Genomic DNA, 230,686 nt, shown 5'->3' with positions numbered 1-230,686 from the left:
AAAGATGAGTTCCATCCGGACAAATTTGACGCGGACATGTTTGTGAAAAGAGCGAAAGAGCAGTGGGGTGTTAAATATATCGTTCTTACTTCCAAGCATCACGAGGGATTCGCAATGTACGATTCCAAGGTCAGTGATTTTAATGTAGTGAAGGCTGCAGGAAGAGATATCTTAAGAGAGCTTTCCGATGCTTGTAAGAAATATGACATGACAATGGGTATCTATTATTCACAGGCTCAGGACTGGGATGATGACAATGCCTATAAGAAGGATTACGAAGACAAGAACGAATGGAAGCCGGAATTCCGTATATACTTCGATGAGAAATGCAAACCGCAGTTAAAAGAGCTTCTTGAGAATTACGATAATATTTCCCTGATCTGGTTTGATACTCCGATGGGAATGACCGCAGACGAAGCTCAGGAATTAAGAGACTGGGTTAAGGGTATTAAGCCTGACTGCATCATCAGCGGACGTATCGGACACCAGAAGGGCGATTACATGACCACCGGTGATAACTTTATTCCACGTCTTCCATACGACGGTGACTGGGAAGTACCGGCAACTGTAAATGATACATGGGGTTATAATAAATACGATACAAACTGGAAGAATCCGGATGATATCCTGAACCTTCTTCTCAAGATCGTCGGCAGAGGCGGAAATTACCTGCTGAACGTAGGACCAATGGCAGACGGAACTGTTCCGGAAGCTTGTGTCGAGGTTATGAATGAGGTTGGTAAATACGTGACTGAGAATGCGGAAGCAATTTACGGAACCAAGAATGTTGGTATCTATCCGTATGAGATCCCGAGCATTGAATTTACAAAGAGACCACATAAGCTTTACGTACACGTCCTTGCACCGAGATATCGAGTTGAACTGCTGAACATCGGTAATCAGTTAAAGGGTGCATATGTGGTAAGCACAGGAGAAAAGCTTCCGTGCCGCGCATTAAAGTGCTGCGAAGGAAACTCGATGATAGAGGTAGAGCTTCCGGAGAAGCTTCAGGGGGCAAAGAACTACTGTGTATGCCTGGAGCTTGAGGAAGAAGAGCCGATCTTTGAGGCGATCATCGATTGATCAATTTATGAACATCAAGGGGAAAACTATATAATAAAAAATCATATTAAGGGAGGATTTATTCATGAAGAAACGAATGAAAAAAGTTGCAACACTGTGTCTCGCCGGTGTAACAGCAATGTCAACAGTAGGCGTAACAGGAAGCGCCGTATTTGCAAAGGGTGACACAAACTACGATGTAGACAATATGGATTTTGAAAACGTTGAGCTTCGTGTAGCATTCAGATTTAACAACGGATCTGATACAGACGGACAGGCTAAATGGTATTACAAAGCACTTGAAGAGTTCAATAAAGAGAACGAAGGAAAGATCCATGTAACAGATGAGAGTATTTCTACAGAGTCTGATTACGAAGAGAAGCTTACAACAGATTTCGCTTCCGGTAATGTACCGAACGCATTCCTTCAGTATGGCGGAAGCCGTACAAGAGAGTATGTAGATGCAGGATATATACTGGATCTGACACCATACTTTGAACAGTATCCGGAATGGAAAGAGGGAGTTCAGGATTTTGCATGGGAGACAACACAGTTTGACGGCATTGAAGGAACCTATGGTATTCCGTGGTCCGCTTATCAGCTCTGTCTCTACTACAACAAAGATTACCTTGATCAGGTTGGCGTAGATGTTCCGGAGTCCTGGGATGATCTTGTTGATGCCTGCGCAAAATTAAAAGATGCAGGAATCCAGCCATTCAACTACTCTGACAAAGATAACTATCACTTCGAGCATCTGATGAGTGCTCTTGCTCTGAAAGCTTACGGAACAAGCATCGCAGATGATCTTGCAAGCGACAAAGAGGCTTACAACGGCGAGAAGATGGTTGCAATCTATCAGAAGATGAAAGATATGATTGATGCAGGATACTGGGGAGACGGAATCCTCAGCACAGACTTCAACACAGAGAGAAATATGTTCGAGGCAGGAAAAGCTGCATTCACAGTTGACGGAACATGGAACTGCGGTAACTTCCAGAATGACTCCGATACAACTCTCTTCGATGCTCAGAAGATCGGTGTTACAAGAATTCCTTATATCGACGAAGCAAACAAGACTGTAGAGATGGGCGGCGGTTCTGATACATACTACATCACTACATTAAACAAGAGCGATGAGGAAATCGCAGCAACTGTTAAATTCATCAAATACCTTACAAGTGTAGATTCCATCAACGAAATGTGCAAATCCAGCCCGACAACATATGCTGAGAAGGTTACGATTGATACAGGTAACTATCTGCTTGACGATGTAAATGCGATCATGGCTGAGAATACAGAGTCTAAACTTGAGATTCCTACATATGACAGCAACACAGCAGCTATGGATACAATCCGTAATTCTCTTCAGGCATTAGCGACAGGCGCAAGTGCACAGGAAGTTGGAGACGATATCGTTGACAAAATGTCTGCTTACGAATAAAGAGAATTTTGACTGAACGCATGATGTGTGGATAAGAGAAACAGGGGGAAGCATCATCTGCTTCCCCTTGTTTATTACGGAGGTATACATATGGCAGGTAAATCTGTACCAAAGGTAAAACAGAAGCTGGATAAAAAAGATCTTACGCTTTCTTTAGCGTTCCTTCTTCCGGCAATTTTAATAACTGTTATTTTTGTCATCTACCCTGTTTTTGATACCGTAGGCTTATCATTCCGTAAATGGAACGGTATGTTTGGTGCGGCAAAGCAATGGGTAGGACTTGAGAACTATCAGAAGATTTTTTCAGATAAGCTGTTCTGGAATGCAATGCTCAACAGTGTGTACTTTATGATCGGTGGTTTCGTTATCCTGATGCCGCTTTCATTTGGTCTCGCAATGCTGGTAACTGCAAAGATCAAGGGAACCGGATTCTTCAGAACCTGCTACTTCCTTCCGAATATGTTAGGAACAACAGCAGTAGCCCTGATGTGGACATTTATGTTAAATCCGAACTTTGGTATCTTTAATACCATTGAAAATATTTTCGGCCTTCATGGTACGATCCCTGATGTGCTGACGATAAAGACTGTAAACGTCTGGATCGTTGTTCTGGTAAACGAATGGATGTATGCCGGATATAACATGCTGATCTTTGCAGCTGGTCTGGTGGCGATCCCTGATGAGTTAAATGAGGCTGCAGCGCTGGATGGTGCTACAGGATGGCAGAGGATCCGCTATATCATCCTTCCTCTGATGAAAAACTCCTTCAAGGTATTCTCTATTTTGTGTATTACAGGATGTCTGAAAGTATTCGATATCATCTGGGCAATGACAAGAGGAGGCCCGAACGATATCAGCTCCACACCTTCAATCATGCTTTATACACAGGGATTCTCCTATAAGCTGTTCGGACGAAGCAGTGCATACGGCGTTATTCTGTTAGTGCTGGGTGTTGTGCTGAGTCTTGTGACCAATCATTTGTTCCGTGAAGATAAAGATCTTGCAATGTAGGCGGAAGGAGAAGAGACGATATGGAAAAAACAGCTAATAAACAGAAAATGCATGGAGGAAAGATAGCGCTGTACATTATCGCGATCCTGTGGACAGTTGTTACACTGTTTCCGGTAGTAGTGACCGTAATGGCTTCCTTCAAAACAAACTCAGAGATTTACCTGAACCTGTTAAGCTTCCCTAAGAAGATTATGTTCCAGAACTATATCAGCGCAAACAAAACAGCGGATGCATTGAATACCATCAAGAACTCCCTGGTTGTAGCGACTCTGACAACTGTATTTAATACTGTAGTCGGAATGATGGCAGCATACATCTTATCAAGAAAAGATTACAAATTCCTGAAATGGGTATATGTATTCTTCATGATCGGAGTAATGGTTCCGGTTCACTGTACACTGATCCCGATCAACAACATTGCAACAGCATTAAATGCAAAGAACAACCTGTTCTTCCTGATCCTGATCTATGTTGCGTTTGGTATGTCCCAGGCGATATTCCTTTATACAGGATTCATGGATGGAATCTCCAGGAACCTGGATGAGGCGGCGATCATTGATGGATGTAACAACTGGCAGCTGCTGTGGAAGATCCTTTTCCCTGTTTGCAAGCCGATCATCGCAACAGAGGCGATCTTCGTATTCATCTATGGATACAGTGAACTTGTATTCTCCATGATCCTGATGACAGATACCAAATATTTCACAGTTTCACGTGCGATGCTGAACTTCTCTTCTGCACATACACAGGAGATCGGAAGTCAGTTTGCATATGTAGTAATGTCCGTAATTCCGATGCTTATCATTTACATCGTGTTCCATAAACAGATTGAAAAAGGTATGCTTTCCGGAGCTATCAAAGGCTGATGCTTTTAATCTAAACAGGAGGAAAAAATCATGTATCAGTTTGACAGAAAAGAATATGAAAAACGTATGGAGTGGTACCAGGATGCCCGTTTTGGAATGTTTATCCACTGGGGATTATATTCTATCCCTGCAAGAGGCGAGTGGGTACGAAGCGTAGAGGAAATACCTGAGGAAGAATATCTTCCGTTTATGAAAGAATTTGATGCAAGAGACTACAACCCGAAGCAGTGGGCAAAAGAGGCCAAGGCTGCAGGTATGAAATATGTAGTCCTGACAGCAAAACATCACGACGGCTTCTGCTTATTTGACAGTAAATACACAGATTACAAGGTAACAAACACACCGGCAGGAAGAGACCTGATCAAGGAGTATGTAGAGGCACTTCGTGAGGAAGGCCTTAAGGTTGGAATCTATTTCACACTGCTTGACTGGCATCATCCGGATTATCCGCATTACGGAGATCGTATCCATCCGATGAGAAACCACAAAGAGTGCGGAAATGAGAACCGTGATTTCTCACGTTATACAGAATATCTGTATAATCAGGTAGAAGAGATCTGTACAAACTACGGACAGATCGATATCATCTGGTTTGATTTCTCCTACGACGATATGAGAGGGGAAAAATGGGGCGCAACCAAGCTGATCAACATGGTGCGCAGCTTACAGCCGCAGGTTATCATCGATAACCGTCTGGAAGCCAGCGGAGAGGGAAGAGGATCCCTGTATGAGTGTGATCCGACACCGTACCATGGCGATTTCGTAAGCCCTGAGCAGATTATCCCGCCGGAAGGAATCTGCGATAAGGAAGGCAACCCGATGGTCTGGGAAGCATGCTTCACCATGAACAACAACTGGGGATACTGTGCAAACGACCATTATTACAAACCGGCTTCCATGCTGATCAAGAAGCTGGTAGAGTGCGTTTCCAAGGGTGGAAATATGATCCTGAACGTAGGACCGGATGCCAAAGGTAAATTCCCGAAGGAATCTTCTGCGATCCTAGCTGAGATCGGTCGCTGGATGGATAAGAATCATGACAGTATCTACGGCTGTGTACCGGCTGAAAACATTCCGAAGCCGGATTACGGACGTATCACCAGAAACGGAAACAAATACTATGTGCATATTTATGAGAATACACTGGGACCACTTCCGCTTCTGGGATTTGATAAGGATAAGATCGTGAAGGTGCGTGCGCTGGATGACGGACATGAGGTGCCGATCTCCAATGCATGGATGCACAGCGATTACCCGGATATCGCATTCGTTGATCTGGGACCTGACCCGGTACTTCCTGACCCGGTAGACTATGTTCTCGAAGTAGAGATGGCTGAGTAAAAAAACGAATCAATAATAAAAAAGAACAACAGGAAAAGCAGGAGATATGTGAATCTTAGTTATCCGGTTGTTCTTTTTTACCATAAGGAGAAGGGAAAAGATTATGATCATTTATACAGGAAAAGATTACTATGACGTAAGCAGAAAAGCAGCAAACATCATGTCTGCACAGATCATCATGAAGCCAAATGCTGTTCTTGGACTTGCTACAGGCTCCACACCGGTGGGAATGTACAAGCAGCTGATCGAGTGGTACAAAAAAGGAGATCTGGACTTTTCGCAGATCACATCCGTAAATCTTGATGAATACAAAGGACTTTCCGGAGATAACGATCAGAGCTATCGTTATTTTATGAACACAAATCTGTTTGACCATGTAAATATCGATAAGGCAAGAACCTATGTGCCAAACGGACTGGAAGAGGACAGTGAGAAAGCCTGCGCGGATTACAATGAGATCATCCGCAGCGTGGGTGGTATCGATATGCAGCTGCTTGGAATCGGCGGAAACGGTCACATCGGCTTCAACGAGCCGGGTGCAGCATTTGAGAAGGAGACTCACTGCGTAGACCTTACGGAGAGCACCATCAAGGCAAATGCAAGATTCTTTGAGACTATGGATGATGTGCCGAAGCAGGCATATACCATGGGTATCAAAAACATCATGACTGCAAAGAAAATCCTTCTGGTCGCTACCGGAGAGGCAAAGGCAGATGCCCTTTACAAATCTCTCTACGGACCGATCACGCCCAACGTGCCGGCATCTATCCTGCAGCTTCACCCGGATGTGACGGTAGTGGCCGATGAAGGCGCTTTAAAGCTGATCCGTGAGAAAGGACTGCTGTAAGAGATACAGAGGAAATTTCCGCGAATTAAATGAACGCAGATCACGGATATCCGTTTGAGTCAAGAGGATATCAGGGATCACTCATGGGATTTTCCTGATTTGGTTAATAAAGAAAGCTTCGATCTAACTCTCATCGATGAGCGATGTGCTCAGAGAGTGGATCGAAGCTTTTTGTGCTTTCGGGACGTAAACCTGCAGGTGGCTGCAAACAGGCCGGTGGGCCGGACATTTGCATTCTCAGGCTTTTTTCAACGTTTTGTGATAAATCATGACAGAAACGATGGCTGTAAACACCTCTGTGATCCAGAATGCGTTCCATACGCCATCAGGACCCATAAAATGGGACAGAAGATATGCGGTGGGCATGATAACGACCACATAGCGGAAAAGGGAAATTACAAGGGACTGCGTGCCTTTTCCAAGGCCTTCCATGGCACCGGAAGTGGTAACGGATACAGCAGAAACAAGAAAGCCGGCGCTGATGATCTTCAGTGCTCTGGAGCCAGCGACAATGGTTTCCGGGGTAGTTGTGAAAAGTCCCATAAGCTGTCCGGATGCCAGGAGGCAGATAACGGTTCCAAAGAGCATGATCACACAGCTGGATTCCAGGGTGAGCCGGAAGATTTTTTTCACACGCTTCATCTCACGGGCACCGAAGTTATAACCGATCAGCGGGCGCATTCCCTGGATGATTCCGTTGGCCGGGAGATACAGGAAGGTCTGCAGTTTGTAATAAATGCCAAGGATCACCACATAGCTGTCCGAGTAAGCGGCCAGCACGGAGTTCAGAAAAGAGATCAGAAACGATGGCAGTGCAAGGTTCAGGATCGCGGGAACACCGATGGCATACAGGCTCAGATCCGTTACTTTGCTTGTTTTCAGGGCTTTGGGTGTTACACGTACAGGAATAGGCTTCAGGGTATAAAAGACCATATAGACCGCAATGGTGAGCACCTGGCCGATGCCAGTAGCCAGAGCTGCGCCCCGGATACCCAGCTTCGGGAAAAAGCCGATTCCCCAGATCAGGAACGGGTCCAGGATGATGTTGCTGATACATCCCACAAGCAGGGCGAGCATGGATACTTTCATCCGTCCTACAGCCTGGAAAAGTTTTTCGAAGAAAAGGCTGATGGCAATTACTGTGGAAAACAGGAAAACGATGGTAGAATACTCCAGCCCCATTCGGATCACTGTTTCATCCTGGGTGTACATCTGAAGGAATACGGGCATAACAGCGATGCTGATCACAGTCATCAGGATCCCGTGGATCACAGACAGAAAAAATCCGTGGGTTGCGGCAGTGTCTGCCATTTTTTTGTCCCCTGCGCCAAGGTGATAGGAAACTCTGGCGTTGATTCCGATCCCGAAGCCAATGGCAACGGCGTTGATCATGTTCTGGACCGGATAGACAAGGGACAGGGCGGTCATGGCCTGCTCGCTGATCTGTGCCACGAAGAAGCTGTCCACAATGTTGTATAGTGAGTTTACAAGCATGGAAAAGACCATAGGCAGCGCCATGGATGCCAGCAGCGGGCCGACAGGCTTTTCCTTCATAAATGTGCTGTTCATGAAAAATCCCCCTTTATATCAGAATCGTAAGAATATCAGGTGCGGAAAACAGAGCGTGTTTTTTGTGCATAATAAAAGCCACACAATCTGTCTTCTCGAATCGGACAGATTGTGTGGCGAAAAAAGTTCAAAACTGAAAAATCCACACGTTGTTTTAGTGTTTTCACATTAACAAAAAACAGTGCTGATGTCAAGACCGCACGCAGGAGAAACACCATAAAAAGCTGCAAAAAGAAAGGCTTGATATAAAATCGGAGAGGATTGGCAACATTAGACAGGTGCGTGCGGATACGGGCAATATCAGCCCTGAAAAGGTCGTTCTGGCAATATGCACAAAACTTGTCGAACCATGGTGGATAAGTGAAAAACTTTCCAAAAAGTTTTCCACATGACAAAAATCCGCAAATCCGCCAATAATCAAGTTATGCACAAATTTATCCACATTATCCACAAGGATAACCATGTGGATGACCTGATTTACATAAATAAATTTAAACATATGTTTTGTGTAAAATGATAAAATTGTAAAAAATGGGAAAAAAGTTTTTAAAACTATTGACATTTTTAAATTCTAAATATCATAAAATTTATTGCAAAAAAGACATAATACAAAAGAATAAAAATAAATAATCAGATAATAATGAGTAAATTCTTGAAAAACTAATCTATTTAAAAGGGGGACTATCGGATGTATGGAAATGAGGATAAAAAAGAACAGTGCCCAGTTAAAACGATCACTGCAAGGTGTTGAAAAGTCATTTTCAGGTGTGGATAAATGTGGATAACCAAAAAATCCTCCGCAGAACCGGAAAGATCTGCGGAGGATTTTTTTAACTATTTTGTTTCATACGTTTGATCACCTTCAGACGTGTAAACTCTTCACGCTCTTTTTCTTCCAGAGCATTGGTGATATCTCGGGTGAGAGTTTCGTATCTGGGGATGGTGATGTTTTTCAGCGCATTGGCACGCTTCTGGGTTTTTTTGATGTTGGTGGCAAGACGGATGGCGGCGTTTTCGATCATGGAGAGCTGGATGGACAGCTCCTTTACACGCTCGAAGGCTGCCTTGGCCTCGTCCAGGGACAGCTTGGTGCTGTAGTAGGCGTAGGTCGGCGTGTTGCCTGCTTTTTTGTCATATTCCACAAGAGGGATCTCGGTTCCCATGACGCTCCTGGTTTTGATTCGGATGGAATCTTCCACAGGAACGGTATGAGAGATCTGGTCTACGAAAGCGATTCCAATTTCCATATTTGCCTTCTGAAGAGCCGCATAAGCGGTACGGAAGGTCTCATCGATCTGTGACTGGATATCCTTTGCCTGATCGATCAGCTCCATCATTTCACGGATCAGGATATTACGCTTTTTGTCCATAAGCTCATAGCCCTGTTTGGAAAGAGCCAGAGAGTTTTTTGCAAGTATGAGATTTCCCTTGGTGGGAAAGGTATTCGGATCCATAAAATCACCTCACTAACGGACGGTTTCTCTGTAATACTGATCCAGAACTTTGGTATCGATACGGTCGAGCTCTTCTCTTGGAAGAAGGCCAAGAAGCTCCCAGCCCTTATCCAGAGTTTCGATGATGCTTCGATTCTCTGTTTCTGACTGTCCTACAAACTCTGCCTCGAAGGCTTTTCCGAATACAAGGTACTGCTTATCCAGCGGAGAAAGCTCATCCTCACCGATAACGGATGCCAGAGCTCTTGCATCGCCTACCTTTGCGTAGCAGGAGAAGAGCTGGTTGGCAACATCCTGATGATCGGCACGTGTGAAGCCTTCACCGATACCGTCCTTCATCAGACGGGACAGGGATGGCAGAACATTGATCGGCGGATAGATCGCCTGACCGTGAAGCTGGCGGTCCAGTACGATCTGGCCTTCTGTGATATATCCGGTAAGGTCCGGGATCGGGTGTGTGATGTCGTCGTTTGGCATGGTCAGGATTGGGATCTGGGTTACAGACCCGGTGCCGCCACGGACGATTCCCGCACGCTCGTAAAGGGTTGCAAGCTCACTGTACAGATATCCGGGATAACCCTTTCGGGAAGGAATCTCACCCTTGGAGGAGGAAACCTCTCGCATGGCCTCACAGAAGGAGGTGATATCAGTCAGGATTACCAGGATATGCATGCCTTTTTCAAAAGCAAGATACTCAGCGGCAGTGAGGGCGATCTTCGGTGTCAGAAGACGCTCTACAACCGGATCGTTTGCAAGGTTCAAAAACATCACAACGTGGTCGGACGCACCGCTTTCTTCGAAGGTCCTGCGGAAGAATTCCGCTACGTCGTATTTCACACCCATTGCTGCAAAAACAATGGCGAATTTCTCATCGGAGTCTGCTCCCAGGGAAGCCTGCTGAACGATCTGTGCAGCCAGCTTATCATGTGGAAGACCGTTACCGGAAAAGATCGGCAGCTTCTGGCCGCGGATCAGTGTGGTCAGTCCGTCAATAGCGGAGATACCGGTGTTGATATAGTTTCGTGGATATTCACGGGTTACCGGATTCAGCGGAAGCCCGTTAATGTTCAGGCTGACCTCCGGTGTGATCTCGCCAAGCCCGTCAATGGGCTGGCCGATACCGTTAAAGGTACGTCCCAGGATCTCAGGAGAAAGCCCGATCTCCATAGGATGTCCGGTAAGACGTGTGTGTGTATTGCCGAGGGACATATTGTCAGTTCCCTCAAAAACCTGGATAACGGCCTTGTCCTCATAGATTTCCACGATACGGCCGATCTTTTGAGTGCCGTCCTCCATGTGGAATTCCACGATCTCCTCGTAAGATGCGTTTTTTACACCCTCAAGGACAACAAGAGGGCCGTTTATTTCACTCAGGCCAAGATATTCGATTGCCATAAACTGATCCCTCCTTTAACCGTTTCTTTCCAGTACATTGTCGTAGAAGCGGTCGATATCTTTATGATATTCATCAAAACGCTCCGGCTCTTTATTTGGAACCTCGTATTTGATGGCGATGATACGTTCAAAGATCTTATCCTCCTTCAGCACGGAAACCGGCATGCCACGGTTTACAAGGGCACGGCATTTTTCGTAGAGATAGAGGATGGTTTCCATCATCAGGAACTGCTTTTCCATAGGAACACTGGTGTCCTCCTGGTGAAAAGCGTTCTGCTGCAGGAAGCCCAGACGGATAACCCTGGCGATCTCCAGCGTCAGCTTCTGATCATCCGGAAGAACATCGCTTCCGATCAGCTTGACGATCTCCATAAGAGAGCTTTCCTGGTTGAGGATAGCCATGATCTGGTTTCTGTCATAAACGAATTTCGGGGAGACATGCTCTCTGTACCAGGGAGTCAGGTCCTCCAGATATTCGCTGTAGCTGGTCAGCCACTGGATGGCAGGGAAGTGACGGGCATAGGCAAGAGCCTTGTCCAGTCCCCAGAAACAGCGGACAAAACGTTTGGTATTCTGTGTGACCGGCTCGGAGAAATCACCACCCTGAGGGGAAACTGCACCGATAATGGATACGGAACCCTCTGTTCCGTTCAGGTTCTGCATCATTCCCGCGCGCTCATAGAAGGCGGAAAGCTTACTTGCCAGATATGCAGGGAAGCCTTCCTCTGCAGGCATCTCCTCCAGACGTCCGGAAAGCTCACGGAGAGCCTCGGCCCATCGGGATGTGGAGTCTGCCATGATCGCTACATCATAACCCATATCACGGTAATATTCCGCAAGTGTGACACCTGTATAGATAGAAGCCTCACGGGCTGCAACCGGCATGTTGGAGGTGTTGGCGATCAGTGTGGTACGGTCCATCATCAGGTTTCCGGATTTCGGGTCGATCAGCTTGCTGAAGTCCTCAAGAACCTGTGTCATCTCGTTTCCACGCTCGCCACAGCCGATGTAGATGATGATATCTGCGTCTGACCACTTGGCGATCTGGTGCTGTGTCATGGTTTTTCCTGTTCCGAATCCGCCGGGAACTGCGGCAGTGCCTCCCTTGGCAATAGGGAAAAGGGTATCCAGGATTCGCTGACCGGTAAGGAGCGGAACGCTGGCCGGGAAACGCTTGTAGGTCGGCCGTGGAACACGGATCGGCCATTTCTGGGCAAGTGCCAGTTCTTTTTCAGTTCCGTCATCAAGGCGGATGGTAACAATGGGCTCCAGAACGGTATAGGCACCGTCAGGAGCTGCATGGATAACGGTTCCGTGTGTGATCGTGGGCGGAACCATGGATTTGTGAAGGATGGAGGCGGTTTCCTGTGTCTCGGCAATAACCGTGCCTGCACCGATGACGTCACCTTCCTTTACGGTAATGTGGGTTTCCCATTTTTTTTCTGTGTCAAGAGAGTCAACGCTGACACCACGGGAAATATATTTTCCAGAGGCCTGGGCAATCTCTGCCAGAGGTCTCTGGATACCATCAAAAATATTGTGGATGATTCCCGGACCAAGGAGAACGGAAATAGCGTCTCCTGTTCCGATAACAGTTTCTCCGGGTTTCAGCCCTGTAGTTTCCTCAAAAACCTGTATGGTCGTCATATGTTTCTTAAGACCGATGACTTCTCCAACCAGTTTTTCGGGGCCTACATAGACCATCTCGGAGATCTTGAAGCCGGTGTCGCCCTTGAGGTAGATAACAGGACCGTTAACACCGTAGATAATACCTGTTTTACTCATGTGCTGGACCTCCGTCAAATTTGAATTCTCTGTAAGCTGCCTGATAGCCTTCCTCAAAGGAATTGTCGATGAGGATATTTTTTTCAGGGATTATCGCCTTGATCCCGCCGATAAAGGATTCATCGGAAACCTTCAGCGGGAAACCGGTCTTTACAGTGAGAGACTTCAGACGGGGTTCATCTTCTTTTGAAAGATAGATCTGGATCTCATCGTGTTCCGCGAAGCAGACAGCTTCTTCAATTTTTGTACAAAGATATTCTTCATAACGGGAAGATTCCATGAATTTCAGGATCTGTTCCCGGACTTCAGCAAAAAGTTTTTCTTTTAAGCGGCTCTGTCTGGCAGTCCAGTCACGCCGGATGTGAAGCTGCTCTGCGGAAAGTGCCTTGTTGATCTCGCGCTTTGCGTTTGCAATCTCGGCTTTGCGGGAGCTGGCGGCGTTTTCCAGAGACATTTTTTTATGTTCCTCCAGTGCGGCATCCAGGGATTCCTTGTGTTCCCGGACATCTTTTTCCGCCTGACGGCGTGCTTCGTCCACGGAGGTGTCATAGAAGTGTTTAAGCTTCTCTTCAATTGTCATAATATCACCTGCCTATAATTTTAATCCGATGGCCTCATTTACATAAGATGTAATGAAATCAGGTCTGCGGCCGGTACCATGTCTGTCAGGAATTTCAATGATGAGAGGTGTTTTGTGATGAAGCTTGACATCATCAATGATCTCAGGAAACTCCCGGCCGAATTTTTCGGTCAGGAGTATGATTCCGATCTCTTTGTCTGCGATGGTGCGCTCCAGAGCTTCCTTCAGCTCGTCGTGCTCATGAACGATCACACCCTCTACACCGGCCAGTCTCATTCCTGTCAGAGTATCAATATTGTCACTGATCAGATACATTTTCATATCAAAGTTTACCCAGGATCATGAAGGAGATGATCAGTCCATAAAGAGCAACACCTTCGGCAAGACCTACGAAGATAAGAGATTTACCAAGGATGCTCTGATCCTCACTGATCGCTCCAAGTGCTGCGCTTGCCGCACTGGCAACGGCAATACCACCACCGATACAGGAAAGTCCGGTAACAAGTGCTGCTGCGATGTAACCCATACCTGTTGCAAGGCCTGCGTCAGCGCCTGTAGCAGCTTGTACGGAAGCTCCGCCTGCAAATGTTACTGCAATGGCAACAAGCATGATCCCGAAGAAGAAAAAGGCGTTGACACCAAGAGCTGTTTTGTAGCGGCCGCGGCTTTTTTCGCCGAGAAGATAATAACCAAATGGAAGAATGATGCTGAGTACAAGTGCAACTGCGATTGTGATCTGTGTAATGACTGTCATGATGATGACCTCCTTAATATTCGTTTAATTGAATGCCCGGATCAGAATGCGTTCCGACTCTGGCATTTTATTTGTTTTTTGAGCAGAACGGCTCGAATTTCCGTCCGCTGCCCTTGTAAAAACGGCTGAACATTTCGTAATATTCCAGACGGAGTACCTGGATACCTACGATCAGGCCCTCCATAGCGCATACGAACAGGTTTCCGAGAATGATGACGATCCAGTTCGGACTGCCGTTTTCTGCGCCTGCAAGCATAAGTACAACCTCCATCATAGCTGCGTGGCTGACTGCAAAAGCACCGATACGCACGAAGGAGAGTGTATTGGAAAAGTAGCTCAGGATAACCTCGAACAGTTCAAAGATACCCTGTACGATAAACATGCCTTTTTCTTTTGGCATAACCTCGGCCTTTTTTTCTACCAGGTTTGTAAGAGGCTCCTTGAAGAAAATAAGAAGCAGCGGTAAACCAAACATAATGGCAAGGACTGCACCACCCGGAACTGCATGCCCGGATACAAAGAGTCCGATGCAGAGAACTGCGGAGCCATAAAATACAAGTCCTGCCACAGCGTTGGTGTCAAACCAAGTTTTTTCAACATCATGCGTCTTAAAGGAATTGATGATGTTGAAAACCATACACAGGAGGATGATTCCCATGCCGAAGCCGATGGCAACGATAAATACGGTATTCAGTTTTCCGATAAAAGGTATGGTCGTCATACTGTCCACAGGCCGCAGCCACAGAGCAGGTATGACATCCTCAAATCCAAAGATACTTCCGAACATCAGACCGAAAAATGTGGAAAAGACTCCGGCGCAGCTGATGATTCCGGCAAGATCGATATGCTTCAGCTTGTACAGGAGCAATCCTCCGATAAAGAGCAGGAGTCCCTGTCCTGCATCACCGAACATGGCTCCGAAAATAAAGGAGTAGGTGATGGCAACAAACCAGGTGGGGTCCATCTCGCCATAGGCGGGAAGTCCGTACATTTTTACATACATTTCAAAGGGCTTGAAAAGCTTCGGGTTTTTCAGCTTGGTCGGCGGCTGATGGTTCTGGTCGTGCTCCGGCGTATTGGTATCTTCTCCGTCTACCAGGCAGAAGATTTTTTCGTCGGATGAGATATCGGCTTGAAAAGCTCTGGTGTCGGCTTCTGTCATCCAGCCGCAGAGAATATAGAAATTTTCATGCTTTCCGGTGCAGGCTGCCGCTTTCCGGACATCGAAATTTCTGGAAAACTGAAGAAGTGTGTTTCTGGCGGTAACGATGGTTTCTGCCTGATCCGCAAGAAATCTCTGGTATTTCTGCTTCTTTGTTTCAAGATGTTTCATGGCATCCTCGTATTGTTTGCTTACGCTTGAAAATGCCTGCTGGGCAGTTCCGGTATAATTATCCGGCACAAAGATCTTCTCAAAGTGCATAGAAGAGTAGGCGGCATCAATTTTGTGTGCTTCGTGCTTCGGTACGAAGTAAACGCCCCAGACGTATTGGTCATCTTCATCGCATTTAAGGAAGATCGTGTTCAGATTGTCGTAAATATATTTCTTGAATTTCTCATAATACTGTTTCTCGATACGTCCGAAATGAAAATGGATATACTTCAGATGAAGTATGGATGAAATATCATAATCAATATTTCGGAAGGGACGTATGATCCGCAGTGACTCTTCCAGAGAGGAACATTTTTCTTCCAGTTCGGACTGTTCCTTCTGGAGCTGATCCGCCTGGGAGCGGATCTCCTTTACTGTGGAAAGTGCTGTTTCAATACCCGGGCTTCTGTTGGAAGTGGACGGAGGAGTTTTCAGCTCCTCATAAATGGTATTGATGGAATTTAAGGCATCTCTGTAGGGGTTGACATCCAGGAAAGGCGTCAGACTTTCTACTGTGGTCAGCTCTGAGAGAGCGTTTTCCAGATGGATCTCGTACTTGCACAGGTAGGTGTTTACAACCCGGTCGATATCTGCCTTGGGACCGGTGATGCTTAGAAAATTCATTTTTTCAATCACGTTGCTACCTCCTGGTTATTAACCGTTGCGTATATAACGCAGGGATTGTTCTGGGTCCACGCCATAGCGCACGCATTCAAGGGCAATGGTCAGACGGTTGACTTCATGTTCTTTGTGATATAAATAGGAATAGATGACTGCTACAGAATAGGGATCCTTGCGTGCTTCCTGTTCCAGTATGCTGCGAAGAATATAGTTATAAAATTCTTCCAGACTGGCGACGGTCAGCTGTTCGTATTTCTTACCATAATAAGTTCCATTGAAGATACGACGGAACTCTTCTGGTGTAGGGGCCTCCACAAGGGTGGTGATCTCCTCTTTGCGGAGCTTGTAGTTCATGGGGACCAGCAATGCGTAAATAGCAGCCGGTTCCATCTGAAAGCAGCGTTTGGAGCGCTGGATGAACTGCAGGTTCAGCATATCGAATTTTTCACCGTAAGCCTTGGTGATCTGTTTCAGATCGTTACCTTTGAAAAGCTTCTTCCGCACATTCCAGATCTGTGAAAAATACGAAAGGTCAAGTGCCATGCCGAAGTCAAAAAGCGTGGCATTTCCACGTTCGTTGACCTGAGACAGCGGAATAAAAAAATCATTTCCCTTCAGTGCCGCAATGAATTCATCCATATTGGTGCAGGCGGTAAGCCTGTCAATGTCCAGCTTGGAATGATGTTTGAAAAAATCGCGGTAGGGAGAAATATCTACGGGATCGGTGTCCCGGTGGTCAAAGAGATTCGTCATGATTTCTTTCAGGACGCGGATCTCATAACGCTTCGAGTAAAGCGACAGGAACGTTCGCTGTTCCTGATTTGCAAAGTGGTAAAGCCTTGAAAAATTCAGGAAGATGGATTTCTTCAGGAGTTTTTCTATCTGTCCGCGGTGAAGATCATTTTCATCGAGACCGGACCAGATATTCTGATATTCCGGAGTCCGTTTCAGGTAGGCTGTTACCTGTGGGACATTGGGAAGCTGAACGATTTCTTCCAGCTGCTCATCTGTCACAAGCCTGCTCTGCATGGCGCGGATCTTGGTGGAGAGTCCGCTGTATGAGAGGACAGAGCCCATTGAATCACTTCCTTTCCCTTCAGGTTTCGGTGATGCCTGTTATTTTCTGAAACAGCTCACTGCAAAGACTTTCGTGATGGGCTTCGTAATAGGCATCCAGCCTGGATAGCTGGTCTTCGGTTTCTGCACGAAGCTCATTGATCCGGGCGTCTTTCTCGTGGGCCAGATTTTCACGGATCTTCCGGATCTCGTCGCTGGTTTCTTTTTCAAGTGAAGCGTCGAATTCCTTCGTCTGTTTTTCTGCTTCTTCCGAGAGAGCCTGTTTCTGTCGCGCAGCGTCCTGCATGATGGCATTGGCTGTAGCTTCGATTTCCGAAAGCTTATTTAGGATTTGTTCCATAACGCCCTCCTTGTTTGTTTATTGTTTATAATTGATTTTTATATGATACACCTTTTTTATGGTAAAAACAACTAAAATTTTGTTAATTTTTATGCAAACTTTTGAGTGAAATGTGGGTAAAAAGATATTTTTTGGGGGTTTTGTGGGAAAAGAGGAAAACCGCAAAGGGGCCATAAAGTCATGGCCCCTCTGCACACCCCTCGGGCTTTTTTTAGGAGTTCTTGGTTGTGGTGGTGTGAGGTTGTTGACTTGTGTATGTATGCTGCGGTGTTGGATGTGTGAGGTTGAGCCGATGTGTGTGGATGCGGATGGTGTTGGGGGGTGGACGGCGAGGCGCGTTGCTGTCGCCTGGTTGAGGATTTTTTTTATTTTTTGCTTGCGGCGGGGTGGGGGTTACATGTATAGTTGAATATTGGGATGCATTGTACAGGGTGTTTTATCGGATATTCTGGAAGAGGAATGATGATTTTTTTGGATTTGTGCAGGTATTCTGGTTTGTGTGGCTGGTGGCGGATGTATTATAGTGGTTTCATTGGTTTTGGGAATTGTTATAGACTGCTTTTGCTGGCTGCGAGAGGTAGTTATTTGATTTGTATATTATAGGAAGATTAATTTGGAGGTTATTTATGAGATTACGTAATATTCCCGGGGCGAAGGATGCGATTTTGGAGTGTGACTGGGTGATTGATGAACCGGAGAAGTTTAAAGGGGAATGGGCGAGTGTTTTTGGGGAGAAGAGACCGCTTTTTCTTGAGGTTGGCATGGGAAAAGGGCGTTTTCTGATGGATATGGCGAGGCTGCATCCGGAGAGGAATTATGTTGGGATTGAGATGTATGACAGTGTGCTGCTTCGGGCACTTCAGAAGAGGGAGGAACTTGAGGAGGCCGGGGAGGAGTTTTCAAATCTGGTGTTTATCCGTGTGGATGCAAGGCTTTTGCCGGAGATTTTTGAGAAGGATGAGGTTGACGGGATTTATCTGAATTTTTCCGATCCGTGGCCGAAGGCCCGTCATGCCAAGAGAAGACTGACTTCCAGGGAGTTTTTGAAGAGGTATGAGCAGGTCCTGAAAAAAGAGGGTACTGTGGAATTTAAGACAGATAACCGTGGATTGTTTGAATTTTCCCTGGAAGAGGTGAAGGAGTCTGACTGGAACCTGGAGGTTTGTACGTTTGATCTTCATCATGATGAGGAGCTGGTGAAGGGAAATGTGATGACGGAGTATGAGGAGAAGTTTTCTTCCATGGGCAATCCGATCTGTAAGATGGTGATCAGACAAAAATAGAAGAGGTAAGGTTAAGTGGTTTTCAGAAGGTATCTGATATCAAAGCTTATCTGACGCATAGATATTCTGCATTAATATAGAAGGTTGTTTTATCGGGCTGATCTGTAAACAGATCGGCCTGTTTTCATATAATAAATAAGAGGGAGCGTCAGGCAGGAATATACGAATCTGCAGGAGAAGCTGCCTGATCTGTATAAAGAAAGAGGGGAAGATAAGGTTTGAAAAAAAGAAAATCCAACTCATTCCGTCGAAATCTCAATAGTGTAAAACGCGGCGTCAAAAGCCAGGCATTTCAGATCAGAAATTCGCTGTCAGAAATAGAAAAATCACTGAACAAAATTGCATCAAATGAAGATATAAAAAATAAAAAAGAAAAAAATAAAAAAAATTAAAAAAAGGTGTTGACTTTCCGCAAATCATAACGTATAATACAACATGTCTTGAGGAACGAACGAAACAAAAAACGAAAGACAAATAATTAAATAAGCGTCTTTAGCTCAGTTGGTAGAGCACCTGACTCTTAATCAGGGTGTCCAGGGTTCGAACCCCTGAAGACGCACTAAAGGCACTGTTTTTGCAGATATAGAGCTGCGGGGACGGTGTTTTTTTGTTGTGTTTATGTGGGTTTCAGGGGGGATAAGGATATCTGGGCGTGAAGTGATGCGGAGTAAATGGACCGAGATGAAAATGTCGATCATCAGATAGAATCAGAATGTCCAATATAGACACCATGATTATAGGTATAGATCCTTTTGAATAAAGAAAGGATGGTATACTATGGGAGTTTGTAAGAAGATAAAAAGGAGGGCCGGGTCTTGGAAGGGACCCGGCAGAGTATGAAAAGAAAAATAAGTAATGATCTATAAGATGAAAAAGCTTTGTGCTTTATTTGATTAATAATATACCGTCAAAATGTGATGGAACTGTGAGAAGCATTTTAAAAATTTGTGAGGAAAGTCTAAATATCTTATAAAGTCTGATAAACTGTGAAGCAGTTATTTGGTGTAGAGCCGCGTAGCGAAGCGGATTGCGAATATCCGCTTGAATCGAATCAAGTAAGTCCCCTGCGGGGAATACGAAAAGCAATAGCAGTCGGTGGGGCTTGTAAGAATAGAAAATTCTGAAATTTGTACAAAAATAGTGAAAATAAATAAGACTTTTCTAAGCCGATACGGTATAATAAACCATAGCATAAAAATCCGGAGGGGAAATGAACGATGATGGATGTGTTACACAACGTCATATGAACAGATGCGGAAATTTTTCTGAGGGGTATAAATGAATATATCTATATTTTATGTCCAGCGGAAAATGTGATATCCGGAAAGATGGTTCAATTCTGAGGTATTCAGATGAAAAGGGAGGAGATGGCTATGGAGAAAGTGTTTGAGGCAATCAATGGAGTGTTCAGCTTTATCGGTCCACTGTCTGATTTTCTGTGGGAGTTCCCCACGAATTTTGACTGGTACAGCAGTATCCCGATTCTGGGAAATATATCCTTTGCGATCATACTACTTCTTGGGTCCGGGATTTTTTTTAGTTTCAGGATCGGTTTTATGCAGGTGACTTACTTTAAAAAAGGAATCAGGACCATGACGGAGAAACGTGTTGTGGAAACAGGAATTTCGCCGCTTGCATCGTTTTTCCTGAGTTCAGCTATGCGTGTAGGACCGGGAAATATCCTGGGCGTAACAGGTGCTATTGCAGTGGGTGGACCGGGGGCCCTGTTCTGGATGTGGATATCTGCGTTTTTCGGGATGGCAGTTGCATACATGGAGGGTGTCCTTGCTCAGATTTTCAAGGAGAAGAAGGACGATGAGTTTGTAGGAGGTCTTCCTTTTTATGGGAGAAAGCTTCTTGGAAATAAGGTATGGATCGGTGTTTTTCTTTCGGTATTGTATATTCTGTATGCGCTTTGCTGTCTGCCGGCACAGGGCTTTAACGTTGTTTCATCAGTAGGACGCATGGCAGAGATCGTAACCGGAAAAACCATCCCAAGCGGATCAGCCTTCTATTATATAGTAGGTACGCTGATTGTAATCCTCACAGCAGCTATCGCATTTGGCGGAATCAAAAAAGTATCCAAATGGACAGATATGATGGTGCCGGTGATGGCGGTGCTCTATATGGTAGTAGTGTTACTTCTTATCATATTGAATTTTACCCGTATTCCGTATTTCTTCGGAAGCGTGTTTGCAGGAGCCTTTAAGCCGGATGCATTTTTTGGAGGTGTTTTTGGAACAGTTCTTGCACAGGGCGTAAAACGAGGCCTGATGTCCAATGAGGCTGGTCAGGGAACGATCACCATGTCAGCGGCAGCAGCTGACGCAAAGCATCCATGTGAGCAGGGTGTGATCGCTTCTCTGGGAGTTTTTCTTGATACCATTGTGATCTGCACACTTACCGGATTTGTGGTAGTTATGGCACATTGCTGGACGGGAGCAGATGCGGAAAGCTGGCAGGCTCTTGATAAACTTCCAAAATATACGGAGTCCATTGCTGTGCTGACTCCGGGAACTGCAATGAACGGGATCGTTACATTTCTTGTAACCTTATGTTTCTGCCTGTTTGCATTTACCTGTCTGCTTGGAATGATCAGCTTTTCGGAAATCGCAGCCAACCGTATCCGCAAGGATAAGATCTGTATTAATTTTGTACGCTGTATCGGTCTTTTTGTTGCCGCATTTGGTATCCTCTGTAATATCGCAGGACTGGAGCTTGGAAATCTCTGGGCATTTTCTGATCTTGGAAATATTCTGATCGTATTTTTCAACGTACCGATCGTTTATGTCGGTGCGAAATATGTTTTCCGGGCGACCAGACATTATAAGAAGAATGACGGTACTCCGTTTACATCGGAGGTAATTGGAAGAAATGACTGCGCTTACTGGGATGAGCAGGCAAAAAAAGTAGTGAAAAATTTTTCCGGAAAATAAAAATTCCGGCGGGAGATAAAATTAGCATTGTAAAAGTGCATGTACTCATTTATAATGAGTAACAGATTCTAAAGATGTTATAAATAACAGGAGGAAAGCCTTGAAAAGAGAATTAGTTATTGTCATTGATTTTGGCGGTCAGTACAATCAGCTGGTTGCAAGACGTGTCAGAGAATGCAATGTATATTGCGAAATTTATTCTTACAAGACAGATCTTGAGAAGATTAAAGCGATGAATCCTAAGGGAATCATCCTTACCGGCGGACCAAACAGCTGCTATGAGGCAGATTCACCGACTTACCAGAAGGAATTATTTGAGCTTGGTATTCCGGTACTTGGACTTTGCTATGGAGCACAGCTTATGATGCATGTCCTTGGCGGAAAAGTTGAGAAGGCAGATGTCAGCGAATACGGTAAGACAGAGCTTCTCATCGATAAGAAAGATTCCAGGATCTTCAAAAATGTATCCGACAAAACAATCTGCTGGATGAGCCATACAGACTATATTTCCCAGACTGCACCGGGATTTGAGATCGCTGCACATACTGCAGACTGTCCGGTAGCAACTGCACAGAATGAAGAGAAGAAACTGTATGCGATCCAGTTCCATCCGGAAGTACTGCACACAGTAGAAGGAAAGACAATGCTGTCCAACTTCGTACTTGGTGTCTGCGAATGTGCCGGAGACTGGAAGATGGATGCCTTTGTTGAACACACGATCAAAGAGATCCGCGAGAAAGTCGGTGATGGAAAAGTTCTCCTTGCCCTGTCAGGTGGTGTAGATTCCTCCGTGGCAGCAGGACTTCTTTCCAGAGCGATCGGCAAGCAGCTTACCTGCGTATTTGTAGATCATGGCCTTCTTCGTAAGGATGAAGGTGATGAGGTTGAAGGTGTATTCGGATCGAATGGTCAGTTTGACCTGAACTTTATCCGCGTGAACGCACAGCAGAGATATTACGACAAGCTTGCCGGTGTTACAGAGCCTGAAGCGAAGCGTAAGATCATCGGTGAGGAATTTATCCGTATCTTCGAGGAAGAAGCCAAGAAGATCGGCGCTGTAGATTTCCTTGCACAGGGAACCATTTATCCGGACGTTGTAGAGAGCGGTCTCGGCGGAGAATCCGCAGTGATTAAATCCCACCACAACGTAGGAGGTCTTCCGGATTTCGTTGATTTCAAAGAAATCATTGAGCCGCTTCGTGATCTGTTCAAAGATGAGGTCCGTAAAGCTGGCCTTGAGCTTGGAATTCCGGAAAGACTGGTATTCCGTCAGCCATTCCCGGGCCCGGGACTTGGAATCCGTATCATCGGTGAAGTCACCGAGGAAAAAGTACGCATCGTACAGGATGCAGACTACATCTACCGTGAAGAAGTCGACAATGCAGCCGCCGACTACAAAAAAGAACACGGGGAAGATCCGTCCTGGATGCCGAACCAGTACTTTGCAGCCCTTACAAATATGCGAAGCGTAGGTGTAATGGGAGACTTCAGAACATACGATTATGCAGTGGCGCTCCGCGCCGTTAAGACTATTGACTTCATGACTGCGGAGTCTGCTGAGATTCCTTATGCAGTACTTAATAAGGTGATGAACCGCATTATTAATGAGGTTAAGGGTGTAAACCGCGTATTCTATGATCTTACAAGTAAGCCGCCTGGAACGATTGAGTTTGAATAGTTGGAGCTAAGCTGTAAAGCCTTTGTTTACAAGGGTTTTACAGCTTTTCCTTTATAGGATTGCATTTTCATTGCATTATTTTTCTTCAACTGTTCTGTGATAGATTGCTGTATGTTGATTGCTGGTGTAATCGGCAACACTGGTTGTTGCCGGAGTATAAGTGAGAACGCCAGTTAATTTTTTGGCAACTTCCACGTTGGTGTTGGGATATAAATGTCCATAGGTTCCTAACGTGGTCTGTATCTTTTCATGCCCCAGACGTTCTTTAATCAATAAAGGATTTTCTCCCATACTGATGAGCAGGGAAGCATGGGAATGTCTGAGTGCATGAATTTTGATACGGTGTACGCCTGCCAATCCAGCAAGCTTTTCTAATGCCCGTGGGAGGGTGTGCTTACTGGTGGGAATCCCATTATAGCTTAGTACAAGGTCGCAGCCCTTTAAAACCTTTTGCTGTACTTCCTGCCATGCTTTTAATTCTTTAATGGTATCTGTGTCAATATAGATAGTGCGAATACTGGCTTGTGTCTTTGGTTCCATAAATTTGTATTCATCCATTGTTTTATAGTACAGCGTTTTCGTTATACTTAAAAGTCCGGTTTCAAAGTTGATGTCCGACCATTGCAGGGCTGCGGCTTCTCCGATTCTCATTCCGGTCATAAACAGGAGCCAGTATGAGATGAAAAGGTAATGTTCGTAATAATCGCCCTTGTAGAGCAGGGAAATTACCTTTTGAAATTCATCCAGTGTCCAAAAATCCACTTTTGTTTTCTTGCTCTTGATGTTTCCTATCATTCGTGACGGATTTTTCTTTGCAAGACCGAGAACAACTGCTCTGTCAAAGGCAATGGAGAGCATACCCTGTACAATACGGATATAGTTTGGACTAAATTCTTTTGCGAGTTCAAGCTGCCAGTTCTGGACGTTAATGGGTTCTATCTCATCCACCGTCATTTTGTAAAAGTATGAAAAATGCTTCTGAATGGTAGAACGGCGGTTCAGATAGGTACTTTCCTTTACCTGTGTTTTATACCAAGGCAGGTAAGTTTCTTCAATGAACTGTTGAAAGGATAGCTGCTGTTTCTTTTCCGTTAATTCCTCTGTGGATGTCAGCATAAGCTTTGAATATGCTTCTCTAGCTTCCTTTTTTGTCTTGAATCCGCTTTTGTATTTCTGAATCTGTTTTCCGGTAATCGGATGAAAACCTAAGTTTGCTCTAAAATAATAAGTTCCGTTTTCTGCTTTCTTAATAGGGTCTTTTGCCATGATTTCACTCCTTACATAAATGTGCAAGAAGTACAATCAGTTTGATTTATCAGTAAAAGTAATCCCTAGCAATTCTTCCACAGCTTCTCTGGGAACCCTGTCCAGTTTGCGTGACTGATAGTAGGTATGCCCTTTTGAAATCATAAGTTTTTTTGCTTCTCTTATGATGTCTGTTGCGAATGAAGTCCCATAACCCAGTTCTATTAAGTCTTTTTTTGTTACTGTAATCATGTTCCTCCTTTCCATAGACCAGATATGGAACCCTCAATATCTGTCTATATTATATCAGATTTTATGGCAAAAGTAATATTAAGATTGTATTTCCTGCAAATAGTTATTTGATTTTGAATGAAAAATTATAATTCAAAATAGTATATAAGCAAGCCGAACAGCTTTCGCTAAAGCTCATGGGAATCTCACCCCTGCATGGTTCTCATCCAGCCGTACCCTTTGTCAGCGGTGCTACATCATCACACAGACTAAGGCTGTACGGAAGTATCATTATCACGATAGAAAGGTCATGGCGGCAGCTTTTGCGGTAAGCTGCTTATGGAACGCTGGCAGGAATCGCTATCCGGTTTCATCCCTCCTTTGGTGGGTCACGGCGTGCCAGCCCAACGGCTCTCTTTCTATCGAAACGTATTCGGCTGCTTTATGCTGCGTTGATTAGACGCTTTCTTTTTCAAGGAACAATCCGGCTTTGTCAGCCTGTTAAAGTGCACTGGTGATAATGCACTTTAATAGACTGGCAAGCTCTGTCTGGGAAGCATGGGCTTGTCCATGCTTCCACAGGAGAGCGTTATTTTTAGTTTGGTTCCCTGATTTCAAAAGATAAAATCTTTGCAATCAGACGTGCTTCCATCCGGCGGCGTAGGGTTTCATCTACAACCATGTGGGTATTCCCATATTCGTCTTTCATGGGACGCATGGAACGGCTGGCAATAAAACCGCTGTAATGGCGTACAATCTGGTTGACTGCTTCAATATCGCCGTCCGCAGCCCTTACAATCACAGGAAACGGAATCATAGGGTGCTTTGCTGTCATGCTTCGTCCTCCATAAATTTTTTGATAAATTTCAGTCCGGCGTGTCTTCTTCTCTGAATGGTAGAACGGTTGACTTCCAGAATTTTTGAAATTTCCGTATCGTCAAATCCAAGAAAATAATATCTCAGGATAACGTCACGTTTCTTTCCATCCAGATTTTCTAATGCTTCTGCTAATAGGCTGTTTTCAATGCGGACAGTAAATCCATCCATTTCAAAAGTATGGAAATGGGAGGGATAGGTGTCTTCGGAAGAAAACAGATTGACGGTGTAATTGTCCATATCACAGAACAGGGTTTCCCGTTTACACTGTCTGGACAACGCTTTGAAATAGTCTTTGCGTTCATCGTCCATAGCGACTTTACAGATATAATCAAACTGGTTCTCTATGGTTGTCTGAAATTCAGATGGCTTCATCATTGCTCACCCCCTTTCCAGCCTTGAAAGGGAGCGAGTTGATAGGAATTTCTGCTTCTTTCCCCCTTTTCGCTCTTAGTCCCGACAGGACAGGGGGCACAGTTGCATTTTTGAATAAAAAAATACACCCATTTTAAAATAAAAATGAGTGCATGAGAAATAACAGTAGAATAAATATGACTTGTCAGTTCATATTCAAAGTTGGACTTCCACAGTGGAGGAGCTATACTTTTTTTAATGAATGTAGCCTATGTACGTTATATAGCAGCAAAGAAATCCCCATAGCGGCAATCCTCCTAAATGCCGCTATTTATATTCTGCGTCATTGTTGGTTCAGTAATAGACAAAAAGAAGCGGCGGCTCTAAAAATCAAAGCCACCGCTTCAAAAGCACGTGAAAATCTGTCTGCGTTACGACGGCTTTTTTTCTTTTGCCGTCGTCCGGCAGATAACAAACAAATATTATGTTTTGATTTATTTTATCAATATCAACTTACTTTAAGATGAATTTTAGCTTACGGATTTGTAAGATAGAAAAAGAGGGGGCACTTTTGAAATTCCCCCTCTCAAAAGATTATTGTGCACTAATATTTTCGACGATAGACATTCGCTGTAACCGTTTTGCAGGTCCTTTAACTGCCAAAAGAGAAGTCAACAGTACAATAGCGATTATGAGTATAAGGGGAATAAACGGAACACTCCATGCTGTTCCCCAAATATTTGTTATAAGACTTACATAGATAACCCAGTGCATAGGAAGTCCAATGATACAACCCCAAATCACTCCGCTTATTGCGTAGGTTCCTGCTTCTGCGATTATCATTTTTATAAGTTGGCGATTGCTCATTCCAATCGCTCGCATACTTCCGTATTCTTTCATTTTTGCGGCAACTCCCAGATTGATTGTATTCATAATATGGAAAATGGTAATCGCAACGATAATAGATAGGAAGCCGTAAACAAGAACTGCAAAAGTATAATACAGATTTCTTTGCTGCTGCACTTGAGAAAGGCTGTCTGAAAATATTACGCCACCATTAGTAAATATGTTTTTAATTGCGTTTACATCTTCACTGGAAGCGTTGTTCTCAAATTGAATGTCGATAATAGTATAGCCAGTTTCTCCGGTCAGTGCGCTAAAGGTTGCTTCCGAACAGAAAAAGGTTTCCGTACCCTTTACACGGGCTAAGGGGCTATCAGACAAAATTCCTGCAACCGTAACAGTTTTTTTCGTATTATTGATAGATAAAGTTATCTTGTCGCCAACTTGTACATTAACATTTCCCGTCTGTACGAATAGCACTTGATTTTCTTGCTGCATAACTGTTTCTATGGAACCTGCTACCAAAGAGTCCGCCGCCCATTGAAATTGATTTTCCTCATAGGAAATAAGATTTGCATTGTAGCTTTTTCCACTATTTTCTGATGGAACATCATAAGCAAACATACGCCCGTATGCCCGCTTGACATCATCATTTTTCTTAATCTGTGCTAACATTTCGCTCTCAATCGAACAAGTATTAGTTTCACTTGCTATGGATAATTCCGGCGTATAAACCGGGGGCACAAAAGCATTTTGCATAAAATCAACAAGTGTACTGAACGTGAGAAACAATGTAATACAGATAGCAAATGCCCCTGTCATTAAAATGTAATTTCTTTTCTTTGCTTTTGCGTGATGAATACCCAATGCGGTTTCAATTTTAAATGTCTTTGTGTTAGCTGCTTTGTGAAATGTAGCTATTTGTCCAGCATTTCCTGATACAGCGGTAAGCGGAGAAACTTTTGCGGCTCTTCTTGCCGGAGAACGAGCAGCCAGTAAAACGGTCAGCAATCCTAACAAAATACTTGCAACTATACTTATCCAACTAATACCCCAAATCGGCATTGAAGAAAACCATTCTGGACTTATTACCCGCATGGCGGCAGACAAAATCCAAACAATCACAATGGAGAATATAATTCCAATGGGAATAGCCGTTTTACACCAATACAGCCCCTCTAAACATACAAATCGCATTATTTGTCTTTTGGTTGCCCCCAGACACCGGAGCATACCAAAAAATTCTGTTCTCTCTGCGACATTGCTGTTTAGACTGCTTGAAATCATCAAAATGCAAGTCAGCATGACAATAAGGGAAAGAATAAAGGCTACTTGATAAATCTGATTTACACCTGATTTCCCCTCTATTTGCCCTTGTATGCTCAAAAGAGGTGTATTTCCGGTTATCTGTTCATCAGTCAGATGATTGGCTGCTTTTATATCATTGATTGCGTCCGGTATATTACATAAATGTGAAAACTGGGCGACATAACTTTCATTCGCGTTAGAAACAGCAAGCGTTCCTAAGCCCTCTGGTGTCATTACTACAATCGGCAAATTCTCAGCAATCAAGTGTGAAGTTTTTGTATCGTCTAAAAAGCCAACTATCTGATAATCTGCCACACTTCCGTTCAGATTATACAATTCAACTGTATCATTCAACAAAACAGAGGCAGTATCTTTAAGTGAAGAAGATATTGCAATCTCGTTTGGCGCGTCTGGATATTTTCCCTCTGCAATCCCGTTCAGAAATATATCTTCAAAAACCCCTTTATCTTGCGCGCTGATAGTAATAGGCTGTTCTTTAATAAAATATCCTGCTTCGGAAGAAACTGTATTATGCCACCCGGAAATTTTTACCTCTGGACGAGCTGAAATAAAGGAAGCTGTCTGCGAATTAATAGCATGAAACGCATAATGCCAGTTTCCGCTTTTCTCTATTTCGTGTTGCGTAACACCCTGTAAATACATATCGGCAAGACCAAACATGACAGCAACCAAAATAACCGCAAGAGTAATACAAATACGGGTCATTCTACTTTGCTTGCGGTGGATTTTGGTTGATATAGGGACAAGTTTAAGATAATGCTTCATTTGCTGTCCCCCCTAAGTCTGTAAGAATACCGTCGCTCACACGAAACACCCTGTCAACCGAAGATGTTAAATTATTATTGTGCGTTATCATCAAAATTGTTTGTTTAAAATGTCTTGACGCACTGATAAGCATATCAATAACGTCTTGACTATTTTTACTGTCGAGATTTCCCGTCGGTTCATCGGCTAAAATTAGTTTTGGCTGTGTTATCAAAGCTCTCCCAATCGCTACTCGTTGTTGCTGTCCTCCGGATAATTGTCTCGGTAAATGATAGCGGCGTTCTGCCAATCCAAGTAAATTGAGGATTTCGTTTACTTTTTTAGGGTCTGGCTTTTGATAATCTAACAGTAGAGGGAAAATAATATTTTGTTCTACATTCAGCTCAGACACAAGCTGGAAAGACTGAAAAATAAATCCTATGTTGCGTCGTCTGTAAATTGTCCGTTTTTCTTCTTTCATAGAAAACAGATTTTGCCCGTCAATAAAAATAGAACCCGAAGTCGGCGTATCTAAAGCACCGATGCAGTTAAGCAAAGTACTTTTTCCAGAACCAGATTCACCTACAACAGCAGCAAATTCCCCTTTTTCAAGTGAGAAAGACACATTTTTTAAAGCATTTACTTTTGCTTCGCCTTTCCCGTAAGTTTTACATAAATTTTCAACTTTTAAAATTTCCATAAATCATAGACCTCCTTTCTTAAAGGATAACAGGAACAGCTTACAATCCGGTGAATTTCACCTTACGATTTCGTAAGGAAAGAAACTGAAAAAGTAGTACCTTCATGTAAAACACTTTGAACAGAAATGAGCCCCTCTTGTCCCTCTATAATAGATTTTGCAAGAGGAAGTCCTAATCCAATTCCCGGAGTGTTGAGGGAATATTTACTGCGATAAAAGCGTTTGAAAATATGGTGTATATCTTCCGGGGCAATTCCACTTCCATTATCAGAAACTAAAATTCGTATCATAGTTGGTGTACTTTCCCAAGTAATCTTTACTATTCCTCCTATTTCTGTATGGTCTAACGCGTTCTTTACAAGGTTTCCAATCGCTTCACTTGTCCAATCCATATCACACATAATAACTTGATTAGATGTTCCATTTACAATAATCTGTTTTTTTTCTTGTGTAGCTCTTATTGTAAGTTCACTGATAGCGTTTTTAACTAATTCCTGTATAAGACAGGTACGCTTGTCAAAAAGAATATTTCCAGTATCTAAACGTGCGATTTTAAGCATAGACAAAATAAGCTGTTCTATTCGTTTTAAGGCGGTTCCGGTTTTTTGCGAAAATTTTTTTACTGTTTCAGTATTATCCGGTTCCGCTTCTATAATTTCTTGATACATCATCAAAGCTGCTAATGGAGTTTTCAGTTGATGTGAAATATCTGAAATTGTGCTTTTCAAAAATTCTTTTGTTTTATGTTCTGTTTCACTTTTGGCTTTAAGCATAGTTGCAAGCTGTTCAACAGATGCAAATAAATGAAAAAGGTCTCCCTCACTGTCTTGCGGTAAATGACAAGAATAGTCATTGTTAATATAGTTATCTATAATTTTTCCAGACTGTCGATATAGATTATTTCTAATTTGTAGGAAAGAAATAACCCCAATGACAAGAATTATCACTAGACAAATTCCCCCTCCTAATGCTATACGCAAAAAGTGATATTGAAACTGGGAAAAATGTGGCAACAAGCTACCAAACGTATTTGTGGTAATTCCCAAATTATCTAAAAATTCCATTCCCGCGGTACTTATATCTGTGGAAGAAATAGCATTGGCAATTACTTCTTTTGAAACCTCCTGTTCCAACAAGGCAGATACAATAGCTCTATCATGTTCCAGATACATAGACTTTGCTGTATTTAATTGATTTATAGAAAACCATGTAGAAACTCCCACAAGTAAAATACTGTATATAGCAATAAAAAGAGAAAAATGTTTTATTTGCTTGTCACGAAAAATATTCATACTTACACCTCTTTCCACTGATAACCAAAGCCGCGAATGGTTATTAAGCGCTGCGGGTGGGAAGCGTCAGTTTCCACTTTTTCGCGAAGCCGCCGGATATAAACCGATAAGGTGTTATCGTCAACAAAATTTCCTGTACCGTCCCATAAATCATTTAGAATAATATCTCTGGAAACAATGCGATTTGCATTTCGTACTAACAGACAAAGCAGACGGTATTCTGCGTTTGTCAGTTCTAGTATTTTATTGTTCAAAATTACGCGGCAACTTAAAAAGTCAATCGAAATGTCCCCGCATTTCAATACACTTGCCTTGTCCTGCGGTGTTACTCCTGCACGTCGTAACAAGGCACGAATACGGGAACATAGTTCCCCCAACTTAAAGGGCTTTGTAACATAATCGTCCCCGCCGCAATCCAAGCCACGAATAATATTGACTTCTTCATCAGAAGCAGTCAAAAAGATAATCGGTATCTGTTTGTTATGTTTCCGCACATTTTCGCAAACCTCAAAGCCTGTTCCGTCCGGCAGTGTCACATCAAGAATAAGCAAATCGTATTTTTCGATTTGTGCTAATTGCTTTTCTGCTTCTTCAACAGTACGGGCAATATCAACGTAGAAACCATTTTTCTTTAGAGAGTAATGCAACCCGTCTATTAAGCTAATATCATCTTCTAAAAGTAATAAGTTACTCATGCTTAAACTCCTTTCTCCTTGCGTCAACAGGTTTTTCTGCATCCTTTGGTATCAACCACATATAACCGATTTTTGAAACTCCCGGTATTCTATCTTCCTTACAAAGAATCTGTACTCGTCGTTCAGAAATGCCCCATTTTTTAGCTGCTTCGGGGCAAGACATATATTCCATAACAGTCCCAGTCCTTTCTATAAACTATATTATCATAATTATAGTCGGACATACGAATAATAGCAAGTGCAAACATATGAATTATTATGGCTACAAATAGGAACTGTATAGACGTATTCAGTATGAAAGAGGAACAGTAGAATGTATATGGGTGAATAAATATGGCAAAAAGACCAACAGCTAAATATGACTTTAAGGCTTTCGGACAAGCTATCAAAGCAGCGAGAACCGAACGAAAAGAGAGCCGCAAGAAAGTAAGTGATGAAATGTATATCTCACCACGTTATCTTGCTAATATTGAGAATAAAGGGCAACAGCCGAGTTTACAAATTTTTTATGAGCTTGTAACACGTTATGATATATCCGTAGACCAATTCTTTTTTCCGAATAAATCCGCGGAAAAAGATACACAACGCAGACAACTTGATACATTGCTTGATAGTATGAGTGAGAAAGGAATACGGGTAGTCACCGCCACAGCAAAAGAGATAGCCGAAGTCGAAGCAGAGGACAGGTGAATGTCCAGAACAGAATTTTAAAATGAGAAGACACATTGTAATTTTTTGAGAAATACAATGTGTCTTCTGTTTTATATAGCTTATTTCACAATCTTCCAGTTTTCCCCGTTCTTTTCCAGTACAAGGTTAAACTGTGATACCTGTGTTGTCATGGTCTGGTTATCCAGATATTTTACTGCAAGGGAAGCTGTCACCTGATTTCCGTTTCGGTTATAAACCGGATTTACCAGTTCCGAGAAAATATACTCTTTTCCCACAGTTTTCAGCACACCCTCATTTACATAATAGGTCAGTTCCTTTGCGGTTGCCGTAGGGTACAGCTTGAAAAAGGTGGTGAGAAATTCGTTGATTTCCTCTGTGGTGATGGAATCCACCGTACCGTCACTTTGTACCGCTTTGGGAGTGTAACCGGATTTTACGGGAACACTGGTAATGGTTGGATTCTGGATAATCGTCAGGTTTCCAGAGCCGTCCACATAGACTGTCACCTGATAGGCGGAACGGACGGTTTTACTGGATTCCCCCTCTGTGATACGCTGTTCCACCGTATAGGTCACTTGATAATGCTGCTCCTTTTCTTCTGTGATTTCCCATATCTGAAAATCGGTCAGGGCAGACGATACGGGGATGTCCTTTCGGACAGTATCTACATTCAGGGCTTGCAGCTCTCCGGTGAGATACCCTTTTAAAGCGTTTGTCCGGTTGTCAATGGAAGCGGCGGACTGTTCCCATGAATAGTAGACTTCTGCGAAATTCTCCACAAAATTCTCTATCTTGTGAGTGTCGAGGATTTGTTCCTCAATCACTTTCGTTTCATGGACAGTGTGAATGTCTATCGCCGTGAAATTCTTATAGACGGCAAACAGGAAGCTCATTGCCAGCAGCACCCACAGGGCAATCACGGTTTTCTTATGGGTATTGACTTTGTAGACTTTCAGTTTCTTTTCTTTCTGCTTTTTCTGGTTTTCCTCTTTTCTAATCTGAATCATATCGGTTCATCCTTTCTTATTGTTTGATTCGTCCGGCTCCGGCAAGGTGCTGTTGCCAGTAGGAGCCTGTCAGGTCTGCGTAACCAATGGGATTTCCGGCATGGTACATCCGGTTATTTCCCACATACAGCCCCACATGGGTGATGTAGGTTCCAGCATTGTAGGTGGAATGGAAAAAGACCAAATCCCCTGCTTTTGCTTCGGACAGGGGGATATGCTGCGTCACATTGTACTGTTCCTGTGCTGTCCGTGGCAGGGTGATTCCTGCCTTGCCATAGCACCACTGCACCAGTCCCGAACAGTCAAAGGAAGTGGAGGGGGAATCGCCCCCGTACACATACGTCCAGCCCTCATACTTTAAGGCTTCCTCCATGATAGCCTGTACCGTTTCATCATCAAACTGTGCCACGGTCAGGTATTGCGATACCAAGAGGACATAGAACATATTTCCATAGGAATACCGCCAGCCCCCGTTTTTCTCTACGGCAACAGGGTTGGTGTAGGTGACTTTCTTTCCGCCGGATTTGTCCCTTGCAAAGCTCTCTGCCAGTTCAAAGGTGTATTTTTTCCCACGTCCTGCCACATAGTCTAGGAAACCGCCGCCATAGTTGTAGGACTGAACCACACTGTTTAAGTCACAGCCCTTTGCTTCTGCCGCTGCGAGCAGTTCCGAGAAATATTTGCAGCCCTGTTTGATGGATTCCTCTGTACTAAGGGAGTTCGGGGGAAGCCCCAGAGATTCCGAGGACTGCATAACGTCTTCCAGCGTGCCGCCGGATTCCACCTGAATGATGGCGAGCAGCACATTTAAGTATTCCTCTATGCCATATTCCCTTGCATACTTTTCCAGCATAGGCTTATGGGCGAGGACTTCCTGTGATACGCTCACGCCCCCATAGATAAGGTTTCCGCCGCTTCCTCCGTCTTCCTCATCCGAGAAGACAATCACCACCAAAAGGAGCAGGGAGAACATCATCACGAACACGCCGGAACAGGCAAAGAAAAGGTGTCTTAACTTCATGGCTTCTCCCCTTTCTTCTGTTTGGACGCCGCTGTTACTGTTTTTGTCCACTCCTTTCTGGCGGTGGTACGCCGGATGGTAAAGTTGGATTCTTTTACCGCAGGGGCAGCCCGTTTTCTTTCCGGTATCACAGGAGCCGTATCATTCTGGACAGGTCTTGTCGGAGGGGGAGCAGCAGGTGTAGTAGTTGTCTTTTGTCTTTCATCTGGTTTGTCTGGGGAAGCCGGAGGGTCTATCTGGCGTTCTGTCCTTACAGGCGGCGTCTGTTCATGGTGGATGGAAGCCGCTTTTACCACCGGAACCGAAGACCGTTCTGCCACAGTTCCCCCATAAGAAACCTGTCCCCGTTCCCTGATGGATGGGGAAGTTGGCTGTATAGCTGGCTTTCCTGTATGAGAGGTATCTGCATGATGTCGGAAATCTTCCGGCTGCTTTGCAGTAACAGGGCGTTCATGGACAGGAGCCGCCCCTTTGGGTACTTCGGAAGCTGTCTTTTGCGGCTGTTTTGCCTGTTCCAGTTCCGCCATGCGTTCTGCAATGGTCTGTCTGCGGCTTTCTGCCTGTGCGTTCCGCTGTTCGGTTCTGGCAGTTCGGGTCTGGGTCACGCTGGAAGTAAAATCCCGTACTCCCTCTGATACCTGTGTTTTCCTGTGGTAAAGAGCGTACTTTGCATTGACAGGCAAATCCTTTGCCTGCTCCCGAAGCTGTCCGGCAGTATCGGCTATCTTATCTTTGGTATCTGCCACCGCACCTACCGCAGAACCAGCCCGTTTCCATGCGGATTCCTTTTCCGGTGCTGCCTGCCCATCTGGTCTGCTGTGGTCTGCCTGTGTCCGTTTGGAAGAACCGGAGCTGGAAGCAGTTCTCTGGTCTGAGCCAGCCTGTTTTCCTGCGTGGTAGGCAGCCGTACCAGCCCCAAGAGCCGCCACAGAACGTCCTAACTTATGCTGTAAACGGTGCATATGGGCGTGCATGAGCATACGGGGTCTTCGCATGATACGGCTCCCCATGCTTTGGGAATCCCCACTTTGTAAGGAGAACATCCCCATCAAATCCCCCAGCTTGAAATAAATTCCGGCAAAGGTCACTATCTGCAAGAACGCCGTTAGGAAGAACGGATATTCCCCAGACAGGTTGTAGAGCATGGTGGAAATGCTGAACGCTACCGTGATAATCAGGGTGATTCCGGCTCTGGTAAGGATGGTATTGAACAGTTTTGTAATGGCACGTTTGGACATCCCCTCAAAAGAGGGAACCATGCTGAGGAGGAAGCTCACAGGCAGGAACATGGCGTAGATGATAAAAAGCACCTGTGAAAAAATCATTATCCCCGTGAGTAGGAATACAAAAACGGAGATACCGATATTGAACATAAACAGGAAGAATACGGTTCCCAAGCGGTTGATGGTTTTTGTGATGGTAAGGTTGGTGTTTTCCCTGTCTTCGATTTCCTCCACCACGATTTCTTCCCTGTCCTGCCCGTTGTTTTCGTCTGGGCTGGTTGAGAGCAGGCGTTCCACGCGGTCAGCCCCAAGGTTTTCCACATCCGAGTTGCCGTATTGCAGCAGGAGCCACGGCTGCTTGACCTGTATGGAAAACAGGCTGTCCCGTATCAAATCTACGCTGTCTTTTCCTTGACTTTCCGAGTTCGGCAGCACAATCTTTGTGCCAAGGGTCAGGCTGGCATTGCTGATGTCTGCGGAAAATTCATTGATTTTCCCGATATAATCAGGAGCATAAGCGATAAAGGCAGCGGACAGCACGAACACCACCACGAAATTCACAACGGCATGGATGGCTTTTGTGGTTTCCCGTTTGATAAGCCCTGTGTAGGCAACGTAAATCCCCACCACCAGAATGAGAATCAGCAGGAACCCGATATAAAATCCCTCCGAGGACAAGCCGCCTGTGGTAACGCCTGCAAGGGTCTGCATATTTTTCCCAATGGAATCCGCCGTAGAGGAAATGAAGTCCAGCGAGTAGGCTTCCTGAATCAGATACCCCGTGGCGTTGGAAAGGTACAGGCTGATTGTCCAGATAAAATTTGTGATGGCATACAGCCCGTACATCACCTGTTTTCCGATACCGTCCAGCCAGTTCCACGGGAGCCAGTCCCATCCGCTGTCCACATAAAAATCAAGCTGGTAGTTGTCCAGAGGATATTTGCTGTATTCGTTGGCAGCGTCCACCGTATCATCCACCAGTCCGGCAGCATGGGCGGCTGTGCCGAAGACTGCCAGCAGCAGGAGGATGAGCAGGAGTGCCAGAAGCACCCTGCCAATCACTTTTCCTGCCATCTTCCAAGACAATCTCTTTTTTGCGTGATGGGGAACAGGGAGTTGCTGCCCGTTGGAAGTTCTATGTATCACCATCATTCCACCTCTTTTCTCACGGGCGGTCTGGTATCAAAGGCATGGAACAGGTCTTCAAAGATAGGATGGAACTGTATCACTCCTACACGCCCGTACAAATCACTGATAAGGCACTGTCCGTTTTCCAAGTCACGGAGCCGCTTCTGGTTGTTTTCATCTTCGGAATCTACCCCGAAAAAGGCGAGGGTCTTCTTGATTTCGTTGATGTCCGTGGAACGGAACGCAAACTTCAAGCCCAGATTGTTTTTCAGCTTTTCATCCAGCAAATCGTCCGTGTTCTGGGTGACAAAGTAAACGCCTGCGTTCATGGCACGTCCGGCACGAACCAGCTTCATAGAGAGGGTCTTGCCCTGTGCTACCTGTAAGAAGCTCCATGCTTCGTCCAAATCCACAATCTTAAACACGCTGCGGTCGGTGTGGATGAAGTCGAGGGCAAAGGTGCTGATTACAATGAGCATTGCCACGGAAAGCAGCTCCATTGTGGTGTATTCTTCAAATGAGGTTTCCTTATCCGGCAGCACCAAATCCGCTACCTGAATGATATTGAGCTGCTTTTCAAGGCTGATGGACTGTGTGACATCCCCATCCGAAAAGAGCAGGTGTGCAAAGTCATAGTCCGTAAAGGATTCGATATGGTCGGCTATGCTGGTGCTGATGGTGGTTCCCTCCGCCCGAAGTTCCTCAATCACTTTGAAAAGTCCCCGTTCCTCACTGTTTGTCACCGCACGAATGGCTTTCCGAAGAACAGGGAACTTTTCCCCGTCACGGCTGGAAATGCCCGTTAAAAAGGTCAGGATGTCGATTGCCAGTGATTCGGAATCCTTTGGGTTCTCCATAATCACATACGGGTCGAGTAAGCCCCTGTTCTGTTCCTCCGAAGTCAGGTTTACGATATTGATTTCATGGGCGATTTCCGGCAGGGTTTCTTTCCAGCGTCCCCGTTCCGCTTTCGGGTCAACAATGAGTGCCTGTGCCCCAAACAATACGGAATAATAGACTATCATGTTGTTGCTGAATGATTTTCCGCCGCCGAGGGAGCCGACAAAAGCGGCAGCAAGGGCGTTGGTGACGGAGCCTTTTACCCCTTGACTGGCAAGGGCAGGCTTTAAGTACACATTTCTTCCTGTATCAAGGCTGTACCCAATATAAATACCCTCCGGTTCCCCCAACATCTGGGTTGCCCCAAATCCAAGACCAGCGAGGAAGTCGCTGGTGACATACTGGATGTAATCGTTCAGATACCGTTTGCTGGCAGGGAGAAATTCCCCATGCAGCCCCAGCATATCCCCAAAGGGGCGAACCAGCTTCACGTTCAAATCATCATAAAAATCTTTCACCTCATTGCAGCGGCGTTTCAGTTCCTCCAAGTCGGGAGCCGTCACACGCACTACATAGGACAGTTTGTACATGGATTCCTTGCTCTGGTCTAAGGTGGATTCCAGTTCATTTACGCTGTCTAAAGCGTCCACCACGTTTGTACTGGTTTCACTGTCATTCTGCCATGCGTGGTTGTCCAAATCTTTCAGCTCTTTTTTCTTGTTCCGTACCGTGGAGAGGGCTTTCCGGTTTGTGACAATCTCCACATTCATAGAGGTATCAATGGGAAAGGTAAATTGCTGCTGCTGATAGTAAAAGATTTCCGAGGATGGAAAGTCCAGTTCCCCCACAATGCTGTTGATGGTAAAGTAGGCGGCATAAACTGTCCCGTCTTCCTGTTCGATTTTCAGATACCGCTGGTTTTCCTCTATCAGACAACGGGTGGGTTTGATGAGGTCATAGTATTTCACCAGCGTTTCCTCCTGAAACCGCTTCTTCGGAAGGTAATACTCATAATCTTCGTAGGCGGTTCCGGTCTGCCCGTATAAATGCTCAATCAGATAGCCAAAATCGTCCTTATCAAGCCGCCGGACTTTAAAGCGGCGTGAGATTTTATTTTCCAGCAGTTTTTCCATCTTCTGAAACCGCCAGATTTCCTCATTGCTCATGGAAACAAAATCCCCCATGAGCTTGTGGTTGACTTCATGGAGGAAGTCGGAAACAGCGGTCTTTGCTTCCCTGCGAAACTGCTTCATGGTGACTTCCTGCTCATTGACAAGCAGCTTAAAGCCGATAAAAAAACGGTAGTCCACCTGATTTTCCCCTATCATGGAAATGAGGGCTTCGGTCTGTGCGTCAATCTTTGCACAGGCAACGTCCTTTAGCTTGCCTGTCACTTCCTGTTTGGAGCGTTCCTGTGCCGCCCGTATGCTGGATTCCGTGCTGATTTGCAGGGCGTGAATCTTCCCGTCCCTGTTCTGGGCGATAAGCTGCCGGAATGAATCGTGTACCTGATACTTCTGTTCAGGGCTTAAAAAGGAATAGTTGTAGGGAAGCAGTTCATAGTAAGCGAAGCACTCCCCGTCATGGTTGAACACAAGGTTATTTTCGATATACTTAATCGGATATGCCATAAATATCACTCCTTACTGCCGTGATGGGCTGTGCCGGATATTCCTTTTCCAGCTTCACGGGCTTTCCTGCATAGGTCAGTTTCGGGCGTACCAGATATGCCAGTACGGATTTCAGGAAGCCATAAGGCTTTTTCCCGTCAAAGGTTTTCTGGCACATGAACCAAGTGAGGGCAGAGGGTACGCCGAAGTATTTCAAAAATGCCCCGTCAATGAACGAAAGGGGAGGGAGGTTCCCTAAGAGTATCACTGCAAACACCGATACCACGAACCACGCCATCTGCGTAAATGTGATGGGGAATGGCAGCTTAAAATCATTGATGGAATAGAGTACCTTTTCCACCGACCAGATACTGGTATAGCTTCGTATTTTCTTCATGTTGTCCGTCCTTTCTAAAAGATGGGGGCAGCAAACGAGCTGCCCCTGAATCAAAAAATCCGCCTGTATTTCCTGAAAGAGATACAGACGGGTCTACCGTAAGATTTCATATACGCCGTGGTTTGTGACAACAAAGGTTCCCTCCAATTCCATGTCACGCCCATAGGCGGCGTAGTCGATATAGTTTTGTAAGTGTGCCGGAAGTTCGCCAAGCTGTCCGCTTTCTTCCAGATAGCAGCGAGCCACATCCGCCATATCATCACAGCCGGAATGGCAGATAATATCGTCTTCATGCTCACAGAGTTCTTCGATACTGCCAAAGTAGGATTGCAGCTCTGATAGTTCCTCCTGAATGTACTCCGGTAAGTCCTCCACCATTTCACACAGGCGGTTGACTTCTTCAATGGGGGTATATTCGTCAATCTCAAAGGGCAGCTCATAATCATGGATGGCGTATTCCTCATATTCATCATTCAAACCGATACGTTCCTTGACTTCCTCAAAGTCCACAGGCGGCGTGAACCATGCCCCGACCAGTTCGCCCTCATTGTATTTTCCTAAGTTGGCAATGTAAATCCGCATTTCCTCCAAGTTCTTCTACCTCCTTTTAGCGGTAATAAAAGATACCATTGTCCGTAAACAGGTAGTTTTCGCTGGTTTCCAGTTCCCGACCAATGGCAGCGTAGTCGATATGGTTCAACAGGTCTGGATGTACTTCTCCAAATAGCTGTACCTCCTGCACCAGATAACGGGCGAGGGATTCCCCGTCCTGCACCGGATAGCAGCGTATCTGGTCTTTGTGGTCGATAAATTCCGTAAAGCTGGGAAACCACCGCTTTTGTACCACATCCATTTCATAATAGAGGGGCGTTCCCTGCATTTCCTGTACCATCCGGCAAAGGGCGTTGATTTCCCAGAGCCTTGTGTTGCCCTCCAATGGAAAGGGCAGCTCATAGTCTTCAATTTCGATTTCTTCCTCACTCTGAACCCCAAGACGTTCCCTGATTTCTTCAAAATCCACAGGGCAGGAAAACCATGCCCCAGGATATTCCTCAAAATCTTCATGGTAAAACCGTGTGGTGTTCAGGATGTAGATTCTCATTTCCTCAATCAGTATCACGTCCTTTCTTAGAACAAAAAATGGCAACTAACTTTGTTTGTCAGTTGCCATTTTTCTAATAAAATATTCGCTTTAATTCTTCATCACTATTGATTTTTTTAATTACCCAAGGTTGTAAAAAATAATTGATTTGTGGGTCTAACATACTTACTAAATGAGTTTGTCCGGCAGGGGTTAATATTTGTAAATGTTGAAGTTCTATTACTAATCCATTGTTCATGGGTAATGGCAGGGTGTGAGTTGGTTCACGTAAAAACTCCCGAATGATTGTCACCTGTTCTGGTGTCATATTTTTCAAATATTTAATCTGAGCAGTTCCTAATCTCTTAGAAGCATACTTGTCATAAAAGAAATGAAAAATTTTAGATAGTAATAAAACGATTAGTAAAGCTGTGGAAATCACAAAAACAATGCCTATTGTAAAACCATATTTTTCTCGAAAATTTATAATATAAAACTTTTGGGCTAACTTTTGAGGCAATAATAATAATGTACCACTGGCAATAGATAAAGCTCCTAAAATGTTCGGTGGTAATTTCAAAAAATCAATAAAATCCTTCATACATTTCCTCCACTTTCAATTACTATTAAAGAAATTATACCACCATTCTTAGTTTATCTCAATTATCATACACTATCATATTACATCTTCTTTCTTTTGGGGAGTTACGCTCCCCAAGCCCCTAGTGGACTTCCGCCATGAAGCAATCAGAGCTTGCTCCATAACGGAAGTGTAAAATGGGTTTCCTATGCACCGATAATCTTATTGAACAGTTCCAGTAAGATGTCCTTTACACCGTCCGCATTGAAGACCAGACCGACCGCTACGAGGGAAACTACTAAAAAGCCGATAAGTTTGGAAAATTCCCTCTTAAATCCGAGGTACAGTCCAATCACCACGATTGCCAGCAGCACAAGGGACTGGGCGTTGGATAAAAACCAGTTGTAAAGATTCTGTCCGAAATTCATAAAAGCTCCTTTCTTTCCTGTAAGATTTCTTAGGTTCTAAAATTGCCGCCGTTAAAGCACCACCTCCTTTGCAGCGGCGGCTTGCTGCTTCAGGATTTTTTCATGCTTCTCCGTCAGCCTTGCATGGGTGATGATGTCATGGACAATCTGGGTGTGGTTCATCTTATCCAGACGGAGAGCCAGCTTTAACGTGGGGGCTACCTGATGGGAGAGCCAGTGCAGGGTGCGTTCAAAGGAATAGGGTTCCGGTTTGGTTGTCAGTTTCAGGCTTCCCCTGTGTTCCCCCATAAACCACGCCCATTCCTTATTGATACGCCAGTCAGAACGGGGCTTCGTATCGTCCCTGTCCACGAACCGGACATAGCGGTTGATGATTTGAAACGCTGTCCGTTCTGGATTGTCATGTTCTAACAGGTCACGGATGGCGTAAAAGGCACGCTCATTTTTCAGCCGGATTTCAAAGCGGTTCTTTACCTCTGCGTCCGCAATGGGAATATCGTGCTTTTTGTACTGCTCATAGTCTTTTTCATAAATGCAGAAGTACACCTCACTTTGGAGGGAGCCGATATACAGGGTGTTCCCCATACATTCTTTTTCCCCACTCCGTACCAGTTCACCGCTGCGGTAGCTTTTGAAGCTGCGGAAGACCGAGATACATTCCTCATTCCGGCACTTCTCTGTCAGATGGGGAATGTTCAGGATTCCTGTTTTGTCATTGATGGCAAGGTCAAGCCGCTTCATCACGCCGTCCTCCATGAGAACGTCCATAAAAAACTCATACCAGCTCCGTTCCTGTGCCAGCAGATAGCTTTCAAACTGGCGGCAGCCACGCCCTTTCAGTTCCAGCAGCACCCCTTTTTCCAGCTCCGGCGATACTAGAACGAAAATATCCCCCAGATAGTAATGCTCTGTGTAAGAGTAGAAGCCGTAGTCTTCATGGATAAAGTAGGGGAGTTTTAACCGCAGCACGTCTTCCACGATATGCTTCACATCCGTAGTAGGAAAGCGAATCCGAACATAGTCAAAGAGCATTTCAAGGGGATTGTCTGGATTGAAGCGTTCCAGAGCTTCTGAGATGGCTTCCTGTAATGCTTCGGATGGGTGAGCCTTGCTCGTTTCAATATCGCTCAGGTACGGACGGGTGATTCCGGCAGCTAACGCAAGTTTCTGTTGTGAGATGCCGTAAACTTCCCGTTTTTCTTTGATGTCCTGTACCCATGTTTCTTCATTCAGTGAAAATCCCTCCTGTCTAAAAAAGCGTATGTCAACTTTCAGAGTCTTGTTGACATACGCCGGATATGGGAGAATCCCTTGTGTATCGTGGGATTCTGCCCTGTTGTTTGATTGTTGCCTGTCGATTTGTACCCCTCTGTTAGATACGAGGGGTTCATGCTGGCGTGCCTTGCGGCACACCAGCCACAGCAGGTCAGTCCGTTTCTGCGGCTTTCGCTTCGCACGCCGCCTGCACTTCCTGCCTGCTGTCTATCAGTTTTTTTATTTCTTTGAGGAAATCGTGTCCTTTTGGCACAAGGGGCGTGTAAAATTCCGAGATAACGCTGGTTCCCACATCCACATAGCCACGCCCTTTTATCTGCTTTAGGAAGAACTCCTTTGTGGTTTCCCCGAACATCATCCCATAGCCCATTTCCGACATCCGCCCCAGAGCCACACGGAAATTAAACTGGTCACGGATTCCGTCCCCCAGATACTTTGCGTCTGGACGCTGGCAGGCGAGAATCAGGAAGAAGCCAGCCTGCCGCCCAAGCATAACGATTTGTTTTAATTTGTTGAGGACAGCGGCATTTTCCTTTGTGCCGAGCATTTCCATAAATGCCACATATTCATCAAAGATAAGGAAATTTGCAGGAAGCCCCAGATAAGCGTAATTTTCCCCTGTCCGGTAATTCTCCATGAGCTTCATGTCTTCGCTGCGTTTCATCATTTCTTCATAGAAACGGTCAATGCAGTCGAGCATATCTTCCTTTTTGTAGTACACATCCGGCATAACCGCCTGTAAATCCGCAAGGTCGGCGTTCTTTGGGTCTAACACGAACAGGACGGCGTTGGTGCGGAGCAGGGCTTCAATGAGGGTCAGGATGAAGTAGGTCTTTCCGCCGCCGGTTCCTCCGGCAATGAGCATATGGGGGAGCTTGTCATACTCCCACCAGACATTTTCCATGAGCCGGAGCCTGCCGTCCTTTGCCTGTACATCCTCAATGGAGATACGGTTCGCAATGGTATCATAGAGCAGGGTGTACTCCACATAGGAATCCTTTAATTCCTTATCCGTCAGCTCACAGTACAAGCCGCTTTCCAGCTTTCTCTCCAAGTTTAAGAGCTGTTCCTGATATTTCCCCAAGGTGATTTCCACACGGATATGGAGCAAGCCTTGTTTCATCCGGTAGTAGATTTTGGGAAAGTAAGTGATGGTTTCTTTGGAACGGCTGGAAGACAAGTCCTTGAAAAAAGCGTCCTCCTTTCTCTGCTCCGATTCATACCACTTGTTTTCCAACACCATCCTTGCCAGCTTTTGGCGGTGGATGAGCTGCTTTACTTCATCCCTGCGGTATCGCCAGAACAGAAGAACTGCTGTAAGGCACACCAGCCCTGCCACGCCCATGCTAAATAGCAGATAAGGGATATTTACATCCTGTACTATCTGGGAGAGGGACACTTCCTGCCAGTTGGTTCCGGCAATCTGCCCGATATGAAACAGCAGGACAACCAGCAGGAAGACAGGGAGCAGAGAAGCAAGGGCAGTATAGAATACAAGGTCTTTATCCGTGGGACGGATACGTTTTCCACGGGGGAAAAGCTGCTTCATAGGAACAATCCTCCTTTCGTTTTTTTATGTTCCTGTTATTTTGCAGGGGGAACGTCTTTCTTTGGTGGCTGCGGATTCATGGCAGCCCCTTTTTTCAGAACAATATCCTCCGCCTTGATGTACCAGTCTACCTCTGCTCCCTGAAAGGTAGCCGTTGCCACGGTATCTGCCACAGGATTGATAAGTTCCACCTCTGCATTGTAATCGAACTCCTTTAATGGCACGCTGGCAGGGATGGAAACCTGAATCATACGCCCCTGTCCTCTGGATTTTAAGTCATAGGTACGCTCCTTGATTTCTTCTGATACCGAGCCGTCTTCATTCTGGAGGTGAACCTCACGGCGGAGGGCAGAAAATTTCAATGCCCCGAAAGTTGCTTCCTTGTCAATCACGATTCCGTTTGCTAATCTCATAGTCTGATGTCCTCCTTTTCCTTATGCTTTTACCATATCGTCAGCGTGCAAAATGTAGTTGGTAAAGCCCCTTGTGCCGATTTTATAGCCCTCTGCGGTGATACGTGGATTGACGAGCTTCACACGTTCCTCAAAGTCAAAATGTTTTTCTCCGGCTTCGGCAGGGAGGATAACCACAATATCATCCGCCCTCTGTACGTCTGAATAAAGATTGAAGCTGCGGGAGAGTACCGTCATGCGTCCATTGATTCTTCTCTGTTCTGTCTTGTCTTCTCCGGCAAACTCCAAGTTGCCGAATGTCTTTTCCATGTTGGGGATAACGAATTTTAATTCCATATAGATATACCTGTCCTTTCTGAATGTTGTGTTTGATGGTTAGTTTTAGGTTCCGGTTTGAAAGTCGGAGGTGAACGCTCCGGCGGTGGTGATTTCTTCGTGGTATCACATCCTTTCTGGGACTATTGAAGAAATTACAGGGTTGTGATATTATCTAGGTGTTAAAAATTAAATCGTCATGGTTAGGATTGTTAGCTTGTGTTTTTTCATGTAGCTCTGTCATGTACTCCCAACAACTTAAAAGTAGATTTCAGTGGAGATTTATAATATCAGGAGGTACGCTTATGACAATAATAACAACTGTAAAAAGCATTATGGTGGGCGACGGAATTTCTGGGAATTTTTGCTAAAGTGTGCAGGGGCAATGGAAAAAATTACGGCTGGCATGACATGAAGAATCCGGGAGGGTCAAATCTCCAATTCCCATCGGGGCTGTTTTCAGCCCCATTTAATTTTGAAACAAAAAATAGACGCCCATTGTTGAACGTCTATTTTGGGATGATATTGAGGTTTGCTGGTCTATCTTATAAAATCTGAATGTACTTCGATTGCATTTTTATTGCATTTTTAATTTGTTTTCATATAGATTTTAGTGGTTGATAGTTCCTGAAAATGCCTTAAAATCAATGATTTTCACTTATATGGCATACTGTCTGTCTGGAGTTTGAATAGTTAAAAATTATCACAGGGCAAAGGCTTTTATCCAGTTTCAGGGTAAAAGTATCATCCTGTGAAAAAATGAAAAATAAGTTAGATTAAAGAATGACCTTGATGGTCTGGAATATCCAGACTGTCAGGGTCTTTTTTCTTATCTGGCAGCAGTTTTCTAGGATTTGAAAAGTGGAGAAAAGCCTTATTTTAAGGGATTTTAGAGGTCTGGAAAGTGACATGAAATTTTAATTTTATGAGGACATCTAAAAACGGAAGCAATAAGAATATAAAAGAAAGTCTGGATACAATTTCTGTTATTTTGGGAAGAAAAGTTTAATGATTTAACTACTCTGAAGGATAAAAACTTTGCCCCGAAACAGAATGAAAGAGATTGCCCTTTGACACAGAGTATTGTAAGCGTCCAATAAGAGGGTGTATCGAAATTTCTGGCTGTTGCATGTAAACTATTGATTAGAGTTTTGGGAGTTGACTCTAAAAACTCTAAATCTAATCTAAGGAGCAGGCTTATGAATCTTTCTTCTTTGACTCCAGACAAACAGGTGAAACTTCAATACTGGCTGGATGTAATACGGCAATGCAGGGCCTCAGGACTGACAAATCAGATCTGGTGTGAACAACACGATATCTCTTTGAAAAGTTATTATTACTGGCTTTCCAAAATTCGAAAGCTTGCCCTGGAAGAAGTGCCCCGTAAGAAAAACGGCATCCACATGTGTACAGACCAACAGTCAACTGCTTTAACGGAATCCCCGGCTGAGTTTGCGGAGCTTTCACTTCCGGACAGAAACATTTCCCGTTCCACTCCTGCAGCCATACTTCATATCGGATCCATAACAGTGGAACTTTATGAAGGCACATCTGCCCAGATGCTGGAAAACATTCTGAAAGCCGTGCAGTCATGTTAGGAGATCTTTCCCATGTGGAGAAAATCTATATCCGATGCGGCTACACCGATATGAGGAAGCAGCTCAATGGCTTGCTGGATATCATCCAGTACAACTTCAAACTGGATCCTTACAGCAATTCCTTATTCCTGTTCTGTGGAAAGAGGGCTGACCGGATCAAAGCAGTCCATTACGAGGAAGACGGTTTCTGCCTTTTATACAAACGGTACGAAAACGGACGTCTCCAATGGCCGCGGACCGGCGAAGAAGCAAAACAGATTTCTGATCAGCAGCTGCGCTGGCTTCTGGAAGGTTTGAACCCGGAGCAGCCAAAGGCGGTTCAGAAATGGCTCCCGCATAAGTCTGAAAATACTGAAAATCCTTAGAAATGCTGGGAAATCTGACGATTCTATGTTATAATAATCCTATCGAAACGAAAGGGTTTTCAGGTTATGTCAGCTACGGAACAGGAGTATAAAAATCATATCAAAGAACTGGAACAGCAGGTCCGGCTCCTGAAAGAGCAGGTTGATTTCCTGACCCGTAAACTTTATGGAACAAAATCCGAGAAGACATCTACTCTCGAAATCGAGGGGCAGATGTCTCTTTTTAATGAAATCGAAACCTGTGCGGATCCTGATGCACACGAACTGGAGCTTGTTGAGATAGAGAAGCACCTACGTAAAAGGAAGTACACCGGTCAGCGGGAAGAACTGGTAAAAAATCTCCCTCACAGCAAAGTACTCCATACCATAGATGAAAGGGAACAGATATGCGATAACTGCGGGAGTACGATGGTGAAAGTAGGGGAAGAATTCGTCCGCACAGAAGTACAGTTTATCCCTGCAAAACTCAAGGTGATTGACCATTACCGGGAAACGTATGAATGCAGGTCATGCCGGAAAAACGGAACTCTTTATATGGAGAAGGCTCCGGTGCCATATCCTCCCGTCCTGCATTCTCTGGCATCTGCATCTACCATCACCTGGCTCATCCACCAGAAGTTTGAATTAAGCATCCCGCTGTACAGACAGGAAAAAGAATGGGAGGCTTTGGGATTACGTTTAAGCAGAGCGACTATGTCAAACTGGCTTCTGGTTGTCTATCGGGACTGGCTTATACACATCGTCCACCGTCTGAAGCTGGAACTTCTGAAACAGAGATACCTTCATATCGATGAAACACATGTACAGGTGCTGAAAGAACCGGGACGGAAAAATACGTCCGATTCCTATATGTGGGTTTACTGCAGCATCAGAGATGCCGTAAATCCCATCCGCTACTTCGAGTACCAGCCGGGACGAAGCGGGAAATATCCGGAAGCGTTTCTGAGGGAATATGAAGGTTATATCCATACAGACGCTTACTCCGGATACAATGCAGTTTCAGGAGTAAAAAGATGTCTTTGCTATACGCATCTGCGCCGGGCTTTCGTGGATGCGCTCCCAAAAGACATCCATAATTCGGAAGCATCAAAAGCAGCGGAAGCAATCCTCCGTCTGAATCAACTCTTTAACATAGAGTCAGAGTTGGAGGCGCTCCCTCCTGATCAGAAGAAAAAAGAACGTCTTATCCGCGAGAAACCGCTTCTCGAGGCTTTTTGGTCATGGGCAGAAAAAAGTGCCATCGGAGAGCTGCCGAAATCCAAACTTTCAAAAGCTTTTCATTACGCCTTAAATAACCGCGAAGGTTTTTGGAATTATCTGGAAGACGGGAATTGTTCCATCAGTAATTCGCTTGCGGAAAACTGTATCCGTCCCTTTGTGATCGGCAGAAAGAACTGGCTGTTCTCCGGCAGTCCGAAAGGGGCGGAAGCCAGTGCAGGAATCTATACACTGGTAGAGACAGCGAAAGCGAATGGGCTTGCCCCGATGAAATATATAAAATATATCCTGTCCGACATGCCGGGGAGTGCTTTTCTTGAACATCCTGAATATCTGGATGATTATTTGCCTTGGAATCCTCTTGTAAAAGAATTCTGTCGATAACCGTTGACCTTTTAGTATAAAAGGCTGACGGTTATTTTTCTATACACTGTTTTATTTGACGCTTACAGAGTATTTGCTATTATCCGTTTTTGGGAAAATCATAAATCAAATAAAAACCTCTGAAAACCCAGTAAAATCAATACTTTTAAGCAATTTCTCATTTCCCCAGAAAGAATGTTTTTGGGAAGAAAAATCCCTAGAAATACGTTTTTGGGAGATTTAATCTGTTTTTGGGAACATTTTTGGGAAGATATTCCCCCCATTTTGGGAAAATCAATCCTCATTCTGGGAAAGAAATTATTTCTGGAAATTGCACAATATCAGGAGGTGCTACTATGTGTAAGAAAGGTTACAAAGGAAGATGTGAGAAAAAGGATTTAAGCAAGAGTCAGGAAGTATGCAGAACATACGATGCAATACAATCCACCTATGCAGATATTCTTCAGAATGACAACAGTATACAGGAAATCAGATGCAATGTGTTGTTAGACGGTTTAGCGGAGGGAGCTTATACCTCAGACTTTGTTTGTGTCAAAGCAGATGGAGATTTGATGGTCAGGGAATGTATTTTTAGAAAATTCCTTACAAAACCTATGACAGTAAAGCTTCTGGATGCTTCAAGAGACTACTGGTTAAAACGTGGTGTGTCAGATTGGGGGATAGTCATTGATGAAGAATAATACTTTGCAGAGAAATAATACCTTACAGAATAATTCTTTTCCAAACAATCAGCTATTATGTAACTGGTTGGAAAGGGAAAGGAATGGATACCAGGGTTTCACTGAAGCAGGCATTAAAAAGCCTGGGATTTCAAGGTGGGAACAAACACGATACAGAGTTGAATCAGTGGATTAACCATGAAAAAGAATTGCTTGCAGAGATTGCCCGGCAGCATGGAATTGAATGGGAGCAGAAAGGGACACATGAGGAACATCTAGATGTTTATAATTTTAAGAAGAAAGAGCGTAAAAAGGAAGTACAGGCACTGGAACAGGAGAAAGAATATCTCACTGCTGAGAATGGAGGACTGATTGCACAGATTGCGGAAGTAAGAGCTGATATCCAGCTTTTAAAAGATGATAAGGAGCAGGCAGTTAAAGATAAAGAGGAAGCTGAGAAGCGTGCGGAAAAAGTCGAGAAAGATCTGCACAGCCTGGAAGAACGCAGAGAACGATTGCAGCCTGTTATGGATAATGTCAGTGCGGAAATAAAGGAATATGGGACTGTGAAAACTTTACTTCCGGAAGCTGGTACATTAGAACGTGCTACAACTTACCGGGATAAAAAGATAAAACCACTGTTTATCCAGATGAAAAATAAAATTGCTGCAATGGCTGCCCAGGTCAAAGAACTTACCAAAGAAGTAGAAAAATGGAAACACAAATATCAGGAAACAAAGCAGGCATATAACCGAGTACAGAGAGAGCTAGATACAGCATGTGAAGAAAAACAGCAGTTATCTGAGGAAAAGCAACAATTGCAGGATGTTTCCGACAGATATGACCGGGTAGTGCGTGTTCTTGGGGAAAATGTTGTAGAGGATGCGGTACAGCAAGATATACAGGAGCAGAAAGTATTAGAAGAAAAAAGACAAATGGAGCAAATGCCTCAAGGAAGTATTCACGAAAGACTGGCCTGGGGTGCCCGAAAGAGTGAGATGGAGAATCAACAGCGTAAGAAAAATAAAACAAAAAACAGAGGAATGGAGAGATAAGACAATGAAAAAGCACATTTATGATGAAAGTAATGGATTAAGCTATACACTGCATGGAGACTATTACCTGCCGGATTTGGCAGTGAATGAGGAAGAACCGACATATGGTAAATATGGAATGCTGCGGAAGCAGTTCCTGAAAGAGCATAGACCGGCACGATATCAGTATTTATTGATGACGGGGGAATTGACAGCACATTTAAATCGAGTTGATCAGGAAGCTAGGGAACAGGTAGAAAGCCTAATGAAGCAGATGGCAGAAAAACAGGGTGTGACAGAACAAGTGAAAATACAGGATCAGATGAAATGGGTTGGTTTAATGAATGGCATCAAAGCCTGTGCGGAAGAAATTGTGTTGAAAGAGAGGGTATATATGTGAGTCGAAAGGCTGCTCTTTACAAAGATGAAAATAAAAATTGCTGAAAAGGCATGAGTGTTGTAGTGTAAAACTCTTTTGACATTGTGTTTTCCGTTAAGTAAAATATCTTTGATAGACAGATAATGAAAAAATGATTATTCTTGGCTCAGATCAAGAGAACAAATTACTTGCGAAGGGAGGAAATTATATGGAGCTGAGTATACAGATAAAAAAATACCGAACAGAGCTTCATCTATCACAGGAGGAATTGGCAGAAAAGGTATATGTAACAAGACAGACAATTTCTAATTGGGAAAACGAAAAGAGTTATCCTGATATTCATAGCTTGTTACTTCTTAGTTTATTGTTTAATGTATCTCTCGATCAATTAATTAAAGGAGATATAGAGAAAATGAAAGAAATTATTAGCGAGCAAGAAATTAAAAAGTTTAATTATTATGGTTCCATCTATACAGTTCATTTGGCCGTGTTGATTATATCGGCAGTACCTTTGTTTATGTGGCTCGGAAGGTATGCGTATATTCCGTTTGGGATTTTATTTATTATTACACAGTACTGGGCGTTAAAGGTTGAAAAACTAAAAAAGAAAAATGATATACAAACCTATAAGGAAATTGTTGCATTTACGGAGGGAAAAAAATTGGATGAACTTCATAAGGCAGTTGAAGTGGGAAAACGTCCTTATCAAAATATATTAAAGGTTATTATCAGTGCGGGTGTTACAGCGATGATTTGCTTCTTAATTGGAGTACTGATGCACTTATTCTTGAATTAATTAAATTTAAGGATATTTTGATTTGTAGAACTATAAAATAGAGCATTTTCTCGCGGATTTTAACCGGTAGTTAAGAAATCGAAGCCATAATTAAACGAAGGCTCAATTGTAAACACATATTAGAAATACTATAATGAGAATATAAACAGGAGGTAGGAACAATGCAAATTGGTGAGAAGATAAAAAACTATCGGAAAACTGCGGGATTAACACAAGAACAGGTGGCGGATTATTTGGACGTTTCTACTCCTGCGGTAAATAAATGGGAAAAAGGAAACACATATCCAGATATATCATTACTTCCGGCAATTGCTCGATTATTAAAAATTGATATGAATGAACTATTTTCATTTCGTGAAGAATTGACAGAAAAAGAGATTGGACAATTTGTGAATGAGCTTTCGGAAGTTTCATTGGATAGCTTTATAAAAGCTTTTGAGATGGGAAAAAATAAAATAAAGGAATATCCTCATTGTGATTCGTTGATTTATTCAATTGCTACTGTTCTAAATGCGGCGCTAACTTTATCCGATGTCGATGATGAGAAAAAGTTGGAATGCAATAATGTGATTGTTGAATGGCTGGAACGAACTGCTGAAAGTCCGAATGAAAAGGTAAGGATTTCCAGTATTTTTATGCTTGCGGCCAAATATATACAAATGGAAAAATATAAAGAAGCAAATATCTTTTTGGATAAAATTCCAGATACTGTGATAGATGCCACAATTATGAAAACGAATGTATTAGCACACCAGGAAGGGACAGATGTTGCAGCGTTCTTTTTAGAGGGAAAACTGATGCAGACAGTTACGAATATACAAAACTATCTGTATAAGTTGATAGAAATGGAAGAAGAAACCGGAAATCATTGTAAAGCAGAGAAGATTGCCGAAATCACAGAACATATGGTATCGTTATTTGGTCTGTGGGATTACGGTAAAGTAGTACCATATCTATTGATTGCCGTGTATCGAAAGGATGTAGAAAAATGTATTCAGTTGATAAAAGAAGTGCTGATGGAGTCACAGAAGCCATGGAAGATGGTGGAATCACCTTTATATTACAGATATGCGGATACAGTACAGGGAAAGTCTTTTTCAGGCGTTGGAAATAATTTTGTTCGTGCATTAGCTACAGAAATTGAAAATAAAGAAGAGTATGAATTTTTGAAAGGAAATAAAGAATTGGAGGCGTTTTTTTCTCAATATTTGAAATAGATTGCGATAAAAATATATAGAAATGATAAAATAAAAGCTGTAAAAATCTACGTTGAATTTTACAGCTTTTCGTGTATAATAAAAGTAGAAGAAACAATTTGAAATCAAAGGAAGGAGCTGAAAGAATATGGCAAATATTTTACCAGTATCTGATTTGAGAAATTATAATGAAGTCCTGAAAAATTGTCACAAAGGAGAACCGGTATATCTGACCAAAAATGGCAGAGGACGTTTCGTTGTCATGGATATTGAAGACTATGAGCGTGATCGTGCAGAGAAAAAGCTTCTGATGAAGCTGCAGGAAGCCGAAGAAGCAGTGAAAGACGGAGAAGGCTGGCTGGATCTGGATGAATTGAAAGCACTTGTGGGGGAATAAGATGTTAAAACTGCGGATCAATCCGATTGTTGCAAAGGATTTGAAAAATATTCGGGATTACATTGCTGAGGATAATGAAGAATATGCAGCAAAGACCATAAAGGAAATCTACGGTAAATTTGAAAACCTTCAGATGTTTCCTGGAATGGGGACGGATCTCTCCAAACGAGTCAGCTTTCGGACAGATTATAAATATGCGATATGGGAAGATTATGTGATTATCTATAAGGTCGGTAACGAATATGCAGAGATTTATCGTGTAGTTAATCGATATCAGGATATCACGAGAATCTTTGATTAAATAATTGAGAATGTCAACTAATGAAGAAATAGGAAAAGTGAAATGGAAAATTCATATATTGTATTGGGAAATGGTTTTTCCATTGATTTAGTTCAAAAAATGGAAAAAGCAGAGGAGATAGATCTGGCTAATTTATTTTCAAAAGGAGAACATGTTCTTTATCCAAAAACTAATACTAGAGGTTTTTTATCACGAAAATATACACCAGATTTATGGAATTTAGGTGCTAGAACATATATGTCATATGAAACGGCAACACAATTAGTAACAGATGTTATTACTTGTGCAAATGTATATAATTTGTCAGTGGAAAAAAGACCAAATGAAGAAAGAGACAGTTCTAATATTTATATTCACGCATATAGCGAATTGTCTTCTTATTTAAGATATTTATTTATATATTATGATTCGTTAGTGTCTGAAAAGGACCTAAAAAATATAATTGATGAAATTGAATTGATTCATTACATAAAGAATCGTGTGTCACGACAAAAGAAAGTATATATTATTACTTATAATTATGATGTGTTTTTAGAACGATTACTCAAGCTTGCGGATATTCCTTTTAGTATTTATGGATTTGATGATAGTAAAGCAGATGTGATTCTATTTAAACCACATGGTTCTATTAGTTTTTCTTTCAAAATCAAAATTCAAGAATATAGCCCATATAATATTAGAGATCTGATTGCTGAATCAATATCACAAAATTCTGCAGATTTTGAAATAAAGTATGACTTACAAGAAGATTATCCAATAGTAAATGCAATAATTCCTCCGGCAGGAGATGCAGAAAGATTTGGATTTGGATGGATAAAAGATATACGAAAGGGTATTGATGAAATAGTAAGTAAAAGTACTTCAAAAGATGAAATGATGATGTTCGGATTGTCTTATTGGCATGTGGATAGAAATGAACTTGATGAGATTTTACTTTCTTTAGACAACAAAATGGAAGTACGATTTGTTAATCCTAAGCCACCTACGGCGTTGGAGGCTGTATTAACCAGCCTATTTAAGAATTATATACACTTTAGTAACAGCAAGTTAATTGTGGAGGATATTGCAGATGGCGAGTAACAGATATTATAGAAAATCTACCTCTATTACAGTTTCTAATTTTTACGAACAGTATCAACTGGGAAAATATAGATTTGATCCACCATATCAGAGAGACATGAATGTTTGGGATATTGAACAAAAATCTTTTTTACTTGATACAATTTTTAAAAACTTTCCTATCCCCCCTATTTTTTTGGAGCAAAAAATAGATCCAGATACAGGAATAACCAATTACGATGTCATTGATGGAAAGCAAAGGTTATCTACGATTATAGGATTTATAAATAATGAGATACAATTACCGAGGGAATTTGGAAATGATATATATGGAAATAATATAATAAATGGTCTTTTATTTAATGAAATAAAGAAAATAGCAAAAGAAGATGATGAGATAAAGACTTTAGTTTCGGATTTTTGGGCTTATTCAATATCGGTAGAATATATAGAAAATCCGGACTATAAAATTGTAGATAGCATATTTGATCGGTTAAATAGAGAAGGAAGTAGATTAAATGCACAGGAATTAAGAAAAGCACAGTATTATGATACGTTGCTATATAATGATATTATTAGCTATAGAAATGATGAATACATGACAAAGTTAACGTATAAGCTAAATAAAAATAGAATGGAAGATGTAGGATTCATAACGGAGTTATATATAATGACTGTGAAAAATACGATTTTTGACGGTAATGAGAATGAAATAGATAAAGTGTTTGCAGATATTGTGGATAAGTATGATGAAGAATGTTCAATGTTTGTAAGGATGAAATTTGAAAAAATTTTAAATTTATTAAAAAAGTGGAACATAGACTATTCTGCATATAATATTGAGGGTGTTAGTCATTTATATGCATTATGGTACTTGGCATTGTATATAGATAATAATCAAATTGACGCAGATGACATATGTGACAAGATGAATATTTTTTACAGAAATTTACGAAGTGATAAAACGATACCACAAACAGTAATATATCAACAATCAATGCAATCTGCAAGTCGATCAAAGTCAGCACGTAAAAAAAGAATTAATGCTATATTAACATACTTGGAATATGAAAAATTATAAAGGAATTGATTGATAACAGAGATGTGATAACAATTTGATAACACTATTCAGTACAATCTATGGATTTAGGACAGTTGAACACATATAAAACTAAATAGAACCATAATGCCAATACTAAAAAGTATAGTGACAAGATTTTATTTGCGAATTCGAATAGTTGAAGTATTTTTTCGCACTGCCTTTTGACATTTTTTTCGTAACATCCCTTGTCAAAAACCACTGCATCCCATTTATCCAAACTTCTTCCGCCACGAGCAAAAAGAAGAAAAATAAACCCAAAAGAACTACCAAAAACCTTGTCTCAGGAGCAATCCTGGAACAGGGTTTTTTTAATGAAAAAAAGAGAAGAGAAACCCGAAAGAAACCTTAAAAAAGGCTTAACTAAGCCAAAAACCAGGCATCAAAGGTCTGTGAAAAAAAGAAAAAGAGATTTAAAAAGTGAACAGAAAAAAAGAGGGGCGCGGAAAGATTGTCCGAAAAAAGGATAAAAAAGGATAGTCTGTTGCAGCCGGATTATCTCGATATCTTATGGATAAAGCCTTCCCGGTTTTGACAAATGAAATTACGAAAAAAGTGTCAAAAGGGGTGCGAAAGGACATAGAGAAAAATAAAAAAGGCATTTTCGGGAGGCCTTTTTGGGAAGAAAGATTTTTGGGAATGCTGGATTTATGCGGGTTTCCGGCCCCCGGAAACTGTTTTTGGGAAGTGGAATTTGGGACGCTGCCAGAAGCAGAAGATGAAAAAGTGTAAAGATGTGGTTAAGTAATACTATTAGCTGAGCTATATGGACATATGTCAAAAATGTTATTGACATATGCCTTTTATAGAACTATTATATAAGAAAAGCAAGAAAGGAGCAGTTTATGCCGAGACCAGTAAAATGCAGAAAAGTTTGCCATTTCCCCAATGTTTTAGAATTCTTTCCGGCAGATGATACTGAGAAAAAAACACCTATTGTTCTGACGGTAGATGAGTATGAAACCATCCGTCTTTTGGACAAGAAAGGTTATAGTCAGGAGCAGTGCGCAGCATCTATGCAAGTCGCAAGAACAACCGTTCAACGAATTTATGAGATTGCCAGGAAGAAAATAGCAGATGCACTCATTGATGGATATCCGCTTAAAATTGAAGGTGGAGATTTCAAAATCTGTGATGGTCAGAGCAGTAATTGTGGACTTGGAGGATGTTACAAACAGGAAATTTACCAAAAATATGCAGCGGAAAAAGGAGAAGGTATCATGAGAATAGCAGTAACGTATGAAAATGGACAGATTTTCCAGCACTTTGGACACACAGAGACATTTAAGATTTACGATGTAGAGGAAGGAAAAGTAGTACATTCAGAAGTAGTAGATACCAATGGAAGCGGACATGGCGCATTGGCAGGAGTTCTTAAAGCATTGAATGCAGATGTTTTGATCTGTGGCGGAATCGGAGGCGGCGCACAGACAGCGTTAGCGGCAGCCGGCATTAAGCTTTTCGGAGGAGTTTCCGGAGATGCGGATGAAGCAGTAGAAGCTTTTATCAATGAAACACTGGAGTATAATCCGGATGTGAAATGTTCTCATCATGAGCACAGCCACGGGGAAGGACATACATGTGGCGAGCATGGATGTGGAAGCCATAGCTGTCATTAAGAAAAATAGTAAAAAATAATAATACAAAAGAATGTGTCAAGGTAATGGAGAAAGGCAACTGTTGACTTTTGCTTTTTAGCGTGCTAAAATCAAGAGTGTAGAAAAACAAAGACGTTTTGCAGTCATTATTGCAAAGCGTCTTTTTATTTTATCAGCAGTGATAAAGAGTGTGCGGTAAACAGATAATACAGAAAAGGAAGAATGCTCTATGAAAGAATTGTTATTTTTGCTTGTATTGTTTGTTTCTAATGTTATTCAGGCTATCACAGGGTTTGCCGGTACGGTATTGGCGATGCCGCCCTCCGTTTATTTGCTTGGGCTGGATCATGCAAAGGTGGTCCTGAATGTTATGGCCTGGCTGTCCGGACTGATGATCGCAGTGACCGGATATCGGCATATAAACTGGAAAGAATTGCTTAAGATGTCTGCGGTCATGTTGGTTGGAATGTTTGCAGGGATACAGATCTGCCGGATCGTGAAATCTGAAAATATTCTTCTGACAATATATGGAATCATAATCGTCGTAGTTGCATTAAAGAATCTGTGCATCCATACAGAGAAAAAACTTCCGGATCTCATTTTGTGGATAGTTCTGATCCTGGCAGGGATAATTCATGGTATGTTTGTATCAGGAGGGGCGTTACTTGTGATCTATGCAACACAGGTACTGAAAGAAAAAGAAGAATTTCGTGCGACAGTGGCCCCTGTATGGGTGGTGCTGAATTTTTTTCTGATGGTTACCCAGTTCAGGAGCGGCCTGGTTGGAACGGCAGATATTCGACTGATCTGTATCAGTATCCTGCCATTACTTATAGCTACATGGTTAGGTAAAAAGCTGGTATGTAAAGTATCTCAGAAGGTATTTCTGAATCTGACTTATATACTGCTTCTGATATCTGGAGTATCTTTGATCGTCTGATGCAGTTGATCACAGGAAGCTGCGGTGGAGAAAGGTGTATAAATATGGCAGTAACATTGCGTGAGATCATAAAACAGGTACAGCATCTGGAGATGAAGCTGGTAGCAGGTGAGACAGGACTGGATCATGAAGTGTCATGGACTCATATGGTAGACAGCGACACGATTTCTGCATTTCTGCAGGGACAGGAGCTTACTTTTACAACTGGATTAGGATTGAATGAAAATCTGACTCTTCTTCGTCTGGTAAAGGAAGTATGGCGAAACAAAGCCAGTGGAATCGTGATCAATACAGGGCCTTATATCAGTGAGATCGGACAGGATGTTATTGATTTTGCAAATAAAAAGGGATTCCCGGTATTTGAAGTACCGTGGAGGGTTCGAATGGCTGAAATCATGCGGATCATATGTTTTGCAATAACAAAAGAGCAGCAGAACGCAATTGAGGTTGCGACGGCACTGAACAATGCCTTTTTATGTCCGTCCCAGGAAGAACTGTATGTTTCGGCACTGATGAGAAAAGGGTATTTTACAGACAGTGCATATACGGTTGTGAATGTGTGTGTTCTGGAAGACAATGATCGTGTAACAGGAACAAGACTAGAGCAGATTTTATCTAAACTGAGCAGTCATATCCGCTGTAATTATAATGGGATTTTGTGTTGCGCCCAGGATAAGCAGATTCTTCTGGTTTTGTGTGATTATTCTGATGAAGCATGCAGAAAAACTACAGAGAGGATTTTTCAGATACTATGCAGGATGGTATGTCAGAAGGAACAGATTTTTGTAAGTGTAAGTAAGCAGATTTCCGGGATCAGGCAGATTTATAAGAGCTATCAGTTTGCGGAAAAAATGTCTGATCTATTATGTGTCTGTCAGGTTCCGGGCGAGCAAAGCACAGATGGCGGAAAGATTATTTTTTACAAAGATCTTGGGATTTACAGGGTACTGCTCACACTTACAGATAAGGAAGCAATAAAAGAATATCTGGCAGATACAGTAGCTCCATTGTATGAATATGATGAGATGAACCACTCAGATCTGGTCAGAGTACTTCAGTGCTACCTGGCTAACGACTGCAGTGTCAAAAGTGCGTCACAGGAATTGATCGTACATCGAAATACAATTAATTATAAGCTTGGAAAGGCCGCTGAGATACTTGGAAAAAATCTTTCTGATTTTGATGTGCGTTTTCAGCTGAGGCTGGGTTTCCTGTTATATCAGATGAATGAAATGTAAAAGGAAAATGCGGCAGCAGAATAATAATGATTGTGCTGCAGCACAAAAATAATTGGATAGATGTCTATTGCAGACAGCCAGTGTCGAGAGTAATATATGACTCAGATAAGACAAAGGCGTCTGGTTCACAAATGAATGTGGGCCGGGCGCTTTTCTTATTCTACAACAAATAATAAGTTTGTTTACCGCAAAAATGAACAATATTTAAAACTGAATTACAGATAAAGAGGAGGAAGTTATTATGAGTTTAACAGGAAAAGAAGTAGCACAGATGCACAAAGATTATGTGATGCAGTCATGGGCAAGATCAGGAGCAGATACTTTACCGGTAGAAAGAGCTGAGGGAATTTATTTTTACGATTATGATGGAAAAAAATATGCAGATATGGCTTCGCTTCTGGTGTGTTCCAACCTCGGACATGAGCTTCCGGAGATCGTTGAAGCGATCAAGGAACAGGCTGATAAGATGTGCTTCATGGCACCGGCATATGCATCCGAGCCTAAGAGCATGCTGGCAAAAATGCTTGTAGAAGCAGCAGGAGCAGATACATACAAGAGAGTTTTCTTCACAAATGGTGGAGCAGAATCCAATGAGAATGCTATAAAAATGGCACGTATGGTAACCGGAAGAACCAAGATCTTTTCCTGCTACAGAAGCTATCATGGAGCTACACTTGGAGCATCCAATGCTTCCGGTGACTGGAGAAGATATGCAGCAGAGATCGGTGGTGCAAATGGGTTCGTACACTTTATGAACCCTCAGATGTATCGTGACGGATATACAAAAGGAGTTGATGATGCAGAGGTAACGAAAAAATATCTGGATGCGCTGGATCTGCAGCTCAGATATGAAGGCCCCGGAAATGTGGCAGCGATCCTGATGGAGTCTATAGTAGGTGCAAACGGTGTCATTCTTCCTCCAGACGGATATATGGAAGGTGTTCGTGCACTTTGTGACAAATATGGAATCCTTCTGATCTGTGATGAGGTTATGGCAGGATTTTACCGTACAGGAAAAATGTTTGCATTTATGAATTTTGACATGAAACCGGATATCATTACATTTGCAAAAGGTGTTACCTGTGGTTATGTACAGCTGGGCGGATGTATTGTAAGTAAAAAGGTTGCGGAGTATTTTGAGGAAAATGTTCTTCAGTGCGGACTTACTTACAGTGGACATACACTTGCATGTGCGGCTGGTGTAGCAGCAATGAAATATTATAAAGAACACGACATCGAGGGCCATGTAGCTGAGATGCACGAGATCGTTGCTCCGTTTATGGATGAGATGGTAAAGAAGCATAAATGTATTGGTGAAGCAAGATGTATCGGTTTGTTCGGTGCACTTGAAGTAGTCAAGAATAAAGAAACCAGAGAACCGATGCAGGAATACGGCGTACCCGGACCGGTAATGCCGTGGATATTTGCAGAATTAAAAAAACGTGGCTTTGCAACCTTCGGACGTGAGAACTTTATTGAAATCTGTCCGCCACTGATCATCACGAAAGAGGAGCTGGAAGAGTATCTCCCGATCCTTGATGAAGTGCTTACAATGGTCGATGAAAAATTTTGTGACTGATAAAGCAGGAGGTAGCCTATGAACTGGGATTATCTACAGCCGGTAAAAATTCATTTCGGCAAAGGTAGAGTAAAAGAAATCAAAGAAATAGCCAGAGAGCTTGGCTGCGAAAGAGGCCTTCTGGTGGCAGGACCGTTTTTCTTTAAAAGCGGTCTTGCCGAAAAGGTCATAAAAGAGTCAGAAGGAATGATCGTTGCTTCTTTTGGAGATGTTTCTCCAAACCCGGACGTTGCAGAGGTAGATGCCTGTGCGGAAGTGATCCGGCAGAAAAATATCGGATTTGTGGTAGCACTGGGTGGAGGCAGTCCCATGGATTGTGCCAAAGCAGCTGCCAGTGTAGCTCTGACTTCGGATTCCATCCGTAAGTATCATGGAACCGGAGTAGCAATGCCGGAGAAACATCTTCCACTGATCGCAGTTCCTACGACTGCAGGAACAGGAAGTGAAGTGACCTGTGTATCAGTTCTTTCGGATCATGCAAATGGAAAAAAAGCGCCGATCGTATCAGAGGGATTTTATCCGGCAGCAGCTATCATTGATCCGGAACTTACTTATACAATGCCACCGCAGGTTACGGCAGGAACAGGAATTGATGTTCTTTCCCATGCGATCGAAGGCTATTGGAGCAAAGGTCATCAGCCGATCTGTGATGTACTTGCGATGCATGCAGCAGAACTGGTATTTAAATATGTTTACAGAGCATACAGGAAGCCCGATGATGAGGAAGCAAGGGAGAAAATGTGCGAAGCATCTTTGATCGCAGGATTGGCGTTTACTTTACCGAAAACTACTTCGTCCCATGCGTGTTCATTTCCATTGACCAATATTTATCACATCCCGCATGGCGAGGCGTGTGGCCTGACCCTGGATTATTTTATAAGAATCAATGCAAAAGGCGAAGGTGGTGAACGTGTAGAGGAATTTGCCAGAAGGATTGGATTCAAAGATGCAGAAGAGATGGCGGATGCAGTTCTTGAATTAAAGAAAAAAATAGGATTGCGGTGTGATCTGAAGGATTTGGAGCTTGATGATGATCAGATTGCGGAGCTGGTTCACATCAGCAGACACCCGAACCTTTATAACAATCCGGTAGAGATCACAGACGAGATGCTGGATGAGATGTATCGATATCTGGCCGGAAAGTGAAAGATTTTGATTGAATATTGAAAAAAATAATGATAATATATAGAGAGAGACGATGGAGTCCGGATACTTTGGTATCTGGGCTCTTTTTGTATTTGTGGATGGGAGATGAAGGATTATGAAACTGATCACAGCAATCGTAAGACCTGAGAAAGTGATGGACGTCATCAAAGCACTGGAGCAGGAAGGATATTTTGCTTTTTCAAAATGGGCAATTTCAGGAAGAGGTAAGGAAAAAGGAATTCAGGTAGGGGATGTCCTTTATCAGGAAATGGCAAAAAACATGCTGTATATTACTGTTGGGGACAAAGAAAAAGATGAGGTTGTAGATATTATCATTAACAGTGCAAAGAGTGGGCAGTATGGACATTATGGTGATGGAAAAATTTTTGTTTCCGATATCAGTGAGGCATATACGATCAGTGAAGAAACCAGAGAAGATGATGAATGATATGATTGATGAAGCAGGAGGATATATATGGGTGAAAGAAATAAAAGAACAAAATTAAAAAAATCCATGGGACCTGGTTCGATCTGGGCAGTTGCAGTCGGTTCCATCATTGGATGGGGATGTTTTATACAGGGTGGTCTCTGGACAGAACGTGCAGGTGGACCGCTCCCACTGTTTCTGGGATTTCTGGCAGGCGGTCTTTTAATGATCGTGGTAGGCTACAGCTATTCTTATATGATCGCAAAATTCCCGGTAGCGGGTGGTGAATTTGCCTATGCATATAAAGGCTTTGGAAGAACTGCTTCGTACATATGCGGATGGATGCTGTCGCTTGGATATCTGTCTATTGTAGCTTTGAATGCAACGGCACTTCCGGTATTGGTATCCTATATTTTTCCTGGAGTCTTTAACAGAGGTTACCTGTATACAATTGCAGGATATGATGTATATATGGGTGAAGTCGGATTATCCCTGTTCTTTATCATACTTTTCGGGATCATGAATTACAAAGGGGCGAAATCTGTAGGAAATCTTCAGCTTGCGATGGTCCTTATCATGTGTGCAGCGGTTGTTGTATCAGTCATTGGTGTGATCGCAACAGGACATTTTGATGCTTCAAACTTGCAGCCGGCATACGGAGCCGAAGGCAAGTCTCTTGGAAGCGGTTTTGTATCTATCCTGGCATTGGCTCCGTTCCTTTATGTAGGATTTGACTGTATTCCACAGGCGGCAGAAGAATATGATTTTCCACCACAGAAGTGCAAAATGCTGATCATTTCAGCATTGATCGTAGGTGCTTTGATCTATGGTGCAATGGCACTGGTGACAGATTGTGTTGTTCCCTGGCAGCAGGTTCTGACTATGACAGATGCGAATGGAACTCTTGTAAAATGGCATACAGGTGCAGTTCTTGATCTTGCAATGGGAAAAGTTGGTGTGTGCTTTGTGGCACTGGCAGTGTGCATGGGGATTTTTACCGGTATGAACGGATTCTTTATGACATCCAGTCGTCTTTTATTTGGTATGGCAAGAGCAAAAATGCTTCCGTCAGCTTTTGAAAAGGTTCATCCGGATCATAAAACTCCGTCCATATGTGTTGGGTTTACCATGATCATCTGCTGTATCTGCCCATTTTTCGGCAGAGAAGTGATCGGCTGGGTTGTAGATATGTGTTCCGTAGGTACTGCGTTCGGATATTTCTTTACCTGTGCAGGTGCTTATATTCTTCTGAAAAAATATGGCGATGATACAGATACAAATAAAATCCATCCGGCAGTAGCAATGGGCGGCTGTGTGATCTCTGTTGTAATATTGCTGCTCCTGATCGTGCCCGGTTCTCCTGCATTCATGGCTCCACAGTCCTTTGCAGCACTGATCGTGTGGGTGTTGATGGGAGTTACCTTCTATTTTGTTTCAAAGAAAAATTTTGCGAAAATCACTAAGAGAGAAATGGATTATCTGATTCTTGGAAATGTGCAGGTAGTTCGAGGACTGAGAAAAGGAAAAGATCAGGGAAGAGTTGTACAGGGAAATATTGTAGCTGATCAAAGTAATAAATCTTAAAAGGTAATAAAACGGCTGCAGGCCTATAATACTTTCAGGGTAACAGAAAAACTTCCATTCAAAAAATGGGAGTTTTTCTGTTACCGGAGTATCATATTTGCAAGGTGTGATTTATAAAGTATCTTGACAGAGGTACCGATCCTGTTATACTATTAAAACTGATAAAGGGGAGTAACCTACGTTTGGAAATCTGCGTTTGCAGTGTCGTCAGTACGGTGGAAACATCCGGCGCTGCAGGGAAATGGTGAGACTTTTATTGCATTTTTGTTATGCAATAAGGGTTTCTTTTTTTATATCCTTTTATCAAAAAAATCCTTTATTGCATAAAAAAATTACAGTTGGTGAATATTTGCAAAAAAGGAGGCAAAGGTAATGAAAGAAATTTATCAGCAGACAGTAGAAGAAGTTCTCGAGCGTGTGGAAAGCAGGGAATCAGGGCTTACCGATGAACAGGTCAGACGGTCCAGAGAGAAGTGCGGATGGAATGAGCTTGCAGAAGGAAAGAAAAAAAGTATTTTGCAGATCTTCTTTGAACAGTATAAGGATTTTCTGGTGCTGATCCTGATCGCATCGGCAGTGATATCCGGTATGCTTGGAGATGTGGAAAGTGCAGCAGTTATCGTGATCGTTATTACGATCAATGCGATTTTGGGAACTGTGCAGACAGTAAAGGCTGAGCAGTCCCTGCAGAGCTTAAAGAAGCTTTCCGGACCGGAGGCAAAGGTATTACGTGATGGTGTGGCGGTACAGCTCCCGGCAAGAGAACTGGTTGTAGGAGATGTGATCCTTCTTGAAGCAGGTGATATGATCCCGGCCGATGGAAGATTGATTGAAAATGCAAGCCTTAAGGTCGATGAAAGTGCCCTTACCGGAGAAAGTCTTGCGGTTGAAAAGAGTATGGACATTATTTTGGAGGAAGCACCGCTTGGTGATCGGACAAATATGCTGTTTTCCGGAAGCTTTGTCACATATGGGCGTGGCAGAGCGGTTGTAACGAATGTAGGAATGCAGACAGAGGTTGGAAAGATTGCGGGACTTCTGAAATCGACTTCGGAAAAACAGACGCCACTTCAGGCGAATCTGGATGATTTTGGAAAGAAGCTTTCCATTCTGATCCTGATATTTTGCGGAATTCTGTTTGCAATCAGTGTATTCCGCGGTGAGAAGATCAGCAGTGCATTTATGTTTGCAGTAGCACTTGCAGTCGCAGCGATTCCGGAAGCTTTAAGCTCCATCGTGACGATCGTCCTTTCTTTCGGAACACAGAAGATGGCAAAGGAGCACGCGATCATTCGTAAGCTTCAGGCTGTGGAAGGTCTTGGAAGCGTATCTGTTATCTGTTCGGATAAGACCGGAACACTCACACAGAATAAAATGACAGTAGAAGATTATTATATTGATGGAAAAAGAATCACAGCAGATGCAATTGATGTAGCAGATCCGGCGCAGAGATGTCTTTTAGACTACAGCATTTTATGTAATGATTCAACAAATGAAAATGGAGTGGAGATCGGAGATCCGACGGAAACGGCATTGATCAATCTGGGCAGCCGGTACGGAATCGAGGCTGCTGGTGTAAGAAAGCTTTATCCAAGGGAAGGAGAGCTTCCCTTTGACAGTGACCGTAAGATGATGTCAACACTTCACAGAATTGATTATGAGAACCGGATGATCGTAAAAGGTGCGGTTGACCGGCTTCTGGAGCTGACAGACAGGATCTGGACAAAGGACGGAGTTCGGGAAATCACAGAAGCAGATAAAGAAAAGATCCGGCGCCAGAATCAGGAATTTTCAATGGAAGGGTTACGGGTACTGGCATTTACCTATCGTGAAATTTCGGAGAAGCATGTATTGACGACAGAAGATGAGAACCAGCTGGTATTTCTTGGCCTGATCGCTATGATGGATCCGCCGAGGGAAGAATCAAAGGCTGCAGTTGCAGAATGTATAAAAGCGGGGATTCGGCCTGTCATGATCACGGGAGATCATAAGATCACAGCAGCGGCAATCGCAAAAAGGATCGGGATCCTACATGATCTGTCAGAGGCCTGCGAAGGTGCTGATATTGAAAATATGAGTGATGAGCAGCTGAAGGAGTTTGTCCCGAATATTTCTGTGTATGCAAGAGTGTCACCGGAGCACAAGATCCGTATTGTCCGTGCATGGCAGGAGAAGGGGATGATCGTGGCAATGACCGGAGACGGTGTGAATGATGCTCCGGCATTGAAGCAGGCAGATATTGGTGTTGCAATGGGAGTGACCGGAACCGAGGTCGCAAAGGATGCCGCAGCAATGGTGCTTACAGATGATAATTTTGCAACAATTGTAAAAGCAGTGGAAAACGGACGAAATTTATATCAGAATATCAAGTATGCGATCCAGTTTCTTCTGTCAGGAAACTTTGGTGCGATCCTGGCAGTTCTTTGTGCATCCCTTGCAGGACTTCCTGTTCCTTTTGCACCGGTACATCTGCTGTTTATCAATCTTTTGACAGACAGCCTTCCGGCGATCGCATTAGGCGTGGAGCCGCACAGCAGTGAGGTGATGAATGAGAAACCAAGATCAGCAGACGAGTCAATACTGACAAAGGATTTTCTTGGTAAAATCGGTCTGGAAGGACTGGTGATCGGTATGATGACGATGATCGGATTTTTGACAGGATATCATCAGAATGGTGCACTGCTTGGCAGTACTTATGCCTTCGGAACACTTTGTCTGGCACGTCTGTTCCATGGATTCAACTGCAAATCGGATCATCCGGTTATCTTTACAAAACGTTTCTTTAATAATAAATGGCTTCAGGGAGCATTTGTACTTGGGGCAGTACTCATTACCGTTGTACTGACGGTTCCAGGATTTCATCTCCTGTTTAAAGTAGAGACGTTGGATCTGATGCAGCTTGGCTGTGTATATCTGTATGCGTTTGCAAGTCTTCCGATCATTCAGCTGCTTAAATGGATACGCATGAAATTAAGAAAAAGAGGAGAATGATAGTGGATATAAGTAAAATATCTGTAAAAAAAATCCGGGAGCTTATTGTGTTTACAACATTTCTTGTGGTCGCTCTGTGGAAGTTTGATGTGGTGCTCGATGTGCTGAAAGCAATATGGGGGATCGCATTTCCTTTTGTACTTGGCGGAGCGATCGCATTTGTGACCAACGTGCCAATGAGCTTTTTGGAAAAGAAAATTTTTGGAAGGGTAAAAAAAGAAAATAAGATAGGTGCAAAACTGGCAAGACCGATAAGTCTGTTCCTTACGATCGTATTTGCGGTTGGCGTGATCGTACTGGTGATGTTTGGTGTGATCCCGCAGCTTACGCGGACAATGGGAACTCTGATGATGAGCATCGCTGATTTTATTCCGCAGATGCAAAGCTGGATCCGGGAATTCTCCCATAATAACCAGGAAATCATGAAGCTGGTAGATCAGGTACAGTTTAATCCGGATCAGGCGATCAAGTGGGGGATAAGCCTTCTTGGAAACGGTGCAGGAAATATGATGAATACCACAATGTCAGCAGTGGGTTCCGTAGTCAGTGGATTGGCAACCTTTTTTATTGCTTTTTCATTTGCCTGCTATGTCCTTTTTCAGAAGGAGAAGCTGCATGTGCAGATCCGAAAAGTATTTTTTGCCTTTCTCCCAAAGAAAAAGGCAGATGCTTTTCTTAAAGTCTGTTCTCTGACTTATCGGACATTTGCAAATTTTCTTGCAGGTCAGTGTCTGGAAGCTGTGATCCTCGGCTGTATGTTTGTTGTGATACTGAGTATTTTGAGGATGCCATATGCACTTTTAATCGGAGTTTTGATTGCGTTTACCGCATTGATTCCGATTTTCGGGGCCTTCATCGGGTGTGCGGTGGGAAGCTTTTTGATCTTTATGGTAAATCCGAAACAGGCAATTTTATTTATTATAGTATTTCTGGTGCTGCAGCAGATAGAGGGAAATCTGATCTATCCTCATGTTGTGGGTGAATCCGTAGGACTTCCGTCGATCTGGGTTCTTGCAGCAGTTACGATCGGCGGAAACCTTATGGGAATTGTAGGTATGCTTGTTTTCATTCCGCTGCTTTCCGTGTTCTATACTATCTTTCGGGAATTCGTATATCTGCGCCTGAAGAAAAAGCATATCAAACAGGTGACAAAGACAGAAATAGAGGAATATACGGCGGAGGAAATTGTAAATAGTGACATATCAGAGGGGAAATGATATGATGGACTTGTATTGGGATAGTTAAGAAAAATCTTATATTTAAGGGGGAGTTACTATGTGGTTTGTGTTTGCCTTGCTGTCTGCTGTATTTGCGGCGCTGACCTCCATACTGGCCAAGATAGGTATTGCCGGTGTTAATTCGAATCTTGCAACAGCGATTCGAACGATAGTGGTGCTAGTTATGGCGTGGGGAATGGTTTTCCTCACAAATACCCAGGGCGGGATCGCAGCGATCAGCAAAAAAAGCTGGCTGTTTCTGACCCTTTCAGGTCTGGCAACGGGTGCTTCGTGGTTATGCTATTATCGTGCCCTGCAGATAGGCGATGCATCCAAGGTTGTGCCGATAGACAAGCTGAGTGTTGTGATCACACTGGTACTGGCATTTGTTTTTTTGCATGAGAAATTCACAGCAAAATCGATGATGGGATGTATTTTGATCGGTGTGGGAACATTATTGATGGTTTTGTAAAAAGGCATAAGAAAACTATATACAAAAGGAGAGTGTTATGAAAACACGAAAGAAAATTTCAGCAAGGCTGCTGGCGATCATGCTTATTGCTGCATTGCTACTTCCTCTTGCATGGAATGTCCCGGTGGAAGCAGCCGAGACAAAACAGATCGATGTTTTGTTCAGCCATGATACACATTCGCATTTGAACAGCTTTTCAACCATCGTAGATGGAGAGCAAAAAGAGGTTGGCGGATTTGCAAGGATCAAAACCCTGATCGATGAAAAGAAGCAGGAAGATCCGGACACCTTGGTGCTGGATGGCGGCGATTTTTCCATGGGAACACTGATCCAGACCGTATACGATACGGAGGCGGCAGAGCTTCGGATGCTGGGATATCTGGGGTATGATGTGACGACTCTGGGGAATCATGAATATGATTATCGTTCAAAGGGACTGGCAAATATGCTGGAGGCTGCGAAGGCTTCCGGTGAGACAGTGCCGGCACTGGTAGTGTGCAACGTGGACTGGGACAGCATGGAGCAGGATGGATTAAGCGATGGTCAGAAGCAGATCCGGTCGGCATTTGAAGCCTACGGTGTGAAGGATTATGTAGTAGTTCAAAAAGGAGATGTAAAGGCTGCAGTAGTCGGTGTGTTCGGTAAGGATGCCCTGGAATGTGCACCGACCTGTGAATTAAAGTTCAAGGATCCGGTTGAGGCCGTAAAACAGACGGTAGAAGAGATCCGAAAAAATGAAAAAGTGGATATGATCGCTTGTGTGTCCCATGGAGGAACCTGGGAGGATGAGAACAAATCGGAGGATGAGATCCTTGCAAAAGAGGTGCCGGATATCGACTTGATCATCAGCGGACATACGCACTCAGAGCTGAAAGAGGCAATTCAGCATGGGAACACATATATCGTATCCTGCGGCGAATACGGAAGAAATCTGGGATCACTTTCCATGACACAGAAGCAGGACGGACGGTGGGAGCTGACATCCTATGAGCTGATCCCTGTTTCTGAGGATGTAAAACCGGACCAGGCGACACAGGAACAGATCGATGCCCTGATGGATACGGTAGATAAGAATTATCTTGCCGATTTCGGCTATACAAGGGAAGAGGTTCTTGCTGAAAATGATGTTGAATTCAACAGTCTGGAAGAAATGGGCACGAAGCATGAAGAGTTGAATCTTGGTGATATCATGTCCGATGCATACATATATGCAGTGGAAAATTCCGAGTATTATGATGGTGATCCGGTTGATGTAGCCGTTGTTCCAAGCGGAACCGTGCGGGACACATACACAAAGGGCGATATCACAGTAGAGGATGTTTTTAATTCCTTTTCACTGGGGATCGGAAAGGACGGTGTTGCCGGATATCCGCTGATCAGTGTATACCTGACCGGAAAAGAGCTGAAGCTGGTAGCGGAGGTGGACGCTTCTGTATCGGATTTTATGACAACGGCAAGGTTATATTGCAGTGGATTGAATTTTGCATACAATCCACATCGGATGATCCTGAATAAGGTGACAGATTGTTATCTCACCAGGGCAGACGGAGAGCGGATCGAGATCCAGGATGACAAGCTGTATCATGTTGTGACAGATCTGTATACCGGCCAGATGCTTGGTTCTGTGATGAAAATGTCCTATGGACTGCTGTCTCTTGAACCGAAGGACAGGGATGGAAATCCTATTGAAAATCTGGAAGATCAGGCGATCATGGAGGATGACAGGGAATTAAAGGCCTGGGATGCGATCGCAAGATATATGCAGTCCTTTGCGGATACAGACGGCGACGGAATTGCCAATGTGCCGGAATCTTATGAGACGACACATGGACGTAAGGTTGTGGAGGACAGCAGAAATATCATTGATCTGGTGAAGCAGCCGAATAAGTTTTCGGCAATGATCGCAGGTATTTGTCTGATCTTTATCGTGATCATTGTGCTTGTGGTATTTCTGATCCGAAGGATGATCCGCAGGATCAAAGTCAGAAAAGGAAAGAGAAATTCAAAATAAATATACGGCTGAGATCGTTAAGGTCCGTAAGTCGACGAAATCCCACGTGTCCTCTTCTCTGAAAAATCTGGAGAGCAGAGGTCTGATCGAAAGGATCCAGAGTGCGGACAATAAGAAGCCTGATGATCCCAAAGACCTGTGCATATATGTGGATCATTGCAATGGGACTTCAGCTTCTGTTTTAGGACAGCAAGCATTAAGTAATCGCCTGACTATGGATCAGACATTGGATGTCTGCAGCGTATTTTGGTACGTCTGCGGACATCTTTTTTTGAGATGAATTGCAATTTTTTTTGTAAAATTGTAGAATGAAAGAGCTTATGAAAAAGAGTCATGAAAGAGAGAATCAGGAAATGAATGATAAAATCGCAGTCTGTCTTGGAAAGGGCGGACAGAGAGATATGGCGGAAGCCTTTTGCAGGAGGACCGGAGCGCAGCTTCAGGATAAGCCGGGAGATTTTCTGACGGTGCGGTTTGATTCCAGGGGCGTTTCGCTGTCCGGTTTCGGGCTGACCTATCAGGGGGATTTTGTGGAGACGATGCTTCACAGAGTTACCAGAGGCAGACTTCAGCATGAGATGCTGGTGAAGGCGGTAAAGTCAGATAAGGAGGGAAGGAAGGCCATCGATGCTACGGCAGGAATGGGTGAGGATGCCTTTCTTCTGGCAGCCCAGGGCTATGAGGTGACGCTGTACGAGCAGAATCCGGTGATCGCAGCCCTTCTTAAAGATGCCATTCGCCGTGCCAAGAAAAATATGGATCTGAAAGATATTGCCGGTCGTATGAAGGTAATCGAGGGAAACAGTGTAGAAGGTATGTCAAAGCTTCTTGATCCTGTAGACGTGATCTATCTGGATCCCATGTTTCCGGCAAGACAGAAATCCAGCCTGATCAACAAGAAACTTCAATTGATCCAGAAGCTGGAACCACCGTGTTCCGGGGAAAAGGATCTTTTTGATGCAGCTATCAGAGCAAATCCGGATAAGATCATCGTCAAGCGTCCGCTGAAAAGTGAATGTCTTGCCGGCCGGGAGCCGTCTTATACATTGAAGGGGAAGGCAATACGATATGACTGCTATGTATTATAAAGTCAGACACTATCAATACAAAAATCGAATCGGAAATCTTAAGTCTGAAGCTGTAGGCGTGGTAAGCGGGGAAAAACATTTCCCCATATTTCCTGGAAATATGATTTTCAAGCCACTGACGAAATCCAAACCATTTTCCACGCCACTATATGCTTATGCAGAGGTGTTCTGGTCAACGATCATTAATGAATATTTTATGCCTGCGCCCAGGTATGAACTGGCCATCTGTGAAGGGTATGAGGCAGTAAATGAAAAATATCTTGACTACGGAACGGCAGTACCCATGGCCTATAAAGAAGGGGAATCCCTTTTGAATCTGTTGGAATTTTTTCGGAAATATCCGGATGAAAAGGTAGATATAGATAATTATGTAAACTATTGCCAGATGTTTTATGATTACAGAGATATTTTTGAAGCTGATTTTTTTCAGAAGCATCAGGAAATAGCGGAACAGCTTGCCATGCAGGTGCTGATCTCTGTCCTGAGGGGAGACCAGAATTATCATTATGAAAATGTAGCGTTTCTCTGTGATAAAGATGGCGGGATCATAAGTCTTGCACCTATGATCGATCATGAATTTTCTACGTATTTTATGTTTCCGGACGATATTTCCCGTCATGTATACTGGCTGATGGAATTAAGCAAATCCATCCGCGGATGGGAAGTCCGGCCTGGGGAATATGATAATTTCAAAGATCCGGAAGAACGGAAACTAATGGAAAAAAGTGCCACCTGTATTCATAAAAATCTCCTTTATATAAAAGAACATTATCCGCAGACAACGGAAGAATTTCTGGATAAAGCAGAAAAACTGAAAACAGCATTGACGGAAGCTTCAGAGGATTTTCTGATCCGGGGAAATACGGAATATCCGGACTGTGCGGATTCCAGTGCCTGGCTGATCGGAAAAGCCCGATACAAGGATAAAGATGAAGAGAAAGCCAGCGCTTATGAGGCGGAATTATACGGAAAGGGGAAAAAGCTTGATTTCCGGGACGTAAGTATCAGTGCAATAAATGAAATAAAAGCTGTGATCAGTCAGATGGAAGAAGTTTTGAGAAAGAGAGAATAAACAAATGGAACAAACAAAAACAATATTAAAAAAAACCTGGGTGGTGGCAGCACTTGCCTGCGTCTGCTGTCTCCTCTGGGGGAGTGCGATCCCGCTGATCAAGACAGGATACCGTCTGATGCAGATGGATTCTGCAGATACGGCAAGTCAGATCGTTTTTGCAGGTGTGCGTTTTGCACTGGCAGGAATCCTTGTACTGATCTTTGCATCTTTGCGTGAGCGCAAGGTACTGATCCCGGATCGAACTGTTCTGAAATATGCGGTGCCGGTATGTATGGCTCAGACGGTATGTCAGTATTTCTTCTTTTATATAGGTGTGGCACATACCTCCGGTGTAAAAGGCGCTATTATCACAGGTCTTGGGAATTTTATTGCGATCCTGCTGTCCTGCCTTGTTTTTCACAAGGAAAAAATGACCGGGCGAAAGATGCTCGGCTGTATCCTCGGTTTTGCCGGCGTGGTCGTGATCAATCTCATGGGAAATTCTCTGGATGCAGGTTTTAGGCTTACAGGAGAAGGATTTATTCTGATCGCGCAGTTTTCTTACGGAATGTCCACGGTGCTGATCAATATTTTTTCTAGAAAGGTATCTCCGGTGGTACTCAGCGGAACGCAGTTTACCATGGGCGGGATCATTCTGTTCCTGATCGGAAAAGGGATGGGAGGACATTTCGGAGTGGTAAATGCCGCCGGTATCGGGATTATCTTTTATCTGGCAATGGTGTCTGCGGTGGCCTATACACTGTGGTCAGTGCTGCTTGCCTGGAATGATGTATCCAGGGTAGCGATCTTTGGCTTTGTAAATCCTTTGTTCAGTGTGATCCTGTCTGCACTGGTTCTGGGAGAGGTACGTCAGGCATTTAATATGGGAAGTCTCATCGCACTGTTTCTTGTCTGTGTGGGAATTTATGTGGTAAATCAAAAAAAATCTTCATAAGTGGTATTACAGTTATTGTTCCCAGGCAATATTTTTTGAAACGTGTTGCTGAGAACGGAGTGAACAGTAACGGTCGCAGAATAAATAGTAACGATGCCGGAGTTCTGAAATTGATTTCAATACGGCATTGTGTTAAAATAGCCCCATAAAAAATGTGAACATATAAATCCGTGCCGGAATAACTGCAGGATCCGGAAGCAGATCCGGCACCGGACAGTAAGGAGGAAAAATATGGAATTTCAGAAACTGATCGAAGAGAGAAGGACCATCCGTAAATACAGCCCGGAGAGCAGGATCACAAAAGAAGATCTTCTTGCAGTGATCCGGGCCGCTCAGGAAGCACCCAGCTGGAAAAACTCCCAGACCGGAAGATATTATTGTGTAATGTCCGAAGAGATGGTGGAGAAGGTCAGCAGAGAATGTCTGCCGGAAATGAACCAGGCAAAAGCAGAGAATGCCTCCCTGATCGTTACAACCTTTGTACATAACCATGCCGGATTTCAGAAAGACGGAACACCGGATAATGAGCTTGGAAACGGCTGGGGCTGCTATGATCTGGGACTTCAGAATGAGAATCTGATCCTGAAGGCAAAGGAGCTTGGATATGGAACCCTGATCATGGGACTTCGTGCCGGAGATAAGCTCCGTGAGATCCTTTCCATTCCGGAAACAGAAACGGTAATGGCAGTGATCGCCATCGGAAAAGCAGCCGAAGAGCCTGCAAGACCGAAACGTAAAGATGTGGAAGATATTGTGAGATTTTATTAAATAATAGAAGAAATGCCCGGTACATATCAAAATGTTCGGGCATTTTTTAATGGAAATTAAAGAGCAAAATGGTCTGAAAAGGATTGCCTGGAGGAGTGAATTCTGTTATCCTGTAAGAAAACAGCTGTGACAACATGGAAGGGTTTTGAAAAGCAGAGTTTGGGAGAAGCAAAAAAGCAATACAGTAAAAGCAAGGGAGGTTTTTAACCAATATGCAGATCATACATGAAAATGAATACGAAGAAACCATGAAAAATATCGTAACGCCATATCTTCTGTCTCACAGAAGGGAACTTTATGTACCGGGTGCGGATTATCCGTTTCGTAACGAAAGCAAACGGATCACAGGTAAGATCCATATGCTGCAGTATCTGTCTGATATTGATATGCCTAAAGGTGTGGTAGTCATCAGCCACGGATTCACAGAATCAGCAGTAAAATATGATGAAGTGGCCTATTATTTTCTTAAGGAAGGCTATCATGTATATATTCCGGAGCATTGCGGTCATGGCCGCAGCTATCGTCTTACCGCAGACCCGTCTCTGGTCCACATCGATACATGGAGAAGATATATCCGCGATTTTCTGAAAGCATGCCGCTACATAAAGAAAGCACATCCGGATCTGTCACTTAACTTGTATGCACATTCCATGGGTGGTGCCATCGGTGGTATTGCTGCAGCTTGGGAGCCGGACTGGTTTCACAAGGTGATCCTTTCTTCTCCGATGATCCGTCCTCTTACAGATAATGTTCCGTGGCCGGCAGCCACCGGCATAGCTCTGGAGAAATGCATTTTCGGAAAAGATGAGGAATATGTAGCTGGCCGAAAGCCTTACGATGGCAGCGGTTCTTTTGAGACAAGCTCCGCAACATCAAAACCAAGATACGAGCGATACAAAAATCTCCGTGCAGAACATAAGGAGCTCCAGACCTGGTCTCCATCCTACGGCTGGCTCTGGGCTTCTGCGGAAATGAGCTGGTATCTGCGTCTCTACGGATGGAAAAAATATACGGCACCAATGCTGCTCATTCAGGCCCAGACTGAAGATCTGGTGTCTGTCCGTGCCCTGAAAAATTTTGCCGGAAAGATCAATCGCCAGGGAAAAACAAGCTGTGATTATATCCATATGATCGGAACAAAGCATGAGATCTATGGAAGCAGAGGTAAGATCCTGGAGAAATACTGGGGATATATATTTACATTCCTGGACGATACGGAAAATGATATTGATCACAGATAAGTATTTTTACTACATGTGTATCACATATTTAACAACAGGATTGGTAGCTTTTATTCACTTCCTTTCTTTATCATAGTAAAATTATAAAGCTTTTCTCTTATACATTCGACAAAAAATGTGATATAATCTAACGAATCGTCTTTTTGTACAGACAAACGTACAATCCAAAAAGACAAAATTAAATAAGGGAAGGATTATAGAATGTTATCTGTTATTGAATCAGTGAATGCTGCCGTAAACAATTTTATCTGGGGCGTTCCTGCGATGATCTGTATTATTGGTGTAGGTCTTTATTTAAGTATCCGCACGAATTTTCTCCAGATTCGGAAATTTCCCTATGCCATCAGGGTCACTATCGGACGTATGCTTCGGAAAAGAGAAGCTTCCGATGGAAGTCTGACACCGTTTCAGGCTGTTTGTACGGCGTTAGCTGCTACCGTGGGAACGGGAAATATTGCAGGTGTGGCAGGTGCTATTGCCATCGGAGGACCGGGAGCCGTATTCTGGATGTGGATTTCCGCACTTCTTGGAATGTGTACAAAGTTTTCAGAAGTAACACTTGCGGTACATTTCCGCGAAACCAATGCCAACGGAGATCTGGTTGGAGGACCAATGTATTACATTAAGAATGGTCTAAAAAAACACTGGCACTGGCTGGCATATCTGTTTTCCGCTTTTGGTGTGCTTACTGTTTTCGGAACCGGAAATGCAACCCAGGTTAATACCATTACAACAGCTATTGATTCTGCACTGATCAATTACAATGTGATCGCTGCAGATAATACTTCTACGGTAAACCTTGTTATGGGGATCATCCTTGCGATCCTTGTGGCAATGATCCTACTTGGCGGAATCAAAAGGATCGGCCAGGTTACAGAAAAGCTGGTACCGTTTATGGCATTGTTTTATATTATTCTTGCCGTCGGTGTAGTTATCATCAACTGGAAAAATGTTCCGGGTGTTTTCAGCGCTATCATCAGAGGAGCATTTAATCCGGCATCTGTGACAGGTGGCGTAGTAGGAAGCTTTTTCATGAGTATGAAAAAAGGTGTTTCCAGAGGTATTTTTTCCAATGAGGCAGGTCTTGGTACCGGTTCCATCGCACATGCCTGTGCAGACACCAGAAAACCTGTAAAACAGGGATTTTTCGGGATCTTTGAGGTATTCACGGACACGATTGTGATCTGTACGCTGACAGCGCTTGTCATCCTCTGCAGCGGGGTGCCGGTTGGTTATGGCGCAGCAGCAGGAGCGGAGCTTACCATCAGCGGTTTTACCAGTACATACGGAAACTGGGTTTCCATCTTTACAGCAGTTGCCATGTGCTGCTTCGCATTTTCCACTATCATTGGATGGGGACTTTACGGAGCCAGATGTGCGGAGTTCCTTTTTAAGGAAAAAGCTATCAGACCTTTTATGGTACTGTACTCTCTGGTAGCGATCATCGGCGCAACTGTTGACCTTGGACTTCTCTGGAGTATCGCAGAGACCTTCAACGGTCTGATGGCGATCCCTAACCTGATCGCAGTATTCCTGCTTTCCGGTGTGGTTGTAAAGCTTGTGAAGGAGTACTTCGCCGGAGAAGGAAAGAACGCCTGAAGGAGTTTTTGAAAAAAAAACTTGACTATCAAAACAAACAGAGTTAGAATTGGTTTAACTCATTAAAGAGTTAACACATAACAGAAGTAAATTCCATGAAGGGAATCAGTAAAGACAGAGGAACCGTCTTCAGAGAGCTGTGACTGGTGTGATGCAGCGTCGGAACTGCCTTGAATATCATCCCTGAGAAGGAAAGCCGAAAGTTTCAGACAAGTAAGTAGGTTTTCACGGGTGCTTCCCGTTACAGAAGTCGCGTATGCCGGTACGTTGCAGAATCGTGCTTGTTTCAATGGAGAAACAGGGTGGTTGCGGAATTTTATATCCGTCCCTGAAAGGGGACGGATTTTTTTTATCCAAAACATTTTAAACCACGCGGTAAGGATCTGAAACCGGAAAAATATACAAAAGGGGAAAGAGTATGAAAGTGTACAAAAAACTCATGAACGCACTTGCAGCAGTAGAAAAAATCGTACTGGTCATTTCCACACTGCTGATCCTTGTGCTGACTGTGGGAAATGTATTTTCCCGTAAGGTCATCCATCGCTCATGGTCTTTTACAGAAGAGCTTGTTGTAGCGGTGTTTGTTCTCATCACACTTCTGGCAGCAGCACTTGCCTGCCGTGAAAAAGGAGGGCTGGTAAGTCTGACACTGGTTACGGACCGTCTTCCGAAAAAACTGGAAAAACCATCTGTGATCCTGATCACGGTCCTGAGCATTGTTTTTTCCGCAATTTTATTTAAATATGGAATGGACAAGGTTCTTACACAGCTGGCAAACGGCAAGAGAACTTTCGTATTGAACTGGCCGGAGTGGATCTTCTGGTCCTTCGTGCCGATCGGAGCAGGCTGTATGATCCTTCATTTTATTGAGTACTGCCTCGACTTCTGCCTGAAAAAAGATGATGAAAAGGAGGACAAATAAATGATCAGTGCAATCTTATTTATCTCCTTCTTTGTTTTCCTGATCCTGGGACTTCCCATTGCGATCTGCTTAGGTCTGTCATCTGTATGTGCCATCCTTTATTCCGGTACATCTCTGACGATCGTAGCTACAAATATGTACTCCGGAATCAGTAAATTCCTGCTTCTTGCTATCCCGTTCTTTGTTCTGTCCGGAAACATTATGGCAAAAGCCGGTATTTCCAAACGACTGATCAACTTCGTAGATACCTGCGTAGGACATAAAAAGGGCGGTATCGCCATTGTATGTGTTATCGTAGCCTGCTTCTTCGGAGCGATCTCCGGTTCCGGCCCTGCAACGGTTGCGGCACTTGGAGCAGTTCTGATCCCGGCTATGGTTGAGCAGGGCGGTTTCTCCGCACCGTTTTCCACGGCATTGATGGCAACCTCCAGTTCCATCGCCATTGTCATACCGCCGAGTATCGCATTCGTTGTATACGCTTCTATCACAGGGGTATCTATTGCAGATATGTTTATGGCTGGTATCGTTCCGGGACTTCTGATGGGTGTTGCTCTTGTGATCATCGTTATGATCGAGGCAAAGAAACATAACATTCAGCCATCCCGTGAAAAAGCTTCCGCAAAAGAGCGCTGGGATACATTTAAAGATGCATTCTGGGGATTCCTGATGCCGGTTATCATCCTCGGGGGAATTTACGGCGGTATCTTTACACCAACTGAGGCTGCAGCCGTATCTGTTGTTTACGGTCTGTTTGTTGGTATGGTGATCTACCGTGAGGTTAAGCTCAAAGATCTGTTTGACATTCTTGTGGATTCTGCAAAGACAACCGGTGGAATCATGCTGATCGTAGCGAGTGCTTCCCTGTTCTCTTTTGTATGTACCAAGTTTGGTATTGCAAATGCGGCATCTGAGCTTCTTGCCGGCATTGCACATAATCAGTTTACCTTCCTTCTGATCGTAAACATCATTTTCCTGATCGCAGGATGCTTCATTGATGCAAACTCTGCGATGTACATTTTTATACCGATCATGCTTCCGGTATGTAAGGCTCTGGGCTATGATGTGGTAGCATTCGGTGTTATGGCAACAGTTAACCTTGCGATCGGACAGGTAACACCTCCGGTAGGTGTAAATCTTTTTGTTGCCATTAGTATCAAGATCAAAAAAGGTCTGGAGGTTACTCTTCAGCAGATCTCCAGAGCAGTTATGCCGATGATCGCTGCATCCGTTGCAGTTCTTCTGATCATCACTTATATTCCGGCTGTTTCCACAGCTCTTCCGAAGGCTCTTGCAAAAGAGGGCTCCTATACAGGAGACCAGTCTTCTGACACAGAAAGCCAGAGTTCCAAGGATTCCGGAGACGGAAGTGATTCCTTTAATACTATCGCGGATTACAGTGATCTTGACTGGCCGGAGATGACATGGAACTTCGCATGCTCTACAACTGAAACAAGTACTTGGGCTGACGGAGGACGTAAGTTTGGTGAGCTTATGGAAAAAGCAACCGGCGGAAAAGTCAAGGTTAATATTTACGCAGCAGATCAGCTGACAAACGGAAATCAGTCCGAGGGAATCCAGGCACTGATGAACGGAGATCCGGTACAGATCTCCATGCATTCCAATCTGATCTATTCTGCATTTGACCCGAGATTCAATGTAGTATCCCTGCCGTTTATCTATGATTCCTACGATGACGCGGATGCAAAATTTGACGGTGAGGCCGGAGAAAAGCTGAAAGAGATCCTTGGTGAGTACGGACTTCATTGTATGGGAATCGCAGAGAATGGTTTCCGTGAGCTGACAAACAGCAAGCATGAAGTAAAAACAGTAGACGACATGAAGAACCTGAAGGTTCGTGTGGCCGGTTCCAACCTTCTTATGGAATGCTATAAGAGATGGGGGGCAGATGCCACAAATATGAACTGGTCTGAGACATACACAGCACTTCAGCAGAATACGGTAGAGGGTGAGGAGAACCCGTTGCCTGCGATCGACGCAGCCAGTGTACAGGAGGTACAGCCGTACTGCTCCATGTGGGATGCAATCTATGATTGTCTGTTCTTCTGTATCAACCAGGATATCTATGACAGCCTGACACCGGAACAGCAGCAGGTTGTTGATGAGGCAGGCCAGAAGGCTGTTGAGTATGAGCGTTATATCAACCGTTCCGGCGACGAGGAGATCATGAGCCGCTGGGAGAAGAGCAACGGTGTGACCTTTACAAAGAAAGAGGATATGGATATCGATTCCTTCAAGAAAGCAGTAGACGGAATCGACGACTGGTTTGTAAAGGAGCTTAAGAGTGAAGGCTATGACGATGCACAGGATCTTGTAGATCTGTTTACAGAGGATTCGGTAGATACCGTGGAGGATTACAGTGATCTGAACTGGCCTGAGACAACCTGGAACTTTGCATGCTCCACAACGGAGACAAGTACCTGGGCTGATGGAGGACGTAAGTTCGGTGAACTCATGGAAAAGGCTACCGGAGGAAAGGTCAAGGTTAACATTTACGCAGCGGATCAGCTGACAAACGGAAATCAGTCCGAGGGAATCCAGGCATTGATGAACGGAGACCCGGTACAGATCTCCATGCATTCCAATCTGATCTATTCTGCATTTGATCCACGCTTCAATGTGGTATCCCTACCGTTCATCTATGATTCCTACGATGATGCAGATGCGAAGTTTGACGGAGAGGCCGGAGACAAGCTGAAGGAGATCCTTAACGGCTACGGACTTCACTGCATGGGTATTGCAGAGAACGGATTCCGTGAGTTGACAAACAGCAAGCATGAGGTAAAATCTGTAGATGATATGAAGAATCTGAAGGTTCGTGTAGCCGGCTCTAATCTTCTTATGGAGTGTTATAAGAGATGGGGGGGGCAGATGCTACAAATATGAACTGGTCCGAGACCTACACAGCACTTCAGCAGAATACGGTAGAGGGCGAGGAGAATCCGTTGCCCGCCATCGATGCAGCCAGTGTACAGGAGGTACAGCCATATTGCTCCATGTGGGATGCAATCTATGACTGCCTGTTCTTCTGCATCAACCAGGATATTTATGATGCGCTGACACCGGAGCAGCAGGCTGTTGTTGACGAGTGTGGTCAGAAAGCTGTTGAGTATGAGCGTTACATCAACCGTTCCAGTGATGATGAGATCAAAGCACGCTGGGCAGACAAAAACGGTGTGACCTTCACAGAGAAAAAGGACATGGATATCGATTCCTTTAAGAAAGCAGTAGACGGTGTAGATGACTGGTTTGTTCAGGAACTGAAAAAACAGGGCTATAATGATGGTCAGGATCTGGTAGATCTGTTTACAAAGTAATCTTCATATATGTTTATAAAAAGATAAAATAGCCGGAAAGAGGCAGTTCTGAGAGGATTTTTCAGGACCGCCTCTTTTCTTTGCGGAAAAAAGATTATATACTGATAGCAGTCCGGCATTTGTCGGGCAGGAGATTATTGAAATATGACCGGAACATAAGTAAAGCATATATTCGCATTTATTTTACTGTATGCTCCGGAGAGTTGATAAAGTAAAGGAAGAAATATGATAAAGATCGATCTGATAACCGGATTTCTCGGATCCGGAAAGACAACATTTATAAAAAAATATGCCTCCTATCTTCTGAAAAAAGGCATGAACATCGGGATCCTGGAAAATGATTTCGGGGCAGTGAATGTGGATATGATGCTGCTTCAGGATCTGATGGGAGACAACTGTGAGCTGGAGATGGTTTCCGGGGGCTGTGATGCGGACTGTCACAGACGGCGATTTAAGACAAAGCTGATCGCCATGGGAATGTGCGGTTACGACCGTGTCATCGTAGAACCATCCGGAATCTTTGATGTGGATGAGTTCTTTGACGCCCTCCATGAGGAACCACTGGATAAGTGGTATGAGATCGGAAATGTGATCGCTATTGTGGATGCCAAGCTTGCGGAGGATTTTTCTGCGGAAGCGGATTATCTGCTGGCTTCTGAGGTGGCAGATGCAGGTTGCGTACTTCTGAGCAGGAGTCAGAAAGCTACAGAGGAAGAGATCCACAGCACAAAGGAACATCTCAACCGTGCACTTGGTCAGATCCAGTGTAAGCGCCGTCTGGACAGCGAGATTCTCACCGGAAACTGGGATGATCTCACAGACACAGACCTGGAAAAGATCCTGGATTGCGGGTATGTGGCAGAGGATTACGTGAAGGAATCCTATGCGGAAGGCGGCGGATTTGATTCTCTGTTTTTTATGAACGTTCATAAAAGCGAGGAGGAACTTCATGAAACTGCAGAAAGGATCCTGAATGATCCATCCTGCGGAGATGTTTTTCGCGTAAAAGGTTTTCTCAGAAAAGAAGATGGACAGTGGCTGGAGCTGAATGCTACCCGCCATGAGATCTGCATTCGGCCAACGAAGCTGGGACAGGAGATCATGATCGTTATTGGGGAGAAACTGAATAAAGAGGTAATTGATGGATACTGGAAATAATACTGCAGGAAAAACAGCACCGAAGAGATATGTCTCAGAGAAGGCCTTTGAAGAGCTTCCAGATACCTTTCAGAAGCTTGCAGAGCTGCTTGGAGAAGATCAGTTTGAACTGGTGGCAGTGAATGATGAGAAAGATCCGCAGGATCAGAAAGCAGCTTCAGAAAGTGCTTTTTCGGAAGCAATTGCGGAAAAGTCCGATGACAATATGTACAGAGTGGATTCTTATGTAAAAAACGGCGAAATCCGTCTTGTGTATCTTATGAATGATGCGGTAGAAAGCTTTCTTGTTTTTGGAAATGCCCGTATGACAGGTGTATACAAACCGGATTACGAGGGCGAGATCCTGGCGGATTTAAGCCGGCAGGGCAGAGAATACATCCTTGTGGTCCATCAGGATGATTCGGTGGTGACTTTGTTTTTTGAAACCCTGTCTCTGGAAAAATATCTCTACGATTACAGCCGGATCGGTCATTTCTGGGTAGAAGGGTATGAATATTTACGGCAGCTGGAATATCGCCTGGCGATTCTCCGCGATAAATATGATTATATAGGCGGGGACAGCTGCAACGCTCTGGAGGAGAAGCTTTCTGCACTGGTGGAATTTCCGCCATTGAATTACTGCTGTTATCCGGCTGTTCCGGAAAAGTATATTGTTCCCAGGGAAAATCCGTGGATTCCCTCGGAAAAGGCATTTGAGGTAATGGGAGAGATCGCAAGGCAGGCAGGAGACCGTACCTTTGTCAGGTGGCTTGAAATTTACCGGAAACTTCGGTTTAAATGGGTAGCACGGAAACTGGCAGGAATGCTTCACCGTACAAAACACATCCAGGTAACGATGTGCCTTTCTGAAAAGCTGCGGGAAGCTTCATCCGGATATGGGAATCGTTCTTTTGGAAAAGAAGCCGATGAAGAACTTAGAGTTCTTACAGAAAAAGCCAGGACAAAGCAGGCAGAGCTGAACGAGCAGGGTATGGGATCCGAAGTACTCAGGGAAGAACCGTTTACCATTGCCAGAGATTCTCTGGGATTTAAGGTTTATCTCATGAAATGGAACAAAGGAAGAAAAGACTGTACCGTTGAAATTGAAGAAATATGACGAAATATATATAGATCCGTAGAGAATATCTGTGAAGTGTTTTTGCCCGGCGGGGATTGCTTTTTTAAAAACACTGGGGTATAATCTAACGGAAAGAGTTAAGAACAGCCCTTTAATAAGAAAGGAGATTTTTAAAATGAAAGTAACACATATTACAGATATTGATAAATTTTTTGAGGTAATTGACAGCTGTAAAGGAAGAGTAGAGCTTGTAACAGGAGAGGGAGACAGACTGAACCTGAAATCCAAGCTTTCCCAGTATGTATCTCTTGCAAACATCTTTTCCGCTGGTGAGATCCCGGAGCTTGAGATCGTTGCAGCAGAGAAAGAGGATATCGACAAGCTTATGAACTTTATGATCAACGGCTGATAAGAGGAACGATTTTCAGGGATGTGAGCTTTTCACATCCCTGTCTTAATCTGGATGCAAAACAGAACACGAATGTCTGTTTTACAAAATGGATATAATGATAACAGAGAGAGAAACAAGAATTTTTCTCTTCCATCATGATCATAACAGGATACAACCAGGGGGTATAAACACTTCCTGGTCAAACTACGTTAAAAGGAGTGTATACAAAATGGTAAAAATTGATATTATCTCCGGTTTCCTTGGTGCCGGAAAAACAACTCTGATCAAAAAACTTCTGAAAGACGGATTTCAGGGTGAGCAGGTCGTACTGATCGAGAACGAGTTTGGTGAGATCGGTATTGACGGTGGTTTCCTGAAAGAGGCCGGAATCCAGATCCGTGAGATGAATTCCGGATGTATCTGCTGCTCACTGGTTGGAGATTTCGGTACTTCCCTGAAAGAAGTTGTTACCAAATACAACCCGGACAGAATCCTCATCGAGCCATCCGGAGTTGGTAAACTTTCTGACGTTATCAAAGCTGTACAGGGTGTTCAGGATGAGGTTGACATCAAACTGAACAGCTATACAACTGTTGTTGATGCCAAGAAATGCAAGATGTACATGAAGAACTTCGGTGAGTTCTTTGACAATCAGATCCAGTATGCAGGCGCCATCATCATGAGCCGTACAGATATCGCAACTGAGAAGAAAGTTCAGGAGTCCCTGGAGCTTCTCCGCAGCCTGAATAAGGATGCTGCTATCATTACAACTCCGATCGAGAATCTTGACGGTAAGAAGCTGGTAGAGGTTATGGAGCATCCGGTATCCCTGGAGCAGGAGATGCTTGAGGAGGAGCATGAGCATCACCATCACCACGACGGAGAGTGCGGCTGTGGCCATGATCATGAAGAGCATGAGCATCATCACCATGACGGAGAGTGCGGCTGTGGCCATGATCATGAAGAGCATGAGCATCACCATCACCACGACGGAGAGTGCGGCTGCGGCCATGATCATGAAGAGCATGAGCATCACCATCACCACGACGGAGAGTGTGGCTGTGGACATGACCACCACCATCATCATGCAGATGAGGTCTTCACAAGCTGGGGCCGTGAGACTATTAAAAAATATACACGTGAGGGACTTGAGAAGATCCTTGAGGCACTTTCCGAGTCTGATAAATACGGTATCATCCTCCGTGCAAAGGGAATGCTTCCGGCAGAAGACGGAACATGGATCTATTTTGATATGGTTCCGGAAGAAACTGAGATCCGTGAGGGTGCACCGGAATATACAGGCCGTCTGTGCGTGATCGGTTCTAAGCTTGACGAGCATGCACTGGAGGAGCTTTTCGGGATCGCATAAAGCATATGATAAAATAAATGTCCGTTTTGACGCAAAGCCAAAGCGGAATACAGATATAGATTGTTACAGAAAGGAAACAGATACTGTACATTAAATCGTACAGTATCTGATGGGATGGATTTATGGAAGAGACCAGAGTACCCGTTTATCTGATCACAGGTTTTCTGGAAAGCGGCAAGACCTCTTTCCTGAGCTTTACCCTGCAGCAGGATTACTTTCAGATCGATGGAAAAACACTGCTGATCCTTTGTGAAGAGGGTGAGGAAGAATATGATGAGGAAGCACTGAAACAGTGCAATACCGTTGTGGAGAGCATTGACAGTGAGGAAGAGCTTACACCGGAACGACTTGCGGCAATGGAGATCCTGCATCAGCCGGAGCGGGTGATCATTGAGTATAATGGCATGTGGCTGGTAAGTAAATTCGAAGAAATGGAAAAACCGGAAGGCTGGGGCGTGGAGCAGCATATCACCTGTGTGGATGCAAGCACATTCCAGGTCTATATGGCGAATATGAAGTCCCTTTTTATGGACATGGTCCGCAATGCGGATATGGTTATCTTTAACCGCTGCCAGGAGAACGATCCGCTTCCTTCTTACAGAAGAAGCATCAAGGTGGTGAACCAGCGTGCGGAGATCATCTTTGAGGATGAAGAGGGCGAGCTTGGTGATCTTTTTGAGGATGAGATGCCATTTGATATTGATGCGCCGGTGATCGATATCCTTCCGGAGGATTATGGTATCTGGTTTGTGGATTCCATGGATCATCCGGACCGCTATGTCGGAAAAACCGTTCACTTTAAAGCACGTGCCCTGAAGCCGCGTGGAATGGGAAGCAAATTCTTTGTTCCCGGAAGAACAGCCATGACATGCTGTGCAGATGATACCACATTCCTTGGTTACATCTGCAAGAGCGCTTTTGCTCCGAAGATCGCAGAAGGCCAGTGGGTGGATGTTACTGCGAAGGTTGCGTTTGAGAAGAGAATGGAATATCAGGGAGAGGGAATCGTACTTTACGCAGAGCATGTAGAAGTTTGTGAGCCACTTGCTGATGAGATGGTATATTTCAACTGATACGATCAGAGCATTTGTATGCCTTAAGGCATAAGAGGGCCTGGCGTTGAACCAGGTAAATTACAGCTGAGGAGTTTTTATGTATTTAATTGCAGGTTTGGGAAATCCGGGAAAGCAGTATGAGGCTACACGCCACAACATGGGCTTTGACACCGTTGACTGTCTTGTGGAGAAGCATAATATCCCGCAGGGTGGCGTAAAATTTAATGCCATGTATGGAAAAGGTATCATCGGCGGTGAAAAAGCTATTCTGATGAAACCGCTTTCCTATATGAATTTAAGCGGCGGTCCGATCCAGGAGATGTCCGGCTATTTCAAGATCGATCCGGAGACAGAGCTGATCGTGATCTACGATGATATCGATCTGGAGCCTGGGCAGCTTCGTATCCGCAAAAAAGGCAGTGCAGGCGGACATAACGGGATCAAGGATATCATCCGCCGCCTTGGAACTGAAAAATTTATCCGCATCCGTGTTGGTGTCGGTGCAAAACCGAAAGACTGGGATCTGGCAGATTTTGTGCTGGGTCATTTTTCGGACAGTGATCGCAAGCTTGTGGATGAAGGGATCAATGATGCGGCAGAGGCTGTGGAGATGATCCTGTCCGAGGGCGTAGATGCGGCGATGAATAAATATAACAGGAAAAAGCCTAAGAATTGAGGTTTGTATGGAAGCATTTTTGCATCCTCTGCAGGGTCTTGCAGAGTTTGGGGAAATAAAAAAGCGCTGTGGCGCAAACTGCGGAATTCTTAATGTTTCCGGATGCATGGAGTCCCAGAAGGTCCATCTGATGTATGGACTTTCCGGGCTTTTTCCATATCATCTGATCCTTGCGGATGATGAGCGCAACGCAAAGGAAATCTATGAGGATTACCGCTTCTATGACAAAAATGTATATTTTTATCCGGCAAAGGATCTTCTGTTTTTTCAGGCAGATATTCACGGAAATCTTCTGATCCGGCAGCGGATGCGTGTGATCCGGGCACTTCTGGAACAGGAAGAAGTGACCGTTGTTACCAGCATTGACGGATGTATGGATTTCCTGATGCCGCTGGAAAAGATCAGAAGCAGACTTCTTCATTTTAAAAGTGACAGTGTGATCGATCTGGATCAGCTGAAGGAAGAGCTGGTAGAGCTGGGGTATGAACGCACTGGTCAGGTAGAGCTTCCGGGGCAGTTTTCTGTGCGTGGAGGAATCATTGATATCTATCCGCTGACAGAGGATAATCCCTGGCGTATCGAACTGTGGGATGATGAGGTGGATTCTATCCGGAGCTTTGATGCGGAAAGTCAGAGATCTCTGGAAAATGTAGATGAAATTACGATTTATCCGGCCGCAGAAAAGATGGACGGAGAAGATATGGTATCCTTTCTGGATTATTTTCCGGAAGAAAAAACACTGGTGTTTCTGGATGAACTGAACCACCTGGCAGAAAACGGCGAGGGTGTGGAGGAAGAGTACCGTCAGAGTCGTATGCACAGAGAGGAAAAAGGCGAGGCAAATCTTCCGGAGCAGTGGCTATGTGGCTTTCAGGAACTGCAGAAGAAGCTGAACAGACGGAATTGTGTGGCTGTATCTGCACTTTCTCCCAGACGTTCCGGATGGAAGATCAATGAGGAATTTGATCTTACGGTGAAGTCTGTAGATTCTTATAACAGCAGCTTTGAACTTCTGGTAAAGGATCTCCTTCAGTATAAGAGTCAGGGATACCGGATCGCATTGCTCTCCGGTTCCAGGACCAGGGCGGAGCGTCTGGCAAAGGATCTTTCAGAGGAAGGACTGAATGCTTTTTACAGCCAGGACATGGATCGTATCATCAGTCCCGGGGAGATCATGGTGGTCTATGGTTACGCAAGACGTGGCTTTCAGTATCCGCTGATCAAATTTGCAGTGATGACGGAAACCGATATTTTCGGCAAAGAGCAGAAAAAGCGTAAAAAAAAGAAAAAGTACAGCGGAAACAGGATCCAGGATTTTGCAGAGCTTTCCGTTGGTGATCTTGTTGTTCATGAAAAGCACGGACTGGGTATTTACCGTGGAATCGAAAAGGTAGAGGTTGACCGTGTTGTGAAGGATTACATCAAGATCGAATACCGGGGCGGCAGTAATCTCTATATCCTGGCAACCCAGCTGGATGCTTTGCAGAAATATTCAGGATCCTCCGAAAATGCAAAAACGCCCAAGCTGAACAAGCTTGGCGGTCAGGAGTGGAATAAGACCAAGAGCCGTGTTAAGGGTGCAGTAAAAAATATCGCAAAAGAGCTGGTTGAGCTTTATGCAGTCCGCCAGGAGAAAGAGGGGTATGTCTGCGGACCGGATACCGTATGGCAGAAGGAATTTGAGGAGATGTTTCCCTATGAGGAGACAGAGGATCAGCTGGCAGCCATTGAGGATACCAAGAGAGATATGGAAAGCACCAGGATCATGGACCGTCTTGTGTGTGGTGACGTTGGTTACGGAAAGACGGAGGTGGCTTTAAGAGCTGCGTTTAAGGCAGTACAGGAAAGCCGGCAGGTGGTTTATCTGGTCCCTACTACCATTCTTGCCCAGCAGCATTACAATACCTTTGTACAGCGTATGAAAGAATTTCCGGTGAAGGTGGAGCTTCTCTGCCGTTTCCGGACATCTGCCCAGCAGAAAAAGACCATCGAAGGGATCAAAAAGGGGCAGGTAGATATTGTGATCGGCACCCACAGAGTTCTTTCAAAAGATGTGGAATTTAAAAATCTTGGACTTCTGATCATTGATGAGGAGCAGCGCTTTGGTGTTACTCACAAGGAGAAGATCAAGCAGATGAAAAAAGATGTGGATGTACTGACGCTGACGGCAACGCCGATTCCGAGAACTCTTCATATGAGTCTCATCGGTATTCGTGATATGAGCGTTCTGGAAGAGCCGCCGATGGATCGTGTGCCGATCCAGACATACGTTATGGAGTACGATGAGGAGACTGTTCGGGAAGCCATCCGCAGGGAGCTTCGCCGGGGTGGACAGGTGTATTACGTGTATAATCGAGTCAATGACATTGCCGAAGTAGCCCTTCGGATATCCAGACTTGTGCCGGAGGCCAGAGTGGATTTTGCACATGGACAGATGAGTCAGAGGGAACTGGAGCAGGTAATGTATGATTTTATCAACGGAGATGTGGATGTGCTGGTTTCCACCACTATTATCGAAACAGGACTGGATATTTCCAACGTAAACACCATGATCATCCATGATTCGGACAGATATGGCCTTTCCCAGCTTTATCAGCTCCGTGGGCGTGTAGGACGTTCCAACAGGACTGCTTATGCATTCCTGATGTATACCAAAAACAAGATGCTCCAGGAGACCGCGGAGAAACGGCTCAGCGCCATGCGGGAGTATTCAGACCTTGGAAGCGGTTTTAAGATAGCTATGAAGGATCTGGAGCTTCGTGGAGCAGGAAATCTTCTCGGTGCTCAGCAGCATGGGCATATGAACGCAGTTGGTTATGACCTTTACTGTAAGATGCTCAGTGAGGCTGTCAAGGAGGCAAAGGGAATCCGGACTATGGATGATTTTGAGACGACCATTGATCTCAACATTGATGCATTTATCCCGGATTCCTATATCGGCAACGAGTTCCAGAAGCTGGATATTTATAAGCGTATTGCCGGTATTGAAAGCCAGCAGGAATATGACGATATGCTGGAGGAGCTGATCGACCGTTTTGGCGAGCCGACAAAAGCTGTGCTGAATCTTCTTGCCATTGCAAGACTGAAGGCTCTTGCCCATCAGGGATATGTGACGGAGATCAAGCAGCTTGGAAAAGATGTCCGGATCACGCTCTATGAAAAGGCCAAGCTGGATCCCGCAGGTATCCCGGCTATTATGGCGCAGTACCGGAGAGGTTTGCAGTTTAAGGCTGATCATGAGCCGAAATTTATCCTGACACCACAGGGAAGGCTGATCGAAGAGCTGATGAAGTTTGCGGGGGAGCTGGCAAAACTGGCAGAGCCGCTGGAGTAAAGGGAAGAATCAGCTAAGCTTAGGGTTATCCACGGGAAAAAACATCCGGTTTGTGGATACCGGATATTTTCCCGGAAAGACTTGTGGATAATTTGTGAAATGTCGTGTAAGTTCGTGAAATTCCTTGCTCTTAAAGGTGAAAACGTTTATAATCAAGTATTATGGAATAAGAGCCGGACCGTGATTCTTATGGACGGATAGATGGAGGATGAAATGAGAAATTCAGTAAAGAAAGCGGCAGTTACTGCTCTTGTCTGCGTTACAGCGGCAGGAATGATGGCAGGCTGCGGAAATAAAAAACTCGATGGTACAAAGATCGCATTGACAGTCAATAAGCAGGAAATCCCGCTTGGCGTTGTAAGTCTGGCAGCACGTATGCAGCAGGCACAGGCTGAGGCAATGTACAAGATGTATCTTGGCGGCGGAAGCGATATGTCTATCTGGAGTACCAAAATGGATGATGATTCCGATGAGACTTACGGTGAAAATGCGGTAACAACATCTGTTGAAACTGTTGAAAAGATGTGTCTGGAGAAAGAACATGCTTCCGAGTATGATGTTGAAATCACAGAGGATGAGCAGAAGGCTCTTGAGGAAGCTGCCAAGAACTTCATGGCTGCCAATTCTGATGAGACAATTGCAGAGCTTGCAGTTGATGAAGATATGGTGAAGATTTTCCTCGAGCTTGAAACATACGATGTGAAGATGAAGGATGCCATTGAAGCCAAAGCGGACGTGAAGCTGGATGAGAAAGAATATCAGCAGATGTCCTTCAGCTATGCAAGTGCAAAGGTCAGCGGAGATGATCTTTCCGATGATGATATCAAGAAGAATAAAGAGAATCTTCAGAAATTCTATGACAAGGTTAAAGAGGATCCGGCTGCAGATTTCAATACTCTTGGAGATGAGATCTCCAAGGATATGACCGCAACAACCGGAACATGCCCTACCTATGAGGAAGGTGATGACAGTGCTGCCAACGGAACTACTTATCCGGATGAGGTTCGTACCGCTTTAAGAAAGCTGGATGAAGGTGCACTGAACGAGGAGATCATAAAGACAGATTCCGTATGGTATGTTGTGAGACTGGATTCCAAGAATGATAAAACTGCAACGGAGAGTAAGAAAGAGTCTCTGACAAACACTAAGAAGGATGATTTCTATAATGATACAACAGATGGCTGGAAGAAGAAAGCAGATATCAAAGAAGAGAAAAAACTGATCAAGAAGATCAAAATCACAGATAATCACAGCTTTACGATCCAGACTCCAACTCCGACACCGGACCCGGATGTAACTGAGACACCGGCAGCAGATTCTGCAGAGGCTGAGGTAACCGAGACACCGGAGACAGAGGGAGATTCTGCAAAGGCTGATGGGGAGACTGCAGACAGTACAGAATCTGAGGCAGCTGCTACACCGGAAGCTGAGAAATAAGATACCATGTTTACAATGGAATGATAAGAGAAAAGACAACGAGCCGTGTACGGGTTTATCGTACACGGCTCGTTTTTTGTAATGCTCATGCCTGCTTTATGGATCATCAGATCAGATCGAGATGCTCCAGTGCGTGAAGAATCCCGTCCCTGTCTACTGCGCTTGTCTGGTATGTGCAGTGTTTTTCGATGCCTCCGTAAGCATTTCCCATAGCAACACCGACTCCGGCAGCTTTCAGCATGGGAAGGTCGTTGGGACTGTCTCCGAATGCATAGCAGTTTTCCTTGGGGATGGAAAGGCGGTCCAGGAGAAATTCCATGCCTGTGGCTTTGCTGGTACCCTTTTGTGTGACTTCCCAGATTCCGTCTCCGTGATCAAAATAGGTGTAATGATCATTACAGAAGCTGCGGAATTTTTCGACATCGGAATCCGGCAGCATATGTACCAGGAATTTGTCATAGGAGTAAGTGCAGGCATCCTCCCGATTGAATTTCGTGATGTCGACCATTGGAATCTCTTTTCGCATTTTGACTCCGAATTCGGACTGGGCCGGAGATGCGCCATCATACAGGATCTCAGTGTTGGATTCAAAAATTGCCTCGATCTTGCATTTGCGGAGAAGGTCTACGGTTTCCTTGCACAGAAGATTTGGGACTGTGCGGAAAAAAAGCAATTTGTTGTCCATGTAAATATGGGTTCCACAGCCGTATATATAGCCATCGAAATGAAGCTCTGAGAGTGCAGAGGGCATCATTACTTTGGTGCGGCCGGTGTTGATGAAAAGAAGATGACCGTTTTCATGGGCTTTTGTGAGGGCGCGGCTGGTGCTCTCCGGAACCTTGAAGGGGTGAGGCGTAAGCAGTGTGCCGTCTATGTCGAAGAACAGGATTTTTTTATCGTTCATAAGGTCTCCTTTAAAATGGGATTTCTTCTTCGGTGTTACTGTTATCAATGTCAGTAATATCATTAACAGGAAGCGGTTCTGCGGATGTATCTTCAACAGAGTTCAGTGTGCTGACACGGATGCCGTTGAGTTCTATTTCACTTTCCATGGGGATCACAAGGCATTTTCGACCATCGATGATGCGGGTTTCTACCAGTTCTGCCCGGTCCGGTGCTACGTGGATCACCACGTCAGGGGTTTTGATCTCGAATTTCCGGGTGTTGGTGATGTTGGATGCTACCAGAGCTGATTTTTCTCCTGCGGCAAGCTCATACTGTTCATCGAAGTTCTGGAGCTTTTCGTCTTCTACGCCGCATTCTTCGAAGAGACGTTTGACTTCGGATTTGGTGAGGACAACAGGTTCCGGTTCGTCCTTCTGGGATTCGATGAGATCGTTGAGCTTTTCATGGATCTCAAGGACTGTGTCGTAGGCACAGTCATCACCAAGGGTTTCTTCCACCAGAGCATTGAAGGAGTCACGCTGGGTTCCGGCAGATAGTGGTGTGGTGCAGCCGAAGACTTCTTCCATCATGGTGGAGCGGAGATTTTCGGCGTTTTTGGTGTAGTAGAGAAGTCCGTGGATATCGGTACTGCGGTCGTTGAACTGTGGGAAAAGGAAGCCCCAGTCAGGCATTTCTACCAGCCAGTCCCGGATACGGTCTTCAATATTGTTTGTCTCTGCATTGTAATGCAGGCCTGCTTTGGAGAGCTTGACCGGGCAGATACTGCAGAGGATGTGGTCGTAGATCTCATCGGAAGCGTCGAACATTTCGGCACCGTCGGAGGATTTGCCGGGGATGTCGTAGACTGCGTGGATGAGGATGATGTAGTAGTTTTCACCGTAGTCGTAGTTTTCTATGATTCTGTCGTAGAAGGCTTCGGTGAGGGTGTCGTCGGTGAGTTTGCTTTTGCGGAGTTTCATGAGGAAGTTTTGGGTTCCGCCTTCGGTTTCCTGATCCAGAGGAAATTCCATGTTGATGAGATTTTTTCCGATGGTGCCGGTGAGGGTTTTTCGGAAGATGTCGAAGTATTTGAAGGTTTCTTCCTCTGATAAGGATAAGAAGGCTTCTTTGAGTTCGGTTTTTTTGTTTTTTTCACCGTCTACGTAGCAGCCGCAGATGCGGGTGATGGAGCAGCGGTCAGGGGTGAATTGTTTTTTTATTTCTGCGATTTCTTTTTTGTTCATGTGTGGTTTACCTCGGTTTTTTAATTAGTTTGATTATAGCACAGGTGTTTGGTGGGGGCAAGATGACGCGGACGGACGTGTGAGATTTGCAGCAGAAGTCCGGGTGCCGTCGTTTCGCCTGGTCATACTAAGCGTCTGAGGTGTCTCACGGAGCGGCCGGCCCATAACTCGCCATGTACGCTGATGCGTACCTGGCTCAGACAGATGGGCCTTACCCTGCGGCTTGTGGCCGCCGGGTACCTCTCCGTGAACCACCTCAGACGCTAAGTATGGACCAAGGCTCACTCCAAAGCACCCGGACTTCTGCTGCAAACCTCACACTGTGCGGTCATGGTGGGAGGGATAGAGTGGTCTGACGGGAGTTGGATGAGCCATCAGCGCTGCGCTGGATGGCTGGGAGGAAAGGCTGAGTTTCCTTGTGGTTTGCCGGGAGGTTGTGAGCGTCGGCGCGTTGCTGGATGCCTGTAGTTAGGAAGCTTGAGATTCCTTGTGGTTTGGAGGGAGGCTGTGAATGTCGGTGCGTTGCTGGACGCTGGAAGGTGGTGTCGAAATTTGGAGATGGGTTTTTGTGGTGTTGTGGTGGGATGTGTGGTATGATTTGTATATCTTATAAGATCTATCCATTTATTTGGTTTCTTTTTGCTTCAATGTCTGAAGCGTTTTTTCAAAAAATATTTATAAAACTGTATACAGGGTTTCTGAAGTGTTTGGTTGATGGTATAATTGTATATACCAGAAGGAGTATTGTTTGAGAGATAATACGATTTTTGATGATGTTTTTCGTACTATGATGGAGAAAATGACGTTTCTGGTCGTGCCTTTGATCAATGATGTTTTTCATACATCATACCCGGCTGATGTGGAGATTGTGCAGCTGCGTAATGAGTATCAGCGGGTGGATGGTGAGATTATTACGGATTCGCGGCTGTTGATCGGAAACAGGATTTATCATATAGAATGTCAGAGTACGGATGACACGACAATGGCTGTACGGATGATAGAGTATGATTTTGCAACTGCTGTTGAGTTTGCCAGAAAGCAGGGACGGAGGTATCGGATGGAGTTTCCACGTTCTTGTGTGTTGTATCTGAGAAATAGTAGGAATACGCCGGATTTTCTGGAAGTGGATGTGGTTTTTCCGGATGGGGGATGTCATTTGTACAGAGTGCCTGCCATTAAAGTAGAGAATTATACAAAAGATAAGATATTTGAAAAGAGTCTTCTTATGCTGCTTCCTTTTTATATCATGCGATATGAAAAAAGAGGGCATGAGATGAGTGAGGATCCACAACTTTTTCAGGAATTACTGAATGAATATGAAGTGATCCGGAGTAAACTGGAGGTAGAGATCACTGAATCTGGAAGGTCTGAACTGTTCAGTGATCTGATTGGACTGATAACTCTGATATCTGATCATATTTTCAGAAATGAGGAGAAAGTCCGGAAAGGAATAGGTGAGATTATGGGTGGACATGTTCTGGAACTGGAATCTGAGAAAAGGGCAAGACTGATGGCGGAAGCTAAAGAACAGGCTGAAGCACTGGGGCGAGAACAGGGAATGGCGCAGGGAATGGCGCAGGGAATGGCCCAGGGAATGGCCCGGGGAATGGCCCAGGGGGAAGAACGACTTAGTGTTCTGATCAACAGGCTTATACTTGATGATCGTGGTAATGAGATCCAGAAGGTTGTTACAGATAAAGAAATGCGTGAAGCCATGTACAGAGAATATCAATTATAATAAGAAAAGATAAAGAGAATCCCCCACTGGTTTTGCTATCCATGGGGGATTCGTTGATTGATCTGAATCTTATAATACAGAATATCCGTAACTGCTGACAATAGCATCGATCTTCTGGCGGTTTTTGCACAGTGGGCAGTTGTCAGAGCGGTAGGAGTGATAGTCCGGGATGTCTCTGGCCTGAAAGATAGAGTGGACAGGGAGTGTGGCTACACTGTCTACACTGCTGTAGATGGCTGCCACGCCGCGGATCTTACCGCCATAGTACAGAACGCTTTCGATAGCTCGGTTCAATGTGGATCCGGTGGTGATGGAACCATTTAGGATGAGGATGTTTTTTCCATTGATCATTGGTTCATAGTTGTCGCGGAAGATCATCTGCCCGGTGCTGTTGAACTCAGGGGTGATGACGTAGATGGTCTGGTGTGCGTTCATGGAAAGGACGCCGGCTTTGGTCAGTTCTTCGGCGAGATAAGCACCGATCACTTCAAGTCCGTCCATGCAGACGATGGTGTCTACCGGAATGGATGCTTCGTAATTTGCTGCGAGAGCGGATGCAATACGCTGTGCTTCAGCGCATCTGGATTTCATAGTAGTGAGATCCAGGTAGTGTGTGATATGGGACTGGGATGTTACGAAGTGTCCCGGAATCATTTTAAGCTGTATGCGGTTGTCATTGCGTGCATAAATTTTTATGATGTTGTCCTGATTCATAATAAAAACCTCCTGTCGTGATCGTGTTTTACGTGGTTGTTCAGGAGAATTATCCTGAAGGATTACGAAACAGATTTATTTAACCGAATGCGGATTGCAAATATCCGATTAGCTGTGCATATTATACCATTAATTTCAAAAAAATGAAATAATATAATGCAAAATATATAAAAAATATTCAAAAAATCAAGCATATTTGTTAAAAAATATCCAATATCATGAAAACTTTGACAATAGGATCATTACTATAGAGTGAAAGTACTTGTGAGTACATAGTCAATTGGAAAGAGAGTGTCATATGTATTATTGCGTAAAAAAGAGGAGGAGAATCCCTATGGATCCTCCCCCTGTGAGAGTGAGTCAATGTCAGCCTTCAATAGATACATATTTATCAGCTTCAATCTCTTCAACTGCTTTTTTCGGAATAGAAAGTCTCAGAACACCGTTCTCAAATTTTGCATGGACATCTTCGTTTTTTACACCATTACCAACATAGAAGCTTCTGCTTGTGCTGCCGGCATAACGTTCACGGCGGATATAATTGCCTTTCTTGTCTTCCTCGTCTTTGTCAAGACCCTTGGTAGCGGAGATGGTAAGATAACCATCCTTCAGCTGTACCTGTACTTCATCTTTCTTAAATCCTGGAAGATCTACATCCAGCTCATAGCCTTTATCTGTTTCACGTACATCAGTTTTCATGATATTTTTTGCATGTTTGCCATAAAGAGGGTTCTTTCCGCTAAAGAAATTATCTCTGAATCCAAAATCATCCATCCAGTCATCAAATAAGTTTTCTCCAAATACACTCGGGAACATCATAAGTCATTTCTCCTTTCAAATTGAAAAGCCGTTCCGGTGGATCAAGAAATCCAACTGTTGCCGGTATATAGTTACCACTTCGGGTTATTCCGTAGTGGTGATCGTTTGGTTTTATTCTGAACATCTGGAAGTTCTTTTTTATCTCCTCCTTTGTTCTATATGTAATATAACACATGTTGCTAGCAAAGTCAAGAGGCGAGTGCTAAAAATGTGAAATTTGTGTTCCGTAAAATGAAAAACTAATTTCCACCTTTAGCCTTTTATGTTCTTATATTAAAAAGCGAATCGGACAAGGACTGAAAAGCTTATGCAGATTGAACATTCTGCAATGTTATAATAACTTTAAAGCATAGAAAAAACCAAAAAAATCAATATAATAAGGCATATAGACAAAATGTATTAAAAAAATTTTTCGTACATTCTTCTGAGTTGAACAGACGATAGAAAGACAGTGTTCATGAGTATGCAGGTAAAGCAAAATGTAAATGAAAAAGTACAGGAGGAGAGAATAATGCAGAAAAAATATGCAGATTTTAAGCTTGGGGTACCGGATTATGTAACAGTGGAAACAGAAGAGGAGAGACTTGTGTGCCAGGGAGGGCAGACGACAGTAGCTGCCGGTGCAACTACTGTGGAATTTCAGGACGCAGGTGAACATGAGGATATATTTGTCACATCCGAGGATGCAGTGAGATGTGTGAAACTGAGATGGAACTATAAGATCCCGAAATCAGCCAGATTTCTGGGAGATGCCTGGGAACGTACCTATGGTGATGCGGAATGGCATGGAATGAGCGGAAACCGTTATCTGCCATGGTATTTTCTGGCGAAGCTTTCTGAGAAGGTTCTCTGCTTTGGCGTAAAGGTCCGTCCTTCTGCTATGTGCTGCTGGCAGGTGGATACCAAAGGAATTACTTTGTTTCTGGATGTTCGCTGCGGAAATACAGGAGTACAGCTGAAAGGAAGAAAGCTGTGTGCCGCACAGATCGTCTGCATGGAAGCAGAAGGAGCAGATACTTTTGAAACTGCACAGAAATTCTGTGAAAAAATGTGTACAGATCCGATCTTCCCGGAGTTTCCGGTATATGGAAGCAATAACTGGTACTATGCTTACGGTGACAGCTCCGAAGAGGAGATCTTAAGTGATACCGATTATATCCTGAAACTGACCGAAGGTGTAAAAAATCCTCCGTTCATGGTCATTGATGATTGCTGGCAGGAGCATCACCGCCTGGATGAATACAACGGTGGACCATGGACAAAAGGCAATGCCAGATTTCCGGATATGAAAGGTCTTGCAGACAAGCTGGAGAAAAAAGGTGTCCGCCCGGGTATCTGGGTCCGTCTGCTTCTTAATGAAGATGAGAATATCCCGGATGAGTGGAGAATTTCCTATAATGACTGTCTCGATCCGTCCCACCCGGATGCACTGGAATATATCCGTAAAGATATCGAGAGAATCTGTGATTGGGGATACACGCTGATCAAGCATGATTTTTCTACCTTTGATCTCTTTGGAAAATGGGGATTTGAGGCGAATTTAAGAGACAATTCCATGGAGAAATGGCATTTTTATGATCAGACAAAAACCAGCGCAGAAATCGTAAAAATGCTTTATCAGGAGATTTATGATGCTTCCCGGAGTAACAACGCAGTGATCATCGGCTGCAATACCATCGGACATCTCGGCGCAGGCCTGATGCATCTGAACCGGACCGGTGACGATACCAGCGGACGTATCTGGGAGCGTACCAGACGAATGGGCGTAAATACGCTGGCATTCCGTCTTCCGCAGCACAATACGTTTTACCATATTGATGCAGACTGTGTCGGTATTTTCGGAATGATCCCATGGGAGAAAAATCGTCAGTGGGCAGACGTTCTTGCAAAGAGCGGTACACCACTGTTTGTATCCGCAAAACCTGGAGTTTTGAATCCGGAGGAATTTGAGGAGCTGCATCAGATCATGCTGCGTGCATCAGAACAGGAAGAGCATTTTGTTCCGCTTGACTGGGAAGAAATCGACTGCCCGGAGGTATGGGGAGAAAACGGCGAAACTATCACTTATGACTGGTTTGACAACGAAGGTCCGACCATGGATGCTGCGGTGGAGTACTATAATGCCAAGGTAGTTGTTCCGTAAATCAGGAAAAGTGGTTCAGCAATCCAGAAGATCCTCGGCATGATGATATTTTTCCCGGTATTCCCGTGGCGTCATGCCGGTTTCTTTTTTGAAGGCACGGGAAAAGGCAAATGGATTTTGATATCCGCAGGAGAACGCCACGCTGGAGACAGGGATATCCGTGATGGTCAGAAGCTCCCGGGCGTTGATGATCTTGGCTGAAGTCAGGAATGCTTGGGGTGTGGTTCCAAGATGTTTTTTAAAAAGTCCGTAAAGGTGGCTGCGGCTGATATGGAGATAGTCAGCAACATCTGTCACAGTGATATTCTGTAGCGGACTTTTTTTGATGTAATCAACAGCCTGTGTGATGTAAAAATTCTCATTGGATTCCATGGTGGTGTAGGAAGCATGAAATTCTTCCTCCAGCAGGGCAATGATCCGGTAAAGACCGCTCTGGATATAGGCCTCACCGGAAGGCGTCAGTTGTGGATGAGCCATCATTTCAAGAATAGTTTCCTGATATGGAAGAACCGAATTCAGCTGCTGGACCGGAGTTTCCCCGGTAAGATGGCAGTGTTCGCAAAGCGTTGGAGCGTTTTCCCCGTTGAAACAGATCCAGATATAAGTCCAGGGATCAGAAGGTTCCGCTTTGTAGAGAGAGCTGGTCACAGGAGGAATGAAAAAGCACTGTCCGGCTTTCAAGGTATATTTCCGGTTGTTCATATAGAAATATCCCTGTCCGCTCAGCACAAAATGGATGGTGTAATATCGCCGGACACCAGGGCCGTAGGACTGTTCCGGTGTACATTTTTCCCAGCCGCAGGAAATAAGATGAAGTTCTTTTGATGAAGTCTGGCGGTTCATGACCTGCTTGTTTTTCATGAGAGTTTTCTGCCTTTCGATATATGGTTATTATAAGTAATATCAGTTTAAAATATTTGATCTGAGGTGTAAAGAACAAAGATGAACTGATAGGACAAAAGACAGTTGCCGTGCGATAAACGTGTGGCAGCTGTTTTTCTGTTTTCTGCAAAAATTCAGACGTAATGCAGGCATTGTCTTGACACTTGTAAAAGAAAAAGGTTTACCACCAGGAAAAATATCGTTATAATAGGAGAAACGCAGTTTCTCTGCGGCAAAAATATAACGGTCCGGGAGATATCTGTGTCAGAAATATTGCTTATCCGGTGATATATCAGATGATATGAGGAATTTTCCGGTATGTAATAAGAAGGGAGAAAGATATGGCATATTTAGGTGAAGAGATCAAAAAACTTGGTTTTGGCCTTATGAGACTTCCGCAGAAATCAGAAGGTGTGATCGATGTGGAGCAGACCAAAGTTATGGTGGACAAATTTATGGAAGCCGGATTTACATATTTTGATACAGCATGGGCTTATGCAGGAAGCGAAGATGCTATCCGCGAAGCGCTGGTAGAGCGTTATCCGAGAGAAAAATATCAGTTAGCCACCAAGATGGCAGCCTGGATCAACTGCAAGACAAGAGATGAAGCTCTTGCACAGTTTAAAACATCTCTGGAGAGAACAAAGGCAGGATATTTCGACTTTTATCTTCTCCACAATCTTGGAGAGCACAGAACAAAATATTTTGATGAGTACGGTTTATGGGACTGGATCCATGAACAGAAGGAAGCCGGTCTGATCAGACATGCAGGATTTTCGTTCCACTCCACACCGGAGGAGCTGGATGCACTTCTCACTGCACATCCGGAAATGGAATTTGTACAGCTGCAGATCAATTACGCAGACTGGGAAAATCCGGTGATCCAGTCAAGAGCCTGCTACGAGGTAGCCAGAAAACATGGAAAACCCGTCATTATCATGGAACCTGTAAAAGGCGGCATGCTTGCAACTCCGCCGGAAGCAGTGGAAAAGCTTCTGAAGGAAGCAGAGCCGGAAGCATCCACAGCATCCTGGGCGATCCGTTTTGCGGCAAATCTGGAAGGCGTGATCACCGTACTTTCCGGAATGAGCAATGTTGCACAGATGGAGGATAACCTTTCCTTTATGAAGGATTTCAATGGCCTTACTGACAGTGAGAAGGAGACTCTTGATAAGGCAAGAGAGGCTATGAGCAAAATTCCTCTGATCCCATGTACAACCTGTAACTACTGTGCAAAGGTCTGTCCGATGGAAATTGGAATTTCCGGTTCTTTTACAGCAATGAATTATCTGACATTGTACGGAAATAAAGCCGCCGCAGCGCATCAGGAAGACTGGCTGGTAGTCAGTCATGGCAGAAAGCGTGCAGATGAATGTATAAAATGCGGACAGTGTGAGGAAGTATGTCCGCAGCATATTTCCATCCGCGAGGAACTTGAGAAAGTAAGCGAGGCTTTTTGCAAATAAAGGAACTGATCCGGCAGGAAGCGGATCAGGGTAAGGAGAGAGTTTAAAAATGGAAAAATTCAAAGCATTTCTAAAACGGAAGGATATTGAGATCTCTCTGAAGAGATATGGTATCGATGCACTGGGAGCTATGGCACAGGGACTTTTCTGTTCCCTGCTGATCGGTACGATCATCAACACCATTGGCACACAGTTTCACATTCCGTTTCTGACTATGGCAGTTGCCACAGTCAATGATACCCAGTATACAGTAGGTTCTCTGGCATCTGCCATGAGCGGCCCTGCCATGGCAGTAGCCATCGGTTACGCCTTGCATTGCCCGCCGCTGGTATTGTTTTCGCTGATCACCGTTGGATTTGCCTCCAACGCACTTGGCGGAGCAGGCGGTCCTCTGGCTGTACTGTTTGTTGCCATTGTTGCAGCTGAGATCGGTAAGGCAGTTTCAAAGGAAACAAAGATCGATATCCTTGTAACGCCTCTTGTAACCATCGGTGTGGGCGTAGGTCTTTCCGCATGGTGGGCACCGGCTCTTGGAAAAGCTGCCATGAAGGTAGGAAGCGTGATCATGTGGGCAACAGATCTGCAGCCATTCTTTATGGGAATCTTGGTTTCTGTATTTGTTGGAATCGCACTAACGCTGCCGATCTCTTCTGCTGCGATCTGCGCGGCTCTGGGACTTACCGGACTGGCAGGCGGCGCTGCAGTAGCGGGCTGCTGTGCGCAGATGGTAGGTTTTGCGGTCATGTCCTTCAGGGAAAACAAATGGGGTGGTCTTGTCTCTCAGGGAATTGGAACTTCCATGCTCCAGATGGGTAATATTGTCAGAAATCCAAGGATCTGGATCGCTCCGATCGTAACATCTGCTATCACAGGACCTATTGCAACCTGCTTGTTCAGGCTTCAGATGAACGGAACTGCTGTATCCTCAGGAATGGGTACTTGCGGTTTTGTAGGTCAGATCGGTGTGTATACAGGATGGATGAATGATATTGCAGAAGGAACCAAGACAGCTGTTACAGCTATGGACTGGGCAGGACTTTTCCTGATCTCTTTTATTCTCCCGGCAGTTCTCTGCCCGTTGATCAATATGTTTGTACGTAAGCTCGGATGGGTGAAAGATGGAGATATGACGCTGTCATAAGCTATATCAGATCTTACTTTAAAATCAAAAAAGAGTATCACAGGAACTCATTGATAGTGATGAGCTTTGTGATACTCTTTTATTTTAACTTTTATGCTACATGTGATCCGGTGGCATTACTCCGTTCCAGTCCACAGGCCTTTGCATATTCATGGAGTTTCTCTTTTGCGGAATAATTCAGATTCTGAGGAACTTGGATCTGAATGGTTACATACTGATCACCGCGGACGGAAGGGTTCTTCATGGAAACAATGCCTTTTCCTCTCAGGCGGATCTTGGAACCGGACTGCATACCTTCCCTGATCTTACAGATAACATTTCCGTAAAGGGTGGGAACGGTGGCTTCACCGCCGAAAACAGCGGTTGTGTAAGGAATAGAAATGGTGGTATAAACATCCGATCCCTTTCGTTCATAGCCAGGACGTGTTCCTACGGTAACCTTCAGAAGAAGGTCACCAGGCTCACCGCCGCCGGTTCCGGGCATGCCTTTTCCTTTCAGACGGATACTCTTGCCGGTATCAATACCTGCCGGAATATGAATCTGAAGTGTCTGCGGTGCACCGGAGCTTCCGTCCGGACCGGACAGAGAGATCCTTTTATCTGCACCAAAAGCTGCCTCATCAAAGGTAACGTTGATGCTGGCCTTCACATCAGAGCCTTTTTGCGGAAAATCCTGTTGATGGAATCCGCCGAAGCCGTTGCCACTGTGAAAGCCACTTCCGCCAAATCCACTGTGAAAGCCGCCACCGTTACCGGTGAAATGCTCATATGTGCCATTGCTGCCGAAACCGCGGCTTTCGCCGTGACTGCCGTGGAACATATTTCCGAAGATATCACCAAAAATATCGTCCATATTTTCACCGTTAAAATGAAATTCCTGATAGCTGCCATTGCCGCCACCCTGGAATCCGCCGAATCCACCGGCACCTGCGCCGGCTCCAGGATCAGCTCCTGCTTCAAATGCGGCATGACCAAACTGATCATACATTTTTTTCTTCTTTGGATCACTTAAGACATCGTAGGCTTCGTTTACTTCTTTAAATTTATCTGCGGCATCTGCATTACCGGCGTTTGTATCCGGATGATATTTTTTGGCCAGTTTACGATAGGCTTTTTTTATTGTTTTTTCATCTGCGTTCCGGTCAATGCCCAGAACATCGTAATAATCTCTTTTTACTGCCATGGTATTCACCTTCCCTTATATTATAGTCTGCAGCGTCCCGGATGATCGATCTGTCCTCTCAGAGGACAGATCTCCCGGACTGTCATATATTGAACGTATGCGTATAAAATTCCCCGGGAAAAATCCCGGGGGCATTACTTTTATCCTGTTCTATATGTAATATAACACTGCTAATTAAAAGTGTCAATACCTGCATTGTGGAAAAGAACATTTTGGACTGCAATAAGAGATGTGATTCTTACAGCTATCAGCTGAAAATATGATATAATACTACCATAAATTCCGGTGCGGTCTGCTCAGTAAATAAAAAACAGAGAGAGCCGCAGATCAGAGAAAGATCCAAAAAAGAAAAGGAGGCGTATAATATGAGAAAAAGAACTCTTCTGTCCCATATAAAGGCAGTAAAAAGGCTGGTACTTCTGACACTTATACTGGCAGCAGCTTTTCCGGCGACGATCCGGGAGGCAAAGGCAGCAGCAGGAACCACTTTTAAAGTCAAAGTCACAGATGGATACCTGGCTCTCCGGAGTGAGAAGGCTTTTGACAAAGGCAATGAGATCGGACAGCTGAATACAGGAGATCTTGTGGAAGTTACAAATCGGAAGGACGCTACCTACTGGTATGCATACGTGCCAAGACTGGATAAATCCGGATATCTGGACAAAAACTATATCCAGATAGTAGAGAACGCCACAGCTTCCAACGATTCCTGGACAGTAAAGGTAAAAAAAGGCTATCTGGCTCTTCGAAGTACCGCAGCTTACAATGACAGTAACGAGATCGGACGTCTGAATACCGGAGATGTCGTTCTTGTAAAGGACAGCAGTGATTCTACTTACTGGTACGTATATGCTCCGGGGCTTGATAAATCCGGATATGTGGATAACCGGTATATTTACAACAGTGGTCTGTGGACAGTTAAAGTAGAAACTGGTTATCTTGCCCTTCGCAATAAGGCAGCCTATAATGAAAGCAATGAGATCGGACAGCTGAATACCGGTGACACGGTTCAGGTGAAGGACACCAGCAACGATCAGTACTGGTATGTATATGTTCCGCAGCTGGATAAGACCGGTTATGTTGACAGGAACTATCTTACCGGAGGCTCAGGTACGACAACTCCATCCATGACTGTTAAAGTGGAAAGCGGCTATCTGGCTCTGCGCAGTACAAAGGCGTATGACAAGGACAATGAGATCGCCCAGCTGAATAACGGAGATACGGTAGAAGTCATTGAGAAGAAAGACAGTACTTACTGGTATGTATATGTTCCGAAGCTTGGAAAAGAAGGATATGTAGATAAGAACTACCTTAAATAAAAAGATAAAGGATGCTTGTTGCCGGATCTGCCTGAAGAGGAACAGAAAGCCGGAACAAGAAACGGGGAGGCAGAAAGATGACTCTGGCACAGCTCAGATATACCATAGCAATTGCAAAAGCCGGATCTATGAACGAGGCAGCAAAAAGCCTTTATATTTCTCAGCCCAGTCTTTCCACGGCAATCCGGGAGCTGGAAGCAGAAACCGGTGTTGAGATCTTCCGAAGAACGAACCGAGGAATCGCCGTAACGCCTGCAGGCGAAGAATTTCTGGGGTATGCAAGGCAGGTGGTGGAACAGTACGAACTGATGGAAGCCAAATATATTTCCAAGGAACAGTCACGCAAAAAATTCAGTGTTTCCATGCAGCATTATACCTTTGCAGTTAATGCCTTTGTGGAGCTGGTAAAGCAATTCGGCATGGATGAGTACGAATTTGCGGTCCACGAGACCAAGACGCATCAGGTCATCGAGGATGTCCGTAATTTCAAGAGTGAGATCGGGATCCTCTACGTAAATGATTTTAACCGTAAGGTACTTACAAAAATGTTTCACGAGTATGGTCTGGAGTTTCACGAACTTCTCAACTGTCGGATCTACGTTTATATGTGGAAGGGGCATCCTCTGGCGAAGCGTGAGAAGATCACGCTGGAAGAACTGAAGGAATATCCGTGTCTGTCCTTTGAACAGGGAGGAAATAACTCTTTTTATTTTGCTGAGGAGGTTTTGAGCACCTATGAATACAAACGGCTGATCAAAGCCGATGACAGGGCTACTATGCTGAACCTGATGGTAGGACTGAATGGATATACCTTATGCTCCGGTATTATCTGTGAGGATCTTAATGGTTCCGATTACTGTGCTGTGAAGCTGGATTCCGATGAGATCATGACAATCGGTTATGTTGCCAGAAAGGGTGTTAACATCAGTGCCCTTGGGAAAAAATATCTGGAGGAGATTTCTAGATATAAGGATAAAGCACTGAAATAAGAGAAAATAAAATCTGACAGATCACTGCCGGAGAAGACGGGAAAAGCTTCTGGTATTTATGATACCGGAGGGTTGTTTCCCTGTGTATTCTCAGATACGTAGCGATGCGTATCATGCAGGAATCTGTCAGATCTTTATTTACATTAAAAGTTTTTGGCAGTGGAAATTTTATTCTGCAAGCCGATCACACACGGATCACAAAACCATCTTTACGCGGTTTGGCTGTTGGATACTCACAGTCACGGTATCCAAGAACACAGTGGCCCACGCCGATATATTCCTCCGGAACACCCCACTGCTTCTTCAGCTCTTTTCCTTCCTCGGAGTCAAAAACTTCTCTTGCACGGTGAATCCAGCAGGAGTCCACGCCGAGAGCATGTGCGGCATTCATGAGATTTCCCATCACAAGACTTCCGTTTTCCACACAGGTGCCCATTTTGCTGTCGGAAAAGACAATGATCACAGTTGGGGCGCCGTAGAACGGATCTGAGGTGCTGCCCATAACAGCTGCGTTCATTTTGGAAAGCCTTGCAACCAGCTCCGGATCCTGTGTCACTACCATAAGAGTGCTCTGCTGTCCCATGCCGCTGGGGGAATATTCTCCCGCCTCCAGGATCGTATCCAGAGTTTCTTTCGGAACAAGCTCTTTTTTGTAGGCGCGGATGCTTCTGCGTTCTAACAGGTTTTTGATGCTTTCATTCATGATCATTACCTCCTGATGTTAAATTTTGTTGAAAATATTTTCTGCAAAAGAAAGTAAATTTCTTTTTATTCTGATAAAAACCATTATAACGCAGATGATTATAGTTTCCAATAGATAGAAGGATATAACTTTACAATTTATAAAGAAATATTATATAATCTGGTTATGATATTCCTGCGGCGGATGCGGGAGAATTTCGGGTGGAGATACAGAGACAGAATAGTTAAGACAGAAAATATGAGGTGCCAGATGGAAAAGATTCGGAAACATTTTTATTTTTCAGGAAGAGTACAGGGAGTAGGCTTTCGTTACCGCTCCTATTATATTGCACAGTCCATGGGACTGACCGGCTGGGTACGGAATCTCTGGGATGATCGTGTGGAAATGGAAGTACAGGGAACCAGAGAAGAAATCCGGGAGATGGTAGAACGCCTTTCTCAGCAGAGCTTTGTGGAGATCGAGGGGATTGAAGCAAGGGAAATCCCACTGGAGGAGGAGTTTGGCTTTCATGTGAGAGAATAGTGAAATAGCCGGTTCATTCCAGCTCCAGTGCCAGATACAACAGAACAGCGTCCCGGAATTTTCGGGGATTGAGACCACATTTTTTATAAATGTGGTTTAATTTATATTGAAGAGTATTTTTGTGGAGAAAAAGCTTCTCTGCGGCATCAGCCAGAGACATTTCCAGGGAAAAATAAGTTCACAGAAGGTTCTTTTCATCCGGGGACAGCTGATAACCAAACAGCAGAACAGTTATTTGGCTGCAGAGCTGCGCAGAAAATATCCGCCTGACACGTAAATGAACATTTCACGTTTCCGGTACACGGAATGATAGAACGGAGAGTACGGATATCAGCTTTACATAAAAATCATACAGGAGGAAAATAAAATGAAGGTAGTAACAGCGATCGATTCTTTTAAGGGCAGTATGACATCCATGGAGGCAGGTTTTGCAGCTGCTGAAGGTATCCATCGTGTGGATGCGGACGCAGAAGTTCAGGTAAGACCACTGGCAGACGGTGGAGAGGGAACCGTGGAAGCCCTTGTCGCAGGAATGAACGGAAAAACAGAGCACGTAAAGGTTACGGGGCCTCTTGGCGAGCCGGTGATCTGTGAGTATGGCATCATCGAAAGCACAAAGACCGCAGTGATCGAAATGGCTGGTGCAGCAGGGATCACGCAGGTGCCGGACGAAAAAAGAAATCCTCTTTATACCACAACCTACGGTGTCGGTGAGGTGATCAAGGACGCCATCGAAAAAGGCTGCCGCAGATTTATTGTGGGTATCGGCGGAAGCGCCACCAATGACGGTGGTGTGGGAATGCTTCAGGCACTTGGCTATGCATTTCTGGATAAAGACGGAAAGCAGGTCCTTCCGGGAGCAAGAGGCCTGAAAGACATCACAGAGATCACAGATGCCTATGTGATCCCGGAGCTTGCAGAATGTAAATTTCGTGTTGCCTGCGATGTCACAAATCCTCTTTGCGGAGAGCTTGGATGCAGTGCCATCTACGGACCGCAGAAGGGTGCTACACCGGAGATGATCCAGGACATGGATCAGTGGCTGGGTGCTTACGCAGAGCTTGCAAAGGAGCGTTTTCCGAAAGCAGATGCAAAGTATCCGGGAACAGGTGCTGCCGGCGGAATGGGATTTGCATTCCTGACCTTTACCGATGCAGTTCTGGAATCCGGGATCAACATCGTGCTGGATGAGACAAAACTTGAGGACTACATCAAAGACGCGGATCTTGTGATCACAGGTGAGGGACGTATGGATGGACAGACAGCCATGGGAAAAGCGCCGGTAGGTGTTGCAAAGCTTGCAAAGAAATATGGCAAAAAAGTGATCGCCTTTGCAGGTGCCGTACAGCGTGACGCAAGAGCCTGCAACGATGCAGGGATTGATGCCTTTTTCCCGATCCTCCGCGGAGTGGTAACTCTGGAGGAGGCCATGAAAAATGAGAATGCCAAGCAGAATCTGGCAGATACTGCAGAGCAGGTTATCAGACTGATGAAATAAATAAAAGGCATATGATCCGTAAATTTCAGGATTCCTGCAGAAATACAGAGCGTGAGTGTCTGATCTGCTGTAAGAATAAATTTGGTGAAAGACGTTGAGAAGACATTGGATGATAATACAAAAAAGACAGGCCACCTCAGAAGCCTGTCTTTTTTGTGGTTTATAATTTGTAAAAATAAGGGAGCTGTAACCGGATTAAATCAATTTATGGGGATTTCAGTCTTATCCTTCGATCGGCTCAAAATCCACAGCGCCATGCTTGCACAGCGGGCAGATGATATCTTCCGGAAGTTCATCGCCTTCATAGATGTATCCGCAGACTTTGCATACCCAGCCTTTTTTGCCTTCGGTCTGTGGCTTTGGCTTTACATGTTTCTGGTAGTAGGTGTAAGTCATGGTATCCTGATCGCTCATGACACGGGCCTCTGTGACGCTGCAGATGAACATTCCGTGAGTGCCGAGATCCACATAGTTTTCTACATTCAGGGACATGAAAGCATTGATATATTTGTCCAGGAATACCAGGCCGTTGTCGGAGTGGTTTACTTTCTGTCCGGCAAATTTATCGGTGTTTCTGCCGGACTGGAAGCCGAACTGCTCAAAAACAGAGAACGGAGCATCTGTGGACAGGCAGTTTACGTTCATGATACCGGTCTGCTGGATCACGTGGTGAGAGTAGTTTGCCTTGTTGATGTTGACAGCCACGCGATATGGGTTGTCGGTAAGCTGTGTAACGGTATTGACGATCAGACCGTTGTCCTTTTTGCCATCGTTGGAGGTTACCACATAGAGGCCGTAACCGATGCGGAACAGAGCAGTCATATCATTCTTGTTGGCAAGATCATCGCTTTTTGCAATGTATTCCTGGCAGAGCTCATCAGCCATAGCTTCCATCTGCCTGCGGTTTTCTTCATTTACTGCAGACATGATCTTAACTGTGGTATTCAGCCAGCTGATCTTTTTGCATTTGGAAAGCATTTCTTTCATAACCTTCGCTGCCAGCGGTGCCCAGGTTCCGTTTTCAATCAGTCCTACCGTGCGGTTCTGGAAGTTGTGCTCTGTCAGACGGGTAATAAAGTCGTTCATAAACGGATAGATGCCTGCATTATATGTGGTGGTTGCGAGAACCAGCTTGGAGTAACGGAAAGCATCGCTCAGTGCCTGGGACATATCGTCTCTTGCAAGATCATAGACAACAACGTTTGGACATCCTTTGCTGCGGAATTTATCGGCCAACTGCTGAACGGCCATTTTTGTATGACCGTATACAGAAGTGTAGGCGATCACGATTCCGTCATCCTCCGGTGTGTAGGAAGACCAGGTATCATAGAGGCTAATATAATGTCCAAGATCTTCAGTAAGAACCGGTCCGTGGAGTGGGCAGATGGTCTGGATATCCAGAGCTGCGGCTACTTTCAGAAGATTCTGCACCTGCACACCATATTTTCCAACGATGCCGATATAGTATCTTCTTGCCTCATCGTCCCATGGTTCCTCTGCATCCAGGGCGCCGAATTTTCCGAAGCCGTCTGCGGAAAAAAGAACCTTTTCTGTGCTGTCATAAGTGACCATAACCTCCGGCCAGTGAACCATCGGTGCAAATACAAAAGTCAGATCGTGTTTTCCAAGGGAAAGGGTTCCGCCGTTATCTACGATGATCTGATGACCTTCCAGATCCAGGTCAAAGAAGTTCTGCATCATGGCGAAGGCTTTTTTGTTGGAAACAACGATGGTGTCCGGATAAGCCTTCAGGAAGTTTGCGATGTTGGCTGCGTGATCCGGTTCCATATGCTGTACGATCAGATAATCCGGTTTCCGGTCGCCCAGAACTTTCTGGATATTATCAAGCCATTCGTGAGTAAAATTTGCATCTACCGTATCCATAACCGCAATTTTTTCGTCCAGGATCACATAGGAGTTGTAGGACATGCCGTTCGGCACTTTGTACTGGCCCTCAAAAAGGTCAACCTGATGATCATTAACGCCTACATATTTGATGGTATCTGTGATTTTCATGAGCGATTCCTCTTTTCTTTCTATGGTGGATTTATTTATATGCTTCAGTGATTTGTTTGTTTCTTAACTTTGATAAAAATATAACAGAAATTGATGGCAAAAACTGTTGCAAATACAACAAAACAGGAAAAATTTCCAGACTTTACATTTTTTTCGTGCTGGTATAAAATCAGAAACATGCAGCAAAATAAAATGCGGATAGTTGCTTTGAGAGTCCTCTTACATAGTCTTGTATACAAAGAGGAAAGTACAGATATGCGGAAGAGTATTTTGCCGGTGGGAGGAAAATTTATGGAGCATATCACTTTATTTACGGATATTTTGCCCGAAGAACAGGAAAGAATGCGTGTCTGCTTTAAAGTCCGGGAGAAAGTTTTTCAGAATGGAGAAACCATCATGGAATATTCCAGCTCCATGAAAAAGATCGGTCTGATCCAGGAGGGAAGAGCAGTTCTCTACTGCTGTGACGAGGATGGAAATGAGTATGTCATCGATGAACTGAATAGGGACAGTGTATTTGGCGAACCGTTTCTGCTTCCGTCAGATTCCCAGCATTATTATGTATGTGCTACTACCGTGACGAAGGTGCTGTTTATTGATTATGAGCATGTGATCAAGCGCTGTGAAAATGCCTGTCATCATCACAGCCAGATGGTCAGTAATCTTCTGCAGATGACAGCCCTCCGTTCCAGGCAGCAGACGGATCGGATATACATGCTTTCACGATCCTCCACCAGAAAGAAGCTGATAGCCTATCTGCATTCTCTGGCTGCGGAAAAAAATGCCGGGAAATTCAAGCTGCCCATGTCCTATACCGCACTGGCCCAGTACTTAAGTGTGGACCGTAGTGCCATGATGCGGGAGATCAAAAATCTTTCGGATGAGGGTGTGATCCGAAGAAACGGACGGAATGTGGAGCTGCTTAAATAAAGAAGATCATCATGAGAGACTTGGATTTACCCAGCTTGGCGTGATCCCGAAGGGGTTCCGTATGAAGGATGGACATTATGAGGATATCTGTCCGTATTATCATGAACTGTAAGAGAATTTTGAAAGGATTTTTAAATGAAAAATCTTCAGATCACTGCATACATGCAGCATTTTATACGGCAGCAGGTCATGCCGGGAGACATCTGTATCGATGCAACAATGGGAAATGGCAATGACACGGCTCTGTTAAGCCAGCTTGCAGGAAAAAGAGGACGGGTTCTGGCTTTTGACATTCAGAAGCAGGCACTGGAACATACGAAGGAGCGACTGAAAAGAGATAACTGTCCGGAAAATTATCAGCTTCTTCTGGAGTCTCATGAGAATATGGATGTTTATGCAGAAGAAGAAACCGTGTCCTGCATCACCTTTAATCTGGGATATCTTCCCGGCGGAGACCATTCGGTGGCGACCAGAGCAGACAGCAGCAAAAGAGCGGTAGAAAGCGGACTTAAGCTTCTGAAAAAAGGCGGACTTATGACACTTTGCATTTACAGTGGCGGGGATACGGGATATCAGGAACGGGATGAGATGCTTGCGTTTATCCGTCAGCTGGATCCTCATAAATATCTGGTGATCCTGTCGGAATATGCAAACCGGCCTAATGATCCGCCCATACCGGTGCTGATCATCAAACTGCAATGAATACATAAATCGGTTACTGTCCGAAATACAGGACACAGAGCCGGAGGGAGCTATCATGAATGATTACATATATTATTATCTGCTTGCAGTCAATATCCTGGCCTTTGTGCTTTTCGGAGTTGACAAGCAGAAAGCCCGTCGTAATAAATGGCGGATCCCGGAGAAGACCTTGATCTTAAGTGCTGTCATCGGTGGCAGCGTCGGGGCGATCCTTGGCATGAGATTTTTTCACCACAAAACCCGAAAAGCCAGATTTGCAATTGGTGTACCGGTGATACTGCTGGTGCAGATTGGTGTGGTGTGCCTGGTACAGTGGGTGATGAAGTAAAACTATGAAGGCAATAACTATAAATGCAATAACCATAAATACAATACCTGTCTGAAAAAAATAAGACAGCTGTCACAGGACAGAGGAGAGACCAATACTCCACGCCTGGGGCAGCTGTTATTTTTTTCATAAAAGGATGCTCAAAAATTCCTTCTTGACAAATACTTTTATGATGATATAATTTGATAATCAAAATATTTTAAGATAAAAGATAATTCAGAGAACAGCAGTACAGATTTATACAGACTGATTTAAGACAGATATCATGGAGAAAAATATGACAGGTAAAATATGTGGAACCGGTTCGTGGGCACCGGACAGAGTGTGGGATAACAACGATCTGGCAAAGATGGTGGAAACCAGTGATCAGTGGATTCGGGAAAGAACCGGTGTGGTACAGAGACATATTGCAAAAGAGGACGAAGATACTGTGACGATGGCAGCGGGGGCAGCATTAAAAGCTCTGGAAGACGCAGAAATGAAGGCAGAAGAAATCGATCTGATCCTTGTGGCAACCATTTCTCCAACAGAGATCATGCCCTGTGTGGCATGTGGGGTGCAGGAGCGGCTCGGAGCGGAAAAGGCTACCTGCTTTGATCTGAACGGCGCCTGCACAGGATCTCTTCTGGCACTGAACACTGCGCAGGCATACCTGGCCCAGGGAATATATAGGAATGCCCTTGTGATCGGAGCGGAAAAACTATCCGGTTTAACGGACTGGACAGATCGTGGCACCTGCATTCTTTTCGGGGATGGTGCGGGAGCAGTCGTGCTGAGAGCAGAAGAGGGTGGAAGCTATGCACAGGTAACCCATTCCATTGGAAAAAAAGGCGGTGCACTTACCTTACAGAGCAGAAATCAGATCCGTTATGAAAATGATCCGAAGGCAAAGGAAACTTACATACAGATGAACGGAAAGGAAGTGTTCAGCTTTGCCGTGAGCAAGGTACCGGAGGCTGTGAAGGAGCTTCTTTCCCGAGAGCAGGTTTCCTGTGAAGATATCAGTTATTATCTTCTCCACCAGGCAAATGAGCGGATCATCCGTTCCGCAGCAAGGCGGCTGGGCGAAGACATTTCCAAGTTCCCTATGAATATGGACAGATACGGCAATACTTCTTCCGCAAGTCTTCTTATCCTCCTGGATGAGATGAAAAAAAGTGGAAAACTGCAGCGGGGTGACAGAATGGTCCTTGCAGGCTTCGGCGGCGGACTGACGTACGGAGCAAGCCTGATCGAGTATTAAAGCCCCTGTTAATGAATTGTTAAAATAAGGCTATGTAGTGAATGCGGATGTTTTTATCCGCTTGATCCAAATAAACCGCGGATGCTTTTATCCGCTTGATTTAATTTTCCGGAGGTAAAAGATGAAAACAAGAGTTACAGAATTACTTGGTATTGAATATCCCATCATCCAGGGCGGTATGGCCTGGGTGGCAGATCATCACATTGCGGCAGCAGTATCCGAGGCAGGCGGCCTGGGACTGATCGCAGCGGCAAACGCACCGGCAGAGTGGGTGCGTGAGCAGATCCGTGAGGCGAAAAAACTGACAGATAAGACTTTTGGTGTAAACATCATGCTGATGAGTCCAAGTGCCGATGAGGTTGCGAAGATCGTAGTAGAAGAAGGGATCAAGGTAGTAACAACCGGCGCCGGAAGCCCGGAAAAATACATGGAAGCATGGAAAGCAGCCGGAGTAAAGGTGATCCCGGTTGTTGCATCTGTAGCTCTTGCAAGAAGAATGGAGCGCTGTGGCGCAGATGCAGTGGTAGCAGAGGGAACCGAGTCTGGCGGACATATCGGTGAGACAACCACTATGGCGCTGGTACCGCAGGTCGTGGATGCAGTAAAGATCCCGGTAATTGCAGCAGGTGGAATTGCAGACGGTCGTGGGATCGCGGCAGCCTTCATGCTGGGTGCAGAAGCCGTACAGATGGGAACCCGATTTGTGGCAACAGAGGAATGTCACGTACATGAGAATTACAAACAATTCCTTCTGAAAGCTAGGGATATCGACACAAGAGTAACCGGCCGTACCACAGGTCATCCAGTCCGTACCTTAAGAAACCCTATGACAAAGGAATATCTGGAGAAAGAAGCTGCAGGTGCATCCTTTGAAGAACTGGAAATGCTGACACTTGGTGGCCTCAGGAAGGCTGTTGTTGACGGCGATGTAAAAACCGGAAGCGTTATGTCCGGACAGATCGCAGGTATGGTAAAGGATGTACCGACCTGTAAGGAGCTGATGGCAAGACTGATCAGAGAGACAAAAGAGACTGTAAAGAAAAACAGTTTTCTTGTGGAGGAATAATAAATGGGAAAAACAGCATTCATCTTTCCGGGCCAGGGTGCACAGAAGGCCGGAATGGGAAAAGATTTTTATGAGAAATACGATACAGCAAAGGATGTTTTCGCCTCTGCCGGTGAGTGGCTGGATCTGGATATGAAAGCACTTTGCTTTGAAGAAAATGACAGGCTTGACCTGACTGAATATACACAGGCTGCACTGGTCACTACCTGTCTTGCCATGGAGAAGGTGGTAGAGGAGATGGGACTTCATCCAGATGTAACTGCAGGATTAAGCCTTGGCGAGTACTGCGCTATTGAAGCTGCCGGCGGCATGGAGCTGAAGGATGCTGTTACTACCGTGAGAAAAAGGGGAATCCTTATGGAGCAGGCAGTTCCGGCAGGTAAGGGAAGCATGGCAGCAGTTATGGGAATGGAGACAGAGAAGATCGAGGAAGTGCTTGCAGACATTGCAGATGTAAGCATTGCAAACTACAACTGTCCCGGCCAGATCGTGATCACAGGCCTTGCGGAGGCAGTTGCGGAAGCCTCTGAAAAGCTGAAGGCAGCCGGAGGAAGAAGAGTGATCCCGTTAAATGTCAGCGGACCGTTCCACTCCGCAATGCTTGCCACTGCAGGAAAAGAACTGGGAAAGGTTCTGGAGGGTGTCACACTTCATGAACTTAAAATCCCGTATGTGACAAACGTGACCGCAGAGTATGTGGAAGATCCGGCGGAAACAAAAGCACTTCTGGAAAAACAGATTTCTTCTTCCGTGCGTTGGCAGCAGAGTGTGGAAAATATGATCCGTCAGGGAGTAGATACATTTATTGAGATCGGACCGGGAAGAACCCTTGCCGGATTTATGAGAAAGATCGACAGAAATGTAAAAGTATATAACATCCAGACCGTAGAAGATGCAGAGAAGGTCTGCCAGGAACTGGTATAAATATTGGAAAAAAAGATAAAGAATCAAAAATAAAGCAGGCATAGTGCAGCAGACAGAAATGCCAGGTAACAAATGCGGATCACGGATGACCGCATAACATCAGAAAGGAATTCATATGTCAGAGAAAAAAATCGCAGTTGTAACAGGCGGTGCACGTGGGATCGGGAAAGCCATCGCCCTGGAGCTTGCAAAAGCAGGAAACCTTGTAGTGATCAATTATAACGGCTCAGAAGAAAAAGCCCGGGAAACAAAAGCAGAGATCGAGGCAGCCGGCGGCCAGGCAGATATCCTGCAGTGCAATGTGGCAGATTTTGATGCATGTGAAGCTTTTTTCAAAGCTGTTGCAGAGAAATACGGACGTGTTGATATCCTGGTAAATAATGCCGGAGTTACGAAGGACGGACTTCTCATGAAAATGAGTGAGGAAGATTTTTCCAGAGTTGTTGACATCAATCTGAAAGGAACCTTCAACTGCATCCGTCATGTGTCCAGAATGATGCTGAAGCAGAGAAGCGGCCGGATCATCAGCCTTTCATCGGTGGTAGGCCTTCGTGGAAATGCTGGACAGGCCAATTATGCGGCATCCAAAGCCGGGATCATCGGTCTTACAAAATCCGCTGCAAAGGAGCTGGCATCCAGAGGGATCACGGTCAACGCCATTGCACCGGGATTTATCAAAACAGACATGACGGACGTGCTTTCTGACAAAGTAAAAGAAAATATTGCGGCATCTATCCCCATGGGAAGCATGGGAACAACAGAAGACGTGGCAAAGGCAGCTGCATTTCTGGCATCAGACGGTGCACGTTACATCACAGGACAGGTACTTCGCGTAGACGGCGGAATGGCAATGTAAAGAAGGCTCCCCGGAGTCAGGAGGATAGATTGATGAAAAGACGAGTAGTAGTAACAGGACTTGGAGCAGTAACACCGATCGGAAATGATGTGGAAAGTTTCTGGAACGGAGTAAAAGAAGGAAAGGTGGGGATCGGACCGATCACCCGTTTTGATACGACCGGATACAAGGCAACACTGGCAGCAGAGCTTAAAGATTTTGTGGCAAAGGATCGCATGGATCCGAGAACTGCAAGAAGAATGGAGCCTTTTTCCCAGTATGCGGTAGCAGCTGCACTGGAAGCAGTGGAAAATTCCGGGCTTAAGATGGAAGAGGAAGATCCGTACATGGTAGGCGTTATCATCGGCTCCGGTGTGGGAAGTCTTCAGGCTACCGAGACCAATGAGAAGAAGCTTATGGAAAAAGGTCCTTCAAGAGTGGATCCGCTTCTTGTTCCGAAGATGATCACAAATATGGCAGCCGGAAATGTTTCTATCGCTACCGGCGCAAAAGGAAAATGCACCAACGTGGTAACGGCATGTGCGACAGGAACACATTGTATCGGAGATGCTTTCCGTGCCATTCAGTATGGTGATGCAGATGTAATGCTTGCCGGTGGTACAGAGGGAGCTGTTTGCCCTATCGGTATCGCAGGCTTTGCAAGCCTTACTGCACTGAGCACAAGTGAGGATCCGCTGCGTGCATCCATTCCGTTTGATAAAGACAGAGGCGGTTTTGTTATGGGCGAGGGTGCAGGTGTGGTTGTTCTGGAAGAGCTTGAGCATGCCAAAAAGAGAAATGCCAATATCCTGGCAGAGGTTGTGGGATACGGTGCAACTGCAGATGCTTTCCATATCACATCTCCGGCCGAGGACGGAAGCGGCGCCGCACGTGCTATGGAAAATGCCATGAAGGAAGCAGGTGTTGCACCGGCGCAGGTAGATTATATCAATGCACACGGAACCGGAACACATCACAATGACCTGTTTGAAACAAGAGCTATCAAGCTTGCGTTTAAGGACGCTGCCAAGGATGTAAAGATCAATTCCACAAAATCCATGGTGGGCCATCTTCTTGGCGCAGCAGGAGCTGTTGAGTTTATCGTATGCGTAAAATCCATTTTGGACGGATTTATCCATCAGACAGTGGGAACAACAGAAACAGAGGAGGAGCTTGATCTGAACTATATGATCGGCGCTCCGGCAAAACAGGAAGTTCGTTATGCAATGAGCAATTCCCTTGGATTTGGAGGACACAACGGAACATTGCTTGTAAAGAAGTATGAGGAGGACTGAAGCTATGGAATTTAACCAGATTCTTGAACTGATCGATCACGTATCTGCATCAGAGCTTACTGCCTTTACATATGAGACAGCAGATCTGACCTTAAGTATGGAGCATGGAAAGCCACAGATCATCCAGGGGGTTATGGGAGAAACTGTGGAAAACATTCCGGCAGTAGGAATGACCGGTGGAAAAGTCCGCAGGGCAGTGAATACAGCACCGGTGGCAGGCAAAGATCCTGTGGTACCGGCTTCAACAGATGAAATGGCAGTGACAGTGACAGGAAAAACTGTGGCAGAAGCACAGGGAGTGAAAGGTACTGAGCAGTCGGAAACCGTACCACAGAGCGGGGAAGATCAGACAGGCAGCCTGGTAACATCTCCGCTGGTAGGAACCTTCTATGCTGCACCGTCCCAGGATCTTCCGCCTTACGTTCAGGTGGGAGACAAGGTAAAAAAAGGACAGGTTCTTGCAATCGTGGAAGCTATGAAGCTGATGAATGAGATCGAAAGTGATTTTGACGGCGAGATCGCAGAGATCTATGTGGAGAACGGACAGCCGGTAGAATACGGTCAGAAGCTTTTCCGTATCCGATAAGTACCTTCAGATCAGAATCAGAGAATAAGAAAAATTATTGTTTCAGGAGGATAGAGAATGAAGCATCTTGATGTAAAACAGATCGAGGAGATCATTCCACACAGACATCCGTTTCTGCTTGTGGACTATATTGAAGATTATGAGCCGGGTGAATTTGCTGTCGGATATAAATGTGTGACCTTCCGCGAGGATTTTTTTCGGGGACATTTTCCCCAGGAGCCGGTAATGCCGGGTGTTCTGATGGTAGAAGCGCTGGCACAGGTGGGTGCGGTAGCCATTCTTTCCCTGGAGGACATGAAGGGAAAAACCGCTTATTTCGGAGGCATCAACAAGTGTAAATTCCGCAGAAAGGTAGCTCCGGGAGACAAGCTCCGTCTTGAAACAAAGATCATCCGCAGAAAGGGTCCTGTAGGCATTGGTTCTGCAGTGGCATCTGTGGATGGCGAGGTTGCCGTAGAGGCTGAGCTTACATTTATGATCGGGTAAGGTGATTGTATGATTCGAAAGTTACTGATCGCCAACAGAGGCGAGATCGCGGTGCGTATTATCCGTGCCTGCAGAGAAATGGGAATTGCCACAGTGGCGGTTTATTCTGAGGCAGATGAGGAAAGCCTTCACACACAGCTGGCGGACGAAGCAATCTGTATCGGACCGGGGCCATCTGCACAGAGCTATCTGAATATGGAACAGATCATCAGTGCAACCATGGTTTCCGGTGCGGATGCCATTCATCCGGGATTTGGCTTTCTTTCTGAAAATGCCAGATTTGCGGAGCTCTGTGAAAAATGCGGGATCACATTTGTGGGTCCTCCATCAAAGGTCATCCGTATGCTGGGCAATAAAAAAATTGCAAGAAGCACCATGATCGCAGCTGGTGTTCCGGTAGTTCCGGGCAGCGAAGGGGATGTGGAGGATATTGAAACCGGTCTTAAGGAAGCTGAGAGAATCGGTTATCCGGTGATCATCAAGGCAGCTCTTGGCGGTGGCGGAAAAGGCATGCGTGTGGCAAACACACCGGAGGAATTTCCGGAAGCCTATGCAACCGCCAGAAAAGAGTCTGAGATCGCTTTTGGCGACGGTACCATGTATATTGAACATTTCGTGGTAAATCCGAGACATATTGAGTTTCAGATCCTTGCAGACAGCTTCGGAAATGTGATCCATCTGGGAGAGCGTGACTGCTCCATCCAGAGAAATCATCAGAAGATGATCGAGGAATCTCCAAGTGCTGCAGTTTCTCCGGAATTAAGAGAAAAAATGGGGCATGCGGCGGTGACGGCGGCGAAAGCAGCCGGTTATGTAAATGCGGGAACGATCGAATTTCTTCTGGAACCGGATGGAAAATTCTGGTTTATGGAAATGAATACAAGGATCCAGGTGGAGCATCCGGTGACAGAGTGGGTAACAGGTATCGATCTTGTAAAGGAGCAGCTGAAGATCGCTTCCGGAATGCCTCTTGAGATCGCTCAGGAGGATGTCCGGATCCAGGGACACGCCATTGAGTGCAGGATCAATGCTGAAAATCCCCAGAAAAATTTCCGCCCTTCGCCGGGAACTATCCAGGGAGCGCATTTTCCGGGAGGAAACGGGATCCGTGTGGATACCTGTGTGTATAACGGCTGTAAGATCCCGCCATATTATGATTCCATGCTTGCGAAGCTGATCGTTCATGCAGGTAACCGGAAAGAAGCCATTGCAAAAATGCAGAGTGCTCTTGGTGAGGTGATCATTGACGGAATCGATACAAATATTGACTATCAGTACGAAATCCTGAAAGATGAGGATTATCAGTCCGGAAATTTTGACACTGGCTTTCTTGCCAGCCATATCATTGCGGGAGTGAAGATCAATGAGAATTAAGCACATGTTCAAAAAAACAGTCAGGGATATCCGGGGTGAAGAACAGGAAAACATTCCGGAGGTGCCGGATAACCTGATGCGTAAATGCAACGCCTGCAAAGCGGCGGTTTTTGTAGACGAGGTAAAGCAGAATCAATACATCTGTCCCCACTGCGGAAATTATTTCCATGTACCCGCTTACCGTCGGATCAAACTGATCGCAGATAGAAAGAGTTTTGTAGAGTGGGATGCTCACATGGAAGAACAGAATCCCCTTCAGTACAGAGGCTACGAAGAAAAGCTCCAGGGGCTTCGTGAAAAGACAGGGCTTGATGAGGCTGTAGTTACCGGAAAGTGTACTATAAAAGGGACACCTGTGGCACTTGGTGTCTGTGACTGTCGTTTCATGATGTCCAGTATGGGAGAAGTCGTGGGGGAAAAGATCACGCGGGCTTTTGAACGTGCCACAGAGGAGAAGCTGCCGGTAATCCTCTATATCTGTTCCGGCGGTGCCAGAATGCAGGAGGGCCTGGTTTCCCTGATGCAGATGGCAAAAACCAGTATGGCCATCCGGAAGCACAGCGATGCTGGACTTCTTTATGTGCCGGTCCTCACAGACCCGACAACAGGCGGCGTGACGGCAAGCTTTGCTATGCTGGGAGATATTATCCTGGCAGAGCCGAAAGCGCTGATCGGTTTTGCAGGTCCCAGAGTGATCGAACAGACCATCGGGCAAAAGCTTCCCAAAGGCTTCCAGAGAGCGGAATTTCTTCTGGAACACGGCTTTGTGGACAAGATCGTAAAGCGTGAGGAGCAGAGGATCGTATTGGCGGATATTCTGAGATTACATCAGGATAAAGTCCTGAATAATGTACAGTCCAATAATACGGACATTAAAAATGGGTTCAAGTCTGACAATCAGGAATCGATGAAAACTGTTGAGGAAGATAATAGGATCTGGCCGGACTTCGTTCCATCCGGAGATTTCACTCCCTGGGAACATGTTCAGCTTGCCAGAGCCAAAACACGTCCTACAGGAAAGGACTACATCGAAGCGCTTTTTGACGATTTCATGGAATTTCACGGAGACCGTCACTGCGGGGATGATCCGGCAGTGATCGGTGGTGTGGCATTTTTCCACGGACAGCCGGTAACTGTCCTTGCACAGGAAAAAGGAGAGGGTACAAAGGAAAACATTACCCGGAATTTCGGAATGGTATCTCCGGAGGGGTACTGGAAATCCCTGCGCCTGATGCAGCAGGCAGAGAAATTTCACCGTCCGGTGATCTGCCTTGTAGATACACCAGGCGCATTCTGCGGGCTGGAAGCAGAGGAACGTGGACAGGGTGAAGCCATTGCAAAAAATCTCTATACACTGGCAGGTCTCACAGTGCCGGTGCTTTCCGTTGTGATCGGTGAAGGCGGAAGCGGAGGTGCCCTTGCCTTGGCGGTGGCAGATGAGGTATGGATGCTGGAGCATTCCGTTTATTCCATCCTGTCCCCGGAGGGCTTTGCCTCCATTCTCTGGAAAGACAGCAAAAAGGCAAAGGAAGCAGCAGCAGTGATGAAGCTCACAGCTGCAGACCTTTACCAGATGGGGATGATCGAGCATGTGATTCCGGAAGCAGAGCCTGTAAGCCGTGAGAACATAAATGATATCGCAGGTTATCTGGAAAACGGAATTGCGGATTTTCTTGAGAAATATGGCGAAGAAGAGCCGGAGAAGCTTCTGGAACATCGCTATGAACGTTTCCGGAAAATGTAGAAGCAATAAGTGCAGTGATTTTGTAGCCCGCAAAGTAAAAATCCAGTGGAAAAAATGCCATATTTATGTTACGATGGCTTCATAAACAGAGAACCGGAGAAGCCTTTTTGCTCCGGAGAAACAGGAGCGGGTAGAGTGGACAATCGGGAAGTTATAAATGACGTGCTGGTGAATCTGTTCAATGAGATCCTCCGACTGGAGGAGGAAGCCATCATCACAGATAAATATAAAGATATTTCCAACAATGATATGCACATTATCGAGGCTGTAGGTCTTGGAGGGGGGAACATGTCCTCCATTGCAGCCAAGCTTAAGATCACCGTAGGCTCCCTCACAACATCTATGAACAGTCTTGTAAAAAAAGGCTATGTGAAGAGAGAACGAAGTGAGAAGGACCGGCGTGTGGTATTTATTCAGCTTACAAATAAGGGACGTATGGCATATCATCATCATGCGGAGTTTCACAGGCAGATGACAGAAGCGGTGATCGCAGAGCTGAATGAGAATGAGACAGAAGTGCTGGTAAAAGCACTGGACGGACTGCGTAAATTTTTCAGACAGTATCATGAACAATAAAGAAACGTATAATAAAAGCATCCGGATCGGTAATAAAGGACAATTACCGATCCGGATGCTTTTTGCATAACAGGTATTTTCGACACGGACATTTATTGAAAATGATATTAAATGTCGCCTTTGTTTTTGTGGTACGAGAGTTTATTCGTCCCAGCCATCCTGGAAGCGGATATTTACAGAGATATTGCGGACAACGTCTCCCTCCTGAAGCTCCAGATCGCTCTCATCGGAAACCGGAGGAAGCTTTCCCTCAAATTCCATAAGCTCTGTGTAGATCCAGTCGTATGCAGCTGCATTGGCATTTTCGATGGCATCATCCAGCGTGTCACCGTTGGCTTCACAGCAGGCAAGATCCGGAAAAAAAGCATTGTATTTTTTGTCCTCTGTGGGACGGAAAACTGCGGGATATATAAATTTCATAGGTAAGATTCCTTTCTTTTTTAAAATGAAGTGATCCGTGTAATACTACGAATATGGATAGTTTTACCTGACCAAGGTAAGTATATACCAATTTCAGAATGAGGGCAAGCGAGTTCATGATCCAATGAAAGATCTAAATAAGAACAGCAGAGTTTTTGGGATGCTATAATCAGAAAATTGTCGTATATAAGTAAAAATGATAGATATATAAAACTTTTTATCCTTGTATGTAGGAAATATAGATGCTATACTGTGTAATACAGAGTATGAACGGGGGTTCGAAAGACCTGACGGGAGGCACAGCTATGATTTATACAGCTTTGACGAAAAAAGCTATGAAGGTGGCGTACGAGGCACATCATGGACAGACAGATCGAAGCGGGACACCTTATATCTTTCATCCATTTCACGTAGCGGAGCAGATGGATGATGAACTCAGTGTATGTACGGCACTTCTGCACGATGTGATAGAAGATACAGAGATCACATTTGAGGATCTTACCGGAGAATTTCCGGAAGAGGTTGTGGAGGCCTTACGTTGTCTTACAAGAGATAAGAATATGAATTATTTCGATTATATCCGGAAGCTCCGGAAGAATGCAATCGCAAAAAAAGTGAAGCAGGCTGATCTGCTCCACAATTCTGATGTAACACGTCTTTCTGACTGCGAAAATATGTCTGCTGAACAGATATCACGGCTGCATGGAAGATATAAACGGGCTTTGGAGATACTTCATGATGCCAGGTGATATTATTTTCGCACAAGTCATTTATTGACTTTTATTCAGTTTTTTCATGCGCATGATCCACACAAAATATCCGTGACCTCAGATATTATTGTGGATCTTCTTAGTGGAAGTATGGATTTCTTGCATTGATCTCTATGTAGCATTTGATCGCATATTTGATAAATTCTATGATTTTTTTCATTTTATTTTCCTCCTCTTTTCTTTAACTTACAAATGCATTATAATAAACTCTCGGAAATATTACGTGCCAAAAACACAGAAAAAGTAGTCAAATATTGTGGAGAGAAAAATCCATGTTCAATCAGTTTCTCAATGAGCAGCGACTGAATTATGTAACGATTCATCTGGAATGTAGTGATGAAAGTATTACGGATATCTGTATGAATGCGGGATTTGAAAGTCAGAGGACTTTTAACCGGGTATTCCGGGAACGGTACCGGATGACACCAAGAGAATACAGAATATTATATAAGGAAAAATATTTACGAGAGGAACAGACATGATCACAGTAGAACTGGAACATTTCAGCCTTGATAAAATATGCGATTCCGGACAGTGTTTCCGGATGAAAAAGCTTGGAGACGGACATTTTTCCATGGTGGCGGGAGACCAGTATCTGGAAATGCATCAGAAAGACGGAGTGGTGGATTTTTGCTGCTCTCAGGAGGAGTTTATCTGTTACTGGGTGCTTTATTTTGATCTGGATACGGATTATGAAGCTTACATGAATGCGGCTAATCCACGGGATAAATATCTGGGTGCCGCAATAAAGGCAGGAGACGGGATACGGATATTAAGACAGGATCTCTGGGAAATGATCGTTACGTTTCTGATATCTCAGCAGAACAATATCAAGCGTATCCGCAAATGTATCGAAACCATCTGCCGGAAGTACGGAGAGCGAAAAAATTCATCTGCAGGTGTGGAATACTACGCTTTTCCGACTGTAGAGGCGCTGAGTCAGGCAACGGAAGAGGAGTTAAGAGGATGCGGCCTGGGATACCGGGCAAAATATATCGCAGTAACGGCCAGGACCATTGCATCCGGCCAGATCTCTCTGGAAAAAATCTATGATATGCGTTACCATCAGGCAAAGAAGGAGCTGATGAAGCTTTGTGGTGTGGGAGAAAAGGTAGCTGAGTGTATCTGCCTGTTTGCACTGCATCATATGGATGCTTTTCCCATAGATACCCACATCCGTCAGGTCATGGACGTGCATTACAAAAGAGGATTTCCCAACCGCAGATACAGAGGAATGCGTGGGATCATGCAGCAGTATATTTTTTACTATGACTTGTACTCATAGACTGCGGATGCTATCATAGGTGAAAATAAAGGAAAAATCCACGGAGGAAAAAGTAATCAAAAAATATTTACTGCGATTGAGACAACCACGTATAAAAAAGAAAGAAAACAGATATTATATCCGGGGCTATAAGGGAACGGAAGTGATCATCCGTACAGATCATGAGATCCTGAAGAGGATTGCCTACAGGCGTACCTGCGTGAAACAAGTCTGCATTCCTGGAAGATACGAAACAGAAACAAAATATATCTATACAAGAAAAGAAAACAGAAGAAGCCGCCCAGTCATAGTTCCGGGCATTCCGACCGGGAGAGAAGCGGCTATGCCACGTGCCGTGCGGACAGTGCTCCATGCTCTTTCCTATGGCGGGATCGAAGTGGAGGCTTCCAGAAAGCTGGCAGATCTTAAGAAGATGGATCCTATGAGGATCTTTTACAGGACACTGGATGCGGAAGTTTATAACGGAGACTATAAAGTGCCGATCCGTCTGTTTTTTCCAACAGAAGAGGACATGGAAAACGGTGCCGCCTCCGGAAAAAAACCACCGGTGATCCTGTTTTTCCATGGCGGTGGCTGGGTTACGGAAAGTGTAGAGAATTATCAGCGGGTTTGTGCCAGAATGGCACAGTCTACCGGTCAGATCGTGGCGTCTGTTGAATACAGGCTGGCACCGGAATACCGTTTCCCGGTGGGACTGATGGATTGTTATGCAGCTGCGAAGACTTTTTACACCAATCGTTTTCTTCTGAATACGGATCCGGATCGTATCACCATTATGGGAGATAGTGCAGGCGGAAATCTGGCAGCGGCTGTATGTATGATGGCCAGAGACCGCGGAGATTTTTTTCCCAAAAAACAGATCCTTATTTATCCGGCACTGAACAACTGTTATACGGAAGACTCTCCTTTTGAATCCGTAAAAACAAATGGAACCGGTTATCTTCTCACAGCGGAGAAGATGGAAGATTATCTGAAATTCTATGAGAGTTGTCCGGAAGACAGGAGGAATCCCTATTTTGCGCCGATCCTGGAGAAGAATTTTCGAAATATGCCGGATACACTGATACTTACCGCTGAGTTCGATCCTCTTCGGGATGAAGGTGAGGCATTTGGTGAAAAACTGAAGGAAGCGGGAAATCGTGTGGAAGTGCACAGGATCGCAGGTGCGTTTCACGGGTATTTTGCACTGGGGATCAAATTTCTGCATGTGCAGGAGAGCTTTGCATATGTAAATCGTTTTCTGGAAACAGAGGAACAGGAAGAAGGAAAGCATCATGAAGAACGAATATGCACAGTGGAGAAAACTTGACAATGCGGCGCTGGCGTTCCCGGCGGTGACAGGAAAGAATGACACCAGGGTATTTCGTTTTTACTGTGAACTTAAAGAAGAGATAAAAGAAGAAAACCTGCAGGAAGCCCTGGAGAGGACACTGGAAAAATATCCTCTTTTCCGTGCAGTTTTAAGAAAGGGACTGTTCTGGTTTTATCTGGAGAGACGTGATATTCCGGCAGTGGTAAAGAAAGAAGCAGGTGCACCCTGCAGCGGACTTTATATTCCGGACAAAAAAACGCTTCTTTTTCGGGTGAGCTATTATAAGAACAGGATTAATTTCGAGGTATTTCATGCGCTGACGGATGGAACGGGAGCCATGCATTTTCTGATGGAGCTGGTGAAAAATTATCTTCAGGAGACGCACCCATCCGCAGAGCTTCCGGAGCTTTTTTCGGATGAAAACATTACGGGCAGGGATATGGAGGAGGACAGCTTTTCCCAGTATTATTCCTCCGATGCGCCAAGAAAGAGAGAGTCCAAGAAGCCTGCTTTCCAGTTAAAAGGCGAGAAGCTCAGGCAGGAGGATATGAATATCACGGAAGTCTGTGTTCCGGTAAAAGAGATCCACGCCCGTGCAAAAGCGGCCGGTGTATCGATCACGGTTTTCCTTACGGCAGCACTTATCTGGGCGATCCATGAAGAAGTACCTCAGAATCAGGCGAAAAAGCCCATTGGTCTGATGATCCCGGTAAATTTGAGAAATTATTTTCCGTCCCGGTCTATGGCAAATTTTTTCGGATGGATCGAGATCAGCTGTTATTTTCAGCCTGATACAGCCTTTGAGGATATTCTGAGCTCCGTAAAGGAGCAGTTTGCAAAGGAACTGAGTAAGGACGTGATCGAAGCAAAGCTGAATGATTTGGTAAGCCTGGAGAAAAATCCGATCCTGCGTCTGGTACCACTGGAGATCAAAACCCCGTTCCTTCTTGCCGGGACAACTCTCGGAGGGAGGTCTATCACGGCGATCTATTCCAATGTGGGGATCATCCGGATGCCGGAGGAATATCGGAAATATATTCAGAGATTCGGACTTTTTGCAAGCACGGACAGTCTGCAGCTGTGTTCCTGTTCTTTTGGAGATGAGATGGTTTTAAGCTTTACGTCCAAGATCCCCAATGGAAATATTGAGCGGAATTTTGTGGAGAGACTGAAAAATGAGCAGGTATCCTGTAAAATTCGGGAGAATGATCTTCCGGGACAAAAAGAGGAGCAGAAACAGCAGATGAAGCTTTTTGAGAGCTTTACATTTCTGTGTATTGTGCTGGCTGTGGTATGTAATCTGATCGATTATCTGCTGGATAGTCATATAGGCTGGGCCTGGTTTGTGACTGCAGGGGCGTTCTGCACCTGGCTGATGGTTTCAGTGGCTTATGTGAAGCGGCGGAATCTTCTGAAGAATGAGATGTGGCAGCTGGTGATCGCAGCTGTTGCAGGAGTGCTTTGGGATGTGTTTACCGGTTGGCGTGGCTGGTCTGTGGATTATCTGCTTCCTCTGGCTTCGCTTGCTGTGATCTGCTCCATGTGGGTGATCACTGCGGTACAGAAGCTGGAGGTGGCGGAATATATGATCTATCTTCTGGAAGCAGGAGCTTTCGGAGGAGTGATCCCTGTGATCCTGCTGGCTGCCGGTGTGGTAACGGTGCTGTATCCGTCGCTGATCTGTATATGCGTCAGCTTTCTGATGCTGGTATGGCTGTTCCTGTTTAAGAGGAAAGATATGGTGCGGGAGATGCAGAAGAAATTCCGTGCATAGAAAATAAAAACAACCGTCGATCTGCAGAGGACTTTTTGAAGATCTGTCTGCAGACCGGCGGTTGTTTAGCAAATAAAGGAAGTTCCCTGCAGAGCTGCGAAAAGCAATAAGCAGAGGGGAAAACTTGCCCGGTGTTCGGAGATCAGAATCCGAAGTCCTCATAGTCCTCAGGTGTGAACTTATGATAGATCATATGCTCACCCTCCAGGGACAGACAATACCGGTAGTCATCCGGAATCCCGTCTTCGAAATATACAAGATAATCAAATCCGGTTCCGGTTGTTTTTTCCATGTGTACATGGTCGGAATAAGCATGAAAAACGTCCATCACTTCATCCAGAGTACAGCCATGACGGGCAACCGTGCCTATAAAGCGTACCAGAAATTCACTCGGCTTCCGGTTTTCGTGAACGTAGTCCGAGGCCTGAGGCGGCAGGGTGATGCAGAAACGCCCGTTTTTGGAAGAAGCCGTTACTTTTCCAAGACGGTCACAGGCATGATCTGAGAATTTTTCCATTGCATGCTGCATTTCTTCTTCCGTAAGCTCTGTGCCAAGAAGGCGGTTCAGAGACTGCAGCGGATAATAAAAACGGGTAACTCCGCTCATGTATCCGATCTTTACTTGTTGTTCCTGGATCATATCCAGGAGATTATTTTCCAGTTTTTTGAAATTCATTATGTTTTTCCTTTCCGAGGTCTGAAGGTTTATTGAACTGCATACATTCAGATCCCATTTTTTTCGCAGATATCATTGAGACAGCAGCGGTCACAGTAAGGCTTTGTCCGCGCTGTACAGACTTCTCTTCCATGATTGACAAGACGGTGGCAGAGATCATTGCCTTCTTCCGGAGGGATGATCTTCCAGAGAGCCATTTCCACCTTTTTCGGATCCTTCATGTCATGGACAAGGCCGATGCGGTTGGAAAGGCGGATACAGTGAGTATCTGTTACAATGGCGGGCTTGCCGAATACGTCCCCCATGATCAGGTTTGCGCTTTTTCGGCCCACACCGGGAAGCTTCAGAAGTGCGTTAAAGTCTTCCGGCACCTTGTCGTGATACTGTTCGTGGAGAATGCGCATACAGGCGCTGATGTCCCGGGCTTTGCTTTTTCCAAGGCCGCAGGGACGTACAATGGCTTCGATTGCTTCCGGCTCTGCTGCTGCCAGGGCTGCCACATCCGGGTATTTTGCATAGAGATCCTGAACAACTACATTGACCCGGGCATCGGTGCACTGAGCTGCCAGACGGACACTTACAAGAAGCTTCCAGGCATCATCATAATCCAGTGTACAGTCTGCATCCGGATATTCCTTTTTTAAACGGCTGATAACTTCATAGGCCAGTTCCTGTGTTGTCATTTGTATATGAACCATCCTTTCAATTTCGGTTATATTACTGAATTACTACAGCCAGGATGATACCACAGCATTCGGAGAATTACAAGGTGGACAGGAGTACAGAAGCAGTGTGTGGCATTTGGAATTTTATCAGCAGAGCAATTTTGGGAATCCCCCCCAGGGGCTTGTTAATACCCTGACAATTTGGTACATTAAACGTGACCTGTGAGGGACCTGATCTCCCTCACGTGAATAGAAAAGTGCGGAGGAATCAACGTGGAAAAACTTCTCGATGAAATCGAATCTTACTGGAGCACCCGTACAGAAGGGTACTCCGAAGTGAATCATAAAGAGCTTGCAGGAACGCAGAAAAACGCATGGCTTAAGGTGCTGACCAGTCAGTTTCCGGACAAACCCAAGGAAGAGATCCGTATCCTGGATATCGGAACAGGCCCCGGATTTTTTCCTGTGATCCTGGCAGAAGCCGGATATCATGTAGATGCAGTGGATTATACGGAAGGAATGCTGGAAAAGGCAAAGGAAAATGCAGGAGACCTTTGCCGGAATATCCGCTTTTTGAGGATGGATGCACAGAAGTTGGATTTTGAGGATAATACCTTTGACGTGGTCATTTCCCGAAATCTTACCTGGAATCTGGAGCATCCTGATGTTGCTTATAGAGAGTGGGTCCGTGTACTGAAGGTAGGAGGAAGACTTCTGAATTTTGATGCCAACTGGTACGGTTATCTTTATGAGGAAGAGCAGCGTAAGGCCTACGAAAACGACCGGAAAAATGTGGAAAACAACAGCCTGGATGATCACTATCTCTGTACGGATATTGAGCGCATGGAGCGGATCGCCCTCCAGGTACCGCTGTCAAAGATCAATCGTCCCCAGTGGGATGTAAAAACTCTCCGAGAAGCAGGACTTCTTGGAATCCGCACAGACACAGAAATATGGAAAACGGTCTGGAGTGAGGAGGAGAGATTAAATTATCAGTCCACACCAATGTTTATGGTAACTGGTGTAAAGCCGGATCATTTCCTGAATCTTCCGGTTGCGGTAGGAGAAAAAACAGAAGGCTTTCTTGAGCTCGGAGATGGAGAATTTGTCCTTCCTGCAACCATCATCCGTGGAAAAGATCCTGGAAAAACCGTTCTCGTCACAGCAGGTCTTCATGCAGGAGAGTATGTGGGGATCCAGACTCTGATCGAGCTGTCGAAGCGGCTGAAGCCGGAAAAGGTAAAGGGTCAGCTGGTTCTGGTAAAGGTGCTGAACCGGGAAGACTTTGAGAAGCGTGCAGGCAGCATCAGCTGGGAAGACGGAAAAAATCTGAACCGTGTTTTCCCTGGCAGAAAAGATGGCACAAAAATGGAACGACTGGCAGCGGCCATCACAGAATCCCTGATCCGGAAGGCAGATTATTATATCGATCTTCACGGCGGTGATGATTATGAGGAACTGACTCCGTATGTATATTTTGCAGGCGTGGCAAAGCCGGAGATCGTGGAAGCTTCCCGAAAAATGGCAGAGCAGGTTGATGTCCCATATATGGTACAGTCAAATGTGAGTACAGGCGGCGCCTACAATTATGCGGCAAGTACCTTCCATATTCCGGCGGTCCTTCTGGAACGCGGCTGTATGGGAACCTGGGAACGGGAGGAAGTGGATTCCATGCGAAGAGATGTAAGAAATATCCTCTGCAGCATCGGAGCCTATAACGGAATCCGTTCCCACAGTACGTACTATCCGCTGAAAATGGATGATGTGCGTTATCAGTGCGCCAGTGTCAACGGTCTCTGGTATCCGGTGAAGAAACCAGGCGATATCGTTCATCAGGATGAGTATCTTGGAGAGATCCGTGATTATGAGGGAAATGTACAGGAAATCTGTCGTGCAGACATGGATGGTGTGATCCTTTATCAGGTATCAAGCCTTCAGGTTGTGGAAGGCGGCCCTGTGATCACCTACGGAAATATCGTAAGAGAAAAAGACGAGCGGAAAACAAGGATCGCCCAGTACTGGACCAGGCGCAGCGACAGCTTTCTGGAACAGAGAAGAGCAGAGCTTCACAGTGCACTTGCAGGCCGCTGGATGGCTGAGCTTAAGAAGTATCTGCCTGAGAAAAAGAATCTCCGGATCCTGGATGTAGGCTGCGGAACCGGATTTTTTACCATTCTTCTTGCAAAGGAAGGCCATCAGGTAACCGGGATCGATCTGACGCCGGATATGATCACTCATGCAAAGGAGCTGGCGGAGGAAGAAAAAGCAGACTGCCGGTTTATGGTGATGGATGCAGAAGCTCCGGATTTTCCGGATGAGGAATTTGATGTGATCGTATCACGAAACCTTACCTGGACACTTCCGGACGCGGAGCATGCTTATCAGGAATGGTTCCGCGTACTGAAACCGGGCGGAGTGATGATAAATCTGGATGCAAACTACGGAGCAGCAGACTTTGCGGACACTGCGGATCTTCCGGAGAATCATGCTCATCATCAGATCCAGGATGAGCTGATGCAGGAATGCGAGGATATCAAGCGGCAGCTGCCCATCAGTTCTTTTCTGCGTCCGGCATGGGATCTGGAAACGCTGAGCCGTATAGGTGTGGAAGAATTTTCCTTTGACCTTGGTATCAGCAAACGTATTTATACAGAAAAAGACGAGTTTTACAATCCGACCCCGATGTTTTTGATCTTTGCAAAGAAACAGAGGTAGGATCATGCTGAATATAAAACAGATACAGTATTTTGCGGCCTGTGCCAAAACAGGCTCCTTCAGCCAGGCAGCAGAGCTGCTTTTTACCACGCAGTCAAATGTAAGCAAGGTGATCCGTTCCATGGAAGACGATATGCGTACCCAGCTGTTTGTCCGTCATGCAAAGGGCATAGAGCTGACACTGGAAGGAGAGCGTGCATATATCCATGTGCAGAGGATCCTGGAAAATATAGATGAACTGGAAATGCAGGCACAGCCACTTGCAAAAAGCAGCCTGTGTGTATGCTTTCATCCCAGCTCCTGGTTTGCGGATATCTTCGTAACGTATTATGAAGCACATAAGTGCGATGATCTTCATTATCAGGTTTACGCAGCAGATACCCATGAGATCATAAAACGTGTGAAAGGCAGACAGGATGATATGGGATTCGCCTATGTGATGCAGAATCAGCTGGCGGCGTTCCAGTATTTTCTTTCCCGGAATTACCTGGAATTTGAGCTGCTGACGGAAACCGAGGTAAATATTTATACCGGGAAAGGGAAAGCAGATGAGGGAGATTTTAATATGTCCCAGCTCAGGCTGATCCAGAGATTTCCCGATGAATTTTCCCCGGATAATTACCGGAACCTTGTAGAGGAAAACGGTCATTCCGCAGTGGAGGCAGAGACTGTAGTCGTAACAAACAGTGATTATATCGTGGAACGTCTTCTTGGGTCCGGAGAGTTGTGTAATATCAGTGGTGCGGATCTTTCCGGCCGTGATCCGGGATATTCCTCCGTGAAATATACATTTCCGGGAGAAGGCCAGAAACTTGTTTACGGGTGCATCTGCCGGAGAGGTGAAGAGCTCAGTGAACAGGGAAAGGATTTTCTGGGATTCGTGAAGGAAAGACTTCAGATTTCCGGAAAGTGATAAAAGAATAAAGCAAAAGACCAGACGGGATTTTTCTGCACGGGACACAGGTTCCTGATACAGAAAAGTCCCGTTTTTTATATGGAATACACATCCATGCTAAAACCGACTGTCCAATATCCCCGTACCGGGGTTGTCCGAAAGCTGTTAAATGATAAAATAATATCAGCAGCACACTCCGCGTGCTGAATATAAAAACACTGTGATGCACATAACCTCCGCGCACTCCTATTTGTGCATACAAATGTTTTGTCGAATAATAACACGACCCTTTCAAAAGCAGTTATGGTTTTGGATGCCATAACTGCTTTTGAAATATGAACACAAATCGCTCCACGATTTGTGTTCATGAGCATGCAGCAGAGCGGAATGCGAATGTCTGTCTGAACTGTAAAGGGCAGTGGGAAAGGAAAATTATGAACAAAGAAAATAAACTGGTCATCCGGATCCTGAAGCGGATCCTTCTGCTTGCTGTGGTTATGTTTCTTCTGTCTGTGGTGGTGTTCTGGCTGGCGAGACTGGCACCGGGAGATCCCCTGCAGTCCTTTTACGGAGATTCCCTGGAAATGATGACCAGCGAGGAAGTGGCTGCGGCCAGAACGAGACTGGGTCTGGATCAGGGGATCGGGGTACAGTATGTAAGGTGGTTTACCAATGTAGTCCATGGTGATTTCGGATTGTCGCTGAAATACAGGCAGCCGGTTATGAATGTGATCAAACCGCTGATCGGAAATACTTTGGTGCTGGGAGGAATTGCTTATATTGTGATCTTTATACTGGCAGTTCTGATTGCCATATTCTGTACGCTCCATGAGGATCAGTGGATCGACCGGCTGATCTGCAAGATCGGAACAGCAGCCTATTATGTGCCGGCTTTCTGGCTTGGTGTGGTACTGATCCTGATCTTCAGTGTAAATCTTGGATGGTTCCCAAGCAGCGGTGCCTATGATGTAGGAATGGCAGATAGTATCGGCAATCGTATGAAGCATATGATCCTTCCGCTGGTAGTAATGATCTTCAGCCATCTTTGGTATTACGCATATATGATACGTAACAAATTTCTGGATGAGGTGCGGAAGGATTATGTACTTCTTGCCAGATCCAAGGGACTTTCCAAAAGAAAGATCCTGTGGAAGCATTGTCTTCGAAATGTAATGCCGACGATCGTGAGTATCATGGCAGTTTCGGTACCCCATGTAACCGGTGGGACTGTAACTGTGGAAGCTGTTTTCAATTATGCGGGAATTGGAAACCTTGCAGTGGAATCTGCAAAATATCATGATTATAATCTGCTGATGATCGATGTGCTGATCACGGGATTTATCGTATTTTTAAGCAGCTTTGTTGCACAGACTGTCAATGAAGAGATCGATCCAAGAATGAAGGATTCGGAGGTGAGGGTATGGTAGTTGACCGGAAGCTTTCAGAAGTTGAGCTTTTTCAGGTAGTTGGTGCCGGGTGGAAGCAGCATGAATCTGAAAAACGAAAAAAAACATTTCAGGAAAAGCTGAAGGGGAAACCGGTATTTTCCATGTTCCTGCTTTTTCTGATCGTTTTGGGCTGTGTATTTGCAAATGTTGTTGCAAATCATGATCCCTCAGGTTTTTATCTCCAGAATCTGAATACACCGCCGGGAAAGGAATTTATCTTTGGAACGGATTCGCTTGGAAGAGATATTTATTCACTGATCTGGTATGGCGGACGGGTTTCTCTGGTGATCGGGCTTCTGGGAGCTGCGATCATTACTGTGATCGGTGTTACCTACGGATGCATCAGCGGAACAGCAGGTCCAAAGGTGGATTCAGTTCTGATGCGGTTTACGGAAATGTGCGGAAGTATTCCGACCCTTCTGCTGATCCTGATCCTGTCTGCGGTCCTTCAGGCCAATGATATGATCAGCATATCTGTGATCATCGGTATTACCGGGTGGTTTGCACTGGCACGTATTGTAAGAAGTGAAGTGCGGCAGATAAGGAACAGTGATTATGTGATGTATGCAAGACTCTGCGGAGGAAGTTTTGGATATGTGATGTATCACCATCTGATCCCGAATTTTGTTTCGGCGATCATGTTTGTGGTGATCTCTTCGATAAGCAGCTGTATTACCATGGAATCTACATTAAGCTTTCTTGGCCTCGGGCTTCCGGCAAATGTAGTCTCCTGGGGAAGTATGCTCTCACTGGCAAATAAAGCACTGATCATGAATACCTGGTGGGTGATCGTGATCCCAGGAGTTTTTCTGGTCATTACTTTAATGTGCATTACCAGTATGGGAAGCTTTGTGAGAAGTGAGGTAAATAACCATTACAGCAATCTCTGATGCAGTCAAAAATATTTGAATACAAACCGTGATGAAGCATTCCGAAGTGTAGATAACCGGTTTGAAAATAAGGAAAGATGAGGAAAACAGAATGAAAAAGAGAACAGGAATCAACTATGGCAGAAAATATGCGGCGATAACACTGGCAGTAGTGACCGCAGCATGTACAGGAGCAGCTGCAGGCAGTGCGGTAACCGTAGCTGCGGCAGAAGAAAACAAAACTCTGGTATATGCAGGTGAGTCAGAAAGTACAATTAATCCCCTTCTGAATAACCATGATGAACTTCCGGATCTTATTTTTTCAGGACTGATGAAATATGATGCCAATGGAAAGCCGGTAGAGGATCTTGCAGAGAGTTATACCTTTGACAAGGATACCAATACCTATACTTTTAAACTTCGAGATGGTGTTAAGTGGCATGATGGAGAAGATTTCAATGCAGAGGATGTTGTATACACCTATAAGGAGCTTACAGAGGATGAAACCCTGGGAGCCAGCATCACCAGCAACTATCAGGACATTACAAGTATTGAGGCACCGGATGATCAGACTGTGATCTTTACACTGGATCAGTATGATGCTGCCATGCTGGATTACTTTACCATGGGAATCCTTCCAGAGCATCTTCTGGAAGGGGAGGACATAAATACTACATCCTTTAACCAGAATCCGGTGGGAACAGGCCGTTATAAATTTGAAGACTGGGATGCTACCGGCGGAATGATCACACTGAAACGAAATGAAGATTATTACGGAAAGGTTCCGAATATTGAAACCGTTGTATACCGTACAGTGTCGGATGAGACTACAAAGGCAACCATGCTCCAGTCTGGTGAGGCGGATCTTGCATGGCTGAATTCCAACTATGCTTCTCAGTTCAAGGATAAGGACGGATATAATTACTGGGAGTTTACCACAGCAGATTACCGTGGAGCTGCCATGGATATGAGTACAGATTTCTGGAAGGAAAACGGAGATTCCATCGGCGTTCTGAATTATGCGCTGGATAAGGAGTCCATTATTGCAGGTGTTCTTGCAGGACAGGGAGAGGCGGCATACAGCCCGATCCAGAGAAACCCTCTCGGAACAGATAAGGAAGCCAATATCTACTCCTATGATCTGGACACCTTTGCAAAGAAGATGGAAGAGCTGGGATGGAAAAAAGGTGATGATGGGATCTATGAGAGAAACGGACAGAAATTCCACTTTACCATCCAGGTACGTGATTACGAAGAAGAGCGTGTGGATATTGCCAATGTCATGTCTGATATGCTGAAGCAGGCTGGTGTGGAAATGGAAGTAAAGCTTGTTACCAAATTTGATTGGGATGCAGGATACAATGGATTTCTTGCCGGCTATGCAACACAGTTTGACCCGGATATGGCATATGTAAACTTTGTAACCGACGCAAGTGGAAACAACATGCATTATTCCAATGCAGATGTGGATAAATATCTTGAGGAAGGCCGTCACGGTGAGACTGAGGAAGCCAGAAAAGAAGCATATAGTGAATTCGAAAAGGCATATGCCAAGGCACCTGGAATCCTTCTGGTTGCTTATCTTCAGGGAGATTATGTAGGCGTTTCCGGACTTGACGGACTGGATACCACACGTGTTCTGGGACATCATTCCGTAGGTGTTATGTGGAATATTGAAGACTGGACCATTACAAAATAAGGAAAAGATCATGCAGGAAACCGTTTTGGAATTAAAAAACTATTCGGTAAGCTTTGACACACCGGACGGCGAGGTACAGGCCGTCCGGAATGTTGATCTCACGGTAAAAAAAGGAGAGATACTTTGTATCGTAGGTGAGTCCGGATGTGGAAAAACCGTTATGTGCCGTAGCGTGATGAAGCTTCTGCCACCGAATGCACATGTAAAAAGCGGAGAGATCAGTCTCTGCGGAGAGAATATCACAGCCTATAAAAGAAAAAAAATGGAAAAGCTGTGCGGAAGTAAGGTAAGCATGGTGTTCCAGGATCCTATGCTGACGCTGAATCCGACGATCCCTGTTGGCAAACAGATCACAGAGGCTATTATCAAAAATCAGAAAGTATCCGGGGATGAGGCGAAAAAAAGAGCTGTGGAAATGCTGAAGCTGGTAGGGATTCCGGATGCAGAACAGCGCTATGGACTGCAGCCTCATTTTTTTTCCGGAGGAATGCGTCAGCGTTGTGTGCTGGCTATTGCACTGGCCTGTGATCCGGAAATATTATTTGCCGATGAGGCGACTACGGCACTGGATGCAACCGTGGAAGCAAAGATTCTGGATCTGCTTCTTGAGCTGAGAGAAAAAACAGGGATCAGTATTGTGTTCATATCTCATGATCTGGGAGCTGTTGCAAGGATCGCAGACAGAGTTGCAGTTATGTATGCAGGAAAGATCATTGAGATCGGGACAGCGGAAGAGGTTTATTATGATCCCCGGCATCCTTATACCTGGGGACTTCTGTCTTCACTGCCTGTATTTGCAGGTGAAAAAGGGGAGCTGAATCCGATCCCCGGAATGCCGCCCTCTCTTTTGAATCCTCCGCCGGGAGATGCATTTGCCGTTCGAAATCCCCAGGCGCTGGCAATCGATTATGAACAGACTCCTCCGATGTTTAAAGTCAGTGATACGCATTATGCAGCCACATGGCTTCTGGATGAAAGAGCTCCGAAAATAGAAAAGCCCGCCATTTTGAAGGACAGATTACAGGAAAACAGCGGCCGTAAACAGAAACCGGATAAAAAGGAAGCGTCATTTTTACAGAAAACAGAACAGAAACAGGCGCCTGTACTGATCGAAGCCAGAAATCTGAAGCAGCATTTCCGTATCCGTTCCGATTATACGATCCATGCAGTGGATGATGTTTCCTTCCGTATCCGGGAAGGTGAGATCATGGCACTGGTGGGAGAGACCGGCTGCGGAAAATCCACGACAGCCAGAACGCTTGCAGGAATCTACCGGCCTACAGGTGGGGAGATCTTTTATCAGGGAGCAAGAGTGCCGGATAAAAAGGATCCTTTCGGAATGCGGAAGAAAATGCAGACAGAGATCCAGATGATCTTTCAGGATTCGGGCGCTGCACTGAATCCCCGAATGAGCATACGGCAGATCATGCTGGAGCCTGTAAAGATCAGCCGCAGGATCCGTGACAGAGAAATGTTGGAGAACAGGCTTCGGGAAATCCTGAAGGAGACAGGACTGGATGAAAGCATTCTGTCGAAAAAGCCGGGAGAGCTTTCCGGCGGACAGAGACAGAGAGTTGCCATAGGAAGAAGCCTTCTCATGGAACCACGTCTTATCATTGCAGATGAACCGATCGCATCGTTGGACATTTCTATCCAGGCACAGATCGTCATGCTTTTTAAAAAGCTTCAGCAGGAAAAAAGATTTTCTTTTCTTTTTATTGCCCATGATCTGTCAATGGTACGTTTTTTAAGTGATACAACCGGTGTAATGAAAAACGGAAAGCTGGTAGAAATGGCACCTACAAAAGAGCTTTTTGAAAATCCGCAGCATCCTTATACACAGTCCCTGCTTTCTGCGATCCATATCCCGGATCCGCTGGAAGAGAGAAAACGAAGGCTGATCGAGTATGAAGAGCCACAGTCTCTGGGAGAGGGCTGGAAAGAATTATCCGCATGTCACTGTGTGAGAATATAAGAGCATAATGGAATACATATGCATGACAAAATGGAATATGAAAAATCCCCCCGCCGGGGTTGTGGCAGAACAGCCGTGTTGTTAAACTTTTGTTATTCGAAATACTGAGAAACAAAGTGCGGAGAGGAAAATATGGGAAAATATATAATAAAACGGTTGCTGCAGCTGATCCCGGTCCTGATCGGGATCACATTTCTTTCTTTTGCCATGATGCGGCTTGCCGGCGGAGATGCAGTAACTTATATGTATGAAAATGCAGGCTCTGCAGTATCCCAGGAGGTCATTGATAAGGCAAAGGCAGAATATGGCCTTGATAAACCATTCCTTGTACAATATGCTGCCTGGTTTGCGGGAATGGCAACCGGAGATATGGGAGAGAGCTATGTGTCTCACAGAGATGTCTATGAAACCTTTATTTCAAAGCTTCCGGCAACGATGATGCTGACTCTGTCATCGATCCTTCTTACGATTGTTCTTGCGATCCCGTTGGGAATCCTGTCAGCAGTAAAGCACAACAAATGGGTAGATTATCTGATAAGATTTTTAAGCTTTATCGGCAATTCCATGCCGAATTTTTTTGCTGCCATGGTCCTGATGTATTTTCTGCCCATCAGGCTGGGCGTTTTACCGGTAGTCACAAATACAGATCTCGGACAGAGTATTATTCTGCCGACACTGACACTGGCGATCTCCATGGCTGCAAAATATACCAGACAGGTGCGTGCCACGGTTCTGGAAGAACTGAATAAGGATTATGTGACCGGAGCCCGGGCAAGAGGGATCCGCAGTCGTGTGATCATCTGGAAGAGTGTAATGAAGGCTTCCATGCTGACGATCATCACACTGCTGGCTCTGTCCATCGGCAATCTTCTGGGAGGAACTGCCATTGTGGAAAATATCTTTATGTGGGATGGTGTCGGAAAACTGGCGGTAGATGCGATCACCATGCGTGACTATCCGATCATCCAGGCTTATGTGGCATGGATGGCGGTTATTTATGTTCTGGTAAATCTGGTGACAGATATTATTTACCACTATCTGGATCCGAGAGTACGACTTGGAGGTGACAGAGCATGAGCGGAAAAAATAATATCACAGTCCGGAAACAGAAGATCCGGAAAACTCATACAAAAGCAAAACTTGTCTTTTTTCTTGTGCTTACAGCATTGCTTCTGTTTGTAGCGGCATTTGCAAAATATCTCTGCCCTTATGATCCTTATGCCCAGGATCTGGCACTTGCTCAGAAACCGCCGGGACCGGAGCATCTGCTCGGGACAGACCGTTATGGAAGAGATATGCTTTCCCGTGTGATCATAGGAAGTACGACCAGTATTTATGCAACACTGCTCCTGGTTGCGGTGATCACGGTGGTGGGAACGGCTATTGGTATTTTCTGTGGCTGGAAGGGCGGCAAAGCCGATACCGTTCTGATGCGTATCTCCGATCTGTTCCTGGCTTTTCCGGGACTGGTATTTGCCCTGGCAGTAGCAGGTGTTCTGGGAGGCGGTATCCAAAATGCCATTATTGCTCTGGCGGTGATCAGCTGGCCGAAGTTTGCAAGACTTGCCAGAGGGCTTACCCTGACTCAGAAGGACTCTGCATATCTTATGGCGGCAAAGCTTTCCGGGAGCAGTACAGGAAAGCTTCTGCTCAAACATATCCTTCCAAATATTGCAGGCCCCATACTTGTTACGTCAGTTCTTGATATCGGAACCATGATGATGGAGCTGGCAGGACTTTCCTTTCTCGGACTTGGTGTAAAGCCTCCAATGGCAGAATGGGGAAGTATGATCAACGATGGAAGAAGTATGCTGCAGATTTCACCGTGGATGGTACTTGCGCCGGGAATGGCGATTTTTATTACGGTAATGATCTTTAATCTTCTGGGAGATACGATCCGGGATTATATGGATCCGAAGGAACGAAACAGGAGAAAAGGATAACAGGCACTTATAAATAAATATAACACAGAAAGTGAGAGCGGAGATTATGAAGAAAAAGATTCTGGCAGCAGTGCTTGCTGCGTCAATGGTCATGAGCATGACGGGAGTTCCGGCAGCAGCAAAAAGCAAAGAAAAGAGTGAAGGAACTACCTTTGTTTACGGAACTACCGGATACAGTGAAGAAATGGGAGATGCAGGATTAAACCCTCACGACAATTATTCCGGATGGAGCTGTCTGCGTTATGGTGTAGGAGAAACATTGTTTAAGTACAATGACAACATGGAGGTAGAGCCATGGCTTGCTACAGACTATGAATTTACAGACGATAATACAGTAAAGATCACCCTTCGTGACGGTGTGAAATTTTCCAGCGGAAGAACCATGGACGGAGAAGCGGTAAAGGAATGTCTGGAAGATCTGATCGCAAACCATGACCGTGCACCTTACGATATGAAGATCGATAAGATCGAAGCAGATGGAATGACAGTAACGATCCATACTTCCGAACCATGTCCGGCACTGATCAATTATCTCGGTGACCCGTATGGTGCCATCATTGATATGGATTATGGCGTACAGGGAGAGGGCGGCTCTGCAAATGTGGCAGGAACAGGCCCTTATGTTGCAACAGAGGTATCTCCAACAGAGATCAAGCTGGTAAAAAATGAGGATTACTGGGGCGGAGATGTAAAGGTAGACAACGTTATCGTAAAATCCTTCTCAGACGGAAGTGCCCTGACAGCAGCATTACAGACAGGCGATATACAGGGAACCTATGGACTTCAGTATGATAACTATGCGCTTTTTGACGGAAATCCGGACTATCAGATCAGCTCTGTAGCAACAAGCCGATGCTTCTTCGGACAGTTTAATATGAAGTCTGAACTGATGCAGGATCAGAATGTGAGAAAAGCCATTGAGATGGGAATCGATAAGGATGGTTTCTGCAGTGTGATCATGGAGGGACGAGGTGTTCCGGCAGTGGGAGCCTTCCCAAGCAGCTTTTCCTATGGAAACGATGCAGTAAAGGCACCGTCCTATGATCCGGAAGAGGCGAAAAAGCTTCTGGAAGAATCCGGATGGACAGATACGGATGGAGATGGCTATGCAGATAAGGACGGAAAGAAGCTGTCCATCACATGGCTGACCTATCCAACCCGTCTGGAACAGCCTAAGCTTGCAGAATATGCACAGTCCACTTTAAAGGACATCGGAATTGAGGTCGATGTCAACAATACAGCAGACCATGCGACGTATGCAAAGAATGGAGAATTTGATGTATATGTAAGCTCGCTTACAACTGCACCTACCGGTGATCCGGAATATTTCTTCACAAGTACAGTTGTATCTGATGCTGCCAAAAATTATGGCAAATACAGCAATTCGGATCTTGATGATATCGTAGCGAAGCTGCATGAGACCTTTGATACAGATGAGAGAGGCAAGCTTGCTGTGGAAGCACAGCAGACCATTCTGGATGATGATGCGTATTTCTTTGTTTCTCATTTGAATATGGGACTTGTGTCAAAGTCAAATGTATCAGGGCTGACTGCTCACCCATGTGATTATTACGAGATCACGGCAGATCTGGAAGTGAAATAAGATGGAATCATTGTTGAAACTTGAGCATGTGACGATCTGCTACAACGGAGAACCGGTTGTACATGATGTGGATCTGGAACTGAATAAAGGGGAGATCCTGGGGGTGGTAGGCGAATCCGGAAGCGGAAAAAGTACCATCATCAAGGCAATCATGGGACTTCTGGGAAATGAAGGTATGGTGACAGAAGGGGATATCTGGTACAAAGGAAAAAATGTGGTGGATATGCCGGAAAAAGAATTACGCAGACTTCTGGGTCCTGAGATCGCCATGGTCTTTCAGGATTCAGGAGCAGCCCTTTGTCCCATCCGCACCGTGGGCGATCAGATTTATGAGAGTATGCGGGAGCATGAAAGGATCAGCCGTAAAGAGTGCGCAGAGCGCGCCGTCCGGATGATGGCTAAGATTGGCCTCAAGGATGGGGAACGTGTTTTGCAAAGCTATCCCTTTGAATTGTCCGGCGGCATGAATCAGCGTGTGGGAATCTGTATTTCCATGCTGCAGAATCCGTCGCTTCTTCTGGCAGATGAGCCTACCAGCGCTTTGGATGTAACAGTGCAGAAACAGGTAGTTGAGGAAATGTTGCTGATGCGTCAGGAGTATGGAACTGCCATGATCGTTGTCACACACAATATTGGTGTAGTAGAAAAAATGGCAGACCAGGTTCTGGTCCTGAAAAACGGAGAAGTGAAAGAATACGGAAAAACAGCTCAGATCCTGACAGCCTCGAAAGATTCTTATACAAAAGAACTTATGAGTTCGGTACTTCGCCTGAAACGTACAGGCACCGGAAATGGAGGCAGATGATGGCAGAAAAAATCCTGGAAGTGCAGAATCTGAAAAAGACATTTTTATCCGGGAAAAAATCCTTCACAGCTGTGGAAGATGTGAGCTTTTTTCTGAACGCAGGAGAAGTTCTTGGAATCGTAGGGGAATCCGGTTCCGGAAAAAGTACAGTGGCAAAAATGATCACCCATCTGACGGATATTACAGATGGAAAGATTTTTTTCATGGGAAAAGATATCACACATGTGAAGGGAAAAGCTCTCCGGGAAACTTACCGGGAACTTCAGATGGTTTTTCAGACACCGGCAGGATCTTTTGATCCCAGATGTACCCTCGGGGACGGAATCGGGGAAAGTCTCCGGAATATGGGGATAAGTAAGAAGGAAACCAGGAACCGTGTGGAAAAGCTTCTGCTTACCTGCGGATTGACTCCGGAATATGCAGATCGGTATCCCCATCAGGTCAGCGGAGGGGAGTGCCAGAGAGCGGCTATTGCCAGAGCCCTGGCTGTGGAACCCAGAGTGCTGATCTGTGATGAAGCAACCAGCGCCCTGGATGTGACTGTGCAGAAACAGATCATGGAGCTGCTTCAGAAGTTAAAAAAAGAAAACCAGCTGTCCTTTCTTTTTATCTGCCATGACCTGGCCCTTGTCCAGCTGTTCTGCGACCGGGTGATCGTGATGCATGACGGACATGTGGAAGAGGAAGGGACACCGGAAGAGATCATTGAGCATCCGAAGACAGAGTATACGGAGCAGCTGATCCGGTCGGTGCTGTGATAATGACAGACAAAAACAAAAGAGCGAAGCCCTCAGTAGTGCGAATACTGAGGGCTTTTTTGCAGGTTACACGTTGACGCATTTTCCCTCACCCGATATAATTAAAAAAGAATCGAAACCGGATGAAAACGGAATAAATATAGAGGAGACCACGAAAAATGGCAGAAAATTTACAGATCAGACTGGCAGATCCCGGTGAGGCGGATCGTCTGGCAGAGATCGAGGCAATCTGTTTTCCACCTGCGGAGGCAGCAAGTCATGAGGAAGTTGTGAAGCGTATGGGAGCATTCCCGGAGAATTTCGTTGTAGCAGTAAAGGATGAGCAGATCGTAGGCTTTATCAACGGAGGAACCACAGATAAACCAGTACTCCCGGATGAATTTTATCATGATATCACGCTTCACAGAAAGGACGGGGAGATCCAGACGGTATTCGGACTGAATGTGATCCCGGAATACCGTCATCAGGGGATCGCAGGAGAGCTTGTGGAATATTTCAAGGAGCTTGCGAAAGAGCGCGGAAAAAAAGCTCTGATCCTTACCTGCAAGGAGCATATGATCCCATTCTATGAGAGCCACGGACTGAAGAAGCTGGGTGTGGCAGATTCCTGTCATGGCGGAGCAATCTGGTATGATATGCAGATCTGGTTCTGAGAAATGAAGACAGTAACAGAAGAAAAAAGAAGAGTCAGCTGCAGAAACAAAGGTCAGCTGAATAAGAAACCAGAGGAAAAATAAATGAGAATACGAATGTACAATGTAGGGTTCGGGGATTGTTTCTGTATCCGTGACAGAAAAAGCAGCCTGCTTGTGGATTTCGGGGCAGCCAACAGCAAGATCGAAGGGCGGCCACGGAGAGAGGTCTTTGATGTGATCATCTCAGACCTTACCACTATCCGCAAAAAAAATCTGCTTCTGACACATTTTCATCCGGACCATGTTTCCGGATTGCTTTATATGATGCGTTACCGAAGAGATGCCTACGAATTTGAAAAGATCTATCTTCCGGATGTATTTTCCGGTCCGGAAATGAAATACACACTGGCGCTTCTGCTCCTTGCGGATGTGACAAAAAAGGCCAGCCTTCCCGGAAGACGTGTCAGCCTCTTTGCCCTTGCAGAAGCTCTTTGCGCCAGAAGGGTAAAGATCGACCTTTTATCCAGAGGCTCAGAGTTTGAGGGGAAATATACAGCGCTCTGGCCAGATCTCAGGGAAGTCAGCCGGGAAACGGAGGACGTATTTAATTCCCTGATCGAGAATCATGAAAATGCAATGACCGAGCTTGTGAACATTGCGGAGGAGGTACGTCAGCTGTTCCTGTCTATGACAGAGGAGATGACGGAAGCAGAGCAGAAATCTGCTCCACTGTCTGAGGCATCTTTGGTGGAAGAGGATACAGAGGAATCCGAGCGCTCTTTGACAGGACAGACAGAGCCTGGTGGGGAAAACGAAGGATATACGCAGGAGAAGCTGGAGCTTATAATGGAAGATATAGGCGCAGCAGCTGAGGATACAGCAGAGGCTCCGGAAGAAGCCGAAAAAGAGAAAGCACGTCGCCTTAAACCGGAAAAGCTGGAAAAGAAATTCCGTGAATTACAGGCAACCGGAGAATTTCAGGCACTTCTGGAAAGTGCGGAAAAACAGGGGCATTTTCTGCGTCAGTTCCGCCACAAGATCAGTCTGGCATTTCAGAATACCGGCGACGGAGAGCTGAATCTTCTGTTTACCGGAGATGTACAGCCACAGTACATGAGGATGATCGCAGAAAACTATGATGGGAGGATTCCGCTTCATGAGCATTACTGGTGTATCAAGGTACCACATCATGGTACGGAATCCCATTTCTTTGATTTCAGCAGCTTCTCCCCGGAGAATATGATGATCCCCAACGGAGCCTACTACGACAACAGCAAGAAGAAATCCAAGAATCAGCGCACTTCCATGCAGTACGGCGGTTTATTTTATATTAATGACGCGCATATGTATTGTTCCAACTGTGACTGCTGTGACAGCTATGAGAACGGATGCTCCTGCAGGGAGTATGATGTGATATCACCATCGTATTATAAAGATATCTGATCATGTTACAGATGGATTTCTGGTGAGTTATATACGATCCGGTCATTCAGGCAGACAAAGAAGACGGTAATTTCTTTGTTTGCGTTTTTGTTAAAAAAGACAGGATGTACATGTGGACAGAGGAAAAGATGATACAGGAGGAAAAATTTTGAAACAGATCGCAGACCTGCACATACATTCCAGATATTCCATGGCAACCAGTAAAGATGGCACGCCGGAGATGCTGGATCTCTGGGCGCGGAAAAAAGGGATCACACTCCTTGGAACCGGAGATATGACACATCCCATCTGGCGGCAGGAGCTGAAGGATAAGCTGATCCCTGCGGAACAGGGACTGTTCCGGCTGAAAGAGGAATATGTTTTGCCGGAGGCGTCACGCTATCCTGGAAAAGCACCCAGGTTCGTACTGTCCGGTGAGATCAGTTCCATCTATAAAAAAGGCGGAAAAACCAGGAAGGTGCACAGCCTGATCCTGCTTCCGGGATTCAATGAGGCAGATGCTTTTGCCGCAAGGCTGGAAAAGATCGGAAATATCCATTCAGACGGACGTCCTATTTTGGGGCTGCCCTGTCATGATCTTCTGGAAATGATGCTGGAGGTCAGTGAGGAGGGTATCTATATCCCCGCGCATATCTGGACCCCACATTTTTCTCTGTTCGGGGCGAAGTCCGGATTTGATACCATAGAAGAATGCTTTGAAGAACTGACACCTTACATCCATGCCCTGGAGACAGGACTTTCTTCAGATCCGGCGATGAACTGGCAGATCTCGGCGCTGGATGGCTATCAGCTGGTGTCCCATTCGGATGCACATTCACCGTCGAAGCTGGGAAGGGAAGCGGATCTTCTGGATATAGAGCTTTCCTATCAGGGACTTTGGAATGCAGTGCAGAAAGGTAAGGGGCTTGAAGGGACGATTGAATTTTTTCCGGAAGAAGGAAAATATCATTTTGACGGGCATCGGAAGTGCGGCGTGTGCCTGAGTCCGAAAGAGGCAGAGAGGTATAACGGTATTTGCCCGGTCTGCGGAAAGAAGCTGACCATGGGTGTGGATCACAGGATCCTGCAGTTATCAGATCGTGACGAGAGTTCAGTGGCCATGCCGGAAAGCGGCCGTCCTTATGAAAGCCTGATGCCGCTACCGGAGGTGATCTCCGCCTGCGTGGGATTTTCCACGGCAAGCAAAAAAGTTCAGGGACAGTACGAGGCGCTGCTTGAAAGACTGGGTGCGGAATTTACCATATTGAGAGAGGTTCCGCCGGAAGATATCCGAAAAGCCGGCGGAGAAGTTCTGGCGGAAGGCATCCGGCGGCTCCGTGCAGGAGAAGTGGTGCGGAAACCGGGATCTGACGGAGAATATGGAAAAATAGAATTGTTTTAACCGAATCAGGTAAGTCCTCTGCGGGGGTGCGAATATCGGCTTGATCCAATTAAGAAAATTTCTGAAATGGTGTGAAAAGAAGCAGCTGTTAAATATTTATGTATTGTGAAGAGTATTGCCGGTCATAGCGTGAACTGCAAAAGGTAAAAGGCGATAATGATAAAGGATTGGAGCAGGATAGAGATCATGAAAGAAAAAATCGGCATCATATCAGACACTCACGGCCTTCTGCGGCCGGAGGTACTGGAAATCTTAAAAGACTGCAAATACATTCTTCATGCCGGAGATGTCAATAAAGACGAGATCCTGGATGTACTGCGTTCCATGGGAAATCTCTATGTGGTCCGTGGAAATAATGATAAAGACTGGGCGGAAAATCTCCGCACCAGTCTAAGCTTTACCATTGGCGGCGTGAAATTTTTTATGGTCCATAACAAAAAAGACGCTGCGTGGGAGCTGGGGGACACACAGGTGGTCATTTTCGGACATACTCACAAATATTTTGAGAAGATGATCGATGGCAGACTGTGGCTGAATCCGGGAAGCTGTGGAAGAAGCCGCTTTGGCGGAGAGGTTACCATGGCGGTGATGACTGTGGAGGATGGCAAATATCAGGTGGAAAAAATCATTTTGGCGGAAAATTTCAGGAAATAATCATAACCCTGTTTATAGATCCTTTTATGCAGATCCGTTTCTGTAGATTACTGGAATACGCTGATGCATAAAAGGATTTTTTGTATTTTATTGGATACAATCCTTGTAATTTTGGATTTGTAGCGTATAATTAAAAAACGTTTAAAACAAAAGTGGTCTTACCACTTTTGAAAAATTCGTTTGAGCGCAGAATTTGAACGCAGCTGCGTTCATGAGTATGCAGTAAAGCAAAATGTGAATATGCGCTTTACATGAATCAGGAGGGATGCAACATGAAGCATGTGCAGCAGTTCAGCATCATCCTGTTGATTTCCGTCATTGGAGAATTACTGAAAACTTTTCTTCCACTTCCGGTACCGGCCAGTGTCTATGGATTGATCATTATGCTGGTGGCTTTGCTCACAGGTATTCTGAAGCTGGATCAGGTCAAAGGTGCGGCAGATTTTCTGGTTGAGATCATGCCGGTGATGTTTGTGCCGGCTGGTGCGGGACTGATCACAGCCTGGAGTACTCTGAAACCGATCTGTGTACCGGTTCTCATCATGACGTTTATCAGCACGGTGATCGTAATGGTCGTAACAGGAAAAGTAACACAGGGAGTGATCCGTATGGGAAAGAGAGGAACTGAAAAATGATGGAATTCATAAAAAACTCCGCATTTTTCGGAGCAATGATAAGTCTGATCGCCTATGAGATCGGTCTGATCCTGAAAAAGAAGTTTAAAATGGCAATCTTTAATCCGCTTTTGATCTCGATCATCTGTGTTATCGGTGTTCTTTTGATCTTCCATATTGATTATGATGATTACAATGAAGGTGGAAAATATATCAGCTATCTGCTGACCCCGGCAACAGTCTGTCTGGCAGTGCCCCTTTATGAGCAGATCCATCTGCTGAAAAAAAATCTCAAGGCAGTGGTTGCCGGGATCTTTTCCGGAACGCTGGCCGGGCTTTGCAGCATTCTGCTTATGGCGAAATTGTTTGGCTTTGATCATCAGGAATATGTCACCATGCTTCCGAAGTCTATCACAACTGCTATCGGAATGGGTGTTTCCGAGGAGCTTGGCGGTATCGTGACCATCACCGTTGCCGTGATCATCATCACAGGAGTTCTGGGAAATATGATTGCAGAGGTTGTCTACAAGATCGCAAAGATCGAGGAGCCGATCGCAAGAGGCCTTGGACTTGGAACATCTGCCCATGCCATCGGAACTGCCAAAGCCATGGAGCTTGGCCCGGTAGAAGGAGCTATGAGCAGCCTTGCCATTGCCGTAGCCGGATTGCTTACGGTTGTAGGAGCGTCTGTGTTTGCGGGAATGATGTAAAAGCAGATATCATAGGATTTCAAATGCCCTTTCAAAGTGTCACATTTTACAAGTCTGTCGTTTACGGCAGGCTTTTTTTGTTGTTCGTTGGTAATATCCCGCGGAGCGTGTTACTGAGAACGGAGTGAACAGCAACGCTTTTTTCCAATGCGTCGTAAAACCCCTTGCTTCAGCTATGGGGATATAAGACGCGTCCATCGAATTTATATTCTGACCTGTAAGTGGGGACTGGCTGACAGTGGTGTGCTAAAATAAATAGCGATTGCGGATAAAAAAAGAATGCTGTTTGTCGGAGTGACCGGCAGGCAGCATTCTTTTTTGTGGATATTAAAGACGAACATATTTTTGTATAAAATAAACAAATGTTCGAAAAAACCATATTTGTACCGTTTTATTGGACTAAAAATGAGCTATAATGCAAACATACAGAAAATATGTTTGGAAAATATGTTCGATAAATCGTGAGACGAACATAGGACAGGGAGGATGGATCTTATGTGGAATACAGAGAGCAGCAGGAAGGCAGTATTGGCAGAAGGAAGATATGTGGAAGCTGAGAACGGACATTGCGGCAGACAGAAGCTTTCCTCAGGAATGGCAATGGTACTGGGCGCACTTCTTACAATGGAGATCATGCTTGGCGGGGCGATGCTGTTTAATTTTGATTTCCGCGGAGCAGATATCGTTGCTGTTGTATTGTCATTCATGGTATTATATTTTGCAGTGGTAGCATCACTGACAGACAAGTAGCAGAACGGAGGAGAAAGGATGCCAAGGGTCTTTAACCAGAAGATTAAAATTTTATATCTGATGCGCATTTTTCTGGAGCAGACGGACGAAGAGCATCCGATGTCTGTGAAGGAGCTGATCGCCTATCTGAATAGTCTGGGGATCAGTGCAGAGCGTAAGACTGTCTATGATGATATTGAAACCCTGCGGAATTTTGGAATGGATATCCTGAACCGGCGGGAGCACCCGGCCGGTTTTTATCTTGCCAGTCGGGAATTTGAGCTTCCGGAGCTGAGACTTCTGGTGGATGCAGTACAGTCCTCCAGATGTATCACCAATGGGAAATCCCGACAGCTGATCAGGAAGCTGGAGAGCCTTGCCAGTGTTTATGAGTCCAGACAGCTGCGGCGACAGGGATTTGCAGAGAACCGTATCCGGACTATAAACGAGAATGTGTATTACAGTATTGATATGATCCAGCGTGCATTAACTGAGGACAGGCAGATTTCTTTTCAATATTGTGAATGGACTGTGGAGAAGAAGCTGCGTCCGGAGAATGAGGGAGAACGATATTCGGTCAGTCCCTGGGGACTTGTATGGCAGAATGAGGAATATTATCTGATCACTTACGACGAGAAGTGTGGAAGGGTTAAGCAGTATCAGGTAGATAAGCTCCAGCAGATCCGTATAGAGAAGGAGGTGCGACGCGGCAGAGAATTTTTTGAGAATTATGATATAGGGGAGCTGACATCCAGGACCTTCGGGATGTTTGGCGGCAGAGAAGTAACCATATGTCTGGAAGCACATAACCGCTTGGTCGGGGTGGTGCTGGATCGGTTTGGCAGAGATATTATGATACACAGGAAGGATCCTGAACATTTCAAAACACTGGTTCGTGTAAATATCAGTGACCAGTTCTTTGGCTGGATAGCCAGTCTTGGCCCGGATGCGGTGATCGCGTCACCGGATGAGGTTCGCGATAAGTACCGGGAATTTCTTGAGAAAAGTCTTTCTAATTACAAATGATAAATATATGATAAAGAAAATCTGTATATAATAAAGATTCAGGAAAATTCGCTCCTGAGTCTGCAGGTTTTCAACAGAAATAATATATAAAAAAATAAATGAAAACAGACAAAAATGAGAAAAATCATATAATAGCTGCATCTGAAATATAAAAATAATATAGATAGCATATATAAAAAAGATAATAGACATCGCGATGCTTAAGTGCTATAATGCTTTCGACTCTTAGGAGGGAATAAATTTTGCCATTTCAGGCAGATTACGGACGGTGAAGATATGACTGTAAAAGCAAGAATGCTGAAGCTTCTGGAGCAGCACGAGAATGAACTGATATCCGGAGAGGCGGCAGCAGCAGAACTAAACTGCACACGGGCAGCCATCTGGAAAGCTGTGAAATCCCTTCGTGAAGAGGGATATACCATAGAAGCTGGACCAAACAAAGGCTATGTGCTTCGAGGAGGCAGCCGTTTATCGGAAGAAGGAATACGGCTTTACCTCGATCATCCGGATGTCCCTGTAAAAATATACAGAGAACTGGATTCTACAAACCGGGCAGCCAAGGAGGCTGCATTTTCAGGAGAAGCAGGTCATGGTGCACTGATACTGGCGCGCAGACAGAAAAGCGGAAGAGGCCGAAGAGGCCGAAGTTTTTATTCTCCTGAAAATGCAGGACTTTATATGAGTATCGTTCTAAGACCTGACCGAACTCTGAAGGAAGGACTCCTGATCACTACAGCGGCGGCAACTGCAGTGTGCCGTGCAGTGAAGAAAATCTGCGGGATCGACCTTGGGATCAAATGGGTCAATGATCTGTATTTTCATAATAAGAAAGTGTGTGGGATACTGACAGAGGCTGTTACAGACTTTGAAAGCGGGAACATTGAGTTTGCAGTTGTAGGAATTGGTTTGAATCTGTATATGCCGGAAGATGGGTTTCCTGAAGATATACAGGAAACGGCTGGAGCATTATTTGAAAACAGGAATGACGCAGAGCATATAAACTGCAGTATTCTTGTGGCGGAGATCGTCAATCAGCTTCTCATGGAAGTGGAGACTCCGGGACTTTCCAGAGAATATACAGAAAATAATATCATTCCTGGAAACATGATCGTGATCACAGACGGACAGTGTACAAGGGAAGCTTATGCAGAATCCATAGCACCAGATGGAAGGCTTCTTGTGAGAGAACAGGATGGTTCAGAAACCCTGCTTTCTTATGGAGAAGTATCTGTACGCAGGAAGTCGGATCAAGGTTAATTGAAATGAATTGTATATTTTGTATAAAAAACAGATTCTTTTTTGTGCAAAACAGGCAAAAATAATATTGACATTCTGGAAATGCGGAGTAAAATAAAGTCAACTACAAGGCGTGGTCATACCAATTATAAAAAGATACGATCAGCGCCAAGAGAAAAGGAGGGAGAAAAACGGGAGATTTATCAAGTACACTGGCAGAAGAACTAAACAGTAAGACAGCCTTTACCATTCCGGCGTTTGGTGGAATACCAATTGCAGAATGCGTGGTAGTCACATGGGTCATCATGGCGGTTCTTGTGATTCTGTCTCTGATCTTAGTTCGGAATCTCAGTGTGGAAAATCCGGGTAAGAAGCAGCTGCTTCTGGAGACCGGGGTAAGTTTTCTTCAGGATTTCTTCATGGGTATCCTTGGAGAAGAAGGCAAACAGTATGTGCCTTATTTGATGTCAACCGTAATTTACATCGGAATAGCCAATATCGCAGGCGTATTTGGTTTTACACCACCAACGAAGGACATGAATGTTACCATTGCGCTGGCGCTGATGAGCATTATTCTGATCGAGTATGCAGGCTTTCATAAAAGGGGACTGAAGGGTTTCCTGAAAAGCTTTGCGGAGCCGGTTCCGATCATGCTTCCGATCAACATTCTGGAAATAGCGATCAGACCTACATCTCTCTGCATGCGGTTGTTCGGTAATGTTCTGGGAAGCTTCGTAGTTATGAAGCTGCTGGAGTTTGTTTGTCCGGCCATTCTTCCCATACCATTCAGCCTGTATTTTGATTTCTTCGACGGATTCATACAGGCGTATGTATTTGTATTCTTAACATCCTTGTTCATTAAGGAAGCAATTGAGTAGTGAAGCGGAAGATCCGCTTGATCTAAAAATGAAAAAAATTGTATTTTACAGGAGGAAAAAACTATGTTAATCGCAATTGGTGCAGCTATCGCAGTTCTTACAGGTATTGGAGCAGGTATTGGTATCGGTCTTGCAACATCTAAAGCAGTAGAAGCTATCGCAAGACAGCCAGAGGCAGAGAGCAAGATCAGTAAAGCACTTCTTCTTGGATGTGCTCTTGCAGAGGCAACAGCTATTTACGGTTTCGTAATCGGTCTTCTGATCATCATCATGCTTGGCTAATAGGTAAAGACGAGATACTAATTCAGGATTAAGAGAGGCAGGTGGACCAGGTGATTAAAATTGATATCAACCTTGTCTTTACTATTATAAACCTGATCGTTCTTTATCTTTTAATGAAGAAGTTCCTTTTCGGCCCGATCATTGGTGTTATGGAGAAGAGAAAAGCTATGATCGATGAGCAGTTTGCTTCAGCAGAGAAGACAACTACTGAAGCAAACCAGCTGAAAGGACAGTATGAGGATGCACTGAAATCTGCGAAGGAGGAATCCTTCAGTATTGTAGAGCAGGCTAAGGACGAGGCAAAAGTACAGGCAGACAGCATCGTGAAGAGAGCTAATGATCAGGCTGGTCAGATTCTTGAGAAAGCAAGAAGAGATATCAGCACTGAGCAGGAAGCTGCTATGAAAGCGATGGAAGGCAAAGTGGCTGAGCTGGCAATGGATGCAGCATCCAGAATCATGGGAAAAAAGAACGACGAAGCACAGGATATGTCCCTATATGACCAGTTTTTAGAAGGAGCAGGTGATCCTCATGACAGAGACGTCCATTAATTATGCAAAAGCATTATACGGTCTTTCTGTCCCGGGGGAGGCAATCTGCGAAACAGGAAGGATTTTTAAGAATACACCTGAGATAGGTAAGATGCTTGAAAATCCACTTGTTTCCCTCAAAGAAAAAGAACAGGTAATAGAGCGGGTTTTTCCGCAGGAAATGAAGAGTTTTCTTAAAGTAACGTGTAAGTATCAGAAGATTGACAGAATCGGAGAGATCCTTGAAGCTTATGATGCTTACAGCCGGGAACAGAAAGGAATTCTCAAGGCAGAGCTTCTTTATGTAACACGTCCTGCCGAAGAGCAGGAAAATAAGATGAAGGAGTTTCTCCGTAGCCAGTTTTCTGCCAGAGAAGTGGAACTTACCCTTACAGAGGATAAAAGCCTTGTAGGTGGATTTGTTCTCAGGGCAGGAGATCGTGAGTACGACTGGAGCCTCATCGGACGTTATAAGAAACTGAAACAGAAATTAACCCGGAGGTGAAATTGAATTGGGTGCAATAAATCCAGATGAAATCATTTCGATTCTCAAGGAAGAAATAAAGAACTATGACGAAATCAGCAAGGACCAGGAAGTAGGCACTGTCATCTCCGTGGGAGATGGTATCGCAACTGTTTATGGCATCGATCATGCCATGTACGGTGAGGTCGTGACCTTCGAGAATGGTCTGAAAGGTATGGTACAGGATGTCCGTGCCAACAGCATGGGATGTATTCTTTTCGGAAAGGATACAGGAATCAAGGAAGGCACCAAGGTTGCCAGAACTGGCAAGCAGGCAGGTATTCCGGTAGGGGATAAATTTATCGGAAGAATCGTGAACGCACTTGGTGAGCCTATTGATGGAAAGGGAGAGATCCAGGCAGAGGAATATCGCCCGATCGAGAACCCGGCTCCTGGAATCATCGACCGTAAGTCTGTAACTGTACCTCTGGAAACAGGAATCCTTTCCATTGATTCCATGTTCCCGATCGGCCGTGGACAGCGAGAGCTGATCATCGGCGACAGACAGACAGGTAAAACATCCATCGCAACCGATACGATCATCAACCAGAAAGGTAAGGATGTGATCTGTATCTATGTTGCCATTGGACAGAAAGCTTCTACCGTTGCAAAGGTAGTTTCCAATCTTGAAAAATACGGTGCAATGGAGTATACAACCGTATTCTCCGCAACAGCCAGCGACTGTGCACCGCTTCAGTATATTGCTCCTTATGCTGGTACTGCTCTTGCAGAGTATTTCATGTATCAGGGTAAAGACGTACTGATCGTATATGATGATCTTTCCAAGCATGCAGTGGCATATCGTGCATTGTCACTTCTGCTTGAGCGTTCTCCGGGACGTGAGGCATATCCTGGTGACGTATTCTATCTTCATTCCAGACTTCTGGAGCGTTCCAGCCGTCTGAGTGAAGAGGCAGGCGGCGGATCCATTACGGCACTTCCGATCATCGAGACACAGGCCGGTGATGTATCTGCATACATTCCTACAAACGTAATTTCCATCACAGATGGTCAGATCTTCCTGGAAAGTGATCTGTTCTTCTCAGGTATGCGTCCGGCAGTCAATGTTGGTCTTTCCGTATCCCGTGTTGGTGGTGCTGCACAGACCAAGGCTATGAAGAAAGCTTCCGGTAGTGTACGTATCGACCTGGCACAGTACAGAGAGATGGAAGTGTTCACCCAGTTCAGTTCAGATCTGGATGAGGCTACAACTGCACAGCTGAAATACGGAAGCTGTCTGATGGAGCTTCTGAAACAGCCGCTCTGCAGCCCGTTAAGTCTTCATCAGCAGGTAATTACTCTCTGCGTTGCGACTCACAAGCTGATGGTAGATGTAGAAAAGAAAGAGATCAAGAAATATCAGAAGGATCTTCTGGAGTACTTTGATAATGTATATCCTGAGATCGGCAAAGAGATCGAGACTACAAAGCAGCTCTCTGATGAGCTTGTAGAGAAAATCGTAAAGGCGGCAGAAGAATTCAGAGATAAGAGCAGGTAGGTGTTGATATGGCAAATGCAAAAGAAATACAGACTCGTATGAAAAGCATTCAGGACACCATGAAGATCACCAATGCGATGTACATGATTTCTTCTTCCAAGATGCAGAAGGCCAAGAAGATCCTGCAGGACACGGAACCATATTTCTATAATATGCAGGCTGCCATTGCCAGGATCCTCCGTCATATGCCGGACATCCAGCATCCTTTCTTCAGTGAGCGTCATCTTGTTCCGAAGGATGAAAGAAAGGTAGGTACCATTGTCATTACAGGTGATAAAGGTATGGCTGGTGCATACAATCATAATGTACAGAAAATGACAGAAGATTTCATGGAAGAGGTACCGGGACATCACAAGCTGTATGTCCTTGGTATGGTAGGGCGTCAGTATTTCGGCAAGAGAGATGTGGATATGGACGGCGGTTTTCATTATACCGTGCAGAAGCCGACTATGCACAGAGCACGCCTTATCACGGAAGAGATCGTACGGGCATTTCTTGAAAGAGAGCTGGATGAAATTCACATTGTCTATACACAGATGCTGAATGCGATGGCAATGGAAAATGTGAATATGCAGCTTTTACCGCTGAAAAAGGCTGATTTTAAGGTGGGTCAGATCCCGGCAGATATTTATCAGGAGGAGATCGTGTTATCTCCGTCTGCAGATGTGCTTCTGGATACTATGATCCCCAACTACCTTACAGGTGTGATCTATGGATGTCTTGTAGAGGCATATGCCAGTGAGAACAGTGCGAGAATGACAGCAATGCAGTCCTCTACAGATAGTGCGAAGGCGATGCTGAAGGATCTTTCCATTCAGTATAATCGTGCACGTCAGGCTGCGATCACCCAGGAGATCACTGAGGTTATCAGCGGTGCTAAAGCACAAAAAAGGAAGTGATGACTATGAATAAAGGTAAGATCGTACAGGTTATGGGACCTGTTGTAGACGTTGTTTTTGAAGACGGACAGCTTCCGGATATCAAGGATGCCCTTGAAGTCGAGAACAACGGTAAGAGATGCGTTATGGAGGTGTCCCAGCACCTTGGAAATAATATCGTACGCTGCATCATGCTGGGAGCCAGCGAGGGCCTGCAGCGAGACAGAGAAGTAACAGCTACCGGAAGCGGTATCAAGGTTCCGGTTGGAGATAAAACACTTGGTCGTCTGTTCAACGTTCTTGGAGATACCGTAGATGGCGGTGATTCTCTGGACGGTGAAGAGCATTGGGGCATCCATCGTGATCCGCCTTCATTTGAGGAGCAGAAACCGGCAGTTGAGATCCTGGAAACAGGTATCAAGGTTATCGATCTTCTTGCTCCATATGCAAAAGGTGGTAAGATCGGTCTGTTCGGTGGTGCCGGTGTTGGTAAGACAGTCCTTATCCAGGAGCTGATCCAGAATATCGCTACCGAGCATGGTGGATATTCTATTTTCACCGGTGTCGGTGAGCGTTCCCGTGAGGGTAATGACCTTTGGACAGAGATGAAGGAATCCGGTGTTCTTGAAAAGACAGCCTTAGTGTTCGGACAGATGAACGAGCCGCCTGGAGCACGTATGCGTGTTGCTGAGACAGGACTTACCATGGCAGAGTATTTCCGTGATCAGGAGCACAGAGATGTACTTCTTTTCATTGATAATATCTTCCGTTTTGTACAGGCAGGATCTGAGGTTTCCGCTCTGCTTGGACGTATGCCGTCCGCAGTAGGATATCAGCCTACACTGGCAACTGAGATGGGTGAGCTTCAGGAGAGGATCGCATCTACCAAGGAAGGTTCTGTTACATCTGTACAGGCAGTATATGTACCGGCCGATGACTTAACTGACCCGGCTCCGGCAACAACATTTGCCCATCTGGATGCAACAACCGTTCTTTCCCGTAAGATCGTTGAGCAGGGTATTTATCCGGCCGTAGATCCGCTTGAGTCTACTTCCCGTATCCTGGAGGCAGATATTGTTGGTGAGGAACATTACGAGGTTGCACGTAGAGTACAGGAGATCCTTCAGAAATATAAAGAACTTCAGGACATCATTGCTATTCTTGGTATGGAGGAGCTCTCAGAGGAAGATAAGCAGACAGTATTCCGTGCAAGAAAGATCCAGAAGTTCCTTTCCCAGCCGTTCCATGTAGCTGAGAACTTCACCGGTATCAAAGGTAAATATGTACCTCTGAAAGAGACGATCCGCGGATTTAAGGCGATCATTGACGGCGAGATGGATGATTATCCGGAGAACGCATTCTTTAATGTTGGAACCATTGATGATGTAATTGCAAAAGCAAAAGCCGAGGAGAACCGGCAGTAAGGAGCAGCTATGAGTGAGACATTTGGCCTGGAAATATATGCCAGCAATAAACTGGCTTATGCAGGACGTGCTCAGAAGCTTATTATCCCGGCAGTGGATGGTGAGCAGGGATTTCTTGCCCATCATGCGAATGTTGTAGCTGCCATCATTCCCGGTGAGATGCGTTTTGAGGATGCTGACGGTAATGAGTATGTGTTTGCTGTGAGCAGCGGATTTGTTGAGATGATCAATAACCGTGCCAAGCTGTTCTGCCTCAGCGTAGAGAGTCCGGACGAGATTGATATCCGCCGTGCTCAGGAAGCAAAGGAACGTGCAGAAGAGCAGCTTCGTCAGAAACAGAGCATCCAGGAGTATCATATGAACCAGATGGCACTTGCGAGAGCGATGACACGTCTTAAGGTAACACATAAGCAGTAAATTTAAATCATATAAAAAGATCCATTGTCAGGAAACTGACAGTGGATCTTTTTTTCTCTGTTATTTTGTGGATGAATTAGAATCGGTATTTTCCGGATCAGAAATGGAAGAAGCTTCAGATGCTGTATCTTTGTCGGAGTTATCAGAAGTATGAACAGGCTTTTCTGTCAGCTGCTGATATGGACGATAGGGTTCCCAGTAATGCTCTTCTTTTGTTTCGGTTTCCTGTTTCAGTTTCTTTTTCTGCTGAGTAAGAAGATAAATACCTGCAGCAATGATACCTGCAGCAATGATGATCTGCGGAAGGCTGTTGCAGATATTGTATACATAGTCGACCATATTAGTCGGTACAATGAAGTACAAAAGACTTGTGAAACGACTCCACAGGATGCAGATACCAAACAGGATCAGGATCCATGCAGCTGCACTTTGATGCTTTTGTAAGAATTTTCCCATATCACCGGAAAGCTGATCCATGTGAAGAATGTAATTATCCTCTACAGAGTAGAATTCTTCTTCTGACAGGGATTTCAGATTATGGACATTAAAAAAACTATAGAACCATATCACCGGGAGAAACATGGCCAGCCATCCAAGACCGGTTATGGATGCCAGTGCGATCGATCCCCAGAACAGTAGCATAATGCTAAGTCCCTGTTTTTTAAATCCCATGTACATTTCCCCGGCACCGGGGATCAGGGAAAAGATAAATACCCAGAAACCATGTTTTTGTTTTTTCATAAATTTACTTGCCTCCGTTTATAATTTTATTCGTAAGATCGTTCAGATTATTACTGATCTTCTGAGAATGTTCACTGAGCTGGGAACCTACCTGCATGGAAAGCTGGTTTAGGCCGGAACCAATGTCAAGGGATGAAGAAATCTTAACTTTTGTTTCCGGTGAAGGATGAAGAGCCGTAAAATCTGTCTGAGATACAGAAAAAAGCATGATCAGCGCAACACCCATGCCTACGGCAGTCCGTAAGCCTGCACAGAGAAGCTTCATCCAATAAGCAGTTTCATGTATTTTTCTGGAAGCCTGAACTTCCGGAGAAGCTGCTTTTTTCAGAATTTCATCCTGCAGATAGGATGGAGCATACTCAGAAGCGGCATCCTCATTCTGAAGAAGTTCATCCAGACAGAAGTCACATTGCTCCATATGCTCCAGAAAATGGATCATTTCATCCGTATTCATGGTTCCGTCCTGGAATTTCTGTAATTCATCCTGTGGTATGTGCATCTAATCACTCCTTTCCAGCAGTGCTTTCAGCATAGATCTGGACCGGTAGATCTGCGTCTGGACTGTTTTGATATTTTTATTCTGCGCTTTTGCAATTTCTGCGGCGGTTTTTTCTTCGCAGAAATGCTCAAGGGCAACCTCCCTGTAGGGGCTTTTCAGCGCTACACATAAATGCCGGATCCGATCCTTGAAATCTTTGTCCAGAAATGCCTCCTCCGGGGAAAACTCTTTATCATGGAGCTGTTCAAAATAGGTGTCCTCTGTGGGAATGGTACGTCTGCCGGCTGCTTTCAGATGATCCAGACATTTTCTGACTGCGATCTTGCTGAGCCAGGCTTTTTCGTAGGTGCCATCAAAACGGGAGAGATTTTTGTAGGCGGAAAGAAAAACATCCTGTGTCAGATCCTCGGCGTCAAAGGGATTGCCCACCGATTTCAGACAAATGGAAAATATTAAGTTTTGGTATGTATGTATCAGATATTCCAGATATTCTTCCCGTGTAATGCAATCAGCTCCCTTCTCTTCCCGCTTCATTTATTATAACGCGGAATCTGAAGGAAAGCCTTCAGCTTTTATAGAAAAATATGTAAATCATTGGATAAATGCCGCTTTTATATAGCGGGGAGAGAAAATTTGGTCTATACTATAAGTCGTCAAAGCAGAGATGCAGAAAGGATGAGACAAATGACAGAGACGAAACGTTTATATTATGAAGATGTATATAAAAAAGAATTTACAGCCAAAGTCCTGGAGTGCAGAGAAGCAAAAAAAGGTTTTCATATCATTCTGGATGAGAGCGCTTTTTACCCGGAGGGCGGTGGACAGCCAAGCGATACCGGATATCTCAACGATGTGAAAGTAAAGGAAGTGCATGAAAAGGAGGGAGAACTTCTTCATTATACAGATCAGCCGATGGAAGTCGGAACAGAAGTACAGGGACGCATCGATTGGGCAAGAAGATTTGATCTGATGCAGCAGCATTCCGGTGAGCATATGGTGAGCGGACTGATCCACGAGGCTTACGGATACGATAATGTAGGCTTTCATATGGGAAGCGATACCATTACCATAGATCTGAATGGCCCGTTGGATGAGGCGCAGCTTGCTGAGATCGAGCGGAAAACAAACCAAAAGATATGGGAAGATACGCAGATAAAGATCATATATCCTACAGCGGAGGAACTGGAAAAAATCGACTACCGAAGCAAAAAAGAGCTCACCGGTCAGGTGCGGATCGTAGAATTTCCAGGGGTGGATATCTGTGCATGCTGCGGAACTCATGTGACACATACCGGAGAGATCGGAATGGTGAAACTTCTTTCCGTGGAAAAATTTCGTGAAGGTGTCCGTATTGAGATGATCTGCGGAAAACGTGTGCTGGATTATCTGAACATGGTCAATGACCAGAACCACCAGATTTCTGTAAAGCTTTCCGCAAAAATGGATAAGACTGCGCAGGCAGTGGAACGCCTTCAGGAAGAGAATTTCCGACTGAAAGGACAGGTTGGGCAGCTGGTAGACGACATGTGCCGGAAAGAGGCAGAGCGTTATGCAGGAAGCGGAAGCGTTCTCATCTTTATGGATGGAATGGATGCAGACAGTGTGCGGAAGCTTGCAGACGCCGTGACACAGACCTGCCAGGGCTGCTGTGCGGTATTTTCCGGAAATGCAGACGGAAGCTACAAGTATGCAATGGGCGAAAAAGACGGCGATCTCCGTCAGTTTACAAAAGAGATGAATGCGAAATTAAACGGACGCGGAGGTGGAAAGCCGTTCTTTGTACAGGGGTCGGTGCAGGCATCTGAGAAAGAGATCCGAAACTTTTTTGAGCAGTGATGAAAATGTTTGGGGAATGTCATGCACATATATTTCTCAATGGCTATGATTACCGGAAAGCCGTTGAGACACAGAAAAACGGGCCCCGGGATGCACTGATCCGTGCTCATTTTGAGGAATACCGGAAAAGAGGAATCCGTTTTGTGAGAGACGGAGGAGATCATTACGGTGTGTCAAAACGGGCTGCCAGACTGGCCCCTGAATATGAAATTGACTATCGCACACCGGTTTTTGCCATTTATAAAGAGGGGCATTACGGGAAGATCGTTGGAAAAAGCTTTTCAGACATGAAGGAATATCACAGAAGAGTTCTGGAAGCTGCCGCTGAAGGTGCGGATTTTATCAAGATCATGACTACAGGGCTTCTGGATTTTGCAGATCACGGGAAAATTACGGGAACGCCGCTTTCAGCAACGGATGTGAAAGAAATGGTACATATTGCTCATGAAGAGGGATTTGCCGTGATGAGCCATACAAATGGATGCTATGGCGTACAAGCAGCAGTGGAGGCTGGTGTTGACAGTATTGAGCATGGGAACTATATGGATGATGAGACGATTTCCATGCTGGCAGACAGCGAAAGCGTGTGGGTTCCGACACTTGTAACTGTGCGGAATCTTAAAGGCTGCGGCAGATTTGAAGATACGATTCTTGCATCTATTATAAAGACAGGCGAGCAGAATCTGAAGAAAGCTTTTGAAAAGAAGGTTCATGTGGCAGTAGGAAGCGATGCCGGTGCATATCAGGTTCTTCACGGCCAGGGTGTACAGGATGAAAGCAGAGCTTTTTTTGATATACTGGGTGATACGCAGGCAGTACGAAGCTGGATGGAAGATGGAGAAAAAAGGATCCGTACCATCTTCCGTCACGGGTCTTCGAATTTAATACAGGTATAAATATTGGAGGTGCGTGATTTCGCAGGGTTGAAAGTAACCCGGAGATCGGCACCTTCTTCCATTCCGCTTGAGGAAAGGTCCGGAACGTTTTCACGGCTGCAGAGGATCTTTACGCCGTCGTATGTCTGGAGCAGCACGGTATTGGCGGTTGTGCCCAGGATCGTGCCGGTTACAGTAGAAGTAATGTTGCGTACTGAAAGTATGTCCGGATCCTCCCCGGTGATTCCACGGATCTTCATGCCGCTGGTGGATTCACCATTAAATTTACCGGTATAGATAATGTTTACATAAGATCCCGGAGCCATTCCTCCTTTGAAATATACAGGAACCGAGGAAAGTGAAACAGTCAGTTCCGATCCTGTGGTCTGCGGAATGACAGTCATTGTGCCGGTGCTGACATTTACGATCTTTGCACGGAGATGCTGTTCTTTTTTCTTCGGTTCAGGGGAAGGCGTAGGAGTTGCTGCAGGTACTTTCAGTGGATCCGTATCGGAGACACTGATCACTTTTGTGAAACTGCCGTCATACTGTTTGTCATCCACGAGTGTTTCGTTGATGAATTTACCGCGAAAATGGACATAGACCCACTTGCCGGCCTTGATGCCTTTTTTGTAGTATTGTCTGACACCGGTGACAGGGAAGGTTACGGTATTTCCCTTTTCTGTAACTATCACAAGGGCATTGGATGTGAGTGATTTCACTTTGCCCTTTAAAGTGCGGTCCTCCAGAGGAGTTTCATTATGATATTTGTCGGTTATTTTGATGGGGGAAATGGTGCTGATATCCGTTCCGGAAAGCTGTCCCTGGTAGATCACACTGACCTGATCACTGGATACAACGCCGTATTTGCATTCAAGCCTTGTCTGGGAAACATCAAATACATAGGTTTCTCCATTGCTGGAAATCGTCAGGTGTGTACCGTCAAAATCCAGCAGTGTGCCGGTAAGCTCATCTATATAAACACGTTCTTCCGTGGAAGGCTCCTGATCTTCCTGTTCTGTGGAATCTGAAGCAGTAACGTCTGAAATTTTATCCTGAAGAGAAATAATATGATCATCGATCTGATCATTGCTGCAGCCTCCCGCAAAAAGGGAAAGGCCGAGAATCATACATGCAGCAGACAGTTTTTTCATTTGTGTCCTCCGACCCGGGATAACGGTCAGTCCTGTTTATCTGTAAGATCATGGGTTTCCGACGCCGGTATAAAGTCAAAGATCTGGCGGAAAGAATCCCATTGCTCACGGCTGTCGATTCCATGGTTGATCAGACCCGTGCATTCAGTACAGGCATTGGTATCCAGATAATTATTGTAATAAATATGATAGGGATTTTGGGTGTTTTTTTCCTGCGGATCGTTCATCGGATCAGTCTCCTTATTGATTGATAAGGATCAGTATATGAAGGCAGGAAAGATTTTATACATATTAAGGGTATTATAGCAAAAAGATTTTTTGATTTCTACAGGGATTTACGGAAAATCCATGCATTTACTGAAAACGTGTTCCTACAGGCTGAACACGGAACCAGTAGGTATAGGAATACTGAAATCCAAGAGAGCTGTAAAGCTTTTCTGCGGAAGTATTGTTTTTTACCACCTGAAGATAAGCGTGGCTGGCGCCTCTTTTTTTGCCCTCATTGAGAAGACCGGTACAGATCTGACGGGCATATCCTCTGCGGCGATAATCTTCACGTACATGAATGGCATAGATACCGATGTAGTCGCGATCCAGGATTCCAAGACCTGTGGCAATGATCTCGCCGTTTTTTGTTATGGAAGCGCAGACAGTTTCCTTAAGAATGGCACGGTACATGGAAGGAACGACGCTTCGATGGATCGGATTTGTAGTTCTTTTCAAGTCAAAAAGGCTGTGGATCCAGAAATCAGGAATTTCATTGGAAAAAAGCACATCGGTGACAGACGCATCCAGAACGGCATTGTCTAGGTCTACAGTCATAACATTTGTTATGTGCTGAACGGAATAGCCCCTGTTTTCCAGCATATAGTCAAAATCCGGGGATACAAGGGGGCTGATCTTAAAGATCGCAGGAGTTCCCAGACGCTTATAGACCTGTTCGCAGTAGGGGATTTTTTCGCGCCATGGAAGTGTGGAGGTTCCGAACTGTTCCACACTGTTGGTCCTGTGCGTATAGAAATAAGAAAAACGTAAGATCCATCCGTCATAAAGTTCCATTTTATGGGAAGGCCATGCGTTCAGTGACATATCTTCGATTTTTTTGATCGTTGTTTCCATAGTATTACCTTTCTGATATGATCAATTTATAAAGTTTATCTGCCAGGATCTGATGCCCCTGTGGTGTGAGATGGATACCGTCAGAAGTTATTGATGCAGGCCCGGATCGTGCAGCTTCCTGATCCAGATCGTTCTGCAGCGGGAGAAAAACGGCGCCATGATCCTGACTGATCTTTTTAATATGTACGGACATCTGTGAAAGAAGGGGAGCCCAGGAAGCGTAGCAGCGTGGCCATGGAAAAACAAAGGGTTCCAGGAAATAGAGCGTTCGTTTCCGGGAGTTTGTGCAGGATAGCTTTTTTGCAAGGAGCTCATAACGGGTGACAAATTTGTTCATCAGATCCTGCTGTTGTGCAGATGAACGGCGGGTGTTCATCATGATCCCCACATCATTGATCCCGATCAGGACGGTAACAATATCCGGATCAGAGCTTTCCAGCCAGAAATCTGTGTTCTGAAGAAGCCGTTCCAGGGTGAAACCATCAATACCTCTGTTTTCAATGGAAAATCGGTGATCTGTGTTATGAAGCAGACAGGAGAGCTGCTTCACATATCCTTTTCCAAGAGGATCTGCGGAGAAAAGCCGTCCGCAATCTGTGATACTGTCTCCGAGACACAAAATGCGAGTCATCCAATTCCTTCTTTCTGTTATACCGGGCGGATCATTATCCGCAGTCGATTATTTTCGTATTGGTGCTTTGATAGTAGCACTTACACCAGCAGTGGTCAAGCGTACGAAATACCGGAAAATGGGTAAAAAACGAATAAACGTGAAAAACATGAAAATTTTTTAAAAAAATTAAAAAAAGTACTTGCATTTTGAAAGAAAGTGTTATATACTAACGAAGTCGGTTGAGGGAAACAACAAAAAACGAAATCAAACGACAGAAACAAAAGAATATGGCCAGTTGGTCAAGGGGCTAAGACGCCGCCCTCTCACGGCGGAAACACGGGTTCGATTCCCGTACTGGCTATTAACTGAAAGCAATCAGAACATGTTTCTGGTTGCTTTTTTGTTTATGATCACAAATGGGGATTTTGGGAGGTTTTACTATGATCATTGATAATGTGTATGTTTTTACACCGGACAAAGCATTTGTAAAAGGCGGGATTATCCTGGATGGGGATAAGATCCGACAGGTTTATGAAGAAAAGGATGCGCCGCAGCTTAACGGGGATGTTCTGGACGGAAAAGGCTGCTACGCCATTCCGGGACTGATCGATCTGCATTTTCATGGATGCAAGGGAGATGATTTCTGCGACGGAGACAAGGCTGCGATCGGAAGGATCGCGGAATATGAGGCATCGGTAGGAGTTACAGCGATCGCGCCGGCTACTATGACTTTACCGGTAGAGGAACTGGAGCAGATCCTCCATACAGCAGCAGAATATAAAAAAGAAACAAAGGACTGCCGTAAGGCGGATTTTCTGGGGATCAATATGGAAGGGCCTTTTATCAGCCCGGCGAAAAAAGGGGCACAGGACGCGAGGAATATCCTGCCATGTAATGTGGAAATCTGTGACCGTTTTTTAAAGGCCTCGGAAGGTCTGGTAAAATTTATAGGGATTGCACCTGAAGAAAGTGAGCATGCAGCAGAATTTATCCGAGAAGTTCATGAAAGGGTCAATGTTTCTCTGGCACATACCAATGCAGATTACGATACAGCAATGGAAGCATGCAGAGCAGGGGCAAACCATGCAGTCCATCTGTATAACGCAATGCCTACGTTTACGCATCGTGCACCAGGTGTCGTAGGTGCTGTTTTTGATAGTAAGGATGTTATGGCAGAGATCATCTGTGACGGGATCCATATCCATCCGTCTGTTGTTCGAGCTACCTTTCAGATGATGGGAGCTGACAGGATGATCCTGATCAGCGACAGTATGAGAGCTACCGGTATGCCGGACGGTCAGTATACACTGGGCGGACTGGATGTTAAGGTTGTGGGAAGACTTGCCACGCTGGTATCTGACGGTGCGATCGCAGGATCTGCCACAAATCTGATGGACTGTATGCGTACAGTTGTTAAAAAGATGGAGCTTCCGCTGGAAACAGCCGTGGCCTGCGCGACCATAAATCCGGCCAGAAGCCTTGGTGTGGAAGAACAGTACGGATCTCTGGAAGCAGGTAAAAAAGCTCATGTGGTACTGCTGGATCAGGATCTGGAACTGAAAGCAGTGATCAAGGACGGAGTAAAGATTCGATAGGATCATAGAAGATAAAACGATAAAAAATAAAAAGAATTTCAGGAGCAGATGACAGCAAAATTCGTGTCAGAATTTGTCGAACGAAAATGCTGGACAAAATGCTCCTGAAATTCTATAATTAATTTCACCAGAGATCTTCTGGTATCGATCACCGCCAGGTCAGGCGGGAAATCCCATTTTTATCATAACTGAATAAACATATATTTTAAGAAGGAAAGGGGGCGTGTATGTTTCTTTATGGAGAATTATCCGTGGTGATATCTGCGATGGCGGTCTGGATGGATCTTAAAGATGCATCTGTAGACAATGGATGGATCCTTTTTTCTTTTATGATCGGTTTCCTGATCCAGATCACAGAAAACGGGCCGAAAGGTGGAGTGATCTTTCTGGCAGGAGTGGCCGTGCCGGTGCTTCTTTTGGGAATCCTTTTTATATTCCATATGATCGGCGCCGGAGATATCAAGCTTCTGTGCGCACTTGGCGGGATCATGGGGCCGCGGACAGTTATGGAATGTATTGTTTATTCTTTGCTTGCAGGTGCAGGCATTTCTCTGGCAATTCTTATTTCTACAGGCGGTATCCGCCGACGATTCCTTTATTTATATCAGTATATGAATGAGTTTTACTGTACCGGTGAGATACGTCCTTATTACAGAAAGGGGATGAGCTTTCCGGAGAACTTTCATTTTACGGTACCCATATTTTTGAGTGCGGTGCTTTATGCAGGAGGTGTGTATTGAAGAAAAACATATTTGCGGTCTGTGATCTGGAGGTGGATTATGCTTTCAATTTTATGGATTATCTGAACCAGAAAAAGAATCTTCCGTTTGAGATCCAGGCATTTACCACGGCGGAAAGTCTCATTGCCTACGGAAAAGAAAATCATATTGAGTTGCTGCTGATTTCCGATAAAGCAATGCGAAAAGAAGTCCGTGACCTTGGTATCGGAAAGATCATCATTCTTTCAGAGGGTGTGCATCCTCCGGAACTGGATCAGTATTCAAGTGTGTATAAATATCAATCTTCCTCAGATGTGATAAGGGAGGTGATGGCCTGCTATGGAGAAGAGAAGTCTCTTGATCCGGTAACTTTTCCTGTGTTGAAAAAGACAATGGAGATCATCGGTGTTTTTTCTCCTCTTGGCAGGTGTCTGAAGACATCCTTTGCACTTGCGCTGGGACAGATACTGGCGAAAGAACGTGCCGTTCTTTATCTGAATCTGGAATCCTATTCTGGTTTTGAAGAACTTCTTGGGAAAAAATTTCCGGCTAATCTGAGTGATCTGTTTTATTATGTTCGCCAGGGAAATGAAAACCTGATCCATAGAATGAACGGAATGATCCAGACAGTAAACAATCTGGATTTTATACCGCCTGTAAGAACACCTTCAGATATCCGGACCGTGGACTGGGAAGACTGGGAGCGGCTGTTGCAGGAGATCGTACTTCACAGTTCCTATGAAGTGCTGATCCTGGATATGGGAGAAAATGGAGATGAGGATTTCCGGCTTCTGGAAATGTGCAGAAAAATCTATATGCCGGTTTTGAATGACACACTTTCTGTCTGTAAGGTGACACAATTCGAAAATCTTCTGCGTATCTGGAATAAAGAAAAGATCCTGGAAAAAACAGAAAAGGTGCATCTGCCCTTTCATATGGATAGGATCTCTTCTGACGCTTACGTAGAACAGCTGGTCTGGAGTGAACTGGGAGATTATATCCGTGAACTTTTGAGAAAGGAGCGGTCATGAACAGAGAAAAATTCCGGAAAATGTATGATCTGCTCATGGAACAGCTGGATGTTTCCAGAGAGCTGTCCGATGATGAGATCCTGGGGGTGATCGATGAACTGATATTAACTCAGGCAAGGGAACTGTTTCTTTCACTGAAGGAGAAAGTAGAGCTCAGACAGGAGCTGTTCTGTTCTGTGCGCAAGCTGGATGTTCTGCAGGAACTGATCGATGATGAAAGTGTTACGGAGATCATGGTAAATGGTCCGGATCATATTTTTGTGGAACGTGGAGGAAAACTGACCAGATGGAATAAGGTCTTCACGTCAGAAGAGAAGCTGGAGGATGTGATCCAGCAGATCGTAGGGCGCTGTAACCGGGTTGTCAACGAGTCCATGCCCATTGTAGATGCAAGGCTGGAAAACGGAGCACGTGTGAATGCAGTGGTTTATCCGGTTGCTCTGAATGGTCCGATCCTGACGATCCGTCGTTTTCCGGATGATCCTATCACAATGGAAAAACTGATCGCTTTTGGAAGCATCACCGAAGAATGTGCACAGTTTTTAAAAAAACTTGTTCAGGCAAGATATTCTATTGTGATCGGTGGAGGTACAGGCAGTGGAAAAACAACATTCCTTGGAGCTGTTACAGAATATATTCCAAAAGATGAGCGCCTGATCACCATTGAAGATAATGCGGAGCTTAAGATCCGGGGAATTGATAACCTGGTATGTCTGGAGGCAAAAATGGCCAATATGGCGGGCGCGGTGTCAGTAACGATCCGAGATCTGATCCGGTCAGCCCTTCGAATGAGGCCGGATAGGATAATTGTAGGGGAAGTTCGTGGAGGAGAGGCAGTGGATATGCTGCAGAGCCTGAATACGGGACATGATGGAAGCCTTTCAACACTTCATGCAAACAGCAGTCAGGATATGCTTTCCAGAATTGAAACGATGACATTGATGGGGATCGATCTTCCCCTGGAAGCGATCCGAAGGCAGATCGCTTCCGGGGTAGACATTCTGGTACATCTCGGGCGTATGCGGGATAAAAGCAGAAAGCTGCTGGAAATCACAGAAGTATGTGGATTTGAAAACGGAGAGATCCAGACCAGGCCGCTGTATCGCTGGGAAGAAGGAAAGGGACTTGTAAAAACCGGAGAACTTTTGCATTGTGAAAAAATGAAACGGGCAGGAATCAGACTATGAAAGAGCGGAAAGGAAAGAATCAGAAATGGAGATCTACGAGGAAAGATTACAGGATGTATCATTTTACGGGGAAGGAGACTGCAAAGTATCTTCTGGAGGGAGCTGCCGTATGCGCTGCAGCCGACTATCTGTTTTATCAGAGCCTTCCTGTGTTGCTGTTTATGCTTCCAATACCAGTGCTTTTTCTGAAAATGCAGAGGAAAAAATGCACTGCACGGCAGCAGAGGGAGCTGAATTACCAGTTCCGGGATGCTCTGACGGCCATGAATGTGGCGGTACAGGCCGGCTATTCCGCGGAGAATGCGGTGCGTGCCAGTGTAAAGGATCTGGGGAGACTTTATGAAAAGGGAAGTGATATCCTGGATGAATTTCGGTATATCGAAAGCCAGCTGCGTCTGAGTGTTCCGGTGGAAGAGCTGTTCCTGGATCTGGGAAAACGCAGCGGAGTGGAAGATATTGAAAATTTCGCAGCAGTATTTTATACAGCAAAAAGAACAGGCGGGGATATGACGCAGGTGATCCAGAAAGTAGCCAGAATGCTTAGTGATAAGATCGAGGTAAAAAAAGAGATCGAGGCAACGCTGGCCGCAAAGAAATCGGAACAGATGGTTATGAGTATCATGCCGGCCGGTATCATCTGCTATCTGAAACTGACTTCGCCGGGATTTTTGGATGTACTTTATGGGAATCCTTTCGGAATCTGTGCCATGACAGTTTGCATGGTGATCTATGGCTTGTCTTACTGGCTGGGTGTGAAGATTGTAGACATAGAAGTGTAGGTGAGGATAATGTGGATACATATTTTGATATTTATGGTGATCCTTGGGGTGTTTCTGGCAGGAAAAATGGGGCGGCTGCCTCCGGAAGCCGGAAATCCGGAAGAAAAGAAACTGTTTATACGGATAGCGCTTACCGGAAATATCATCGGTATGCTCCTGACATTTCAAAGTGGCGGAGATAAGGTTTATTCATCCGGATACCGTATGGAAAAAGAGGAGACAGGTGCTTATGAAGAGAAATTCAAAGTATCTGTAGACGGAGAAGAAGCCGGTTCCCTGTATGTGCAGGTGCCGGAAAAAGAAACAGAAGGATCCGAAGAAGAACCGGAAACAGAACTTAGCGAAGAACAGCAGCGCGAGAAAGAGTTGCAGGACATGATCGTACAATATAATCAGAAAAAAAACGATCCACAGTACTATTATCTTCCAGATGAATGGAATGGAAAACATCTTGAATGGGAGCAGCCAAAAGACAAAACAGGAAACCTGCTTTCAGCTCTTGGTCTGGCAGCAGCGGCAGCAGCTGTCATTGCAAAAAAACGGGAAGCACAGAATGCTCAGATAAAAAGAAGAGAACAGATGCTGATGGATTATCCAGGACTGATCATGAAATTTACCCTTTTGGTGCAGGCAGGCTTAACTGCCAGAAAAGCGTTCCAGAAAATAGCACTGGATTACGGAAAGAGAGAAGATGGTAAAAAACGTGAGGCTTACGAAGAAATCCGAGTAGCCTGTTATGAGATGGACAGTGGGATTTCCGAAGCAGAGGCTTACCGGAGATTTGGAGAACGGTGCGGACAGGTAAAGTATAAAACTCTGTCAACACTACTGATCCAGAACCTCCAGAAAGGAAGCAGGTATCTGGCCGATCTGCTGGAAAAGGAATCCGTGGAAGCCTGGGAGGAGCGAAAAAGAAAAGCAAGAGTGCTGGGAGATACAGCAGCAACAAAACTGCTTCTTCCGATGGTCTTGATGCTCCTGGTGGTGATGGCGGTGATCATGCTTCCGGCATGCCTTTCCTTTTACGGAGGGTAGGACTGGAGAACAGAGAAAGGAAATGTGAGGTGACAAATGAAAATATGTGGAAGTATGTAAAAGAATTTGCGATGGAAGAGGATGCGGTGGGTGTTGTGGAGATCATCCTGATTCTGGTGGTTCTGATCAGTCTGGTCATCATCTTTAAGGAACAGCTTACAGCACTTGTTAAAAAAATCCTTACAAAAATCACAAAACAAAGCAACACGATCTGAAAATGAGAAAAAACGGTGATATCTGCTGATATTTCCGTTTTGGAAAGGAGAGGTACCCCTCGGCAGGAAATGTGAAAAAAGGCAGCATTACGATCTTTCTGGCTCTGATCTTGAGCCTGGTTCTTTCTCTTGTGTGTGCCAGCATTGAATCTGTACGCATGGCAGCTGCCAGGACACAGATACTTAACAGTATGGATATTGGCTTATATTCCTTATTTGGACAGTATGACCGAACGCTTTTGGAAGATTATGAGCTGTTTGCACTGTATGCAGGTGGAAAAGAAGAACTGGATATGGCTTCTGTATATGATGATTTTCAGACTTATATGAAACCTGTATTGAAACAGAACAGTCAGAAACTGGAGCTTCTCCAGGGCGGATTCAATGGTTATCAGCTTCTGAGCGACGGAAAAGGCGAGATTTTTTACCAGCAGGCTGTTCAGTATATGCGTGAAACTCTGGGAAGCCAGGGGGTACAGACTCTTCTCGGAAAACTGAAGGATCAGGAAAAGAAGACAGAGGACGCAGAGAAAAAAGGAGAACAGGCAGAAAATAAAGGAACGTTGGATTCCTATGATTCTGCTATTACGGACGCCGCGCAGAAGAGCGAAGAAGCAAAAAAAGAACAGGAACAACAAAAAAACCAGGGAGATTTTTCGGATGCAGGAAATGGGGATGATTTTACCGGCGGTGTTGATGAAAGCGTGGAAAATCCTATTCCGATCATCAGAAGAGTCCGTAAAATGGGACTTCTTGATCTGGTAGTACCATCCGAACGGGGAATATCGGATGCGTTTACAGACAGAAAAAGCCTTACATCCGGAAGAAAGCTCCAGACAGGACTAATGTTGGATACGGATATACGATCCGATAATTCGTATACGTCCGGAATATTGTTTGGACAGTATCTGCTAAAGAAACTGGGAAATTATCGAAGACCGGCAGCGGCGGGGTTGAATTATCAGGTGGAATATATTCTTGGAGGGAAGAACAGTGATCGGGAAAATCTGAAGTCCGTGGCAGGAAAACTTCTGGTGATCCGTCAGGGGGTTAACATGGCGTATCTGCTTTCAGATAGTGGAAAACGGATACAGGTCGAAACACTGGCGCTGGCGATTGCATCAGGTTTTCTGATCCCACCGGCGGCAGCAGTGATCGAAGCGGCACTGATCTTTTGCTGGGCATTTGCGGAGAGTATTCTGGATGTCCGGGAACTTTTTGCAGGAGGACATGTACCTCTTATAAAAAACTCCTCAGACTGGCAGCTGTCTTTGAGTAATCTGCCCAATATCCTGGACAAACTGGATTCTTCAAGAAAGGATGCAGGGAATGGAATGTCTTATGAGGATTATCTTCAGGTTCTGCTTATGGCGAAAGGAAAACAGGATAAAATTCTGAGAGGAATGGACATGATCGAGTGCTCTGTACGTGAAAAGGGAAAAAGACCGGGTTTTCAGATGGATCACTGCATCACTGCCATGGAAGCGTCTGCAGATGTAAAAGCAAACAGACGGAAAATATTTACAGTTACACGTCAGTATGCGTATGAATAGAAAGAGAGGTGTACAGGGATGCTTTTTCAGAAAGAAAAAGAAGATAAAAATCAGATAAACAGACTGGATCAAAAAAGAGAAAGGCGCTCTCGAAGAGCTTTTTTCCTGCTTTCCCCGATAAGCCGGAAAACGCTTTCTGGAAAAGTATCCCTGTGCACCTTTCTGAAAAAAGCAAGTCTCACTCTGGAGACTGCGATGGCTTTGCCGCTGTTTTTTTTCGGAGTGCTCACGCTGCTTTCTTTTATGGATATTTACAAGGTACAGACGGAGCATCTGACTGGCTTGTGCCAGAAAGCAAAGGAAGCAGGTATGTATGCGTATGGTGCCGGCGGTTCAGGTACAGAAACGATCACATTGCCGGACGTATATTCCTATCAGCCCATAGGCGGTCTGATCCCGCTTCCTAAAATATGGTTCCATAATACGGTAAAGGTCCATACGTGGAATGGTGTGGTATACGAAAATGGAAAGGATACAGTGGAGAGCCAGCCTATGGTGTATGTGACAGAATCAGGAAGTGTGTATCACAGAAAACTGGGGTGCAGTTATCTGAATCTGTCTGTTCAGCAGATATCAGGCTCTTCGGTTAAAGCTTTAAAAAATGCATATGGAGAAAAGTATCAGGCCTGTGAGCTGTGCAGTCGTGGGCAGGAACCGGCCGGAGTGGTATATATCACAAAAAAGAGTAACCGTTTTCATAACAGGGAAAGTTGCAGCGCATTGAAACGATCTGTACGGATGGTGAAAGAAACGGAGGTTTCCGGTGAAATGAGTGCCTGCGGACGATGTGGCTGAAGGGAGAGATCATGAGCAGTGTAAAAATTTGCATGACTGTACTTCTTGTAATTAATACCTGGACAGATATCCGAAAAAAAGAAATCTGTTTACCGGTGCTTTTTATTTTTCTGGCAGGCGGGATCCTGTGGCAGATCAGGCAGGGGCTTCTCTGGCCGGCAGGGATTATTTCCATGGGAATCGGAGTATTTATAATTTTGATCGCTTTGATCAGTGGAGGAATGGTCGGATTTGGAGACGGATTGCTGATACTGACAATGGGCTCTGTGCTGGGAGCCGGAGAACTGGCAGGGATCCTCTGTGGTGCATTATTGTTGTGCGGAATCTACTCAGGCATTGAGTATCTTATGCTAAAAAAGAGTCGAAGTGAGGAAATTCCTTTTGTACCGTTTCTGTTGATCGGATATTTGGGAGGGATATTTTTGTGAGAAAAATAAAAAAGGGGAGCTTTACAATAGAAGCTGCATTGCTCATGCCTCTGGTGCTTATGATACTGATCGGAGTGCTGTATCTGGATTTTTTTGTACATGACAGAGCATATCTCACTGCGGCAGCTTATGAGGCAGCAGTCAGTGGCAGTATGGAAGGATATAAAAAGAAAGGGAACATATATGAAAAGGCGGATATACAGGGTAGAATGCTGGGAGATATCGGGCTGCCGGGAGGAGAGAATCTGAGCATGCAGACAAATGCAGGAAAAACTGTGAAAGTAACTTACAGACTGGAAGTACCTGCCGGGTTCCTGGGGCAGAAATGGAAGCTGGAAGTCAGTGGTAAGGCAAAGCCTCTGCGGCCTGTGGGATGGATCCGCAAGGTAAAAGGAACTGTGGATATGCTGGGAGAGGTGACGCCATAAAATGAGAACGGAATATAAAAGAGATATGAATCATAATTATCTGATCCTGACAGGAGATGAGAGAATCGATACAGATTCTTACCAGGTAAGGATGATCGTGGCCAATGCTGTGCCTGATCTTCTTCAGTGTCGGATACAGGGAATCGACGGAAAATTCATGGTGTATTATGATATAACTTCCAGGCATTCCATGACTGCGCTTTTTGAGGAAAAAAAGATGGATCTGGAGTCGCTTCAGGTGATACTGGGAGGCTTTATACAGATCATGGAAGAAATGTCCGAGTATCTTTTGAATCCCTGTCAGCTGATCCTGGAACCGGAATATATCTATCTGGATGCGGAAAGAAAAAGTGTCCGATTTTGTTATCTTCCGGGATTTCATGGGGAAATACAGAAACAGTTTCAGAGTCTTGCGGAGTATATCCTTCCAAAGCTGGATCATGAAGACGGAAAAGCGGTTATGCTGGGATATAATGTATACAGACGTGCACTGGAGGACAGCTTTCATCTGGAATACATCAAGGAAGAGTTATATAAAATATGTAACAGCGACGAGGAAGATTTTTCTCCATATGAAAAAAAGAAAACAGTGGTCCAGGAAGAAAACAGGATGACAGAGGAGGAAAAAGCAGAGGATCTGTGGCAGGTGGAAGGCTGGGAAAGAGCCAGTGTGTCCGGAAATGAAAAACAGAAAAAATCTTCAGCGGACTCACAGAAGCGGAAAACAAACAAAATATGGAAGCCAGTGGCTGGATTTGGTGCAGCATTGGTGCTTCTTCTGGGAATTACGGCAGGAATGGCCGGCGGATATATTCCAAGAATAAGCAAAGAAATTTTTCTTCTGGGAATTCTTGCAGCAATGATACTGGGGATGCTGAGCTATATTCTGATCAAAAAAGTCTGTGGAAAAAAGAAAAAACTGGATACGCCGGTGCCTGAACAGAAATATGGTGCGGCGGAAAAAGAGGCAGCTGTATATGCTGAAGATCAGAAAGAATCTGGTGCGCTGTCCGGGTGCAATGCCGATGACAGCAGAAAAGAACTGGAACAGATCAAAAAAAATATTCCGACAAAAGCGGAAGATTTTTTAGATGGATTTGGTGAAACGGTAGTTCTTTCTGCAGGTGCATCCAAAGGTCCTGCTACATTGGTGAGCCGGGAACCGGGGGAATTGGCTACCATTTATCTGGAAAGAGATATCACAGTGATCGGAAAACTGGAAACTGCGGCGGATGCAGTGATCAATATACCAACTGTCAGCAGAATCCATGCCAAGATCCGAAAAAGGGAGGGGGCATATTATCTGGCAGATCTGAACTCCAGAAATGGGACTTCTGTAAATGGACAGCTTCTGAAAACAGGAGAAGATTACTTGCTGGAGGATGAGGATGAAGTTGATTTTGCACAGGCCCGTTATATTTTTTTGAAATAACAGAGCGAAAAATCCAGTTTTGTATCGTATTAACATGGGACAGTAGGTTGTCCGCCTGATGAAAATCTGTTAAAATAATGAAATAAATTCGAATTTTCAGATTATAACAGCGAGTTATGGGAAATATTTCCGGAACCGCTGTGGAAAGAGGCCGGAATTGGAAGAAATAAAAAAAGAACCTGTGACAGTTTTACTGATCCTCATAAATACGCTGATCTTTCTTGTGGTGGAATTTACCGGCGGCTCGGAGAACGGGCAGCATATGCTGGAATGCGGTGCTGCTTATGCACCGCTGATCCTGGAACAGGGACAGTGGTATCGGATGTTTAGCAGTATGTTTCTGCATTTTGGTGCGCCGCATCTGATCAATAATATGTTGGTTCTGTTTGTGCTTGGCCAGAGGCTGGAACCGGTAACAGGAAAGATAAAATTTTTTCTGATCTATATATTTGGTGGTCTGGGCGGAAATATGCTCTCTTTGTTTTTTGATATGTATGCAGGAAACGCTTCTTTATCTGCAGGAGCTTCCGGAGCTGTTTTTGCAGTCATGGGCGGTATGATCTATGTGATCATACGGCACAGAGGAAGAGTGGCGGATCTGACTGTCAGACAGATGCTGATCATGGCCGCATTTTCACTGTATTTCGGATTTGCAAGTGAAGGCGTGGATAACGTAGCGCATATAGGCGGTTTGTTGAGTGGTTTCCTGATCGCTGTAATTCTTTATCATCCCAGAAAAATATGGAAAACAGTTCCCTGACCGGGAGCGCTCTCAAGCGTGATGTCTCCACTGTGTGCCTGAGCGATCTGTTTTGAAACAGCAAGGCCAAGGCCGGTCCCGGATTCTTTGGTTGTAAAAAATGGCTGAAATATCGTAGCCTGCTGTTCCTTTGAGATTCCACATCCGTTATCCCGGATATCAATGCGGATGCCGGAATTTTCCGGAATGACAGAAAAAGAAATCTTTCCTCCGGGAATAGGAACGGCTTCCCATGCGTTTTTCAGAAGATTCAGAAGCATCTGCCGGACACGGATCCGGTCAAGAGCCATCGATGGCAATGAATCCGGAATATCTGTTTCAAGTGTGATCTCCAGATAATCCAGAGTAGGTTTTATGGAGGAAAGGATCGTTTGGAGGTAGCTGCAGGTGTCAATGTTTTCTCTTTTGACATGGCCTGCATTATTAAATGCAGAAAGTTCATCAAGAAGTTCTTTTACATAATCAAGATTATCCATAACATCATCCCAGTGCTCATATTCTTTGACATCAGGATGTGCAGATGCGATCATCTGGAGTCCGCTGTTAATAAGAGTCAGAGGATTCCGGAGTTCATGTGAAAATTTTGAAAGTGTATAATGAAAATCGTTTTTCAATTTACTGACTGTAGTATCGTTGCACATATTATCACCTCGAAAAAATATTAACATCAGAAATTTCAAATATCAACAAGAACAGTATTGAAAAATTCGAGAAAATACGACAAAATAAGAATATAGATAAAATAATTTTGCAAACAAGGAGGACAAAATAATGGGAGATTGCATATTTTGTAAAATCGCAAATGGAGAGATTCCATCAGCAACACTTTATGAGGATGAGGAATTTCGCGTGATTCTGGATCTGGGACCGGCAAGCAAAGGACACTCATTGATCCTGCCGAAAAAGCATGCAGCGAATATTTATGAGCTTCCGGATGAGACTGCCGGAAAAGCAATGATCCTGGCTAAAAAAATGGCAGGAAAGCTGAGAGATGCACTGAACTGTGATGGATTTAATGTTGTGCAGAACAATGGAGAGATCGCAGGACAGACTGTGTTTCATTTTCACATGCATCTGATTCCGAGATATGAGGGAGATGGTGTTGGTTTAACCTGGAAACCCGGAGAACTCAGCGATGAGGTGAGAGATGAAATCTTAAAGAAAATTAAAGAATGACAAATAGCCACTAAAGAGGAAAAATGAATAATCAGACATTTGAAGAGTTTTATCTTAAATACCGAAAAATATCCAGAGGGTATGCGTATGGGGTTCTCCATGACTGGAGTATTGCTGATGATGTCAGTCAGGATGTACTTTACAAAATGTATACTATAAAGGATGGCCTGAATATTGATAATGAAAAGATGATGTTTTCTCTGATCAAGAGGGCATCTATGAATAAGGCTTTGGATTATATAAAGAAATCAAGCTCCAAGCATGAGTTTGTCTGTCAGGAAGAAGTTGCGGCATTTCTGGAAGAACAGAATTCGGTCGATGCGGAAGAGGTATTTCTGCGTAAAGAGAAGAAAGAATTTATGTATATGGTGCTGAGAAGATTTCGAAAGAAACAGCCGATAAATTATGAGATCTTAATTCAGGTCAAATATCTGGAGATTTCCGTTGAAACAGTTGCAGAAGAATATGGTCTGACGAAAAGTGGTGTCAATAACAGGATATATAAAGCGAAGCGCTGGCTGCAGGAAGAATTTCGCAAAGTATACGAATAAAAGAAAACCCTGCCAGCCCGGAAGGGAGTGGCAGAGTTTTCATATGGCTGTTGTGGAAATATAGTCAGGCTCTGGCGCATTCTTCAATAAGATCAGTGATCTTACTGATGGAATCTACCTGGCCGTTTCCTGCCATAGCATCTGTATATTTCTGACGATCGGTATAGAGCTGGCGGATGGTTTCCAGAAGCTTTTCTTCTGTAATCTCCTCTTCTTCCAGCACTTTACTGAAGCCCTGGCGTTCGAAGGATCGAGCATTAAGGATCTGGTCACCACGACTGGCTTTGGCAGAAAGCGGAATCAGAAGATTTGGCTTATGAAGTTCGCGGATCTCACAGATCGCGTTAGCGCCTGCGCGGGAGATCACGATATCAGCCATGGCAAACAGATCCGGAAGCTCGTCTTGGATATATTCATACTGGACGTATCCGGCAGTACCGTTGAGAGATTCATCAGTTTTTCCTTTTCCGCAGAGATGAACAATCTGGAATTCCTTCAGAAGTTCAGGTAGGATCTTGCGGACATTATCATTGACAGAAGCAGCTCCCAGACTACCACCGATAACCATAAGTACCGGTTTGTCAGCAGTGAAACCACAGAATTTACGACCGTTTTCCGCATTTCCGGAAAGAAGTTCCTGGCGGATCGGAGTTCCTGTAAGAACTGCTTTGTCAGCTGGAAGATTGGCGACTGTCTCAGGAAAATTACAGCAGATTCTGGATGCAGAAGAGAGACAGAGTTTATTGGCAAGACCTGGAGTCATGTCGGACTCGTGGATCAATGCGGGGATTTTTAAACGTTTGGCCGCGATCACAACGGGAACCGTAACGAAACCGCCTTTAGAAAAAACAACGTCCGGTTTCAGCTCTTTCAGAATCTTTCTGGCCTGGCTGAATCCCTTCAGTACACGAAACGGGTCAGAGAAGTTTTTGAGATCGAAGTAACGTCTCAGCTTTCCGGATGAGATTCCATAATATGGGATTCCAAGTTCTTCGATCAGTTTTTTTTCGATTCCTTCGTAGGAACCGATATAGGAAATCTTATAACCAAGCTCCCTGAGCTTTGGAATCAGGGCAATATTTGGAGTTACATGTCCGGCAGTACCACCGCCGGTAAGTACGATGTGTTTCATTTGGATTCCTCCTGAATAGTCATATACTATCATTAAATATGAACTCTAACGGAGGAATTGTCAAGGAAAGATAGGATTACAGGAGAAAAATAATGGAAAATTTCAGGGATGCCGAACTGAAAAAATGGTTGGCAGAAGAATATGAAAAAGAAACCGAAGAGATGGAAAAAATCCTGTTTCCAGATGGAGTGATTCCTGATGATGGAGAAACAGAAGAGGAGGCAAAGGCTGCTTATCAGAGGCTTGTAGAAAAACTGAAAGCAGATGGTGTTTACAAAGAAGACGAAACTGACAGTATTAAAACTGATGATCATAAAGAGAATGTAAAAATCGTTTATCTGCCCGAAAAGAAAAGTCATAAAGCAGCTCGCGTAGCGGCAGCAGTACTTGTATGCTCAGCCGGCATCTTCGCCGCAAGCATGACCAGCCAGGCGAACAGGAGTTATTTCCTTGATTCTGTTAGGTATTGGGTTGGGGATGATACGAGTATTTCAGTAGAAAATGATGAAAGTGAAAAAGAATATGAAGATGAACAAACTGCGATAGATGATATTGAAGAGGAATTGGATTTAGACGTACCGCTGATATTGTACCGTCCTGAAAATTTTGAGTTCAGAAGTTATAACGTCAATGTTGAATCTGGATATGCACTAATGGAATATTATTATGGACAGGAAATTGTTACGCTATATATTAATGATTATTCAAATGAGCGTAAAAGTGGGGCGTATATTCTGGACGGAAAAGAAATTGCAACGGTAAAGATGAAAAATGAAAATATCAATATCACTATAAAGAAAATACAGGATAAAAATGACAAGAAGGAAAATTATGCGGCATATTGGGAGAAGGATTCTGTATTTTATCAGATAAGTGGTAAGATGCAGCAGAGCGAATTTATAAAATTAGTAAAAAATATCAAGTTTTAGCGCGATAAAATATCTTTAAGGTCGTATATATATTGTAATGAAAGTTTAAAGGAGGAAAGACATTACATGAAAGAGAAAATGAAAAAAATAATAAGTATGTTGCTTTTAGTATGTTGCTGCAGTGTGTTATTTGCAGTTCCTGCGATGGCAGAAAGTTTATCAGACGATTTTTCAGTGGAAACAGATACAGATGCGGATTACGCAGAAGATACAACGTATAGTGTTTTACGTGGTAATAATTTAAATTTTGGAACGACAACCATAAAGAAATTAGCAAGTAATAAAGTTATTATTACAGGAATTACTCAGTGTCATCATGTATGCGATAAAGTTTATCTGGATGTTTACTTGGAAAGAAAAGTAAATGGAACATATTCTACATATAAAAATTGGAGTTTTACCGCATCAAATGCAAGTAATTTAGTTAAGGATATTAAAGTTATTGTTCCTAGTGGGTATTATTATCGTGTACGAGGTTATCACGCTGCAAAAGATGGAAGTAAAGAGTCGGCGAAGACCTTAACCAGCGGTATTCTCGTAAAATAACAAATCAATAAAATAACAAATCAACAAAATAAATCACACCCCCAGCGATGCCCCCAAAAAAATAAAAAATCCAGTAAACTTACATTACCTTCGCTGGGGAATGTCTAAAAATTCTGAATAATATCAAAAAATCTAAAAAAATCCCCTTAAAAAAAGAAACATATTTCATAAAAAGACTGTCAAAAAACATATATTTCGTGTATAATAAATACAATAATAAACCGTTAATAAACAAAAAGTCGATTATTTCTTCTTGGAATTGTATATCACAGCGTTTCTGGACGATCGGATATCACAGAGAGATCCTTCAGGCTTTTTTTGATATGGAAATTTCAGAACGTGGGACGGAAAAGGGGGCTTGTGCATGAAGATAACATTTATCGGTGCTACGCATGAGGTGACTGGAAGCTGTTATTATCTGGAAGCGGCAGGACGGAAGTTTCTGGTGGATTATGGAATGGAGCAGGGACCGGATTATTATGAAAATAAGGAGCTTCCGGTGGCTCCGGGTGATCTGGATTTTGTGCTTCTGACACATGCACACATGGATCATTCCGGAAATCTTCCGGCCTTGTATGCAAAAGGCTATCAGGGGCCGATCTATGCGACAGAGGCAACTTGTAATCTCTGCGATATCATGCTTCGTGACAGCGCACATATCCAGATGTTCGAGGCTGAGTGGAGAAACCGAAAGGGGCGGAGAGAAGGAAAACCGGAATTTATTCCTGCATACACTATGGAAGATGCCATGGGTGTGCTCCGGAACTTCGTCAGATGCCCATATGATAAGATCATCAAACCGGCAGAGGGAATCGAAGTAAGATTTGTGGATGCAGGACATCTTCTTGGCTCCAGCAGTATTGAAGTCTGGATGACGGAAGAGGACAAAACAGAAAAGATCGTTTTTTCCGGCGATATCGGAAATATCAATCAGCCGCTGATCAGGGATCCGGTATATATCCGAGAGGCAGATTATGTTGTGATGGAATCTACCTACGGAGACCGCAGTCATGGAGAACGTCCGGATTATCCGGCAATACTGGCAGAGATCATCCAGAGGACCTTTGACAGAGGCGGCAGTTTGGTGATCCCGTCCTTTGCAGTAGGCCGTACTCAGGAAATGCTGTATTTTATCCGACAGATCAAAGAACAGGGACTGGTTCACGGCCATGATGGTTTTACGGTATATGTAGACAGTCCCCTTGCCAATGAGGCAACTACGATCTTCAGTGAGAATGCATATACCTGCTATGATGAGGAAGCAATGGATCTTTTGAATAAAGGTATCAATCCGTTATCCTTCCAGGGATTGAAGACCTCCGTTACTACCGATGATTCCAGAGCTATCAATTTTGATGAGGACTGCAAGGTGATCATTTCCGCCAGCGGTATGTGTGATGCTGGTCGTATCAAACATCATCTGAAACACAATCTGTGGAATCCCAGAAATACCATTCTTTTTGTTGGATACCAGGCTATCGGAACTCCGGGACGGGCATTATTGGAAGGCGCTGTGGAGATGAAGTTGTTTGGTGAGACTGTGCAGGTAGCTGCTGAAATATGCAAAATGCCGGGAATCAGCGGTCATGCGGATGTAAACGGACTTATAGAATGGGCGAAAGCCTTTGAGACGAGACCAAAACACGTATTTGTTACGCATGGTGATGATACGGTGACGGAGATTTTTGCCCAGAGGCTTAAAGAAGAGCTTGGGTATGATGCAACAGCACCCTTTAGTGGAACTGAATATGATCTTCTGGAGAACCGGTGTATCCATGAGGCTGTCGGTGTTCGGATCGTAAAGGCAACTGCTTCGCCGAAAACAACCAAGGCTGCCCGTGCATATGAGAAGCTGCTGGCTATGGGACGTCGCCTGATGTCCGTGATCCGGAAGAATGAAGGCTGCCCTAATAAAGATCTGGATCGTTTTGCAAGAGATATCCAGTCACTGTGTGACAAGTGGGACAGAACAGATATTTAACCGGATAACAAAGATAACATTGAAACAATTATTTTGTCAAATCATCCTAAAATCACCCTGCGGAAATTTTTCGCAGGGTGATGATAAATCCGATATACAAAATAAGATTATGTGAGATCAGCCTTCGTTCAATGCCTGACGGATGGCTTTTGCAAGCTGATCCGGACATGAAGTTGGTTTGAATCCGCAGCGGATGCCTTCCAGACGTGAGATCACTTCATCTGCATCCATTCCCTCTGCAAGCTGTGCAACACCCTGTGTGTTTCCGGAACATCCGCCTGTAAACTTGATATTGTGAACTTTTTTATTATCGTCGATCTCGAACTCAATTCCCTGAGCACAGACGCCTTTTGTCTTATAAACCATTCTGGTTACCTCCTGTTCTGTTTATTTATCGATTATAGCATCTCTCAAAAAAAGTTTCCATAAAAAATAAAATTTGTTATAATGAACAATGTAGAAAAAGAAAAAGATACTGCTGAACGGAAAAAACTGTGAAATTCAGCGGGATATCATATTGAAAGAGAGGATTTACAGATCATGAAATGTGTTGGAATCATAGGAGCAATGGAACAGGAAGTAGCAAGACTGAAAGAGGTTATGGAGAATGTATCCATTACTACCAGAGCCGGAATGGATTTTTATGAGGGTGTTCTGGAAGGAAAGAAGGTAGTTGTGGTACAGTCCGGGATCGGTAAGGTAAATGCCGGCATGTGCACCCAGATCCTGGCAGATCTCTTTCAGGTGGAGGCGGTGATCAATACCGGTATCGCAGGAAGCCTTAACAATGATATCAATATTGGAGATATCGTACTTTCCACAGATGTTCTTCATCATGATATGGATGCAACCGGATTCGGATATCCGAAGGGACAGATCCCGCAGATGAAAGAGTTTTCCTTCCAGGCAGATGAGTGCCTTCGTAAGATCGCACATGATGTATGCGAGGAAGTAAATCCGGAGATCAGGGTTTTTGAAGGAAGAATTGCTTCCGGAGATCAGTTTGTATGTGATCAGGGTGTAAAAGATAATATTGTAAAGGAATTCAGCGCCTATGCTGTTGAGATGGAGGGCGCAGCGATCGGACAGGCAGCAGCTCTTAACGGGATTCCATTCCTGATCATCCGTGCTATCTCAGATAAAGCAGATAATAGTGCAAACATGGATTATCCGGCTTTTGAAAAGCTTGCAATTGAGCACAGCGTACGTCTGACCCAGGGAATGCTGAAACGGATGGCCTGATCGGAACTTTGGAGGGAACCGTCATTTTTCTTCTGCATATACTGTAAGAGATAGCAGAGAGAGGACAGCAGAAGAGTTATGATCTATCCAGATTTTTATCCGTTTTATGCTACACAGGGAAGTCCTGGTTTTTATAATGAAGAGAGAGAACAGGAAAAGGAATTTGATCTGATGAGATCATACTATCCGGATACAGCCCGAAGGATCCAGGAAAAAGCGGAAGCACAGTGTCAGCTTTTGGATTATGAGGGAAGCCGGCTGTATGATGAATATCCGGATCGTTTCATGCTCTATCACATCTGTCACCAGGTGAAAGGACAGATGGAAGGAGATACCAGTGTACAGGAGATTCCAGGAGGGTTCCTGGATGATCTGATCGAAGTGCTGGTGTATCAGGAGATTTCCAGACGAAGATGCAGGAGGAAAAGGTGCAGAAAATGTTTCCGCACTGAGTATTAAAATGGCGGTTTACCCATGAACGATACAGTGATACTGGCAGAAGCGACCAAAACAGGTTCGCACAACATCTGTCCATATACAATAAAACAAAAAGTGAATATAATGGAAGTATGATGAAAACAATAAGGGAATTTTTAGAAGAACAGATTAATGAACAGCTGATACAGGCTGTTGTCAGTGGCCGCAGGACTGGCGAGGGACCTTCCAAGGTGAAGCTTCGTCCTGTGGAGCTGAAGGGTCAGATTTTTTACCAGGCGTCCATGACAGAAGGGACGAAGGTTTATCATAAGAATTTTACCAGGGAAGAGATGATCGCTTATCTGGAGCATGCCATGGAGGAATTTCGTCAGCTTCAGGCAACCGGACGCAGTCAGGATGGAAGTATCCTTATCAGCAAGAAAGGGAAAGCAACCATCAAAACAAAACAACACGGGCCTGCACAGAATGAGAAGATAAAGATTGCTCCTCATAACCGGGTGAAACAGTACATTCTCAGAGAGGGAACGGCAGCTCCGTTTCTGGTGGATCTGGGAGTTATGACAAAGGATGGAAAGATCGTTGCTTCCAGATATGACAAGTTCAGACAGATCAATCGCTTTCTGGAGTTTATCAGGGATATCCTTCCGAAGCTTCCTAAAGACAGAGAGATCACGATCCTGGATTTTGGCTGCGGAAAATCCTATCTTACTTTTGCTATGTATTATTATCTCAGAGAACTGGAGGGTCTTGATGTAAACATCATAGGGCTGGATCTTAAGGAAGATGTGATACGGCATTGCAGTGAATTGGCCAGATCTTATGGTTATGACAAGCTGCATTTTTACCAGGGAGATATTGCAGGGTACGAAGGCGTTTCTTCTGTGGACATGGTGGTGACACTTCATGCCTGCGATACAGCAACAGATTTCGCTCTGGCCAAGGCAGTGGAATGGGGGGCTCAGGTGATTCTGTCTGTTCCATGCTGTCAGCATGAACTGAATCGTCAGATCCGAAACGAAATGCTCCAGCCTGTTATGCGTTATGGGATCCTGAAGGAAAGAATGGCAGCTCTGATCACAGATGGTCTTCGTGCCGAGCTTCTGGAAAGCAAAGGATATGAAACCCAGCTTCTTGAATTTATCGATATGGAACATACACCAAAGAATATTTTGATCCGCGCAGTAAAAACCGGAAAGAAAAAGAGCAGGGACAGTTTTTCGGATACCATGAAGGCTCTTCATGTGGCTCCTACCCTGGACAGGCTTCTTTATCCGGAAGAGTCAGCCTCACAGAAGGGAGAATGACATGATGAAGATCCTACGTAAGGGAGTGATACTGCTGGTGATCTTTGTGGCAGTAGTAGCCGGGACCTCATTTCTGATGAACAGTCAGTCTACAGATAACCGCTCAGATATGAACGATGCCACACTTCCGGAGGTTATGGTAAAGATCGGAAGTACCCAGGCAAATAAGATGTATGGATACAGACAGCAGATGCAGACCGATTTCATGAGAGGAAGTATTACTCCGCTGGATACGACCAAAAAAGTGTCTTTTGAGATCAACCCATATGCTGATACAGTAACAGGGCTTGCTTATGAGGTACGGACTTCAGACGGAAGCAAGGTTATGGAGAACCGTAAGATCAAGAATCTCACGAAAGAGGACAACGGCTGTTTAAGTACAGAGATTGAGATCGGCAGTGACCTTCGCATGAACCAGGAGTATTCCATGCAGATCACGCTGGATACCAGTGAGGGGGAAGTTTACTACTATACAAGAGTGGTTTCCAGAACCCAGTTGAATACAGAAGCGTATCTTCAGTTTGTCAAGGATTTTTCCACAAAGTGTCTGGACAAGGAACAGGCAGATACGCTGACCGGATATCTGGAAGCGGAGGATATTTCCGGCGGAACGAATTACAATAATATTTCCATCAGTTCCGGACTTTCCAATATCAGCTGGGGATCCCTTTCTCCGAAGCTCTACATGGAAGGCGTTCCGCTGATCGATGATATCAATGAAACGACTGCGAGTATCACGCTGGATTATCAGATTTCCGCACAGGATGATGAGGGTAAAACCGAAATTTATGATGTTACGGAATTTTACCGTATGCGTTATACAGAAACAAGGATCATGCTGCTGGATTTTAAACGTTCTGCAACGAAGGTATTTGATCCGTCTCAGAAGGTAGTTTCCGATGCAGGCCTGCTTCTGGGTGTCCGTGACAAGAATGTCACCTATGCTTCAGACAGCAGTGGAAAGATCGTTGCTTTTGAGCAGGATGGGGATCTCTGGTCTTATGCACCGTCCAGCGGAAAGATTACAAGGATCTTCAGCTTCCGCAAAGAGGAAGATAACGATTCCAGATATGTGCGCAACGAACATGATATCAAGATCATCCGAGTGGCAGATAACGGGGATGTGGACTTTGTATTGTACGGTTACATGAACCGTGGTGTTCACGAGGGATACAGCGGTGTCTGTGTTTATCACTACAACAGCGACCGTAATGTGGTGGAAGAAAAAGTATTCATACCAAGTACAGAATCCTACGAGTTCCTGAAGGAAGATCTTGGAACACTCACTTATGTAAACAAAAACAATCAGCTGTTTCTGCTGTTTGCACAGAAGCTGTATCAGGTAGATATTGAGACAGGAACCTCACAGGTTCTGGAAGAAGGAATCAAACAGAACCATTTTGTTGTGTCAGATACCAAGGCACATGCAGCATGGCTGATCGAATCCGGAGATGATGCAGGGAAGATCCGGGAAATTGAATTTGATTCTCTGAAAACAAGAGATATTTCGCCGGAAAGCGGAAAAAATCTGAGAGCTCTGGGATTTATGAATGAAGATCTGGTATATGGGATCCTTTCCGATGAAGACATTCTTACGGATGCCAACGGACATGAAACAGAGGGAATCAGTACATTCCGCATTGAAAGCTTTAAAGGAAAGGTGAAAAAAGAGTATCGTCAGGAGGGTCTTTATATCACCAACGTAACGGTTGGCAGTACCATGATGGAGTTTGAACTTTCTGCAAAATCGGGGAATGCTTATACAGTCCAGAAAAAGGACAATATCATGAATAACAAAAAAGCATCCGGAAGCCAGATAGATGTAGCGTTGATCACTACAAACCGTGCAGGAACGCTGATCCGCCTGACCATGACCCAGAAACCGGAGACAGACAGTCCGCTGCTTGTTTGTTCCAAGATCGAGAGTACTGAAGACTCATCGGTAACATTGGATACTACCGTTCCACAGGGAGAACTTTATTATGTTTATGCATATGGTTCTCTTGACCGTATCTATACCGATCCGGCTGCAGCTGTGAAACGCGCGGATGCGCAGACTGGAGTGGTACTTAACCGTGCGCAGCAGTATGTCTGGGAACGTGGAAACAAAAAAACAAAGCTCCAGATGAATATAGAGGATGTACCGGAAAGTATACGTACAGCCAACTGGAAGAAAAAAGAACTTCAGGATAGCCTTGGTGATATGGGAACGGTGATCGATCTGACCGGCTGCACTCTTGACAATGTTCTTTATGAGGTCAGTGCCCAGAGACCGGTGATCGCCAAGACAGGAGAAAATTCCAGTGTGGTGATCGTAGGCTATGATGAATATAATACCTATCTTTATGATCCGGCAACAGGGCAGATCAGCCCGTATGGAATGAATGACAGTACAGCGCTGTTTGAGAGTGCCGGAAATGTATTTCTCACCTATATAGAAAACGTCATAGAGTGATGCTTACAGAGCAGGCCGGATGAAGGCCATGGGGTTACAGCAGGATGGCAAGACGGGATTTCCCGTTTGGCATAAATCGGAAAACAGGAAAAAAGTTCCTGTTTTCCGGGAAAAGCGCGACAGGAAAGGGGAAAAATCAATGTTAAGTGAAAGTATTAAAAAACTGGTACAGTATGGGGTGGAGAGTGGTATTACTCCGGAATGCGAAAGAATTTATGCAACCAATCTTCTTCTGGATGCCTTTGGGGAAAGCGAATATACAGAACCAGAGACAGAGTATGCTAAAATCAATCTTGAGGAGACTTTGAACGAACTTCTTGATGAGGCTGTAAAGAGGGGCATCATCGAGGACAGTATTGTGTACAGAGATCTCTTTGATACAAAACTGATGAACTGTCTGATGCCGCGTCCTGCCCAGGTGCAGAGAGAATTCTGGGATGCTTATAAAGAAGATCCGGAAAAAGCCACAGATTATTTTTATAAGCTGAGTCAGGACAGTAACTATATCAGACGTTATCGCGTAAAAAAAGATCAGAAATGGACAGTAGACAGCGAATATGGTAAGATCGATATCACGATCAACCTGTCCAAGCCGGAAAAAGACCCAAAGGCTATCGCAGCTGCCAAGCTGGTAAAATCCAGCAGCTATCCAAAATGTCTGCTTTGTCCGGAAAATGAAGGCTATGCAGGAAGAGTCAATCATCCGGCAAGGGAGAACCACAGGATCATCCCGATCACCATCAATGACAGTCCATGGGGCTTCCAGTACTCTCCATATGTTTACTACAATGAACATTGTATCGTATTTAACAGTCAGCATACTCCGATGAAGATCGAGAGAAATACATTTATCAAGCTGTTTGATTTTGTAAAGCTGTTCCCACATTATTTCCTTGGTTCCAATGCGGATCTTCCAATCGTAGGAGGTTCTATCCTCAGCCACGATCATTTCCAGGGCGGGCATTATACCTTTGCCATGGCGAAGGCAGAGATTGAAAAGCATGTGACGATCCCGGGATACGAAGATGTGGAAGCCGGCATTGTAAAATGGCCTCTTTCCGTACTGCGTATCCGCAGCAAAGACGAGACGAGACTGATCGATCTGGCAACACATGTACTGGCAGGCTGGAGAGGATATACGGATGAGGCTGCATTTATCTTTGCAGAAACAGACGGAGAGCCGCACAACACCATCACACCGATCGCACGTAAAGTGGGAGATACCTTTGAACTAGATCTGACATTACGTAACAATATCACAACAGAGGAGCATCCGCTGGGGGTTTATCATCCGCATGCATGCTATCATCATATCAAGAAAGAGAATATCGGTCTTATCGAAGTTATGGGACTCGCTGTTCTTCCGGCACGTCTGAAAGAAGAGCTGGAGCTTCTTGAAGAATACATTTTAAGCGGCAGGGACATCGCTTCCAATGAGAAAATCGAGAAACATGCTGCATGGGTTGCAGAATTTCTGCCAAAATATGAGAAACTTGATAAAGATAATATTCAGGAAGTCCTTCGCAGGGAAGTGGGCAATGTATTTGTTCATGTACTGGAGGATGCCGGTGTTTATAAATGCACACCAGAGGGCAGGGATGCATTTATGAGATTTATCAATACTCTGTAAAAAAAGTACGGAGGCACCCGGGGATGGATATGTATTTCAGGAGGAGTTTATTTATATGAAAAACAGAGAAAAAACCGGAAAGGCCTTTCGGATAAAATGGCTTTTGCTGGCACTTGTGGCAGCTGCACTGATCTTTGTGCCGGCTGCATCGCATAAGGTGTCGGCGGCGAAGCTTGTTTATACCGTTAAGTTCAATAATAATTCAGGTACCAGCAAAAGTAAGACGTATACCGCACTGACACGGAACGTAACATTAAATACTACGATCCGGCTTCCGGCAGTACCCAAGGCTGTGGGATATCAGAATCTCGGATGGACCACACGGAAGGGGAGCAGTAAGGTGGTATATAAAGCAGGTGCCAGCGTAAAGGTCAGAAAAGATATGACTTTGTATGCGGTCCGCAGAAAGAGTAAGTATTATACCGTAAACTTCTATCTTGGAAATGGAAGTACCAATTCCGCATATAAGAAGCTGCAGAAAAAAGTAGAAGAGGGTACATATTACACATTGCCTGCAGTTCCATCCAGATCGGGATATGTAAATCTTGGCTGGTCAACAGCAAAGAACGGCAAGGCATCTACTGCAAAAAAAGTAGGAACGAAGATTAAAATCTCCGGTAATATCAGATACTATTCCGTACAGATGCAGTCAGTAAAAGTAAATCTCCGCAAGGCAAACGGAACCGTATGGAAGACAGTAACACTTGGAAAGGGCGGTTACCTTAAGCTCCCATCTGTATCCAATGCGACAGGTTATACGTTTATGGGCTGGTCTAAGACCAGACGGACCGGTTCTTCCACAGATCCGGATTATGAAGCCGGTGAACTTCTGCGGATCAACAAAAACACCAATCTGTATGCGACGGTATTTAACCGTGCACTGGAGAAGGACATCAGTTCCGACGAGATGGCTCATCCGGCGATCGGCATGATGTACAGTAAGGTCATTTTTGTAGGGGATTCCCGTACTGCAGGAATACAGGCGACACTGAACAAACAGATGAGCAGTTCTGTAACAAATGGAGTTTCTTTTGTTGCAAATCCAGGAAAGGGCTTGAGCTGGTTCCGAGATACAGGATATGCACAGCTTATAGAAGAGATCGACAAAACAGAAGGTTCCAAACCGATCGCTGTTATCTTTAATCTGGGTGTCAATGACCTGGGAAATGCAGGCAATTATGTCAGCTATATGACCAGTATCGCATCCACATTGAAAAGTAAGAACTGTAAGCTCTTTTACATGTCTGTAAATCCCGTCAACAGTACCATGATCACAAAAACGGGAAGAGGCGCCCGTACAGAAGCACAGGTAAGAGAATTCAACAGCAAGATCCGTTCCGGCCTTTCTTTGTATTACAAGTACATCGATATGTACAGCGTACTTATGAAAAAAGGCTACGGGACCAATGCCCGCTATGATGGTGTGGATGACGGCGATGACGGACTTCACTACACAACAAAGACATTCAAGAGGATCTACTATTACTGCATTACTTATCTCAACACAGGAAGTATCAACGCATCTTATTATTAATGGTATAACAGACAGAAAAATCCCGTCTGCCGGAGACATTCCGCCAGGCGGGATTTTTCTGTCCGGCGGCCCGCTATTTTTCTGTCCGACAGGGCAATTACTCCTTGCACGAACCATGAGAATAGTCTATACTTAATTCGATACGGACGTTTGGAGGTCCGCAGGGACGTGTAATCCTGAATATGAGGAATGAGGTATAGATTATGAAACTGACAACAGTGAAAGAGATTTACAGAAACCGTGAACAGTATCTCGACAAAGAGATCACCGTAGGTGGATGGGTACGAAGTGTTCGTGATTCCAAGGCGTTTGGATTCATCGTACTTCATGATGGAAGCTTTTTTGAAACTCTTCAGATCGTATATCACGATAACATGGAGAATTTCGCAGAGGTTTCCAAGCTGAACGTTGGAGCAGCCATCATTGTTAAGGGAACGCTGGTAGCTACCCCTCAGGCGAAGCAGCCATTTGAGATCCAGGCAACAGAGATATCTGTAGAGGGAGCTTCCGCACCGGATTATCCACTTCAGAAGAAGAGACACAGTCTTGAATACTTAAGGACCATGACACATTTAAGACCGAGAACAAATACTTTTCAGGCTGTATTTCGTGTACGTTCTCTTTGTGCATATGCGATCCATAAATTTTTCCAGGAGAGAGGCTTTGTCTATGTGCATACACCGCTGATCACAGGAAGTGACTGTGAAGGTGCAGGAGAGATGTTCCAGGTAACAACACTGGATCCGAAGAATATTCCGCTGACAGAGGATGGAAGTGTTGATTATTCACAGGATTTCTTCGGAAAGGAGACAAACCTTACCGTAAGCGGACAGCTGAACGGAGAGACTTATGCACAGGCATTCCGCAATATCTACACATTCGGACCGACCTTCCGTGCTGAGAATTCCAACACTACCCGTCATGCAGCTGAGTTCTGGATGATCGAGCCTGAATGTGCGTTTGCAGACCTTCAGGACGCTATGGAGCTTGCAGAGGCTATGCTGAAATACGTGATTCGTTATGTCTTTGAGAATGCACCGGAGGAAATGAACTTCTTCAATTCCTTCATTGACAAGGGGCTTCTTGACAGACTGAACCATGTGCTTAATTCTGAATTTGCACATGTGACCTATACAGAGGCTGTTGAGATCCTTGAGAAGAACAATGACAAATTTGATTACAAGGTATTCTGGGGATGTGATCTTCAGACAGAGCATGAGCGCTATCTGACAGAGCAGGTCTACAAGAGACCGGTATTTGTTACCGATTATCCGAAGGAGATCAAGGCATTCTACATGAAACTCAACGAGGATGGAAAGACAGTTGCGGCTATGGACTGTCTGGTGCCGGGAATCGGAGAGATCATCGGAGGAAGCCAGAGAGAGGATGACTACGACAAGCTGAGAACACGTATGGATGAGCTGGGTCTGAAACCGGAGGATTACGATTTCTATCTGGATCTTCGTAAATATGGTTCCACACGTCATTCCGGCTTTGGTCTTGGATTTGAGAGATGTGTCATGTACCTTACAGGTATGGGCAACATCCGTGACGTGATCCCATTCCCGAGAACTGTAAAGAACTGCGATCTTTGATCAGAACACTTTTGCACAGCAGGACGTTCTGTGCTCCTGAGATCAGAGAACAGCAGGGAGAAATTGGCAACAGGTATTGATATGTGTGACTGACACACAAGGGAGAACATTATGAGATTTATTCATCTTGCAGACGTGCATCTGGGCGCAGTTCCCGACAGGGGCTGCCCGTGGAGCAAAGAGCGGGAGGAAGAAATCTGGAGCACTTTCCGCCGGGTTATTGCGGGCATCCGCGAAGATCCGGTGGATTTGCTATTTATATCCGGAGATCTGTTCCACCGCCAGCCTCTTATGAGAGAGCTTAAGGAAGTAAATTATCTGTTTTCCACCATCCCAGATACCAGAGTGTATCTGATGGCAGGAAATCATGATTTTATAAGCAGAGATTCTTTTTATAATACGTTTGAGTGGAATTCCAATGTTATATTTTTCAGGAGCAGGGAACTGACCTGCGTTAAAGATCCCAGGCTTGATGTCTATGTATATGGACTGAGTTACTATGACCGGGAAATAAAAGACGGACTTTATGATCAGGCTGTCCCTGTCCAGAAAGAAGGAATCCATATTCTGCTGGCCCATGGCGGCGATGAGAAGCATATTCCTCTCAGTGCAGCAGCTCTGGCGGCGTCAGGCTTCGATTATGTGGCGTTAGGGCATATCCACAAGCCGCAGATCCTGATCCGTGACCAGGCGGCCTTTTCCGGGGCTCTGGAGCCCATTGACAGGAATGATACAGGGGAACATGGATATATGGAGGGACGACTGATCAACGGAAGGATCCGTACAGAGTTCGTTCCCTTTGCCTGTCGTTCCTATCAGCAGCTGGTAATGACACTTCACGAGGAAACTACACAGATATCTCTGGAAGAAGCGGTAAAATCCCAGATTTTCCGCAGAGGAGGAAGGAATATCTACAGGATCGTTCTTCAGGGAATGCGTTCGCCGGATCTTCTTCTGATCCATGAGAAACTTAAAAGTCTCGGAAATGTTACCGATGTTGTGGATGAATCCTGGCCGGCGTATGATCTTGGTGAGCTCTACAAACGCTACAGCGGTACTCTGATCGGTGATTATATCGGCTATTTTCTGGCCAAAAAGGGTATGGATACCGTGGAAAAAAAGGCGCTGTATTATGGGCTTCAGGCATTGCTTGAGACAGGCAGCCGGCGATAAAGGGGCAGCACAGGAGGATAGCATAAGATGGTTATCAGACGTTTAAAAATAAAAAATTTCGGGAAGATCCGGGACAAGGATATGGAGCTTTCGCCTGGGATCAACGTACTTTACGGTGAAAATGAGAGTGGAAAAACTACCACACATACATTTATCCGCTCCATGTTTTACGGCGTTCGCAGACTGCGGGGAAAGGCTGCTCTGAACGATACATATACAAAATATGAACCGTGGGAAAATCCGGCAGAATATGGTGGGATCATGTGGTTCACAAGCAAGGGGAAGAAGTATCGTCTAACCAGGAATTTTTATAAAGAAAAGAAGCTGGGAGAGCTTCTCTGTGAAGATGATGGCAGCCTTGTGGATGCCGAACAGGGAGCTCTTGGGACTATTCTGGGAAATGTAAGTGAGGCAGTTTATGATAATACGGTGTCTGTGGCACAGCTGAAAAGCGTTACAGGAAAAGATCTCGTACGTGAACTGCAGAATTACATGGCCAGCTATCAGGGAACTGGTGACAGTTCCATTGACATGGGACGAGCCATGCAGATGCTGAAAATGTCCAGAAAAGGATATCTGACAGAAGCGGCCCGGCGAAAAAAGGAGCTGGAAAAGGAAAAAGAAAAGATTTCCGCAAACATGGAATATATCCGCAGAGAGATCCGTGAACTGGATGAGAAGCGTGATCGGATCATGCAGCAGCAGGACGGGATGAACATAGGGACCAGAGAACGGAGTACAGAGGATCTTCTTGAGCTTCGGATCGATCGTGTAAAAAGAAGGCGGGAGCTGACAGATGCAGTTCTGGCAGTTGTGCTGCTTGGCGGGATTGCCGGTACCGGCTGCCTGGCAGCTTTTTCCGGGCAGGTCATTTTCAGTGTTCTGGCAGGCGTGGCAACTGCGGCGATTTCTGTAGCGGCATTGTTTTTCCGCATACGGCTCAGCAGGGAGCTGAATAAGAGAGAACGTCAGAGAGAGCGCTGGCATTCCAGACATGAAGAGCTGACCTGGAACCGGAACAGTCTGGACAGTGACTACGAAGAGAAGCATACAGCGCTGGAGAACCTGCAGGCAGAGTTGACGGAATGTGAAGAAAACACAGAAGTGATCACTCCGGAGGAAACGGAGATTCAGGCGCTGAATATGGCTATGGAGACGATTGAGGCACTTTCCGGAAACATTACGGATCAGATAGGGGTCCGTCTGAAAAAACGTACATCTGAGATATTAAGTGAGATCACCGGTGGCAGATACCAGGAGGTTCTGATGGATGAGGCACTGCATATGTCTGTGAACACAGGGGAGCGTATCGTATCCATTGAGAGACTGAGCCGCGGGACACTGGAGCAGATTTATTTTGCCCTTCGTATGGCAGCAGGAGAGCTTTTCTGCAAAGAGGAACCGTTCCCTGTGATCCTGGATGATGTATTTGGCATGTATGATGAAGAACGTCTTGCAGCGGCTCTCAGGTGGCTGCATAAAGAAAACAGACAGGTGATCATAAGTACCTGCCATAAAAGAGAAATGGAGATCCTGGATAAAGAGAGGATTCCCTATCAGAAGCTTCCTATGTGAGCTTTTGCAGGAAGATTTCAGCATAAAGATCAAAAGCAAAGCAGACAGCAGATGCGGATCATGGATATCCGTCTGTTACAGAAATATAAAGCGGCTGCGCTTTCTGAGAAACTGTTATATCGTTCTCAGAAGGTGCAGCCGCTTTGCGTGCGTTATGATTTATTTATTTCTCATGCTGGCTCATGTAATTTGTTACGCAGCGTTTGATTCTGTCTACCGGATTCAGAAGGTGGCTGACAGAGGTATCATGGTTCAGCGTATCAATGATCAGAGCAATATATTTGCTCATATCGCAGCTGATGTAGTATGGCTTCTCAAGAAGCTCCGGTGACTGATAAACCAGGTTAGTAGTAAGGAGCTTGTCGAAGTAGCCCTTCTTGTAAGCATCGTCAAATTTATCAAGACCATCGGTAAAGAATCCGAAGGTAGAGCAGATGTAAACTCTGCCTGCTCCTTTCTCTTTCAGGAGAGACGCGATCTTAATGATTGTATCACCGGAGGAGATCATATCATCGATCAGGATCATATCCTTGCCCTCGATCTTTGGTCCGAGGAATTCATATGCTGCGATCGGATGCCGGCCGTTTACATATCTTGAGTAATCCAGACGTTTATAGTACATACCCATATCAACACCGAGGACATTGGCGAGATAGATCGCACGGTTCATGCTTCCTTCGTCCGGGCTGATCGTCATGAAATGATCCTTGTCGATATGAAGTCCCTTTTCATTATTAAGAAGAGCCTTGATGAACTGGTAGGATGGCTGTACAGTCTCAAAACCATGAAGAGGAGTCGCATTCTGTACACGGGAATCATGTGCATCAAAAGTGATGATATTCTCAACACCCATATCGATCAGCTCATGAAGTGCATTGGCACAGTCAAGAGACTCTCTTCCGACACGTTTGTCCTGGCGACTCTCATAGAGATATGGCATGATCACGTTGACTCTGCGGGCTTTTCCGCCTACAGCGGCGATAACACGCTTCATATCCTGGAAATGATCATCCGGGGACATAAGATTCGTGTAAGGTCCGATCGGATAGGATAAGCTGTAATTTGTCACATCTACCATTACGTAGATATCATCACCGCGGACAGATTCGTTGATGGTGCATTTACCCTCACCGGAGCCGAAACGTGGAGTCTTGGCGTCAATAATGTAAGAATCGCGCTTGTATCCCTCGAATGCAAAGGAGTCCATTCCAGGATACTGTCTTTCGGCACGCCATTTGACCAGCCAGTCATTCACCTTCGCGCCTAATGAGCTGCAGCTCTGAAGGGGAATCAGTCCAAGTCTTCCTACCGGGAGTGTGGAAAAATCTTTTGTATTTACCTGTGCCATTTTAATTTCCTCCTAAAAATATTTTCTGTATACGGATGTCTTTCCCGATCAACGATATCATCTGATAGTTGCTGGCAATTCGGGAAAATGTTCTCTCGGAATAGGTATCCGAGAAATTTTTGAGCGTCAGATTCGTGGAAATGATCGTGGATTTCCTGCGCATGATCCGCTCATTAAGACAGAGAAAAAGCTGTGAAGATACGAAACTGTTGGTAAGCTCCGTTCCCAGGTCATCAATGATCAGAAGATCACAGTCATAGATCAGTTCCTCGTCTGTGCCGGTATCTTTTCGGGAAAAAGAATTCGCAGCCATCATATCAAAAAGATCGTAGGCGGAAAAGTACAGGACACAGTGGGTGGATCTGAGAAGCTCTCGGGCGATGCAGTGTGAAAGAAAGGTTTTTCCCACACCGGTATCACCATATAAAAACAGGTTTTCAAATTTATGGTCGAAGTTCTGCACAAAGCGCTGTGCAGTGTCATAGGCCCGTCTGGCTGTTTCCAGGGCAGACAGTCCCGTGGCTTCGTTTTTTATTGTAGCAGAATAATAGTCAAATGAAAAGCTGTCAAAATTCTCTTTTTCGAGAATTTCATTCAGATTGGACTGTGCATAAAGCAGTTCGATCTCAGCTTTTTTAAAACAGGTGCATTTTCGGCTGCCGATATAGCCGGTATCCTGACAGTCAGGGCAGGTGTAAGGCATCTCAAGATAGTCTCCGGGAAAGCCGTTTGCAACAAGAAGGGTGATCCGTTCATCGGAAAGCTCCTGAATGGCTGCCTTCAGATCCGAAGTTCCCTTTTCTTCTCCGTTTAAAAGGCGACGGACTTTGTCAGCACTTAAAGTTGCCACCTCGTCATCGATCTCTTTCAGACGGGGGATCTTTCCGTAGGCTTTGGCTGTGTGCTCCTCCAGAATACGGTGGTTCTGTGCCTGCCGGCGGCTGTATTCTCTCATTATAGTATCATATTGAAAATTCTGTAAAGGCATAAAGCGCTCCTTCCAGGTTCTGTTACTGATTATTTAAAAGACGTTTCTCATATTCCGCAAAATCATAATCACGCTGGTGGAAATTATTGAAGCGGTTGCTATTCTGAGGCTGAGTCTGGGGCTGCTTCTTCCTGGAAACGGATTTCTCAAGCTGGCGTTTTTTGTGTGCGGCATCCAGAAGCCGGATATCCTCCAGCGTATGTACGTTTTTCTTTTTCCAGCCGGAGAGGATCTTATCTGCATATTGGAAACTGGGCTGTCCGGTGGAAAGGACAGTACGGCTGCAGGCTTCCTGGATCAGCTCCAGATCAAAACCGTAGGTCTTGCGCCAGGTATCAATGTAAGTGATCTCGTTATCAACAGGATTGCGGCCGCTGATTCCCATAGCCTTCAGGATCGTGTAATAATCCTTGGAAAAACGGGAGCTGGCATCCCGGGCCATCTCGACGGTGGTGATGCCGTCTTTTGCCCAGGCGAGTGCAACAGTTTCAATATAACGCATACTCTTGCGGCCTCTGGAAACACAGTATTCCACCAGATATTCGATGAGATCCGCAGACATATGGAGTTCATCATAGAAAAAAAGGATCTTCTGCATTTCTGTAGGCGTCAGTGTTTTGGTCAGATACTGCTCTGTGATATAGAGAAGCTGACTGATCTCTTCGTTTTGCTTAAGTTCTCTGATCCGGTCAGGAGTGAGACTGAGAATGTAATCAGCGGAGCTTGGGACTCCCGGATCCGTGTTCCCGGAAACGGAAGCAGAATTGCCGGAACCGGTGAAAGTATCCACGGAAGCGCTGCTCTCTCTATGACCGGTATCCGCAAAGGGTTCCAGCAAAGTGATCCCGGAAAGCTTCTGATCTGCAGTATAGGTTAATGCGATCAGTTTCTCACCTTCCCAGTATTTCAGCGCACGGGAAATATCTCTTTCCGTGCAGAAAAGGCTGTCTGCCATATGCTCCAGGCTGAAAGAAGAAGGAGCGGCAGATACCATCCGGAGAAGGTAGATATATACCTTTACGAACTCCCCGTTGGCACGAGGCATGAAATTGTCAATAAAGCGATTGGAAAGAATCGTTACCTCCAGTTCAGAGGAATTCTGAAGTGAAATCAGGCTCATGATCAGCAGCTCCCTTTCTAAAATACAGCAGATATTTCAGGTGATATCCCAAAGTCCGCCATGCTAAAAAGGATTATAGCACAACCGCTTTTACTTGAGAATAGTCTATTTTCACAGAAGTTGTGCACCAATTTCCATGTGGAAAATGTGGATAGTGTGGAAAACTTTGAGGATAACATTATCAGCAACTAACAAAAACCTTAATTTTGTAAGAAAAATGCGGTATTTGTTGAATTTGGCTGTTGAATTATGTCAAGTAGGTTATACACAAAAAAATCCACATGCCAGGCACGTCTGAAATGTGCATAAGCATGTGGATAATGTGGATAATTATTTTCCGAGAAGGTGTTCTCCAATATTTACAACGTCTCCGGCGCCCATAGTTATCAACAAATCACCATGTGCACAACTTTTTAAGAGGAAGCTCTCGATCTCATCAAAAGTCGGGAAATATTCGCAGGGGGTTCCAAGTTCCTGGATCTGTTTCTGGAGATCCTGGGAAGAAATACCAAGATTGTCTGTTTCACGTGCGGCATAAATATCAGCCAGTACAACATGATCGGCCAGAGTCAGCGCTTTTGCAAATTCCGGAAGAAGAGCTTTGGTACGTGTGTAGGTATGAGGCTGGAATACACACCATACCTTCTGATGCGGATAATTCTTTGCAGCATGAAGGGTTGCCTCGATCTCGGTTGGATGATGCGCGTAATCATCAATGATGGTAATACCGCCGATCTCACCTTTATACTGGAAACGACGGTCTGTACCGGTAAAGCTTCCGAGACCTTTGACGATCACATCATCCGGAAGGTCCAGAAGGCGTCCTACGGCAATGGCGGCCAGTGCATTGGATACGTTGTGGATACCCGGTACACGCAGATAATAGCTGCCGATCTTTTTGCCCCGGAAGAGAACGGAGAAGGAAGGATGTCCGTATTTATCCCAGGTAATGTCTGCTGCGGTGTAATCGGCATCGTGCTCCAGACCATAGGTAAGAACATTGCATGGAAGCTCCCGGGTGATCGTCTCATACTCCGGTGTGTCGGCGTTGATGATCAGAGTACCGTCAGCAGGGAGAAGCTCTGCAAATTTCCGGAAGGAATGGCGGATGTCATCGATGTCCTTGAAGAAATCCAGATGATCGGCATCCATGTTCAGGATCACACTGATCTTAGGGAAGAAGCTTAAAAAGCTGTTGGTGTATTCGCATGCCTCTGTGATAAAGGTCTCAGAATTTCCAACGCGGATGTTTCCGTGGATAGCAGGAAGGATTCCGCCAACACTGATGGTAGGATCACAGTCACCCTCAAGAAGGATATGGGAAACCATGGAAGTAGTAGTGGTTTTTCCGTGGGTTCCGGAAATTGCGATCGGTGTATCGTAGTTCCGCATGATCTGTCCCAGAAGCTCTGCGCGGGTGAGCATTGGAAGCCCTTTTTCTTTCGCACAGGCAAATTCCGGGTTGTCCGGGTGGATCGCTGCTGTATAGACAACCACATCTACATCATCCTTGATGTTGGAAGCGCGCTGTCCGTAATAGATCACAGCGCCACGTTCTTCCAGTGTGCGGGTCAGCGGGCTGGATTTGGCATCGGAACCGGAAATCCGGAAATTTTCTTCCAGAAGGATCTCGGCAAGGCCGCTCATGCTGATGCCTCCGATCCCGATGAAATGAATATGGAGCGGTTTATGAAAGTCTATCTGATACATAATAATCTCCTTATATATATGTTATTTTCGTAGCTCTTTTGTCTGTTTTATTATAACGCCAACAGAAACAATTGAAAAGTGGTTCTTTTGGCTAAAAAAGCGGTTTTTTTCGGAATATAAAAGTAACCAGAAAATAACATCGAAAAATGTTGAAAATTACCAGAGGAATGAAAAAAATGATGAGTCTTACCAATTTATAATATACAATAGCGATAAAAAAAGTAAAATACAGCTAAAATAATTGTAAAAAATGTTCACTAATACAGTAAAGTATGCTATAATGGAATAATCATAACATACAAGAGGTGATCGCATGATTAAGAAAGAGATGATTGCCATGCTCTTGGCCGGTGGGCAAGGCAGCAGGTTAGGAGTTTTGACAGAAAAGGTTGCAAAGCCGGCAGTCGCTTTTGGTGGTAAATATCGTATCATCGATTTTCCACTGAGCAATTGTATTAACTCGGGAATTGACACGGTGGGTGTGCTGACACAGTACCAGCCTCTCCGCCTGAATACACATATCGGTATCGGTATTCCGTGGGATCTTGACCGCAATGAAGGCGGTGTCACAGTCCTTCCTCCGTATGAGAAGAGCACAAGCAGTGAATGGTACACAGGAACTGCCAATGCGATCTATCAGAATCTGGCTTATATGGAGCAGTATAACCCGGATTATGTACTGATCCTTTCCGGTGACCATATCTATAAGATGGATTACGAAGTGATGCTGGATTTCCACAAGGCGAACAAGGCAGATATTACGATCGCGTGTATGCCGGTTCCCATTGAGGAAGCCAGCCGTTTTGGTATTATGGTTACTGATGAGAGCAGCCGTATTACTGAGTTTGAGGAGAAGCCGGAGCATCCAAGCAGCAATCTTGCATCCATGGGTATCTATATTTTCTCATGGCCGGTTCTGAAGGAAGCACTGATCGCCCTGAAGGATCAGAATGGCTGTGACTTCGGTAAACATATCCTTCCGTACTGTAAAGAGAAGGGGCAGCGCCTTTTTGCTTATGAGTACAACGGCTACTGGAAAGATGTAGGAACTCTTGGTTCTTACTGGGAAGCAAATATGGAGCTGATCGATATCATTCCGGAGTTTAATCTTTATGAGGAATTCTGGAGGATCTACACCAAGGGAGATGTGATCCCGCCACAGTATATTTCCGCAGATGCAGTTGTGGACAAGTGTATCATCGGTGAGGGAACAGAAATCTATGGTGAAGTACATAATTCAGTGATCGGTCCGAATGTTATCATCGGCAAGGGCAGTGTGATCCGTGATTCTATTATCATGAAGAATACAGCAGTTGGTGAGAACGTTGTTATGGATAAAGCCATCGTGGCAGAAGATGTTGTCATCGGAAATAATGTTGTGATCGGATGCGGCGAGGAGGCACCGAATGTTCTGAAACCGGCTGTATATTCCTTTGGACTTGTGGCTATCGGCGAAAACAGCGTGATTCCGGACAGTGTCAAAATCGGTAAGAATACCGCTATCGCCGGTGTTACAACAAAAGAAGACTACCCTGACGGAGAACTGGCAGCCGGCCAGGTAATTGCAGCAAAGGACGGTGGGAAAGAATGAGAGCGATAGGTATTATTTTGGCAGGCGGTAATAATAACCGCATGAGAGAATTATCAAACAAAAGAGCAATCGCGGCAATGCCTATTGCAGGAAGTTACCGCGCGATCGACTTTGCCCTCAGCAACATGGCAAATTCACATATCCAGAAGGTTGCTGTGCTGACACAGTATAATGCCCGTTCCCTTAATGAGCATTTAAGTTCATCCAAATGGTGGGATTTCGGAAGAAAACAGGGAGGACTTTATGTCTTTACTCCAACCATTACCAGAGATAACAGCTTATGGTATCAGGGTACTGCAGATGCGATCTATCAGAACTTGAGCTTTTTAAAGAACAGTCATGAACCCTATGCGGTGATCGCTTCCGGCGATGGAATCTACAAGCTGGATTACAATAAAGTCCTGGAGTATCATATCGCAAAGCGGGCAGATGTTACCGTTGTATGTACTACATGCAAGGATCAGAGCCAGGTTGAGAGATTTGGTGTTCTTCGCATGAATGAGGACTGTCGGATCGAGGAATTTGAAGAAAAACCGATCGTTTCCTCCTATAATACGGTATCTACTGGTATCTATGTCATCCGAAGAAGGCAGCTGATCGAACTGATCGAGCGTGCTGCCCAGGAAGGAAGGCATGATTTTGTAAATGATATTCTTATCCGTTACAAAAATCTGAAGAGGATTTACGGATATAAGATCGATAACTACTGGAATAATATCTCTACTGCAGAGGCTTATTATCAGACAAATATGGATTTCCTGAAACCGGAGATCCGGAACTATTTCTTCAAACAGGAGCCGGCGATCAAAACCAAGATCGCAGATGTACCTCCTGCTAAGTACAATCCGGGTGCAACTGTGAAGAACAGTCTGGTGTCCAGCGGATGTATCATCAACGGAACTGTGGAGAATTCTGTTCTGTTCCGTGATGTATTTGTAGGAAATAACTGTGTGATCAAAAACTCTGTGATCCTTAATGACGTATATCTTGGAGATAATACGCATATTGAGAATTGCATTGTTGAGAGCCGGGATACCATCCGGGCAAATTCATATTACTGCGGCGAAGAAGGAGAAGTGAAGATCGTCGTAGAGAAAAACGAACGCTACGTATTATAAATGCGGAAGATCAGTTTTCCGCAGATACGGTTAGCGAAATGAAAGGGGCAAGTAGCAATGAATATTACAGATGTACGTGTGAGGAAGGTAGCAAAAGAAGGGAAAATGAAGGCCGTTGTGTCTGTCACAATAGATGATGAGTTTGTGGTACATGACATCAAGGTGATCGAAGGCGAGAAGGGGCTGTTCATCGCAATGCCAAGCCGTAAGGCAAGCGACGGTGAATATCGTGACATCGCACATCCGATCAATTCAGCAACAAGAGAGCAGATCCAGACGATCATCCTGGACAAGTATCAGGAAGTAATGGCTGAGGAAGCTGAGAATGAGGTTCTTATGGAGGCTGCGGAGTAAGAGAAGCAGCTTCAGGGGGGATTACATCAGAGAAGTATTCTCGTAGCTGATGATCTTTGGATTGAAACAGCATAGAATAAAAACTGCCGTTTTACAGATAAATCTGTGAGAGGGCAGTTTTTTTGTGCTCCGGAAAACAAAAAAAACGCTTTTCAGTTCATAAAAATTTAAATTATTACGTATTTGTTACAGAAATAAAATAAAATTATTGCTTTTTATGAAAAATGTGTTATACTAGAATCCATGAAAGGACGAAAGGTGTTTATATGAAGAATAGAAAAGTTTTCACATTACTGCTTACAGGTATGCTGACCCTTTCCATGGGAAGCACCGTATATGCATCAGGTACAGACGCTGCGATCGCAGAGGCACAGGCGGAGAAACAGGCCGCTGAGGAGGGTCTTGCGCAGGTACAGAGCAGCATCGGCACACTGGAGAGCAAGAAGCAGGAGCTGGAGAGCTATCTGGCTGATTTAAACGCACAGTATGAGGATCTTACCAACAGCATTTCTGAGCTTAGTATCCAGGCTGCTGAGAAGGAAGATGAATTAAATAAAGTAAAAAAAGAACTGAAAAAAGCAAAGAAAGCTTCTGCAGATCAGTATGAATCCATGAAGCTTCGAATCGCATATATGTATGAAAATGCCGGAACTTCCGCACTGGAGACACTGCTTTCTTCCGAAAGCCTTGCAGAATTCCTCAATCGCGCGGAGAATGCGATTCAGATTTCTACATACGACAGAGACATGCTGGATAAATATGTGAGTCTTCAGAAGAATATCCAGGAGAATGAGAAAAAGGTTGAGACGGAGTCCACAGAGATCGATGATCTGATGACGGAGCGTGCAGCCAAACAGCAGGAAGTGCAGTCCATGGCTTCCAGCACAAGCGATGATATTAACTCTTATGTAAACCAGATCAGCGCCAGCCAGGAAGAGGCTCAGCAGCTGATGGCAGATATCAGTAATGCAGACAGCAGTATTACCGCTCTGGTACAGCAGGCAGAGGCGGAGAAGGCTGCAGAAGAGAAAGCTAAGGCTGAAGCGGCAGCAGAGGCTGAGAGACAGGCAGCAGAAGCGGCAGCCCAGGAAGAAGCCGATCAGGATAACGAGGACAGCGAAGAGGCTGATTCTGACGATGATTACGGCTATGATCCGGAGGAGGATACAACCGAGTCTTCCAGCAGCTCTACAAGTACAGACATTGTTGTAGAGGAGGAAGAGGAAGCGGATGATGTACAGTCCGGAAGTTCCGAAGATGTTTCCGAGGACAGCTCCCAGGAGGTTTCCAATGATGAGACAGCTCCCGAGGAGACGGAAGATGCCTCTGCGGATACGTCCGATTCCGGTTCTTCCAGTCAGGGAACATATCTTGGAAACTTTACACTGACCGCATACTGCAACTGTGCACAGTGCTGCGGTACAGCCGGCAATCTTACCGCCAGCGGAACAGTTCCGACAGCAGGACGTACCGTTGCTATGGCAGGTGTTCCGTTTGGGACCAAGCTTCTGATCAACGGCACTGTTTATACGGTAGAGGATCTGGGAACTCCTTACGGACATGTGGATATCTATTGTGGAAGCCATTCTGAGGCATTAAGCTTCGGACTTCAGTCTGCAGATGTATATCAGGTGGGCTGATCCGGAAAAATCCAGAGGAGAATATTTAAGAGAAATACAGCGCTGCAGGATCGTATGCGGATCCTTGCAGCGCTGCTTTTGTATGCATGACGCAGATATGTGTTTCGTGAAGTGTAGTGTGTGGAAATTCACAAATTTCCTGCAATCCGGAGATTTTACAGATACGGCGTACCCGGGATCTCCGGATAGGTTCCCATACCGATGAGAAGCTCAAGGCCTGTCTGACGGCCTTCCAGTACAGCAGCTTTTACAGCACTGGCATCACCGGAGATGGCGATGATCACTTCATTGGAATGACTGGTACCGATATTCGGAGTCATATATTGTGTAATGGATACTGCTGCGGATTTCACGGCATTATCTGCCATCACAAGACCGATAGCAGCCGGAGAACCTGCCATGAAACCAAATGCTTCACCCAGAGGTGTGCCGAAGGCTTTATGGATAGCAGGACCTGCACTTGCGGAAAAAGCAAACTCCAGGTGGCCGGATTCGCTGATGTAGACCTCACCTGCATATTTGTTAGTCAGTTCTAGAGCCAGAGAAATGGCGTGACGCACGTCGGATACATCATTTCCGCCAAGGACGATATAGTTTCCATGACCGCCCCAGCCCTTGGTGTCTCTTGGAAGTTCAATGGAAAGGACTTCTGTATTTGTGGCTTTTACTGCATCGTCAATAGCTGTGATCTGGCCGGCAGCGCCTGTTCGGGAACTGAAAAGCCCCAGACAGTGGTATTGGGTACCTACGTTCATCTTTTTAAGCAGAGAATCATCAACTCCGGAGATCACGAGTCCGATTGTGTCAAGGACTGCGGTCCCTACAAATTCAGTCCGTGTGCAGTTGGTGCTGATGTTATGAATATCGTGTATATCCATGTGGAAAAATCCCCCTTTTTGCTGAAAACTCATTGGTTTCAGTATAGCATCAGAGAGGGGAATTTGAAAGTGAAAATTGACAATATCATTTGTAAATGGCAGGTTTACATAGTTGTAAACGGCATTGTAAAATGTAAACTTAAAAAATAAAATTAAGTTGACATTAAAATCCTGCTGTGTTAAATTGTTAACAGCGAAAGAGCGGATATCATTTATAAAGAATAGAAATGATCTTCCGACGGGAAAAGCAGAAAAGGAAAGAGAGGATACAGATTATTATGACAACAGTGGCAGCAGGCAGAAGCAAGACGTATGATCTTGTTTACAGTGCAGTTTTTGCAGTAGTGATGGCAGTTTGCTCATGGATTTCCATTCCGGCACAGGTACCGTTTACTCTGCAGACATTCGGAGTATTTATGGCAGTTGGTGTGCTTGGAGGAAAAAGAGGAACTCTGGCAGTTCTGGTTTACGTTCTTCTTGGAGCAGTAGGAGTTCCGGTTTTTGCAGGATTTTCCGGAGGCATTGGAGCTCTTCTCGGAAATGCAGGTGGATATATCATTGGATTTATCTTTTCCGCACTTGTTATGTGGGCAATTGAGCACGTTTTTGGCAGAAAGCCGGTTGTTCAGATCATTTCCATGATCGTTGGACTGATCGTATGCTATGCCTTTGGAACCGCATGGTTTATGTTTGCCTACACAAGAAGCACAGGTCCGGTAGGCCTTATGGCAGTTCTTGGCTGGTGTGTGTTCCCGTTTATCATTCCGGATCTTATCAAGATCGCACTGGCTTATGTTTTATCAGGAAAGGTACGTAAATATGCAAGATAAAAGCAGTGCTGCGGCATATGCTTCTGATGAGGGCACAGAGGAAATAGTCATTCCTCTGCGCCCTCATCATGGTATGTGCCTGGCGTATTTTAAGGGGGAAGGCTACAGTAACGGTTTTACTGCACATATGGCCGAAATGCTGAAGATTTTTCTGGAGGGAAAGAAAATAAGGCTTCATGTGGATACGGATGAGATCTGCTCTGCCTGTCCGAATAATCTGGGCGGACATTGTGAAGCCGGAGATAAAGTGGCAGAGTATGACAATGCCGTGCTGGAAAAATGTGGACTGAAGGCCGGACAGACATTGCACTTCAGTGAATTTACAAAAAAAGTCCAGGAAAAAATCCTTGCGATAGATAAACGTAAGGAAATCTGTGGAAACTGCCAGTGGAACAGTATCTGCGAAGAACAGAAGAGCCGCTGGGCATAAAAGAAAGCAAAAATATAGAAATATAAAAAAGTATATGATCTGAGAATGCCGGAGGAAATGGCAATGGCTGTTGCATTTCCTGAAATGATGTCTTGGAATATATACTTTTTTTGTTTGAAATATTAGATAATAATATAAATATTTTGAAAACAATTTTTAGTTGAGAAAAAAACAACAATAACCGCGAGGCTTTTTTGCCAGATATGTATAGACAAATAATTTAAGCATTGATAAAATGACGATATGTTAGTTTGGACAAACTAAAGCGTGCTTGACAGAGCACTTCTGCAGAAACTGACATATGTTGAATATTCTGCAGAAGAAATTTCAATTAACCAGAGCAGCTGTAAGGTCATGATCTGGTATAAAGTCGTGTAATATAAAAGACAAAGAGGAGGACAGGTATGCATAAGTGGAAGCTTTTTAAGAAGTCAGCTGCACTCGTTCTGAGTTCAGCGGTGATCGCGTCAGGAGTGCCGGTAACGGCAATGGCGTCTGAGGCGGAAGTTTTTAGTGACGTGTCAGAAGAAACACAAGGAGAGACAGCACAGGAAGAAGGAGAGAACGAGGATCAGGAGTCTGTTTCCCAGGAGCAGCCGGAAGTTGGTGAAGCTGATATTCAGTCGGAAGAGCCGGAAGAAAGTGATGCAGAAGCTATTCAGGAAGAAGTAGCAGAAATTTCAGCAGAAGAGATTCAACAGGAAGAGGAACCGCAGATCCAGGAGGATACAGAAGAGGCATTCGGTGATGGAGAAGCATTTATGGCAGAAGCAGGCGAGGTTCTTCAGGATGCTTCTGAGATCACTGTTGCAGGAGTGAAATATCTCTGGTCCATGCAGCCGGCAGAGGGATATACACAGATAGGAACAACAGGCGTTTATGTAAAAGTGGCAGATGGACAGACCGCTCTGAACGGAAAACTGTACGGAACGACAACTTTAAGTTATTCGGAATTTTATGCCGGGGATACCACTCAGGAGAGCTATGACGCTATCACTTCGGCAACAACGAGTAAAAATCAGATTTTTGTTAATGAGGACAGCACAGAGGTGACCTCTTCCGGATATCAGATCCAAGGTGTGAAGAATGTAAGTGTTGCAGTGGACGCGGAAACCTATGTAGATGCACAGGCGCTGAAAGCTGCTTCCAAGCTTCCGAGAGAGGGTGTCTATACAGAGGCAGCAGATATTACGCTGAATGAAGCACCGTCACAGGAAACAGGACAGTATAAAACTCTGAATACAGACGGAACATACAGTGCAACAAAATTCGATGTAAAAGCAACGGTCACAGATGCATCCGCCCAGATCCAGGCACCGTCGATCTGGGGTGATTACATGCTGGTGGTAAAAGAAGCCGGCACAAAATATCTCCGCAATTCCAGACAGGGTGATTTTGCTGTAGGCGGAAATACACTGGGAGTGATCCTTGAAACTGCCAGTGGTAAGAAGGTAGGACTTCGTCATACCTATGAAATCTGGGTACAGCCCTACGAACTTGCGTTTTCAGCAGGATCCGGGCTTATCGGGGAAAAAATTTCAAAGGTGACTTATATTACTCCGGACGGCTCCTATGTATATGAGTTCGGAGACAAAGCTCCTCTTGTAAAAAAACAGCCTGAAGCAGGAATGAAGGTACAGGCAGCTTTTGTAAAAGAAAATACAACCCAGGTTAAAGTTGATGATCTTGACAAATATGAAAACCCTAAGGTTTCCGTATACTACACAACAGGAAGTGGCCATGGTAAAAAGACAACGTATGTTGTAGATCATGCAGTGGCAGAGAATGGGGTGGTAACCTTTGACAGCAGTGTAGCCAGGGCCGGGGATGAGATCTACACGGTTATGATCTCAAGCGACAATTATGTGGATATGACAAAAAATATCACACTGACAGGCCAGCCGATCACGGTTTCCAATGTTTCCTATTACTGGGTAAAGGGAGCGGTGGATGGATATACACAGATTCCGGGAACAGATATTTATTATAAGGTGGCAAATGGACATCAGGCACTGACAGGAACACTTTACGGTACGGCATCTCTGTCATACGAGGAATTTTATGCGGGAGATGCAACGAGCCGCAAGTATGATTCCGTTACATCTGCCACAACCAGAAAAAGTACTGTTTTCGGAAATGCAGATGTTCAGAATCTGACAGAAAATGGCTATGAGATCGCAGGAGTAAAAAAGGTTAATGTAGCTACAGATGCAAAAACGTATGTAGAGGCGCAGATCCTTTCAGAAGCGGGAGAACTTCCGGAAAGCGGAGTATATACAGAAGCAGCAGGGATCACCCTGGGACGTACTCCGACGGTAGAGCCTGGGCAGTATAAAACACTGAATACAGATGGAACATACAGTGCTACAAAATTTAATGTAAAAGCAACTGTGACAGATGCGGAGGCAACACTCAAAACATCTTCTCGCTGGGGAGATTATGAGATTGATGTAAAAGAAACCAGCACAAAATATCTCCGCAATACAAAGAGTGATTCCGATTTTGCAGTTAACTCCGGGATTCAGGGAATGATCCTGGAAACAACAGACGGCGGAAAATATGGCATGCGTCATATGAACGAGATGTGGCTGAAGGTGTATAAGGTTGCCTTTGCAAAAGATACAGGTCTTGAGGGAAAAACCGTAAACAAGATCACGTACATTATGGCAGACGGCGCGTATGTATATGAATTTGTAGATGGTATTTATGTTAAACCGCAGGCAACAGAAGAGATGGCTGTTTCTCCGGAATTTACGGACAGCACCCATGTTAAGCTTGCAAATCTTGATAAATACAAAAATCCGAAGGTATCTGTTTTCTATACAACAGGTGTCGGACATGCTTCAGAGACAACATATCTTGTACAGGATGCAGTAACTACAGATGGAGTGGTTGCTCTGGATTCCACTGTAGCGAGACCGGAAAATGAAACCTATACAGTAAGAGTTTCCAGTGATGGTCATGCAGATGTTTCTGTTCAGCTGGTGTATGGAACGATTGCTTTTAAAGAAAATTCAGGAGTTCTTTATATCGGAAGCTCCAGACAGCTTGAAGCAACAGGCGAGAATTGCAAGGATGTAACATACGCTTCCGATAATGAAACGGTTGCATCTGTGGACGAGAACGGAAAAGTAACTGCGAAAGCAGCAGGAACAGCCGTGATCACAGCAACATCTGCAGCAGGAAAAACTGCACAGTACAAGCTTACTGTAAAAACGCCATCTGTAAAACTGAATGCATCAGCGAAGACGCTTTATGTAAAAGGATCTCCAGCTACAGTGACGCTGAAAGCAACGACCGCAGGTGTTACCGGAAAAGTAACCTATACAAGCAGTAAACCATCTGTTGTAGCTGTAGCCGCAAATGGAAAGGTAACTGCAAAGGCGGCAGGTACAGCTGTGATCACAGCGAAATGCGGAAATTATAAAGCAACCTGCAAGATCACAGTTAAGAAGCCGTCTGTAAAAGCTTCGGCTTCAGCGAAGACTGTATTTGTGGGTGGAACAAGCCAGATCAAAGTGAAAAAAACAGGCGTTAGCGGAAAAGTTACTTATACAAGCAGTAATAAATCCGTTGCAGTGGTAAGCGCAGGCGGAAAAGTAACAGCAAAAAAAGCAGGAACAGCTACAATTACAGTAAAATGCGGAAGCTACAAAGCAACCTGCAGGATCACAGTAAAAAAAGGTAGCCTGAAGATCACATCCAAAACAGTTGTAAGTGTAAAAGCAAAGAAAACAACAGCCATCAAGGCAGCTGCTACTTCAAAGGCAAAGATCACCTACAGAAGCAGCAATACAAAAGTTGCTACTGTAAGCAGCAAAGGTGTTGTTAAAGGTGTGAAAAAAGGAAAAGCTGTTATCTATGTAAGCAGCAACGGAATCACAAAAAAGGTAACAGTTACAGTGAAATAAGCATATATTTCACCTGAATATATTTGATATGTTATAAAGAACCTTTCCCAAAACTGCTTCGGGTCTGCGAAAATGCATGCCCGAAGCAGGAAAAAAGAAAAAATTCGATTTTTTTGAAAAATTTTAATTTTTTCTATTGACAAAGTACAGAAACTCTAATATAATAGCTCTTGCAGTTGAGCAACACACAAACAACTGAAACAGAATAACGAAGCGTGGCTCAGTTTGGTAGAGCGCTGCGTTCGGGACGCAGAGGTCGCAGGTTCAAATCCTGTCGCTTCGACTAACAGCTTGAGAATCCCTTGGTTGAGGGGTTCTTTTTTATGTTTGTACATCCTGGAGCTTTTTTCAGTTGATGGAATGATTTCTCTCGATCTTCATATATATTAACGAAACCGAAATACCGGAGGGACGTGCGTTGGCTGGATATCAGCGTTTTGTTGCGTATGTGTACGAGTATCGGAAAGGAAAAAAAGATGGCAGCAGTGGTTATGTGAGGGTGGAGGCCAGAGATAGGAAATGCCGTGTGGAGGTTCATCTGCGCTGCGTTGGACTGGAGCCTGGAAGTCGGTGCAGAGTGTATGGGTTTGTGCGGCAGGAAGGGCTGATGGATGGTATTTTGATCGGAAGCTGTGTTACCGGGCGGGAACGGATCGAGTGCGCACTGGAGACGGATACAGGGGATATTGGAGGCATGGGAAAAAGTCTTCAGGAGCTTGGAGGACTGCTTCTGATCTCCGATGCCGGCGGATTCTGGGGAACGGAATGGGATGATCAGCCGATCCGGCCGGAGAATTTCCGCGAGTGGAAGAAAAAAGAAACGGAATCTCGGAAGGAAACGGAGAAAATAGGAACGGAATATCAGAAGGCGGCGGAGAAAAAAGGCAGAGAGCGGGAAGAAAAGGAAGAAGAAAATCAAAAAGATGGAACCTTGCCAGAAGTGCAGGAAAATCAGAAGGAGTCAGACAGGATCATGACGGTGGAGGAGATTCAGGAGGATGTATTAAAGACATCGGAAACCGGAAATTCATATCAGGCTCCCGGTCCGCATCCGCCGGAGCCACCGCGACCAGGCCAGCCATCACCGCATCCGCCGGAGCCACCGCGACCAGGCCAGCCATCACCGCATCCGCCGGAACCACCACGACCAGGCCAGCCGTCACCGCATCCGCCGGAACTACCACGGCCAGGCCAGCCGTCACCGCATCCGCCGAAACCATCGCGACCGGAGCCATCTCGTCCACTTCCGGGAATACCCTGTGATGATCCCTTTAACGACGGCTATTTCACAGACTGCCGCAAGATCAGACCATCGGACTGCAGTGCCTTATGCAGACAAAACGGCTGCTTCTGCAGCAACCGTTTTGTCATGTACGGATATCAGAATTTCGGCCATCTTCTGCTGTGCAGAAATCACCGGGGACAGTACATACTGGGAGTGCCCGGCGGATACAGCCAGCAGGAACGGTTTATGGCCAATATGTTTGGCTTTCCCTACTTTAAGGAATGTCCGGATATTCATATCCCAGGCGGAAAGGGAGGATACTGGTACTGTTTTATCAACATCTGATCAGAAAAATTTCGGCATCCATATAAGCAAACAGTTTTGCAAATCTGCAGATCACAGCTCCATACCACGAATTTCTACTACCGGGATCGTCTGAGACAGGATATCCCGGTAGTTTTTCATTTCTTCCTCGGAGCAGGCAGAGAATCCCGGTATCAGAACTCCGTCGGAATCCCGGTAAGCCTGGAGATAATAAGCTTTTGCACCGCTTAACCACCGGCTGATCTCCTGAAAATCTTTTTCGGAATGAAGTTCCCTCACAACTGTTGTACGAAATTCATAATCAAGGTGTCCGTCCAGCAGCCATCCGGCAGTTTCCCGGATCCCATCCAGATCAGCATGTACACCGGTAAGCACAGGATAGTTGGAAGGACAGGCCTTGATATCCATGGCAACCTTGTTGATCAGGTTAGCTGCTGCGAGATTTTTTACCACGGAGGGGCGGGAACCGTTGGTATCGAGCTTCACATCATAGCCCAGCTCCCTGATCCTGCTGAGAAATTCCGGCAGCTCCGTTGCAAGTGTAGGTTCACCGCCGGAAATACAGACGCCATCGAGAATCCCCTTTCTTTTTTTTAGAAAAGCCAGGATTTCCTCCTGGGAATATTCAGGCTGGGTGTCAGGCTCCACGACAAGAGCTCCATTCTGGCAGAATGGGCAGCAGAAGTTGCAGCCGCCTAAGAATATGGTACAGGCTACCCTTCCCGGATAATCCAGCAGGGTTGTTTTGTTAAATCCACATATTTTCATAGGAAAATCCCCTTGTTTCTCTTATTTATGATACTACAAGCATACTCTCCCCCGAAAAAAGCTGCAAGCCTTTTTAACCGAATCAAGTAAGTTTCCTGCGGAGCTGCGAAAAGCAGTAAGCAGAGATGGGGACTTGCTCATGGAAGAAAAAAACATATAATTTATGGACTACACCTCCTGGGGCTGCATTGACCTTGTCAGTGCATCTACAGCAGAGCTGAAAAAACGCTACGGCTACATCTACGTGGACCGCAACGACGATGGAACAGGTACACTGAACCGTTATAAGAAAAAATCCTTCGATTGGTATAAAGATGTGATCGCTACCAATGGTGAGTCCCTTCACAAATAATCTGGCTGCTTGACTTTCCGGAAAAAAGCAGATATAATGCATTCATTGACGCAGACAATGGAGTTCGCGAGAGCTTCCGTTGTCTGCGTTTTTCTGTTATACAATAAGAAAACGCTGCAGAAATTAGTGTGGAAATTTCTGTGGCGTTTTTGGCTGTGTGCGAATATCTGTTTTGCAGCAGATTGACATGGAATATTTGAAAAGTTATAATCGAACGGACAGAAGGCTGAGAGCAGTCTTAGTATGAACAGATAGAATCCCGGAGCTTTTTCCGGAATGTGAAGTTACAGGAGGAGTAAAAACGTGACAGATCAGGAACGTTTTATGAAAGAGGCGATCCGCCAGGCAAAAAAGGCCCGTGCATTGGAGGAAGTGCCGATCGGCTGCGTGATCGTGCATGAGGGAAAGATCATAGCCAGAGGCTACAATCGCCGCAATACAGATAAAAATACCTTATCTCATGCAGAGCTTAATGCTATCCGAAAGGCCAGTAAAAAGCTGGGAGACTGGCGTCTGGAGGGATGCACCATGTATGTAACGCTGGAGCCTTGTCAGATGTGTTCCGGTGCACTGGTACAGTCCAGGATCGATGAGGTGGTGATCGGCTGTATGAACCCGAAAGCAGGCTGTGCCGGATCTGTGATGAATCTTCTTCAGATCGAAGGCTTTAATCATCAGGTAAAGATCACAGAAGGGGTATTGGAAGAGGAATGCTCCGAAATGCTTTCCACATTTTTCAGGGAACTGCGGGAGAAAAAGAAGCAGGCAAAAATCCTGAAGAAGCAGGAAGCAGAGCGCCTTGCCGGGCAGACACAGTCAGAGAGAGCGGAACAGAAAGAAAAGTCCCGGGAGATTTACTCTTGACAGAATCCTGTGAAAATATCAAAATAAAATCATAAATGGATTTCACTATTACAGACAGAAAATCCATTCAGACCAAGCGAAAGTCATTGATACAGGAACGACAGAAAATGGAGGAACAAAAAATGGAACTTGAAGCTTTAAGAAAAGACATGGTAGCAGCAATGAAGGCCAAAGATAAGGTAACAAAGGAAGCAGTTTCCGCACTGATCGCAGCAGTAAAAAAAGCTGCCATTGATGAGGGATGCCGTGATGACATCAAAGGAGAGCTTGTAGACAAAGTTATCCTGAAAGAGCTGAAAACAGCAAAAGAGCAGATCGACACCTGCCCTGCAGAACGTACAGATCTGAAAGAGGAGTATCAGGCAAGATATGATATCATTGCGAAATATGCTCCGAAGCAGATGGATGAAGCAGAGATCAAGGCTTATATCGAGGAGAAATTTGCAGATGTTCTGGCAACAGGAAATAAAGGCCAGATCATGAAGGCAGTTATGGGAGATCTGAAGGGAAAGGCAGACGGCAAGCTGATCAATCAGGTAGTTGCCGGATATTGTAAATAAAATAATAGTACAAAAAATCCCGCCGGATCAGTCATAAATGACGGACCCGGCGGGAATGCTGTTTATATAGAGATCATATATTATAACCTTTTTTACGCGCGCCGCACCTCGGAATGGTCTCACAGACGTTACCTTTACAGTTAACTCAGCCCAGGCACCCTCACGGCACACAAGAGCTTCTGCTTAGTGCTGCTGCATTCCTGCCCTGACACGGTTCACAGATTCCTGTTGCGTAAGACCCAGACGTCAACGCCACTTATAAAGGGCTGCTCTGCAAGATACAAGCCTCAGATTGGCATCACCCCTGCTGTAGCGGATTGCAGGTACAGGGCACCGCTATCTCCCCGGCTGCGCGGAATTTAATTATAGACTCTGAAACCAGATTTGTCAAGGTACAGACCGAAATAAATCAGTTCATATTAAGTGTACAGTACTGTACCGCCCCGTTTTTGGTGTTGCGAAGGGTGAAGCTGATATAGGCGGACTGCTTCGCGGAAAGGTTTCCGATACGGAGCGTGGAAGAAGAAGCCCCGCTGTTAGGAGCGTTGTAATTGGTACTATACTGTGTATGGGTCCGGTTGTTGTTGAAAGAAACGCCTGTGATCTTCCAGCCATTTGCAGCGGTGCATTTCATGACAGCATTCTTCTGTGCCTTGTTGGCGTAACGAAAGGCGTTATGACCGGAGCTTTTGAATTTTCCGGCAAGGTTGCCTTTTACACCTGTGATGGAGACGGATTTCAACGGGTTGACATAACGAAGCACCTTGATGGTGGAAGTATAGGTTTTGTTTCCGACCTTGAAGGAAATCTTTCCGGTTCCGGGCTTTTTAACGGCAAAACCGATATTGTAGAAATGATCGGAGTGAGTGTACGGTTTTGCACCCTTGCGGAAAGCCTCCGTGGTACTTTTGAAGCTACTGGAACCGAAGGAATCCAGTGCGATCACAGATCCTCCACTGACTACTTTAACATTGGATTTGAGAATGTTCTGTTTAGCAGGAATATTGCTGATCGAGATCTCATCGTATCCCAGGTCCTTTCCGGATGTGGGCATATAAACGATCCGGGTTTTGGAATAATTGATCGCTGCACTGGCGGCGAGAGGAGTCATGGCGCATACCATGGCTGCGGCTAATAAAGCGCAGGATAGTTTTTTGAGGATTTTTTTCATAGGACGCTCCTTTCTTGACGAAAATTTTCTGTAAACATACGAAAGTTACTGATAATTTTATTTTACGATGAGATACAGGTAAAGTCAATCAATACACTCGCTGTTTTCGTGCTTTTTTGGCTATTGTACACTGCCTGAAAATGCTTTATAATATTATATTGTGTAAAACTCTGTGAAAAGAGAGGATACAGTAGTTGTTCTGCAGAAATACGTCAGGTGGAATATCTGTCTTATATGCAGACAGCAACAAATAAAATGTGCACATAAGAGGGCATAGAATGGAGGACGCTATGATTAAAAGAATCGGTCTGCTGACAAGCGGTGGTGACTGTCAGGCACTGAACGCAACCATGAGAGGCGTTGTAAAGGGTCTGAGCAACAGCGTTGAGAACCTTGAGGTTTATGGATTTGATGACGGATATAAGGGACTGATCTACGGGAAATACCGTATGCTTACAGCCAGGGACTTTTCCGGAATCCTGACTCAGGGCGGAACTATTCTCGGAACATCCAGACAGCCATTCAAACTGATGCGGGTTCCGGATGAGAAGGGACTGGATAAGGTTGAGGCCATGAAACAGACTTACTATAAGCTCTGTCTTGACTGTCTTGTGATCCTCGGCGGAAACGGAACGCAGAAAACCGCCAATCTTCTCCGCGAGGAAGGCCTGAATATCATCCATCTTCCGAAGACCATTGATAATGATATCTGGGGTACAGATATGACCTTTGGCTTCCAGAGCGCTCTGGAGATCGCAACAAATGCCATTGACTGCATCCATACAACAGCTGCATCTCATGGACGTGTATTTATTGTTGAGATCATGGGACATAAGGTCGGAAGCCTTACACTGAATGCCGGTGTTGCAGGCGGAGCAGATGTGATCCTGATCCCGGAGATCCCATACGATATCAATAAGGTTGTAGAAGCCATCCAGAAGCGTAACAAGGCAGGCAAGCGTTTTACCATTCTTGCAGTAGCTGAGGGAGCTATCTCAAAAGAAGATGCAGAGCTTCCGAAGAAAAAATACAAAGAAAAGCTTGCGGAAAGAGCGAAGAAATATCCGTCTGTATCCTATGAGATCGCAGACCAGATCCAGCAGGTGACCGGAAGTGAGGTACGTATCACAGTTCCGGGACATATGCAGCGAGGCGGAGAGCCATGTGCATATGACCGCGTTCTTTCCACAAGGATCGGTGCCGGTGCAGCGCAGGCGATCATGGATGAGGAATACGGTGTTATGATCGGTGTCATCAACGGCAAGATCAAGAGGGTTCCTCTTGCTGAATGCGCAGGCAAGTTGAAGATGGTATCTCCAAAGGATCAGCTTGTAAAAGCAGCCAAACAGATCGGAATCAGTTTTGGCGATTAATGAATTATGAGTCATCTGGCCGCCGCGGGAGTCTTTCCGCGGCGACTGTGGCGAAGAGAAGGAGAGTTTTATGAGTTATACTGCTCTTTACCGTAAATTTCGTCCCGACAATTTTGACGATGTAAAAGGACAGGATCATATTGTGACAACACTGACAAACCAGATCAAGGCGAACCGTATCGGACACGCATACCTGTTCTGCGGAACGCGTGGTACCGGAAAAACTACGGTTGCAAAGATCCTGGCGAAGGCAGTAAACTGTGAACATCCTGTAAATGGCAGCCCCTGCAATGAATGTGCCATGTGCAAGGCCATTCAGGCGGGAACTGCCATGAATGTGATCGAAATCGATGCAGCCTCTAACAACGGTGTTGATAACATCCGTGAGATCCGTGAGGAAGTGGCTTATCGTCCAACAGAGGGTAAATACAAGGTTTATATCATCGATGAGGTGCATATGCTCTCAACAGGTGCATTTAATGCTCTTCTGAAAACATTGGAGGAGCCGCCTTCTTATGTTATTTTTATCCTGGCGACTACAGAGGCCCACAAGATACCGATCACAATACTGTCCAGATGTCAGCGCTATGACTTTCACCGGATATCCATTGATACCATTGCTGCCAGACTTTCCGAGCTTCTGACAGCAGAAGGGGTGGAAGCAGAGGAGAAGGCTGTACGCTATGTGGCAAAAAAAGGCGACGGGTCCATGCGAGATGCCCTGAGTCTTCTGGATCAGTGTATTTCCTTTTATCTGGGACAGGTGCTTACTTATGATAAAGTCCTGGATGTTCTGGGAGCTGTGGATACAGAGGTATTCAGCAGACTTCTCCGAAAGGTTCTTTCCGGCGATGTGATAGGTTCCATCCATGTGTTGGAGGACCTGATCACAGGCGGCCGGGAGCTGGGACAGTTTGTATCAGATTTTACCTGGTATATGCGAAATCTTCTGCTTGTGAAGACTTCCGAAAATCCGGAGGAAGCCATTGATGTTTCTTCTGAGAATCTGAAGCTTCTGAAGGAAGAGAGCGGGATGACAGATGTGGAGACGCTGATGCGTTACATTCGTATTTTTTCCGATCTGTCCAATCAGATCCGTTTTGCAAGCCAGAAGCGTGTATTGGTGGAAATCGCACTGATTAAGCTGTGCAGACCGGCCATGGAGACAAATCTAGACTCTGTTCTTGACAGGCTTCGTGTCCTGGAAAAGCAGATGGAGGAACGGCCTGTGCAGCAGGTGATCGTTCGGGAGAGCGAGGCCGGTGGAACCGGGGAACCGGGGGCGGCAGTGACCGGTACAGCAACGGTACAGCAGCAGAAACCACAGAAGGCAGCTCCTGAGGATCTTCAGAAGATCGTGGCAGGCTGGCGTGCCATCGTGGGTCAGACTACCGGACTTTTCAAGCAGTCCCTGCAGCGTGCAGTCCCCAAGTATAACGGAGAAACAGGAGATCCCATCCTTTATGTGGAATTCCAGGATTTTCTGGGGATGAATTATGTAGACAATCCGGAGGCGAAGAAAGAGCTTCAGGACATTATTGCTGCCCGGACAGGCAAGAGCGTGGAGATACATATGCTGGTAGCCAACAAACATCAGCACACCAATCTCGCGCAGATCACAGTAGACGATGCACTTCGGGAGAATATCCACATGGATATCGTAGTGGAAGAAGACCCGGATGAGGAGTCATAAATCCGTAAACAAAAAACAGGAGGAAAGTATTATGGCAAAAAGAGGTGGATTTCCTGGCATGGGTATGCCGGGAAACATGAATAATCTTATGAAACAGGCGCAGAAAATGCAGCGTCAGATGGAAGAAAACCAGAAAGCTCTTGAGGAAAAAGAGTTTACAGCAACAGTAGGCGGCGGAGCTGTTTCCGTTACAGTTTCCGGTAAACGTGAAATAACAAAGGTCACACTTTCCGAGGAAGCGGTAGATCCGGATGATATCGAGATGCTTGAGGACATGATCGCGGCAGCAACAAATGAGGCGCTCCGTCAGGTTGAGTCCGAGTCAGCAGCAGTGATGTCCAAACTCACAGGCGGCCTTGGCGGTCTTGGCGGAGGTCTTCCTTTCTGATGGAATATTACAGCAGCCATATCAATAAACTTATTGAGCAGCTTTCCCATCTTCCGGGGATCGGAGCCAAATCTGCCCAGCGTCTTGCATTTCATATCATGAATATGCCGAAGGACCAGGTGGAGCAGCTGACCGCCTCCATTACCGATGCAAGGCAGAATGTTCAGTACTGTAAGTGCTGTTACACGCTGACAGATCAGGAGCTTTGTCCGATCTGCGCCAATCCCAAAAGGGATCACAGCACGATCATGGTGGTTGAGAATACCAGGGATCTGGCAGCATATGAGAAAACAGGTAAATTTGACGGTGTATATCATGTACTTCATGGTGCGATCTCCCCGATGCTTGGGATCGGGCCGGATGATATCAAACTGAAGGAACTGATGAAGCGCCTTCAGGGGGATGTAAAGGAAGTTATTGTGGCAACCAATTCCAGTCTTGAAGGCGAAACGACAGCTATGTACATCAGTAAGCTGATCAAACCGACCGGGATCAAAGTAAGCCGTATCGCCAGCGGAGTTCCGGTGGGCGGTGATCTGGAGTATATTGATGAGGTGACACTTCTCCGGGCATTGGAAGGAAGAGTGGAGCTTTAATCGGATCAGGTAAAAAATTCCCTGAGGGATTGCAAAAAGTGATAAGCAGCCAGGAAATTTCCCCAGGTTATAAAGGAGGTGAGACTGGTGGCAAAAAAGAAAGCAACCTCATCGGATGTGGCAGCACGCGCAGGAGTTTCCCAGGCAACGGTATCCATGGTGCTGAACCGGAAATATAATGTTTCTTTTTCGAGAGAAACTGTGGAGCGGGTGGAGCAGGCGGCCAGAGAGCTTGGCTATGAGCTTCCCGGACGTCGGAAACACAAAGCTGACAGAAAAGAAAAGCTGATCGTTGTTTTCTGCCCCACACTCACCAGTCCCTATTATGTACTGCTGCTTCAGGGGATCGAGGCTGTGGCCAATGAGCAGGGATATGGGGTATTTATCTGCAACACCCAGCGCGATGCGGGGTTGGAAGAAAAATATCTCCGTATGATGCAGACCATGCGGCCGGCAGGGATCATCTATACCTGCAATCCTCATCCGGATTTCCAGCATCAGGTAGAAAAGATCGCAAAAGAAACACCGCTCGTCATCATCAGCAACAAGGAAAAAACAACCACGGTAGATGCTATCAATCAGGACAACACAGTGGTAGGAAGGCTGATGGCCAGACATCTTCTTGATCTGGGGCACACGGATGTGGCATTTATCACGCCGCCTCTTACCAGACGGCAGTGGCAGCGCTCCAAGCGTGTGGAGGGCTTTGTCCGCGAGTTTGAAAAAGAGGGAAAAAAAGATCATGTGCTCATCAAGGCGGCAGATGAATCCAATGACAGAAAGATCCCGCGGATGGATTCCGAGTATGCCATGGGCTACGAGCTGACCATGGAGCTTCTCCAGGAAGGACAGAAATTTACGGCTATCGCAGGACAGAATGACATGATGGCTATAGGCGCCATTGATGCGTTGCATGAAATGAGGATACACGTTCCGAAGGATGTTTCTGTCATAGGGTGCGACAATATTTTTTATTCCGGCATCCGCAGGATCTCCCTGACAACCATTGATCATTTTGTTGCGCTGAAGGGAAGGGATGCCTGTGACATCATCATCCGTAAGATCGACATGAATGATAAATTTTACCTGGATGAAAGACCTGCCAGCCTGTATAATATCGAATATACCCCGAAGCTGATCACGCGCCGCACGACGGGGTATGCAAGACTGGACAGAAACCAGTCTGATGAACAGAAAAATAAATAATAGCGCAAAAATTATTAATAATAATATATAGAGAGAGTTTCCATGACACATTTGAATAGAAACCTTGTTAGCTACGATAATTACGGCGATATTCGAATTGAGGAAAATGGAAAGAAGCTGTTTTGGGTGAAAAAATTGACAGGCATTATTAATAAAATGTTATTTTATTAATAAAAGATTTATTAATAAAAAGCAGGTGCCTTGACCCCCGCAATGAGTTTGTTATAATGGAATCATCAAGAAAAAGAACGAACGTAAACAGGAGGAAAAAACAATGAAATTTTTTATCGACACAGCTAAAGTAGAGGATATCAGAGAAGCAAATGACATGGGAGTTATCTGTGGAGTTACAACAAACCCGTCTCTGATCGCCAAAGAAGGAAGAGACTTCAACGAGGTGATCAAAGAGATCACAACGATCGTTGACGGACCGATCAGCGGTGAGGTTAAAGCTACCACAACAGATGCTGAGGGAATGATCCGTGAGGGACGTGAGATCGCAGCGATCCATCCGAACATGGTTGTTAAGATTCCTATGACAACAGAGGGACTGAAGGCAGTTAAGGTTCTTTCCTCTGAGGGGATCAAGACAAACGTTACTCTGATCTTTTCTGCTAACCAGGCACTTCTTGCAGCAAGAGCAGGTGCTACATATGTATCTCCGTTCCTTGGAAGACTGGATGACATCTCCACAGATGGCGTTGAGCTGATCCAGCAGATCGCTGAGATGTTTGCAGTTGCAGATATCCCAACAGAGATCATCGCAGCAAGCGTTCGTCATCCAATGCATGTAACTGCATGTGCACTTGCAGGCGCAGATATCGCTACGGTACCGTTCAAGGTAATTGAGCAGATGACACATCATCCGCTGACAGATGCAGGTATCGCTAAATTCCAGGCTGATTACAAGGCAGTATTCGGTGAGTGATCGAAACCTCTTTTATATACAAATTCCCTGTGAACAGCAGGGCACTAAAAAGGAGACATTTATAACATGGATAAGTTAGAACTTCAGAAAGTTGCCAACGAAGTCCGCAAGGATATCGTAACAGCAGTCCATGCAGCAAAGGCCGGCCATCCGGGCGGATCCCTTTCTGCAGCAGACGTGTTCACCTATTTATATTTTGAAGAGATGAACATCGATCCGAAGGATCCTAAGAAGGCAGACCGTGACCGTTTTGTCCTTTCCAAAGGACATACAGCACCGGGACTCTATTCTGTACTTGCAGAGAGAGGATATTTTCCAAAAGAGGATCTGAAAACACTTCGTCATCTGGGCTCCTATCTTCAGGGACATCCGGATATGAAGCATATTCCGGGCGTTGATATGTCCAGTGGTTCTCTTGGTCAGGGAATCTCTGCAGCAGCAGGTATGGCTCTTTCTGCCAAACTCAGTAATGATGACTATCGAGTATATACATTGCTGGGTGATGGTGAGATCGAGGAAGGCCAGGTGTGGGAGGCAGCTATGTTCGCAGGCTTCCGTAAACTGGACAACCTGGTTGTGATCGTAGATAACAATGGACTTCAGATCGATGGTGACATTGCAGATGTATGCTCCCCGTATCCGATCGACAAGAAATTTGAAGCTTTCAATTTCCATGTGATCAATGTTGCGGACGGCAACGATATGGATCAGCTGAAGGCTGCTTTTGATGAGGCAAGAGCTACAAAGGGTATGCCGACAGCTATCATCATGAAAACAGTAAAAGGTAAAGGCGTTTCCTACATGGAGAACGCAGTAGGCTGGCACGGAAAAGCTCCGAATGACGAGCAGTATGCACAGGCAATGGAAGATCTGGAGAAGGTAGGTGAAGCATTATGTCAGAAGTAAAGAAAATCGCAACGAGAGCAAGCTACGGCAGTGCCCTCATAGAATTAGGAAAAAAACACGAGGATCTTATCGTTCTTGACGCTGACCTTGCTGCAGCTACACAGACAGGTATGTTTAAAAAAGAATTCCCGGAGCGTCACATTGACTGCGGTATCGCAGAGTGCAACATGATGGGTATTGCAGCAGGAATCGCTTCCACAGGTAAGGTTCCCTTTGCAAGTACTTTTGCAATGTTTGCAGCAGGACGTGCTTATGAGCAGGTTCGTAACTCCATCGGATATCCGAAGCTGAATGTAAAGATCGGAGCAACTCACGGCGGTATTTCTGTAGGTGAAGATGGCGCCACACATCAGTGCCTGGAGGATTTTGCCCTGATGAGAGTGATTCCGGGCATGGTCGTTGCAAGTCCTTCTGATGATATCGAAGCAAAAGCTATGGTTGCTGCTGCTTACGAGCATCAGGGACCGGTATACATGAGATTCGGACGTCTTGCTGTTCCGGTTATCAATGACAGACCGGATTATAAATTTGAGCTTGGTAAGGGCATCGTTCTCCGCGAGGGAAAAGATCTTACCATCATCGCAAACGGACTTTGCGTTGCACCGGCTCTTGAAGCAGCTGAGAAGCTTGCAGCAGACGGAATCGATGCAAAAGTGATCAATATCCATACCATCAAGCCTCTGGATGAGGACCTTGTTGTTGCAGCTGCCAAAGAAACCGGCAAGGTTGTAACTGTTGAGGAGCATTCCATCATCGGCGGTCTTGGCGGAGCTGTATGCGAGTGCCTGGCTGAGAAGGCACCGGTACCGGTTAAACGTATCGGAATCCATGATGTATTCGGTGAGTCCGGTCCGGCATTAGAGCTTCTTCATAAATACGGTCTCGATGCAGAGGGTATCTATAAGCAGATCAAGGAGTTCGCATAATCAAGATCAACAGGGGATAAGTCTGTTTCTGCAGGAAGTATCTTAAGAATCCCGCAGGCGATCACATCTGCAAGTGTTACCACGGTGGAGAGCCGGGTAGTCTGCAGGGTAAGCTGCTCCATGATTCCGGCAGTATTTACAATGCCGGTGATATGGATGTCCCCTACAGGTGGAAGATCTTTCTGAACACCAGCACCTGGGTAAAGTGCACCATTTCCAATGGTCACATAGCCCAGGTGTTTTTTTTGTCCAAGAGAAGCGTCTATGGCGATTACAAGGGCGTGTGGATGAAGCCTTGTGATAAGCGATGAAGTTTTTTCCAGGTTCAGGGCATGGACCGGGCAGGAAAGAGTGCCGTAGACAAAAATATGTCCGGTTTCATGAGGATGAAGAAGATGTCCGATATATGGGCCTAAACAATCTCCGGTAACACGATCACTGCCAATGCATAAAAACACGATCTCAGTCCATTTTTTGGGACAGTGAAGAATGCATTTTTTCAGAAGATAGGCAATCTCGCCGGATGAACCGTTTTTTCTGGCATCAATGTAAAAAGCCATGAGAAACCTCGATTCTTTTTTCACTCTATCATATCCTGAAAAAAGGAAAAATATGCATGGTGCGGAATCTGTCGCTAAATTCTGTGGACAGACTCTTACATTCTGCTAAAATCCGCATTTTTACTGTGCTATGCTTGGACAGAAGGAGTGATATGAGATGATAGAAGTCATTTATAAGGAGGACACAACAGAACAGGAAGCCGCACAGGAATCGTTTTCCATGCCTAGAAATGTAAGGCAGATCGGGCTGGCGAACGGAGATTACAGGATTTATATAGAAGATTATGTATACACATTTCTCTGCAGCCTGGCAGAAGATGAAAAGCCGGAAGGCCAGGGAAGTGTGGCGGTACTTACAGGTGAAATTCAATGGACTGCAGATATGACCTGTATTTTTATAAAAGGTGCCATTGCAGCAGACGGCATGGAGGCTGCTGCAGAACATATTGACTTTTCGGAAAAACTCTGGCAGAAACTGCAGGAGGATAAGGATCAGTATTTTCCGGAGCAGGAGATCGTGGGATGGTTTTTTGCACAGCCTCAGATAGCAATGGAGATCACGGAGCTTTTTGTGAAAGTACATCTCAGACATTTCGGAGGGGAAAAGATCCTGATGCTGATGGATCCTGGAGAACGGGAGGATGCCTTTTTCCGTTATGATGGCGGCATGATGGCAAAACTGAGCGGGTATTATATTTATTATGAGAAAAATTCTCAGATGCAGACGTATATGATCGAACGTAGCCAGAAAGAGGGCGGAGAGGCATCCGAGGAAGTGGAGGACAGGGCTGTCAGAAATTTCAGAAAGATCATAGACAGTAAAAATCCGGAGGAACGGGGAGAAGAGAAAACTTCTGTTTTTTCTTATGCGGCTACGGTGTGTTTGGCACTGGCAGTTCTTGTGGCTGGAGTGGGCTTTTATCGGAATCAGCAGGAAAAAACAGAGGTTCCGGAAGATTATCGCGCCGCTTCTGCTTCGGTGGTGCAGATAACACCTGCAGTAACAGAACCGGTGCGGAGTGTATCGGTTTCGCCAAAGGCGGTGCAGACGCAGAAACCGGTGCAGACACAAAAACCGGTACAAACGCAGGAAGCTGTGCGGGGAACTCCGGTCCCGACGGAAACCACGCAGAAAAGAGAAAAAATCTCAATAACACCGGAACCTCGAAGGTCAAAAAAACAGTCTGTTTCAGAAGCAACGCAAAAAAAGGATAATAAAACAGAAGAGAAAAAAACAGAAGAGACTTCAGTGGCTGCAGGAAATCCTGGAGAAACTTATGTGATCCGCCCGGGAGACACCTTGTATCAGATCAGTCTGAACCGCTATGGCACTGTAGCGGCGATGGAACAGATCTGTGCATTAAACGGAATTTCTGCCAATGAGATCATTTATCCCGGGCAGGTAATTGTACTACCCTGATGGAGTGTGCTATAATAACTGGAAAACCAATTACAAAATAAAATACTTAAGGTAAGGGATACGGTTGTGAATATCATAAAAAAAATACAGAAAAAACAAAAGCGTAAAAAGCTGATGAGGCAAAAAGCCAGGCTTGCACAGGAACAGGCTGCACAGGAAGGCGCTCACTACGGGAGAACTTCTCATCGCCGAAGGATTTCAAGAAAGGGGAAAAAGGTGATCACAGTGGCAGTGATCGCTGCTGCAGTCTGCCTGGTTTTTCTCTATGCAGAAAAAAGAAGCTATCACAGCTATAAAGTATTAAATACAAGCGAACAGGAAGATGTTGTGTCCACACAGTATGTGGACATGGATGGAGATATCCTGAGATACAGTCCGGATGGAGTATCTGTTGTGGACAACAGCATGAATACGATCTGGAATGAAACCTATACAATGCAGAATCCTATTGCAGATGTGAATGGAAGCAGGGCGGTTGTTGCAGACAGCGAGGGAACATCGCTTTATATCTGCGACAAAAAAGGTGTGACCGGAACTGTAACAACATCTTATGCTATTGTAAAAGTGCGGATCGCATCGAATGGAATGGTTGCAGTGATCCTGGACAATGATGATAATACCTGGATCAATTTTTATAATCCGGATGGCAGTCTGGTCGCGGAAAATCTGACTAAGATCGATGATCCGGGATATCCCATGGATGTAGCAGTGTCTGATAACGGAGTGATGATGGTAACATTCCAGTATGTTGATGGAAGCAAGACTACCAGCTATGTGGCATTTTATAATTATGGGGATGTAGGGCAGAATAAGGATGATCGGATCGTAAGTGGTTATACCTATGAGAATGTAGTGATCCCGCAGGTGGAATGTATCAGTGACAGTAAGTATATTGCTTTGCGAGATGATGGATTTTCTACTTACCAGGGAAGCCAGATTCCTAAAGAAAGCAAAACAGTCAATGTAAAACAGGAGATCGTAAGTACATTTTTCAGTGATGACAGGATTGGCTTGGTATTTAAAAACAATAATAAAGATGATCTGTATACAATGGAAGTCTATAGTATGAGCGGACAGCTGAAATTCCGTAAAAATTTCAATATTCCATATACGACTATAAAAATGAGCGGAGATAATATCATCATGTATAACAGCTCGCAGATCTGCGTGATGAACAACCGTGGCGTACAGAAATATGCCGGAAATGTAGATGGAACGATCCGGGATTTCTTTAAGATCGGATGG

The 230,686-nt window shown here is 44.9% G+C and carries 217 protein-coding genes, 3 tRNA genes, 1 other RNA gene, 5 pseudogenes and 1 other annotated feature (2 of these 227 cut by a window edge); of the genes and pseudogenes, 163 read left to right on the top strand and 63 right to left on the bottom strand.

What is annotated here, in order from left to right:
* The 6 genes from BN3261_RS11205 to nagB form a co-directional block, all read left to right on the top strand.
* Positions 1-1,083 carry the 3' portion of an alpha-L-fucosidase gene (locus BN3261_RS11205; protein ID WP_268872678.1) on the top strand. It extends 282 nt beyond the left edge of the window, so the window shows 1,083 of its 1,365 coding nt (coding positions 283-1,365); the start codon falls outside the window, past its left edge; the stop codon is at positions 1,081-1,083.
* A 64-nt stretch (positions 1,084-1,147) separates the two neighbouring features.
* Positions 1,148-2,503, top strand: coding sequence for an ABC transporter substrate-binding protein (locus BN3261_RS11200; RefSeq protein ID WP_059086268.1), 1,356 nt, complete (start codon positions 1,148-1,150; stop codon positions 2,501-2,503).
* Positions 2,504-2,593: 90 nt separating this feature from the next.
* Positions 2,594-3,514: a carbohydrate ABC transporter permease gene (locus tag BN3261_RS11195; protein ID WP_044962507.1), complete on the top strand. Its 921-nt coding sequence runs from the start codon at positions 2,594-2,596 to the stop codon at positions 3,512-3,514.
* A gap of 20 nt (positions 3,515-3,534) precedes the next feature.
* Complete coding sequence (locus tag BN3261_RS11190; RefSeq protein ID WP_021653145.1) at positions 3,535-4,380, top strand: carbohydrate ABC transporter permease; 846 nt, start codon at positions 3,535-3,537, stop codon at positions 4,378-4,380.
* 30 nt (positions 4,381-4,410) lie between these two features.
* Complete coding sequence (locus tag BN3261_RS11185) at positions 4,411-5,721, top strand: alpha-L-fucosidase (protein ID WP_021653144.1); 1,311 nt, start codon at positions 4,411-4,413, stop codon at positions 5,719-5,721.
* A 103-nt stretch (positions 5,722-5,824) separates the two neighbouring features.
* Entirely contained in the window at positions 5,825-6,568 is a 744-nt protein-coding gene (nagB, locus tag BN3261_RS11180) for a glucosamine-6-phosphate deaminase (RefSeq protein WP_015525385.1), read from the top strand.
* 237 nt (positions 6,569-6,805) lie between these two features.
* Here nagB and BN3261_RS11175 read toward each other — a convergent pair whose 3' ends face one another.
* The 10 genes from BN3261_RS11175 to BN3261_RS11130 all read right to left on the bottom strand — a co-directional run bounded on the left by BN3261_RS11175 (position 6,806) and on the right by BN3261_RS11130 (position 17,515).
* Positions 6,806-8,137 carry an MATE family efflux transporter gene (locus BN3261_RS11175; RefSeq protein WP_059086267.1) on the bottom strand — a complete coding sequence of 444 codons (1,332 nt, stop codon included), beginning with the start codon at positions 8,135-8,137 and terminating at the stop codon, positions 6,806-6,808.
* A gap of 830 nt (positions 8,138-8,967) precedes the next feature.
* A complete protein-coding gene (locus BN3261_RS11170; RefSeq protein ID WP_059086266.1) occupies positions 8,968-9,591 on the bottom strand; it encodes a V-type ATP synthase subunit D in 624 nt (207 codons plus the stop codon).
* 12 nt (positions 9,592-9,603) lie between these two features.
* Positions 9,604-10,986: a V-type ATP synthase subunit B gene (locus BN3261_RS11165; RefSeq protein ID WP_015525388.1), complete on the bottom strand. Its 1,383-nt coding sequence runs from the start codon at positions 10,984-10,986 to the stop codon at positions 9,604-9,606.
* Positions 10,987-11,001: 15 nt separating this feature from the next.
* A complete protein-coding gene (locus tag BN3261_RS11160) occupies positions 11,002-12,771 on the bottom strand; it encodes a V-type ATP synthase subunit A (protein WP_015525389.1) in 1,770 nt (589 codons plus the stop codon).
* Positions 12,764-13,351: a V-type ATP synthase subunit E gene (locus tag BN3261_RS11155; protein ID WP_059086265.1), complete on the bottom strand. Its 588-nt coding sequence runs from the start codon at positions 13,349-13,351 to the stop codon at positions 12,764-12,766. Before BN3261_RS11155 ends, BN3261_RS11160 begins: the two co-directional genes overlap by 8 nt.
* A 12-nt stretch (positions 13,352-13,363) precedes the next feature.
* On the bottom strand, positions 13,364-13,672 hold the full coding sequence (locus BN3261_RS11150; RefSeq protein WP_021653137.1) for a V-type ATP synthase subunit F: 309 nt from the start codon (positions 13,670-13,672) through the stop codon (positions 13,364-13,366).
* Between the two features lies 1 nt (position 13,673).
* A complete protein-coding gene (locus tag BN3261_RS11145; RefSeq protein ID WP_015525392.1) occupies positions 13,674-14,105 on the bottom strand; it encodes an ATP synthase subunit C in 432 nt (143 codons plus the stop codon).
* 67 nt (positions 14,106-14,172) lie between these two features.
* The gene (locus BN3261_RS11140; RefSeq protein ID WP_059086264.1) at positions 14,173-16,113 is read right to left on the bottom strand and encodes a V-type ATP synthase subunit I; all 1,941 of its coding nucleotides are present in this window, start codon (positions 16,111-16,113) and stop codon (positions 14,173-14,175) included.
* An 18-nt stretch (positions 16,114-16,131) separates the two neighbouring features.
* Positions 16,132-17,175 (bottom strand): V0D/AC39 family V-type ATPase subunit, encoded by a 1,044-nt coding sequence (locus BN3261_RS11135; RefSeq protein ID WP_059086263.1) that lies wholly within the window; start codon positions 17,173-17,175, stop codon positions 16,132-16,134.
* A gap of 19 nt (positions 17,176-17,194) precedes the next feature.
* Positions 17,195-17,515 (bottom strand): hypothetical protein, encoded by a 321-nt coding sequence (locus BN3261_RS11130; RefSeq protein WP_059086262.1) that lies wholly within the window; start codon positions 17,513-17,515, stop codon positions 17,195-17,197.
* 626 nt (positions 17,516-18,141) lie between these two features.
* Here BN3261_RS11130 and trmB point away from each other — a divergent pair.
* The 5 genes from trmB (at position 18,142) to guaA (ending at position 23,412) form a co-directional block, all read left to right on the top strand.
* Entirely contained in the window at positions 18,142-18,798 is a 657-nt protein-coding gene (gene trmB, locus BN3261_RS11125) for a tRNA (guanosine(46)-N7)-methyltransferase TrmB (RefSeq protein ID WP_059086261.1), read from the top strand.
* A 218-nt stretch (positions 18,799-19,016) separates the two neighbouring features.
* Positions 19,017-19,190, top strand: coding sequence for a hypothetical protein (locus BN3261_RS17745; protein ID WP_173739392.1), 174 nt, complete (start codon positions 19,017-19,019; stop codon positions 19,188-19,190).
* 94 nt (positions 19,191-19,284) lie between these two features.
* A tRNA-Lys gene (locus BN3261_RS11120) sits at positions 19,285-19,357 on the top strand.
* Between the two features lie 814 nt (positions 19,358-20,171).
* A complete protein-coding gene (locus BN3261_RS11115; RefSeq protein ID WP_044962034.1) occupies positions 20,172-21,734 on the top strand; it encodes an alanine/glycine:cation symporter family protein in 1,563 nt (520 codons plus the stop codon).
* A 100-nt stretch (positions 21,735-21,834) separates the two neighbouring features.
* Positions 21,835-23,412, top strand: a complete 1,578-nt coding sequence (gene guaA / locus BN3261_RS11110) for a glutamine-hydrolyzing GMP synthase (protein ID WP_059086260.1) — start codon at positions 21,835-21,837, stop codon at positions 23,410-23,412.
* Positions 23,413-23,487: 75 nt separating this feature from the next.
* On the opposite strand, the gene BN3261_RS11105 is transcribed toward guaA, so the two are convergent.
* From BN3261_RS11105 to BN3261_RS11090, 4 genes are all read right to left on the bottom strand, one after another.
* A complete protein-coding gene (locus tag BN3261_RS11105) occupies positions 23,488-24,678 on the bottom strand; it encodes a site-specific integrase (protein ID WP_055227226.1) in 1,191 nt (396 codons plus the stop codon).
* 36 nt (positions 24,679-24,714) lie between these two features.
* Positions 24,715-24,909, bottom strand: a complete 195-nt coding sequence (locus tag BN3261_RS11100; protein ID WP_059086259.1) for a DUF3173 domain-containing protein — start codon at positions 24,907-24,909, stop codon at positions 24,715-24,717.
* Between the two features lie 574 nt (positions 24,910-25,483).
* Positions 25,484-25,723 (bottom strand): helix-turn-helix domain-containing protein, encoded by a 240-nt coding sequence (locus tag BN3261_RS11095; RefSeq protein WP_055227224.1) that lies wholly within the window; start codon positions 25,721-25,723, stop codon positions 25,484-25,486.
* Positions 25,720-26,139 (bottom strand): RNA polymerase sigma factor, encoded by a 420-nt coding sequence (locus BN3261_RS11090; RefSeq protein WP_055227449.1) that lies wholly within the window; start codon positions 26,137-26,139, stop codon positions 25,720-25,722. The genes BN3261_RS11095 and BN3261_RS11090 overlap by 4 nt, the downstream gene beginning before the upstream one ends.
* Positions 26,140-26,291: 152 nt before the next feature.
* Here BN3261_RS11090 and BN3261_RS17850 point away from each other — a divergent pair, with 152 nt between their 5' ends.
* Positions 26,292-26,645, top strand: a complete 354-nt coding sequence (locus BN3261_RS17850; protein ID WP_147335461.1) for a hypothetical protein — start codon at positions 26,292-26,294, stop codon at positions 26,643-26,645.
* A 67-nt stretch (positions 26,646-26,712) separates the two neighbouring features.
* Here BN3261_RS17850 and BN3261_RS11085 read toward each other — a convergent pair whose 3' ends face one another.
* From BN3261_RS11085 to BN3261_RS11065, 5 genes are all read right to left on the bottom strand, one after another.
* The gene (locus tag BN3261_RS11085) at positions 26,713-29,055 is read right to left on the bottom strand and encodes an ABC transporter permease (RefSeq protein WP_055227221.1); all 2,343 of its coding nucleotides are present in this window, start codon (positions 29,053-29,055) and stop codon (positions 26,713-26,715) included.
* Positions 29,039-29,734 carry an ABC transporter ATP-binding protein gene (locus tag BN3261_RS11080; protein ID WP_055227219.1) on the bottom strand — a complete coding sequence of 232 codons (696 nt, stop codon included), beginning with the start codon at positions 29,732-29,734 and terminating at the stop codon, positions 29,039-29,041. The genes BN3261_RS11085 and BN3261_RS11080 overlap by 17 nt, the downstream gene beginning before the upstream one ends.
* A 62-nt stretch (positions 29,735-29,796) precedes the next feature.
* On the bottom strand, positions 29,797-31,026 hold the full coding sequence (locus tag BN3261_RS11075; RefSeq protein WP_055227217.1) for a sensor histidine kinase: 1,230 nt from the start codon (positions 31,024-31,026) through the stop codon (positions 29,797-29,799).
* 2 nt (positions 31,027-31,028) lie between these two features.
* Positions 31,029-31,721, bottom strand: a complete 693-nt coding sequence (locus BN3261_RS11070) for a response regulator transcription factor (protein ID WP_055227215.1) — start codon at positions 31,719-31,721, stop codon at positions 31,029-31,031.
* Positions 31,714-31,893, bottom strand: a complete 180-nt coding sequence (locus BN3261_RS11065; RefSeq protein ID WP_055227213.1) for a helix-turn-helix domain-containing protein — start codon at positions 31,891-31,893, stop codon at positions 31,714-31,716. Before BN3261_RS11065 ends, BN3261_RS11070 begins: the two co-directional genes overlap by 8 nt.
* Before the next feature lie 161 nt (positions 31,894-32,054).
* On the opposite strand from BN3261_RS11065, the gene BN3261_RS11060 reads away from it, so the two are divergent.
* Entirely contained in the window at positions 32,055-32,411 is a 357-nt protein-coding gene (locus BN3261_RS11060) for a helix-turn-helix transcriptional regulator (RefSeq protein WP_055227211.1), read from the top strand.
* 80 nt (positions 32,412-32,491) lie between these two features.
* Here BN3261_RS11060 and BN3261_RS11055 read toward each other — a convergent pair whose 3' ends face one another.
* The 13 genes from BN3261_RS11055 to BN3261_RS10995 form a co-directional block, all read right to left on the bottom strand.
* Positions 32,492-33,400 carry a conjugal transfer protein gene (locus BN3261_RS11055; protein WP_055227209.1) on the bottom strand — a complete coding sequence of 303 codons (909 nt, stop codon included), beginning with the start codon at positions 33,398-33,400 and terminating at the stop codon, positions 32,492-32,494.
* A 16-nt stretch (positions 33,401-33,416) separates the two neighbouring features.
* The gene (locus BN3261_RS11050; protein ID WP_055227208.1) at positions 33,417-34,421 is read right to left on the bottom strand and encodes a bifunctional lytic transglycosylase/C40 family peptidase; all 1,005 of its coding nucleotides are present in this window, start codon (positions 34,419-34,421) and stop codon (positions 33,417-33,419) included.
* Complete coding sequence (locus BN3261_RS11045) at positions 34,418-36,793, bottom strand: CD3337/EF1877 family mobilome membrane protein (RefSeq protein ID WP_059086258.1); 2,376 nt, start codon at positions 36,791-36,793, stop codon at positions 34,418-34,420. Before BN3261_RS11045 ends, BN3261_RS11050 begins: the two co-directional genes overlap by 4 nt.
* Positions 36,793-39,243 (bottom strand): conjugal transfer ATPase TcpF, encoded by a 2,451-nt coding sequence (locus BN3261_RS11040; protein WP_055227204.1) that lies wholly within the window; start codon positions 39,241-39,243, stop codon positions 36,793-36,795. Before BN3261_RS11040 ends, BN3261_RS11045 begins: the two co-directional genes overlap by 1 nt.
* On the bottom strand, positions 39,227-39,619 hold the full coding sequence (locus BN3261_RS11035) for a conjugal transfer protein (RefSeq protein WP_055227202.1): 393 nt from the start codon (positions 39,617-39,619) through the stop codon (positions 39,227-39,229). The genes BN3261_RS11040 and BN3261_RS11035 overlap by 17 nt, the downstream gene beginning before the upstream one ends.
* A gap of 93 nt (positions 39,620-39,712) precedes the next feature.
* On the bottom strand, positions 39,713-40,201 hold the full coding sequence (locus BN3261_RS11030; protein WP_055227448.1) for an antirestriction protein ArdA: 489 nt from the start codon (positions 40,199-40,201) through the stop codon (positions 39,713-39,715).
* Between the two features lie 25 nt (positions 40,202-40,226).
* On the bottom strand, positions 40,227-40,721 hold the full coding sequence (locus BN3261_RS11025; protein WP_055227446.1) for an antirestriction protein ArdA: 495 nt from the start codon (positions 40,719-40,721) through the stop codon (positions 40,227-40,229).
* Between the two features lie 73 nt (positions 40,722-40,794).
* On the bottom strand, positions 40,795-41,301 hold the full coding sequence (locus tag BN3261_RS11020; protein ID WP_011861920.1) for a superinfection exclusion B family protein: 507 nt from the start codon (positions 41,299-41,301) through the stop codon (positions 40,795-40,797).
* Positions 41,302-41,486: 185 nt separating this feature from the next.
* A complete protein-coding gene (locus BN3261_RS11015) occupies positions 41,487-41,708 on the bottom strand; it encodes a hypothetical protein (RefSeq protein WP_002570387.1) in 222 nt (73 codons plus the stop codon).
* Between the two features lie 51 nt (positions 41,709-41,759).
* Positions 41,760-42,983, bottom strand: coding sequence for a MobT family relaxase (mobT, locus tag BN3261_RS11010; RefSeq protein ID WP_059086929.1), 1,224 nt, complete (start codon positions 42,981-42,983; stop codon positions 41,760-41,762).
* A 151-nt stretch (positions 42,984-43,134) separates the two neighbouring features.
* Positions 43,135-44,532 (bottom strand): FtsK/SpoIIIE domain-containing protein, encoded by a 1,398-nt coding sequence (locus BN3261_RS11005; RefSeq protein WP_059086257.1) that lies wholly within the window; start codon positions 44,530-44,532, stop codon positions 43,135-43,137.
* Positions 44,533-44,567: 35 nt separating this feature from the next.
* Entirely contained in the window at positions 44,568-44,945 is a 378-nt protein-coding gene (locus BN3261_RS11000; RefSeq protein ID WP_055227198.1) for a YdcP family protein, read from the bottom strand.
* A 21-nt stretch (positions 44,946-44,966) separates the two neighbouring features.
* A complete protein-coding gene (locus BN3261_RS10995; RefSeq protein WP_025580204.1) occupies positions 44,967-45,281 on the bottom strand; it encodes a YdcP family protein in 315 nt (104 codons plus the stop codon).
* Between the two features lie 1,178 nt (positions 45,282-46,459).
* On the opposite strand from BN3261_RS10995, the gene tnpA reads away from it, so the two are divergent.
* The 43 genes and pseudogenes from tnpA to BN3261_RS10795 all read left to right on the top strand — a co-directional run bounded on the left by tnpA (position 46,460) and on the right by BN3261_RS10795 (position 92,387).
* Positions 46,460-46,858 (top strand): IS66 family insertion sequence element accessory protein TnpA, encoded by a 399-nt coding sequence (gene tnpA / locus BN3261_RS10990; protein WP_059085159.1) that lies wholly within the window; start codon positions 46,460-46,462, stop codon positions 46,856-46,858.
* A 14-nt stretch (positions 46,859-46,872) separates the two neighbouring features.
* Complete coding sequence (tnpB, locus tag BN3261_RS10985; RefSeq protein ID WP_199874089.1) at positions 46,873-47,223, top strand: IS66 family insertion sequence element accessory protein TnpB; 351 nt, start codon at positions 46,873-46,875, stop codon at positions 47,221-47,223.
* A gap of 66 nt (positions 47,224-47,289) precedes the next feature.
* On the top strand, positions 47,290-48,825 hold the full coding sequence (locus BN3261_RS10980; protein WP_059085161.1) for an IS66-like element ISRob1 family transposase: 1,536 nt from the start codon (positions 47,290-47,292) through the stop codon (positions 48,823-48,825).
* 335 nt (positions 48,826-49,160) lie between these two features.
* Positions 49,161-49,505, top strand: a complete 345-nt coding sequence (locus BN3261_RS10975) for a hypothetical protein (protein WP_059086256.1) — start codon at positions 49,161-49,163, stop codon at positions 49,503-49,505.
* An 83-nt stretch (positions 49,506-49,588) separates the two neighbouring features.
* Positions 49,589-50,539, top strand: coding sequence for a coiled-coil domain-containing protein (locus BN3261_RS17970; protein WP_235812372.1), 951 nt, complete (start codon positions 49,589-49,591; stop codon positions 50,537-50,539).
* Between the two features lie 4 nt (positions 50,540-50,543).
* Positions 50,544-50,918 (top strand): TnpV protein, encoded by a 375-nt coding sequence (locus BN3261_RS10965; protein ID WP_059086255.1) that lies wholly within the window; start codon positions 50,544-50,546, stop codon positions 50,916-50,918.
* A 187-nt stretch (positions 50,919-51,105) separates the two neighbouring features.
* A complete protein-coding gene (locus BN3261_RS10960; protein WP_059086254.1) occupies positions 51,106-51,693 on the top strand; it encodes a helix-turn-helix transcriptional regulator in 588 nt (195 codons plus the stop codon).
* 161 nt (positions 51,694-51,854) lie between these two features.
* A complete protein-coding gene (locus BN3261_RS10955; protein ID WP_059086253.1) occupies positions 51,855-52,910 on the top strand; it encodes a helix-turn-helix domain-containing protein in 1,056 nt (351 codons plus the stop codon).
* 127 nt (positions 52,911-53,037) lie between these two features.
* Positions 53,038-53,286, top strand: a complete 249-nt coding sequence (locus BN3261_RS10950; RefSeq protein WP_005333597.1) for a type II toxin-antitoxin system prevent-host-death family antitoxin — start codon at positions 53,038-53,040, stop codon at positions 53,284-53,286.
* A 1-nt stretch (position 53,287) separates the two neighbouring features.
* Positions 53,288-53,587 (top strand): type II toxin-antitoxin system RelE/ParE family toxin, encoded by a 300-nt coding sequence (locus BN3261_RS10945; protein ID WP_059086252.1) that lies wholly within the window; start codon positions 53,288-53,290, stop codon positions 53,585-53,587.
* A gap of 42 nt (positions 53,588-53,629) precedes the next feature.
* Entirely contained in the window at positions 53,630-54,667 is a 1,038-nt protein-coding gene (locus BN3261_RS10940; protein WP_059086251.1) for an SIR2 family protein, read from the top strand.
* Positions 54,657-55,727 carry a DUF262 domain-containing protein gene (locus tag BN3261_RS10935; protein ID WP_059086250.1) on the top strand — a complete coding sequence of 357 codons (1,071 nt, stop codon included), beginning with the start codon at positions 54,657-54,659 and terminating at the stop codon, positions 55,725-55,727. The genes BN3261_RS10940 and BN3261_RS10935 overlap by 11 nt, the downstream gene beginning before the upstream one ends.
* Before the next feature lie 332 nt (positions 55,728-56,059).
* Entirely contained in the window at positions 56,060-56,215 is a 156-nt protein-coding gene (locus tag BN3261_RS17740; protein ID WP_173754063.1) for a hypothetical protein, read from the top strand.
* Between the two features lie 40 nt (positions 56,216-56,255).
* Complete coding sequence (locus tag BN3261_RS10930; RefSeq protein WP_059086249.1) at positions 56,256-56,477, top strand: hypothetical protein; 222 nt, start codon at positions 56,256-56,258, stop codon at positions 56,475-56,477.
* Positions 56,478-56,590: 113 nt separating this feature from the next.
* Positions 56,591-57,364 carry a NifB/NifX family molybdenum-iron cluster-binding protein gene (locus BN3261_RS10925; protein WP_059086248.1) on the top strand — a complete coding sequence of 258 codons (774 nt, stop codon included), beginning with the start codon at positions 56,591-56,593 and terminating at the stop codon, positions 57,362-57,364.
* A 208-nt stretch (positions 57,365-57,572) separates the two neighbouring features.
* Positions 57,573-58,283 carry a sulfite exporter TauE/SafE family protein gene (locus BN3261_RS10920; protein WP_021652660.1) on the top strand — a complete coding sequence of 237 codons (711 nt, stop codon included), beginning with the start codon at positions 57,573-57,575 and terminating at the stop codon, positions 58,281-58,283.
* Positions 58,284-58,327: 44 nt separating this feature from the next.
* Positions 58,328-59,521, top strand: coding sequence for a PucR family transcriptional regulator (locus BN3261_RS10915; protein WP_199874116.1), 1,194 nt, complete (start codon positions 58,328-58,330; stop codon positions 59,519-59,521).
* Positions 59,522-59,762: 241 nt separating this feature from the next.
* Entirely contained in the window at positions 59,763-61,100 is a 1,338-nt protein-coding gene (locus BN3261_RS10910) for an aminotransferase class III-fold pyridoxal phosphate-dependent enzyme (RefSeq protein WP_015525486.1), read from the top strand.
* 18 nt (positions 61,101-61,118) lie between these two features.
* The gene (locus BN3261_RS10905) at positions 61,119-62,246 is read left to right on the top strand and encodes an iron-containing alcohol dehydrogenase family protein (RefSeq protein ID WP_059086246.1); all 1,128 of its coding nucleotides are present in this window, start codon (positions 61,119-61,121) and stop codon (positions 62,244-62,246) included.
* 115 nt (positions 62,247-62,361) lie between these two features.
* Entirely contained in the window at positions 62,362-62,694 is a 333-nt protein-coding gene (locus BN3261_RS10900) for a P-II family nitrogen regulator (protein ID WP_059086245.1), read from the top strand.
* 27 nt (positions 62,695-62,721) lie between these two features.
* Positions 62,722-64,257: an APC family permease gene (locus BN3261_RS10895; RefSeq protein WP_059086244.1), complete on the top strand. Its 1,536-nt coding sequence runs from the start codon at positions 62,722-62,724 to the stop codon at positions 64,255-64,257.
* A gap of 372 nt (positions 64,258-64,629) precedes the next feature.
* The gene (locus BN3261_RS10890; RefSeq protein WP_059086243.1) at positions 64,630-67,248 is read left to right on the top strand and encodes a cation-translocating P-type ATPase; all 2,619 of its coding nucleotides are present in this window, start codon (positions 64,630-64,632) and stop codon (positions 67,246-67,248) included.
* Positions 67,249-67,250: 2 nt separating this feature from the next.
* Positions 67,251-68,465, top strand: coding sequence for an AI-2E family transporter (locus tag BN3261_RS10885; RefSeq protein ID WP_268872677.1), 1,215 nt, complete (start codon positions 67,251-67,253; stop codon positions 68,463-68,465).
* 58 nt (positions 68,466-68,523) lie between these two features.
* Complete coding sequence (locus BN3261_RS10880) at positions 68,524-68,937, top strand: EamA family transporter (RefSeq protein ID WP_059086241.1); 414 nt, start codon at positions 68,524-68,526, stop codon at positions 68,935-68,937.
* A gap of 37 nt (positions 68,938-68,974) precedes the next feature.
* The gene (locus BN3261_RS10875; protein WP_059086240.1) at positions 68,975-70,948 is read left to right on the top strand and encodes a bifunctional metallophosphatase/5'-nucleotidase; all 1,974 of its coding nucleotides are present in this window, start codon (positions 68,975-68,977) and stop codon (positions 70,946-70,948) included.
* A gap of 7 nt (positions 70,949-70,955) precedes the next feature.
* Positions 70,956-71,066, top strand: a pseudogene (locus BN3261_RS18285) (MarR family transcriptional regulator); the annotation flags it as partial.
* 235 nt (positions 71,067-71,301) lie between these two features.
* Positions 71,302-72,036, top strand: coding sequence for a class I SAM-dependent methyltransferase (locus BN3261_RS10870; RefSeq protein ID WP_044962204.1), 735 nt, complete (start codon positions 71,302-71,304; stop codon positions 72,034-72,036).
* The gene (locus BN3261_RS17965; protein ID WP_235812371.1) at positions 72,017-73,108 is read left to right on the top strand and encodes a hypothetical protein; all 1,092 of its coding nucleotides are present in this window, start codon (positions 72,017-72,019) and stop codon (positions 73,106-73,108) included. The genes BN3261_RS10870 and BN3261_RS17965 overlap by 20 nt, the downstream gene beginning before the upstream one ends.
* A 4-nt stretch (positions 73,109-73,112) precedes the next feature.
* Positions 73,113-74,045 (top strand): DMT family transporter, encoded by a 933-nt coding sequence (locus BN3261_RS10860; RefSeq protein ID WP_059086239.1) that lies wholly within the window; start codon positions 73,113-73,115, stop codon positions 74,043-74,045.
* A 231-nt stretch (positions 74,046-74,276) separates the two neighbouring features.
* Positions 74,277-74,813: a nitroreductase family protein gene (locus BN3261_RS10855; RefSeq protein WP_015525501.1), complete on the top strand. Its 537-nt coding sequence runs from the start codon at positions 74,277-74,279 to the stop codon at positions 74,811-74,813.
* A gap of 212 nt (positions 74,814-75,025) precedes the next feature.
* Positions 75,026-76,054: an alpha/beta fold hydrolase gene (locus BN3261_RS10850; protein WP_015525502.1), complete on the top strand. Its 1,029-nt coding sequence runs from the start codon at positions 75,026-75,028 to the stop codon at positions 76,052-76,054.
* 201 nt (positions 76,055-76,255) lie between these two features.
* The gene (locus tag BN3261_RS10845; RefSeq protein ID WP_015525503.1) at positions 76,256-77,653 is read left to right on the top strand and encodes an alanine/glycine:cation symporter family protein; all 1,398 of its coding nucleotides are present in this window, start codon (positions 76,256-76,258) and stop codon (positions 77,651-77,653) included.
* A gap of 86 nt (positions 77,654-77,739) precedes the next feature.
* Positions 77,740-77,986, top strand: a binding site (T-box leader).
* An 85-nt stretch (positions 77,987-78,071) separates the two neighbouring features.
* Complete coding sequence (locus BN3261_RS10840) at positions 78,072-78,575, top strand: TRAP transporter small permease (protein WP_015525504.1); 504 nt, start codon at positions 78,072-78,074, stop codon at positions 78,573-78,575.
* The gene (locus BN3261_RS18175) at positions 78,576-81,479 is read left to right on the top strand and encodes a TRAP transporter large permease subunit (protein WP_330383265.1); all 2,904 of its coding nucleotides are present in this window, start codon (positions 78,576-78,578) and stop codon (positions 81,477-81,479) included. It begins immediately after the preceding gene.
* On the top strand, positions 81,452-81,910 hold the full coding sequence (gene dctP / locus BN3261_RS17950) for a TRAP transporter substrate-binding protein DctP (protein ID WP_235812370.1): 459 nt from the start codon (positions 81,452-81,454) through the stop codon (positions 81,908-81,910). Before BN3261_RS18175 ends, dctP begins: the two co-directional genes overlap by 28 nt.
* A gap of 225 nt (positions 81,911-82,135) precedes the next feature.
* Complete coding sequence (locus tag BN3261_RS10830; RefSeq protein ID WP_059086238.1) at positions 82,136-83,068, top strand: GTP-binding protein; 933 nt, start codon at positions 82,136-82,138, stop codon at positions 83,066-83,068.
* Positions 83,052-84,164, top strand: a complete 1,113-nt coding sequence (locus BN3261_RS10825) for a DUF3878 family protein (RefSeq protein ID WP_059086237.1) — start codon at positions 83,052-83,054, stop codon at positions 84,162-84,164. Before BN3261_RS10830 ends, BN3261_RS10825 begins: the two co-directional genes overlap by 17 nt.
* A 136-nt stretch (positions 84,165-84,300) precedes the next feature.
* Positions 84,301-84,534: a hypothetical protein gene (locus tag BN3261_RS10820; RefSeq protein WP_015525508.1), complete on the top strand. Its 234-nt coding sequence runs from the start codon at positions 84,301-84,303 to the stop codon at positions 84,532-84,534.
* Between the two features lie 211 nt (positions 84,535-84,745).
* Positions 84,746-85,885: a CobW family GTP-binding protein gene (locus tag BN3261_RS10815; protein ID WP_059086236.1), complete on the top strand. Its 1,140-nt coding sequence runs from the start codon at positions 84,746-84,748 to the stop codon at positions 85,883-85,885.
* 122 nt (positions 85,886-86,007) lie between these two features.
* A complete protein-coding gene (locus tag BN3261_RS10810) occupies positions 86,008-86,958 on the top strand; it encodes a TIGR03943 family putative permease subunit (protein ID WP_021651300.1) in 951 nt (316 codons plus the stop codon).
* 79 nt (positions 86,959-87,037) lie between these two features.
* Positions 87,038-87,616, top strand: a complete 579-nt coding sequence (gene pth, locus BN3261_RS10805) for an aminoacyl-tRNA hydrolase (RefSeq protein ID WP_015525511.1) — start codon at positions 87,038-87,040, stop codon at positions 87,614-87,616.
* 7 nt (positions 87,617-87,623) lie between these two features.
* A complete protein-coding gene (gene mfd, locus BN3261_RS10800) occupies positions 87,624-90,950 on the top strand; it encodes a transcription-repair coupling factor (protein ID WP_059086235.1) in 3,327 nt (1,108 codons plus the stop codon).
* Between the two features lie 213 nt (positions 90,951-91,163).
* Positions 91,164-92,387 (top strand): hypothetical protein, encoded by a 1,224-nt coding sequence (locus BN3261_RS10795; RefSeq protein WP_059086234.1) that lies wholly within the window; start codon positions 91,164-91,166, stop codon positions 92,385-92,387.
* Between the two features lie 106 nt (positions 92,388-92,493).
* On the opposite strand, the gene BN3261_RS10790 is transcribed toward BN3261_RS10795, so the two are convergent.
* Together BN3261_RS10790 and BN3261_RS10785 are read right to left on the bottom strand one after the other, a co-directional pair.
* Positions 92,494-93,291 carry an HAD family hydrolase gene (locus tag BN3261_RS10790; protein ID WP_235812369.1) on the bottom strand — a complete coding sequence of 266 codons (798 nt, stop codon included), beginning with the start codon at positions 93,289-93,291 and terminating at the stop codon, positions 92,494-92,496.
* Between the two features lie 10 nt (positions 93,292-93,301).
* Entirely contained in the window at positions 93,302-94,516 is a 1,215-nt protein-coding gene (locus tag BN3261_RS10785) for a DUF4317 domain-containing protein (protein ID WP_059086232.1), read from the bottom strand.
* 748 nt (positions 94,517-95,264) lie between these two features.
* On the opposite strand from BN3261_RS10785, the gene BN3261_RS10775 reads away from it, so the two are divergent.
* Positions 95,265-96,254: an RpnC/YadD family protein gene (locus tag BN3261_RS10775; RefSeq protein WP_059086230.1), complete on the top strand. Its 990-nt coding sequence runs from the start codon at positions 95,265-95,267 to the stop codon at positions 96,252-96,254.
* A gap of 69 nt (positions 96,255-96,323) precedes the next feature.
* Here the strand turns inward: BN3261_RS10775 and BN3261_RS10770 are convergent, their stop codons facing one another.
* Together BN3261_RS10770 and BN3261_RS10765 are read right to left on the bottom strand one after the other, a co-directional pair.
* Positions 96,324-96,968 carry a type I phosphoribosyltransferase gene (locus tag BN3261_RS10770; RefSeq protein ID WP_059086229.1) on the bottom strand — a complete coding sequence of 215 codons (645 nt, stop codon included), beginning with the start codon at positions 96,966-96,968 and terminating at the stop codon, positions 96,324-96,326.
* 366 nt (positions 96,969-97,334) lie between these two features.
* Positions 97,335-97,787 carry an Hsp20/alpha crystallin family protein gene (locus BN3261_RS10765; protein WP_059086228.1) on the bottom strand — a complete coding sequence of 151 codons (453 nt, stop codon included), beginning with the start codon at positions 97,785-97,787 and terminating at the stop codon, positions 97,335-97,337.
* Between the two features lie 511 nt (positions 97,788-98,298).
* On the opposite strand from BN3261_RS10765, the gene BN3261_RS10760 reads away from it, so the two are divergent.
* Complete coding sequence (locus tag BN3261_RS10760) at positions 98,299-99,930, top strand: glycoside hydrolase family 36 protein (RefSeq protein WP_227574351.1); 1,632 nt, start codon at positions 98,299-98,301, stop codon at positions 99,928-99,930.
* Positions 99,931-99,945: 15 nt separating this feature from the next.
* On the opposite strand, the gene BN3261_RS10755 is transcribed toward BN3261_RS10760, so the two are convergent.
* Positions 99,946-100,791, bottom strand: a complete 846-nt coding sequence (locus BN3261_RS10755; RefSeq protein WP_044962271.1) for an AraC family transcriptional regulator — start codon at positions 100,789-100,791, stop codon at positions 99,946-99,948.
* A 362-nt stretch (positions 100,792-101,153) separates the two neighbouring features.
* On the opposite strand from BN3261_RS10755, the gene BN3261_RS10750 reads away from it, so the two are divergent.
* Both BN3261_RS10750 and BN3261_RS10745 read left to right on the top strand, forming a co-directional pair.
* On the top strand, positions 101,154-102,278 hold the full coding sequence (locus BN3261_RS10750; RefSeq protein WP_021652764.1) for an aldo/keto reductase: 1,125 nt from the start codon (positions 101,154-101,156) through the stop codon (positions 102,276-102,278).
* A gap of 49 nt (positions 102,279-102,327) precedes the next feature.
* Entirely contained in the window at positions 102,328-103,419 is a 1,092-nt protein-coding gene (locus BN3261_RS10745; RefSeq protein ID WP_015525523.1) for a PTS sugar transporter subunit IIC, read from the top strand.
* A gap of 91 nt (positions 103,420-103,510) precedes the next feature.
* On the opposite strand, the gene BN3261_RS10740 is transcribed toward BN3261_RS10745, so the two are convergent.
* Positions 103,511-104,602: a DnaJ C-terminal domain-containing protein gene (locus tag BN3261_RS10740; protein WP_059086226.1), complete on the bottom strand. Its 1,092-nt coding sequence runs from the start codon at positions 104,600-104,602 to the stop codon at positions 103,511-103,513.
* Between the two features lie 365 nt (positions 104,603-104,967).
* Here BN3261_RS10740 and BN3261_RS10735 point away from each other — a divergent pair, with 365 nt between their 5' ends.
* Both BN3261_RS10735 and BN3261_RS10730 read left to right on the top strand, forming a co-directional pair.
* Positions 104,968-105,921: an SH3 domain-containing protein gene (locus tag BN3261_RS10735; RefSeq protein WP_059086225.1), complete on the top strand. Its 954-nt coding sequence runs from the start codon at positions 104,968-104,970 to the stop codon at positions 105,919-105,921.
* A gap of 77 nt (positions 105,922-105,998) precedes the next feature.
* The gene (locus BN3261_RS10730) at positions 105,999-106,910 is read left to right on the top strand and encodes a LysR family transcriptional regulator (RefSeq protein WP_015525527.1); all 912 of its coding nucleotides are present in this window, start codon (positions 105,999-106,001) and stop codon (positions 106,908-106,910) included.
* Between the two features lie 184 nt (positions 106,911-107,094).
* Here the strand turns inward: BN3261_RS10730 and BN3261_RS10725 are convergent, their stop codons facing one another.
* The gene (locus BN3261_RS10725) at positions 107,095-107,613 is read right to left on the bottom strand and encodes a nitroreductase family protein (RefSeq protein WP_015525528.1); all 519 of its coding nucleotides are present in this window, start codon (positions 107,611-107,613) and stop codon (positions 107,095-107,097) included.
* Between the two features lie 249 nt (positions 107,614-107,862).
* On the opposite strand from BN3261_RS10725, the gene BN3261_RS10720 reads away from it, so the two are divergent.
* Positions 107,863-108,135, top strand: coding sequence for an acylphosphatase (locus BN3261_RS10720; RefSeq protein ID WP_015525529.1), 273 nt, complete (start codon positions 107,863-107,865; stop codon positions 108,133-108,135).
* A gap of 13 nt (positions 108,136-108,148) precedes the next feature.
* On the opposite strand, the gene BN3261_RS18280 is transcribed toward BN3261_RS10720, so the two are convergent.
* A complete protein-coding gene (locus tag BN3261_RS18280; protein WP_255363779.1) occupies positions 108,149-108,301 on the bottom strand; it encodes a helix-turn-helix domain-containing protein in 153 nt (50 codons plus the stop codon).
* 201 nt (positions 108,302-108,502) lie between these two features.
* On the opposite strand from BN3261_RS18280, the gene BN3261_RS10715 reads away from it, so the two are divergent.
* Positions 108,503-109,633 carry a glycerate kinase family protein gene (locus tag BN3261_RS10715; protein WP_015525530.1) on the top strand — a complete coding sequence of 377 codons (1,131 nt, stop codon included), beginning with the start codon at positions 108,503-108,505 and terminating at the stop codon, positions 109,631-109,633.
* Positions 109,634-109,855: 222 nt separating this feature from the next.
* On the opposite strand, the gene BN3261_RS10710 is transcribed toward BN3261_RS10715, so the two are convergent.
* Positions 109,856-111,649: a flavin reductase gene (locus BN3261_RS10710; RefSeq protein WP_015525532.1), complete on the bottom strand. Its 1,794-nt coding sequence runs from the start codon at positions 111,647-111,649 to the stop codon at positions 109,856-109,858.
* A gap of 291 nt (positions 111,650-111,940) precedes the next feature.
* Here BN3261_RS10710 and BN3261_RS10705 point away from each other — a divergent pair, with 291 nt between their 5' ends.
* The 14 genes and pseudogenes from BN3261_RS10705 (at position 111,941) to BN3261_RS10645 (ending at position 123,738) form a co-directional block, all read left to right on the top strand.
* Positions 111,941-112,579, top strand: coding sequence for a Crp/Fnr family transcriptional regulator (locus BN3261_RS10705; RefSeq protein WP_022427177.1), 639 nt, complete (start codon positions 111,941-111,943; stop codon positions 112,577-112,579).
* A 10-nt stretch (positions 112,580-112,589) separates the two neighbouring features.
* Positions 112,590-112,691: pseudogene (locus BN3261_RS17320) on the top strand (GNAT family N-acetyltransferase); the annotation flags it as partial.
* A 23-nt stretch (positions 112,692-112,714) separates the two neighbouring features.
* A complete protein-coding gene (locus BN3261_RS10700) occupies positions 112,715-113,281 on the top strand; it encodes a tRNA 5-(aminomethyl)-2-thiouridylate-methyltransferase MnmM (RefSeq protein WP_015525535.1) in 567 nt (188 codons plus the stop codon).
* 55 nt (positions 113,282-113,336) lie between these two features.
* Positions 113,337-113,609 carry a DUF1294 domain-containing protein gene (locus BN3261_RS10695; protein WP_015525536.1) on the top strand — a complete coding sequence of 91 codons (273 nt, stop codon included), beginning with the start codon at positions 113,337-113,339 and terminating at the stop codon, positions 113,607-113,609.
* 277 nt (positions 113,610-113,886) lie between these two features.
* Positions 113,887-114,852: a beta-ketoacyl-ACP synthase III gene (locus BN3261_RS10690; RefSeq protein ID WP_015525537.1), complete on the top strand. Its 966-nt coding sequence runs from the start codon at positions 113,887-113,889 to the stop codon at positions 114,850-114,852.
* Positions 114,853-114,973: 121 nt separating this feature from the next.
* Positions 114,974-115,918, top strand: coding sequence for an enoyl-[acyl-carrier-protein] reductase FabK (fabK, locus tag BN3261_RS10685; protein WP_015525538.1), 945 nt, complete (start codon positions 114,974-114,976; stop codon positions 115,916-115,918).
* 3 nt (positions 115,919-115,921) lie between these two features.
* Positions 115,922-116,842 (top strand): ACP S-malonyltransferase, encoded by a 921-nt coding sequence (gene fabD, locus BN3261_RS10680; protein WP_015525539.1) that lies wholly within the window; start codon positions 115,922-115,924, stop codon positions 116,840-116,842.
* Between the two features lie 115 nt (positions 116,843-116,957).
* On the top strand, positions 116,958-117,698 hold the full coding sequence (fabG, locus tag BN3261_RS10675; RefSeq protein WP_015525540.1) for a 3-oxoacyl-[acyl-carrier-protein] reductase: 741 nt from the start codon (positions 116,958-116,960) through the stop codon (positions 117,696-117,698).
* Between the two features lie 32 nt (positions 117,699-117,730).
* Entirely contained in the window at positions 117,731-118,972 is a 1,242-nt protein-coding gene (gene fabF / locus BN3261_RS10670; RefSeq protein ID WP_015525541.1) for a beta-ketoacyl-ACP synthase II, read from the top strand.
* Between the two features lie 4 nt (positions 118,973-118,976).
* On the top strand, positions 118,977-119,558 hold the full coding sequence (gene accB / locus BN3261_RS17315) for an acetyl-CoA carboxylase biotin carboxyl carrier protein (protein WP_110925794.1): 582 nt from the start codon (positions 118,977-118,979) through the stop codon (positions 119,556-119,558).
* Between the two features lie 57 nt (positions 119,559-119,615).
* Positions 119,616-120,044, top strand: a complete 429-nt coding sequence (gene fabZ, locus BN3261_RS10660; protein ID WP_015525544.1) for a 3-hydroxyacyl-ACP dehydratase FabZ — start codon at positions 119,616-119,618, stop codon at positions 120,042-120,044.
* A gap of 9 nt (positions 120,045-120,053) precedes the next feature.
* Complete coding sequence (locus BN3261_RS10655; protein WP_015525545.1) at positions 120,054-121,418, top strand: acetyl-CoA carboxylase biotin carboxylase subunit; 1,365 nt, start codon at positions 120,054-120,056, stop codon at positions 121,416-121,418.
* Positions 121,408-123,162 carry an acetyl-CoA carboxylase carboxyl transferase subunit gene (locus BN3261_RS10650; protein WP_059086224.1) on the top strand — a complete coding sequence of 585 codons (1,755 nt, stop codon included), beginning with the start codon at positions 121,408-121,410 and terminating at the stop codon, positions 123,160-123,162. The genes BN3261_RS10655 and BN3261_RS10650 overlap by 11 nt, the downstream gene beginning before the upstream one ends.
* Before the next feature lie 135 nt (positions 123,163-123,297).
* Positions 123,298-123,738: a MarR family winged helix-turn-helix transcriptional regulator gene (locus BN3261_RS10645; RefSeq protein ID WP_022427168.1), complete on the top strand. Its 441-nt coding sequence runs from the start codon at positions 123,298-123,300 to the stop codon at positions 123,736-123,738.
* 141 nt (positions 123,739-123,879) lie between these two features.
* Here the strand turns inward: BN3261_RS10645 and BN3261_RS10640 are convergent, their stop codons facing one another.
* A complete protein-coding gene (locus BN3261_RS10640; RefSeq protein WP_015525547.1) occupies positions 123,880-124,158 on the bottom strand; it encodes a type II toxin-antitoxin system HicB family antitoxin in 279 nt (92 codons plus the stop codon).
* A gap of 305 nt (positions 124,159-124,463) precedes the next feature.
* Here BN3261_RS10640 and BN3261_RS10635 point away from each other — a divergent pair, with 305 nt between their 5' ends.
* The 5 genes and pseudogenes from BN3261_RS10635 (at position 124,464) to BN3261_RS10615 (ending at position 129,299) form a co-directional block, all read left to right on the top strand.
* Positions 124,464-124,907: an HD domain-containing protein gene (locus BN3261_RS10635; protein ID WP_059086223.1), complete on the top strand. Its 444-nt coding sequence runs from the start codon at positions 124,464-124,466 to the stop codon at positions 124,905-124,907.
* A 296-nt stretch (positions 124,908-125,203) separates the two neighbouring features.
* Positions 125,204-125,410, top strand: a pseudogene (locus BN3261_RS10630) (helix-turn-helix domain-containing protein); the annotation flags it as partial.
* Positions 125,407-126,213: a DNA-3-methyladenine glycosylase family protein gene (locus BN3261_RS10625; protein WP_059086221.1), complete on the top strand. Its 807-nt coding sequence runs from the start codon at positions 125,407-125,409 to the stop codon at positions 126,211-126,213. The pseudogene BN3261_RS10630 and the gene BN3261_RS10625, both read left to right, overlap by 4 nt.
* Before the next feature lie 19 nt (positions 126,214-126,232).
* On the top strand, positions 126,233-127,522 hold the full coding sequence (locus tag BN3261_RS10620; protein ID WP_330383264.1) for an alpha/beta hydrolase: 1,290 nt from the start codon (positions 126,233-126,235) through the stop codon (positions 127,520-127,522).
* Positions 127,488-129,299 (top strand): DUF6320 domain-containing protein, encoded by a 1,812-nt coding sequence (locus BN3261_RS10615; RefSeq protein WP_059086220.1) that lies wholly within the window; start codon positions 127,488-127,490, stop codon positions 129,297-129,299. The genes BN3261_RS10620 and BN3261_RS10615 overlap by 35 nt, the downstream gene beginning before the upstream one ends.
* Before the next feature lie 142 nt (positions 129,300-129,441).
* Here the strand turns inward: BN3261_RS10615 and BN3261_RS10610 are convergent, their stop codons facing one another.
* Both BN3261_RS10610 and BN3261_RS10605 read right to left on the bottom strand, forming a co-directional pair.
* A complete protein-coding gene (locus BN3261_RS10610) occupies positions 129,442-129,975 on the bottom strand; it encodes a DUF3877 family protein (protein ID WP_059086219.1) in 534 nt (177 codons plus the stop codon).
* Positions 129,976-130,022: 47 nt separating this feature from the next.
* A complete protein-coding gene (locus tag BN3261_RS10605; RefSeq protein WP_022427162.1) occupies positions 130,023-130,658 on the bottom strand; it encodes an endonuclease III domain-containing protein in 636 nt (211 codons plus the stop codon).
* A 255-nt stretch (positions 130,659-130,913) separates the two neighbouring features.
* Here BN3261_RS10605 and BN3261_RS10600 point away from each other — a divergent pair, with 255 nt between their 5' ends.
* The 28 genes and pseudogenes from BN3261_RS10600 (at position 130,914) to atpC (ending at position 160,208) form a co-directional block, all read left to right on the top strand.
* A complete protein-coding gene (locus tag BN3261_RS10600) occupies positions 130,914-133,355 on the top strand; it encodes a methyltransferase domain-containing protein (RefSeq protein WP_059086218.1) in 2,442 nt (813 codons plus the stop codon).
* A 4-nt stretch (positions 133,356-133,359) separates the two neighbouring features.
* Complete coding sequence (locus BN3261_RS10595) at positions 133,360-134,268, top strand: LysR family transcriptional regulator (protein ID WP_022427160.1); 909 nt, start codon at positions 133,360-133,362, stop codon at positions 134,266-134,268.
* Positions 134,269-134,684: 416 nt separating this feature from the next.
* Positions 134,685-135,677, top strand: a complete 993-nt coding sequence (locus tag BN3261_RS10590) for an ABC transporter permease (protein ID WP_022427159.1) — start codon at positions 134,685-134,687, stop codon at positions 135,675-135,677.
* A complete protein-coding gene (locus BN3261_RS10585; RefSeq protein ID WP_022427158.1) occupies positions 135,671-136,588 on the top strand; it encodes an ABC transporter permease in 918 nt (305 codons plus the stop codon). The genes BN3261_RS10590 and BN3261_RS10585 overlap by 7 nt, the downstream gene beginning before the upstream one ends.
* A 91-nt stretch (positions 136,589-136,679) precedes the next feature.
* A complete protein-coding gene (locus BN3261_RS10580; protein ID WP_022427157.1) occupies positions 136,680-138,266 on the top strand; it encodes an ABC transporter substrate-binding protein in 1,587 nt (528 codons plus the stop codon).
* Between the two features lie 25 nt (positions 138,267-138,291).
* Entirely contained in the window at positions 138,292-140,241 is a 1,950-nt protein-coding gene (locus BN3261_RS18120) for a dipeptide ABC transporter ATP-binding protein (RefSeq protein WP_276525713.1), read from the top strand.
* Between the two features lie 132 nt (positions 140,242-140,373).
* Positions 140,374-141,318, top strand: coding sequence for a nickel ABC transporter permease (gene nikB, locus BN3261_RS10570; protein ID WP_022427155.1), 945 nt, complete (start codon positions 140,374-140,376; stop codon positions 141,316-141,318).
* Entirely contained in the window at positions 141,315-142,184 is an 870-nt protein-coding gene (nikC, locus tag BN3261_RS10565; protein ID WP_022427154.1) for a nickel transporter permease, read from the top strand. Before nikB ends, nikC begins: the two co-directional genes overlap by 4 nt.
* 91 nt (positions 142,185-142,275) lie before the next feature.
* Entirely contained in the window at positions 142,276-143,787 is a 1,512-nt protein-coding gene (locus BN3261_RS10560; protein WP_418721733.1) for an ABC transporter substrate-binding protein, read from the top strand.
* A 1-nt stretch (position 143,788) separates the two neighbouring features.
* The gene (locus BN3261_RS10555) at positions 143,789-144,592 is read left to right on the top strand and encodes an ABC transporter ATP-binding protein (protein WP_059086217.1); all 804 of its coding nucleotides are present in this window, start codon (positions 143,789-143,791) and stop codon (positions 144,590-144,592) included.
* On the top strand, positions 144,592-145,350 hold the full coding sequence (locus tag BN3261_RS10550; protein WP_059086216.1) for an ABC transporter ATP-binding protein: 759 nt from the start codon (positions 144,592-144,594) through the stop codon (positions 145,348-145,350). The genes BN3261_RS10555 and BN3261_RS10550 overlap by 1 nt, the downstream gene beginning before the upstream one ends.
* A gap of 158 nt (positions 145,351-145,508) precedes the next feature.
* Positions 145,509-146,003, top strand: a complete 495-nt coding sequence (locus BN3261_RS10545; protein ID WP_059086215.1) for a GNAT family N-acetyltransferase — start codon at positions 145,509-145,511, stop codon at positions 146,001-146,003.
* 84 nt (positions 146,004-146,087) lie between these two features.
* Positions 146,088-147,428, top strand: coding sequence for an MBL fold metallo-hydrolase (locus BN3261_RS10540; protein ID WP_235812368.1), 1,341 nt, complete (start codon positions 146,088-146,090; stop codon positions 147,426-147,428).
* A 190-nt stretch (positions 147,429-147,618) separates the two neighbouring features.
* Positions 147,619-148,806: pseudogene (locus tag BN3261_RS10535) on the top strand (endonuclease Q family protein); the annotation flags it as partial.
* A gap of 189 nt (positions 148,807-148,995) precedes the next feature.
* Positions 148,996-149,463, top strand: a complete 468-nt coding sequence (locus BN3261_RS10530) for a metallophosphoesterase family protein (protein ID WP_044962278.1) — start codon at positions 148,996-148,998, stop codon at positions 149,461-149,463.
* Between the two features lie 272 nt (positions 149,464-149,735).
* Positions 149,736-150,098: a CidA/LrgA family protein gene (locus BN3261_RS10525; RefSeq protein WP_015525571.1), complete on the top strand. Its 363-nt coding sequence runs from the start codon at positions 149,736-149,738 to the stop codon at positions 150,096-150,098.
* On the top strand, positions 150,095-150,787 hold the full coding sequence (locus BN3261_RS10520; protein ID WP_021652807.1) for an LrgB family protein: 693 nt from the start codon (positions 150,095-150,097) through the stop codon (positions 150,785-150,787). Before BN3261_RS10525 ends, BN3261_RS10520 begins: the two co-directional genes overlap by 4 nt.
* 495 nt (positions 150,788-151,282) lie before the next feature.
* The gene (locus tag BN3261_RS10515) at positions 151,283-151,537 is read left to right on the top strand and encodes a hypothetical protein (RefSeq protein ID WP_059086214.1); all 255 of its coding nucleotides are present in this window, start codon (positions 151,283-151,285) and stop codon (positions 151,535-151,537) included.
* Positions 151,538-151,555: 18 nt separating this feature from the next.
* Positions 151,556-152,542, top strand: a complete 987-nt coding sequence (locus tag BN3261_RS10510) for a helix-turn-helix transcriptional regulator (RefSeq protein WP_015525576.1) — start codon at positions 151,556-151,558, stop codon at positions 152,540-152,542.
* Between the two features lie 276 nt (positions 152,543-152,818).
* The gene (locus BN3261_RS10505) at positions 152,819-153,799 is read left to right on the top strand and encodes a biotin--[acetyl-CoA-carboxylase] ligase (protein WP_015525577.1); all 981 of its coding nucleotides are present in this window, start codon (positions 152,819-152,821) and stop codon (positions 153,797-153,799) included.
* 191 nt (positions 153,800-153,990) lie between these two features.
* A complete protein-coding gene (locus BN3261_RS10500) occupies positions 153,991-154,656 on the top strand; it encodes a F0F1 ATP synthase subunit A (RefSeq protein WP_084449196.1) in 666 nt (221 codons plus the stop codon).
* 63 nt (positions 154,657-154,719) lie between these two features.
* Entirely contained in the window at positions 154,720-154,938 is a 219-nt protein-coding gene (gene atpE / locus BN3261_RS10495) for an ATP synthase F0 subunit C (protein WP_021652814.1), read from the top strand.
* A 50-nt stretch (positions 154,939-154,988) separates the two neighbouring features.
* Positions 154,989-155,489 carry a F0F1 ATP synthase subunit B gene (gene atpF / locus BN3261_RS10490; protein WP_022427145.1) on the top strand — a complete coding sequence of 167 codons (501 nt, stop codon included), beginning with the start codon at positions 154,989-154,991 and terminating at the stop codon, positions 155,487-155,489.
* Positions 155,470-155,973 carry an ATP synthase F1 subunit delta gene (gene atpH / locus BN3261_RS10485; RefSeq protein ID WP_015525579.1) on the top strand — a complete coding sequence of 168 codons (504 nt, stop codon included), beginning with the start codon at positions 155,470-155,472 and terminating at the stop codon, positions 155,971-155,973. The genes atpF and atpH overlap by 20 nt, the downstream gene beginning before the upstream one ends.
* A 7-nt stretch (positions 155,974-155,980) precedes the next feature.
* Complete coding sequence (gene atpA / locus BN3261_RS10480) at positions 155,981-157,489, top strand: F0F1 ATP synthase subunit alpha (RefSeq protein WP_021652816.1); 1,509 nt, start codon at positions 155,981-155,983, stop codon at positions 157,487-157,489.
* Between the two features lie 8 nt (positions 157,490-157,497).
* A complete protein-coding gene (atpG, locus tag BN3261_RS10475; protein WP_022427144.1) occupies positions 157,498-158,388 on the top strand; it encodes an ATP synthase F1 subunit gamma in 891 nt (296 codons plus the stop codon).
* A 5-nt stretch (positions 158,389-158,393) separates the two neighbouring features.
* Positions 158,394-159,791 carry a F0F1 ATP synthase subunit beta gene (atpD, locus tag BN3261_RS10470; protein WP_059086213.1) on the top strand — a complete coding sequence of 466 codons (1,398 nt, stop codon included), beginning with the start codon at positions 158,394-158,396 and terminating at the stop codon, positions 159,789-159,791.
* A 9-nt stretch (positions 159,792-159,800) separates the two neighbouring features.
* Positions 159,801-160,208: an ATP synthase F1 subunit epsilon gene (gene atpC, locus BN3261_RS10465; RefSeq protein ID WP_015525582.1), complete on the top strand. Its 408-nt coding sequence runs from the start codon at positions 159,801-159,803 to the stop codon at positions 160,206-160,208.
* Positions 160,209-160,268: 60 nt separating this feature from the next.
* On the opposite strand, the gene BN3261_RS10460 is transcribed toward atpC, so the two are convergent.
* Genes BN3261_RS10460 through BN3261_RS10450 form a run of 3 tightly spaced genes read right to left on the bottom strand, consistent with a single transcriptional unit; the run spans position 160,269 to position 161,982 of the window.
* A complete protein-coding gene (locus tag BN3261_RS10460) occupies positions 160,269-160,949 on the bottom strand; it encodes a hypothetical protein (RefSeq protein ID WP_015525583.1) in 681 nt (226 codons plus the stop codon).
* Positions 160,950-160,953: 4 nt separating this feature from the next.
* Entirely contained in the window at positions 160,954-161,448 is a 495-nt protein-coding gene (locus BN3261_RS10455) for an anti-sigma factor (RefSeq protein ID WP_022427141.1), read from the bottom strand.
* The gene (locus BN3261_RS10450; RefSeq protein WP_059086212.1) at positions 161,449-161,982 is read right to left on the bottom strand and encodes an RNA polymerase sigma factor; all 534 of its coding nucleotides are present in this window, start codon (positions 161,980-161,982) and stop codon (positions 161,449-161,451) included. It lies immediately after the preceding gene.
* Positions 161,983-162,123: 141 nt separating this feature from the next.
* Between BN3261_RS10450 and BN3261_RS10445 the strand changes: the two genes are divergently transcribed.
* Both BN3261_RS10445 and BN3261_RS10440 read left to right on the top strand, forming a co-directional pair.
* The gene (locus BN3261_RS10445) at positions 162,124-163,284 is read left to right on the top strand and encodes an alanyl-tRNA editing protein (protein ID WP_110102750.1); all 1,161 of its coding nucleotides are present in this window, start codon (positions 162,124-162,126) and stop codon (positions 163,282-163,284) included.
* 5 nt (positions 163,285-163,289) lie between these two features.
* Positions 163,290-164,180, top strand: coding sequence for an amidohydrolase family protein (locus tag BN3261_RS10440; protein ID WP_015525587.1), 891 nt, complete (start codon positions 163,290-163,292; stop codon positions 164,178-164,180).
* Here the strand turns inward: BN3261_RS10440 and BN3261_RS10435 are convergent.
* From BN3261_RS10435 to BN3261_RS10420, 4 genes are all read right to left on the bottom strand, one after another.
* Entirely contained in the window at positions 164,150-165,313 is a 1,164-nt protein-coding gene (locus BN3261_RS10435; protein WP_015525588.1) for a hypothetical protein, read from the bottom strand. The genes BN3261_RS10440 and BN3261_RS10435 overlap by 31 nt on opposite strands.
* A 26-nt stretch (positions 165,314-165,339) precedes the next feature.
* Positions 165,340-165,540, bottom strand: a complete 201-nt coding sequence (locus tag BN3261_RS10430) for a hypothetical protein (RefSeq protein ID WP_059086211.1) — start codon at positions 165,538-165,540, stop codon at positions 165,340-165,342.
* A gap of 127 nt (positions 165,541-165,667) precedes the next feature.
* Positions 165,668-166,432, bottom strand: coding sequence for a GNAT family N-acetyltransferase (locus tag BN3261_RS10425; protein WP_015525590.1), 765 nt, complete (start codon positions 166,430-166,432; stop codon positions 165,668-165,670).
* A gap of 4 nt (positions 166,433-166,436) precedes the next feature.
* Positions 166,437-167,063 (bottom strand): SGNH/GDSL hydrolase family protein, encoded by a 627-nt coding sequence (locus BN3261_RS10420; protein WP_015525591.1) that lies wholly within the window; start codon positions 167,061-167,063, stop codon positions 166,437-166,439.
* 271 nt (positions 167,064-167,334) lie between these two features.
* On the opposite strand from BN3261_RS10420, the gene BN3261_RS10415 reads away from it, so the two are divergent.
* The 14 genes from BN3261_RS10415 to BN3261_RS10350 all read left to right on the top strand — a co-directional run bounded on the left by BN3261_RS10415 (position 167,335) and on the right by BN3261_RS10350 (position 179,002).
* Positions 167,335-167,406: transfer RNA gene (locus BN3261_RS10415), tRNA-Glu, on the top strand.
* A gap of 79 nt (positions 167,407-167,485) precedes the next feature.
* Entirely contained in the window at positions 167,486-168,640 is a 1,155-nt protein-coding gene (gene nagA, locus BN3261_RS10410; protein ID WP_015525592.1) for an N-acetylglucosamine-6-phosphate deacetylase, read from the top strand.
* A gap of 227 nt (positions 168,641-168,867) precedes the next feature.
* Positions 168,868-169,380: a prepilin peptidase gene (locus BN3261_RS10405; protein WP_021652829.1), complete on the top strand. Its 513-nt coding sequence runs from the start codon at positions 168,868-168,870 to the stop codon at positions 169,378-169,380.
* Complete coding sequence (locus BN3261_RS10400; RefSeq protein WP_021652830.1) at positions 169,377-170,390, top strand: P-loop NTPase family protein; 1,014 nt, start codon at positions 169,377-169,379, stop codon at positions 170,388-170,390. Before BN3261_RS10405 ends, BN3261_RS10400 begins: the two co-directional genes overlap by 4 nt.
* Positions 170,387-171,577: a TadA family conjugal transfer-associated ATPase gene (locus BN3261_RS10395; protein WP_059086210.1), complete on the top strand. Its 1,191-nt coding sequence runs from the start codon at positions 170,387-170,389 to the stop codon at positions 171,575-171,577. The genes BN3261_RS10400 and BN3261_RS10395 overlap by 4 nt, the downstream gene beginning before the upstream one ends.
* The gene (locus BN3261_RS10390) at positions 171,574-172,356 is read left to right on the top strand and encodes a type II secretion system F family protein (RefSeq protein WP_021652832.1); all 783 of its coding nucleotides are present in this window, start codon (positions 171,574-171,576) and stop codon (positions 172,354-172,356) included. The genes BN3261_RS10395 and BN3261_RS10390 overlap by 4 nt, the downstream gene beginning before the upstream one ends.
* 9 nt (positions 172,357-172,365) lie before the next feature.
* Positions 172,366-173,391, top strand: coding sequence for a type II secretion system F family protein (locus BN3261_RS10385; protein ID WP_059086209.1), 1,026 nt, complete (start codon positions 172,366-172,368; stop codon positions 173,389-173,391).
* A 44-nt stretch (positions 173,392-173,435) separates the two neighbouring features.
* Entirely contained in the window at positions 173,436-173,606 is a 171-nt protein-coding gene (locus BN3261_RS10380) for a Flp1 family type IVb pilin (RefSeq protein WP_044962312.1), read from the top strand.
* 71 nt (positions 173,607-173,677) lie between these two features.
* The gene (locus BN3261_RS10375) at positions 173,678-175,159 is read left to right on the top strand and encodes a DUF5702 domain-containing protein (RefSeq protein WP_059086208.1); all 1,482 of its coding nucleotides are present in this window, start codon (positions 173,678-173,680) and stop codon (positions 175,157-175,159) included.
* A gap of 18 nt (positions 175,160-175,177) precedes the next feature.
* The gene (locus tag BN3261_RS10370; RefSeq protein ID WP_021652836.1) at positions 175,178-175,954 is read left to right on the top strand and encodes a hypothetical protein; all 777 of its coding nucleotides are present in this window, start codon (positions 175,178-175,180) and stop codon (positions 175,952-175,954) included.
* 11 nt (positions 175,955-175,965) lie between these two features.
* A complete protein-coding gene (locus tag BN3261_RS10365) occupies positions 175,966-176,382 on the top strand; it encodes a prepilin peptidase (RefSeq protein ID WP_156906941.1) in 417 nt (138 codons plus the stop codon).
* A complete protein-coding gene (locus tag BN3261_RS10360) occupies positions 176,379-176,810 on the top strand; it encodes a TadE family protein (RefSeq protein ID WP_021652838.1) in 432 nt (143 codons plus the stop codon). The genes BN3261_RS10365 and BN3261_RS10360 overlap by 4 nt, the downstream gene beginning before the upstream one ends.
* Position 176,811: 1 nt before the next feature.
* On the top strand, positions 176,812-178,242 hold the full coding sequence (locus BN3261_RS10355; protein WP_021652839.1) for a DUF6382 domain-containing protein: 1,431 nt from the start codon (positions 176,812-176,814) through the stop codon (positions 178,240-178,242).
* A 157-nt stretch (positions 178,243-178,399) separates the two neighbouring features.
* Positions 178,400-179,002: a rhomboid family intramembrane serine protease gene (locus BN3261_RS10350; RefSeq protein ID WP_021652840.1), complete on the top strand. Its 603-nt coding sequence runs from the start codon at positions 178,400-178,402 to the stop codon at positions 179,000-179,002.
* Here BN3261_RS10350 and BN3261_RS10345 read toward each other — a convergent pair.
* Positions 178,969-179,643, bottom strand: coding sequence for a two-component system sensor histidine kinase NtrB (locus BN3261_RS10345; RefSeq protein WP_044962286.1), 675 nt, complete (start codon positions 179,641-179,643; stop codon positions 178,969-178,971). The two genes, BN3261_RS10350 and BN3261_RS10345, sit on opposite strands and share 34 nt — an antisense overlap.
* Before the next feature lie 130 nt (positions 179,644-179,773).
* Here BN3261_RS10345 and BN3261_RS10340 point away from each other — a divergent pair, with 130 nt between their 5' ends.
* A complete protein-coding gene (locus BN3261_RS10340; protein ID WP_015525628.1) occupies positions 179,774-180,178 on the top strand; it encodes an HIT family protein in 405 nt (134 codons plus the stop codon).
* 23 nt (positions 180,179-180,201) lie between these two features.
* A complete protein-coding gene (locus BN3261_RS10335; RefSeq protein WP_059086207.1) occupies positions 180,202-180,729 on the top strand; it encodes an RNA polymerase sigma factor in 528 nt (175 codons plus the stop codon).
* Between the two features lie 64 nt (positions 180,730-180,793).
* Here BN3261_RS10335 and BN3261_RS10330 read toward each other — a convergent pair whose 3' ends face one another.
* Complete coding sequence (locus BN3261_RS10330; RefSeq protein WP_059086206.1) at positions 180,794-181,861, bottom strand: undecaprenyldiphospho-muramoylpentapeptide beta-N-acetylglucosaminyltransferase; 1,068 nt, start codon at positions 181,859-181,861, stop codon at positions 180,794-180,796.
* 92 nt (positions 181,862-181,953) lie between these two features.
* On the opposite strand from BN3261_RS10330, the gene BN3261_RS10325 reads away from it, so the two are divergent.
* The 3 genes from BN3261_RS10325 (at position 181,954) to BN3261_RS10315 (ending at position 185,317) form a co-directional block, all read left to right on the top strand.
* Positions 181,954-182,790, top strand: a complete 837-nt coding sequence (locus tag BN3261_RS10325; protein WP_059086205.1) for a DUF4367 domain-containing protein — start codon at positions 181,954-181,956, stop codon at positions 182,788-182,790.
* 66 nt (positions 182,791-182,856) lie between these two features.
* Entirely contained in the window at positions 182,857-183,336 is a 480-nt protein-coding gene (locus tag BN3261_RS10320; RefSeq protein ID WP_059086204.1) for a DUF6147 family protein, read from the top strand.
* 364 nt (positions 183,337-183,700) lie between these two features.
* Entirely contained in the window at positions 183,701-185,317 is a 1,617-nt protein-coding gene (locus BN3261_RS10315; protein ID WP_059086203.1) for an MBL fold metallo-hydrolase RNA specificity domain-containing protein, read from the top strand.
* A gap of 117 nt (positions 185,318-185,434) precedes the next feature.
* Here BN3261_RS10315 and BN3261_RS10310 read toward each other — a convergent pair whose 3' ends face one another.
* The gene (locus BN3261_RS10310) at positions 185,435-185,683 is read right to left on the bottom strand and encodes a TIGR03905 family TSCPD domain-containing protein (protein ID WP_015525634.1); all 249 of its coding nucleotides are present in this window, start codon (positions 185,681-185,683) and stop codon (positions 185,435-185,437) included.
* Between the two features lie 174 nt (positions 185,684-185,857).
* Here BN3261_RS10310 and BN3261_RS10305 point away from each other — a divergent pair, with 174 nt between their 5' ends.
* From BN3261_RS10305 to BN3261_RS10265, 9 genes are all read left to right on the top strand, one after another.
* Positions 185,858-186,559, top strand: a complete 702-nt coding sequence (locus BN3261_RS10305) for a 5'-methylthioadenosine/adenosylhomocysteine nucleosidase (protein WP_015525635.1) — start codon at positions 185,858-185,860, stop codon at positions 186,557-186,559.
* A gap of 78 nt (positions 186,560-186,637) precedes the next feature.
* On the top strand, positions 186,638-187,018 hold the full coding sequence (locus BN3261_RS10300) for a hypothetical protein (RefSeq protein ID WP_015525636.1): 381 nt from the start codon (positions 186,638-186,640) through the stop codon (positions 187,016-187,018).
* Between the two features lie 113 nt (positions 187,019-187,131).
* Complete coding sequence (locus tag BN3261_RS10295) at positions 187,132-188,301, top strand: class I SAM-dependent methyltransferase (protein ID WP_059086202.1); 1,170 nt, start codon at positions 187,132-187,134, stop codon at positions 188,299-188,301.
* Between the two features lies 1 nt (position 188,302).
* A complete protein-coding gene (locus tag BN3261_RS10290) occupies positions 188,303-190,756 on the top strand; it encodes a hypothetical protein (protein WP_059086201.1) in 2,454 nt (817 codons plus the stop codon).
* Positions 190,757-190,895: 139 nt separating this feature from the next.
* Positions 190,896-192,386: a UDP-glucose--hexose-1-phosphate uridylyltransferase gene (galT, locus tag BN3261_RS10285; protein ID WP_044962316.1), complete on the top strand. Its 1,491-nt coding sequence runs from the start codon at positions 190,896-190,898 to the stop codon at positions 192,384-192,386.
* Between the two features lie 55 nt (positions 192,387-192,441).
* Positions 192,442-193,920 carry an InlB B-repeat-containing protein gene (locus BN3261_RS10280; RefSeq protein ID WP_059086200.1) on the top strand — a complete coding sequence of 493 codons (1,479 nt, stop codon included), beginning with the start codon at positions 192,442-192,444 and terminating at the stop codon, positions 193,918-193,920.
* 203 nt (positions 193,921-194,123) lie between these two features.
* Positions 194,124-195,515, top strand: coding sequence for an asparagine--tRNA ligase (asnS, locus tag BN3261_RS10275; RefSeq protein ID WP_022426258.1), 1,392 nt, complete (start codon positions 194,124-194,126; stop codon positions 195,513-195,515).
* A 111-nt stretch (positions 195,516-195,626) separates the two neighbouring features.
* Positions 195,627-196,688 carry a metallophosphoesterase family protein gene (locus BN3261_RS10270; RefSeq protein WP_059086199.1) on the top strand — a complete coding sequence of 354 codons (1,062 nt, stop codon included), beginning with the start codon at positions 195,627-195,629 and terminating at the stop codon, positions 196,686-196,688.
* 27 nt (positions 196,689-196,715) lie between these two features.
* Positions 196,716-198,263: an ATP-binding protein gene (locus BN3261_RS10265; protein ID WP_059086198.1), complete on the top strand. Its 1,548-nt coding sequence runs from the start codon at positions 196,716-196,718 to the stop codon at positions 198,261-198,263.
* A 163-nt stretch (positions 198,264-198,426) separates the two neighbouring features.
* Here BN3261_RS10265 and BN3261_RS10260 read toward each other — a convergent pair whose 3' ends face one another.
* From BN3261_RS10260 to murC, 4 genes are all read right to left on the bottom strand, one after another.
* Positions 198,427-199,611, bottom strand: a complete 1,185-nt coding sequence (locus BN3261_RS10260; protein ID WP_015525646.1) for a ribose-phosphate pyrophosphokinase — start codon at positions 199,609-199,611, stop codon at positions 198,427-198,429.
* Position 199,612: 1 nt separating this feature from the next.
* Complete coding sequence (locus tag BN3261_RS10255; RefSeq protein WP_059086197.1) at positions 199,613-200,599, bottom strand: ATP-binding protein; 987 nt, start codon at positions 200,597-200,599, stop codon at positions 199,613-199,615.
* Positions 200,600-200,621: 22 nt separating this feature from the next.
* Positions 200,622-201,719, bottom strand: a complete 1,098-nt coding sequence (locus tag BN3261_RS10250; RefSeq protein WP_015525648.1) for a DnaD domain protein — start codon at positions 201,717-201,719, stop codon at positions 200,622-200,624.
* Between the two features lie 330 nt (positions 201,720-202,049).
* Complete coding sequence (gene murC / locus BN3261_RS10245) at positions 202,050-203,429, bottom strand: UDP-N-acetylmuramate--L-alanine ligase (protein ID WP_021652856.1); 1,380 nt, start codon at positions 203,427-203,429, stop codon at positions 202,050-202,052.
* A gap of 313 nt (positions 203,430-203,742) precedes the next feature.
* Between murC and BN3261_RS10240 the strand changes: the two genes are divergently transcribed.
* The 4 genes from BN3261_RS10240 (at position 203,743) to BN3261_RS10225 (ending at position 208,132) form a co-directional block, all read left to right on the top strand.
* Complete coding sequence (locus BN3261_RS10240) at positions 203,743-205,020, top strand: glucose-1-phosphate adenylyltransferase (RefSeq protein WP_059086196.1); 1,278 nt, start codon at positions 203,743-203,745, stop codon at positions 205,018-205,020.
* Complete coding sequence (glgD, locus tag BN3261_RS10235; RefSeq protein WP_021652857.1) at positions 205,017-206,138, top strand: glucose-1-phosphate adenylyltransferase subunit GlgD; 1,122 nt, start codon at positions 205,017-205,019, stop codon at positions 206,136-206,138. Before BN3261_RS10240 ends, glgD begins: the two co-directional genes overlap by 4 nt.
* Positions 206,139-206,195: 57 nt before the next feature.
* Positions 206,196-206,492, top strand: a complete 297-nt coding sequence (gene spoVG, locus BN3261_RS10230; RefSeq protein ID WP_015525652.1) for a septation regulator SpoVG — start codon at positions 206,196-206,198, stop codon at positions 206,490-206,492.
* Positions 206,493-206,758: 266 nt separating this feature from the next.
* Positions 206,759-208,132, top strand: coding sequence for a PcsB-like coiled-coil domain-containing protein (locus BN3261_RS10225; RefSeq protein ID WP_059086195.1), 1,374 nt, complete (start codon positions 206,759-206,761; stop codon positions 208,130-208,132).
* A 155-nt stretch (positions 208,133-208,287) separates the two neighbouring features.
* On the opposite strand, the gene pduB is transcribed toward BN3261_RS10225, so the two are convergent.
* On the bottom strand, positions 208,288-209,010 hold the full coding sequence (gene pduB / locus BN3261_RS10220) for a microcompartment protein PduB (protein ID WP_015525654.1): 723 nt from the start codon (positions 209,008-209,010) through the stop codon (positions 208,288-208,290).
* Between the two features lie 278 nt (positions 209,011-209,288).
* Here pduB and BN3261_RS10215 point away from each other — a divergent pair, with 278 nt between their 5' ends.
* The 5 genes from BN3261_RS10215 (at position 209,289) to BN3261_RS10195 (ending at position 215,751) form a co-directional block, all read left to right on the top strand.
* Positions 209,289-209,840: a biotin transporter BioY gene (locus BN3261_RS10215; RefSeq protein WP_059086926.1), complete on the top strand. Its 552-nt coding sequence runs from the start codon at positions 209,289-209,291 to the stop codon at positions 209,838-209,840.
* The gene (locus BN3261_RS10210) at positions 209,830-210,270 is read left to right on the top strand and encodes a DUF1284 domain-containing protein (RefSeq protein WP_059086194.1); all 441 of its coding nucleotides are present in this window, start codon (positions 209,830-209,832) and stop codon (positions 210,268-210,270) included. The genes BN3261_RS10215 and BN3261_RS10210 overlap by 11 nt, the downstream gene beginning before the upstream one ends.
* Before the next feature lie 404 nt (positions 210,271-210,674).
* The gene (locus tag BN3261_RS10205; RefSeq protein WP_059086193.1) at positions 210,675-214,181 is read left to right on the top strand and encodes an Ig-like domain-containing protein; all 3,507 of its coding nucleotides are present in this window, start codon (positions 210,675-210,677) and stop codon (positions 214,179-214,181) included.
* Between the two features lie 209 nt (positions 214,182-214,390).
* Positions 214,391-214,464 (top strand) — tRNA-Pro (locus BN3261_RS10200).
* A gap of 135 nt (positions 214,465-214,599) precedes the next feature.
* Positions 214,600-215,751 carry a DUF6128 domain-containing protein gene (locus BN3261_RS10195; protein ID WP_059086192.1) on the top strand — a complete coding sequence of 384 codons (1,152 nt, stop codon included), beginning with the start codon at positions 214,600-214,602 and terminating at the stop codon, positions 215,749-215,751.
* A 51-nt stretch (positions 215,752-215,802) separates the two neighbouring features.
* On the opposite strand, the gene BN3261_RS10190 is transcribed toward BN3261_RS10195, so the two are convergent.
* Positions 215,803-216,498, bottom strand: coding sequence for an anaerobic ribonucleoside-triphosphate reductase activating protein (locus tag BN3261_RS10190; protein WP_059086191.1), 696 nt, complete (start codon positions 216,496-216,498; stop codon positions 215,803-215,805).
* A gap of 163 nt (positions 216,499-216,661) precedes the next feature.
* Here BN3261_RS10190 and BN3261_RS10185 point away from each other — a divergent pair.
* The 3 genes and pseudogenes from BN3261_RS10185 to BN3261_RS10175 form a co-directional block, all read left to right on the top strand.
* A pseudogene (locus tag BN3261_RS10185) lies at positions 216,662-216,850 on the top strand (family 1 glycosylhydrolase); the annotation flags it as partial.
* A 303-nt stretch (positions 216,851-217,153) separates the two neighbouring features.
* Entirely contained in the window at positions 217,154-217,714 is a 561-nt protein-coding gene (gene tadA / locus BN3261_RS10180; protein WP_268872676.1) for a tRNA adenosine(34) deaminase TadA, read from the top strand.
* Positions 217,715-217,836: 122 nt separating this feature from the next.
* A complete protein-coding gene (locus BN3261_RS10175) occupies positions 217,837-218,274 on the top strand; it encodes a GatB/YqeY domain-containing protein (RefSeq protein WP_022426683.1) in 438 nt (145 codons plus the stop codon).
* Positions 218,275-218,368: 94 nt separating this feature from the next.
* Here BN3261_RS10175 and ffs read toward each other — a convergent pair.
* An RNA gene (ffs, locus tag BN3261_RS17305) (signal recognition particle sRNA large type) lies at positions 218,369-218,630 on the bottom strand.
* Positions 218,631-218,683: 53 nt separating this feature from the next.
* A complete protein-coding gene (locus tag BN3261_RS10170; protein ID WP_059086189.1) occupies positions 218,684-219,445 on the bottom strand; it encodes a hypothetical protein in 762 nt (253 codons plus the stop codon).
* Positions 219,446-219,735: 290 nt separating this feature from the next.
* On the opposite strand from BN3261_RS10170, the gene BN3261_RS10165 reads away from it, so the two are divergent.
* From BN3261_RS10165 to BN3261_RS10130, 8 genes are all read left to right on the top strand, one after another.
* The gene (locus tag BN3261_RS10165; protein WP_021977972.1) at positions 219,736-220,818 is read left to right on the top strand and encodes a 6-phosphofructokinase; all 1,083 of its coding nucleotides are present in this window, start codon (positions 219,736-219,738) and stop codon (positions 220,816-220,818) included.
* 70 nt (positions 220,819-220,888) lie between these two features.
* Positions 220,889-222,511 carry a DNA polymerase III subunit gamma/tau gene (gene dnaX, locus BN3261_RS10160; protein WP_059086188.1) on the top strand — a complete coding sequence of 541 codons (1,623 nt, stop codon included), beginning with the start codon at positions 220,889-220,891 and terminating at the stop codon, positions 222,509-222,511.
* 31 nt (positions 222,512-222,542) lie between these two features.
* Positions 222,543-222,899 (top strand): YbaB/EbfC family nucleoid-associated protein, encoded by a 357-nt coding sequence (locus BN3261_RS10155; protein ID WP_015525666.1) that lies wholly within the window; start codon positions 222,543-222,545, stop codon positions 222,897-222,899.
* Complete coding sequence (gene recR / locus BN3261_RS10150) at positions 222,899-223,495, top strand: recombination mediator RecR (protein ID WP_015525667.1); 597 nt, start codon at positions 222,899-222,901, stop codon at positions 223,493-223,495. The genes BN3261_RS10155 and recR overlap by 1 nt, the downstream gene beginning before the upstream one ends.
* A gap of 87 nt (positions 223,496-223,582) precedes the next feature.
* Entirely contained in the window at positions 223,583-224,701 is a 1,119-nt protein-coding gene (locus tag BN3261_RS10145) for a LacI family DNA-binding transcriptional regulator (protein WP_059086187.1), read from the top strand.
* Positions 224,702-224,975: 274 nt separating this feature from the next.
* Positions 224,976-225,629, top strand: a complete 654-nt coding sequence (fsa, locus tag BN3261_RS10140; protein ID WP_015525668.1) for a fructose-6-phosphate aldolase — start codon at positions 224,976-224,978, stop codon at positions 225,627-225,629.
* Positions 225,630-225,695: 66 nt separating this feature from the next.
* Positions 225,696-226,535 (top strand): transketolase, encoded by an 840-nt coding sequence (locus BN3261_RS10135; protein ID WP_015525669.1) that lies wholly within the window; start codon positions 225,696-225,698, stop codon positions 226,533-226,535.
* Entirely contained in the window at positions 226,523-227,461 is a 939-nt protein-coding gene (locus tag BN3261_RS10130) for a transketolase family protein (RefSeq protein WP_015525670.1), read from the top strand. The genes BN3261_RS10135 and BN3261_RS10130 overlap by 13 nt, the downstream gene beginning before the upstream one ends.
* On the opposite strand, the gene yyaC is transcribed toward BN3261_RS10130, so the two are convergent.
* Positions 227,434-228,021 carry a spore protease YyaC gene (gene yyaC, locus BN3261_RS10125; RefSeq protein WP_059086186.1) on the bottom strand — a complete coding sequence of 196 codons (588 nt, stop codon included), beginning with the start codon at positions 228,019-228,021 and terminating at the stop codon, positions 227,434-227,436. The two genes, BN3261_RS10130 and yyaC, sit on opposite strands and share 28 nt — an antisense overlap.
* Before the next feature lie 157 nt (positions 228,022-228,178).
* On the opposite strand from yyaC, the gene BN3261_RS10120 reads away from it, so the two are divergent.
* Positions 228,179-229,441, top strand: a complete 1,263-nt coding sequence (locus BN3261_RS10120; protein WP_059086185.1) for a LysM peptidoglycan-binding domain-containing protein — start codon at positions 228,179-228,181, stop codon at positions 229,439-229,441.
* Between the two features lie 66 nt (positions 229,442-229,507).
* Positions 229,508-230,686: the 5' portion of a DUF5711 family protein gene (locus BN3261_RS10115; RefSeq protein WP_235812367.1), read on the top strand. Its footprint extends 54 nt past the window's final position; only the first 1,179 of its 1,233 coding nucleotides appear in the window; the start codon lies at positions 229,508-229,510; its stop codon lies off the right edge, out of view.

The sequence above is a fragment of the Blautia massiliensis (ex Durand et al. 2017) genome (genome assembly GCF_001487165.1).
GTDB lineage: Bacteria > Bacillota > Clostridia > Lachnospirales > Lachnospiraceae > Blautia_A > Blautia_A fusiformis.
This window is presented reverse-complemented; position numbering and strand designations above follow the sequence as displayed.

What these genes read in the sequence shown, in the direction of transcription:
- BN3261_RS11200 (WP_059086268.1), top strand. Translation starts at nt 1,148, where the DNA reads ATGAAGAAACGAATGAAAAAAGTTGCAACACTGTGTCTCGCCGGTGTA.
- BN3261_RS11195 (WP_044962507.1), top strand. Translation starts at nt 2,594, where the DNA reads ATGGCAGGTAAATCTGTACCAAAGGTAAAACAGAAGCTGGATAAAAAA.
- BN3261_RS11190 (WP_021653145.1), top strand. Translation starts at nt 3,535, where the DNA reads ATGGAAAAAACAGCTAATAAACAGAAAATGCATGGAGGAAAGATAGCG.
- BN3261_RS11185 (WP_021653144.1), top strand. Translation starts at nt 4,411, where the DNA reads ATGTATCAGTTTGACAGAAAAGAATATGAAAAACGTATGGAGTGGTAC.
- nagB (WP_015525385.1), top strand. Translation starts at nt 5,825, where the DNA reads ATGATCATTTATACAGGAAAAGATTACTATGACGTAAGCAGAAAAGCA.
- BN3261_RS11175 (WP_059086267.1), bottom strand. Translation starts at nt 8,137, where the DNA reads ATGAACAGCACATTTATGAAGGAAAAGCCTGTCGGCCCGCTGCTGGCA.
- BN3261_RS11170 (WP_059086266.1), bottom strand. Translation starts at nt 9,591, where the DNA reads ATGGATCCGAATACCTTTCCCACCAAGGGAAATCTCATACTTGCAAAA.
- BN3261_RS11165 (WP_015525388.1), bottom strand. Translation starts at nt 10,986, where the DNA reads ATGGCAATCGAATATCTTGGCCTGAGTGAAATAAACGGCCCTCTTGTT.
- BN3261_RS11160 (WP_015525389.1), bottom strand. Translation starts at nt 12,771, where the DNA reads ATGAGTAAAACAGGTATTATCTACGGTGTTAACGGTCCTGTTATCTAC.
- BN3261_RS11155 (WP_059086265.1), bottom strand. Translation starts at nt 13,351, where the DNA reads ATGACAATTGAAGAGAAGCTTAAACACTTCTATGACACCTCCGTGGAC.
- BN3261_RS11150 (WP_021653137.1), bottom strand. Translation starts at nt 13,672, where the DNA reads ATGAAAATGTATCTGATCAGTGACAATATTGATACTCTGACAGGAATG.
- BN3261_RS11145 (WP_015525392.1), bottom strand. Translation starts at nt 14,105, where the DNA reads ATGACAGTCATTACACAGATCACAATCGCAGTTGCACTTGTACTCAGC.
- BN3261_RS11135 (WP_059086263.1), bottom strand. Translation starts at nt 17,175, where the DNA reads ATGGGCTCTGTCCTCTCATACAGCGGACTCTCCACCAAGATCCGCGCC.
- BN3261_RS11130 (WP_059086262.1), bottom strand. Translation starts at nt 17,515, where the DNA reads ATGGAACAAATCCTAAATAAGCTTTCGGAAATCGAAGCTACAGCCAAT.
- trmB (WP_059086261.1), top strand. Translation starts at nt 18,142, where the DNA reads ATGAGATTACGTAATATTCCCGGGGCGAAGGATGCGATTTTGGAGTGT.
- BN3261_RS11115 (WP_044962034.1), top strand. Translation starts at nt 20,172, where the DNA reads ATGGAGAAAGTGTTTGAGGCAATCAATGGAGTGTTCAGCTTTATCGGT.
- BN3261_RS11105 (WP_055227226.1), bottom strand. Translation starts at nt 24,678, where the DNA reads ATGGCAAAAGACCCTATTAAGAAAGCAGAAAACGGAACTTATTATTTT.
- BN3261_RS11100 (WP_059086259.1), bottom strand. Translation starts at nt 24,909, where the DNA reads ATGATTACAGTAACAAAAAAAGACTTAATAGAACTGGGTTATGGGACT.
- BN3261_RS11095 (WP_055227224.1), bottom strand. Translation starts at nt 25,723, where the DNA reads ATGACAGCAAAGCACCCTATGATTCCGTTTCCTGTGATTGTAAGGGCT.
- BN3261_RS11090 (WP_055227449.1), bottom strand. Translation starts at nt 26,139, where the DNA reads ATGAAGCCATCTGAATTTCAGACAACCATAGAGAACCAGTTTGATTAT.
- BN3261_RS17850 (WP_147335461.1), top strand. Translation starts at nt 26,292, where the DNA reads ATGAGAAATAACAGTAGAATAAATATGACTTGTCAGTTCATATTCAAA.
- BN3261_RS11085 (WP_055227221.1), bottom strand. Translation starts at nt 29,055, where the DNA reads ATGAAGCATTATCTTAAACTTGTCCCTATATCAACCAAAATCCACCGC.
- BN3261_RS11080 (WP_055227219.1), bottom strand. Translation starts at nt 29,734, where the DNA reads ATGGAAATTTTAAAAGTTGAAAATTTATGTAAAACTTACGGGAAAGGC.
- BN3261_RS11075 (WP_055227217.1), bottom strand. Translation starts at nt 31,026, where the DNA reads ATGAATATTTTTCGTGACAAGCAAATAAAACATTTTTCTCTTTTTATT.
- BN3261_RS11070 (WP_055227215.1), bottom strand. Translation starts at nt 31,721, where the DNA reads ATGAGTAACTTATTACTTTTAGAAGATGATATTAGCTTAATAGACGGG.
- BN3261_RS11065 (WP_055227213.1), bottom strand. Translation starts at nt 31,893, where the DNA reads ATGGAATATATGTCTTGCCCCGAAGCAGCTAAAAAATGGGGCATTTCT.
- BN3261_RS11060 (WP_055227211.1), top strand. Translation starts at nt 32,055, where the DNA reads ATGGCAAAAAGACCAACAGCTAAATATGACTTTAAGGCTTTCGGACAA.
- BN3261_RS11055 (WP_055227209.1), bottom strand. Translation starts at nt 33,400, where the DNA reads ATGATTCAGATTAGAAAAGAGGAAAACCAGAAAAAGCAGAAAGAAAAG.
- BN3261_RS11050 (WP_055227208.1), bottom strand. Translation starts at nt 34,421, where the DNA reads ATGAAGTTAAGACACCTTTTCTTTGCCTGTTCCGGCGTGTTCGTGATG.
- BN3261_RS11045 (WP_059086258.1), bottom strand. Translation starts at nt 36,793, where the DNA reads ATGGTGATACATAGAACTTCCAACGGGCAGCAACTCCCTGTTCCCCAT.
- BN3261_RS11040 (WP_055227204.1), bottom strand. Translation starts at nt 39,243, where the DNA reads ATGGCATATCCGATTAAGTATATCGAAAATAACCTTGTGTTCAACCAT.
- BN3261_RS11035 (WP_055227202.1), bottom strand. Translation starts at nt 39,619, where the DNA reads ATGAAGAAAATACGAAGCTATACCAGTATCTGGTCGGTGGAAAAGGTA.
- BN3261_RS11030 (WP_055227448.1), bottom strand. Translation starts at nt 40,201, where the DNA reads ATGCGGATTTACATTGCCAACTTAGGAAAATACAATGAGGGCGAACTG.
- BN3261_RS11025 (WP_055227446.1), bottom strand. Translation starts at nt 40,721, where the DNA reads ATGAGAATCTACATCCTGAACACCACACGGTTTTACCATGAAGATTTT.
- BN3261_RS11020 (WP_011861920.1), bottom strand. Translation starts at nt 41,301, where the DNA reads ATGAAGGATTTTATTGATTTTTTGAAATTACCACCGAACATTTTAGGA.
- BN3261_RS11015 (WP_002570387.1), bottom strand. Translation starts at nt 41,708, where the DNA reads ATGAATTTCGGACAGAATCTTTACAACTGGTTTTTATCCAACGCCCAG.
- BN3261_RS11005 (WP_059086257.1), bottom strand. Translation starts at nt 44,532, where the DNA reads ATGAAGCAGCTTTTCCCCCGTGGAAAACGTATCCGTCCCACGGATAAA.
- BN3261_RS11000 (WP_055227198.1), bottom strand. Translation starts at nt 44,945, where the DNA reads ATGAGATTAGCAAACGGAATCGTGATTGACAAGGAAGCAACTTTCGGG.
- BN3261_RS10995 (WP_025580204.1), bottom strand. Translation starts at nt 45,281, where the DNA reads ATGGAATTAAAATTCGTTATCCCCAACATGGAAAAGACATTCGGCAAC.
- tnpA (WP_059085159.1), top strand. Translation starts at nt 46,460, where the DNA reads ATGAATCTTTCTTCTTTGACTCCAGACAAACAGGTGAAACTTCAATAC.
- BN3261_RS10980 (WP_059085161.1), top strand. Translation starts at nt 47,290, where the DNA reads ATGTCAGCTACGGAACAGGAGTATAAAAATCATATCAAAGAACTGGAA.
- BN3261_RS10975 (WP_059086256.1), top strand. Translation starts at nt 49,161, where the DNA reads ATGTGTAAGAAAGGTTACAAAGGAAGATGTGAGAAAAAGGATTTAAGC.
- BN3261_RS17970 (WP_235812372.1), top strand. Translation starts at nt 49,589, where the DNA reads ATGGATACCAGGGTTTCACTGAAGCAGGCATTAAAAAGCCTGGGATTT.
- BN3261_RS10965 (WP_059086255.1), top strand. Translation starts at nt 50,544, where the DNA reads ATGAAAAAGCACATTTATGATGAAAGTAATGGATTAAGCTATACACTG.
- BN3261_RS10960 (WP_059086254.1), top strand. Translation starts at nt 51,106, where the DNA reads ATGGAGCTGAGTATACAGATAAAAAAATACCGAACAGAGCTTCATCTA.
- BN3261_RS10955 (WP_059086253.1), top strand. Translation starts at nt 51,855, where the DNA reads ATGCAAATTGGTGAGAAGATAAAAAACTATCGGAAAACTGCGGGATTA.
- BN3261_RS10950 (WP_005333597.1), top strand. Translation starts at nt 53,038, where the DNA reads ATGGCAAATATTTTACCAGTATCTGATTTGAGAAATTATAATGAAGTC.
- BN3261_RS10945 (WP_059086252.1), top strand. Translation starts at nt 53,288, where the DNA reads ATGTTAAAACTGCGGATCAATCCGATTGTTGCAAAGGATTTGAAAAAT.
- BN3261_RS10940 (WP_059086251.1), top strand. Translation starts at nt 53,630, where the DNA reads ATGGAAAATTCATATATTGTATTGGGAAATGGTTTTTCCATTGATTTA.
- BN3261_RS10935 (WP_059086250.1), top strand. Translation starts at nt 54,657, where the DNA reads ATGGCGAGTAACAGATATTATAGAAAATCTACCTCTATTACAGTTTCT.
- BN3261_RS17740 (WP_173754063.1), top strand. Translation starts at nt 56,060, where the DNA reads ATGAAAAAAAGAGAAGAGAAACCCGAAAGAAACCTTAAAAAAGGCTTA.
- BN3261_RS10930 (WP_059086249.1), top strand. Translation starts at nt 56,256, where the DNA reads ATGGATAAAGCCTTCCCGGTTTTGACAAATGAAATTACGAAAAAAGTG.
- BN3261_RS10925 (WP_059086248.1), top strand. Translation starts at nt 56,591, where the DNA reads ATGCCGAGACCAGTAAAATGCAGAAAAGTTTGCCATTTCCCCAATGTT.
- BN3261_RS10920 (WP_021652660.1), top strand. Translation starts at nt 57,573, where the DNA reads ATGAAAGAATTGTTATTTTTGCTTGTATTGTTTGTTTCTAATGTTATT.
- BN3261_RS10915 (WP_199874116.1), top strand. Translation starts at nt 58,328, where the DNA reads ATGGCAGTAACATTGCGTGAGATCATAAAACAGGTACAGCATCTGGAG.
- BN3261_RS10910 (WP_015525486.1), top strand. Translation starts at nt 59,763, where the DNA reads ATGAGTTTAACAGGAAAAGAAGTAGCACAGATGCACAAAGATTATGTG.
- BN3261_RS10905 (WP_059086246.1), top strand. Translation starts at nt 61,119, where the DNA reads ATGAACTGGGATTATCTACAGCCGGTAAAAATTCATTTCGGCAAAGGT.
- BN3261_RS10900 (WP_059086245.1), top strand. Translation starts at nt 62,362, where the DNA reads ATGAAACTGATCACAGCAATCGTAAGACCTGAGAAAGTGATGGACGTC.
- BN3261_RS10895 (WP_059086244.1), top strand. Translation starts at nt 62,722, where the DNA reads ATGGGTGAAAGAAATAAAAGAACAAAATTAAAAAAATCCATGGGACCT.
- BN3261_RS10890 (WP_059086243.1), top strand. Translation starts at nt 64,630, where the DNA reads ATGAAAGAAATTTATCAGCAGACAGTAGAAGAAGTTCTCGAGCGTGTG.
- BN3261_RS10880 (WP_059086241.1), top strand. Translation starts at nt 68,524, where the DNA reads ATGTGGTTTGTGTTTGCCTTGCTGTCTGCTGTATTTGCGGCGCTGACC.
- BN3261_RS10875 (WP_059086240.1), top strand. Translation starts at nt 68,975, where the DNA reads ATGAAAACACGAAAGAAAATTTCAGCAAGGCTGCTGGCGATCATGCTT.
- BN3261_RS10870 (WP_044962204.1), top strand. Translation starts at nt 71,302, where the DNA reads ATGAATGATAAAATCGCAGTCTGTCTTGGAAAGGGCGGACAGAGAGAT.
- BN3261_RS17965 (WP_235812371.1), top strand. Translation starts at nt 72,017, where the DNA reads ATGACTGCTATGTATTATAAAGTCAGACACTATCAATACAAAAATCGA.
- BN3261_RS10860 (WP_059086239.1), top strand. Translation starts at nt 73,113, where the DNA reads ATGGAACAAACAAAAACAATATTAAAAAAAACCTGGGTGGTGGCAGCA.
- BN3261_RS10855 (WP_015525501.1), top strand. Translation starts at nt 74,277, where the DNA reads ATGGAATTTCAGAAACTGATCGAAGAGAGAAGGACCATCCGTAAATAC.
- BN3261_RS10850 (WP_015525502.1), top strand. Translation starts at nt 75,026, where the DNA reads ATGCAGATCATACATGAAAATGAATACGAAGAAACCATGAAAAATATC.
- BN3261_RS10845 (WP_015525503.1), top strand. Translation starts at nt 76,256, where the DNA reads ATGTTATCTGTTATTGAATCAGTGAATGCTGCCGTAAACAATTTTATC.
- BN3261_RS10840 (WP_015525504.1), top strand. Translation starts at nt 78,072, where the DNA reads ATGAAAGTGTACAAAAAACTCATGAACGCACTTGCAGCAGTAGAAAAA.
- BN3261_RS18175 (WP_330383265.1), top strand. Translation starts at nt 78,576, where the DNA reads ATGATCAGTGCAATCTTATTTATCTCCTTCTTTGTTTTCCTGATCCTG.
- dctP (WP_235812370.1), top strand. Translation starts at nt 81,452, where the DNA reads ATGGGGGGGGCAGATGCTACAAATATGAACTGGTCCGAGACCTACACA.
- BN3261_RS10830 (WP_059086238.1), top strand. Translation starts at nt 82,136, where the DNA reads ATGATAAAGATCGATCTGATAACCGGATTTCTCGGATCCGGAAAGACA.
- BN3261_RS10825 (WP_059086237.1), top strand. Translation starts at nt 83,052, where the DNA reads ATGGATACTGGAAATAATACTGCAGGAAAAACAGCACCGAAGAGATAT.
- BN3261_RS10820 (WP_015525508.1), top strand. Translation starts at nt 84,301, where the DNA reads ATGAAAGTAACACATATTACAGATATTGATAAATTTTTTGAGGTAATT.
- BN3261_RS10815 (WP_059086236.1), top strand. Translation starts at nt 84,746, where the DNA reads ATGGTAAAAATTGATATTATCTCCGGTTTCCTTGGTGCCGGAAAAACA.
- BN3261_RS10810 (WP_021651300.1), top strand. Translation starts at nt 86,008, where the DNA reads ATGGAAGAGACCAGAGTACCCGTTTATCTGATCACAGGTTTTCTGGAA.
- pth (WP_015525511.1), top strand. Translation starts at nt 87,038, where the DNA reads ATGTATTTAATTGCAGGTTTGGGAAATCCGGGAAAGCAGTATGAGGCT.
- mfd (WP_059086235.1), top strand. Translation starts at nt 87,624, where the DNA reads ATGGAAGCATTTTTGCATCCTCTGCAGGGTCTTGCAGAGTTTGGGGAA.
- BN3261_RS10795 (WP_059086234.1), top strand. Translation starts at nt 91,164, where the DNA reads ATGAGAAATTCAGTAAAGAAAGCGGCAGTTACTGCTCTTGTCTGCGTT.
- BN3261_RS10790 (WP_235812369.1), bottom strand. Translation starts at nt 93,291, where the DNA reads ATGAACGATAAAAAAATCCTGTTCTTCGACATAGACGGCACACTGCTT.
- BN3261_RS10785 (WP_059086232.1), bottom strand. Translation starts at nt 94,516, where the DNA reads ATGAACAAAAAAGAAATCGCAGAAATAAAAAAACAATTCACCCCTGAC.
- BN3261_RS10770 (WP_059086229.1), bottom strand. Translation starts at nt 96,968, where the DNA reads ATGAATCAGGACAACATCATAAAAATTTATGCACGCAATGACAACCGC.
- BN3261_RS10765 (WP_059086228.1), bottom strand. Translation starts at nt 97,787, where the DNA reads ATGATGTTCCCGAGTGTATTTGGAGAAAACTTATTTGATGACTGGATG.
- BN3261_RS10760 (WP_227574351.1), top strand. Translation starts at nt 98,299, where the DNA reads ATGCAGAAAAAATATGCAGATTTTAAGCTTGGGGTACCGGATTATGTA.
- BN3261_RS10755 (WP_044962271.1), bottom strand. Translation starts at nt 100,791, where the DNA reads ATGAAAAACAAGCAGGTCATGAACCGCCAGACTTCATCAAAAGAACTT.
- BN3261_RS10750 (WP_021652764.1), top strand. Translation starts at nt 101,154, where the DNA reads ATGGCATATTTAGGTGAAGAGATCAAAAAACTTGGTTTTGGCCTTATG.
- BN3261_RS10745 (WP_015525523.1), top strand. Translation starts at nt 102,328, where the DNA reads ATGGAAAAATTCAAAGCATTTCTAAAACGGAAGGATATTGAGATCTCT.
- BN3261_RS10740 (WP_059086226.1), bottom strand. Translation starts at nt 104,602, where the DNA reads ATGGCAGTAAAAAGAGATTATTACGATGTTCTGGGCATTGACCGGAAC.
- BN3261_RS10735 (WP_059086225.1), top strand. Translation starts at nt 104,968, where the DNA reads ATGAGAAAAAGAACTCTTCTGTCCCATATAAAGGCAGTAAAAAGGCTG.
- BN3261_RS10730 (WP_015525527.1), top strand. Translation starts at nt 105,999, where the DNA reads ATGACTCTGGCACAGCTCAGATATACCATAGCAATTGCAAAAGCCGGA.
- BN3261_RS10725 (WP_015525528.1), bottom strand. Translation starts at nt 107,613, where the DNA reads ATGAATGAAAGCATCAAAAACCTGTTAGAACGCAGAAGCATCCGCGCC.
- BN3261_RS10720 (WP_015525529.1), top strand. Translation starts at nt 107,863, where the DNA reads ATGGAAAAGATTCGGAAACATTTTTATTTTTCAGGAAGAGTACAGGGA.
- BN3261_RS10715 (WP_015525530.1), top strand. Translation starts at nt 108,503, where the DNA reads ATGAAGGTAGTAACAGCGATCGATTCTTTTAAGGGCAGTATGACATCC.
- BN3261_RS10710 (WP_015525532.1), bottom strand. Translation starts at nt 111,649, where the DNA reads ATGAAAATCACAGATACCATCAAATATGTAGGCGTTAATGATCATCAG.
- BN3261_RS10705 (WP_022427177.1), top strand. Translation starts at nt 111,941, where the DNA reads ATGGAGCATATCACTTTATTTACGGATATTTTGCCCGAAGAACAGGAA.
- BN3261_RS10700 (WP_015525535.1), top strand. Translation starts at nt 112,715, where the DNA reads ATGAAAAATCTTCAGATCACTGCATACATGCAGCATTTTATACGGCAG.
- BN3261_RS10695 (WP_015525536.1), top strand. Translation starts at nt 113,337, where the DNA reads ATGAATGATTACATATATTATTATCTGCTTGCAGTCAATATCCTGGCC.
- BN3261_RS10690 (WP_015525537.1), top strand. Translation starts at nt 113,887, where the DNA reads ATGACAGGTAAAATATGTGGAACCGGTTCGTGGGCACCGGACAGAGTG.
- fabK (WP_015525538.1), top strand. Translation starts at nt 114,974, where the DNA reads ATGAAAACAAGAGTTACAGAATTACTTGGTATTGAATATCCCATCATC.
- fabD (WP_015525539.1), top strand. Translation starts at nt 115,922, where the DNA reads ATGGGAAAAACAGCATTCATCTTTCCGGGCCAGGGTGCACAGAAGGCC.
- fabG (WP_015525540.1), top strand. Translation starts at nt 116,958, where the DNA reads ATGTCAGAGAAAAAAATCGCAGTTGTAACAGGCGGTGCACGTGGGATC.
- fabF (WP_015525541.1), top strand. Translation starts at nt 117,731, where the DNA reads ATGAAAAGACGAGTAGTAGTAACAGGACTTGGAGCAGTAACACCGATC.
- accB (WP_110925794.1), top strand. Translation starts at nt 118,977, where the DNA reads ATGGAATTTAACCAGATTCTTGAACTGATCGATCACGTATCTGCATCA.
- fabZ (WP_015525544.1), top strand. Translation starts at nt 119,616, where the DNA reads ATGAAGCATCTTGATGTAAAACAGATCGAGGAGATCATTCCACACAGA.
- BN3261_RS10655 (WP_015525545.1), top strand. Translation starts at nt 120,054, where the DNA reads ATGATTCGAAAGTTACTGATCGCCAACAGAGGCGAGATCGCGGTGCGT.
- BN3261_RS10650 (WP_059086224.1), top strand. Translation starts at nt 121,408, where the DNA reads ATGAGAATTAAGCACATGTTCAAAAAAACAGTCAGGGATATCCGGGGT.
- BN3261_RS10640 (WP_015525547.1), bottom strand. Translation starts at nt 124,158, where the DNA reads ATGAAATTTATATATCCCGCAGTTTTCCGTCCCACAGAGGACAAAAAA.
- BN3261_RS10635 (WP_059086223.1), top strand. Translation starts at nt 124,464, where the DNA reads ATGATTTATACAGCTTTGACGAAAAAAGCTATGAAGGTGGCGTACGAG.
- BN3261_RS10625 (WP_059086221.1), top strand. Translation starts at nt 125,407, where the DNA reads ATGATCACAGTAGAACTGGAACATTTCAGCCTTGATAAAATATGCGAT.
- BN3261_RS10615 (WP_059086220.1), top strand. Translation starts at nt 127,488, where the DNA reads ATGAAGAACGAATATGCACAGTGGAGAAAACTTGACAATGCGGCGCTG.
- BN3261_RS10610 (WP_059086219.1), bottom strand. Translation starts at nt 129,975, where the DNA reads ATGAATTTCAAAAAACTGGAAAATAATCTCCTGGATATGATCCAGGAA.
- BN3261_RS10605 (WP_022427162.1), bottom strand. Translation starts at nt 130,658, where the DNA reads ATGACAACACAGGAACTGGCCTATGAAGTTATCAGCCGTTTAAAAAAG.
- BN3261_RS10595 (WP_022427160.1), top strand. Translation starts at nt 133,360, where the DNA reads ATGCTGAATATAAAACAGATACAGTATTTTGCGGCCTGTGCCAAAACA.
- BN3261_RS10590 (WP_022427159.1), top strand. Translation starts at nt 134,685, where the DNA reads ATGAACAAAGAAAATAAACTGGTCATCCGGATCCTGAAGCGGATCCTT.
- BN3261_RS10585 (WP_022427158.1), top strand. Translation starts at nt 135,671, where the DNA reads ATGGTAGTTGACCGGAAGCTTTCAGAAGTTGAGCTTTTTCAGGTAGTT.
- BN3261_RS10580 (WP_022427157.1), top strand. Translation starts at nt 136,680, where the DNA reads ATGAAAAAGAGAACAGGAATCAACTATGGCAGAAAATATGCGGCGATA.
- nikB (WP_022427155.1), top strand. Translation starts at nt 140,374, where the DNA reads ATGGGAAAATATATAATAAAACGGTTGCTGCAGCTGATCCCGGTCCTG.
- nikC (WP_022427154.1), top strand. Translation starts at nt 141,315, where the DNA reads ATGAGCGGAAAAAATAATATCACAGTCCGGAAACAGAAGATCCGGAAA.
- BN3261_RS10560 (WP_418721733.1), top strand. Translation starts at nt 142,276, where the DNA reads ATGAGCATGACGGGAGTTCCGGCAGCAGCAAAAAGCAAAGAAAAGAGT.
- BN3261_RS10555 (WP_059086217.1), top strand. Translation starts at nt 143,789, where the DNA reads ATGGAATCATTGTTGAAACTTGAGCATGTGACGATCTGCTACAACGGA.
- BN3261_RS10550 (WP_059086216.1), top strand. Translation starts at nt 144,592, where the DNA reads ATGGCAGAAAAAATCCTGGAAGTGCAGAATCTGAAAAAGACATTTTTA.
- BN3261_RS10545 (WP_059086215.1), top strand. Translation starts at nt 145,509, where the DNA reads ATGGCAGAAAATTTACAGATCAGACTGGCAGATCCCGGTGAGGCGGAT.
- BN3261_RS10540 (WP_235812368.1), top strand. Translation starts at nt 146,088, where the DNA reads ATGAGAATACGAATGTACAATGTAGGGTTCGGGGATTGTTTCTGTATC.
- BN3261_RS10530 (WP_044962278.1), top strand. Translation starts at nt 148,996, where the DNA reads ATGAAAGAAAAAATCGGCATCATATCAGACACTCACGGCCTTCTGCGG.
- BN3261_RS10525 (WP_015525571.1), top strand. Translation starts at nt 149,736, where the DNA reads ATGAAGCATGTGCAGCAGTTCAGCATCATCCTGTTGATTTCCGTCATT.
- BN3261_RS10520 (WP_021652807.1), top strand. Translation starts at nt 150,095, where the DNA reads ATGATGGAATTCATAAAAAACTCCGCATTTTTCGGAGCAATGATAAGT.
- BN3261_RS10515 (WP_059086214.1), top strand. Translation starts at nt 151,283, where the DNA reads ATGTGGAATACAGAGAGCAGCAGGAAGGCAGTATTGGCAGAAGGAAGA.
- BN3261_RS10510 (WP_015525576.1), top strand. Translation starts at nt 151,556, where the DNA reads ATGCCAAGGGTCTTTAACCAGAAGATTAAAATTTTATATCTGATGCGC.
- BN3261_RS10505 (WP_015525577.1), top strand. Translation starts at nt 152,819, where the DNA reads ATGACTGTAAAAGCAAGAATGCTGAAGCTTCTGGAGCAGCACGAGAAT.
- atpE (WP_021652814.1), top strand. Translation starts at nt 154,720, where the DNA reads ATGTTAATCGCAATTGGTGCAGCTATCGCAGTTCTTACAGGTATTGGA.
- atpH (WP_015525579.1), top strand. Translation starts at nt 155,470, where the DNA reads ATGACAGAGACGTCCATTAATTATGCAAAAGCATTATACGGTCTTTCT.
- atpG (WP_022427144.1), top strand. Translation starts at nt 157,498, where the DNA reads ATGGCAAATGCAAAAGAAATACAGACTCGTATGAAAAGCATTCAGGAC.
- atpD (WP_059086213.1), top strand. Translation starts at nt 158,394, where the DNA reads ATGAATAAAGGTAAGATCGTACAGGTTATGGGACCTGTTGTAGACGTT.
- atpC (WP_015525582.1), top strand. Translation starts at nt 159,801, where the DNA reads ATGAGTGAGACATTTGGCCTGGAAATATATGCCAGCAATAAACTGGCT.
- BN3261_RS10460 (WP_015525583.1), bottom strand. Translation starts at nt 160,949, where the DNA reads ATGAAAAAACAAAAACATGGTTTCTGGGTATTTATCTTTTCCCTGATC.
- BN3261_RS10455 (WP_022427141.1), bottom strand. Translation starts at nt 161,448, where the DNA reads ATGCACATACCACAGGATGAATTACAGAAATTCCAGGACGGAACCATG.
- BN3261_RS10450 (WP_059086212.1), bottom strand. Translation starts at nt 161,982, where the DNA reads ATGAAGCGGGAAGAGAAGGGAGCTGATTGCATTACACGGGAAGAATAT.
- BN3261_RS10445 (WP_110102750.1), top strand. Translation starts at nt 162,124, where the DNA reads ATGAGACAAATGACAGAGACGAAACGTTTATATTATGAAGATGTATAT.
- BN3261_RS10440 (WP_015525587.1), top strand. Translation starts at nt 163,290, where the DNA reads ATGTTTGGGGAATGTCATGCACATATATTTCTCAATGGCTATGATTAC.
- BN3261_RS10435 (WP_015525588.1), bottom strand. Translation starts at nt 165,313, where the DNA reads ATGAAAAAACTGTCTGCTGCATGTATGATTCTCGGCCTTTCCCTTTTT.
- BN3261_RS10430 (WP_059086211.1), bottom strand. Translation starts at nt 165,540, where the DNA reads ATGAACGATCCGCAGGAAAAAAACACCCAAAATCCCTATCATATTTAT.
- BN3261_RS10425 (WP_015525590.1), bottom strand. Translation starts at nt 166,432, where the DNA reads ATGGAAACAACGATCAAAAAAATCGAAGATATGTCACTGAACGCATGG.
- BN3261_RS10420 (WP_015525591.1), bottom strand. Translation starts at nt 167,063, where the DNA reads ATGACTCGCATTTTGTGTCTCGGAGACAGTATCACAGATTGCGGACGG.
- nagA (WP_015525592.1), top strand. Translation starts at nt 167,486, where the DNA reads ATGATCATTGATAATGTGTATGTTTTTACACCGGACAAAGCATTTGTA.
- BN3261_RS10405 (WP_021652829.1), top strand. Translation starts at nt 168,868, where the DNA reads ATGTTTCTTTATGGAGAATTATCCGTGGTGATATCTGCGATGGCGGTC.
- BN3261_RS10395 (WP_059086210.1), top strand. Translation starts at nt 170,387, where the DNA reads ATGAACAGAGAAAAATTCCGGAAAATGTATGATCTGCTCATGGAACAG.
- BN3261_RS10390 (WP_021652832.1), top strand. Translation starts at nt 171,574, where the DNA reads ATGAAAGAGCGGAAAGGAAAGAATCAGAAATGGAGATCTACGAGGAAA.
- BN3261_RS10385 (WP_059086209.1), top strand. Translation starts at nt 172,366, where the DNA reads ATGTGGATACATATTTTGATATTTATGGTGATCCTTGGGGTGTTTCTG.
- BN3261_RS10380 (WP_044962312.1), top strand. Translation starts at nt 173,436, where the DNA reads ATGTGGAAGTATGTAAAAGAATTTGCGATGGAAGAGGATGCGGTGGGT.
- BN3261_RS10370 (WP_021652836.1), top strand. Translation starts at nt 175,178, where the DNA reads ATGCTTTTTCAGAAAGAAAAAGAAGATAAAAATCAGATAAACAGACTG.
- BN3261_RS10365 (WP_156906941.1), top strand. Translation starts at nt 175,966, where the DNA reads ATGAGCAGTGTAAAAATTTGCATGACTGTACTTCTTGTAATTAATACC.
- BN3261_RS10355 (WP_021652839.1), top strand. Translation starts at nt 176,812, where the DNA reads ATGAGAACGGAATATAAAAGAGATATGAATCATAATTATCTGATCCTG.
- BN3261_RS10345 (WP_044962286.1), bottom strand. Translation starts at nt 179,643, where the DNA reads ATGTGCAACGATACTACAGTCAGTAAATTGAAAAACGATTTTCATTAT.
- BN3261_RS10340 (WP_015525628.1), top strand. Translation starts at nt 179,774, where the DNA reads ATGGGAGATTGCATATTTTGTAAAATCGCAAATGGAGAGATTCCATCA.
- BN3261_RS10335 (WP_059086207.1), top strand. Translation starts at nt 180,202, where the DNA reads ATGAATAATCAGACATTTGAAGAGTTTTATCTTAAATACCGAAAAATA.
- BN3261_RS10330 (WP_059086206.1), bottom strand. Translation starts at nt 181,861, where the DNA reads ATGAAACACATCGTACTTACCGGCGGTGGTACTGCCGGACATGTAACT.
- BN3261_RS10325 (WP_059086205.1), top strand. Translation starts at nt 181,954, where the DNA reads ATGGAAAATTTCAGGGATGCCGAACTGAAAAAATGGTTGGCAGAAGAA.
- BN3261_RS10320 (WP_059086204.1), top strand. Translation starts at nt 182,857, where the DNA reads ATGAAAGAGAAAATGAAAAAAATAATAAGTATGTTGCTTTTAGTATGT.
- BN3261_RS10315 (WP_059086203.1), top strand. Translation starts at nt 183,701, where the DNA reads ATGAAGATAACATTTATCGGTGCTACGCATGAGGTGACTGGAAGCTGT.
- BN3261_RS10310 (WP_015525634.1), bottom strand. Translation starts at nt 185,683, where the DNA reads ATGGTTTATAAGACAAAAGGCGTCTGTGCTCAGGGAATTGAGTTCGAG.
- BN3261_RS10305 (WP_015525635.1), top strand. Translation starts at nt 185,858, where the DNA reads ATGAAATGTGTTGGAATCATAGGAGCAATGGAACAGGAAGTAGCAAGA.
- BN3261_RS10300 (WP_015525636.1), top strand. Translation starts at nt 186,638, where the DNA reads ATGATCTATCCAGATTTTTATCCGTTTTATGCTACACAGGGAAGTCCT.
- BN3261_RS10295 (WP_059086202.1), top strand. Translation starts at nt 187,132, where the DNA reads ATGAAAACAATAAGGGAATTTTTAGAAGAACAGATTAATGAACAGCTG.
- BN3261_RS10290 (WP_059086201.1), top strand. Translation starts at nt 188,303, where the DNA reads ATGATGAAGATCCTACGTAAGGGAGTGATACTGCTGGTGATCTTTGTG.
- galT (WP_044962316.1), top strand. Translation starts at nt 190,896, where the DNA reads ATGTTAAGTGAAAGTATTAAAAAACTGGTACAGTATGGGGTGGAGAGT.
- BN3261_RS10280 (WP_059086200.1), top strand. Translation starts at nt 192,442, where the DNA reads ATGAAAAACAGAGAAAAAACCGGAAAGGCCTTTCGGATAAAATGGCTT.
- asnS (WP_022426258.1), top strand. Translation starts at nt 194,124, where the DNA reads ATGAAACTGACAACAGTGAAAGAGATTTACAGAAACCGTGAACAGTAT.
- BN3261_RS10270 (WP_059086199.1), top strand. Translation starts at nt 195,627, where the DNA reads ATGAGATTTATTCATCTTGCAGACGTGCATCTGGGCGCAGTTCCCGAC.
- BN3261_RS10265 (WP_059086198.1), top strand. Translation starts at nt 196,716, where the DNA reads ATGGTTATCAGACGTTTAAAAATAAAAAATTTCGGGAAGATCCGGGAC.
- BN3261_RS10260 (WP_015525646.1), bottom strand. Translation starts at nt 199,611, where the DNA reads ATGGCACAGGTAAATACAAAAGATTTTTCCACACTCCCGGTAGGAAGA.
- BN3261_RS10255 (WP_059086197.1), bottom strand. Translation starts at nt 200,599, where the DNA reads ATGCCTTTACAGAATTTTCAATATGATACTATAATGAGAGAATACAGC.
- BN3261_RS10250 (WP_015525648.1), bottom strand. Translation starts at nt 201,719, where the DNA reads ATGAGCCTGATTTCACTTCAGAATTCCTCTGAACTGGAGGTAACGATT.
- murC (WP_021652856.1), bottom strand. Translation starts at nt 203,429, where the DNA reads ATGTATCAGATAGACTTTCATAAACCGCTCCATATTCATTTCATCGGG.
- BN3261_RS10240 (WP_059086196.1), top strand. Translation starts at nt 203,743, where the DNA reads ATGATTAAGAAAGAGATGATTGCCATGCTCTTGGCCGGTGGGCAAGGC.
- glgD (WP_021652857.1), top strand. Translation starts at nt 205,017, where the DNA reads ATGAGAGCGATAGGTATTATTTTGGCAGGCGGTAATAATAACCGCATG.
- spoVG (WP_015525652.1), top strand. Translation starts at nt 206,196, where the DNA reads ATGAATATTACAGATGTACGTGTGAGGAAGGTAGCAAAAGAAGGGAAA.
- BN3261_RS10225 (WP_059086195.1), top strand. Translation starts at nt 206,759, where the DNA reads ATGAAGAATAGAAAAGTTTTCACATTACTGCTTACAGGTATGCTGACC.
- pduB (WP_015525654.1), bottom strand. Translation starts at nt 209,010, where the DNA reads ATGGATATACACGATATTCATAACATCAGCACCAACTGCACACGGACT.
- BN3261_RS10215 (WP_059086926.1), top strand. Translation starts at nt 209,289, where the DNA reads ATGACAACAGTGGCAGCAGGCAGAAGCAAGACGTATGATCTTGTTTAC.
- BN3261_RS10210 (WP_059086194.1), top strand. Translation starts at nt 209,830, where the DNA reads ATGCAAGATAAAAGCAGTGCTGCGGCATATGCTTCTGATGAGGGCACA.
- BN3261_RS10205 (WP_059086193.1), top strand. Translation starts at nt 210,675, where the DNA reads ATGCATAAGTGGAAGCTTTTTAAGAAGTCAGCTGCACTCGTTCTGAGT.
- BN3261_RS10190 (WP_059086191.1), bottom strand. Translation starts at nt 216,498, where the DNA reads ATGAAAATATGTGGATTTAACAAAACAACCCTGCTGGATTATCCGGGA.
- BN3261_RS10175 (WP_022426683.1), top strand. Translation starts at nt 217,837, where the DNA reads ATGGAACTTGAAGCTTTAAGAAAAGACATGGTAGCAGCAATGAAGGCC.
- BN3261_RS10170 (WP_059086189.1), bottom strand. Translation starts at nt 219,445, where the DNA reads ATGAAAAAAATCCTCAAAAAACTATCCTGCGCTTTATTAGCCGCAGCC.
- BN3261_RS10165 (WP_021977972.1), top strand. Translation starts at nt 219,736, where the DNA reads ATGATTAAAAGAATCGGTCTGCTGACAAGCGGTGGTGACTGTCAGGCA.
- dnaX (WP_059086188.1), top strand. Translation starts at nt 220,889, where the DNA reads ATGAGTTATACTGCTCTTTACCGTAAATTTCGTCCCGACAATTTTGAC.
- BN3261_RS10155 (WP_015525666.1), top strand. Translation starts at nt 222,543, where the DNA reads ATGGCAAAAAGAGGTGGATTTCCTGGCATGGGTATGCCGGGAAACATG.
- recR (WP_015525667.1), top strand. Translation starts at nt 222,899, where the DNA reads ATGGAATATTACAGCAGCCATATCAATAAACTTATTGAGCAGCTTTCC.
- fsa (WP_015525668.1), top strand. Translation starts at nt 224,976, where the DNA reads ATGAAATTTTTTATCGACACAGCTAAAGTAGAGGATATCAGAGAAGCA.
- BN3261_RS10135 (WP_015525669.1), top strand. Translation starts at nt 225,696, where the DNA reads ATGGATAAGTTAGAACTTCAGAAAGTTGCCAACGAAGTCCGCAAGGAT.
- BN3261_RS10130 (WP_015525670.1), top strand. Translation starts at nt 226,523, where the DNA reads ATGTCAGAAGTAAAGAAAATCGCAACGAGAGCAAGCTACGGCAGTGCC.
- yyaC (WP_059086186.1), bottom strand. Translation starts at nt 228,021, where the DNA reads ATGGCTTTTTACATTGATGCCAGAAAAAACGGTTCATCCGGCGAGATT.
- BN3261_RS10120 (WP_059086185.1), top strand. Translation starts at nt 228,179, where the DNA reads ATGATAGAAGTCATTTATAAGGAGGACACAACAGAACAGGAAGCCGCA.